This is a genomic window from Lentzea sp. DG1S-22 (assembly GCF_036321065.1).
GTDB lineage: Bacteria > Actinomycetota > Actinomycetes > Mycobacteriales > Pseudonocardiaceae > Lentzea > Lentzea jiangxiensis.
On record NZ_CP143276.1, the window covers coordinates 7168487 to 7396751 of the forward strand.

General features: G+C 70.3%; 228 protein-coding genes, 2 tRNA genes and 1 pseudogene (1 of these 231 only partly in view). 138 read left to right on the forward strand and 93 right to left on the reverse strand.

Features of this window, described 5'->3' with window-relative positions:
- On the forward strand, window positions 1-1775 hold the 3' portion of the coding sequence (rho, locus tag V1227_RS33970) for a transcription termination factor Rho (protein ID WP_329789310.1). It extends 220 nt beyond the left edge of the window; only the last 1775 of its 1995 coding nucleotides appear in the window; its start codon lies beyond the left edge, outside the window; the stop codon is at window positions 1773-1775.
- Window positions 1776-1894: 119 nt separating this feature from the next.
- On the opposite strand, the gene V1227_RS33975 is transcribed toward rho, so the two are convergent.
- Window positions 1895-2233: a hypothetical protein gene (locus V1227_RS33975; protein WP_329789311.1), complete on the reverse strand. Its 339-nt coding sequence runs from the start codon at window positions 2231-2233 to the stop codon at window positions 1895-1897.
- 302 nt (window positions 2234-2535) lie between these two features.
- On the opposite strand from V1227_RS33975, the gene rpmE reads away from it, so the two are divergent.
- The 5 genes from rpmE to prmC all read left to right on the forward strand — a co-directional run bounded on the left by rpmE (window position 2536) and on the right by prmC (window position 7410).
- Window positions 2536-2748 (forward strand): 50S ribosomal protein L31, encoded by a 213-nt coding sequence (rpmE, locus tag V1227_RS33980; protein ID WP_090095185.1) that lies wholly within the window; start codon window positions 2536-2538, stop codon window positions 2746-2748.
- Window positions 2749-2836: 88 nt separating this feature from the next.
- A complete protein-coding gene (gene prfA / locus V1227_RS33985; RefSeq protein ID WP_329789312.1) occupies window positions 2837-3901 on the forward strand; it encodes a peptide chain release factor 1 in 1065 nt (354 codons plus the stop codon).
- On the forward strand, window positions 3834-5132 hold the full coding sequence (locus V1227_RS33990) for an acyl-CoA thioesterase/bile acid-CoA:amino acid N-acyltransferase family protein (RefSeq protein WP_329789313.1): 1299 nt from the start codon (window positions 3834-3836) through the stop codon (window positions 5130-5132). The genes prfA and V1227_RS33990 overlap by 68 nt, the downstream gene beginning before the upstream one ends.
- Window positions 5133-5142: 10 nt before the next feature.
- On the forward strand, window positions 5143-6528 hold the full coding sequence (gene lpdA / locus V1227_RS33995; RefSeq protein WP_329789314.1) for a dihydrolipoyl dehydrogenase: 1386 nt from the start codon (window positions 5143-5145) through the stop codon (window positions 6526-6528).
- An 18-nt stretch (window positions 6529-6546) separates the two neighbouring features.
- A complete protein-coding gene (gene prmC / locus V1227_RS34000; RefSeq protein ID WP_329794175.1) occupies window positions 6547-7410 on the forward strand; it encodes a peptide chain release factor N(5)-glutamine methyltransferase in 864 nt (287 codons plus the stop codon).
- A gap of 7 nt (window positions 7411-7417) precedes the next feature.
- On the opposite strand, the gene V1227_RS34005 is transcribed toward prmC, so the two are convergent.
- The 11 genes from V1227_RS34005 to V1227_RS34055 all read right to left on the reverse strand — a co-directional run bounded on the left by V1227_RS34005 (window position 7418) and on the right by V1227_RS34055 (window position 15520).
- Window positions 7418-7741 carry a hypothetical protein gene (locus V1227_RS34005; protein ID WP_329789315.1) on the reverse strand — a complete coding sequence of 108 codons (324 nt, stop codon included), beginning with the start codon at window positions 7739-7741 and terminating at the stop codon, window positions 7418-7420.
- The gene (locus tag V1227_RS34010) at window positions 7738-8562 is read right to left on the reverse strand and encodes a hypothetical protein (protein ID WP_329789316.1); all 825 of its coding nucleotides are present in this window, start codon (window positions 8560-8562) and stop codon (window positions 7738-7740) included. Before V1227_RS34010 ends, V1227_RS34005 begins: the two co-directional genes overlap by 4 nt.
- A 261-nt stretch (window positions 8563-8823) precedes the next feature.
- Entirely contained in the window at window positions 8824-9189 is a 366-nt protein-coding gene (locus V1227_RS34015) for a hypothetical protein (RefSeq protein WP_329789317.1), read from the reverse strand.
- A gap of 643 nt (window positions 9190-9832) precedes the next feature.
- On the reverse strand, window positions 9833-10459 hold the full coding sequence (locus V1227_RS34020) for a hypothetical protein (RefSeq protein WP_329789318.1): 627 nt from the start codon (window positions 10457-10459) through the stop codon (window positions 9833-9835).
- 19 nt (window positions 10460-10478) lie between these two features.
- Complete coding sequence (locus tag V1227_RS34025) at window positions 10479-11726, reverse strand: hypothetical protein (protein WP_329789319.1); 1248 nt, start codon at window positions 11724-11726, stop codon at window positions 10479-10481.
- A 2-nt stretch (window positions 11727-11728) separates the two neighbouring features.
- Window positions 11729-12025: a type VII secretion target gene (locus V1227_RS34030; RefSeq protein ID WP_329789320.1), complete on the reverse strand. Its 297-nt coding sequence runs from the start codon at window positions 12023-12025 to the stop codon at window positions 11729-11731.
- Entirely contained in the window at window positions 12022-12504 is a 483-nt protein-coding gene (locus V1227_RS34035) for a YbaB/EbfC family nucleoid-associated protein (protein ID WP_329789321.1), read from the reverse strand. Before V1227_RS34035 ends, V1227_RS34030 begins: the two co-directional genes overlap by 4 nt.
- Complete coding sequence (locus V1227_RS34040) at window positions 12501-13253, reverse strand: ESX secretion-associated protein EspG (RefSeq protein WP_329789322.1); 753 nt, start codon at window positions 13251-13253, stop codon at window positions 12501-12503. Before V1227_RS34040 ends, V1227_RS34035 begins: the two co-directional genes overlap by 4 nt.
- Window positions 13250-14512: a hypothetical protein gene (locus V1227_RS34045; RefSeq protein WP_329789323.1), complete on the reverse strand. Its 1263-nt coding sequence runs from the start codon at window positions 14510-14512 to the stop codon at window positions 13250-13252. The genes V1227_RS34040 and V1227_RS34045 overlap by 4 nt, the downstream gene beginning before the upstream one ends.
- A gap of 22 nt (window positions 14513-14534) precedes the next feature.
- Window positions 14535-15077, reverse strand: coding sequence for a DUF3558 family protein (locus tag V1227_RS34050; protein WP_329789324.1), 543 nt, complete (start codon window positions 15075-15077; stop codon window positions 14535-14537).
- The gene (locus tag V1227_RS34055; protein ID WP_329789325.1) at window positions 15077-15520 is read right to left on the reverse strand and encodes a hypothetical protein; all 444 of its coding nucleotides are present in this window, start codon (window positions 15518-15520) and stop codon (window positions 15077-15079) included. Before V1227_RS34055 ends, V1227_RS34050 begins: the two co-directional genes overlap by 1 nt.
- A gap of 229 nt (window positions 15521-15749) precedes the next feature.
- Between V1227_RS34055 and V1227_RS34060 the strand changes: the two genes are divergently transcribed.
- From V1227_RS34060 to V1227_RS34120, 13 genes are all read left to right on the forward strand, one after another.
- A complete protein-coding gene (locus V1227_RS34060) occupies window positions 15750-16400 on the forward strand; it encodes an L-threonylcarbamoyladenylate synthase (RefSeq protein ID WP_236216535.1) in 651 nt (216 codons plus the stop codon).
- 80 nt (window positions 16401-16480) lie between these two features.
- Window positions 16481-17620, forward strand: coding sequence for a glycosyltransferase family 4 protein (locus V1227_RS34065; RefSeq protein WP_090095205.1), 1140 nt, complete (start codon window positions 16481-16483; stop codon window positions 17618-17620).
- 96 nt (window positions 17621-17716) lie between these two features.
- On the forward strand, window positions 17717-18163 hold the full coding sequence (locus tag V1227_RS34070) for a hypothetical protein (protein WP_329789326.1): 447 nt from the start codon (window positions 17717-17719) through the stop codon (window positions 18161-18163).
- A gap of 149 nt (window positions 18164-18312) precedes the next feature.
- On the forward strand, window positions 18313-19089 hold the full coding sequence (gene atpB / locus V1227_RS34075; protein WP_090095208.1) for a F0F1 ATP synthase subunit A: 777 nt from the start codon (window positions 18313-18315) through the stop codon (window positions 19087-19089).
- Window positions 19090-19153: 64 nt separating this feature from the next.
- Window positions 19154-19405, forward strand: a complete 252-nt coding sequence (locus V1227_RS34080) for an ATP F0F1 synthase subunit C (protein ID WP_090095210.1) — start codon at window positions 19154-19156, stop codon at window positions 19403-19405.
- 29 nt (window positions 19406-19434) lie between these two features.
- Window positions 19435-19983, forward strand: coding sequence for a F0F1 ATP synthase subunit B (locus V1227_RS34085; protein ID WP_425412407.1), 549 nt, complete (start codon window positions 19435-19437; stop codon window positions 19981-19983).
- 3 nt (window positions 19984-19986) lie between these two features.
- Window positions 19987-20820, forward strand: coding sequence for a F0F1 ATP synthase subunit delta (locus tag V1227_RS34090; RefSeq protein WP_329794176.1), 834 nt, complete (start codon window positions 19987-19989; stop codon window positions 20818-20820).
- 46 nt (window positions 20821-20866) lie between these two features.
- Window positions 20867-22513, forward strand: coding sequence for a F0F1 ATP synthase subunit alpha (gene atpA / locus V1227_RS34095; protein ID WP_329789327.1), 1647 nt, complete (start codon window positions 20867-20869; stop codon window positions 22511-22513).
- 8 nt (window positions 22514-22521) lie between these two features.
- Window positions 22522-23436 (forward strand): F0F1 ATP synthase subunit gamma, encoded by a 915-nt coding sequence (locus V1227_RS34100; RefSeq protein ID WP_329789329.1) that lies wholly within the window; start codon window positions 22522-22524, stop codon window positions 23434-23436.
- The gene (atpD, locus tag V1227_RS34105) at window positions 23429-24865 is read left to right on the forward strand and encodes a F0F1 ATP synthase subunit beta (protein ID WP_329789330.1); all 1437 of its coding nucleotides are present in this window, start codon (window positions 23429-23431) and stop codon (window positions 24863-24865) included. The genes V1227_RS34100 and atpD overlap by 8 nt, the downstream gene beginning before the upstream one ends.
- A gap of 164 nt (window positions 24866-25029) precedes the next feature.
- Window positions 25030-26196 carry an MFS transporter gene (locus V1227_RS34110; protein ID WP_329789331.1) on the forward strand — a complete coding sequence of 389 codons (1167 nt, stop codon included), beginning with the start codon at window positions 25030-25032 and terminating at the stop codon, window positions 26194-26196.
- Between the two features lie 15 nt (window positions 26197-26211).
- Window positions 26212-27717 (forward strand): ABC transporter ATP-binding protein, encoded by a 1506-nt coding sequence (locus tag V1227_RS34115; protein WP_329789332.1) that lies wholly within the window; start codon window positions 26212-26214, stop codon window positions 27715-27717.
- Window positions 27714-29441: an ABC transporter ATP-binding protein gene (locus V1227_RS34120; RefSeq protein ID WP_329789333.1), complete on the forward strand. Its 1728-nt coding sequence runs from the start codon at window positions 27714-27716 to the stop codon at window positions 29439-29441. The genes V1227_RS34115 and V1227_RS34120 overlap by 4 nt, the downstream gene beginning before the upstream one ends.
- Window positions 29442-29485: 44 nt before the next feature.
- Here the strand turns inward: V1227_RS34120 and V1227_RS34125 are convergent, their stop codons facing one another.
- Window positions 29486-29614, reverse strand: a complete 129-nt coding sequence (locus V1227_RS34125) for a hypothetical protein (protein WP_329789334.1) — start codon at window positions 29612-29614, stop codon at window positions 29486-29488.
- On the reverse strand, window positions 29611-29829 hold the full coding sequence (locus tag V1227_RS34130; protein ID WP_329789335.1) for a hypothetical protein: 219 nt from the start codon (window positions 29827-29829) through the stop codon (window positions 29611-29613). The genes V1227_RS34125 and V1227_RS34130 overlap by 4 nt, the downstream gene beginning before the upstream one ends.
- 140 nt (window positions 29830-29969) lie before the next feature.
- Here V1227_RS34130 and V1227_RS34135 point away from each other — a divergent pair, with 140 nt between their 5' ends.
- Window positions 29970-30164: a hypothetical protein gene (locus V1227_RS34135; RefSeq protein WP_329789336.1), complete on the forward strand. Its 195-nt coding sequence runs from the start codon at window positions 29970-29972 to the stop codon at window positions 30162-30164.
- A gap of 349 nt (window positions 30165-30513) precedes the next feature.
- Here the strand turns inward: V1227_RS34135 and V1227_RS34140 are convergent, their stop codons facing one another.
- Window positions 30514-30660 carry a hypothetical protein gene (locus V1227_RS34140; RefSeq protein WP_329789337.1) on the reverse strand — a complete coding sequence of 49 codons (147 nt, stop codon included), beginning with the start codon at window positions 30658-30660 and terminating at the stop codon, window positions 30514-30516.
- Window positions 30651-31004, reverse strand: a complete 354-nt coding sequence (locus V1227_RS34145) for a hypothetical protein (protein WP_329789338.1) — start codon at window positions 31002-31004, stop codon at window positions 30651-30653. Before V1227_RS34145 ends, V1227_RS34140 begins: the two co-directional genes overlap by 10 nt.
- A gap of 244 nt (window positions 31005-31248) precedes the next feature.
- Between V1227_RS34145 and V1227_RS34150 the strand changes: the two genes are divergently transcribed.
- Window positions 31249-31605 (forward strand): F0F1 ATP synthase subunit epsilon, encoded by a 357-nt coding sequence (locus V1227_RS34150; protein ID WP_176959606.1) that lies wholly within the window; start codon window positions 31249-31251, stop codon window positions 31603-31605.
- 22 nt (window positions 31606-31627) lie between these two features.
- Complete coding sequence (locus V1227_RS34155) at window positions 31628-32059, forward strand: DUF2550 domain-containing protein (RefSeq protein WP_329789339.1); 432 nt, start codon at window positions 31628-31630, stop codon at window positions 32057-32059.
- Between the two features lie 49 nt (window positions 32060-32108).
- On the opposite strand, the gene V1227_RS34160 is transcribed toward V1227_RS34155, so the two are convergent.
- On the reverse strand, window positions 32109-32681 hold the full coding sequence (locus tag V1227_RS34160; protein WP_329789340.1) for a cob(I)yrinic acid a,c-diamide adenosyltransferase: 573 nt from the start codon (window positions 32679-32681) through the stop codon (window positions 32109-32111).
- A gap of 35 nt (window positions 32682-32716) precedes the next feature.
- On the opposite strand from V1227_RS34160, the gene murA reads away from it, so the two are divergent.
- The gene (gene murA / locus V1227_RS34165) at window positions 32717-33982 is read left to right on the forward strand and encodes a UDP-N-acetylglucosamine 1-carboxyvinyltransferase (protein WP_090095227.1); all 1266 of its coding nucleotides are present in this window, start codon (window positions 32717-32719) and stop codon (window positions 33980-33982) included.
- Here murA and V1227_RS34170 read toward each other — a convergent pair.
- Window positions 33979-34266, reverse strand: a complete 288-nt coding sequence (locus V1227_RS34170; RefSeq protein WP_329789341.1) for a hypothetical protein — start codon at window positions 34264-34266, stop codon at window positions 33979-33981. The two genes, murA and V1227_RS34170, sit on opposite strands and share 4 nt — an antisense overlap.
- Before the next feature lie 103 nt (window positions 34267-34369).
- Here V1227_RS34170 and V1227_RS34175 point away from each other — a divergent pair, with 103 nt between their 5' ends.
- Window positions 34370-36364 (forward strand): protein meaA, encoded by a 1995-nt coding sequence (locus V1227_RS34175; protein ID WP_329789342.1) that lies wholly within the window; start codon window positions 34370-34372, stop codon window positions 36362-36364.
- 17 nt (window positions 36365-36381) lie between these two features.
- Complete coding sequence (locus V1227_RS34180) at window positions 36382-37140, forward strand: enoyl-CoA hydratase-related protein (protein WP_329789343.1); 759 nt, start codon at window positions 36382-36384, stop codon at window positions 37138-37140.
- Here the strand turns inward: V1227_RS34180 and V1227_RS34185 are convergent.
- Complete coding sequence (locus V1227_RS34185) at window positions 37055-37909, reverse strand: helix-turn-helix transcriptional regulator (RefSeq protein ID WP_329789344.1); 855 nt, start codon at window positions 37907-37909, stop codon at window positions 37055-37057. The genes V1227_RS34180 and V1227_RS34185 overlap by 86 nt on opposite strands.
- Window positions 37910-38011: 102 nt before the next feature.
- On the opposite strand from V1227_RS34185, the gene V1227_RS34190 reads away from it, so the two are divergent.
- Window positions 38012-38713, forward strand: a complete 702-nt coding sequence (locus tag V1227_RS34190; RefSeq protein WP_329789345.1) for an SDR family oxidoreductase — start codon at window positions 38012-38014, stop codon at window positions 38711-38713.
- Here V1227_RS34190 and V1227_RS34195 read toward each other — a convergent pair.
- Together V1227_RS34195 and V1227_RS34200 are read right to left on the reverse strand one after the other, a co-directional pair.
- Entirely contained in the window at window positions 38710-39117 is a 408-nt protein-coding gene (locus V1227_RS34195) for a hypothetical protein (RefSeq protein WP_236216490.1), read from the reverse strand. The genes V1227_RS34190 and V1227_RS34195 overlap by 4 nt on opposite strands.
- Entirely contained in the window at window positions 39114-39704 is a 591-nt protein-coding gene (locus tag V1227_RS34200) for a DJ-1/PfpI family protein (protein WP_236216488.1), read from the reverse strand. The genes V1227_RS34195 and V1227_RS34200 overlap by 4 nt, the downstream gene beginning before the upstream one ends.
- A 109-nt stretch (window positions 39705-39813) precedes the next feature.
- Here V1227_RS34200 and V1227_RS34205 point away from each other — a divergent pair, with 109 nt between their 5' ends.
- Window positions 39814-40740, forward strand: a complete 927-nt coding sequence (locus V1227_RS34205) for a GlxA family transcriptional regulator (RefSeq protein WP_329789346.1) — start codon at window positions 39814-39816, stop codon at window positions 40738-40740.
- On the opposite strand, the gene V1227_RS34210 is transcribed toward V1227_RS34205, so the two are convergent.
- Window positions 40737-41273 carry an NUDIX hydrolase gene (locus V1227_RS34210; protein WP_329789347.1) on the reverse strand — a complete coding sequence of 179 codons (537 nt, stop codon included), beginning with the start codon at window positions 41271-41273 and terminating at the stop codon, window positions 40737-40739. The genes V1227_RS34205 and V1227_RS34210 overlap by 4 nt on opposite strands.
- A 54-nt stretch (window positions 41274-41327) precedes the next feature.
- On the opposite strand from V1227_RS34210, the gene nucS reads away from it, so the two are divergent.
- The 5 genes from nucS to V1227_RS34235 all read left to right on the forward strand — a co-directional run bounded on the left by nucS (window position 41328) and on the right by V1227_RS34235 (window position 46972).
- Window positions 41328-41987 carry an endonuclease NucS gene (gene nucS, locus V1227_RS34215; RefSeq protein WP_329789348.1) on the forward strand — a complete coding sequence of 220 codons (660 nt, stop codon included), beginning with the start codon at window positions 41328-41330 and terminating at the stop codon, window positions 41985-41987.
- A 208-nt stretch (window positions 41988-42195) separates the two neighbouring features.
- On the forward strand, window positions 42196-43887 hold the full coding sequence (locus V1227_RS34220; RefSeq protein ID WP_329789349.1) for a sodium:solute symporter family protein: 1692 nt from the start codon (window positions 42196-42198) through the stop codon (window positions 43885-43887).
- Between the two features lie 11 nt (window positions 43888-43898).
- Complete coding sequence (locus V1227_RS34225) at window positions 43899-44135, forward strand: hypothetical protein (protein ID WP_329789350.1); 237 nt, start codon at window positions 43899-43901, stop codon at window positions 44133-44135.
- A gap of 227 nt (window positions 44136-44362) precedes the next feature.
- Window positions 44363-45367 (forward strand): hypothetical protein, encoded by a 1005-nt coding sequence (locus V1227_RS34230; RefSeq protein ID WP_329789351.1) that lies wholly within the window; start codon window positions 44363-44365, stop codon window positions 45365-45367.
- A gap of 99 nt (window positions 45368-45466) precedes the next feature.
- Complete coding sequence (locus tag V1227_RS34235) at window positions 45467-46972, forward strand: aldehyde dehydrogenase family protein (protein WP_329789352.1); 1506 nt, start codon at window positions 45467-45469, stop codon at window positions 46970-46972.
- Between the two features lie 23 nt (window positions 46973-46995).
- On the opposite strand, the gene V1227_RS34240 is transcribed toward V1227_RS34235, so the two are convergent.
- Window positions 46996-47988: an ABC transporter substrate-binding protein gene (locus V1227_RS34240; protein WP_329789353.1), complete on the reverse strand. Its 993-nt coding sequence runs from the start codon at window positions 47986-47988 to the stop codon at window positions 46996-46998.
- Window positions 47989-48132: 144 nt separating this feature from the next.
- Here V1227_RS34240 and dhaK point away from each other — a divergent pair, with 144 nt between their 5' ends.
- From dhaK to V1227_RS34265, 5 genes are all read left to right on the forward strand, one after another.
- Window positions 48133-49125: a dihydroxyacetone kinase subunit DhaK gene (gene dhaK, locus V1227_RS34245; protein WP_329789354.1), complete on the forward strand. Its 993-nt coding sequence runs from the start codon at window positions 48133-48135 to the stop codon at window positions 49123-49125.
- A 1-nt stretch (window position 49126) separates the two neighbouring features.
- Entirely contained in the window at window positions 49127-49753 is a 627-nt protein-coding gene (gene dhaL / locus V1227_RS34250; RefSeq protein WP_329789355.1) for a dihydroxyacetone kinase subunit DhaL, read from the forward strand.
- Window positions 49750-50451, forward strand: a complete 702-nt coding sequence (gene dhaM, locus V1227_RS34255; RefSeq protein ID WP_329789356.1) for a dihydroxyacetone kinase phosphoryl donor subunit DhaM — start codon at window positions 49750-49752, stop codon at window positions 50449-50451. The genes dhaL and dhaM overlap by 4 nt, the downstream gene beginning before the upstream one ends.
- Before the next feature lie 445 nt (window positions 50452-50896).
- A complete protein-coding gene (locus tag V1227_RS34260) occupies window positions 50897-52672 on the forward strand; it encodes a 3-hydroxyacyl-CoA dehydrogenase family protein (protein ID WP_329789357.1) in 1776 nt (591 codons plus the stop codon).
- 43 nt (window positions 52673-52715) lie between these two features.
- On the forward strand, window positions 52716-53306 hold the full coding sequence (locus V1227_RS34265) for a DUF3558 domain-containing protein (RefSeq protein ID WP_329789358.1): 591 nt from the start codon (window positions 52716-52718) through the stop codon (window positions 53304-53306).
- Here V1227_RS34265 and V1227_RS34270 read toward each other — a convergent pair.
- A complete protein-coding gene (locus V1227_RS34270; RefSeq protein WP_329789359.1) occupies window positions 53303-53506 on the reverse strand; it encodes an FmdB family zinc ribbon protein in 204 nt (67 codons plus the stop codon). The two genes, V1227_RS34265 and V1227_RS34270, sit on opposite strands and share 4 nt — an antisense overlap.
- A 32-nt stretch (window positions 53507-53538) precedes the next feature.
- On the opposite strand from V1227_RS34270, the gene V1227_RS34275 reads away from it, so the two are divergent.
- On the forward strand, window positions 53539-53835 hold the full coding sequence (locus tag V1227_RS34275; protein ID WP_329789360.1) for a hypothetical protein: 297 nt from the start codon (window positions 53539-53541) through the stop codon (window positions 53833-53835).
- A 1-nt stretch (window position 53836) separates the two neighbouring features.
- On the opposite strand, the gene V1227_RS34280 is transcribed toward V1227_RS34275, so the two are convergent.
- The 5 genes from V1227_RS34280 to mce form a co-directional block, all read right to left on the reverse strand.
- Window positions 53837-54529 carry an alpha/beta fold hydrolase gene (locus tag V1227_RS34280; protein WP_329789361.1) on the reverse strand — a complete coding sequence of 231 codons (693 nt, stop codon included), beginning with the start codon at window positions 54527-54529 and terminating at the stop codon, window positions 53837-53839.
- The gene (locus V1227_RS34285) at window positions 54529-55074 is read right to left on the reverse strand and encodes a GNAT family N-acetyltransferase (RefSeq protein ID WP_329789362.1); all 546 of its coding nucleotides are present in this window, start codon (window positions 55072-55074) and stop codon (window positions 54529-54531) included. Before V1227_RS34285 ends, V1227_RS34280 begins: the two co-directional genes overlap by 1 nt.
- Before the next feature lie 141 nt (window positions 55075-55215).
- Window positions 55216-56523: a chromosome segregation protein gene (locus tag V1227_RS34290; RefSeq protein WP_329789363.1), complete on the reverse strand. Its 1308-nt coding sequence runs from the start codon at window positions 56521-56523 to the stop codon at window positions 55216-55218.
- Between the two features lie 36 nt (window positions 56524-56559).
- Entirely contained in the window at window positions 56560-57873 is a 1314-nt protein-coding gene (gene ccrA / locus V1227_RS34295; RefSeq protein WP_329789364.1) for a crotonyl-CoA carboxylase/reductase, read from the reverse strand.
- Window positions 57874-58020: 147 nt separating this feature from the next.
- Complete coding sequence (gene mce, locus V1227_RS34300) at window positions 58021-58467, reverse strand: methylmalonyl-CoA epimerase (protein WP_236216449.1); 447 nt, start codon at window positions 58465-58467, stop codon at window positions 58021-58023.
- A gap of 125 nt (window positions 58468-58592) precedes the next feature.
- On the opposite strand from mce, the gene V1227_RS34305 reads away from it, so the two are divergent.
- The 5 genes from V1227_RS34305 (at window position 58593) to V1227_RS34325 (ending at window position 63780) form a co-directional block, all read left to right on the forward strand.
- Entirely contained in the window at window positions 58593-59783 is a 1191-nt protein-coding gene (locus V1227_RS34305; RefSeq protein WP_329794177.1) for an acetyl-CoA C-acetyltransferase, read from the forward strand.
- Window positions 59784-59792: 9 nt separating this feature from the next.
- A complete protein-coding gene (gene meaB / locus V1227_RS34310) occupies window positions 59793-60737 on the forward strand; it encodes a methylmalonyl Co-A mutase-associated GTPase MeaB (protein ID WP_329789365.1) in 945 nt (314 codons plus the stop codon).
- Window positions 60734-61342 carry a hypothetical protein gene (locus V1227_RS34315; RefSeq protein WP_329789366.1) on the forward strand — a complete coding sequence of 203 codons (609 nt, stop codon included), beginning with the start codon at window positions 60734-60736 and terminating at the stop codon, window positions 61340-61342. The genes meaB and V1227_RS34315 overlap by 4 nt, the downstream gene beginning before the upstream one ends.
- 288 nt (window positions 61343-61630) lie before the next feature.
- Complete coding sequence (locus V1227_RS34320) at window positions 61631-63136, forward strand: GAF domain-containing sensor histidine kinase (RefSeq protein ID WP_329789367.1); 1506 nt, start codon at window positions 61631-61633, stop codon at window positions 63134-63136.
- A complete protein-coding gene (locus V1227_RS34325; RefSeq protein WP_090095274.1) occupies window positions 63127-63780 on the forward strand; it encodes a response regulator in 654 nt (217 codons plus the stop codon). Before V1227_RS34320 ends, V1227_RS34325 begins: the two co-directional genes overlap by 10 nt.
- On the opposite strand, the gene V1227_RS34330 is transcribed toward V1227_RS34325, so the two are convergent.
- Complete coding sequence (locus tag V1227_RS34330; RefSeq protein WP_329789368.1) at window positions 63777-65102, reverse strand: glycosyltransferase family 2 protein; 1326 nt, start codon at window positions 65100-65102, stop codon at window positions 63777-63779. The two genes, V1227_RS34325 and V1227_RS34330, sit on opposite strands and share 4 nt — an antisense overlap.
- A 347-nt stretch (window positions 65103-65449) precedes the next feature.
- On the opposite strand from V1227_RS34330, the gene wecB reads away from it, so the two are divergent.
- The 3 genes from wecB to V1227_RS34345 are packed head-to-tail and all read left to right on the forward strand — an operon-like array spanning window position 65450 to window position 69089.
- A complete protein-coding gene (wecB, locus tag V1227_RS34335; RefSeq protein WP_329789369.1) occupies window positions 65450-66706 on the forward strand; it encodes a non-hydrolyzing UDP-N-acetylglucosamine 2-epimerase in 1257 nt (418 codons plus the stop codon).
- A complete protein-coding gene (locus V1227_RS34340) occupies window positions 66703-68463 on the forward strand; it encodes a polysaccharide deacetylase family protein (RefSeq protein WP_329789370.1) in 1761 nt (586 codons plus the stop codon). The genes wecB and V1227_RS34340 overlap by 4 nt, the downstream gene beginning before the upstream one ends.
- A gap of 11 nt (window positions 68464-68474) precedes the next feature.
- On the forward strand, window positions 68475-69089 hold the full coding sequence (locus V1227_RS34345) for a hypothetical protein (RefSeq protein ID WP_329789371.1): 615 nt from the start codon (window positions 68475-68477) through the stop codon (window positions 69087-69089).
- Here V1227_RS34345 and V1227_RS34350 read toward each other — a convergent pair.
- From V1227_RS34350 to V1227_RS34380, 7 genes are all read right to left on the reverse strand, one after another.
- A complete protein-coding gene (locus V1227_RS34350; protein ID WP_329789372.1) occupies window positions 69074-70588 on the reverse strand; it encodes an alpha/beta hydrolase in 1515 nt (504 codons plus the stop codon). The two genes, V1227_RS34345 and V1227_RS34350, sit on opposite strands and share 16 nt — an antisense overlap.
- Window positions 70589-70600: 12 nt before the next feature.
- Window positions 70601-72127: an alpha/beta hydrolase gene (locus V1227_RS34355; RefSeq protein WP_329789373.1), complete on the reverse strand. Its 1527-nt coding sequence runs from the start codon at window positions 72125-72127 to the stop codon at window positions 70601-70603.
- Window positions 72128-72328: 201 nt separating this feature from the next.
- Window positions 72329-73303, reverse strand: coding sequence for an ABC transporter substrate-binding protein (locus V1227_RS34360; protein WP_329789374.1), 975 nt, complete (start codon window positions 73301-73303; stop codon window positions 72329-72331).
- A 15-nt stretch (window positions 73304-73318) separates the two neighbouring features.
- Window positions 73319-74356 (reverse strand): ABC transporter permease, encoded by a 1038-nt coding sequence (locus tag V1227_RS34365; protein ID WP_329789375.1) that lies wholly within the window; start codon window positions 74354-74356, stop codon window positions 73319-73321.
- A complete protein-coding gene (locus V1227_RS34370) occupies window positions 74357-75121 on the reverse strand; it encodes an ATP-binding cassette domain-containing protein (RefSeq protein WP_329789376.1) in 765 nt (254 codons plus the stop codon).
- A gap of 2 nt (window positions 75122-75123) precedes the next feature.
- Window positions 75124-76149 carry a class I mannose-6-phosphate isomerase gene (locus tag V1227_RS34375; RefSeq protein WP_329789377.1) on the reverse strand — a complete coding sequence of 342 codons (1026 nt, stop codon included), beginning with the start codon at window positions 76147-76149 and terminating at the stop codon, window positions 75124-75126.
- Window positions 76146-77129, reverse strand: a complete 984-nt coding sequence (locus V1227_RS34380) for a LacI family DNA-binding transcriptional regulator (RefSeq protein WP_236216419.1) — start codon at window positions 77127-77129, stop codon at window positions 76146-76148. Before V1227_RS34380 ends, V1227_RS34375 begins: the two co-directional genes overlap by 4 nt.
- 908 nt (window positions 77130-78037) lie before the next feature.
- Between V1227_RS34380 and V1227_RS34385 the strand changes: the two genes are divergently transcribed.
- From V1227_RS34385 to V1227_RS34410, 6 genes are all read left to right on the forward strand, one after another.
- Window positions 78038-80254, forward strand: coding sequence for a GH92 family glycosyl hydrolase (locus V1227_RS34385; RefSeq protein WP_442916398.1), 2217 nt, complete (start codon window positions 78038-78040; stop codon window positions 80252-80254).
- A gap of 28 nt (window positions 80255-80282) precedes the next feature.
- On the forward strand, window positions 80283-82529 hold the full coding sequence (locus V1227_RS34390) for a helix-turn-helix transcriptional regulator (protein WP_329789379.1): 2247 nt from the start codon (window positions 80283-80285) through the stop codon (window positions 82527-82529).
- A gap of 96 nt (window positions 82530-82625) precedes the next feature.
- Window positions 82626-83420 (forward strand): hypothetical protein, encoded by a 795-nt coding sequence (locus V1227_RS34395; RefSeq protein ID WP_329789380.1) that lies wholly within the window; start codon window positions 82626-82628, stop codon window positions 83418-83420.
- A gap of 77 nt (window positions 83421-83497) precedes the next feature.
- A complete protein-coding gene (locus tag V1227_RS34400) occupies window positions 83498-84409 on the forward strand; it encodes an ABC transporter ATP-binding protein (RefSeq protein ID WP_329789381.1) in 912 nt (303 codons plus the stop codon).
- Window positions 84406-85449: an ABC transporter permease gene (locus V1227_RS34405; protein WP_329789382.1), complete on the forward strand. Its 1044-nt coding sequence runs from the start codon at window positions 84406-84408 to the stop codon at window positions 85447-85449. Before V1227_RS34400 ends, V1227_RS34405 begins: the two co-directional genes overlap by 4 nt.
- A gap of 50 nt (window positions 85450-85499) precedes the next feature.
- A complete protein-coding gene (locus tag V1227_RS34410; protein WP_236216407.1) occupies window positions 85500-85835 on the forward strand; it encodes a DUF3817 domain-containing protein in 336 nt (111 codons plus the stop codon).
- Here the strand turns inward: V1227_RS34410 and V1227_RS34415 are convergent.
- Genes V1227_RS34415 through V1227_RS34425 form a run of 3 tightly spaced genes read right to left on the reverse strand, consistent with a single transcriptional unit; the run spans window position 85807 to window position 88423 of the window.
- On the reverse strand, window positions 85807-86850 hold the full coding sequence (locus tag V1227_RS34415) for a phosphotransferase (RefSeq protein WP_329789383.1): 1044 nt from the start codon (window positions 86848-86850) through the stop codon (window positions 85807-85809). The genes V1227_RS34410 and V1227_RS34415 overlap by 29 nt on opposite strands.
- The gene (locus tag V1227_RS34420; protein WP_329789384.1) at window positions 86847-87893 is read right to left on the reverse strand and encodes a phosphotransferase; all 1047 of its coding nucleotides are present in this window, start codon (window positions 87891-87893) and stop codon (window positions 86847-86849) included. The genes V1227_RS34415 and V1227_RS34420 overlap by 4 nt, the downstream gene beginning before the upstream one ends.
- A gap of 32 nt (window positions 87894-87925) precedes the next feature.
- Complete coding sequence (locus V1227_RS34425) at window positions 87926-88423, reverse strand: MarR family winged helix-turn-helix transcriptional regulator (protein ID WP_090095294.1); 498 nt, start codon at window positions 88421-88423, stop codon at window positions 87926-87928.
- 174 nt (window positions 88424-88597) lie between these two features.
- Here V1227_RS34425 and V1227_RS34430 point away from each other — a divergent pair, with 174 nt between their 5' ends.
- From V1227_RS34430 to V1227_RS34440, 3 genes are all read left to right on the forward strand, one after another.
- Complete coding sequence (locus V1227_RS34430; protein ID WP_329794178.1) at window positions 88598-88903, forward strand: MTH1187 family thiamine-binding protein; 306 nt, start codon at window positions 88598-88600, stop codon at window positions 88901-88903.
- 99 nt (window positions 88904-89002) lie between these two features.
- Window positions 89003-89827 carry an SCO6745 family protein gene (locus V1227_RS34435; protein ID WP_329789385.1) on the forward strand — a complete coding sequence of 275 codons (825 nt, stop codon included), beginning with the start codon at window positions 89003-89005 and terminating at the stop codon, window positions 89825-89827.
- Window positions 89824-90795 carry a tetratricopeptide repeat protein gene (locus V1227_RS34440; protein WP_329789386.1) on the forward strand — a complete coding sequence of 324 codons (972 nt, stop codon included), beginning with the start codon at window positions 89824-89826 and terminating at the stop codon, window positions 90793-90795. Before V1227_RS34435 ends, V1227_RS34440 begins: the two co-directional genes overlap by 4 nt.
- A 57-nt stretch (window positions 90796-90852) precedes the next feature.
- On the opposite strand, the gene V1227_RS34445 is transcribed toward V1227_RS34440, so the two are convergent.
- Both V1227_RS34445 and V1227_RS34450 read right to left on the reverse strand, forming a co-directional pair.
- Entirely contained in the window at window positions 90853-91464 is a 612-nt protein-coding gene (locus tag V1227_RS34445) for a hypothetical protein (RefSeq protein WP_329789387.1), read from the reverse strand.
- A gap of 11 nt (window positions 91465-91475) precedes the next feature.
- Entirely contained in the window at window positions 91476-92018 is a 543-nt protein-coding gene (locus tag V1227_RS34450) for a hypothetical protein (protein ID WP_329789388.1), read from the reverse strand.
- A 120-nt stretch (window positions 92019-92138) separates the two neighbouring features.
- Here V1227_RS34450 and V1227_RS34455 point away from each other — a divergent pair, with 120 nt between their 5' ends.
- The 3 genes from V1227_RS34455 to V1227_RS34465 are packed head-to-tail and all read left to right on the forward strand — an operon-like array spanning window position 92139 to window position 93870.
- A complete protein-coding gene (locus V1227_RS34455; RefSeq protein ID WP_329789389.1) occupies window positions 92139-92459 on the forward strand; it encodes a hypothetical protein in 321 nt (106 codons plus the stop codon).
- Window positions 92456-93394, forward strand: coding sequence for a hypothetical protein (locus V1227_RS34460; protein WP_329789390.1), 939 nt, complete (start codon window positions 92456-92458; stop codon window positions 93392-93394). The genes V1227_RS34455 and V1227_RS34460 overlap by 4 nt, the downstream gene beginning before the upstream one ends.
- Complete coding sequence (locus V1227_RS34465; RefSeq protein ID WP_329789391.1) at window positions 93391-93870, forward strand: YbaB/EbfC family nucleoid-associated protein; 480 nt, start codon at window positions 93391-93393, stop codon at window positions 93868-93870. The genes V1227_RS34460 and V1227_RS34465 overlap by 4 nt, the downstream gene beginning before the upstream one ends.
- Before the next feature lie 8 nt (window positions 93871-93878).
- Here the strand turns inward: V1227_RS34465 and V1227_RS34470 are convergent, their stop codons facing one another.
- Together V1227_RS34470 and V1227_RS34475 are read right to left on the reverse strand one after the other, a co-directional pair.
- Window positions 93879-94676, reverse strand: a complete 798-nt coding sequence (locus V1227_RS34470) for a helix-turn-helix domain-containing GNAT family N-acetyltransferase (RefSeq protein WP_329789392.1) — start codon at window positions 94674-94676, stop codon at window positions 93879-93881.
- 31 nt (window positions 94677-94707) lie between these two features.
- Complete coding sequence (locus tag V1227_RS34475) at window positions 94708-96150, reverse strand: neutral zinc metallopeptidase (RefSeq protein ID WP_329789393.1); 1443 nt, start codon at window positions 96148-96150, stop codon at window positions 94708-94710.
- Window positions 96151-96183: 33 nt separating this feature from the next.
- Here V1227_RS34475 and V1227_RS34480 point away from each other — a divergent pair, with 33 nt between their 5' ends.
- A complete protein-coding gene (locus V1227_RS34480) occupies window positions 96184-96306 on the forward strand; it encodes a hypothetical protein (protein ID WP_329789394.1) in 123 nt (40 codons plus the stop codon).
- A 98-nt stretch (window positions 96307-96404) separates the two neighbouring features.
- Complete coding sequence (locus tag V1227_RS34485) at window positions 96405-97604, forward strand: cytochrome P450 (protein WP_329789395.1); 1200 nt, start codon at window positions 96405-96407, stop codon at window positions 97602-97604.
- 16 nt (window positions 97605-97620) lie between these two features.
- On the opposite strand, the gene V1227_RS34490 is transcribed toward V1227_RS34485, so the two are convergent.
- The 5 genes from V1227_RS34490 to V1227_RS34510 all read right to left on the reverse strand — a co-directional run bounded on the left by V1227_RS34490 (window position 97621) and on the right by V1227_RS34510 (window position 106603).
- Entirely contained in the window at window positions 97621-98991 is a 1371-nt protein-coding gene (locus tag V1227_RS34490) for a neutral zinc metallopeptidase (protein WP_329789396.1), read from the reverse strand.
- Window positions 98992-99274: 283 nt separating this feature from the next.
- The gene (glgB, locus tag V1227_RS34495) at window positions 99275-101449 is read right to left on the reverse strand and encodes a 1,4-alpha-glucan branching protein GlgB (protein ID WP_329789397.1); all 2175 of its coding nucleotides are present in this window, start codon (window positions 101447-101449) and stop codon (window positions 99275-99277) included.
- A 2-nt stretch (window positions 101450-101451) separates the two neighbouring features.
- Window positions 101452-102762, reverse strand: a complete 1311-nt coding sequence (locus tag V1227_RS34500) for a maltokinase N-terminal cap-like domain-containing protein (RefSeq protein ID WP_329789398.1) — start codon at window positions 102760-102762, stop codon at window positions 101452-101454.
- 7 nt (window positions 102763-102769) lie between these two features.
- Window positions 102770-104578 carry a maltose alpha-D-glucosyltransferase gene (gene treS / locus V1227_RS34505; RefSeq protein ID WP_329789399.1) on the reverse strand — a complete coding sequence of 603 codons (1809 nt, stop codon included), beginning with the start codon at window positions 104576-104578 and terminating at the stop codon, window positions 102770-102772.
- Window positions 104579-104626: 48 nt separating this feature from the next.
- On the reverse strand, window positions 104627-106603 hold the full coding sequence (locus V1227_RS34510; RefSeq protein WP_329789400.1) for an alpha-1,4-glucan--maltose-1-phosphate maltosyltransferase: 1977 nt from the start codon (window positions 106601-106603) through the stop codon (window positions 104627-104629).
- Window positions 106604-106844: 241 nt separating this feature from the next.
- On the opposite strand from V1227_RS34510, the gene V1227_RS34515 reads away from it, so the two are divergent.
- From V1227_RS34515 to V1227_RS34525, 3 genes are all read left to right on the forward strand, one after another.
- Window positions 106845-108428, forward strand: coding sequence for a serine/threonine-protein kinase (locus V1227_RS34515; protein ID WP_329789401.1), 1584 nt, complete (start codon window positions 106845-106847; stop codon window positions 108426-108428).
- A 231-nt stretch (window positions 108429-108659) separates the two neighbouring features.
- Window positions 108660-111248 (forward strand): alpha-glucan family phosphorylase, encoded by a 2589-nt coding sequence (glgP, locus tag V1227_RS34520; protein ID WP_329789402.1) that lies wholly within the window; start codon window positions 108660-108662, stop codon window positions 111246-111248.
- A 306-nt stretch (window positions 111249-111554) separates the two neighbouring features.
- Window positions 111555-112097, forward strand: a complete 543-nt coding sequence (locus V1227_RS34525) for a hypothetical protein (RefSeq protein ID WP_329789403.1) — start codon at window positions 111555-111557, stop codon at window positions 112095-112097.
- Window positions 112098-112270: 173 nt separating this feature from the next.
- Here V1227_RS34525 and V1227_RS34530 read toward each other — a convergent pair whose 3' ends face one another.
- From V1227_RS34530 to glgX, 4 genes are all read right to left on the reverse strand, one after another.
- The gene (locus tag V1227_RS34530) at window positions 112271-113392 is read right to left on the reverse strand and encodes a hypothetical protein (RefSeq protein WP_329789404.1); all 1122 of its coding nucleotides are present in this window, start codon (window positions 113390-113392) and stop codon (window positions 112271-112273) included.
- A 38-nt stretch (window positions 113393-113430) separates the two neighbouring features.
- On the reverse strand, window positions 113431-113820 hold the full coding sequence (locus V1227_RS34535; RefSeq protein WP_329789405.1) for a rhodanese-like domain-containing protein: 390 nt from the start codon (window positions 113818-113820) through the stop codon (window positions 113431-113433).
- Window positions 113817-114416 carry a cysteine dioxygenase gene (locus V1227_RS34540; protein ID WP_329789406.1) on the reverse strand — a complete coding sequence of 200 codons (600 nt, stop codon included), beginning with the start codon at window positions 114414-114416 and terminating at the stop codon, window positions 113817-113819. The genes V1227_RS34535 and V1227_RS34540 overlap by 4 nt, the downstream gene beginning before the upstream one ends.
- 245 nt (window positions 114417-114661) lie before the next feature.
- Window positions 114662-116776 carry a glycogen debranching protein GlgX gene (gene glgX / locus V1227_RS34545; protein WP_329789407.1) on the reverse strand — a complete coding sequence of 705 codons (2115 nt, stop codon included), beginning with the start codon at window positions 116774-116776 and terminating at the stop codon, window positions 114662-114664.
- 164 nt (window positions 116777-116940) lie between these two features.
- Between glgX and V1227_RS34550 the strand changes: the two genes are divergently transcribed.
- The 4 genes from V1227_RS34550 to V1227_RS34565 are packed head-to-tail and all read left to right on the forward strand — an operon-like array spanning window position 116941 to window position 120652.
- Entirely contained in the window at window positions 116941-117708 is a 768-nt protein-coding gene (locus V1227_RS34550; RefSeq protein WP_329794179.1) for an ABC transporter ATP-binding protein, read from the forward strand.
- 56 nt (window positions 117709-117764) lie between these two features.
- The gene (locus tag V1227_RS34555; RefSeq protein ID WP_329789408.1) at window positions 117765-118544 is read left to right on the forward strand and encodes an enoyl-CoA hydratase/isomerase family protein; all 780 of its coding nucleotides are present in this window, start codon (window positions 117765-117767) and stop codon (window positions 118542-118544) included.
- Window positions 118534-119490, forward strand: a complete 957-nt coding sequence (locus V1227_RS34560; protein ID WP_329789409.1) for a class I SAM-dependent methyltransferase — start codon at window positions 118534-118536, stop codon at window positions 119488-119490. Before V1227_RS34555 ends, V1227_RS34560 begins: the two co-directional genes overlap by 11 nt.
- Window position 119491: 1 nt before the next feature.
- Window positions 119492-120652, forward strand: coding sequence for a THUMP-like domain-containing protein (locus tag V1227_RS34565; RefSeq protein ID WP_329789410.1), 1161 nt, complete (start codon window positions 119492-119494; stop codon window positions 120650-120652).
- Here the strand turns inward: V1227_RS34565 and V1227_RS34570 are convergent.
- Complete coding sequence (locus tag V1227_RS34570; protein WP_329789411.1) at window positions 120611-121198, reverse strand: TetR/AcrR family transcriptional regulator; 588 nt, start codon at window positions 121196-121198, stop codon at window positions 120611-120613. The two genes, V1227_RS34565 and V1227_RS34570, sit on opposite strands and share 42 nt — an antisense overlap.
- 90 nt (window positions 121199-121288) lie before the next feature.
- Here V1227_RS34570 and V1227_RS34575 point away from each other — a divergent pair, with 90 nt between their 5' ends.
- Window positions 121289-121678 (forward strand): DUF4267 domain-containing protein, encoded by a 390-nt coding sequence (locus tag V1227_RS34575; protein ID WP_329789412.1) that lies wholly within the window; start codon window positions 121289-121291, stop codon window positions 121676-121678.
- Here V1227_RS34575 and V1227_RS34580 read toward each other — a convergent pair.
- From V1227_RS34580 to V1227_RS34590, 3 genes are all read right to left on the reverse strand, one after another.
- On the reverse strand, window positions 121614-122339 hold the full coding sequence (locus tag V1227_RS34580; RefSeq protein ID WP_329789413.1) for a nucleotidyltransferase domain-containing protein: 726 nt from the start codon (window positions 122337-122339) through the stop codon (window positions 121614-121616). The genes V1227_RS34575 and V1227_RS34580 overlap by 65 nt on opposite strands.
- A 69-nt stretch (window positions 122340-122408) precedes the next feature.
- Window positions 122409-125666 carry a GH92 family glycosyl hydrolase gene (locus tag V1227_RS34585; protein WP_329789414.1) on the reverse strand — a complete coding sequence of 1086 codons (3258 nt, stop codon included), beginning with the start codon at window positions 125664-125666 and terminating at the stop codon, window positions 122409-122411.
- A 58-nt stretch (window positions 125667-125724) separates the two neighbouring features.
- Entirely contained in the window at window positions 125725-126579 is an 855-nt protein-coding gene (locus tag V1227_RS34590) for a nucleoside hydrolase (RefSeq protein WP_329789415.1), read from the reverse strand.
- 117 nt (window positions 126580-126696) lie between these two features.
- Here V1227_RS34590 and V1227_RS34595 point away from each other — a divergent pair, with 117 nt between their 5' ends.
- Window positions 126697-127455 carry an acyltransferase gene (locus V1227_RS34595; protein ID WP_329789416.1) on the forward strand — a complete coding sequence of 253 codons (759 nt, stop codon included), beginning with the start codon at window positions 126697-126699 and terminating at the stop codon, window positions 127453-127455.
- On the opposite strand, the gene V1227_RS34600 is transcribed toward V1227_RS34595, so the two are convergent.
- Genes V1227_RS34600 through V1227_RS34620 form a run of 5 tightly spaced genes read right to left on the reverse strand, consistent with a single transcriptional unit; the run spans window position 127447 to window position 132076 of the window.
- The gene (locus tag V1227_RS34600) at window positions 127447-128226 is read right to left on the reverse strand and encodes an SGNH/GDSL hydrolase family protein (RefSeq protein ID WP_329789417.1); all 780 of its coding nucleotides are present in this window, start codon (window positions 128224-128226) and stop codon (window positions 127447-127449) included. The two genes, V1227_RS34595 and V1227_RS34600, sit on opposite strands and share 9 nt — an antisense overlap.
- A gap of 48 nt (window positions 128227-128274) precedes the next feature.
- Window positions 128275-129522 carry a glycosyltransferase family 4 protein gene (locus tag V1227_RS34605; protein ID WP_329789418.1) on the reverse strand — a complete coding sequence of 416 codons (1248 nt, stop codon included), beginning with the start codon at window positions 129520-129522 and terminating at the stop codon, window positions 128275-128277.
- A gap of 4 nt (window positions 129523-129526) precedes the next feature.
- Window positions 129527-130990 (reverse strand): glycoside hydrolase family 57 protein, encoded by a 1464-nt coding sequence (locus V1227_RS34610; protein WP_329789419.1) that lies wholly within the window; start codon window positions 130988-130990, stop codon window positions 129527-129529.
- Window positions 130987-131724 carry a class I SAM-dependent methyltransferase gene (locus V1227_RS34615; protein WP_329794180.1) on the reverse strand — a complete coding sequence of 246 codons (738 nt, stop codon included), beginning with the start codon at window positions 131722-131724 and terminating at the stop codon, window positions 130987-130989. Before V1227_RS34615 ends, V1227_RS34610 begins: the two co-directional genes overlap by 4 nt.
- A gap of 1 nt (window position 131725) precedes the next feature.
- Window positions 131726-132076 carry a hypothetical protein gene (locus V1227_RS34620; RefSeq protein ID WP_329789420.1) on the reverse strand — a complete coding sequence of 117 codons (351 nt, stop codon included), beginning with the start codon at window positions 132074-132076 and terminating at the stop codon, window positions 131726-131728.
- 120 nt (window positions 132077-132196) lie between these two features.
- Between V1227_RS34620 and V1227_RS34625 the strand changes: the two genes are divergently transcribed.
- Window positions 132197-132844, forward strand: coding sequence for a TetR/AcrR family transcriptional regulator (locus tag V1227_RS34625; RefSeq protein ID WP_329789421.1), 648 nt, complete (start codon window positions 132197-132199; stop codon window positions 132842-132844).
- On the opposite strand, the gene V1227_RS34630 is transcribed toward V1227_RS34625, so the two are convergent.
- Both V1227_RS34630 and V1227_RS34635 read right to left on the reverse strand, forming a co-directional pair.
- Complete coding sequence (locus V1227_RS34630) at window positions 132833-133372, reverse strand: DegV family protein (protein ID WP_329789422.1); 540 nt, start codon at window positions 133370-133372, stop codon at window positions 132833-132835. The two genes, V1227_RS34625 and V1227_RS34630, sit on opposite strands and share 12 nt — an antisense overlap.
- The gene (locus V1227_RS34635; protein ID WP_329789423.1) at window positions 133312-133674 is read right to left on the reverse strand and encodes a DegV family protein; all 363 of its coding nucleotides are present in this window, start codon (window positions 133672-133674) and stop codon (window positions 133312-133314) included. Before V1227_RS34635 ends, V1227_RS34630 begins: the two co-directional genes overlap by 61 nt.
- 315 nt (window positions 133675-133989) lie before the next feature.
- Between V1227_RS34635 and V1227_RS34640 the strand changes: the two genes are divergently transcribed.
- From V1227_RS34640 to V1227_RS34655, 4 genes are all read left to right on the forward strand, one after another.
- Entirely contained in the window at window positions 133990-134940 is a 951-nt protein-coding gene (locus V1227_RS34640) for a hypothetical protein (protein WP_329789424.1), read from the forward strand.
- Complete coding sequence (locus V1227_RS34645; protein ID WP_329789425.1) at window positions 134937-135488, forward strand: hypothetical protein; 552 nt, start codon at window positions 134937-134939, stop codon at window positions 135486-135488. Before V1227_RS34640 ends, V1227_RS34645 begins: the two co-directional genes overlap by 4 nt.
- Before the next feature lie 46 nt (window positions 135489-135534).
- Window positions 135535-136353 carry a hypothetical protein gene (locus tag V1227_RS34650; protein WP_329789426.1) on the forward strand — a complete coding sequence of 273 codons (819 nt, stop codon included), beginning with the start codon at window positions 135535-135537 and terminating at the stop codon, window positions 136351-136353.
- 502 nt (window positions 136354-136855) lie between these two features.
- Window positions 136856-137659, forward strand: a complete 804-nt coding sequence (locus V1227_RS34655) for an isocitrate lyase/PEP mutase family protein (protein ID WP_329789427.1) — start codon at window positions 136856-136858, stop codon at window positions 137657-137659.
- Here the strand turns inward: V1227_RS34655 and V1227_RS34660 are convergent.
- Together V1227_RS34660 and V1227_RS34665 are read right to left on the reverse strand one after the other, a co-directional pair.
- Complete coding sequence (locus tag V1227_RS34660; protein WP_236216316.1) at window positions 137656-137808, reverse strand: hypothetical protein; 153 nt, start codon at window positions 137806-137808, stop codon at window positions 137656-137658. The two genes, V1227_RS34655 and V1227_RS34660, sit on opposite strands and share 4 nt — an antisense overlap.
- 64 nt (window positions 137809-137872) lie before the next feature.
- Entirely contained in the window at window positions 137873-138715 is an 843-nt protein-coding gene (locus V1227_RS34665) for a DegV family protein (RefSeq protein WP_329789428.1), read from the reverse strand.
- Between the two features lie 214 nt (window positions 138716-138929).
- Between V1227_RS34665 and V1227_RS34670 the strand changes: the two genes are divergently transcribed.
- The 9 genes from V1227_RS34670 to mnmA all read left to right on the forward strand — a co-directional run bounded on the left by V1227_RS34670 (window position 138930) and on the right by mnmA (window position 146984).
- Window positions 138930-139712, forward strand: coding sequence for an electron transfer flavoprotein subunit beta/FixA family protein (locus tag V1227_RS34670; protein WP_236216312.1), 783 nt, complete (start codon window positions 138930-138932; stop codon window positions 139710-139712).
- 13 nt (window positions 139713-139725) lie between these two features.
- Window positions 139726-140679 (forward strand): electron transfer flavoprotein subunit alpha/FixB family protein, encoded by a 954-nt coding sequence (locus V1227_RS34675; RefSeq protein ID WP_329789429.1) that lies wholly within the window; start codon window positions 139726-139728, stop codon window positions 140677-140679.
- A gap of 146 nt (window positions 140680-140825) precedes the next feature.
- Window positions 140826-141242 carry an Imm10 family immunity protein gene (locus V1227_RS34680; RefSeq protein WP_329789430.1) on the forward strand — a complete coding sequence of 139 codons (417 nt, stop codon included), beginning with the start codon at window positions 140826-140828 and terminating at the stop codon, window positions 141240-141242.
- Between the two features lie 92 nt (window positions 141243-141334).
- Complete coding sequence (locus tag V1227_RS34685) at window positions 141335-141664, forward strand: hypothetical protein (RefSeq protein ID WP_329789431.1); 330 nt, start codon at window positions 141335-141337, stop codon at window positions 141662-141664.
- Between the two features lie 129 nt (window positions 141665-141793).
- A complete protein-coding gene (locus tag V1227_RS34690) occupies window positions 141794-142567 on the forward strand; it encodes a GNAT family N-acetyltransferase (RefSeq protein ID WP_329789432.1) in 774 nt (257 codons plus the stop codon).
- Window positions 142564-143436 carry a lysophospholipid acyltransferase family protein gene (locus V1227_RS34695; protein WP_329789433.1) on the forward strand — a complete coding sequence of 291 codons (873 nt, stop codon included), beginning with the start codon at window positions 142564-142566 and terminating at the stop codon, window positions 143434-143436. Before V1227_RS34690 ends, V1227_RS34695 begins: the two co-directional genes overlap by 4 nt.
- On the forward strand, window positions 143393-144736 hold the full coding sequence (locus V1227_RS34700) for an MFS transporter (protein ID WP_329789434.1): 1344 nt from the start codon (window positions 143393-143395) through the stop codon (window positions 144734-144736). The genes V1227_RS34695 and V1227_RS34700 overlap by 44 nt, the downstream gene beginning before the upstream one ends.
- Window positions 144736-145905, forward strand: a complete 1170-nt coding sequence (locus tag V1227_RS34705; RefSeq protein WP_329789435.1) for a cysteine desulfurase family protein — start codon at window positions 144736-144738, stop codon at window positions 145903-145905. The genes V1227_RS34700 and V1227_RS34705 overlap by 1 nt, the downstream gene beginning before the upstream one ends.
- Window positions 145902-146984: a tRNA 2-thiouridine(34) synthase MnmA gene (mnmA, locus tag V1227_RS34710; protein WP_236216296.1), complete on the forward strand. Its 1083-nt coding sequence runs from the start codon at window positions 145902-145904 to the stop codon at window positions 146982-146984. Before V1227_RS34705 ends, mnmA begins: the two co-directional genes overlap by 4 nt.
- A gap of 222 nt (window positions 146985-147206) precedes the next feature.
- Here mnmA and V1227_RS34715 read toward each other — a convergent pair whose 3' ends face one another.
- The gene (locus V1227_RS34715; protein ID WP_329789436.1) at window positions 147207-148058 is read right to left on the reverse strand and encodes a serine/threonine dehydratase; all 852 of its coding nucleotides are present in this window, start codon (window positions 148056-148058) and stop codon (window positions 147207-147209) included.
- Window positions 148055-148558: a DUF6584 family protein gene (locus V1227_RS34720; RefSeq protein WP_329789437.1), complete on the reverse strand. Its 504-nt coding sequence runs from the start codon at window positions 148556-148558 to the stop codon at window positions 148055-148057. Before V1227_RS34720 ends, V1227_RS34715 begins: the two co-directional genes overlap by 4 nt.
- A 36-nt stretch (window positions 148559-148594) precedes the next feature.
- On the opposite strand from V1227_RS34720, the gene V1227_RS34725 reads away from it, so the two are divergent.
- Together V1227_RS34725 and V1227_RS34730 are read left to right on the forward strand one after the other, a co-directional pair.
- A complete protein-coding gene (locus V1227_RS34725) occupies window positions 148595-149737 on the forward strand; it encodes a hypothetical protein (protein WP_329789438.1) in 1143 nt (380 codons plus the stop codon).
- A gap of 38 nt (window positions 149738-149775) precedes the next feature.
- A complete protein-coding gene (locus tag V1227_RS34730) occupies window positions 149776-150174 on the forward strand; it encodes a hypothetical protein (protein ID WP_329789439.1) in 399 nt (132 codons plus the stop codon).
- Here V1227_RS34730 and paaI read toward each other — a convergent pair.
- Together paaI and V1227_RS34740 are read right to left on the reverse strand one after the other, a co-directional pair.
- Window positions 150113-150499 carry a hydroxyphenylacetyl-CoA thioesterase PaaI gene (paaI, locus tag V1227_RS34735; RefSeq protein ID WP_329789440.1) on the reverse strand — a complete coding sequence of 129 codons (387 nt, stop codon included), beginning with the start codon at window positions 150497-150499 and terminating at the stop codon, window positions 150113-150115. The two genes, V1227_RS34730 and paaI, sit on opposite strands and share 62 nt — an antisense overlap.
- Window positions 150500-150736: 237 nt before the next feature.
- A complete protein-coding gene (locus V1227_RS34740; RefSeq protein ID WP_329789441.1) occupies window positions 150737-152056 on the reverse strand; it encodes a glycoside hydrolase family 18 protein in 1320 nt (439 codons plus the stop codon).
- A gap of 137 nt (window positions 152057-152193) precedes the next feature.
- On the opposite strand from V1227_RS34740, the gene V1227_RS34745 reads away from it, so the two are divergent.
- The 3 genes from V1227_RS34745 to V1227_RS34755 all read left to right on the forward strand — a co-directional run bounded on the left by V1227_RS34745 (window position 152194) and on the right by V1227_RS34755 (window position 156416).
- Complete coding sequence (locus V1227_RS34745; RefSeq protein WP_442916399.1) at window positions 152194-153243, forward strand: methionine synthase; 1050 nt, start codon at window positions 152194-152196, stop codon at window positions 153241-153243.
- 93 nt (window positions 153244-153336) lie between these two features.
- The gene (locus tag V1227_RS34750; RefSeq protein WP_329789443.1) at window positions 153337-155196 is read left to right on the forward strand and encodes a glycoside hydrolase family 9 protein; all 1860 of its coding nucleotides are present in this window, start codon (window positions 153337-153339) and stop codon (window positions 155194-155196) included.
- A gap of 38 nt (window positions 155197-155234) precedes the next feature.
- Window positions 155235-156416, forward strand: a complete 1182-nt coding sequence (locus V1227_RS34755) for a hypothetical protein (protein WP_329789444.1) — start codon at window positions 155235-155237, stop codon at window positions 156414-156416.
- Here V1227_RS34755 and V1227_RS34760 read toward each other — a convergent pair.
- Entirely contained in the window at window positions 156403-156882 is a 480-nt protein-coding gene (locus tag V1227_RS34760; RefSeq protein ID WP_329789445.1) for a GNAT family N-acetyltransferase, read from the reverse strand. The two genes, V1227_RS34755 and V1227_RS34760, sit on opposite strands and share 14 nt — an antisense overlap.
- Here V1227_RS34760 and V1227_RS34765 point away from each other — a divergent pair.
- From V1227_RS34765 to V1227_RS34790, 6 genes are read left to right on the forward strand one after another with little or no spacing between them, the layout of a single operon-like run.
- Window positions 156881-157465 carry an LppU/SCO3897 family protein gene (locus V1227_RS34765; RefSeq protein WP_329789446.1) on the forward strand — a complete coding sequence of 195 codons (585 nt, stop codon included), beginning with the start codon at window positions 156881-156883 and terminating at the stop codon, window positions 157463-157465. The two genes, V1227_RS34760 and V1227_RS34765, sit on opposite strands and share 2 nt — an antisense overlap.
- Entirely contained in the window at window positions 157462-158019 is a 558-nt protein-coding gene (locus tag V1227_RS34770) for a YdeI/OmpD-associated family protein (protein ID WP_236225102.1), read from the forward strand. The genes V1227_RS34765 and V1227_RS34770 overlap by 4 nt, the downstream gene beginning before the upstream one ends.
- Window positions 158020-158024: 5 nt before the next feature.
- Window positions 158025-158678 carry a hypothetical protein gene (locus V1227_RS34775; protein WP_329789447.1) on the forward strand — a complete coding sequence of 218 codons (654 nt, stop codon included), beginning with the start codon at window positions 158025-158027 and terminating at the stop codon, window positions 158676-158678.
- Window positions 158679-158711: 33 nt separating this feature from the next.
- Window positions 158712-160820, forward strand: a complete 2109-nt coding sequence (ligA, locus tag V1227_RS34780; protein ID WP_442916400.1) for an NAD-dependent DNA ligase LigA — start codon at window positions 158712-158714, stop codon at window positions 160818-160820.
- Window positions 160813-161316 (forward strand): GNAT family N-acetyltransferase, encoded by a 504-nt coding sequence (locus V1227_RS34785; protein WP_329789448.1) that lies wholly within the window; start codon window positions 160813-160815, stop codon window positions 161314-161316. Before ligA ends, V1227_RS34785 begins: the two co-directional genes overlap by 8 nt.
- Window positions 161317-161373: 57 nt before the next feature.
- On the forward strand, window positions 161374-161901 hold the full coding sequence (locus V1227_RS34790) for a hypothetical protein (RefSeq protein ID WP_329789449.1): 528 nt from the start codon (window positions 161374-161376) through the stop codon (window positions 161899-161901).
- Here V1227_RS34790 and V1227_RS34795 read toward each other — a convergent pair.
- A complete protein-coding gene (locus V1227_RS34795) occupies window positions 161890-162306 on the reverse strand; it encodes an SWIM zinc finger family protein (protein WP_329789450.1) in 417 nt (138 codons plus the stop codon). The two genes, V1227_RS34790 and V1227_RS34795, sit on opposite strands and share 12 nt — an antisense overlap.
- A 17-nt stretch (window positions 162307-162323) precedes the next feature.
- On the opposite strand from V1227_RS34795, the gene V1227_RS34800 reads away from it, so the two are divergent.
- Window positions 162324-162779 (forward strand): GNAT family N-acetyltransferase, encoded by a 456-nt coding sequence (locus V1227_RS34800; protein ID WP_329789451.1) that lies wholly within the window; start codon window positions 162324-162326, stop codon window positions 162777-162779.
- Here the strand turns inward: V1227_RS34800 and V1227_RS34805 are convergent.
- Both V1227_RS34805 and V1227_RS34810 read right to left on the reverse strand, forming a co-directional pair.
- The gene (locus tag V1227_RS34805) at window positions 162776-163000 is read right to left on the reverse strand and encodes a hypothetical protein (protein WP_090095986.1); all 225 of its coding nucleotides are present in this window, start codon (window positions 162998-163000) and stop codon (window positions 162776-162778) included. The genes V1227_RS34800 and V1227_RS34805 overlap by 4 nt on opposite strands.
- Before the next feature lie 81 nt (window positions 163001-163081).
- Window positions 163082-163204 carry a hypothetical protein gene (locus tag V1227_RS34810; RefSeq protein ID WP_275677346.1) on the reverse strand — a complete coding sequence of 41 codons (123 nt, stop codon included), beginning with the start codon at window positions 163202-163204 and terminating at the stop codon, window positions 163082-163084.
- Between the two features lie 59 nt (window positions 163205-163263).
- On the opposite strand from V1227_RS34810, the gene V1227_RS34815 reads away from it, so the two are divergent.
- Complete coding sequence (locus V1227_RS34815; RefSeq protein WP_329789452.1) at window positions 163264-163947, forward strand: 3-keto-5-aminohexanoate cleavage protein; 684 nt, start codon at window positions 163264-163266, stop codon at window positions 163945-163947.
- On the opposite strand, the gene V1227_RS34820 is transcribed toward V1227_RS34815, so the two are convergent.
- Window positions 163944-164597, reverse strand: coding sequence for an ACT domain-containing protein (locus tag V1227_RS34820; protein WP_176959609.1), 654 nt, complete (start codon window positions 164595-164597; stop codon window positions 163944-163946). The genes V1227_RS34815 and V1227_RS34820 overlap by 4 nt on opposite strands.
- Before the next feature lie 230 nt (window positions 164598-164827).
- On the opposite strand from V1227_RS34820, the gene gatC reads away from it, so the two are divergent.
- The 7 genes from gatC to V1227_RS34855 all read left to right on the forward strand — a co-directional run bounded on the left by gatC (window position 164828) and on the right by V1227_RS34855 (window position 174169).
- Window positions 164828-165127, forward strand: a complete 300-nt coding sequence (gene gatC, locus V1227_RS34825; protein WP_030467875.1) for an Asp-tRNA(Asn)/Glu-tRNA(Gln) amidotransferase subunit GatC — start codon at window positions 164828-164830, stop codon at window positions 165125-165127.
- Complete coding sequence (gene gatA, locus V1227_RS34830) at window positions 165124-166608, forward strand: Asp-tRNA(Asn)/Glu-tRNA(Gln) amidotransferase subunit GatA (RefSeq protein WP_236225110.1); 1485 nt, start codon at window positions 165124-165126, stop codon at window positions 166606-166608. Before gatC ends, gatA begins: the two co-directional genes overlap by 4 nt.
- Window positions 166605-166802, forward strand: coding sequence for a hypothetical protein (locus tag V1227_RS34835; RefSeq protein ID WP_236225111.1), 198 nt, complete (start codon window positions 166605-166607; stop codon window positions 166800-166802). The genes gatA and V1227_RS34835 overlap by 4 nt, the downstream gene beginning before the upstream one ends.
- The gene (gene gatB, locus V1227_RS34840) at window positions 166799-168301 is read left to right on the forward strand and encodes an Asp-tRNA(Asn)/Glu-tRNA(Gln) amidotransferase subunit GatB (protein WP_329789453.1); all 1503 of its coding nucleotides are present in this window, start codon (window positions 166799-166801) and stop codon (window positions 168299-168301) included. The genes V1227_RS34835 and gatB overlap by 4 nt, the downstream gene beginning before the upstream one ends.
- Before the next feature lie 184 nt (window positions 168302-168485).
- Complete coding sequence (locus V1227_RS34845) at window positions 168486-168800, forward strand: hypothetical protein (protein ID WP_329789454.1); 315 nt, start codon at window positions 168486-168488, stop codon at window positions 168798-168800.
- A gap of 84 nt (window positions 168801-168884) precedes the next feature.
- On the forward strand, window positions 168885-171467 hold the full coding sequence (locus V1227_RS34850) for a CHAT domain-containing protein (protein ID WP_329789455.1): 2583 nt from the start codon (window positions 168885-168887) through the stop codon (window positions 171465-171467).
- Between the two features lie 212 nt (window positions 171468-171679).
- A complete protein-coding gene (locus V1227_RS34855; protein ID WP_329789456.1) occupies window positions 171680-174169 on the forward strand; it encodes a M14 family zinc carboxypeptidase in 2490 nt (829 codons plus the stop codon).
- Between the two features lie 128 nt (window positions 174170-174297).
- Here the strand turns inward: V1227_RS34855 and V1227_RS34860 are convergent, their stop codons facing one another.
- Entirely contained in the window at window positions 174298-175464 is a 1167-nt protein-coding gene (locus V1227_RS34860; protein WP_329789457.1) for a PQQ-dependent sugar dehydrogenase, read from the reverse strand.
- A 35-nt stretch (window positions 175465-175499) separates the two neighbouring features.
- Window positions 175500-176378, reverse strand: coding sequence for an alpha/beta fold hydrolase (locus V1227_RS34865; RefSeq protein ID WP_329789458.1), 879 nt, complete (start codon window positions 176376-176378; stop codon window positions 175500-175502).
- Between the two features lie 28 nt (window positions 176379-176406).
- On the opposite strand from V1227_RS34865, the gene V1227_RS34870 reads away from it, so the two are divergent.
- The 3 genes from V1227_RS34870 (at window position 176407) to V1227_RS34880 (ending at window position 178375) form a co-directional block, all read left to right on the forward strand.
- Complete coding sequence (locus V1227_RS34870; protein ID WP_329789459.1) at window positions 176407-177321, forward strand: 2-hydroxyacid dehydrogenase; 915 nt, start codon at window positions 176407-176409, stop codon at window positions 177319-177321.
- A 69-nt stretch (window positions 177322-177390) separates the two neighbouring features.
- Window positions 177391-178122 carry a DoxX family protein gene (locus V1227_RS34875; RefSeq protein ID WP_329789460.1) on the forward strand — a complete coding sequence of 244 codons (732 nt, stop codon included), beginning with the start codon at window positions 177391-177393 and terminating at the stop codon, window positions 178120-178122.
- Window positions 178123-178132: 10 nt separating this feature from the next.
- On the forward strand, window positions 178133-178375 hold the full coding sequence (locus tag V1227_RS34880; protein WP_090095374.1) for a hypothetical protein: 243 nt from the start codon (window positions 178133-178135) through the stop codon (window positions 178373-178375).
- Here the strand turns inward: V1227_RS34880 and ilvD are convergent.
- The 3 genes from ilvD to V1227_RS34895 all read right to left on the reverse strand — a co-directional run bounded on the left by ilvD (window position 178372) and on the right by V1227_RS34895 (window position 181196).
- Window positions 178372-180216 (reverse strand): dihydroxy-acid dehydratase, encoded by a 1845-nt coding sequence (gene ilvD / locus V1227_RS34885; protein WP_329789461.1) that lies wholly within the window; start codon window positions 180214-180216, stop codon window positions 178372-178374. The genes V1227_RS34880 and ilvD overlap by 4 nt on opposite strands.
- Window positions 180217-180294: 78 nt before the next feature.
- Window positions 180295-180720 (reverse strand): vitamin K epoxide reductase family protein, encoded by a 426-nt coding sequence (locus V1227_RS34890; protein ID WP_329789462.1) that lies wholly within the window; start codon window positions 180718-180720, stop codon window positions 180295-180297.
- On the reverse strand, window positions 180717-181196 hold the full coding sequence (locus V1227_RS34895) for a PH domain-containing protein (RefSeq protein ID WP_329789463.1): 480 nt from the start codon (window positions 181194-181196) through the stop codon (window positions 180717-180719). Before V1227_RS34895 ends, V1227_RS34890 begins: the two co-directional genes overlap by 4 nt.
- A 230-nt stretch (window positions 181197-181426) precedes the next feature.
- Between V1227_RS34895 and V1227_RS34900 the strand changes: the two genes are divergently transcribed.
- The 7 genes from V1227_RS34900 to V1227_RS34930 all read left to right on the forward strand — a co-directional run bounded on the left by V1227_RS34900 (window position 181427) and on the right by V1227_RS34930 (window position 192231).
- Window positions 181427-183259: an acetolactate synthase large subunit gene (locus V1227_RS34900; protein WP_329789464.1), complete on the forward strand. Its 1833-nt coding sequence runs from the start codon at window positions 181427-181429 to the stop codon at window positions 183257-183259.
- A complete protein-coding gene (gene ilvN, locus V1227_RS34905) occupies window positions 183259-183765 on the forward strand; it encodes an acetolactate synthase small subunit (protein WP_030467896.1) in 507 nt (168 codons plus the stop codon). Before V1227_RS34900 ends, ilvN begins: the two co-directional genes overlap by 1 nt.
- 24 nt (window positions 183766-183789) lie before the next feature.
- Window positions 183790-184803, forward strand: coding sequence for a ketol-acid reductoisomerase (ilvC, locus tag V1227_RS34910; protein WP_329789465.1), 1014 nt, complete (start codon window positions 183790-183792; stop codon window positions 184801-184803).
- Window positions 184804-184904: 101 nt separating this feature from the next.
- Window positions 184905-185168, forward strand: a complete 264-nt coding sequence (locus V1227_RS34915) for a DUF397 domain-containing protein (protein ID WP_089925599.1) — start codon at window positions 184905-184907, stop codon at window positions 185166-185168.
- A gap of 620 nt (window positions 185169-185788) precedes the next feature.
- On the forward strand, window positions 185789-187384 hold the full coding sequence (gene serA / locus V1227_RS34920; RefSeq protein WP_425412410.1) for a phosphoglycerate dehydrogenase: 1596 nt from the start codon (window positions 185789-185791) through the stop codon (window positions 187382-187384).
- A 237-nt stretch (window positions 187385-187621) separates the two neighbouring features.
- A complete protein-coding gene (locus V1227_RS34925; RefSeq protein ID WP_442916401.1) occupies window positions 187622-190897 on the forward strand; it encodes a S8 family peptidase in 3276 nt (1091 codons plus the stop codon).
- A gap of 296 nt (window positions 190898-191193) precedes the next feature.
- Complete coding sequence (locus V1227_RS34930; RefSeq protein ID WP_329789466.1) at window positions 191194-192231, forward strand: 3-isopropylmalate dehydrogenase; 1038 nt, start codon at window positions 191194-191196, stop codon at window positions 192229-192231.
- 72 nt (window positions 192232-192303) lie between these two features.
- Here V1227_RS34930 and V1227_RS34935 read toward each other — a convergent pair whose 3' ends face one another.
- Complete coding sequence (locus V1227_RS34935) at window positions 192304-192723, reverse strand: YciI family protein (protein WP_329789467.1); 420 nt, start codon at window positions 192721-192723, stop codon at window positions 192304-192306.
- A gap of 261 nt (window positions 192724-192984) precedes the next feature.
- On the opposite strand from V1227_RS34935, the gene V1227_RS34940 reads away from it, so the two are divergent.
- The 6 genes from V1227_RS34940 to V1227_RS34965 all read left to right on the forward strand — a co-directional run bounded on the left by V1227_RS34940 (window position 192985) and on the right by V1227_RS34965 (window position 199089).
- Window positions 192985-194007 carry a FecCD family ABC transporter permease gene (locus tag V1227_RS34940; protein WP_236225128.1) on the forward strand — a complete coding sequence of 341 codons (1023 nt, stop codon included), beginning with the start codon at window positions 192985-192987 and terminating at the stop codon, window positions 194005-194007.
- Window positions 194007-194747, forward strand: coding sequence for an ABC transporter ATP-binding protein (locus V1227_RS34945; protein ID WP_329789468.1), 741 nt, complete (start codon window positions 194007-194009; stop codon window positions 194745-194747). The genes V1227_RS34940 and V1227_RS34945 overlap by 1 nt, the downstream gene beginning before the upstream one ends.
- Window positions 194744-195721 (forward strand): ABC transporter substrate-binding protein, encoded by a 978-nt coding sequence (locus tag V1227_RS34950; RefSeq protein WP_329789469.1) that lies wholly within the window; start codon window positions 194744-194746, stop codon window positions 195719-195721. Before V1227_RS34945 ends, V1227_RS34950 begins: the two co-directional genes overlap by 4 nt.
- Window positions 195722-196002: 281 nt before the next feature.
- Window positions 196003-197586, forward strand: coding sequence for a citramalate synthase (cimA, locus tag V1227_RS34955; protein ID WP_329789470.1), 1584 nt, complete (start codon window positions 196003-196005; stop codon window positions 197584-197586).
- Between the two features lie 17 nt (window positions 197587-197603).
- Window positions 197604-198362 (forward strand): fumarylacetoacetate hydrolase family protein, encoded by a 759-nt coding sequence (locus tag V1227_RS34960; RefSeq protein ID WP_236225132.1) that lies wholly within the window; start codon window positions 197604-197606, stop codon window positions 198360-198362.
- 67 nt (window positions 198363-198429) lie between these two features.
- A complete protein-coding gene (locus V1227_RS34965) occupies window positions 198430-199089 on the forward strand; it encodes a response regulator transcription factor (protein WP_329789471.1) in 660 nt (219 codons plus the stop codon).
- Window positions 199090-199092: 3 nt separating this feature from the next.
- Here V1227_RS34965 and V1227_RS34970 read toward each other — a convergent pair whose 3' ends face one another.
- A complete protein-coding gene (locus tag V1227_RS34970; RefSeq protein WP_329789472.1) occupies window positions 199093-200349 on the reverse strand; it encodes an FAD-dependent oxidoreductase in 1257 nt (418 codons plus the stop codon).
- A 433-nt stretch (window positions 200350-200782) separates the two neighbouring features.
- Here V1227_RS34970 and V1227_RS34975 point away from each other — a divergent pair, with 433 nt between their 5' ends.
- From V1227_RS34975 to V1227_RS34985, 3 genes are all read left to right on the forward strand, one after another.
- Window positions 200783-201466 (forward strand): HAD family hydrolase, encoded by a 684-nt coding sequence (locus V1227_RS34975; RefSeq protein ID WP_236225300.1) that lies wholly within the window; start codon window positions 200783-200785, stop codon window positions 201464-201466.
- A gap of 150 nt (window positions 201467-201616) precedes the next feature.
- Window positions 201617-201688 (forward strand) — tRNA-Gln (locus tag V1227_RS34980).
- Between the two features lie 120 nt (window positions 201689-201808).
- A tRNA-Glu gene (locus V1227_RS34985) sits at window positions 201809-201881 on the forward strand.
- Between the two features lie 646 nt (window positions 201882-202527).
- Here the strand turns inward: V1227_RS34985 and V1227_RS34990 are convergent.
- The gene (locus tag V1227_RS34990; protein WP_053736944.1) at window positions 202528-203229 is read right to left on the reverse strand and encodes an IclR family transcriptional regulator; all 702 of its coding nucleotides are present in this window, start codon (window positions 203227-203229) and stop codon (window positions 202528-202530) included.
- 73 nt (window positions 203230-203302) lie between these two features.
- Here V1227_RS34990 and leuC point away from each other — a divergent pair, with 73 nt between their 5' ends.
- The 3 genes from leuC (at window position 203303) to V1227_RS35005 (ending at window position 206199) form a co-directional block, all read left to right on the forward strand.
- Window positions 203303-204709 carry a 3-isopropylmalate dehydratase large subunit gene (leuC, locus tag V1227_RS34995; protein ID WP_329789473.1) on the forward strand — a complete coding sequence of 469 codons (1407 nt, stop codon included), beginning with the start codon at window positions 203303-203305 and terminating at the stop codon, window positions 204707-204709.
- A 2-nt stretch (window positions 204710-204711) separates the two neighbouring features.
- Window positions 204712-205314, forward strand: a complete 603-nt coding sequence (gene leuD, locus V1227_RS35000) for a 3-isopropylmalate dehydratase small subunit (RefSeq protein ID WP_329789474.1) — start codon at window positions 204712-204714, stop codon at window positions 205312-205314.
- Between the two features lie 186 nt (window positions 205315-205500).
- Entirely contained in the window at window positions 205501-206199 is a 699-nt protein-coding gene (locus V1227_RS35005) for an HU family DNA-binding protein (protein ID WP_329789475.1), read from the forward strand.
- Between the two features lie 548 nt (window positions 206200-206747).
- On the opposite strand, the gene V1227_RS35010 is transcribed toward V1227_RS35005, so the two are convergent.
- From V1227_RS35010 to cofC, 6 genes are all read right to left on the reverse strand, one after another.
- Window positions 206748-207665, reverse strand: a complete 918-nt coding sequence (locus tag V1227_RS35010; protein ID WP_329794183.1) for an NUDIX hydrolase — start codon at window positions 207663-207665, stop codon at window positions 206748-206750.
- Window positions 207665-209944, reverse strand: a complete 2280-nt coding sequence (locus V1227_RS35015; RefSeq protein ID WP_329789476.1) for an RNA degradosome polyphosphate kinase — start codon at window positions 209942-209944, stop codon at window positions 207665-207667. The genes V1227_RS35010 and V1227_RS35015 overlap by 1 nt, the downstream gene beginning before the upstream one ends.
- A gap of 59 nt (window positions 209945-210003) precedes the next feature.
- Window positions 210004-210195 (reverse strand): cold-shock protein, encoded by a 192-nt coding sequence (locus V1227_RS35020; protein ID WP_090095394.1) that lies wholly within the window; start codon window positions 210193-210195, stop codon window positions 210004-210006.
- A 158-nt stretch (window positions 210196-210353) separates the two neighbouring features.
- The gene (locus tag V1227_RS35025; protein ID WP_329789477.1) at window positions 210354-211508 is read right to left on the reverse strand and encodes an acyltransferase family protein; all 1155 of its coding nucleotides are present in this window, start codon (window positions 211506-211508) and stop codon (window positions 210354-210356) included.
- Between the two features lie 180 nt (window positions 211509-211688).
- The gene (locus V1227_RS35030) at window positions 211689-212663 is read right to left on the reverse strand and encodes a hypothetical protein (protein WP_329789478.1); all 975 of its coding nucleotides are present in this window, start codon (window positions 212661-212663) and stop codon (window positions 211689-211691) included.
- Window positions 212664-212716: 53 nt separating this feature from the next.
- Window positions 212717-213340 (reverse strand): 2-phospho-L-lactate guanylyltransferase, encoded by a 624-nt coding sequence (cofC, locus tag V1227_RS35035; RefSeq protein ID WP_329789479.1) that lies wholly within the window; start codon window positions 213338-213340, stop codon window positions 212717-212719.
- A gap of 79 nt (window positions 213341-213419) precedes the next feature.
- Between cofC and V1227_RS35040 the strand changes: the two genes are divergently transcribed.
- The 4 genes from V1227_RS35040 (at window position 213420) to V1227_RS35055 (ending at window position 216778) form a co-directional block, all read left to right on the forward strand.
- A complete protein-coding gene (locus V1227_RS35040) occupies window positions 213420-214124 on the forward strand; it encodes a lysophospholipid acyltransferase family protein (RefSeq protein ID WP_329789480.1) in 705 nt (234 codons plus the stop codon).
- A gap of 2 nt (window positions 214125-214126) precedes the next feature.
- Window positions 214127-215137 carry an NAD(P)H-dependent glycerol-3-phosphate dehydrogenase gene (locus V1227_RS35045; RefSeq protein ID WP_329789481.1) on the forward strand — a complete coding sequence of 337 codons (1011 nt, stop codon included), beginning with the start codon at window positions 214127-214129 and terminating at the stop codon, window positions 215135-215137.
- Window positions 215134-216201, forward strand: coding sequence for a cystathionine gamma-lyase (locus V1227_RS35050; RefSeq protein ID WP_329789482.1), 1068 nt, complete (start codon window positions 215134-215136; stop codon window positions 216199-216201). Before V1227_RS35045 ends, V1227_RS35050 begins: the two co-directional genes overlap by 4 nt.
- 118 nt (window positions 216202-216319) lie before the next feature.
- On the forward strand, window positions 216320-216778 hold the full coding sequence (locus tag V1227_RS35055) for a cysteine dioxygenase (RefSeq protein WP_236225144.1): 459 nt from the start codon (window positions 216320-216322) through the stop codon (window positions 216776-216778).
- Here V1227_RS35055 and V1227_RS35060 read toward each other — a convergent pair.
- On the reverse strand, window positions 216759-217403 hold the full coding sequence (locus tag V1227_RS35060) for a pyridoxamine 5'-phosphate oxidase family protein (protein ID WP_329789483.1): 645 nt from the start codon (window positions 217401-217403) through the stop codon (window positions 216759-216761). The two genes, V1227_RS35055 and V1227_RS35060, sit on opposite strands and share 20 nt — an antisense overlap.
- A 168-nt stretch (window positions 217404-217571) precedes the next feature.
- Here V1227_RS35060 and pdxR point away from each other — a divergent pair, with 168 nt between their 5' ends.
- Both pdxR and V1227_RS35070 read left to right on the forward strand, forming a co-directional pair.
- Window positions 217572-218942 carry a MocR-like pyridoxine biosynthesis transcription factor PdxR gene (pdxR, locus tag V1227_RS35065; protein ID WP_329789484.1) on the forward strand — a complete coding sequence of 457 codons (1371 nt, stop codon included), beginning with the start codon at window positions 217572-217574 and terminating at the stop codon, window positions 218940-218942.
- Window positions 218943-219190: 248 nt separating this feature from the next.
- Complete coding sequence (locus tag V1227_RS35070; RefSeq protein WP_329789485.1) at window positions 219191-220243, forward strand: D-alanine--D-alanine ligase family protein; 1053 nt, start codon at window positions 219191-219193, stop codon at window positions 220241-220243.
- Here V1227_RS35070 and V1227_RS35075 read toward each other — a convergent pair.
- Window positions 220240-220800, reverse strand: coding sequence for a DUF3515 domain-containing protein (locus tag V1227_RS35075; RefSeq protein ID WP_236225149.1), 561 nt, complete (start codon window positions 220798-220800; stop codon window positions 220240-220242). The genes V1227_RS35070 and V1227_RS35075 overlap by 4 nt on opposite strands.
- Before the next feature lie 19 nt (window positions 220801-220819).
- Window positions 220820-221053: an Lrp/AsnC ligand binding domain-containing protein gene (locus V1227_RS35080; RefSeq protein WP_053736927.1), complete on the reverse strand. Its 234-nt coding sequence runs from the start codon at window positions 221051-221053 to the stop codon at window positions 220820-220822.
- A 97-nt stretch (window positions 221054-221150) separates the two neighbouring features.
- Here V1227_RS35080 and V1227_RS35085 point away from each other — a divergent pair, with 97 nt between their 5' ends.
- Genes V1227_RS35085 through V1227_RS35105 form a run of 5 tightly spaced genes read left to right on the forward strand, consistent with a single transcriptional unit; the run spans window position 221151 to window position 225017 of the window.
- Window positions 221151-222119 (forward strand): thiamine-phosphate kinase, encoded by a 969-nt coding sequence (locus V1227_RS35085; RefSeq protein ID WP_329789486.1) that lies wholly within the window; start codon window positions 221151-221153, stop codon window positions 222117-222119.
- A gap of 10 nt (window positions 222120-222129) precedes the next feature.
- Window positions 222130-222585: a GNAT family N-acetyltransferase gene (locus V1227_RS35090; RefSeq protein WP_329789487.1), complete on the forward strand. Its 456-nt coding sequence runs from the start codon at window positions 222130-222132 to the stop codon at window positions 222583-222585.
- 10 nt (window positions 222586-222595) lie between these two features.
- On the forward strand, window positions 222596-223117 hold the full coding sequence (locus V1227_RS35095; protein ID WP_090095407.1) for a gamma carbonic anhydrase family protein: 522 nt from the start codon (window positions 222596-222598) through the stop codon (window positions 223115-223117).
- A gap of 20 nt (window positions 223118-223137) precedes the next feature.
- Complete coding sequence (locus V1227_RS35100; RefSeq protein WP_329789488.1) at window positions 223138-223812, forward strand: uracil-DNA glycosylase; 675 nt, start codon at window positions 223138-223140, stop codon at window positions 223810-223812.
- A 26-nt stretch (window positions 223813-223838) separates the two neighbouring features.
- A complete protein-coding gene (locus tag V1227_RS35105; protein ID WP_329794184.1) occupies window positions 223839-225017 on the forward strand; it encodes an MFS transporter in 1179 nt (392 codons plus the stop codon).
- A 13-nt stretch (window positions 225018-225030) separates the two neighbouring features.
- Here V1227_RS35105 and rpmB read toward each other — a convergent pair whose 3' ends face one another.
- On the reverse strand, window positions 225031-225222 hold the full coding sequence (gene rpmB, locus V1227_RS35110; protein WP_030467945.1) for a 50S ribosomal protein L28: 192 nt from the start codon (window positions 225220-225222) through the stop codon (window positions 225031-225033).
- 148 nt (window positions 225223-225370) lie between these two features.
- Between rpmB and V1227_RS35115 the strand changes: the two genes are divergently transcribed.
- Together V1227_RS35115 and V1227_RS35120 are read left to right on the forward strand one after the other, a co-directional pair.
- Window positions 225371-226981 (forward strand): DAK2 domain-containing protein, encoded by a 1611-nt coding sequence (locus tag V1227_RS35115; protein WP_329789489.1) that lies wholly within the window; start codon window positions 225371-225373, stop codon window positions 226979-226981.
- A gap of 14 nt (window positions 226982-226995) precedes the next feature.
- Window positions 226996-227493 (forward strand): annotated as a pseudogene (locus tag V1227_RS35120) (OB-fold nucleic acid binding domain-containing protein); the annotation flags it as partial.
- Between the last annotated feature and the right edge of the window lie 772 nt (window positions 227494-228265).

Genomic DNA, 228265 nt, shown 5'->3' on the forward strand with positions numbered 1-228265 from the left:
AGCAGGGCTCCGGCGCCCCCGCCAAGGCGGAGAAGCCCGCGAAGGCCGAGAAGGCCGCCGCGAAGGCCGAGGCCCCCGCCGAGAAGCCCGCGGTGCAGGCCGAAAAGGTCACCGAGAAGCCTGTTCAGCAGCAGCTCGAGGTAGCGGAGAAGCCCGCCGCCGAGCCCGGCGCTGGTGACGACGCCCGGTCGTCCGAGGACGGTGGGCGCCGCGGTAACCGTCGCCGCCGTTCCGGCCGCGGTGGTGGCGGCGCCGAGGGCGAGGGCCAGCAGCAGGCCGAGCAGCGTCCCGACCGCGGCGAGCGGTCCGAGCGTTCCGACCGAGGTGAGCGCCCGGAGCGTTCCGACCGTGGCGAGCGTCCGGACCGTGGCGAGCGCTCGGAGCGTTCCGACCGTGGTGAGCGTTCCGACCGCGGCGACCGCAACGAGCGTGGCGGCCGCGACCGCAACCGCGACCGCGGCGAGCGTTCGGACCGCGGCGACCGTGGCGACCGCAACGACCGCGGCGGCCAGCCGGACGGCGACGACGAGGGCGGCCGTCGCGGCCGCTTCCGCGACCGCCGCAGGCGCGGTGGCCGTGGCGAGGGCCAGGACGGTGGCGGTCGTGGCGACCGCGAGACCGAGGTGCGCGAGGACGACGTCCTGCTCCCGGTCGCGGGCATCCTGGACGTGCTGGAGAACTACGCGTTCGTCCGCACCTCCGGCTACCTGGCGGGCTCGAACGACGTCTACGTGTCGTTGTCGCTGGTCCGCAAGTACGGCCTGCGCCGTGGCGACGCCATCACCGGCGCCGTCCGCCAGCCGCGCGACGGCGAGCAGCAGCGCCAGAAGTTCAACCCGCTGGTCCGCGTCGACAAGATCAACGGCCTGGACCCGGAAGAGGCGCGCAACCGCCCGGACTTCACGAAGCTGACGCCGCTCTACCCGAACGAGCGGCTGCGCCTCGAGACCGAGCCGCACATCCTCACCACCCGTGTCATCGACCTGGTGATGCCGATCGGCAAGGGCCAGCGCGCCCTGATCGTGTCGCCGCCGAAGGCCGGCAAGACCTCGGTTCTGCAGTCGATCGCGAACGCGATCACGAAGAACAACCCCGAGTGCCACCTGATGGTCGTCCTCGTGGACGAGCGCCCGGAAGAGGTCACCGACATGCAGCGCTCGGTGAAGGGCGAGGTCATCGCCTCGACCTTCGACCGGCCGCCGTCGGACCACACGACCATCTCCGAGCTCGCGATCGAGCGGGCGAAGCGCCTGGTCGAGATGGGTCACGACGTGGTCGTGCTGCTCGACTCGATCACGCGTCTGGGTCGTGCGTACAACCTGGCGGCGCCGGCTTCCGGCCGCATCCTGTCCGGTGGTGTCGACTCGACGGCGCTGTACCCGCCGAAGCGGTTCCTCGGAGCCGCTCGGAACATCGAGAGTGGCGGGTCGCTGACCGTCATCGCGACGGCGCTGGTCGAGACCGGTTCCGCCGGTGACTCGGTGATCTTCGAGGAGTTCAAGGGCACCGGCAACGCCGAGCTCAAGCTGGACCGGAAGATCGCGGACAAGCGGACGTTCCCGGCCGTGGACGTCGACTCCTCCGGTACCCGCAAGGAAGAGCTGCTGCTGTCGCCGGATGAGATGGCGGTCACGCACAAGCTCCGCCGGGTGCTGCACGCGCTCGACGGGCAGCAGGCCATCGACCTGCTGCTGGACCGGCTGCGGAAGTCTCGCACCAACATCGAGTTCTTGATGCAGGTGGCGAAGACGACGCCCGGTGCCGAGCAGGACTGACGTCTGACGCCGGTTCCACGTGAAATAGCCCCCGCTGCTGGTCAGCGGGGGCTTTTTCGTTGGACGTCACTCGAATGCCGAGGTGTCCTCGGTGTCGCTGCGGCCGTGCGTGGCGGGGGTCAGCGGCAGCCGGCGGTCTGCCGGTTCTCGTCGTTCTGCACGAGGCACTGGAACACCAGGCCCAGCAGGACCGGTACACCCACCACCGTGGTGACCAGCGCGGGGACCTCCACCGCGCCCACCAGCACGCCGACCACCAGGAACGCCGCCAGGTAGGCCCAGCGGAACCAGGCCCGGTGCCAGGTGCGCTTCCAGCGCACGCCGCCTGAGACGGCCGCGGCCACGGCCACGCCGGCGCCCGTCACGACCGGTGACAGGGGGACTGTGGTCCAAGCGGCCGTCAGCAGCCCTGCCGACCCCATCAGGCCGAACACGGCGGCGGAGAACGCGAAAGGCACAGCAAGCCACAGGAGCGGGCTTATCGGCCGTTCAGCGACGCAGTACACCGGCACAGTCTGATGGACGCCGACCAACAACACGGAGTCGTATCCAGCCGAACGGTTTCACCTTGCGCCGAACGGCCTATCGCGGATGTTGAACGGTTGTGACTTCAACCACGTATAAGGCCTCGTGCATGCGTCGGGAACAACCGCGTTTTTGCACGTGTTGAACGGTCTGGCAAACTAATCGGTCGAGTCCGGCTCCGGTTCACCCGTTCACCAACTGGGACCCGGCGGCCATCCTTGAAAGGGACAAGATCTTGAAGAGTGGAATTCACCCCGAGTACACCGCCACCGAGGTGACGTGCAGCTGTGGCAACAGCTTCACCACCCGCAGCACCACCTCGGCGTCCGAGGTCCGCGTCGAGATGTGCTCGAACTGCCACCCGTTCTACACGGGCAAGCAGCGCATCCTGGACACCGGTGGTCGCGTGGCGCGCTTCGAGGCGCGTTACGGCAAGCGCAACAAGTAGCTGCTTTCACGGCGCCTGACCTCGGCCTTCACGGCCGGGGCGGGCGCCGTCGCCGTTTCCGGGGCAACTCAAGACGAAAGCAGGAGAAGTGTCGCAGTCGCTGGACAGCTTGCTCGCCGAGTACGACGAGCTCGAGAAGAAGCTCGCGGACCCCTCCGTGCACGCTGACCAGGCGGGTGCGCGCAAGCTGGGCAAGCGGTACGCGCAGCTCGGCCCCATCGTGCAGACGGCCAGGGAGATCGAGCAGGCCCGCAACGACCTCGAGGCGGCCAAGGAGCTCGCGGCCGAGGACAGGACGTTCCAGGACGAGGTCGAGCAGATCGAGCAGCAGCTCCCCAAGCTGGAGGAGCGGCTCACCGAACTGCTGCTGCCGCGTGACCCGCACGACGGCGACGACGTGCTGCTGGAGATCAAGTCCGGTGAGGGTGGCGAGGAGTCCGCGCTGTTCGCCGGGGACCTGCTGCGCATGTACACGCGGTACGCCGAGCGTCAGGGCTGGAAGGTCGAGATGCTGGACGGCACCGACTCCGACCTGGGCGGGTTCAAGGACGTCACGGTGGCCATCAAGGCCAAGGCGACCACCCCGGACGGCGTGTGGAGCCGGCTGAAGTGGGAGGGCGGCGTGCACCGCGTGCAGCGCGTGCCCGTCACCGAGTCGCAGGGGCGCATCCACACCTCCGCCGCGGGTGTCCTCGTCTTCCCCGAGACCGAGGAGACCACCGAGGTCGAGATCGACGAGAAGGACCTGCGGATCGACGTCTACCGCTCGTCCGGCAAGGGCGGTCAGTCGGTCAACACCACCGACTCCGCGGTGCGCATCACGCACCTGCCGACCGGCATCGTCGTCTCGTGCCAGAACGAGCGCAGCCAGCTGCAGAACAAGGCCCGCGCGATGCAGGTGCTGCAGTCGAGGCTCGCCGCGCTCGCCGAGGAGCAGAAGGCGCAGGAGCAGTCGGACGCGCGCCGCACGCAGATCCGCACCGTCGACCGCAGTGAACGGGTGAGGACCTACAACTTCCCCGAATCGCGCATCTCCGATCACCGCGTTGGGTACAAAGCGCATAACCTGGACCAGGTCCTCGACGGTGACCTGGACGCGGTGGTGGACGCTCTCGCCGCCGCTGACCGGGCAGAACGGCTCGCAGGCGGGTAATCCGACGTGGGAGGGGCGCGTTGTGGCCGAGATCCTGGTGAATCCGCAGGCAGCGCCCCTCGACCAGCCGGTCGAGGTGCAGGTCGTCGGCCTGAAACCGGGCCAGACGATCACAGTGCAGCTCTCCACCGGTGAGCGCGCTTCTCACGCCGTGTTCGACGCGGACGACCGTGGTGTCGTAGACCTCACCAGGCACGCGCCGGCCGAGGGCAGCTATCGCGGTGTTGACCCGATGGGGTTGTTCTGGTCGCTGGAACGCACGGGTGGCAAGCCCGGCCCGACCGTTCTCTCCGTCGAGGGCGTGGGGGACCGCGTTCTCGACCGCCTGACGGTGCCCGAGGGCGTCGAACGCCAGGAGGTCCGGGAGAACGGGCTCGTCGGCACGCTGTTCGCCCCTGAGGACGACGGAGGAGACCTTCCGGGCGTCATCGTGCTCAGCGGGTCGGAAGGCGGCCTGCACGAGACGGACGCGGCGCTGCTGGCCGCGCACGGGTTCGTCACGCTTGCCCTGGGCTACTTCGGCATGCCGGGGCTGCCCGAACACCTCGTGGACGTCCCGCTCGAGTACTTCGGCAAGGCCATCGACCACCTGAGCGAGCGCGCCGGAGAGATCGGTGTGGTCGGCGGCTCGCGCGGCGGTGAGCTGGCGTTGCTCGTCGGATCGACGTACTCCCAGGTCAAGGCCGTGGTCAGCGTCGTGGGCAGCGGTGTCGTGACCCAGGCGATCGGACCGGGCGCGAACCTGCTGCAGAAGCTCTCGTACGAGGCGGCGTCGTGGACGCTCAAGGGCGAGCCGCTGCCGTACCTGCCGTACGAGATCGGCGACGAGCTGCGCGCCAGGATCGTCAACGACGAACCGGTGCCGTTACGGCTCGCGTTCAGCACCGAGGACGGCATCCCGGAGGACACCGAGATCGAAGTCGAACGGATCGCCGGAGGTGTGTTGCTCATCTCGTCCGGACAGGACGACGGGTGGCCGTCGACCGAGCTGAGCGACGTCGCGCTGCGGCGGCTGAAGGACCACGACCACCCGTTCGCGCACGAGCACGTCGTGTATCCCGAGGCAGGACACCTGATCGCGGGTCCGCCGCACCGGCCGGCCACCGAGGTGACCTACCCGGGACCCGGCGTCACCTTCTCGGGTGGTGGGACTCCGCAGGCCACCGCGCACGCCCGCGCCGACGCGTGGAAACGGACGGTTGAGTTCTTGCGGGAGCAGCTCGGCACCTAGGCTGTGTGTTATGAGCGCACACTTTGATGTCGTCGTCGTGGGTGCGGGTCCCGGCGGGTACGTCGCCGCGATCCGTGCGGCTCAGCTCGGGCTGAAGACCGCCATCGTCGAGGAGAAGTACTGGGGCGGCGTCTGCCTGAACGTCGGCTGCATCCCGTCGAAGGCACTGCTGCGCAACGCCGAGCTGGCGCACCTCTTCACGCACGAGCAGAAGACGTTCGGCATCAAGGTCGACGGCACCGTCAGCTTCGACTACAGCGCGGCGTGGCAGCGCAGCCGCAAGGTCGCGGACGGGCGCGTCAAGGGCGTGCACTTCCTGATGAAGAAGAACGGCATCACCGAGTACAACGGGTGGGCCGACTTCACCGACGACCACACGCTGACCGTCGGGGACGAGACGATCACCTTCGGCCACGCGATCATCGCCGTGGGCGCCACGACCCGGATGCTGCCGAACACGCGGAAGTCCGACCGCGTCGTGACCTACGAAGAGCAGATCATGACCGAGGACCTGCCGGAGTCGATCATCATCGCCGGCGCGGGCGCCATCGGTGTCGAGTTCGCGTACGTCATGCACAACTACGGCGTGAAGGTCACCATCGTCGAGTTCCTCGACCGCATGGTGCCGCTCGAGGACGAAGAGGTGTCCGCCGAGCTGCTCAAGCGCTACAAGAAGCTCGGCGTCGACGTGCGCGTCGGCACGCGGGTCGAGTCGATCGACGAGTCGGGCGAGAAGGTCCGCGTCACCGTGTCGAAGAACGGTGCCGAGGAAGTCCTGGAAGCCGACAAGGTCATGCAGGCCATCGGGTTCGTGCCGCGCGTCGAGGGCTACGGCCTCGAGAACACCGGCGTGAAGCTCACCGAGCGCGGCGCGATCGACATCGACGGCCGCGGCCGCACCAACGTGCCGCACATCTTCGCCATCGGTGACGTGACCGCGAAGCTGATGCTCGCGCACACCGCCGAGTCCATGGGCATCATCGCCGCCGAGACCATCGCGGGCGCCGAGACCATGGAGCTCGACTACGTCATGATCCCGCGGGCGACGTTCTGCCAGCCGCAGATCGCCTCGTTCGGCTACACCGAGAAGCAGGCCCGCGAGAAGGGCTTCGACGTCCAGGTCGCGAAGTTCCCGTTCACCGCGAACGGCAAGGCGCACGGCCTGGCCGAGCCCGGCGGCTTCGTGAAGCTGATCAGCGACGGCAAGCACGGCGAGCTGCTCGGCGGCCACATCATCGGCCCCGAGGCGACCGAGCTGCTGCCCGAGCTCACGCTGGCGCAGCAGTGGGACCTCACGGTCCACGAGGTCGCGCGCAACGTCCACGCGCACCCGACGCTCTCGGAAGCCGTCAAGGAAGCGGTGCACGGCCTGGCCGGGCACATGATCAACTTCTGAGATAGCTTCCTCCCGATGATGAACCGGCAGCCGCTCCGCCTCGCGATCTCCGAGGCGGCCAAGATCCTCGCCGAGGCGGGGGTGGACAGTCCGCGCGTCGACGCGGAGTACCTGGCCGCGCACGTGCTCGGGGTCGAGCGCGGACGGCTGCCGCTCATCCCGCTGGTCGACCCGCCGGTGATCGACCAGCTGCACAAGCTCGTGCGCACGCGTGCCTCGCGCGTTCCGCTGCAGCACATCCTCGGCTGGGCGCCGATGGGCTCCATCTCGGTCGAGGTCGGGCCGGGGGTGTTCGTGCCGCGGCCCGAGACCGAACTGCTGATGGAGTGGGGCCTGAAGGCGCTTTCCGGCGCTTCCTCACCCGTCGTCGTGGATCTCTGCACCGGAACGGGCGCGCTGGCGCTGGCGATCGCCGCCGCTCGTCCCGACGCGGTGGTGCACGCGGTGGAGATCGACCCGCAAGCGCTTGCGTGGACGCGTCGCAACGCGGACGCGCGGGTCGCCGCCGGGGACACGCCGATCCGGTTGCACTCCGGTGACGCCACGGACCCGTCCCTGCTGTCCGATCTGGACGGCCAGGTGGACCTCGTGGTGTGCAACCCGCCCTATGTGCCGGAGGGAACGCCCGTGCAGCCCGAGGTGGGCGTGCACGACCCGCACCACGCGGTGTTCTCCGGGCAGGACGGGCTGGACGTGATCCGGCACGTCGTGCGGGCCGCCGCGCGGTGGCTCAAGCCCGGCGGGTCCGTCGGCATCGAGCACGACGACACGCAGGGGGAGTCCGTGCCGGCGCTGCTGTCCGCGCGCCGGGTGCTCACGGACGTCGCCGGCCACCTGGACCTCGCGGGGCGGCCCCGGTTCGCGACCGCCCGCAGGGTCTAGCACTTCCTCAGTAGAGGGCGTCGAAGGCCTTCGCCAGGTCCTTCATCTGCTCGCCGAGGCCCCGGTCCGCGAGCTTGTCCATGAGGTGCCCCGCGACGTCCCTGCTGGGCTTCGGCTTGCGCGCCTCGGCCCGCAGGTCGTCGACCGCCTCGATGGTCGTCGTGGCCGCCCTGGCGTCGTCGAGGTCCTGCCGCAACTCGTCGAGCAGTCGCAGGACGGCGCTCACGTCCTTGATGTGTCCGATGTGGACGTCCCCGGCCCTGGCGCGCCCGCTGGTGCCGACGTTGCTGCCGATCACGGGGCCGAGGATCTCGAACTTGCGGTCGTTCATGATCGTCCTTTGGTGGTGTTGCCCGCCCGTGCCTTGCCGGCCGTGGCGGTGTTGCTGCAGATGACCGGTCCGGTGAACGGGCGGTAGCCGTGGTAGACGATGACCTGCGCCACGTCCGGGTCGTCAGGCCCGCCGTCCTCGTCGGTGGGGTAGAGCGCGAGCGCTTCGGCGTAGTTCGCGTGCCCAAGCCGCCGGATCGTCCATTCGTTTCGCCACAGCTCCCGCTCGCCCTTGCCGGTGCGGAAACCGTTGCGGCGGAAGCTCTTCGTGACCAGCAGCCAGACGATCACCCGATCCGCCAGCAGCACCGCGAAGACCAGCGCGATCCCGATGATCACGAGCGCGAACTCGGCGTCGCTGTTCACCGGCCCGCACTCCTCCAACCTGCGCCTGCAGTAGTTGCTGGTGTCGTCGAGCTCTTCCATGAACCTGAACAGCGCGAAGAAGAGCGCGATCACGCTGGCGGTCAAGCCGAGCACGGCCGGCCCCCGAACGGCCGTCGAGGCCTGCCGCTGACGCAGCGAGGCCAGCCGTGACCCGGTCGCGGCCGAGACGACCGCGGCGATCAGCAGCCACGCCACCAGCACCGCCCCGGTCGCGGCGAACAGCACCACGACCGACAACACCAGCAACAGTCCGTCGCGCACCTTCCGCCGCGTGCGCCCCGCCACCGCCTCCCGCAACACCGCGCCGACGTTGACCCCGGGCGAGCGCGGAATCGACCGGGTGGACTCCACCAGGTACTCGCGAATGGCCGAGTCCGCGAACTCCTCGTCGCGGTGAGCGGCTCCGCAGAGGAAGCGGGTGGTGTCGTCGCGCACCCCCGAAGAATCGTTTCCCTTCGCCGCCGTCGGCGTTGACATTGTCCTGTCCACTTTCTGTCATTGAATCGAGCACTTCTTGTTTGTGCTGGTCAGAGACGTTGTGCGACATGGGCAACACGATTTTCCATTCCGATGGTGGCACAATAGTCGGTCCTGATCAGAATGGGGTGGAAGTGGCGGAAGCGCGAATTGTCAATGCGCCGGAAGAAGGCAGATGACGCCCTCGTCGGATGCTCCTGCGATCCGTTGCTTCCTGACCTACGCACGCCAGGACGACGTGGTGATGGACTTCGTGGGCCGTTCGCCGAAGCCCTGCGCCACTACGCCTATGCCGACCGCGGCCGAGCCCTGGAGATCTTCCTCGACCGCGAGGCCATCGGCTGGGGCGACCTCGTCCAGCCGACCCTGCGCGCCGCGGTCCGCAGCGCCACGGTCCTGCTGCCCGTGCTGACCCGCCGCTACTTCGCCCGCCCGTACTGCCGCGAGGAACTGTTCCTGTTCCACAACCAGGCCTCCGCGGACGACGTTCACGGCCTGCTGCTGCCCGTCGTCCTGCTGGGCGAGGACCACCTGACCGAGGACAACCCGGACCTGGCCGTGCAGATCGTCGTGGAACGCCGGCACCACAGCGTCCGCGAGGCGTGGATCGAGGGCCCGGACTCCCCGGTGTGGCGCCGCACCATGCTGACCCTGGCCTCCGCGATCGTGGACAACGTCGAAGCAGCCGAACGCGCGTTGACCTCTACCCCGACTCCCACCGCGGCCGACGTTCCCGCCGTGCTGTCCCAGCTGTCGCTGGACGTCGATTCCGCCACCCGCACCGCCGGCTCCGTCGTCGCGGAGTTCCACGCGCTGCTGGCCACCGGCTCCCCGGACTTCTCTCCCGGTGCCACCCGCCTCCGTGAGGCCGCCCTGACGTTCGAACGCCAAGCCTTCGAAGCCGACCGCTCCTCCGCGCGGCCCGCGCTTCCAGCGCCACCCTGGCCGTGGCCGACCTGGGCGACCTGCTCGCGGGCATCGAAGCGCTGCTCACCGCCTGGAGACCTCCGACGTGCCGATCCGCCTGGCGATGGCGGCGTTCCGCGAAGGCCTCACCGCGCTGCGCAGCGGTCTGAGAGTCGCGAAGTCGTGGTTGAAGTTGCCAATTCCTGGCCAATAACTCGACGTTTCGTCGCACTGCGGCCAAGCGGTCGTACGTTCTCGGCGGGGAGGGCACGCGGTCACGCGCTACGAGGATCCGCCGCCTCGCGCGTGACCGCGTGTGCGCCTACAGGAAGTCCCTGCCGAGCTCACGCCGTGCCGCCGGCTTGCCCGGCTTCCACCGACGTCGCTTCAGGACGGCCACGACGAAGGCCACGCCCGCGACTGCCGAGATGGGCACGAGGGCCGTGCGCCACCAGGTCACCTCGCTCGGTTCGAGCACCCTCATCACCCCGGTGCGGTCGATCACCAGGTCGACACGATCACCGGTCCCGCGTACCTCGTCCTGGCCACCGGCCGGGAAGTGAGCCGCGATCTTCCGTTCACCGCACAGGAGGTCGTTGCTGTACTTGGTCGCCGACTTGCTGCCGGTGTGCTCGTTCACCGAGGTGACCGCACAGCCGGGCACCTGCTCGCCGAACACCGCGAGCCAGGCGGCCTGACCGCCCACCACGCTCAGGCCCGTCACGACGAGCACGGCCAACGGCGCGGCCAGGAGACCGGACGAGTTCGGTCGAAGCTTCAGCATCGCGAAACCGGCCAGGAAGGCGCAGAGGACCACGACGGGGACGGCGACGAGCGGTGCCATGCCCGGCATGCCGGTCAGGAAGCCGCAGACGAACCCGGCGAGCAGGGCGAGGCTCAGCAGGACTGCGTACCGCTGTCGGCGACGAGGTTCTCGGGGCGTGCTCACAGCTTCCGCTCTCTTCACGTCACAGGTCCAGGTAGCCGTGTTGCCGTTCGAAGGCCTTCCGCTGTTCCTTCGGGACACCCTCCGACTGCAGCTCGTCCTGTTTCGACGTCTCCCGCAGGACATCCGCCCCGAGCTTGATCTGGAAACCGCCGTCCACCACGTTCGGCACCGAGTGCGGCGTGACGGAGCCATCGGCTTTCGTGACCGGCTTGAACGGCGTGTACGCGTCGACGGCGTCCTGCTGCCACGGTTTTGACGGCACCTTCTCCGCGTAAGGCTCCTCGTACCTGTTCTTCCAGGTGTTGCCGGCGTTCCCGTAACCTTCCGCGAACTCCTTGCCGCCCTGCTTGAGCTTGTCGAACGCCTCGCCTGCGGTCGGCCTCGCCCGTCCCCAGTCCTCGAGCCGTTTGCCGGCATCGCTCACCGCGTCCGCCCTCGGCGTGGAGGGCGTCCGGGGTGCGCTCGGCGTATCCACCGCTTGGCCGCCCTTGCCGAACCGTGCAAGCCGGGCCAGCACGTCGCCGAGCTTCGCGAAGAGGTCCTTCAGCCTGCCCGCGATCCTGGTGACGACCTTCATCAGCTTGGCGATCTGCTGCGTGATCTTGCCGAGGACGACCGCGCCGCGCCCGACTGCCCACGCGGAGAACGCCGCGATCGAGCTGCCCAGCGACACCCAGGACGAAGCGAGCGCGATGACCGCGTTGCGGATGACCTCGTAGACGAACATGGCGACGAGATCGCGGAGCATGCCGCGCACGGCTGCCGTGATCGTGCCGGCGGTCGCGATCTGTTCACCGACCACCGCGCACGACTTGCTCACCGCGGCGATCTCCTCGGCCAGCTGGCCCTGGCTCGACCGGAAGCGACTGGCCGCGGTCTCCTGCCACGAGCCGACCTGGTTCTGCACCGCGGTCCGCTGCTCCTGGGCGATCTGCGCGAGCGCCATCGACACCTGGTTCCACGTGCCGACCGCGGCCTTGATCTTGTCGCCGTTGCCCGCGAGCAGGTCCAGCGGCTCCCGCAGGAAGCTGAGGTGTTCGATGAGCCAGCCGATGCCGGCCGTGGCCAGCGCGCCGACCGGGTCCATGAACACGCCCAGCGCGTCGAGGCCCAGGGCGGCGGCGTTCAGCCCCAGCTCGGTGACATCTCCTTCACCGAGCCTGCCCATCGAGTCGACCGTCTGCGCGAGTGACTCGAACACCCCGGCACCGGCGAAGTTCTCCGGCCGGCTCCACTCCTCGCCGCCCTTCAGATCGGTGAAGGTCATGGTCAACCTCCGAACCGCGAGCGGTTGGCGTCCTCGTTCTGCTCGTAGAACAGCGCGGTCGCCTTCGTCGTCTCGGCAGCGTCTCCGACGCCCCTGGCCAGCTGCCGGATGAGCTCGACCGTCTTGTGCGCGGCTTTTTCCGCGTCGTTCGCGAAGAACTGCAGCAACAAGCCGAACGTGTCTCCTCCAAGGCTCACCTGGGAGGCTTTGGACGCAGCCGCTTCCACAGCCTGTTGCCGGGAGAACTGGTCCTTGGCGAACGAGTGCAGCTCGCCTGGGTCCACCTGGAAGCCGGTCACCGCAGCACGCTCCCGAAGCCGTCCTCGTCGTCGTCCGCAGGCCGCGGAGGCCGTGGCGGTGCGGGTTTCTGGGCCGGCGCGTTCCACGAGACCTCGCGCATGACCTGGCCGTCCTCGGGCGGAGGTGGCTGTTCCTCTTCCTCCGGCTGCGGGATGAAGCTGCGCAGGAAGTCCATCGCCTCGGTGCCGCCGAACTCGGGCTCCACAATGGACGCCACCTGCTCGGCGGCCTGGATCTGGGCCTTCTGCACGGTCTGCATCACGAGCTGGCCCAGTTGCACGTGCGTCAGGCGCAGCGCAGCCGGCGAGAACTCGATGTGCTGCAACGCGCCGTTCGGTGCCACCCGGACCGTCACGGCCTCGTTGGGCGCGGTGACGGTGCTGCTGGCCTGCTGGATCTGCTCCTGCATCTGCTGGGAGCGTTGCTGGAGCTGCTGCGCCCTCGACTCTAGGTCCGCGATCATCTTCTCGGGGTTCATCGGTCGCTCGTCATCGCCAGGACCTGCCCCAGGTGCCTTGCCAGTCCCATGTTGTCGGCGGGGCCGATCGTGAACCAGCCGGCGCGGGCGGGCACGTTCGAGTAGCGCCCGGCCTTCGTGTCGATCCAGGTGACGGGCGGGAAGTCGCGCTTGGTGCGCCCCTGTCCCATCTGCACCAGGAAGTGGCCGTTGCCGATGGCCGGGCCGGTCAGCATCTGCTTGGCGAGGCGCACGTCGTCGTTCTCCGCCGCCCTGACCGCCTGGCGGAAGCCTTCCTGCCGCTGCGGCTGCTCCTCGAAGGCCTGCGCGGGCACCGTCACCGGCTTGCCCGGCCCCGGACGCCCCGGCGGCATGGCGTTGGCGAGGCTGGTCGCGATCTCGTTGGCCTGCACCAGGTTCAGCGTGATGCCGGTGTCCTCTTGGACCACCAGCACCGCGTACCCGCCGCGCGCCACCACGCTCGCCCGGACCACCGTCCGCCGGCTCATGTCCGGCATGCACAGCGCGATGACGCGGAGCTCGGGACGCGCCAGCAGGTTCAGCGCGTCCTCGAGGTCGGGCTCTGGCCTGCCGCGCCGCGCGAGGTTCCGGCGTTCGAGATCGGCGTGCACCGCCGCCTTGATGCGCGCACGCTCGTCGAGCGTCTCACCGTGCTGGTCGACCTCGAAGGGGTACGGGATGCTCCCCGCCTGCAGGTCCTCCCAGAGGACCTCGAACGCGGGCAGGGAGAGCTGAGCGATCTGCCTCATCCGCCGATCACCGGCGGCGCGACCATGCGATCGTCGTCGAAGAACTCGTCGGTGGGCACCAGGTAGTTGGACTTGTGCTCCTTGTCCTCCCCGCCCTGGCCACCCTGACCGGCGCCACCGGCACCCATGCCACCGGCGCCCGCCGCCCCGGCACGACCGGAGCCGGCGCCCGCGCCACCCGCGGCGGCGGCACCACCGCCGGGCCCCATGACACCGGCGCTGCCACCGGGGGTCGCCGGCCCGAAGCTGCCCATGCCACGACCGGCGCCCATGCCGCCGGGGCCACCCATGCCACGGCCACCACCGGCGCCGCCACCAGCACCGCCGCCGGGACCACCCGGTCCGCCGGGGCGCATGCCGGGCCCGCCAGGTCCGCTACCGGGAGGCCGGCCCTGCAGGCCACCGCCGGGCGGTCGCATGCCGGGCGGCAACATCCCGGGCGGGGTGAACGGCGGCCGGTTCTGGCCACCGGGGTTGTTCTGGTTGTTGCCGCCGGGCTGCAGCGACGGGTCCTTGACCTGAGGCGCGGCCCACGCGACGTTCGTGGTGCCGTTGTTGATGCCCGACGGCGTGGACGGCATGCCCGCGTTGCTGGTGCTGCTGAAGCGCTGGCTCGCGTTGACGTTGCTCAGGCTGTGCGAGCTGTTGGTGCTGCTTACCTGCGTGACGCCCTGGTCCTGCGTGACCTGGGGCGTGGACTCCATGGTGGGCATGGACATCGCGGCGGACATCATCGTGTTGTCGCGCGTCTGCATGACCTGGACGGCTTCTTCTTTGGCGCCCTGCTGCTTGTTGTACGTCGCCATCATCTCGATGGGCGCGCCCACCATCATGACGGGGTTGACGATGCCGCCCTTGTTCGTCAGCCAGTCGCCGGCGATGGAGAGGGGGTCGAACTTCACGGGGTCGGGCATGGAGCTCTTGGCCTGAGCCGCCGCTTCACGCTGCTGTTCGATGGCGCTCGCGGTGCGGGTGAACCCGTCGCCGGTCGTTTCCGCGAACGTCCCCACTTTGGCGAGCGCTGCTCGAACGCCCTCGGCGGCCTTGCCCGTCCAAGCGGACTGGGAGCCGTTCACGAGGATGCTGAAATCGGTGGCCAGATCCTTGAACGTTTCGCCCAGCGCCTTCCAGGCGTCGCTGACCGCGGTTGCCGTGTCAGGGATGTAGTTCTGGGTGACCTGGGCCTTCATCTGCTCGTGTTGCAGGCCCGGGTAGTTCGCGTCCGGCATGGGGACAGCGGGTTTGACGACGGGTGCCATGAGGATCCCCCCTCGGAGTTCGTTACGGCAGTTTCGGCGCGATCAGTTCGGCGGCTTTGGACGCGCGGTCGCAAGCGGCCGCGGTGTCGGTCGAAGTGATCCCGATGTTCCCGATGATCGAAACCGAGGACGACTCGCTCACCGCGATGAAGTACGTGCAAGCGCCCTTGGCTCCGTCCGGAGCCTCCACTTTGGTCACGTCGTACTTGCCGATCTTGGTTTGCGACTTGGCGCCGTTGTCGGTGTTCAGGTCCTTGACGCCGGAATCAGTGCGGATGCCGACGCGCAGGCCACCCTTGCCACTCTCGTTCCAGTCGCAACCCTGAGAGGTTCCGACTTTCGCTGCTTCGCCTGCGGCCTTCAGGCCGACCGTCGTCAGCTCGGCTTCCGTGAGCAGTCCGCAGGGCTCTGCTGCCAGCGCCTCCAGGCCTGAGGCGGAGTTGGAGTCGCTGGTGGGAGCAGTGCTGCCGGCTGTCGGCGTCGGTGTGCCCGTCGTGCCGGCGCTGGTGCAGCCGGTAGCGAGCACGCTCAGGCCGATCGTCGTGGCGATGAGGATGCGCTTCATTACTTCCCGAGTTTCTTGAGCGAGTCAGCGCCCGCTTGGTCAACGTTCGTGTACGACGCTCGGCTCTTCTCGATCTGCGTCTTGAGCTCGTCGAGCGCTGTGCCGAGATCTCTGAGGGTCTGCTGGGCCGCGAGGCCGAACGTCCTGTTCCCCCGGCTGATCACCTCGGCGTACCCGCCACCGAGCTTGGTCTCCTGGGCCAGCTCCAGCGACCTCTGGCCGACCTGCTCGAGCTCGAGCTTCATCGCGTCGAGCTTCTTGATCATGGCGTCGACCAGATGAGGGTCGACGGACAGTTGCTGGGTCTCGACGGCCACGGCCACGGCTTTGCCGGCGGCCATCACGGCGCTGAGACCGCCGTCGAAGATGCTGTTCCAGGTACCCCCGGCGGCCTTGTCGGCGAAACTGCCGATCTTGCCGCTCGCCACCACTTCCTCGGACACAGGAACTCGACCCTCCCCCATTGCGCTCTGTGGTCGACTCATGACCATACAGTTGTGCGCCCGTTCGGTGGATGCGTTGAACTACTTAGCCCTGTTTGGGTTAAAACTTCGGCTGGTCAGCGTGTTGTGGTCACCAAAACTGAGAATGGAAGCGCAGGTCCGAGCCGATGTCCCGGACTGTGCGCACCTGCATGCGGTGAGAGCAGCGGGGCTGGCTAGGCTCAGCGAGGTGAGCACGGTCTACGACTGCAGCGAACCTGACAACCGCGCGGCCGGACTGGCCGCTGCCGCCGGTGCGGTGCGCAGCGGACGCCTCGTCGTCCTGCCCACCGACACCGTCTACGGGATCGGCTGCGACGCGTTCGACGCCGAAGCCGTCCGGAGTCTCCTCGACGCCAAGGGGCGCGGGCCCGACATGCCCGTGCCCGTGCTGGTCGGGTCCTGGACCACCATCGACGGGTTGGTCCTGAGCGTGCCCCGGCAGGCTCGGGCGCTCATCGAGGCCTTCTGGCCCGGTGGGTTGAGCATCGTGCTGCCGCACGCGCCGAGTCTCGCCTGGGATCTCGGGCAGACGCGCGGCACGGTGATGTTGCGCATGCCGTTGCACCCGGTGGCGCTCGAGTTGTTGCGCGATGTCGGGCCGATGGCCGTGTCCAGCGCGAACAAGACGGGGCACGCGCCGGCCGCCAGTGCCCAGGAGGCGCGGGACCAGCTCGGTGACGCCGTGCCCGTGTACCTCGACGGTGGTCTCAGCGGCGAGAACATCGCCTCGACCATCGTGGACCTCACGGGGCCGGATGCGTTGATCCTGCGTGAGGGTGCGGTCAGCAAGAAGGACGTCGACGAGGTGCTCGGCATCGAGGTTGAAGTCGCTCGCTGACGAGCGGCTGCCAGAATGATCATGCTGCCGCGAGTACCGTGGCGTGCACCCCGAACAGACCCCGATTGATTGGTAGGCCCGTGGGGCCCGCATCCTCGTTCGTCCTTCCCGTGCGCGAGTACCTGCTCGTCGCGCTGATTGCTGCCGTGGTGACGTTCCTGCTCGTCGGTCTGGTGCGCGCGCTCGCGTTCCGGGTCGGGGCGGTGGCCTATCCGCGGCAACGGGACGTGCACGTGCAGCCGATGCCGCGCATGGGTGGTGTCGCCATCTACGGCGGCGTGCTGTGCGGCATGTTCGTGGCGCACCAGTTGCCGGTGCTGCGGGCGGCGTTCGACTTCTCCAACGATCCGTGGGGTGTCATCGTCGCGGGTGGCGTCATCGTGCTCGTGGGTGCGATCGATGACAGGTTCGAGCTCGACTCGCTCACCAAGCTGGCGGGACAGGTCACCGCGGCCGGCATCCTCGTGCTGTTCGGTCTGCAGTGGATGATTGCGTGGGTGCCGTGGGACGGCGGCGCGACCATCTCGCTGGACCAGAACCAGGGCGCGCTCCTGACCGTGTTGCTCGCGGTCACCATGATCAACGCGATGAACTTCGTCGACGGTCTCGACGGGCTCGCGGCCGGCATCGGCCTGATCGCCGCGGCGGCCACGGCGGTGTTCTCGATCGGTCTGCTCGTCGAACGCCAGGGCGCCGTGGAGGCCTACCCGCCGGCGCTGATCGCCGCCGTGCTGGCCGGCGCGTGCCTCGGCTTCCTGCCGCACAACTTCAACCCCGCGCGCATCTTCATGGGCGACTCGGGCTCGATGCTCATCGGCCTCATGCTCGCCGCCGCGACCACCAGTGCGTCCGGCAAGATCAACCAGGCCACGGGCAGCGCGGCCGACCTGCTCGGCCTGCTGTCGCCGTTGATCGTCGTGGCGGCGGTGTTGTTCGTGCCGCTGCTCGACCTGCTGATGGCGATCATCCGCAGGACCCGCCGCGGCGAGAGCCCGTTCTCCCCGGACAAGATGCACCTGCACCACCGGCTGCTCGAAATCGGCCACTCGCAGCGGCGCGCGGTCCTGCTCATCTACCTGTGGGCGGGAGTGCTGGCGTTCGGCGCGGTGGCTCTGACGCTGTTCGACCCCATCATCGTGGCCACGTGCTTCGTCATCGGGCTGATCGTGACGTTCGTGGTGTCGGTGATCCCGCGGCTGCGAGAAGCGCGCAAGTCCTGACGGGAATTGGCGCGCCATCTTGTTTGGAGCCGCTTAACCCTCGTTAACGAGGGGCTGCGCGCAAGGCCTCACGAGCCGGTTCCTAGACTTCGGGACATGAGCGACGCGGACAAGGCCGTCACGCACGAGCTGACCGTCCAGCGACTCGCCGGGGAAATGTTCCGCGAGGCCGCCTGGGCCGCGCTCGGCACGTTTGTCCTCGGCGTCGTCGTGTCAACGGTGATCTGGGGGACCGCTGGTCTCTTCGGATCATTGATCGGTGGTGCGATCGCCATCGGTTCGAGCCTCGGCACGCTGTTCCTGATGCGCAGGACGGCGTCTCTCGATCCGATGTTCGTGATGGTCGCCGCACTCGGTGGATTCATGGGCAAGCTGATCGTGCTGCTGCTCGCGGTGATCCTGCTGCGCAACCAGCCGTGGCTCGAACCCAAGGCACTCGGAATCACCCTGGTGGCGACTGTTCTCGTGACGTCGTTCCTGGAGGCCAGGGCCTCCAAGCGCAGCCGTAGTCAGATGGTGGTCCCCGCCTCCGAAGGCGCCTAGACCTGCTGATATGGTCCGCGCAGACCAGGGACACCCGATAGCAGGGGTGCCTCTGGCAGTCGCTTGCGAACCGTAAGGTACGTTAAGTCCAGATCGTGACGATTCCCCCGGCGGAGTGAACGCCGGCCGGGAGAACCGGAAGGAACACAGTGACCAAGTTGCTGGCTTCGGGGAGTGAGTTCGTCGCTCCCGGTGTGAAGGACTTCTTCCTCCCGCCGATCTTCGGTGACGTCACGAAGCCGATGGTCCTGCTGGTGCTGTCGATCTTGATCATCGGCGCCTTCTTCATTGCGGCGACCCGCAACCTCAAGGTCGTTCCCGGCAAGTTCCAGTTCGCCGCCGAGTCGCTTTACGACTTCGGGCGCAACAACATCGCCCGGGAGCAGATCGGTGCGAAGGACTTCAAGCCCTTCGTCCCGCTGATCCTCACGATCTTCTGCTTCATCCTCGTGAACAACCTGTTCGGGCTCATCCCGATCATCCAGTTCCCGACGATGTCGCACATCGGCTTCCCGCTCGCCGTTTCGTTGCTCGTTGTTTACCCGGTGTACCACTTCGTCGGGTTCAAGCGGCACGGCTTCGTGGGCTACTTGAAGCACCAGACGGTTCCGCCGGGCGCGCCGTGGTTCGTGCTCCCGCTGCTGATCCCGATCGAGTTCTTCCAGAAGTTCATCCTGAACCCGCTCACGCTGGCGATCCGAGTTTTCGCGGCCATGTTCGCGGGTCACCTCCTGCTGCTGGTGTTCACCCTGGCCGGTGAGTTCCTGCTGCTGAACGGCGGGCTGACCGTCATCGTGGCGCCGGTGTCCTTCGCCTTCGCCATCGCGCTGACCTTCCTGGAGGCACTGATCATGTGCCTGCAGGCCTACATCTTCGCGCTGCTGTCTGCCAGCTACATCGGCATGGCGCTGGCAGAAGAGCACTGAGAAACAGCACAAAGCCTCCGATCCGCGAACTCTCGCGGACCGAGTTGGAAAGGGAACAGCAACAGTGAGCGCTCTCCAGATCGCCCAGGACGCCGCCGTCAACATCAACCCGGGTCTTGCGGCCATCGGTTACGGCCTCGCCGCGATCGGCCCCGGCATCGGTGTGGGTCTGATCTTCTCCTCGGTCATCAGCGGCACCGCCCGCCAGCCCGAGGCCCGCGGCGTGCTGCTCGGCCTCGCGTGGACCACCTTCGCCATCGTCGAGGTCCTCGCGCTGATCGGCTTCGTCGTGTACTTCATCGCGACCGCCGGCTGACCTAACCCTTCAACGCGCTAGGAGACGTCGTGTACGACACCCTGATCCTGGCTGCGGGGGACGAGGTCAACCCCGTTATCCCGCACCCGGCAGAGATCATCCTCGGTCTCGTCGCGTTCCTGCTCCTCCTCTTCGTCATCAAGAAGTTCGTGTCACCGCGCTTCGAGGCGCTGTACGCGGAGCGGACGGCCAAGATCGAGGGTGGCATCGAGAAGGCGGAGCAGGCTCAGGCCGAAGCTCAGCGCACGCTCGAGCAGTACAAGGAGCAGCTGGCCGAGGCTCGCGCCGAGGCCGCGCGCATCCGCGACGACGCACGGGCCGAGGGCCTGCAGATCGTCGAGGAGCTGCGTGAGCAGGCGCAGGCCGAGTCGGCCCGCATCGTCGCGCAGGGCCAGCACCAGCTGGACGCGCAGCGCGCCCAGATCGTCGCCGAGCTGCGTGCCGACCTCGGCCGCACCGCCGTCGAGCTGGCGAGCAAGGTCGTGGGCGAGTCCCTCGAGGACGAGTCCCGCCGCCGCGGCACCGTCGACCGCTTCCTCAACGAGCTGGACGCCGTCGCGGCGCCCGCGAGCAAGTAGAGGCTGCCGATGACGTTGCATGCCGCAAGTCGTGAAGCTCTGGCAGCCGCGGAACTGCGGCTGCTGGAGCTGGCCGACGCCACCACGTCGACGGACGACCTCGCCACGCTCGGCGAGGAGCTCTTCGCCGTGCTCGGCCTGCTGATCGAGCAGCGGACGCTGCGCGGCGCGCTCGCCGACGCCTCGTCCGAGGCCGCCGGTCGTGAGCAGCTGCTCCGCGGCGTGTTCACGGGCAAGGTGAGCGACGCGACCCTGCAGGTCCTGGCCGCGGTCGTGACCGCGCGCTGGTCCAGCCCGCGTGAGCTCGTCGACGGCGTCGAGTCGCTGGCCCGCACCGCGCTGCTGGTGCGTGCCGAGCGCGACGGCCAGCTCGACTCGACCGAGGACGAGCTCTTCCGCCTCGGTCGCATCGTCGCCGGTTCGAACGAGCTCGAGCTGCTGCTGGCGGACCCCGCCGGCGACGCCGCGGGCAAGGTCGCGCTGGTCGGCTCCCTGATCCAGGGGAAGGTCAGCCCGGTCACCAAGACGCTGGTGGACCAGCTGGTCCGCAACCCGCGCGGGGTTCGCGTCGCGGACGGGCTCTCCGAGCTCGCCGACCTGGCGGCCAAGCGCCGTCAGCGTTCCGTCGCGCACGTGAAGTCCGCCGTGGAGCTGACCGCCGAGCAGGTCGACCGCTTGACCGCGACGCTGACCACGATCTACTCGCGCCCGATCGCGCTGCACGTGGAGGTCGACCCCTCGCTGGGCGGCGGCCTCTCGATCAAGATCGGCGACGAGATCATCGACGGAAGCATCGCCGGCCGGTTGGCGGCACTGCGCCGCAATCTCGCCAGCTAGCCCCCGAGCCCTTTCCCAAGAACGAAGAAGTGAGAGCAGGAACGACATGGCGGAGCTGACGATCTCGTCGGACGAGATCCGCAGTGCGATCGAGAAGTACGTCTCGAGCTACTCCCCGGAGGTCAGCCGGGAAGAGGTCGGTACCGTCTCCGAGACCTACGACGGCATCGCCATCGTCGAGGGCCTTCCGGGCACGATGACCAACGAGCTGCTCGAGTTCCCCGGTGGCGTCCTCGGCGTCGCCCTGAACCTCGAGGTCCGCGAGATCGGTGCGGTCATCCTCGGTGACTTCGACAAGATCGAAGAGGGCCAGGAGGTCCGCCGGACGGGCAAGGTCCTCTCCGTGCCGGTCGGCGACGGCTTCCTCGGCCGCGTCGTCAACCCGCTGGGTCAGCCGATCGACGGTCTCGGCGACATCGTCGCCGACGACACCCGCGCCCTCGAGCTGCAGGCCGCGACCGTGCTGCAGCGCCAGCCGGTGTCCGAGCCGATGCAGACCGGCATCAAGGCCATCGACGCGATGACCCCGATCGGCCGCGGTCAGCGCCAGCTGATCATCGGTGACCGCAAGACCGGCAAGACCGCGGTCTGCATCGACACGATCATCAACCAGAAGAAGGCCTGGGAGTCGGGCGACCCCAAGCAGCAGGTCCGCTGCGTGTACGTCGCCATCGGCCAGAAGGGCTCCACCATCGCGGGCGTCAAGACCGCGCTGGAGGAGGCGGGCGCTCTCGAGTACACGACGATCGTCGCCGCCCCGGCCTCCGACTCGGCCGGCTTCAAGTGGCTGGCGCCGTACACCGGCTCCGCCATCGGCCAGCACTGGATGTTCGAGGGCAAGCACGTCCTCATCATCTTCGACGACCTGACCAAGCAGGCCGAGGCGTACCGCGCCATCTCGCTGCTGCTGCGCCGTCCGCCGGGCCGCGAGGCCTACCCGGGCGACGTCTTCTACTTGCACTCGCGTCTGCTCGAGCGTTGCGCGAAGCTCTCGGACGACCTCGGCGGCGGTTCGATGACGGGTCTCCCGATCATCGAGACGAAGGCGAACGACGTGTCGGCGTACATCCCGACCAACGTCATCTCCATCACCGACGGTCAGTGCTTCCTCGAGTCCGACCTGTTCAACGCCGGTGTCCGCCCGGCCGTCAACGTGGGTATCTCGGTCTCCCGCGTCGGTGGTGCCGCGCAGATCAAGGCGATGAAGTCGGTCGCGGGCTCGCTGCGCCTCGACCTGTCGCAGTTCCGCGAGCTGGAGGCCTTCTCCGCGTTCGCGTCCGACCTCGACGCCGCGTCGCGCGCCCAGCTGGACCGCGGTGCCCGTCTGGTCGAGCTGCTCAAGCAGGGCCAGTACTCGCCGGTCCCCGTCGAGGAGCAGGTCGTCGAGATCTTCGCCGCGACCAAGGGTCACCTCGACGACGTCCCCGTCGCCGACATCCGCCGCTTCGTGGCCGAGTTCAAGGACTCGCTGCGCCGCAACCACGCCGACGTGCTCAACGGCATCGTGGAGACGAAGCAGTTCGGTGAGGACTCCCAGAAGCGCGTCGTCGACGCCGTCAAGGAGTTCAAGAAGCAGTTCACCGCTTCGGACGGCACGACCATCGTCAACGAGGCCCCCGAGAAGGCGCTCGACGCCGACAAGGTCGGCCAGGAGTCGGTGAAGGTCCACAAGCCCGAGCCCACCAAGAAGTGATCTGAGCCATGGGCGCACAGATTCGGGAGCTCCGCCAACGGATCCGAACGGTCAACTCGACCAAGAAGATCACGAAGGCCTACGAGCTCATCGCGACGTCTCGCCTCGCGAAGGCGCAGACCAGGGTCGCGGCCTCCCGGCCGTACGCGGACGAGATCACGAACGTGCTCTCCGCGTTGGCCGAGGCCTCGGCGAACCTCGACCACCCGCTGCTGACGGAGCGCCCCAACCCGAAGCGCGCCGCGGTGCTGGTGATCACGAGCGACAAGGGCATGTGCGGCGGTTACAACGCCAACGTGCTCAAGGCGGCCGAGCAGCTGCTGCAGCTGCTCCGGTCCGAGGGCAAGGAGCCGGTGCTGTACGTGACCGGCCGCAAGGGCCAGGGCTACTACCAGTTCCGCCGCCGCGAGGTCACCGGGGCGTGGAGCGGGTTCTCGCAGACCCCGCACTACGTCAACGCCGTCGAGGCCGGTGACGCGCTGGTGGAGGCGTTCCTGGAGGGCACGGAGAACGGTGCGCAGGGCGTGGACGAGATCCACATCGTGTACACCGAGTTCAAGTCCATGCTGAGCCAGACGCCGACCGCCCGCCGTGTCGCGCCGATGGACGTCGAGTACACCGGCGAGACCTCCAAGGGTCCGCGCGCGGTGTACGACTTCGAGCCCAGCGCCGAGGCGCTGCTCGGCGCGATGCTGCCCAAGTACGTGAAGACTCGCCTGTTCTCCGCCATGCTGGAGGCGGCGGCTTCGGAGTCGGCTGCCCGTCGTACGGCCATGAAGGCCGCGACGGACAACGCGACGGAGCTGGTCCGGAACCTCAGCCGGGCGGCGAACTCGGCCCGTCAGGCCCAGATCACCCAGGAGATCAGCGAGATCGTCGGTGGCGCTGCCGCGCTTACCGGTGGCGCAGGAAGTGATGAGTGACATGAGTGCTACTGCCACCACCACCCGCACCGGCCGTGTGGTCCGGGTGATCGGTGCGGTCGTCGACGTGGAGTTCCCGCGCGACGCCGTGCCGGAGCTGTTCAACGCCCTGAACGTGGAGATCACGTTCGAGGCCGTCGCCAAGACGCTGACCCTCGAGGTCGCGCAGCACCTCGGCGACAACCTCGTCCGCACCATCTCGATGCAGCCGACCGACGGTCTCGTCCGCGGCGCTGTCGTCACCGACACCGGCACCGCGATCTCGGTGCCCGTCGGCGACGTCGTCAAGGGCCACGTCTTCAACGCCCTCGGCGACTGCCTCGACCAGCCGGGCCTCGGCCGCGACGGCGAGCAGTGGGGCATCCACCGCAAGGCTCCGTCGTTCGACCAGCTCGAGGGCAAGACCGAGATCCTGGAAACGGGCATCAAGGTCATCGACCTGCTCACCCCGTACGTCAAGGGCGGCAAGATCGGCCTGTTCGGCGGCGCGGGTGTCGGCAAGACCGTTCTGATCCAGGAGATGATCACGCGTATCGCGCGTGAGTTCTCCGGTACCTCCGTGTTCGCCGGCGTCGGCGAGCGCACCCGTGAGGGCACCGACCTCCTCCTGGAGATGGACGAGATGGGCGTCCTCCCGGACACCGCTCTCGTCTTCGGTCAGATGGACGAGCCGCCGGGCACGCGCATGCGCGTCGCCCTGTCCGCTCTGACGATGGCGGAGTACTTCCGCGACGTCCAGAACCAGGACGTGCTGCTCTTCATCGACAACATCTTCCGCTTCACCCAGGCGGGCTCCGAGGTGTCGACCCTGCTGGGCCGCATGCCTTCCGCCGTCGGTTACCAGCCGACGCTGGCGGACGAGATGGGTGAGCTCCAGGAGCGCATCACCTCGACCCGCGGTAAGTCGATCACGTCGCTGCAGGCCATCTACGTGCCCGCCGACGACTACACCGACCCCGCGCCGGCCACCACCTTCGCCCACCTGGACGCGACGACGGAGCTCTCCCGTCCGATCTCCCAGAAGGGCATCTACCCGGCCGTCGACCCGCTGTCGTCGTCGTCTCGAATCCTCGAGCCGTCGATCGTCGGCGAGGAGCACTACCGGGTCGCCCAGGAGGTGAAGCGAATCCTGCAGAAGTACAAGGAGCTGCAGGACATCATCGCCATCCTCGGTATGGACGAGCTCTCCGAGGAGGACAAGGTCCTCGTCGGTCGCGCTCGTCGCCTCGAGCGCTTCCTCGGCCAGAACTTCTTCGTCGCGGAGAAGTTCACCGGTCAGCCGGGTTCGTTCGTGCCGATCAAGGACACGGTCGAGGCGTTCGACCGCGTCTGCAAGGGCGAGTTCGACCACTTCCCGGAGCAGGCGTTCTTCTCCTGCGGCGGGTTGGACGACGTCGAGGCCAACGCCAAGAAGCTCGCCGGCAACTGAGCCAGCTGGCTTTGCCCAGGGCCGTCCCTCCTTTGTGGAGGGGCGGCCCTTCGCCTTTCCGCACGACATGACGTTTCCGTCCACTGGAAACAGCCCTCCCGGCCGCGGGTCCCAGGTCGCACGATGCACGGCATCACCAGGGCCCCTCAGCGAGGAGAGAGCGCGTGAACAAATGGGTGTTGCCGTTGTGCTGGACCGCGGTCCTGCTCGACGGCTTTGACCTCGTCGTGCTCGGCACGGTGATCCCGACGCTGTTGCAGGAGGGGGTCCTCACGACGGCGTCCGCCAGCGCGGTGTCCACGGCCGGGCTGGTCGGGATGATGCTCGGCGCGCTCGTCATCGGGACCGTCACCGACGTCATCGGGCGGCGCAAGGTGATGATCTGGGCCGTCGCCGGGTTCTCCGTGTTCACCCTCGCCTGTGCGGTGGCGCAGGACGCCACGACGTTCGGCGTCTTCCGGTTCCTCGCCGGGCTGGGGCTCGGCGGGTGCCTGCCCACGGCCATCGCGCTGGTCAACGAGGCCCGGCCGCGGCACGGCGGGCGGGCCACCACGCTCATCATGACCGGGTACCACGTCGGTGCCGTCATCACGGCGCTGCTGGGGATCGTGCTCATCCCGGACCTCGGCTGGCGGTCGCTGTTCGTGGTGGGGGCGTTGCCCGCGCTGGTGCTGATCCCGTTGATGGTCAAGCACCTGCCGGAGACGGTGGCGCGCAGGGCTCCGGCGCTGGAGGCGGTCGGGTCGTTGTTCAAGCCAGGGCTGCGGAAGGCGACGATCGCCTTCTGGGTGGCCTCGTTCATGGGGCTGTTGCTCGTGTACGGGCTCAACACGTGGCTGCCGCAGATCATGCGCAGCGCCGGGTACGAGCTCGGCACGGCGCTGGCGTTGTTGCTGACGCTCAACATCGGTGCCGTGGTGGGGCTGGTGGTCGCCGGTGCGGTGGCGGGCCGGATCGGGGTCCGGACGGCGGCCGTCGGGTGGTTCGGTGCGGCGGTGGTGTTCCTGGCGTTGCTGAGCATCAAGCTGCCCGGGTCCGGGGTGTACGTGGCCGTGTTCTCGGCCGGGTGCTTCGTGTTCAGCGCCCAGGTCCTCGTGTACGCGTACGCGGGGCGGGTCTACGAGGAGAACCGGGCCACGGGCATCGGGTGGGCCGCCGGGGTGGGGCGGTTGGGCGCCATCAGCGGGCCGTTGCTCGGCGGTGCGTTGCTCACGGCCGGGTTGGCGCATCCTTGGGGCTTCTACGCGTTTGCGCTCGTTGCGGCGTTGGGTGCAACGGCCGTTGGTGCGATTGGGCTGACGGCGAAATCGGTCGTGGGCCGGGCCGGGTGATGGCAAGGTCGGGGCATGGCCCGACATGCTCCGTACGACGATCCCGGGACGCCCGACGTTCGATCGCCAGGGCGGTACCTGTGGTGGCTCGTGTTCGCGCAACGGTGGCGGGTGCTGGCCGGCGCGTGGTGGGGGTCGCTGTGGATGTGCGGGCTGGTCGTGCCGCCCTACCTCATCTCACGGGCCATTGAGGACGGTCTGCGGGGCGGTGACCGAGTAGCGCTCGTGTGGTGGTGTGCAGCGCTCCTCGTGATGGCGGCGGTGCTGGCGCTTCTCGGGGTCGCGCGGCACCGCACGATGACGCTGGTGCGCACGGATGCCGCGTTGCGGACGGCGCAGGTCGTCGTCCGGCACGTCACGCGGCTCGGCGGGGTGGTGCGGCGCAAGCTGTCCACGGGCGAGCTGACGTACCTGCAGAACGGCGACACGCAACGGATCGCGCACGCGCTCACCAGCACCGGGCCCGGCGTCGGGGCGGTCATCGCGTACGGCGTCACGGCGGTGTTGCTGGTGCGGATCTCGCCGTTGATCGCGGTGGTGGTGCTGCTGGGGGTGCCGGTGCTCGCGGTGGTCACCGGGCCGGTGCTGCGGCGGCTGCACGTCGTGGAGGCCGGGTACCGCGGCAGCCAGGGGGAGCTGAGCTCGCGGGCCGGTGACATCGTCGGGGGTCTGCGGGTGCTGGCGGGCATCGGGGGGAAGCGGGCGTTCGAGGAGCGCTTCCGTGCGCAGTCGCGGGAGGTCCTGCGGGACGGCTACCGGGTCTCGGCGTCGCTCAGCTGGGTGCAGGCGCTGACGTGGGGGCTGCCCGCGCTGTTCTCCGCCGTGGTGACGTGGATCGTGGCGCGCAGGGTGGTCGCGGGGGAGATCTCCGTCGAGGACATGGTCGCGGTCTACCTGTACGTCACGACGCTGATCGTGCCCGTCAGCTTCTTCGTCGAGGGCGCGGACGCCATTCCGCGGGCGCTCGTCTCGGCACGGCGGGTCGTCGACGTCCTGCGGTTGCGACCGGAGGAGAAGGGCGGCGGGGAGGGAACGCTGGAGGTCGAGTCCGGTGCGCTGACGGTGGTCGTGCCGGCGAACGCCGCGCAGGCGCGGGAAGCCGTCGAACGGCTGCCGGGCGTGGTGGCGGACAACGACGACTACCTGTTCCCGGGGACGGTGCGCGAGGCGGTCTCGGTGGCCGAGCACGACGACCGCGAGCTCGAGGAGGCGTTGCACGCGGCGGCCGCCGTCGACGTCGTGGAGGCGATGCCGGACGGGCTCGACTCGCACCTGGAGTCGCAGGGGCGCAACGTCTCCGGCGGTCAGCGGCAACGGCTGCGGCTCGTGCGGGCGCTGCTGAGCGAACCGGAGCTGCTGGTGCTCGTGGAGCCGACGTCGGCGCTCGACGCGGTGACCGAAGCCGCTGTGGCGCAACGGGTTCGTGAGAAACGGCTGGGGCGGACCACGGTGGTCGTGTCGTCGTCGCCGTTGTGGGCGGGGCAGGCGGACCAGGTCGTGCACCTGGAGGGGAGCCGGTGAAGCGGCTTCCCGTCGCGGACCGGCGTGAGGTCCGGCGCGCGGCCGCGCGGCTGTTGCGCGGAGAACGGCGGGCGCTGGCCGTGGTGGTCGCGCTGACGGTGCTGACGGCGGCGTCCGGTCTCGTCGGGCCGTACCTGCTCGGCAAGGTCGTCGGCGGGGTGGAGGCCGGCACCCTCACGGTGTCCACTGTGGACTGGATCGCGCTGGGCGTGCTCGGTTCGGCCGTGGTGCACCTGGTGCTGGTGCGGTACAGCGCCTTGCTGGCCACTCGCCTCGGCGAACGGGTCCTGGCGTCGTTGCGCGAGGAGGCGGTGGCGCGCACGCTGGCGTTGCCCGCACGGGTGGTGGACCGGCTGAGCACGGGCGACCTGCTGAGCCGCGTGACGAGCGACGTCGGGGTCGTCGGCCAGGCCCTGCGGGACGCCGTGCCCGAGGTGCTCACCGGCGCCGTGCACCTGGTGGTGATCTACGCGGCGCTCTTCTGGCTGGACCCCGTGCTCGGTCTCGTCGCGCTGGCGGGTCTGCCGTTCGTGGCGTGGGCGCTGCGCTGGTACCTGGCCCGTGCGCGGCAGGCGTACCTCGCGGAGAGCGAGGCAGGCGGCGACGTCGCGGAGATCTCCGCCGCCGTCGGCGAGGGCAGCAGGACGATCGAGACCTACGGGCTGCGGGACCGGCTGGTGGCGGTCGCGGAGGCCGCGATCGCCCGGTCGTTCCGGACGCGGCTGCGGACCCTGCGGTTGCGGAACGTGCTGTTCCCGGTCGTCAGCTTCGCGAGCACCGTGCCGACCGCCCTGGTGCTGCTCTTCGGGGGCCTGTTCTACGCGGCGGACGCGGTGGGCGTCGAGCTCGTCGTCACGGGCGCGCTCTACGTGTGGCGGCTCGTGGAGCCGTTGGAGCGCATCATGTTCTGGGTCGAGTTCCTGCAACGCGGTGGTGCGTCGTTCGCCAGGGTCGAGGGGATCGGCGCCGACGTCGAGCCCGTGCCGGAGGTCGGTGAGCCGGACGGCGACCGCATCGAGGCGTCCGGCGTCCGCTACTCCTACGTGGACGGTCACGAGGTGCTCCACGGTGTCGACCTCGTCGTGCAGCCGGGGGAGAGGCTCGCGATCGTCGGGGTGTCGGGAGCCGGCAAGTCGACGCTGGGCAGGCTGGTCGCGGGCGTCGACCGGCCGGCGGCCGGATCGGTCCTGGTGGGCGGTGTGCCGGTCGCGGACCTCACGGCGGCGGGCGAACAGCGGATCGTGCTGGTGACGCAAGAACACCACGTGTTCATCGGCACGGTCAGGGACAACCTGGCGATGGCGGCTCCGGACGCTCCCGACGACAGGCTCGTCGAGGCTCTGCGGACGGTGGGCGCGAGCTGGTTCGACGACCTGCCGCGAGGCCTGGACACGTCGCTGGGCGCGGGCGGGCTGGAGCTCGACCCGGCGCAGGCGCAGCAGCTGGCGCTCGCGCGGGTGGAGGTCGCCGACCCGCACACGCTGGTGCTGGACGAGGCGACGTCCTCGCTCGACCCGGCCACGGCCAGGCACGCCGAGCGCGCGATCGCGGCTGTGCGCGAGAGACGCACGGTGATCGCGATCGCGCACCGGCTGCAGACGGCGCGCGACGCCGACCGGATCGCGGTCGTCGACGCCGGCCGGGTCGTGGAGCTGGGCTCCCACGACGACCTGGTCGCCAGGGACGGCACCTACGCGGCGCTCTGGCGTTCCTGGCACGGGTGATCAGGACAGCGGCACGACCGAGGAGAGGTCCCCGTGGCGCACCGTCACGTCCTTCGTGCCCGTGGGGCCAGCCAGGCGTGGATCCGTTCCCGCGGGCCGATGCGGCCGTCGAAGTCGGCGACGATCGTGCCCTGGCCGTCCGGCAACGGCACGACCACCGGCGTGCCCTTCACGGCCTTGCCGCCGAGCAGGGGGCGCTGAACGAGCCGGACGGTTCGTAGAGCGCGCCGTACAGCTCGCCGTACGCCTCGAACACCTCGGCATAGCGGCCGTCGGGCAGCCACGCGCAGACGCTCCACTCGCCTGTCGCGTCCCAGTCGACCACGTAGTCGAGCAAGCTCCGCTGTTGCAGGTCCCCCTGGGCGACGGCGCTTTCTCGGCAGGCCACCCCGGACCTCCGACGGGGCTGTCCGACGTGCACTGCCGACCGGACCAGCCGAGGCCGGGGTGCGGCACGAACGCCGCGTCCGGGCGCCACGCGAACCTGCCGCGCAGCGGCTCCGAGACGACGTCCTAGGGCAGCGGGGGGTGTTCGCGTGGACGAACACCGGCCGTTCGGACAGTTGTGCGCTGATCACGGCGACGCCCCCCGGTCCCGTCTCGGCCTCCCGCCACGTCCGGCTCAGCCGGTTGCCGGTGCCCCGCGCCGGGTTCACCGACCAGAACACCCCGCCGCCCAGGCCGAGGGCGAGGTACGTCGAGCCGTCCGGCCCGAACCGGTAGAGCCCGCTCTCCTGGCCGCGGTCGAGCTCGCGTTGCACGACGGCGCCGCCGGCGACCAGGCCCACCAGCACGCGGGACGAGGGATCGTCGCCCACCCGCACGGCTTGCGCGAGCAGGGCCGCCGGGCCGCTCGGGGTGGTCGCGGCCCAGAAGACGTTCGACGGACCCGTGAACTCCGTCACGTTCTCGTACGGTCGAAGGCCCGCGCTCTTCGAACGGCCCCACAGCGCTTGCACCTCGCTGATGAACGCCCTGTCGCCGGAGAGATCACCCGCGGTCGTCGCCGTCAGGCGCGCGCCGGCCGCGACCGCGGGTTCTGGGGAGGAGTCCGTCAGCACCACCCCGGTCGTCACCCCGCGAGCAAAGCCACCGCCGCGGTCAACGCCACCAGCCTGCGCGTGTGCCGCCGCCTGCCTCCCGCCATCACGCCCCCCACGAATCCCGGCCGCACGTCCAGGTCCGCCGTCGCGGCCTCCATCGCGCTCCTCAGCTCCACGTCAGCACCTGCTCACCCATCAGTTCCCGCAGGCGGGCGAGGCCCCGGGAGGTCTGGCTCTTCACCGTGCCGACCCCGCAGCCGAGCGCGCGGGCGGTGTCGGCCTCGTGAGGTCGTCGAAGTACCGCAGCACCAGGACGGCCCGCATCCTGCTCGGCAGCTGCGCCAGCGCGCACGACGCTGTCCGCGTCCACGACCTGTTGTTCGTGGCCTTTCGCCAGCGGCGTCTCCGCGTGCTCCATCGGTGCCTCCGGCTTGCGGGAGCGCCGTCGCCACCGGTTCGCGGCGGCGTTGGCCAGTGCCGCACGGACGTACGCCTCCGGTGAGTCCTGATACGACGCCACTTGCCGTACATGCCCATCAGGACGTCCTGCAGAATGTCCTCGGCGGCGCTTTTGTCCTAGCCGCACAGCAGGTAGGCGGTGCGCAACAACGCCTGTGAGCCCAACGCCACGAAGTCCTCGAAGTCCTGCATGTCCCCCTTCGGCGGTTGTCGTAGGTGCTGACACCGGGCGGGCGGCAGGGTTGTCAGGCGACCGTTTAGACTCAGTTCGACTCCAGACGACGAGGGAGATACGCGTGGCCGAGATGACCGTTGAACTGGTCGCCGTTGAACGCCGCCTGTGGTCCGGCACGGCCACCTCTGTTTCGGCACAGACGACCGAGGGCGAGATCGGCATCCTGCCCGGTCACGAGCCCGTTCTCGGTCAGCTGGTCGAGGGTGGCGTGGTGCGCATCCGCACGACGGACGGCGGCCTGGTGACCGCCGCCGTGCACGGTGGCTTCCTGTCCGTGACCGGCACCGGCGTGTCGATCCTCGCCGAGGACGCCGAGCTCGCGGGCGAGATCGACGTGAACGCGGCGCGGTCGGCGCTGCAGGACACGGACGACGCCGAGCGCGCACGTGCGGCAGCGCGCGTGCGGGCCGTGGAACAGTCGGCCTGAGACCGGGCGCGAGGGCCCAGCCGTGGGGATCACCGAAATCGCCGGACTGATCCTGCTCGGGGTGGCGATCGTCATCGCCTACTTCGCCTGGCGCCGCATCCGGCTGCTGCGCGAAGGTGGCGTGCACGTCGCGCTGCGCAGCAAGTTCGACGATCGCGGCCGTGGCTGGCACCTGGGGGTCGGGCACTACCGGGGCGACTCGTTCGCGTGGTTCCGGGTGCTGTCCCTCGGGTCGCGGCCCGACGAGCTGATCTCCCGGGACGGGCTCGAGATCGACGCCCGGCGTGAACCCACGGGGCCCGAGGCCTACGCCATGCCGGTGGGGGCGACGGTGCTGCGGTGCCGGTCCGCCTCCGGCGAGGTGGAGATCGCGATGGGACCGGACGCTCTGACCGGGTTCCTGTCCTGGTTGGAGTCGTCGCCTCCCGGGCGCTCGATCCCCTGGGCTTCCTGATGTGACGACGAAGGGCGCTTCCCGCTGAGGGAGGCGCCCTTCGTCGTGGTCAGGCGTTGCCGCCCGGCTTCCACAGCACGTCGCCGTCCGGGTTCGCCACCCGCGCCAGGATGAACAGCAGGTCCGACAGCCGGTTCAGGTACTTCGCCGTCAGCACGTTGGTGTGCTCGGCGTCGGCCTCGATCAGCGACCACGCGCGGCGCTCCGCCCTGCGGGCGATGGTGCGGGCCTGGTGCAGCAGGGCCGCGCCCGGCGTGCCGCCGTTGAGGATGAACGAGTCGAGCTTGCCCAGGCGTTCGTTGAACGTGTCGCAGTAGGTCTCCAGGCGGTCCACGTAGGCCTGGGTGACGCGCAGCGGCGGGTACTTCGGGTCCGGGACGATCGGGGTGCAGAGGTCCGCGCCCACGTCGAACAGGTCGTTCTGCACCTTGCGCACGACCTCGAAGACGTCCGGGGCCAGGTCGCCCAGTGCCAGCGCCACGCCGAGGGACGCGTTGGTCTCGTCGACGTCCGCGTACGCCTCGATGCGCGGATCGGTCTTCGGGACGCGGGAGAAGTCGCCCAGGCCGGTCGTGCCGTCGTCGCCGACTCGTGTGTAGATCTTGGTGAGATGCACCGCCATAACCGGCACTCTATGGGCGTACGTAGGATTGCCGCGTGAGCGAGCATTTCCGGGTACACGGTGGCGCACGTCTGGTCGGCGAAGTTGACGTCGTCGGCGCCAAGAACAGCGTCCTCAAGTTGATGGCGGCGGCCCTGCTCGCCGAGGGCACCACGACCATCACCAACTGCCCGGACATCCTCGACGTGCCGTTGATGGCCGACGCGCTGCGCAGCCTCGGGTGCGAGGTCGAGCTCGAAGGGGACGTGGCGAGGATCACGACCCCGGCCGAGCTCAGCTACCACGCCGACTCCGAGGCGATGGGCAAGCTGCGGGCGTCCATCTGCGTGCTCGGGCCGCTCGTCGGGCGGTGCAAGCGCGCGGTCGTGGCGCTGCCGGGTGGTGACGCGATCGGCTCGCGGCCGTTGGACATGCACCAGAGCGGTCTGGAGAAGCTCGGCGCCACGACCGGCATCGAGCACGGTTGCATCGTCGCCGAGGCCGAGGGGCTGCACGGCGCGCAGATCTGGCTCGACTTCCCCAGCATGGGGGCGACCGAGAACATCCTGATGGCGGCCGTCCTGGCCGACGGCACGACGGTCATCGACAACGCCGCGCGCGAGCCCGAGATCGTCGACCTCTGCCTGATGCTCACGCAGATGGGCGCGAAGGTCGAGGGCGCCGGCACGTCCACGTTGACCGTGCACGGCGTCAAGGAGCTCAAGCCGACCGAGCACCGCGTCATCGGCGACCGGATCGTGGGCGCCACCTGGGGCTTCGCCGCCGCCATGACGCGGGGCGACGTGCGGGTGCGCGGTGTGAACCCGCACCACCTCGACCTGGTGCTCGAGAAGCTGCGCATGGCCGGCGCCGAGGTCACCGTCTACGAGGGTGAGGACGAGGGCTTCCGCGTCGTCATGGACGGTCGTCCGAAGGCCGTCGACTTCGTGACGCTGCCCTACCCCGGCTTCGCCACGGACAACCAGCCGTTCGCGATCGCGCTGTCGGCCGTCGCCGAGGGCACGTCGATGATCACCGAGAACCTGTTCGAGGCGCGGTTCCGGTTCATCGACGAGATGATCCGCCTCGGGGCCGACGCGCGCACGGACGGGCATCACGCCGTCATCCGCGGCGTCGAGCAGCTGTCCAGCGCGCCCGTGTGGGCTTCGGACATCCGTGCGGGTGCGGGGCTCGTCCTCGCCGGTCTGTGCGCGGACGGGGCCACCGAGGTCTACGAGATCTTCCACATCGAGCGCGGCTACCCCGGGTTCGTGGAGAACCTCCGCAAGCTCGGTGCCAACGTGGAGCGCGTGAGCTCCTAGGTCTTGAGCACGAGCCGCGCGTTCGCGACGTCCGACGGGAACACCATCACCTGGTAGGGCGCGTTCCGCGAACGCGTGGCCCGCACGCCGTTCCTCTTCAGCTTCTGCACGATGACGTTCGCGGCCTCCTCGGTGGGCACGACGGCCACCTCGCTCAGCAACCCGAAGTCCGTGCCGTCCAGATCCGGCACGGGCCTCCTGTCGTTGCCCACGAAGTACCGCAGCACCAGTGCCAGCAGGCCTAGGACCGCGAACACGACCACGGTCTGGTAGATCCCCGTCACGTCTTCATCATGCTCCTTCTGGTCTCGATTCAGTGAGCAAGCGCACGCGCGGCAGCGGTTACCGGCCAGTACGCTCCGATGAACGACGATGTGGGAGGTTGCTGTGCCGTATCCAGCTGACCGCGAACGCGACCGCCCCTGGGTGATGCGGACGTACGCGGGTCACTCCTCGGCGGCGGCATCCAACGCCCTCTACCGCCGGAACCTCGCGAAGGGCCAGACGGGTCTGTCGGTGGCGTTCGACCTGCCGACGCAGACGGGCTACGACCCCGACGACGAGCTCGCCAAGGGCGAGGTCGGCAAGGTCGGTGTGCCCATCAGCCACATCGGCGACATGCGCCAGCTCTTCGACCAGATCCCGCTCGCCGGCGCCAACACGTCGATGACGATCAACGCGACGGCCATGTGGCTGCTCGCGCTCTACGTCACCGTGGCGGAGGAGCAGGGCGCGGACCCGTCGGCGCTCGCCGGCACGACGCAGAACGACATCATCAAGGAGTACCTGTCCCGCGGCACGTACGTGTTCCCGCCGGGGCCGTCGCTGCGGCTGATCACCGACATGGTCGCGTGGACCGTGTCGAACGTGCCGAAGTGGAACCCGATCAACATCTGCAGCTACCACCTCCAGGAGGTCGGCGCGACGCCGGCGCAGGAGGTCGCGTACGCGATGTGCACGGCGATCGCGGTCCTCGACTCGGTGCGCGACTCCGGTCAGGTGCCGCAGGAGAAGTTCGAGGACGTCGTCGCCCGCATCTCCTTCTTCGTGAACGCCGGTGTGCGGTTCATCGAGGAGATGTGCAAGATGCGCGCGTTCGCCCAGTTGTGGGACGAGATCACGCGTGAGCGCTACGGCGTCGAGAACCCGAAGCACCGCCGGTTCCGCTACGGCGTGCAGGTCAACTCGCTCGGCCTCACCGAGGCGCAGCCGGAGAACAACGTCCAGCGCATCGTGCTGGAGATGCTCGCGGTGTCGTTGTCCCGCAACGCCCGTGCGCGTGCGATCCAGCTGCCGGCGTGGAACGAGGCGTTGGGCCTGCCGCGTCCGTGGGACCAGCAGTGGGCGTTGCGCATGCAGCAGGTGCTCGCCTACGAGACGGACCTGCTGGAGTACGAGGACATCTTCGACGGCTCGCCGGTCATCGAGGCGAAGGTGGACGAGATCCTCGCCGGTGCGCGCGAGGAGATCGACCGCGTGCAGGCGATGGGCGGTGCCGTCGCGGCCGTCGAGTCCGGCTACATGAAGTCGCAGCTCGTGTCGTCGCTCGCTGATCGGCGTCGTCGCGTCGAGTCCGGCGAAGAGGTCGTCGTCGGCGTCAACAAGTTCGACACGACCGAGCCGTCGCCGTTGCAGGCCGAGGGCGCGAACGCCATCGAGACCATCGACCCGGTCGTCGAGCTGCACGCCGTCGAGGCGATCCGGCAGTGGCGCGCTTCCCGGGACAACGCCGCGGTCGAGGCGTCGCTGGACGCCTTGCGCGAGGCCGCGAAGACCGAGCAGAACCTCGTCGAGGTGACGCTGGCGTGCGCGCGTGCCGGTGTCACTACGGGCGAGTGGTCGCAGGCCCTGCGCGAGACCTTCGGCGAATACCGTGCGCCGACCGGCGTTTCCGGTGCCTCGGCGTCGGGCGAGGCGGGCTCGGAGATCGCCCGGGTGCGCGACCGGGTGCGCGCGACCGGTGAGGAGCTCGGCGAACGGCTGCGCATGCTCGTCGGCAAGCCGGGGCTCGACGGGCACTCCAACGGTGCCGAGCAGGTCGCCGTGCGGGCCCGCGACGTCGGCTTCGAGGTCGTCTACCAGGGCATCCGCCTGACGCCGTCGCAGATCGTGTCCGCGGCCGTGCAGGAGGACGTGCACGTCGTCGGCCTGTCGATCCTGTCCGGGTCGCACCTCGAGGTCGTGCCCGCGGTGGTCGACGGGCTGCGTGCGGCCGGTGCCGGGGACATCCCGGTGATCGTCGGCGGCATCATCCCGCCGGACGACGCCCGGAAGCTGCGCGAGCGGGGCGTGGCGCGGGTGTTCACGCCCAAGGACTACGAGCTGACCGAGATCATGGACGAGATCGTCACCGTGATCCGGGAGGTGCGCTCTCCCGCGTAGGGCTTTACTGTCGCGGAATGGTGGACGTTTCGCGGGACGGGTCGGTCGTCCGGATCACGATGAACCGCGTGGCCAAGCGCAACGCGCTGTCGGCGGAACACCTCGCGGAGTTGCTGGGGGCGTTCCGCGAGGTGCGCACGTCCGACGCGGCGGGCATCGTGCTCGGCGCCGAGGGGCCGGTGTTCTCCGCGGGACATGACTTCGCGGATCTGCACGCACGCGATGAGGAAGGTGTGCGGCTGCTGCTGGAGCTGTGCACCGTGCTGATGAAGACCGTCCAGTCCGCGCCGCAGGTCGTGATCGCGCGCGTGCAGGGACTGGCGACGGCGGCCGGGTGCCAGCTGGTGGCCTCGTGCGACCTCGCGGTGGCGGCGGACACCGCCGGGTTCTCGTTGCCCGGCGGCAAAGCGGGCTGGTTCTGCCACACGCCCGCGGTGCCGGTGGCCCGGTCGATCGGGCGCAAGCGGCTGATGGAGCTGGCGCTCACCGGTGACGTGATCGACGCGGCCACGGCGGTGGAGTGGGGCCTGGTCAACCGCGCGGTGCCCGCGGACGAGCTGGACGCCGCCACCGACGACCTGCTCGCGCGTGCGACGCGGGGGAGCCGGGTGTCGAAGGCCATCGGCAAGCGCACGATCTACGCGCAGCTGGACCGGCCCGAGATCGACGGCTACGAGATCGCGTTGTCCGTCATGGCCGAGACCTCGCAGTCCCCGTCAGCCAAAGAGGGGCGGGCGTCGTTCCTGGAGAAGCGTTCTCCCGTGTGGCCCGACTAGTCGCGAGGAGCTTCAGCGCGTCGGCGTCCGGACCCGGTTCCGCCTGGTAGACCACCAGGAACTGGCCGGGCGCCTCCCGCACGTCGAACGAGTGGTAGGTCAGCTTCACCCGGCCGACCGCCGGGTGCGCGAACTCCTTGGCGTCCTGCGTCTTCCCGCGCACCTCGTGGTTCTCCCAGAGCTCCTTGAACACCGGGTTGCCGCTGAGCTCCGCGACCATCCGCCCCAGTCGCGGGGAGGTCGGGTCGGCCGTCAGCCGCAGGTTGCCGACCGTGCTCTGCGCGACCCAGTTCCAGCGCGGGTAGAAGCTCGCGGCGGCGGGGTCGAGGAACGCCATCCTGGCCAGGTTGTCGGCGGGCGTGAACGGCTCGTACAGGGCGTCCGCGAGCGCGTTCGTCGCGAGCAGGTCGAGGTAGGAGCTCATCACGAACGCCGGCATGTCGTGCAGGCCGCTGATGAGGCGCCGCAGCTCGGGGCTGACCTTGTCGGACGAGTGGCCCTCGTCCGCGACGACCCCGGCGAGGCGGTGCAGGTGCGCGCGGGCGTCGGTATCGAGCTTCAGCGCGCGGCTGAGGGCGTCGAGGACCTGCGCCGACGGGTTGGTCTCGCGGCCCTGCTCCAAGCGGGCGTAGTAGTCGGCGCTCACCCCGGCGAGCACGGCGACCTCCTCGCGCCGCAGGCCCTTGACCTTGCGCTGGGTGTGACTCGGCAGACCCGCGTCCTGGGGGTTGACGCGGGCGCGGTGCGCTTTCAGGAACTCCCCGAGCATGGTTCCGAGCCTAAGCGCTGCGTTCGTGTGTTGCCCGGGTGTGCCACACCTAGGGAGAAGGTGTCCTGGTCGGCCGCGGGTTTCGCGTCGAGTGTCGTGGCCATGAGCAAAGTCGTTCTGATCAGTGGAGCTTCCAGCGGTATCGGCGAGGCCACGGCCCGCATTCTCGCGAAGGCGGGGCACGAGGTGTTCCTCGGCGCCCGGCGCGAAGACCGGCTGGCGGCGCTGGCGTCCGAGATCGGTGCCGCCTACGCGCCACTGGACGTGACCTCGCGCGAGTCGTTCCAGTCCTTCGTGGACGCCGCCGTCGACCGGTACGGCCGTGTCGACGTGCTGGTGAACAACGCCGGCGTGATGCCGTTGTCCCTAATGGACTCGTTGAAGGTCGACGAGTGGGACCGCATGGTGGACGTGAACATCAAGGGGGTGCTGAACGGCATCGCCGCCGTGCTGCCCCGGTTCACCGGCGGCCACGGCCACGTCGTCAACGTCGCCTCGATCGGCGCGCACCTGGTCACGCCCACGGCCGCGGTGTACTGCGCGACCAAGTACGCGGTGTGGGCGTTGTCCGAGGGACTGCGCCAGGAACGCGACGACCTGCGGGTCACGGTGATCTCCCCCGGTGTCACGGAGTCGGAGCTCGCGGGCACCATCACCGAGGACTACGCGGCGTCGTTCATGGAGGAGTACCGCAAGAACGCGCTGCCCGCGTCGGCGATCGGGGATGCCATCGCGTACGCGATCTCGCAGCCCTCGGAGGTCGACGTCAACGAGATCGTCGTGCGGCCGGTCACGACGCGTTAGGCGCCGGTCGTCGAGCCCGGCCGGAGGATCATCAGCACGGTCACGGTCGCCCAGAGCAGGTTGAACACGCCCGTGTACATCGCCAGGTGCTTGATGTCGTTGGTCTTCAACGCCTTCTCCTGGCCGGGCAGGACCTTCAGCGCGAGCACGAACGCGGCGGCGGTGGTGAGCGCGATCGACACGACCACCCAGGGGTGGCCGGTCACGCCCATCACGCCCGCCGTCGCGAACCCGAAGACCGGCACGGAGATGCCGATGACGGCGTAGACGCGGCAGATCCGGTGCAGCAGCTCGGGGTTGCCGCCGGTCCTCACGGCCTTCGGGAACATGCTGGCGGCGACCGTCACCGGACCGATGGCGATGATCGCGGCCAGGACGTGCAGCGAGAGGAAGAGCTTGCTCACGCGGCCCTCCACACCGTGCCGCGGCGTTCGTGCGCGAACAGCTGCTCGACCTCGAAGGCCTTCCTGGCGCCCACTTCGCGTTCGAGGAGGTACAGGCCGAGGTCCACACCCGAGGTCACGCCGGCGGCCGTGACCAGGTCGCCGTCCTCGACGACGCGGGCCGCAACCGCGTTCACACCGAAGCTCGCGAGGGCTTCCAGCCCGAGGTGGTTGGTCGTGGCGGTGCGCCCCTCCAGCAGCCCGGCCATCGCCAGCACCAGCGAGCCGCCGCACACCGTCGCCACCGTGACGCCGTCCCGGTCCAGCGCCTGCCGCACCGGGGCGGCGAGAGCCGGCGCCGCCGCGGCCAGCAGCGCGAGGACCTCCTCGTCCGTGCGCGCCGCGGCACCGGGAACCAGCACGATCCCGGGCTCATTCGCGTCGAGCTCCCCGGTGGCCCGGAGGGAGAAGCCCACGCCGCTCGGCACCTCGCGCGGGCCCTCGGCCGTGACCAGCTCGGCCTGGATCCCGCCGGCGGTCAGCGTCTCGTACGGGCCGATCGCGTCCAACGGGTCGAAGCCGTCGAACAACACCACTTGAGCTTTCACTTCGTCTTACTCCTCGCGTCGGTGATCACACCGTAGGAGCGCGGGTGCCGTGGCAGAACTGGCTGGAATGCCATGTTCCAACGGATTCTCGCCAGCTAGGGTGGTGGACGTGCACGAGGTGGCAGTGGTGGCGATGGACAGCGTGGTCCCGTTCGACTTCGCGACGCCGGTCGACGCGTTCAACTGGACCGGGCAGTACCGGGTGCGCGTCTGCGGTCCGAAGAGGACGGTCGACGCGGGCTGTTTCGAGATCAAGGTCCCGCACGGCCTGGAGATCCTGTCCGAAGTGGACACGATCATGCTGCCGGGTCACGACCCCGGCATGGCCGTGCCCGGGCCGGTGCTCGAGGCGTTGCGGAAGGCGGCGGCACGAGGTGCCCGGATCGCGTCGATCTGCACGGGCGCGTTCGTGTTCGCGGAAACCGGGCTGCTGGACGGCCTTCGCGTGACCACGCACTGGCTGGGCGCCGAGGAGCTGGCCGCGCGCTACCCGGCGCTGGAGGTCGACCCGGACGTGCTCTACGTCGACAACGGCCAGTTCCTGACGTCCGCCGGTGCCGCGGCGGGACTCGACCTGTGCCTGCACATGATCCGGCGCGACCACGGGTCGGCGGTGGCGGCCGACGCGGCGCGGTTCGCCGTCATGCCACTGGAGAGGGAAGGCGGGCAGGCGCAGTTCATCGCGACCCCGCCCGTGGCGCCCCAGGGAGCCGAGCTCGAGCCGCTGCTGAAGTGGATGGAGGCCAACGCAGCGCGCGAGCTGACGCTGGACGAGCTCGCGCGCCAGGCCGGGATGAGCACGCGGACGTTGAACCGGCGCTTCCGCGAGCAGACCGGGACGACGCCGTTGCAGTGGCTGCACCGGGCCCGCGTCCGGCAGGCGCAGCACCTGCTGGAGACGACGAAGGAGTCCGTGGAGCTGATCGCGAGCAGGGTCGGCTTCGGCTCGGCCACGGCGTTCCGCGACAGGTTCAAGCGGATCGCCGGCACCTCACCGCAGAGCTACCGGTCGGCGTTCCAGGGCTGCCGCGACTAGGGCTGCGCGTTCTCGTGCAGCAGCAGGAGGGTGTAGGCGGCGATCGACTGCGCGTCGGTGATCTCGCCCTGGGCGATCATCGCCTCGAACTCGGCGCGCGGGAACCACCGCGAGCGCATGTCCTGCTCCTCGTGCTCCCGCTCGTGGAACCCCTCGGTGAGCTCCGTGGCGAGGAAGACGCGGCCGCGCTGCGACGACATGCCGGGCGCGACGTCGAGCAGCCCCAGCTCGACCATCCGCCCGGCGCGCAACCCGGTCTCCTCCCGCAGCTCGCGGCGTGCGAGCTCCAGCGGGTCGGAGTCCTCCCGGTCGGGCGCGGTGCCCTGCGGGAACTCCCAGCGGCGCAGGCCGAGCGGGTAGCGGAACTGCTCGACGAGCCGCAGGCGTTCCCCGTCGAGCGGGATGACCAGTGCGAAGTCGGGCTTGTCGACCACGCCGTAGATGCCGTTCGAACCGTCCGCGCGTCGGATCTCGTCCTCGCGAACGGTCATCCACGGGTTTGCGTACACCTGACGGGTGCCGAGGCTTTCCACGGCACGGACCGTACCTAACGACCCGTTTCTGGACACACCCCGTAGCCTGTCGCGGTGCGTCTCGTCATCGCTCGCTGCAAGGTCGACTACGTAGGCCGACTCACCGCCCATCTGCCGATGGCCCAGCGCTTGCTGCTCATCAAAGCCGACGGTTCGGTGTCGATCCACTCCGACGACCGCGCGTACAAGCCGTTGAACTGGATGAGCCCGCCCTGCTGGCTGATCGAGGACCCGGACATCTGGACGGTGCAGAACAAGGCGGGGGAGAAGCTGATCATCACCCTCGAAGAGGTGCTGCACGACTCCAAGCACGAGCTCGGCCCGGAGCCCGGCCTGCAGAAGGACGGCGTCGAAGCCGACCTGCAGAAGCTCCTCGCCGAGCACGTCACCACCCTGGGCGACGGCTGGACGCTGGTGCGCCGCGAGTTCCCGACCCCGATCGGCCCGGTCGACCTGATGTGCCGCGACTCCGCCGGCGCGTCGGTCGCCGTGGAGATCAAGCGCCGCGGCGAGATCGACGGCGTCGAGCAGCTGACCCGGTACCTGGAGCTGCTGAACCGCGACCCGCTGCTCGCGCCGGTGTCCGGTGTGTTCGCGGCGCAGCAGATCAAGCCGCAGGCGCGGACGCTGGCCGAGGACCGCGGGATCCGGTGCGTGGTGCTGGACTACGACGCGTTGCGCGGGATCGAGCCGGACGAGTTCCGGCTGTTCTGACCGTTCCGGCTCGCGACGAACCCCGCACCACCGGTGCGGGGTTCGTCGCCTTTCGTGCGGATTCGTCCACCTCTCCGTTTTCCGGCGAGCGTTGTGGATCACCTCGTGGTTTGGTGTGTCCACACGCGGGGTAAGACGTCGCGCACCTGGAGTACTGTCCCCTCCTGGTTGTTGATGTTGGACTTTGTGGAACCCTGGGAGGTGGACGGTGACGATCTTGGCCGAGGCGGACCTGCGGCTGGATGCGGGACCGATCGACTACGCGTTGCTCGTCATCTACTTCGTCGTGGTGCTGGGCATCGGAGTCATGGCACGGCGATCCGTCTCCTCCAGCCTCGACTTCCTGCTGTCCGGGCGGTCGCTGCCGGCGTGGGTGACGGGTCTCGCGTTCATCTCCGCGAACCTCGGCGCGCTCGAGCTGATGGGCATGACGGCCAACGGCGCGCAGTACGGCATGGCGACCGTGCACTACTACTGGATCGGCGCCATCCCCGCGATGGTGTTCCTCGGTCTGGTGATGATGCCGTTCTACTACGGCTCGAAAGTGCGCAGTGTTCCCGAGTTCATGCGCCGCCGGTTCGGCAAGCCGGCCCACCTCGTCAACGCGATCAGCTTCGCCGTCGCGCAGATCCTGATCGCGGGCATCAACCTGTTCGCGCTCGCGGTGATCATCGACGCGCTGCTCGGGTGGCCGCTGCCGGTGTCGATCTGCGTCGCGGCGCTGGTGGTCCTCGCCTACACGACGCTCGGCGGTCTGTCCGCCGCGATCTACAACGAGGTGCTGCAGTTCTTCGTCATCGTGGCCGCGCTGGCGCCGTTGACGATCGTCGGCCTGATCAAGGTCGGCGGCTGGCAGGGCATCGTCGAGAAGGTCACCGACCAGGAGCAGCTCAGCGCGTTCCCCGCGACGGAGCTCACCGGCATCAACAGCCCGGTGTGGAGTGTGGTCGGGTTGGTGTTCGGTCTCGGCTTCGTGCTGTCGTTCGGGTACTGGACGACGAACTTCGCCGAGGTGCAGCGCGCGATGAGCGCCAAGTCCATGTCCGCGGCCAAGCGCACGCCGATCATCGGCGCGTACCCGAAGGCCCTGATCCCGGCGATCATCATCATCCCCGGCATCATCGCCGCGCTGATCGTGCCGGAGATGGCCCAGCTCAAAGCCGGCGACACGAGTGGCGGCGTGGCCTACAACGACGTGCTGCCCCTGCTGATGCGCGACCTTCTGCCGAACGGCATTCTCGGCATCGCGATCACGGGTCTGCTGGCGAGCTTCATGGCCGGTGTGGCGGCGAACGTCAGCTCGTTCAACACCGTCTTCACGTACGACCTGTGGCAGGACTACGTGAAGAAGGACCGGCCGGACGAGTACTACCTGCGCGTCGGGCGCCTGGCGACGGTCGGTGCGTGCGTCCTCGCGATCGGCACGGCGTTCATCGCGGCGGCGCTCGGCGGGTCCAACATCATGGACTACATCCAGGCGCTGTTCTCGTTCTTCAACGCGCCGCTGTTCGCGACGTTCATCCTCGGCATGTTCTGGAAGCGGATGACGCCGACCGCCGGCTGGGTCGGTCTGCTCGCGGGCACGTTCACCGCGATCTTCATCTACGCGATCTCGGAGCCGTCGTTCGGCATCGAGCTGCTGGAGCTGCCCGGCCAGGGCGCCAGCTTCCTCGGCGCGGGTCTGGCGTTCGTGGTCGACATCGTCGTGAGCGCCGCGGTCACGATGGTCACGCGGCCCAAGCCGGACAGCGAGCTCGTCGGGCTGGTCTACAGCCTCACGCCCAAGGAGGACAGGGCGCACTCCACCACGGGTGAGGACGCGGGCTGGTACCGCTCGCCCGCCCTGCTCGGTGGCGGTGTGCTGGCCCTGACCACCGTTCTCTACTTCATCTTCGGCTGAGGGAGGCCGCCATGAGGTTGTTCGACCTGCGACTCATCATCGCTTTCCTCTTCGGCCTGTACGGCGTTGTACTGGTCGTCGTCGGTCTCGGTTTCACGACGGACGAGGACCTGGAGAAGGCCGAAGGGGTCAACATCAACCTGTGGGCCGGCATCGCCATGGCGGTGCTGGCGGCGCTGTTCGCCGCGTGGGCGGTGCTGCGGCCTCAGTTCGCGGACACGGACAAGCAGCCGCTCAAGGAGCTATGACTGCGAACGACCGGGGTAAACAGGGTTGAAGGTCTCGATCGTCCACGCGTCGAGCCAGTTGATTGCGCGGCGAATTCGGTTGCGCACGTCTCTCCTCTTCTCGGGGTCTTCACCCTGTACAGCGCGCCGATCTTCTGAATCGTTCCCGTAGCGCTGCGTGACATGCGCCACGGAGCAACTCGGGGTACCGGCCACGAACCTCCGCGAAGGTCGCTACCGTGCACGTCGTGCCTCGTTTTCGTGCCGCCGCCGTGGTCGCCGCCGCCGCGCTGCTGATGGCCGGTTGTGCGACCGGTCCGGGTCTTGCCAAGACCAACTCGCCGCGCCGCACCGTGCAGGCAGGCGCCGACACGACGACGTCGGCCGAACCGTCGACCAGGTCGTCCGCGCCGGTGAACAAGCCGGTCGACCCCGCGTTCGCCGCGGAACGGCTGCGGCTGGTCAACCCGTGCGCGTTGATCGAGAAGGACCTGCTGCAGACCGTCGGCACGCCGTCGAGGTACACGAGCAGCAGCTACACGCGTTGCTCGAACTACATGAAGGACAAGGGCGGCAAGACGCTCAACGTCACGGTGGACATCGGTTACACCCTGACGTCCACCGAGCTGAAGAACGCCAAGAACACGATCGCGGGGCTCAAGAGCAGCGAGCAGAAGCTGACGTCGACGTGCGCGATCACGGCGGTCACGCAGGAGAACCCGCCGCAGGCCGTGCGCGTGCAGGTCGGCGTCGGCAGCGAGGGCGCGGAGCCGTGCGAGCCGGCGCGCAAGCTGCTCGAGGGCGTGGTGCGCAAGCTCAAGGGCAACCCGCAGAAGTACACCCCGCCCAAGGGGTCGCCGGTCGAGGTCGACCCGTGCGCGGTGGTGGACAAGGCGACGCTGGCACCCGTGGTCGGTGCGTCGCCGCGCATGCTCGCGTTCGGCCTGCACCAGTGCTCGTGGTCCGGCCAGAGCGCGCAGATGCAGATCGAGTTCAAGACGGCGCGCATCCCCAAGGACGGCAAGTTCGACTCCCAGTCCGCCGAGGTCGACCTGGGCGGGTCCAAGGGCTACCAGGTGCTGAAGGACGGCCCGTTCCCGACCTGCGAGCTCGTGGTGGTCCGCACCAAGGACTCGAGCGACGCGGGCGAGATCGTGGAGCTCAGCGTCGGTGCGACCAAGGAGAAGACGCTGGACCGCTGCCAGGCGGTGCAGGCCTTCGCCAAGGGCGTCATCCCCAGCCTGCCCTCGTGACCGCGACCCGGTCGGGGGACCGGCGAGGCGACGCGGGGGCTGAAAGTTGTCCCAGTACCCGTTAGGGTCGAGGTTACTGGCGAGTACCGGGAGGGCCCCATGACGCAGACCGCTTCGGACAGCGCGCTGTCGGCCGATGGCGAGCAGCGGCGGTTCGCATCACTGGACCCGCGCACGGGCGAGGTCGTCGCGCACCACCCGATCCACACGGCCGCCGAGGTCGAGGACGCGGTGACGTCGGCACGCGACGCCGCGGCGTGGTGGGCGGGCCTCGGCTTCGAGGGGCGCAAGACCAAGCTCGACGCGTGGCGCAAGATCCTGTCGCAGCGCGCGGACGAGTTCATCGCGCTGATCAGCTCGGAGACCGGCAAGCCGGCCGACGACTCCCGCGTCGAGGTCGCGCTGGTCATGGACCACCTGCACTGGGCCGCGCGGCACGCCGGTCGCGTGCTGGGCAAGCGCCGGGTCTCGTCGGGCATGCTGATGTTCAACCACAGCGCGACGCTGGAGTACCGGCCGTTGGGCGTCATCGGCGTCATCGGGCCGTGGAACTACCCGGCGCACACGCCGATGGGGTCGATCTCGTACGCGCTGGCCGCCGGCAACGCCGTGGTGTTCAAGCCCTCGGAGTTCACGCCGGGCGTCGGCACGTTCCTCGCCTCGACCTTCACCGAGGCGGTACCGGAGTACCCGGTGTTCCAGGTGGTCACCGGCTTCGGCGAGACCGGTGCGGCGCTGTGCGCGTCCGGTGTCGACAAGATCGCCTTCACGGGCTCCACGCGGACCGGCAAGAAGGTCATGGCCGCGGCCGCCCGAACGCTGACCCCGGTGCTGGTCGAGTGCGGCGGCAAGGACGCGCTGATCGTCGACTCCGACGCCGACCTGAACGCCGCCGCCGAGGCCGCGATCTGGGGAGCGGTGTCCAACGCGGGCCAGACGTGCGCGGGCGTGGAGCGGATCTACGTGGCAGAGAAGGTCGCGGACGAGTTCACCGAGATCCTGGTGAAGCGGGCGAAGAAGCTCAAGCCGGGCGGCGAGCCGAACGCGAACCTCGGGCCGATCACCATGCCGTCGCAGGTGGAGGTCATCCGCGAGCACGTGCGGGACGCGCTGGACCGCGGCGGCAAGGCCCTCGTGGGCGGGCCGGAGTCGATCAGGCCGCCGTACGTCGAGCCGGTGGTGCTCACGGACGTGCCGGAGGACTCGCTGGCGATCACGGAGGAGACCTTCGGGCCGACCGTGGTGGTCAACCGGGTGCCGAACGCGCTGGAGGGCGTGCGGCTCGCGAACAGGTCGAAGTACGGGCTGGGCGCGGCCGTCTTCTCGAAGTCGCGCGGCGAGGAGCTGGCGGCGGAGCTGCGGGTCGGCATGGTGTCGGTCAACTCGGTGCTGACCTACGCGGCGATCCCGGGGCTGCCGTTCGGTGGTGTCGGCGACTCCGGCTTCGGGCGCATCCACGGCGAGGACGGGCTGCGCGAGTTCGCCTACGCCAAGGCCGTGACGAAGCAGAGGTTCGCGTCGCTGATCGACATGGCGACGTTCGACAGGTCGTCCATGGCGGGCAAGCAGATGCTGCGCCTCGCGCGGATGCTCTTCGGTCGCTGAAAGAGCACCCGCGCGGGCGGGTGTCAGGCGCCGAGCTGCTTCTCGAGGTCGTCGAGGACCACGTTCGCGGCGAGCACGCCGAGGCCGAGGAAGTAGGTCTCGTCCTGCACCGGCTTGGCCTTGCCGCCCTTGACGGCGTTGAGCCCGCTCCACAGCGGGCCGCCGAGCACTGCGGCCTGCGCGGTCTTGGCCGGGTCGCCGTAGGTGGAGTAGACGACGAAGTCGGCGTCGGCCTTGCCGATCTCCTCGGCGCTCACCTCGGCGGCCAGGTCGTCCACCTGGGACGGTGACGGCTGCGGGATCTTGGCGTCGATCAGGATCGTGCCGATGAAGGACTTCTTGGCGTACAGGCGGATGCGGCCGGGCATGAAGCGCAGCGCCGTCACGGTCGGGCGCACGCCGAGCTTCTTCTCGATGGCGGTGCCGGTCTCGACGGCCTTGTTCGTGTAGTCCTCGAGCATCTTCGCGGCGTCGGCCTGGCGGTCGAGCGCGGCGGCGTTGAGCAGGAAGTTCTCCTTCCACACGTAGCCGGGACGCACCGAGAAGACGGTCGGGGCGATCGCCGAGAGCTTCGGGTAGAGGGCCTCCGCGCGCAGCTGCGAGCCCAGGATGAGGTCCGGGTTCAGCTTGGTGATCGCCTCGAGGTTGAGGTTGTTCGTGGTGCCGACGTTCTCGGGCGCGCCGCCCTTCTCGCCGATGTAGGACGGCATGGTGGGGGAGCCGTCGGTGTAGGCGATGCCGACCGGCTTGATGCCGAGCGCCACGACGTTGTCGAGCTCGCCGGTGTCGAGCACGATCACCCGTTCGGGTTTCTTCTCGAGCGTGGTCTCACCCATCGCGTGCTTGATCGTGCGGGGGAACTCGCCGGGCTTCTGCGTCGTGCCGAAACCGTTGCTCAGCTGGGTGGCCTTGCCGAAGTCGTCGCCGCCCTGGGCGACGGTGGGCTTCTCCGGCGTGCTGGTGCAGGCGGTCAGGGTCAGGGCGACTGCTGCGAGCAGCGCTGCTCTCTTCGGCACGACGTTGTTCCTCCACTACGGAACGTGAGGTTGACCCGCGGTTGTTAGGGCAGGCTAACGGTAGCCGGGTCCTTTGCCCGTTCCGAGTGTCAGACCCCCGGAGTAAGAAGGAACACGGTCACCGCCGATCGGGAGGTCTGTTCGATGAAGAAGATCATCAATGATCCGGAAACCGTGGTGCAGGACTCGCTGCGGGGGATGCAGGCCGCCCATTCCGATCTGCTGACCGTGCACCACGACCCGGCGGTCGTCGTGCGCGCGGATGCTCCGGTTCCGGGCAAGGTCGCGATCATCTCCGGGGGAGGGGCGGGCCACGAGCCGTTGCACGGCGGGTTCGTCGGGCGCGGCATGCTCGACGCCGCCTGTCCCGGTGCCGTGTTCACCTCGCCGACGCCGGACCAGGTGCTGGCCGCGGTCTCGAAGACCGACGGCGGCGCCGGGGCGTTGCTGGTCGTGAAGAACTACACCGGCGACGTGCTGAACTTCGAGACCGCCGGTGAGCTGGCGGAGTCCGAGGTCAGGTCGGTCGTGATCGACGACGACGTGGCGGTGAAGGACTCGCTGTACACGGCCGGGCGCCGCGGCGTCGGCGGCACGGTGCTGCTGGAGAAGATCGTGGGCGCGGCGGCGGAGCGCGGCGACGACCTGGCTGCCTGTGAGGCGTTGGCGTTGCGAGTCATCGCGTCGGTGCGTTCGATGGGTCTGGCGCTGACCTCGTGCACGGTGCCGCACGTGGGCTCGCCGTCGTTCGAGCTGGCGGACGACGAGATGGAGGTCGGCATCGGCATCCACGGCGAGCCGGGCCGTCGGAAGGTCGCGGCCGGGACGGCGTCGGAGATGGTGTCGGCGTTGCTGGAGCCGATCCTCTCCGACCTGCCGTTCTCCCCGGGCGACCGGGTGTTGCTGTTCACGAACTCGATGGGCGGGACTCCGTTGATGGAGCTGTACTTGGCACACGGCATCGCGGAGCAGTTGCTGGCGGATCGGGGGATCACGGTGGAACGCAGACTGGTCGGCCCGTACATCACGAGCCTGGAGATGCAGGGCATGAGCATCACGCTGTTGAAGCTGGACGACGAGATGGTCTCGCTGTGGGACGCGCCCGTCCACACGCCCGCGCTGCGGTGGGGGGTCTGAGGTGGGGTGCACGGCAGCGGACGTCGTGGCGGCACTGCGAGCCGCCGCGGCCGTCGTCCAGGAGCACCGCGACGAACTGGTGCGCCTCGACCAGGCGATCGGCGACGCCGACCACGGCGAGAACATGAAGCGCGGCTTCACCGCGCTGCTGTCCCGTTTGGACGCAGAGCCGCCCGGCACGCCCGGCAAGGTGCTGAAGCTCGTGGCCACCACGCTGATCTCGACGGTCGGCGGCGCGGCGGGCCCCCTGTACGGCACCGCCTTCCTGCGCGCCTCGGCCGCGGTCGGCGACGCCGCCGAACTGGAGCCCGCCGCCGTCGCGCGAGCCCTGCAGGCGGCCCTGGACGGCGTGGTGGCCCGCGGCAAGGCCGCGGTGGGCGACAAGACGATGGTCGACGCCCTGACACCGGCCGTGGCGGCGGCCGAGGGCGTGGACGGCTCAGTGGCCGCGGCGTTGTCCGCGGCCGCCGACGCCGCCGAGGAAGGCGCCGCCTCGACGGTGCCGATGGTGGCGCGCAAGGGCCGGGCCTCGTACCTCGGCGAGCGCAGCGCGGGTCACCTCGACCCGGGAGCCCGCTCGACGGCGCTGCTGCTGCGCGCCTTCGCCGACGCGGCGGCCAGGGCATGACCGCCGGCGCCGGCCGCGTGGGCCTGGTGGTCGTGTCGCACAGCGACATGCTGGCGAACGGCGTGGCCGAACTGGCCGCGCAGATGGCCCCCGACGTGGCCGTGCTGCCCGTGGGCGGCACGGAGGAGGGCGGCCTGGGCACCGACTACGGCGCGGTCGTCGAAGCGCTGGCCGACGCCGACTCCGGCGCCGGCGTCGTGGTCCTCTACGACCTCGGCAGCGCCAAGATGACCGCGGAGATGGCGGTCGAGTCGGCGGACGACCCGTCCCGCTACACCCTGGTGGACGCGCCCCTGGTCGAGGGCGCGGTGGCCGCCTCCGTGGCAGCGCAGGGAGGCGCGGCGCTGGCGGACGTCGCGGCCGCCGCCGAACGGGCGTCCGGCGACGTCCCGGCAGCCGCCCCGGCCCGTCCCGAACTGCAGCTGGTGCCGGACGCGGTGACGGCGGAAGTCCTGCTCACCAACGAGGTCGGCCTGCACGCGCGGCCGGCCGCACTGCTGGCGCGCACCGTCGCCGAGCTCGACGCCGACGTGGTCGTCCGCTACGGCGCCGAGGAGGCGAACGCCGCGAGCGTGCTGGCGCTGATGGGCCTGAGCGCGCCGGGCGGCAAGTCGATCACGGTGGTCGCCACGGGCAAGGACGCGGGCGAGGCGGTGCGGCGCATCCAGGAGCTGGCGGAGAGGGGGTTCGACGACTAGCGCCACCCAGCGGGATGGTTGGCGCGGCCCGGCTCGCGTGGTTGGTCGCCGTACGGCATGGAAGCTGTGCGGCGCGGAAGCTGCGCGGGCAAGGCTCCGAGGAACGCGGCGGCCGGAGCAAGGCTGGGCGCAGCATGGCTTCGTACCGTTGAGCTGTGTCGCGCGGCCCGGTGCTGAGGGCCGCGCCGCCGGCCCTCGTCCGCGCAATCCCGTCGCGCACGGGCCTCCGCCTCCGGACCGTCGGGCGGTCCCCTCACATGGCGCAGCCATGCGTTCCTCCACACGGGTTCAACAGGCAAAACGCTCTGCCAGGCCCTCACCCTGGACCGATCACTGTTTCGATCCCGATGGCGAAGCTCACGGCCTCGTCCCGCGCGAGGAGTGGCATAGTCGCCCGCAAGTTACTCCTTGGTAGCCCACGCTTTACCCCGCAGGGAGGTCTGCAGTGGCGCGCGAAATCAACACCGTCGGAGTCGTCGGCTTCGGAACCATGGGCGCGGGCATCGTGGAGGTACTCGCACGCACCGGGCTCGCGGTGAAGGTCGTCGACGTCGACGCGGCGGGTGTCGAGCGCGGGCTCGGGCACCTGGAGCATTCGACGGAGCGGGCCGTCCGGCGCGAGAAGCTCACCGGTGACGAGAAGGCCGCGTTGCACGGGCGGGTCACGACGAGCCTCGACCTGGCGAGCCTCGCGGACTGCGACCTGGTGGTCGAGGCGGTGCCGGAGAACATCGAGCTCAAGGCGCGGATCTTCCAGGAGCTCGACGGGATCCTGGCGCCCGAGGCGATCATCGCGTCGAACACGTCGTCGTTGTCGATCACCGAGATCGGCGTGCACACCAAGCGGCCCGGCAAGGTCGTCGGCCTGCACTTCTTCAACCCCACGCAGGTGTTGAAGCTGGTCGAGGTCGTGCGCACGGTCGTCACGGAACCCGATGTGATCACGGACGTCGTGGCGTTCACCGAGCGGCTGGGCAAGTCGCCGGTCGTGATCGGGGACAGGGCCGGGTTCATCGCGAACGCCCTGCTGTTCCCGTACCTCAACCACGCCGTCAAGATGCTCGAGTCGAAGTACGCGACGCGCGAGGACCTCGACGCGGCCATGCGGTACGGCTGCGGGTACCCGATGGGTCCGCTGGCGCTGTTGGACCTCATCGGTCTCGACACCGCGTACGAAATCCTCGACACGATGTACCACCAGTCGCGCAACCGCTTGCACTCGCCGGCGCCGCTGCTCAAGCAGATGATCACGGCCGGTCTGCTGGGCAGGAAGTCCGGGCGCGGCTTCTACACCTACGACGGTCCGGATTCGCCGGTCGTCGTCGACGACGTGCACACGCCGTCCCAGGTGGACAGCGCTGTGCGGACGCGTGAGGTGCAGCGGGTCGGTGTGATCGGCACGGGCACGATGGCGACGGGCATCGCGGAGGTGTTCGCCAAGCGCGGGTACGACGTCGTGCTGCGCGCCCGCAGCCTGGACAAGGCCGACAAGGCGATCGGCGCGGTGCGCAAGTCGCTGGAGCGCGCGGTCAGCAGGGGCAAGCTGTCCGAGGAGGACCGCGACGCGACGCTCGCGCGCCTCTCACCCGCGGTGGAGTTCGTGGAGCTGGCCGACTGCGACCTGGTCGTCGAGGCCGTGGCCGAGGAGATCGGGATCAAGAAGGAGGTCTTCGCGGCGCTCGACGAGGTGTGCAAGCCCGGCGCGGTGCTCGCGACGACGACGTCCTCGCTGCCCGTCATCGAGGTCGCGGCGGCCACGTCGAGGCCCGCGGACGTCGTGGGCCTGCACTTCTTCAACCCCGCGCAGGTCATGAAGCTCGTGGAGGTCGTCGAGACGATCTCCACGGCCGCCGACGTGGTGGCGACGGCTCGCAAGATCTGCCTCGACCTCGGCAAGCACCCGGTGCACTGCGGCGACGTGGCGGGGTTCATCGTGAACGCGCTCCTCTTCCCGTACCTCAACGACGCGGTGAAGATGCTGGAGGCGCACTACGCCGGGGCCGACGACATCGACAACGCGATGAAGGTCGGCTGCGGCCTGCCGATGGGACCGTTCGCGCTGCTGGACGTCGTGGGGCTGGACGTGTCGCTGGCGATCCAGCGCACGCTCTACAACGAGTTCCGCGAGCCCGGCTTCGCGCCGGCGCCGCTGCTGGAACACCTGGTGACGGCCGGTCGCCTCGGCCGCAAGACGGGCAAGGGGTTCCGGGACTACTCGTGATCCGCTAACAGGGGCACCATGTCGCGTCTGGCATGGTGGGTGCATGCGGCGACTGGTGCTCCTGTTGGCTGTCCTCGTGCTCGCGTCCGGCTGTGCCCGGACGTCGGTTGAGGGCAGTCCGGTCGCGCAGGCGCCGCTCGACGCCACGTCGCCGTTCGACCAGGAGGGCTCGGCCGACCCGAGCGCGTCCGCCGATCCCGAGGACCCGGAGACGGCGCCGGTCGACGGTGAGGTCTCGCCGATCTGCGCGAAGCTGAAGTGGACGGACCTGCCGTACCCCGGCACGAAGGCCGAGACGCCGCCGACGCAGATCAACTACGACTCGACGTTCGACCAGTCGTGCAGGTGGACGACGAAGATCGACGACGTCGAGGTGGGCGTCTCCCTGCGGTACCGCGAGGGCAAGCAGATCACGATCGAGCGCACCACCGGCGAGTGGGACGTGAAGGACCACAAGGTCACGTACCTCGACCGCTCCGGCGACGAGGAGGTCGAACCGTCGTGCGTGCTCGTGGTGCCCTATGAGGGCGGCGGGCTCGGCATCATCGTCATCGACTCGTCCGGCAAGTTCGGCAGCGTCTGCGACCAGGGCCGCAAGATCGCCGAAGTGATGATCGACCGCGAGACGGCCTAGCCGCAGCAGCCGCCACCGCAGCACCCGCCGCCACTGCCCGCGGGGGCCTGCCGGGTGCCGCCGATGCCCGCCATCGACAGCAGTTTCACGGTGTCGGCGTGCCCGTCGGGGCAGCTCGCCGGCGAGGACGACTCGCTCATCGGGCGCTGCAGCTCGAAGGTGTCGTCGCAGGTTCGGCAACGGAACTCGTAGGTCGGCACGCCCCGATTCTACGAGCGGTTACCGTGTGGCCGTGCCACGCCGCAACAGCCCCAAACCGGAAGACCACCGACCACTCGGCGGTGGCGTCGGCTGGGCGCGCGCCGAGTCGGGTCCGGACGGCGGCGACTGGCTGGTCCGCGCGATCTCGGGCTCGCAGGCGCAGAAGACCTACCGCTGCCCCGGCTGCGACCACGAGATCCGCCCCGGGGTGCCGCACGTCGTGGCGTGGCCCGCCGAGGACCTGGGCTCGGTGGAGGAGCGCCGGCACTGGCACCAGGGGTGCTGGGACGCCCGCGGCCGGCGTGGGCCGACCGCGCGCCGCTGGTGACCTAGAGACCGACCTGCTTGCGCCACCGCTCCAGCCGGGCGCGGAACTCCTCCGGCTGCTCGACGGGCGGCAGGTGGCCCGCGTTCTCGATGCGTTCGCTGGTGGAGTGCTTGAGGTTGATCGCGAGCTTCGCGGCCACGTCGGGCGGCGTGAGCTCGTCGTGCTCACCCACGAGCACGAGCGACGGGACGTCCAGCGACTCCAGCACGTCCGTCGAGTCGGGGCGCTTCGCCATGGCGCGCTGCCACCACGCCACGTCCTCGGCCCGCTGCTCCAGGATCATGGTGCGGGTCAGCGCCCGCGCGGTGTCCGAGGCGCCGGGGCCCAGCAGGTTCGGCAGCATCGCGTCGGCGAGCCACTCACCGACGCCCTCGCGTTCGACCCGGTCCGCCATCGCGTGCCGGTTCGCGACGGCCTCGGGTGCGTCCGCGGTGTGCTTGGTGTCGACGAAGACCAAGCCCTTGACGCGTTCCGGTGCACGCCTGACCAGCGCCATCGCCACGTAGCCGCCCATCGAGCACCCGCCGAGCACGACGCGGTCGAGGTTGCGCTCGTCGAGCACGCCCAGGACCTGGACGGCGACCGAGTCGAGGTCCGGCTCGCCCCGCCCCCGCAGGGACGGCGTCAGCGCGCCCGGCACGTCCCACATCCGCGCGTCGAGCGGAAAGGCGTGCAGCAGCACCAGATCGTCCATCAGCTCTCCCACTCCGGCGCCAGCACCGACCACACCTCGACGTCCTGCCGGACCCCGCGGTGCAGGGAGTACGAGCGCAGCACCCCGTCCCTGGTCATCCCGAGCCGCCGTGCGACAGCGATGCTGGGCGCGTTCGCCGACGACACGAGCCACTCAACCCGATGCACGCCGCGCTCGCGAATCGCCCAGTCGATCAGCACCTTCGACGCCTGCGTGACCAGCCCCCGGCCGGTCGCGGCCGGCTCCAGCCAGCACCCGACCTCCGCGCGTCCCTGCGGGATGTCCATGACCCGGAACAACACGCCACCGACGAGCTCGTCGTCGAGCCAGATCCCGAAGATCCGCCCGGTGTCGGTCGCCGCTTTGTCCGCGTAGCTCTGCAAGAGCCGGCGCGCGGACTCCAGGTCCCCGGCCGCGCCCGCGAACCCGATGTGCTGCCCGATGAAGTCGCGCCCGCGCTCCATGTGCGCGAAGAACTCCTCGGCCTGCCAGGGCTCCAGCGGCCTCAGCTCGGCACCGCCTGTGCCCAGCGCTTTCACGAACATCCTGTTCCCCCAAGATGGTGTGTGTGTCCACGCGAATCGTATTTATATGACGCGTGCACACCGGCGGCGAGCGCAAAACAGGGGTCCCTGAGCGGGACCCCTGCTCGAGTTCAGCTTTGCGCCGTCAGGACGCCGCGGCGGTCAGGACTTCTTGGCGGTCTGCGGGCGGGCGAGCTTGGCCGTGGGGCCGTCGACCTGGGGTGCCTGGGCCGGCTTGGCGGGCGCGGGCTGAGCGGACTGCGGAGCCGAGACGGGCTTGGCCGGGGCAGCGGCCTGCTGGGCAGGCGCCTGCGGAGCCGCGGGCTGTGCCGGAGCGGCCTTCTGCGCCTGGACCTGCGGTGCGGCCTTGGCCGGCGCAGCAGCCGGAGCCGGAGCAGCCGGAGCCGGGGCAGGTGCGCTGCTCTGAGCGGGAGCGCCGCCCTGAGCGGGAGCCGGAGGCGTGGGCGCCTTCTCCTCCTCCACGGGGTCGAGCAGCGGCACGACGTCCTGCAGCGCCGTCCGCACGTTGTGGAGCTGGTGCGAGAGGCGGTTGCGGAGGTTGCGGAGCTGTTCGACGCGCTGCGTGGCGGCCGTGGTGCGGCGGTTGGCTTCCTCGGTGGCCTCGCGGACGCGGCGGTTCGCCTCGTCGGTGGCCTCCTGGATGCGGGCGGTGGCCTCGGCGATGGCGTCGTGGCGGCGGCGGTTGGCCTCTTCGGTGGCCTCGCGGACGCGGCGCTCGGCCTCGGCCTTCGAGGCGGTCTGCTCGGCGGCGATGGCGGCGCGGACGCGGGCGGCCTCCTCGGCCGCCTCGCGCACGCGGCGGTCCGCCTCGGCCTTGGAGGTGGCCTCCTGGGTGGCCAGGGTGGCCATCGCCTCGGAGCGGCGGGCGGCCATCGCGATCTCGAAGTCCTCTTCGACGGTCACGCGGCGCTGCTCGGACTCGTCGGCGATCTTGCGGGCGGAGGCCTCCGCCTCGGAGACGATCTTCTCCGCCTCGTTGCGCGCGGTGTCGAGGACGCCCCTGTGCTCGGCCTCCATCGCGGCGCGGCGCTCGTCGAGCTCCGCGATCAGCTTCTCGTAGCGCTGGCGCAGCACACCCGCGTCGGCTTCCGCCTTGGCGCGGATGTGCCCGCCCTCCGCCTCGGCACGGGCCTTGATCTCGTTGGCCTCGTCCTGGGCCAGCCGCAGCATGCGCTGGAGGCGCTCGGAGAGCCCCTCCAGCGTCGTCGGCGGCAGTGACAGGCGCTCCACCTGGTTGCGCATCTCGGTGATCTCCGAGCGTGCGGCTTCCAGCTGGCGCGCCAGGTCGGACGTCTGGGACACGGCGGCATCGCGGTCCGCGGCCAGCAGCCGCAGGTCCGAGTCGAGGCGTTCGAGGTGATCCTCGACCTGGGCGCGGTCGTAACCGCGCTTGACGATGTCGAAGCCGGATCCCAGTGGGACGAGGTCACGGTCGTCGGCGAGGCCCATGCCCCTCACGCTACCCGTTCGGGTCACCCCCGAAGGTCACACACCCCGGAATCGATTGATAGCTGTGAGGTGCTTCGCGCGCAGTTCGTGATCAAGCACACCCAGACCCTCTTCCGGCGCAAGGCACAGCACGCCGACCTTGCCCTGGTGCACGTTGCGGTGGACGTCGTGCGCGGCTTGGCCCGTCTCGTCCATTGAGTACACCTTGGACACCGTCGGGTGGATCTTTCCCTTGGCGATCAAGCGGTTCGCCTCCCACGCCTCGCGGTAGTTCGCGAAGTGGGACGACAGGATGTGCTTGAGGTTCATCCACAGGTAGCGGTTGTCGTACTGGTGCATGTACCCGGAGGTCGACGCGCACGTCACGATCTTGCCGCCCTTGCGCGCCACGAACACCGACGCGCCGAACGTCTCCCGGCCGGGGTGCTCGAACACGATGTCCGGGTCCTCGCCGCCGGTCAGCTCGCGGATCTTCGCGCCGAAGCGCTTCCACTCGCGCGGGTCCTGCTCGTGCTCGTTCTTCCAGAACCGGTAGCCCTCGGCGGAGCGGTCGATGATCAGTTCGGCGCCCATCGAACGGACGATCTCCGCCTTCTCCGGCGAGGAGACGACGCAGATCGGCGTCGCGCCGCCGTTCAGCGCGAACTGCGTCGCGTACGAGCCGAGCCCGCCGGACGCGCCCCAGATCAGGACGGTGTCGCCCTGCTTCATGTTCGCGCCGTTGGTCGACACCAGCTGCCGGTACGCGGTGGAGTTCACCAGGCCCGGCGACGCCGCCTCCTCCCACGTGAGGTGCTTCGGCATCGGCATCAGCTGGTTCGACTTCACCAGCGCGAGGTCGGCGAGGCCGCCGAAGTTCGTCTCGAAGCCCCAGATCCGCTGCTGGGGGTCGAGCATCGTGTCGTTGTGGCCGTCCGGCGCCTCCAGCGGCACGTCGAGGCAGTGCGCCACGACGCGGTCGCCCGGCTTCCACGCCGTGACACCGGGCCCGACGCGCACGACGACGCCGGCCAGGTCCGATCCCACGACGTGGTACGGCAGGTCGTGCCGGCCGCCCAGCTTCTTCAGGAAGCCGAACGTGGACACCGGCTCGAAGATCGAGGTCCACACGGTGTTGTAGTTGATCGCGGAGGCCATGACGGCCACCAGCGCCTCGCCGGGACCGAGCTCCGGCGTGGCGACCTCGTCCACGTGCAGCGACTTGCGCGGGTCCTTGTCCCGCGTCTCGAGGCCCGCGAACATGTCGGCCTCGTCCGCGTGCACCGTCACGCCCCGATAGCTCTCCGGAACGTCCAAGGAACCGATCGCGTCCAGCTCGTCGGCCAGGATCGCGTCAAGGATCTTCTGCACGGCGGCATTCCTTCCCGAGTGAGGGATAGTCGCAGGTTGCCGGAGGTTACTCATGGGTAACCGATTCAGAATCGCGCTTGTGAGGGATTCCACTCCGAACAACCCGGACGGAGGACGGCGTGGGGAATCCGGCCGCGAGTCGCGGTGTCAGTGCCCTGCCGCGGCGGGTTCGACCAGCTCGATGAGCACGCCGCCCGCGTCCTTCGGGTGCACGAAGTTGACCCGGCTGTTCGACGTGCCGCGCTTGGCCGCGTCGTAGAGCAGGCGCAGCCCCTTGGCCCGCAGCGCGTCGGCCGCGACGTCCACATCGGACACCCGGTAGGCCAGCTGCTGCAGGCCGGGGCCCGAACGGCCGATGAACTTCGCGATCGTGGAGTCCTCGTTCAGCGGCGCCAGCAGCTGGATCGCGGTGCCGCCGTGGTCGCCGGGCGCGTGCAGCATCGCCTCGCGCACGCCCTGCTCCTCGTTGACCTCCTCGTGGGCCACCTCGAGGCCGAAGTTGTCGCGGTAGAACGCGATGGCCACGTCGAGATCGGGCACGGCGATGCCCACGTGGTCGATCGCGGTCACGAATCGAGCGAGTTCTGCGTTCATGGTTGGCGAGGGTATCCACGGGATCGGTGCAGGTGCTCCTGTGCGGGGTCTCACACGATTACCGCCGGGTAGCCGCCGGTATGGTGCTTGGTTAACGACCGTTCGCTCTTCCAATGGAGGCAGTTGTGTCCGGTTCCGTGATCGTCGCCGGGGCGCGCACCCCGATGGGCCGACTGCTGGGATCGCTCAAGGACTTCTCGGGCGCCCAGCTGGGTGGCGTCGCGATCAAGGCGGCACTGGAGCGCGCGGGCGTCGCCCCCGAGCAGGTGCAGTACGTGATCATGGGTCAGGTGCTCACCGCGGGAGCTGGCCAGATCCCCGCCCGCCAGGCCGCGGTGGCCGCCGGCATCCCCATGAGCGTTCCCGCGCTCACCATCAACAAGGTCTGCCTGTCCGGCATCGACGCGATCGCGCTGGCCGACCAGCTGATCCGCGCCGGTGAGTTCGACGTCGTCGTGGCCGGTGGCCAGGAGTCGATGACCCAGGCGCCGCACCTGCTGCCGAAGACCCGCGGCGGCTACAAGTACGGCGACGTGACGATGGTCGACCACATGGCGCACGACGGCCTGTTCTGCGCGTTCGACCAGGTCGCCATGGGCGTCTCGACCGAGAAGTACAACAGCCGCTACGGCATCACCCGCGAGGAGCAGGACGCGTTCTCCGCGCGTTCGCACCAGCTCGCCGCCAAGGCCGCCCAGAACGGCGTGTTCGACGCCGAGATCGCGCCGGTCGAGATCCCGCAGCGCAAGGGCGACCCTGTCCTGTTCTCGACCGACGAGGGCGTCCGCGGCGACACGACCGCCGACACCCTCGGCAAGCTGCGCCCGGCGTTCGCCGCGGACGGCACCATCACCGCGGGCTCGGCGTCGCAGATCTCCGACGGCGCGGCCGCGGTCGTCGTGATGAGCAAGGCCAAGGCCGAGGAACTGGGCCTGGAGTGGATCGCGGAGATCGGCGCCCACGGCGTCGTCGCGGGCCCGGACGCCTCGCTGCACGAGCAGCCGTCGAACGCCATCAAGGCCGCCTGCGCCAAGGAGGGCATCGACCCCGCCTCCCTCGACCTCGTCGAGATCAACGAGGCGTTCGCGGCCGTCGGCATCGTCTCCTCCCGCGAGCTCGGCATCCCGGAGGACAAGGTCAACGTCAACGGCGGCGCCATCGCGCTCGGCCACCCGATCGGCATGTCCGGCGCCCGCATCGCCCTGCACCTCGCCCTGGAGCTGCAGCGGCGTGGCGGCGGCGTGGGTGCCGCGGCGCTCTGCGGTGGTGGTGGCCAGGGCGACGCCCTGATCATCCGCGTGCCCGCCAAGGCCTAGTGTCGGCCTGTGGCCGTTGACGTACCAGGACTGGTCGACCGCGCGCGTGACGGCGAGCCGCGCGCGGTCGCCAGGCTGATCTCCCTGGTGGAGCAGGGCAGCGCCCGCCTCCCGGAGGTGGCCGCCGCCCTGGCTCCCCACACGGGCCACGCCCAGGTGATCGGCCTGACCGGCGCCCCCGGCGTCGGCAAGTCGACCTCCACCAACGCCCTCGTCCGCGCCTACCGCGACCAGGGCAAGCGCGTGGCGGTCATCGCCGTCGACCCGTCGAGCCCGTTCTCCGGCGGCGCGCTGCTCGGCGACCGCGTCCGGATGGGCGACCACGCGACCGACCAGGGCGTCTTCATCCGCTCGATGGCCACCCGTGGCCACCTCGGCGGCCTCTCCTGGGCCACGCCGCAGGCCCTGCGCGTGCTCGACGCGGCCGGCTTCGACGTGATCCTCGTGGAAACGGTCGGCGTGGGTCAGTCCGAGGTCGAGGTGGTCGCCCTGGCCGACACGACGGTCGTGCTCCTGGCGCCGGGGATGGGCGACGGCATCCAGGCCGCGAAGGCGGGCATCCTGGAGATCGCCGACGTCTTCGTCGTCAACAAGGCCGACCGCGACGGCGCCGACCAGACGGCCCGCGACCTCAAGTACATGATCTCCCTGGGCCGCCGCGACCGGGAAGGCCCGTCCTGGCGCGTCCCGGTCGTCAAAACGGTCGCCGCCCGCATGGAGGGCGTCGACCGCGTCGTCGAGGCGATCGCGGACCACCACACCTGGATGACCACCCACGGCGAGCTGCGGGAACGCCGCCTGCGCCGAGCGGGAGCCGAGATCGAGGCGTTGGCCGTGGAACGCGTCCGCACCCGCCTCGGCCCGGCCGACCAGCTGGCGAAGCGCGTGGTCGAGGGCGAACTGGACCCGTTCGCCGCCGCGGAGATGCTGATCAGCGGTAACCTGCGGCCATGACCGCTTGGGGAGCGCCTCAGCCCGTCGTCCTCGACCTCGGCAAGAGCGACACCCGCAAAGTCCTGATCGGCGGCTCCGTGGCCGGAGTCCTGGGTGTTCTCGCCCTGGTCGGCGCCGTCACCGCCTTCGTCGACGGCGAACCGGTCGGCGGCAGCATCGCGGCCGTCATCGGCATCGCGTTCACCGGCATCGGCGTCATGGCCGTGGTGAAGTGGAAGACCATCTCCCGCCCCCGCAAGCTCGTCATCGAGCACCAGGGCATCCGCCTCGACGACCCGCAGGGCGCCCCGTGGGCCGTGGCCTGGCAGGACCTGGGCGCGATCTCGATCTCCCGGACGCAGGAACGAGCGGTCCAGCTCGCCGACGCCCTGGTCCGCCGCACCCTGGTCCGCGTCGACCTGCACCCGCGCGACCCGCACCGGTTCCGCCCGGCACACCCGACCATGGAACCCCTGTGGGAGTTCCACCGCGTGCAGAACGGCTACCGCCTCCCCCTGGGCGACTCGGCGGGCTTCATCGCACCGCTGGACCACGGCCTGCGCACCTTCGCGCCGTCGATCTACCGCGGGGTGCTCGACGAGGGCTTCACCGTCGGTCTGCACTGACGGCCAGCCGGGGCAGGTAGCGCGGGGCGATGCCGAGGGGAGTCGGCAACCCGCCAGGCGCGAAGGTGACTCGGCCGCATCGGCGACCCCTCGACGCGGGCTGACCCGCCTCAGCCCCACCAAGCCGGCCCGCGCAGCCCTTCACCCTTCTGCGCACCCAAGACCCTCCTCCACTCTGAGTAGCCCCGAATTTCACTGCTTGCAGTGATGGTCTCCCGCTTGACTACGCAGTGGAGTTACCCTCAGTCGTTCGTGCGGTGTCCTTCGAGCCCCCAAGGGGGTGAAGCCGTGGGCGGCAACGTGAGCACTGAACAGCGCGTCCTCGACGTCGTCCTCTCGTTCGCCGAGGACGAAACGCTGCCCGGCCTGCTCCGCCACGTGGTCGAGTCCGCCTGCGAGCTGACCGGTGCCCCGTACGGCGCCCTGGCGGTGATCAACGGCCACCGGGAGCTGGCCGAGTTCACCGCCGACGGCCAGGTCGAGGTCACCGCCGGCGATCCCCGCTCCATCGGCGCGGCCGACTTCCTGGGCGCCCCCGTCCAGGTCCAGGACGACACCTTCGGCAACCTCTTCCTGAGCGGGAAACCGCAGTTCACCGCCCAGGACAGGGACGTCCTCGCCGCCATCGCCACCGCGGCGGGCTCGGCCGTGGGGCACCTCGACCGCTACGAGCAGACCCGCAAGCGCGAGGTCTGGCTGCGGGCGGCGGCCGAGGTCACCACGAACCTCCTCACCGGCACGAACGGCCGGGACGCGCTCTACCTCGTCGCGCAGACGGCGCGCCGGACCGCGAACGCGGACTTCGCGGCCGTCGTGCTCCCGGACCACAACGGCGACCTCGTCATCGAGGTCACCGACGGCGGCGCGTACGACGCCGAGGGCATGCGGGTGCCCAGGGAGGGCACGGTCAGCTACCGCGTCTACGAGTCGGGCCGGGCCGAGTGCCACGACGAGGGCACCATCCCGACGGTGCCGGGGCCGTGCGCGGTCGTGCCGCTGGCGGTGGGGGACAGGACGATCGGCGTGCTCATCGTCGCGCGGCCGAAGAACGAGCCGAGCTTCGACGACCCCGAGCTCATCGAGGCGTTCGCCGCTCAGGCCGCGCTCGTCCTCGAGTTCACGAAGGCGCAGGCCGACACCGAGCGGGTCGCGGTGCTGGAGGACCGCGACCGCATCGCGCGCGATCTGCACGACCTGGTCATCCAAAGGCTCTTCGGGCTCGGCCTCGGCCTGCAGGGGCTGACCGGCATGAGCACGAAGCCCCAGCTCACCGAGCGGATCAGCGGGTTCGTCGAGGAGGTCGACCACACGATCCGCGAGATCCGCCGCACCATCTTCTCGCTGCAGGAACCGCCGTCGGGCAGCACGAGCCTGCGCGGTCAGCTGCTCAACGCGGTGCACGAGTCCGCGCGGCTGCTCGGCTTCGACCCGGACGTCTCGCTGGAGGGACCGCTCGACACGGTCGTGCCCGACGAGGTCAGGCCCGACCTGCTGGCCACGCTCCGGGAGGCCCTCACCAACGTCGTGCGGCACGCGCGGGCGAAGCACGTCGCCGTCGCCGTCAGCGTCGACCGCACGGTCACGAGCCTGGAGCTGCTCGTCAAGGACGACGGCCGCGGCTTGCCGTTGGCCGACGATCCGGCGGGCGCGCCCCAGCACGCGGGCGGGCTCGCGAACATGGCCGCTCGGGCGCGGCGCCACCACGGCGACTGCGCGGTGGACTCGATCCCCGGGGCGGGGGTGAGCATCACCTGGTTCGTCCCGCTGGTGCTGCAGGAGGCGAGATGGCGATAGCGGTGCTCTTGGTGGACGACCACGAGATCGTGCGGCGCGGGCTGGTGCAGCTGCTCGCGCAGGCGGAGGACATCGACGTCGTGGGGCAGGCCGACAGCGCGACGGCCGCCGTCACGCAGGCGCCGCGGCTGCGGCCCGACGTGGCGATCATCGACGTGCGGTTGCCCGACGGCGACGGCGTCACGGTGTGCCGGGAGATCAGGAGCCTGGTGCAACCGCCGCCCGCGTGCCTGATGCTCACGTCCTACTCGGACGACGAAGCGCTGTTCGGCGCGATCATGGCGGGTGCGTCCGGGTACATGCTCAAGGAGGTGTCGGGCAACGACCTCGTCGCCGCGGTCCGCACCCTGGCCTCCGGCGGGTCGCTCCTGCACGCCGGCGTCACGGCGACCGTGCTGCAACGGCTGCGGGGCGGGCCGGAGGAGGACCCGCGCTACGCCGCGCTCAGCCCGCAGGAACGCCGGATCCTCGACCTCATCGCCGAGGGCATGACGAACCGGCAGATCGCGAACAGGCTGTTCCTCGCGGAGAAGACCGTCAAGAACTACGTGTCGAGCCTGCTGCACAAGCTCGGCTTCGACCGCCGCACGGAGGCGGGCGTCTACGCGGCCCGGCGCAGACGCGCCCACCCCGGCACCTTCTAGGCGATCTTCGGGACCGGCTGCGGAGCGGCCGCGGCCGGAACCTCCTTCTCCGCCAGGCGTTCCGTCTTCGCCCACGTGGTGCGCCGGGCGAAGTGCCGGTACAGCGCGCGCAACGTCGAGATCGAGCCTATGACCAGGAACACCGGGTACGCGAGACCCACGAGCAGGCACCGCGGCAGCGGCTCGTCGTGGTTCCTCAGGCGGTGCACGACACCCCAGATCAGGCCGGGCAGCACCAGGGCCACCAGCCACATCGCGAGTGCCGACAGGGCGTTCGGGCCGTTCGCGGTGAACCCGGCGAACTCGTGGCCGCTGAACCGCGCGTAGAAGTTCACGCCCACCAGCGCGGTGACGAGCAACGTCATCGGCGCCACCAGCCACGGCGTCAGCAGGTACTGCAGGAACTCGAGCAGCGCGACCGATCCCACGGTCTTGGCCCGGACGAGCTTCGGCACGTACCGCAGGCACTGCAGGTTGCCCTGACCCCAGCGGGTGCGCTGGCGCAGCAGCCGCTTCACGTCGACCAGGCCCTGCTGGGTGATCGTCGCGTGCGTGGCGTAGCGGATCCGCCGGCCCGCCAGGTGCACGCGCAGACCCAGCTCCAGGTCCTCGACCAGGCAGGCCGACCACGGCGCGTCGCCGAGGCCGGTCAACGCCGACAGCCGCACGAACTGCCCGTTGCCGCCGAGACCGACCGTGCCGACGACGTCGCGCAGCGACTGCGAGGCGTCCACCACGCAGCCGAACTCCAGGTCCTGCAGGAACGCCAGCAGGTTGGCGCGGTTGTGGATCCGGACACGGCACTGCACCGCGCCGACGGCCCGGTGCGCGAAGAGCGCGGAGATCTCGGTCAGCATGCCGGGCTCACCGCGGCCGTCGCCGTCGATGACGCCGACGATCGTGCGGTGGACCGTGCAGGCTTCCTCGGCGATGCCGCGGACGTAGCGGTACGCGTGGTTCAGCGCCTCGCCCTTGCCCCTGCGGGCGTCCGGGGGAGTGCGCCTCAGCACGTGCAGGCGGTGGTCGTCGATCTCGGCCAGGACGCGCGGTGTGCCGTCGTCGGAACCGTCGTCCACGACGACGACCTGAACCGGAGTGTGAGCGCTGTCCAACGCGAGCGCGGAACGCACCGTGTTGGCTACGACGCGTTCCTCGTTCAACGCGGGAATGATGATCCAGTACTGCAACGGGTACCGCGTCGGCACTTTCGGTCCGCCCGGTTTCGGGCGCAGCCAGACGAACACCGCGAGCACCAGGTTGTAACCGGGCCAGAACACGAGCATGACGAGCATGAACGTGGCCAATTGTGTCGTTCCTGTCATGACACAAACCTGTCCGCGAAATCGGTTGCGCTGACGACAACAGTGATCGGGATGTGGAGTTGATTCATTCCGGGCTCCTGGTAACGATGCGCCGGACCGGTGCGAGATACCGGGCAGCAGGGCCAGGAGCTGGTGTTGGTGGCGAGACCAGGGGTTGACGGAGCGGAGCGTCAACCGGCCATATCGAGGGCGAATGCGCCTTTGTTACACGAGGTGCGCATTGTCGATCATCGAGGTGGCGGTACCCGCGCGAGGCGGATACCGGTTGATTGTGAGCGACCACCGAGTCGCTGTGCGTATTGGCGCACGTTCGCCGCGCGTGCCCGAGTGGTGCAAAGAGGTAGAAGATGGGTCCAAGTGCCCTGGTGCCCGGCCCCCGGCGGTTCTGCGGGGGTGGGGTTCCCGAAGTCCTCCTGGTCGCGGGAACGCGTCCGGAAGCGGTGAAGATGGCGCCGGTCGCCGCCGCCATGTACGCCGGCGGCCGGATCCGGCCCGTGCTGGTGAACTCGGGGCAGCACCCCGGGATGGTCGACCAGGCGCTCGAGTCGTTCGGCTTCGCCGCGGACGTGACGCTCGAGCTGAACCGCGTCACGGGCGGCCAGGCCGAGCTGACCAGCCGGCTGATCGCGGAGTTCGACCGGCTCTTCACCGAGCGCGTGCCCGGCGCGGTGCTCGTGCAGGGCGACACGACGACGACGCTCGCGGGCGCTCTCGTCGCGTTCTGGAGTCAGATCCCCGTCGTGCACCTCGAGGCAGGCCTGCGCTCGCACGACCTGACCTCGCCGTTCCCCGAGGAGGGGAACCGCAGGATGGTCGGCCAGCTCGCGTCGCTGCACCTCACCCCGACCGCCGACTCCGCCGCGCACCTCGCCGCGGAGTCCCTGCGGGGCAACAACGTCCTCACCATCGGCAACACCGTGGTGGACGCCGTGCTGGACGTCGCCACCCGGCGCGCCCCCTACGGCGACGCCCGGCTGCAGGAACTCGAGAACCGTGTCCACAGCGGACAATCCCGGCTGGTTCTCGTCACCACGCATCGGCGCGAGTCGTGGGGTGAGCCGCTCGACCGCGTGCTGCACGCCGTGGAGGACATCGTGCGGGCACGCCCCGACGTCGAGGTCGTGCTGCCCGCGCACCCGAACCCCGCCGTGCGCGCGCAGGTCGTGGACGTGCTCGGCGGCGTCGGCCGCGTCACCATCACCGACCCGCTGCCGTACGCGCAGATGGCCCGGCTGCTCGCGCAGTGCACGCTGGTGCTGTCCGACTCGGGCGGCATCCAGGAGGAGGCGCCGTCGTTCGGCGTCCCGGCCCTGGTGCTGCGGGACGTGACCGAGCGCATGGAGGCCGTGGACGCGGGCTGCGCCGTGCTCGTCGGCACCGACCGCGAGCGGATCACGTCGCTCACCCTGCGCCTGCTCGACACCCCGTCCGCGCGCCAGGCGATGACAGCGGACGGCAACCCGTTCGGCGACGGCCTCGCCTCCGTGCGCACCGAACAGGCGCTCGCCTGGCTGCTGGGCATGCAACAGCAGCGCCCCGACGAGTTCGCTCCTTGTGCGGGCAGCGCGACCGTGCGCCTGCCCGGAGAGGTGAATGTGGCATGAAGGCCAGACTTCTCGAGGTGGCCGCCGGGGTTGCCCTGGCGGTCGCGATGGTTCCCGCTCCCGCCCAGGCCGCGCCCCTCCCGCTGACCCCGGGCGCCGCCGGTGAACTGGTCGGGAGCACGTTGCCCGCGCCTCCGCTGACGAACAGCAAGCCGTCCGCGACGAGCACGCGCATCGCCCAGCGCACCACGCAGCCCGGCGTGGTCTCGACGGCGCTCGGCGTCGCGTCCGCGCAGGGCACGAACGGTGGGGGCGCGCCGGGGGCGAAGGCGTCGCAGAAGACGCTGGTCCTCTACGACAGCACCGGTCCCTGGGCGTGGCTGGGTGAGGCGTACGCGGTGCAGGCGGGCAACCTCGCCTCGCACGGCAGCTCGTACGTCATGCACCCGGTCGGCTCGTACGTCGCCGGGGAGATGTCCGGCTACACCGGCGTGATCTACATCGGCTCGACCTACGACGAGCCGATCCCCGTGCCGTTCCTCGACGACGTGCTCGCGGGCAGCAGGCCGGTGCTGTGGATGGCGCACAACATCTGGCAGCTCACCGCCCGTGCGCCGAACTTCCGGGCGACCTACGGCTGGAACTGGGTGCGGTACGACACCGGCGCGGCGACCACCGTCCGGTACGAGAACACGGACCTGGGCCGCAGCCCGCTCGCGACGCCGTCCGGTCTGATGATCACCTCGATCACGGACCCGGCCATCGCGTCGGTGCCGGCGGTCGCGACCGGCTCGGCGGCCGGACCGATCAACTGGGCCACCAGGGCGAAGAACCTCACCTACATCGGAGAGGTCCCGTTCAGCTACGTCGACCACGGCGACCGCTACCTCGCCGCGGCGGACCTGATCAGCAAGGTCTCGAACCCGGCGATGGCCGACCGCAAGCGGGCGCTGGTGCGCATCGAGGACGTCGGTCCCGACGCCGACCCGAACGAGCTGCGCGCGATCGCCGACTACCTGAGGTCGCAGGACATCCCGTTCGGCATCGCGGTCTACCCGCGCTTCGAGAACCCGCTCGGCGCCGGCAACGGCGGCGTGCCGGAGGCGGCCGACCTGGCACAGCGCCCGCAGGTCGTGAACGCGCTGAAGTACATGGTCCAGCGCGGCGGCACGATCCTGATGCACGGCTACACGCACCAGTTCGGGAAGCTCGTCAACCCGTACGACGGGCGCAGCGGCAACGACTTCGAGTTCTACCTCGCGCACGTCGACGAGAACGACAGCGTCGTCTACGACGGCCCGGTGCCCGGTGACTCGGCGGCGTGGATGCAGGGCAGGATCAACTCGGCTACCTCGGCACTCGCCGCGGCCGGGTTCGGCAGGCCGGCCGTCTTCGAGCCGCCGCACTACGCCGCGTCGGCCGTGGACTACGAGGTCGTCCAGCAGAACTTCGGCAAGCGCTACGACCGCGGCCTGTACTTCGCCGGGTACTGCCCGAACGGCGCCTGCGGAACGGGTGCGCCGCAGTACGACAAGATCTACGGCCAGTACTTCCCGTACCTGGTCCGCGACGTCTACGGCTCCGTCGTGGCGCCGGAGGCGGTGGGCAACGTCGAGCCGGAGCCGTTCAACAACCACCCCGCGCGCCTGCCGGCCGACCTGGTCGAGACGGCGCGACAGCTCAAGGTGGTCGATGATGGTGTCGCGAGCTTCTTCTACCACCCGTACCTCGGTACCGGGTACCTGCAGCAGACCGTCTCGGGGCTGAAGAGCGCGGGCTACCGGTTCGTGTCCGTCGGCACCGTGATGGCGGGCTGATCGGAGGTCACGTGCGCTGGGTGTGGGTGGTCCTGCTGCTGGCCGGGTGTTCCGCCGGTCAGGTGGTGCCACCCGCGTCCGGCGGCACGGACGAGGGCTGGCGGGTCACCGTCTACTACACCGCGGTGGAGGCCTTCCACGGCGGACCGGCGGTGCCCGTGCGCGGATGCCCGGTCATCGACTGCGAGAACGGCGAGGACCTGCTCGGCACCTTCCCGCAGTCGTTCGCGAAGGCGGTGAGGGACGAAGGTACAGGCCGCACGGCGGACGGCCGGTACCTCAACTGGTCGCACGACACGGGCTACTGGCTCGACACCGAGCCGCGCGACTCGTTCGGCAGACCCCTCCGGCCCTTCGTCTCGGCCGCCGCCGACGGGGTGAGGACCGGTTCACGCGTCGACTTGATCTCCTGTGGACGGACGCCGGAGGGCGGCGACGTCGACGCCGCCGTCTGCCGCAAGCTCGTGTCCTCGGCCTGGGAGATCACCGACGAGTTCACGCCGGGTCTCGGCGGTGACCGGCACATCGACCTCTACATCGGTGAGGAGACGGGGCCGGGCTTCACCGAGAGCGCCTGGTGCACGACGTTCTCCCAGGCCGTGCTCGAGATTCACCAGCCGAGCTGAACCGCGAGCCTCCGCGCCTGCTCCAGCGGACCGGCCTGCCGCGCACCCGGTTCGGGCAGCGGCACACCGGGGCAGGACAGGTCGCCGGGCGGCGTCACGCCGTCGACGAGGTAGCGCTCGACGACGTCGTTGACGCAGGCGTTGTCGAACCCGTAGATGCCGTGGTCACCCTCGTCCCGCACGGTGAGCATCCGCGAGCCGGCGAACCCGGCGTGCGCCTTGCGCGCCCCCTCGACCGGTGTCGGTGCGTCGCGCACGGACTGCACCATCAAAGACGGTGCGACACCGACCCCGTCGGGGCGCTTCAGGTTCACGTCCGGCCGGTCCCAGAACGCGCACGGGCCCATGATCTGGTAGTAGCCCGTGAGCGGCCACTTCGCGCCATCCCGGGTGCCGTCGCGTTCCAGGTACTCGCGACCACCGCGGAACTTCGTGTCGTTGCACAGGATGGTGTGCAGGGTGGCGTTCTGCGCGTCCGGGTAGCTGGCCTGCGCCGTCATCTGCACGGGCACCGCACCGGCCAGTTCGGCCAGCTTGCGCGCGGCGCCGTCGAAGGCGTACTTGCTGTACTGGCCCTGGATGAGCACCATGTCCAGGGTGACCGCGTGGTACGTGCCATCCGGCAGCGTGACGGGCTGCCGGGCGAGCTTGGCGCGGGTGCGTTCGTAGGCCTGGCGCACCTCCTCCGCGGTCTTGCCGAGGTGGTAGACGTCGTCGTACTTCGCCACCCACGGCAGGAAGTCGACGCGGAACCGCCGTTCGAAGCCCATGCCGAAGTCGCCGAACACCGTCTGCCACGGCGCGGTGAACTCCGTGTTCGAGTCCAGCACGATCCTGCCGAGCGTCTTCGGGAAGTACGTGGCGTAGTAGGCGCCCATCCAGCTGCCGCCGGAGTAGCCGAGCCAGTCGACCTTCTTGCGCCCGATGACCTGGCGCAGCAGGTCGAGGTCCTTCACGGTCTGCTCGGTGGTGACGTACCGGCCGAACTCGCCGGACTTGGTCTGGCAGAACTTCGCCTGCAGCTCCATGCCGCTGTGGATCAGGTCGAGGTTCGCCCTGCTGCGGTCGCGCGGGTCCGTCGAGCCGAGGGTGTCGAACCCGCCGCACGTGACGTTGCTGCTGGCGCCCGTGCCGCGGACGTCGATGCCGTAGACCTCGGCGTTCTCGCTGAGCTTCGGCCGGTTCAGGTAGACCAGCGGCAGCGTCCGCCCGGCGCCGCCCGGTCCGCCGGGATTGGTGAAGACGGCGGTCTTCGCCTTGCCGTTCAACGGAACCGTGCGGCTGACAGCGATCGTGACGGTCTTGCCGTTGCGCGGGTTGTCCCAGTCCATCGGCGCGGTGAAGCTGCCGCACTCCAGCCGTTCGAAGCCCGGCTCGTCGGTGCACTTCTGCCACTTGATCTCCTGCGCGGCGAACCCGCTCGCCTGCGCCGGTGGCGCGATCAGCAGCGATGTCGCCGTCGCGGCGGCGAGTGCCGCCGCCATCTTCTTGCGGTGCATGAGTTCCCCCTCCTACCAGCCGAGCCGGGTGGCGAGCCGCTGTGCCGTCGTGAGCGAGTTCCGCGTGGCCTCACCGGGTGCGGGCAGCGGGACACCGGGGCACTTCAGGTCCCCGGCCGGCGTGACGCCGTCGACGAGGTAGCGCTCGACGACGTCGTCCACGCACTGGTTGCCGAAGCCGTAGATGCCGTGGTCGCCCTCGTCCTCCACGGTGAGCAGCACGGAGTTCTCGAAGTTGCGGTGCGCCCGCCGCGCCTGCTCGATCGGTGTGGCGGGGTCGCGGACGGACTGCACCATCAGCGTCGGCGCGACACCGGTTCCGGTGGGCTGCTTCAGCCGGATGTCCGGCCGGTCCCAGAACGCGCACGGCCCGGCGATCTGCGTGTAGCCGACGAGCGGCCACTTGGCGCCGTCCCGCGTGCCGTCGCGTTCCAGGTACTTGCGGTCACCGCGGAACGGCGTGTCGTTGCACAGGATCGAGTAGGCGGTGCCCAGCTGGGCGTCCGGATGACTTGCCAGCGCGTTCACCGGAGCCTGCACGGTTCCGGCCAGTTCCGCGAACGTCTGCGCGCCCTCGGCGAAGCTTGCCTTGTTGTAGAGCGTGCTGCGCAGCAGCGCGTCGAGCGTCACGCCGTTGTAGACGCCGTCCGGTCGCGTGACGGGCTCCTCGTTGAGCTTGGCGCGGGTGCGTTCGTAGGACTGGCGCACCTCCTCGCCGGTCTTGCCGAGGTGGTAGACGTTGTCGTACTTCGCCACCCAGGGCAGGAAGTCGACGCGGAACCGGCGTTCGAAGGCCATGCCCCAGTCGTCGAAGATCGGCTGCCACGGCAGGGTGAAGTCGACGTTGGAGTCGAGCACGATCCGGTCGAGGGTCTTCGGGAAGTACGTGGCGTAGTAGGCGCCCATCCAGCTGCCGCCGGAGTAGCCGAGCCAGCTGACCTTCTTCTTGCCGAGCACCTGGCGCAGCAGGTCGAGGTCCTTCACCGTCTGGTCGGTGGAGACGTACCTGCCGAACTCGCCGGACTTGGCCTGGCAGAACTCGGCGAGCAGCTCCATGCTGCCGTAGAGCAGGTCGAGGTTGGCCTTGCCGCGGTCGCGCGGGTCGACCTGCCCGTCGGTGTTGAAGCCGCCGCACGTGACGTTGCTGCTCGCGCCGGTGCCGCGCACGTCGATGCCGATGATCTCGGCGTTCTCGCTCAGCTTCGGCCGCTCGAGGTAGAGCAGCGGCATCGTGCGGCCGGGACCGCCGGGGCCGCCGGGGTTGGTGAAGACGGTGGAATTCGCCCGGCCGTTCTTCGGCGTGAGCCGGCTGACGGCGATCGTGATGGTCTTGCCGTTGCGCGGGTTGTTCCAGTCCATCGGCGCGGTGAAGCTGCCGCACTCCAGCCGTTCGGACCCCGCCGGGAAGCCCGGTCGCGGCGGGTCGAAGCACTTCTGCCACTGGATCTGCTGCGGTGGTCGGGCGAGTGCCTGCGGTGCCACCAGCAGGCTCGCCGAGGTGGCGACGGCCAGTGCCGTCGCCAATGTCGCGCGGTGCATCGGGTTGTTCCCCCTTCTACCGGCCCGTCACGGCCGGTGCCCCCAGCTCATCGCTTCCGGGGGTGCGGGAGCATCGGCCTTTGGGAGGCGAACGGGTACGACTCTCGTCTTACGCCGTTGCGGGCAAACCCCGATGACGTACGTCATCCGACGGAACAGGGCCGCCCCTCGCGAGGAGGAACGGCCCTGTCCCGTGGTGGATCAGCAGGACTGCTTGTAGAAGTACTTCGAGTTGGCCGAGGCGTCGTCCTTGGTGATGGCGACCAGGTCGGTCTCGATGTCGCGCTTGGTCTCCTTGCCGTCGATCGCTGCGATGGCCTGCTCGACGCCCTGCCTGCCGATCGTCGCCGGGTCCTGGGCGATCAACGCCTGCACGGTGCCCGCCTGCAGGTCCTGCACCTGCTTCGGCGAGGCGTCGAAGCCCACCAGGTTCACCGCGCCCGTCTTGCCGGCGTTCCTGAGCCCGGTGGCGGCGCCCTCACCGGTGTTGAGGTTGGTGGCGAACACGCCGATCAGGTCCGGGTTCGCGGCCAGGGTCGCGGTCACCTTCGACGCGGCGGTGGCGGGCTCGTTGTCGGTGTACTGCTGGCCGATGTACCTGAGGTTCGGGAACGCCTTGATCGCCTCCTCGAACCCCTTGGCGCGCGCGTCCGTCGTCGACGTGCCCGCCTTGGTGTTCAGCACCAGCACCGAACCGCTCCTGCCGCCCGCGAGCTTGTTCAGCGTCTCGGCGGCGAGCTTGCCGCCCTGCTCGTTGTCGGAGGAGATGGAGGACAGGGCGATCGAGGTGTCCTGGAGCTTCGTGTCCACCTCGACGACCTTGATGCCCGCGTCCTTGAGCTGCTTCATGGGGCCCGCCATGGCCTTGTCGTCGGTCGGCGCGATGAGGACCGCGGCCGGCTTCGAGGCCAGGACGCCCGTGACGATCGGGGTCTGCTGCGCCGCGTCGAACTTGGCGGGCGCCTGCGTGTCGACCTCGTAGCCCGCCGCCTTCGCCGCCTCCTCGAAACCGCACCGCATCGAGATGTAGAACGGTTCCGCCGTGATGCCGGGGATCAGCACCAGCTTCTTGTTCGCGGCGGTGCCGCCCGAGTTCGAGTCGCCGATCTGACCACCACCGCCGCACGCGGCGAGGAGCAACGCTGCCGAGACAACCACTGCGGAGCGGATCTTCATCGGTCCAGCACCTTCCTAACGTTGGTTGCGCGCCCGACGCCGTGTCTGGTCCAGCCACACGGCGGCCACCAGCACGACCGCCACGGCGATCGGCTGCCAGAACTCCTTGACCCCGATGATCACGAGGCCCTTCTCCAGCACCGCCGGGATGAACACGCCGAACACCGTGCCCGGGACGGAGCCCGTGCCGCCGAAGATGCTCGTGCCACCCAGGACGACGGCGGCGATCGCGTTCAGGTTGTCCGTCTCGTGGCCGGTGACGACGGCGACGCGGAAGAACGCGTTGCCCATGAAGCCCGCGAGCCCCGCCAGCGCGCCCGCGAGCAGGTACACCTTCGTCAGGTGGCCGCGCACCGAGATGCCGACGCGCCGTGCGGCCTCCTCGTTCGACCCGACCGCGTAGGTGTAGCGGCCGAAGCGCGTGGTGGACAGCAGGAGTGCGCCGAGAGCGGTGACGACCGCGGCCACGATCACGATGTTCGGGATCCCGAAGTACGTGCCGGAGCCGAACGTGCGGTTCAGCCTGTCCGGGATGCCCGAGACGTTGGAACCGTTGTTGAGCAGCAGGGCCGCGCCCTGCGCCGCGCCGAACGAGCCCAGGGTCACGATGAGCGGCGGGATCTTCGCCCGCGAGATCAGCAGGCCGTTGAGCAGGCCCCACGCCGCACCGCTGACGACCGCGACCAGCAGGCCGAACCCGATCACGCCCCAGCCCGCGTTCGTCGCGTCACCGCCGGACACCGCGTTCATGGCCATCGCGGAGCTGACGGACGCGAACACCAGCACCGAACCGACGGACAGGTCGATGCCGGACGTGATGATCACGAACGTCATGCCGACGGACAGCACCAGCAACACGGCCGTCTCCGCCAGCAGGAACTGCAGCGTGGTCACCTGGAACACCGCGTCCGGGCGGATCGCGCCGAACACGGCGACCAGCACCAGCAGCACCAGGCCGATCCACAACGTGTTCGCCCCGGTCAGGCGCTTGATCAACGGCGTGCGCGGGTCGTCGGGCAGAGTTGACAACGCTGTCTTCTCGTCCGTGGTCATTTACGCCGCGTCCTCCTGGGTGAGGGCGCCGGTCATCGCGCCCACGAGCTCTTCGACGCTGGTGTCCGCCGCCTTGAACCGGGCCACGCGCCGGCCGAGGCGCAGCACCTCGACGCGGTCGGAGACCGACAGCACCTCGGGCATGTTGTGCGAGATCAGCACCACGGCGACGCCCTCGTCGCGCACGCGCCTGATCACGTCCAGCACGCGTTCCCGTTGCACCACACCGAGTGCGGCCGTCGGCTCGTCCATGAACACGAGCTTCGACGCCCACGCGACCGACCGCGCGACCGCGACGGACTGGCGCTGGCCACCGGACAGCGCCGCGATCGGCACGTCCACGCTCTGCAGCGTCGCGCCGAACCGCGCGAAGTGCTCGGAGGCCTGCCGCCGCATCGCCTTCTTGTCGAGCACGCCGAGCCGGCCGAGGAGGCCCGGCTTGAGGATCTCCCGGCCCAGGAACATGTTCGCGGCCGGGTCGAGGTCCGGCGCGACCGCGAGGTCCTGGAACACCGTCTCGATGCCGCGGTCGCGGGCGTCGTTGGGGGAGCCCAGGGTGAGGGGCTTCCCCTCGAACAGCAGAGTGCCGCCGGTCGGCTGCTCCACCCCGGCCAGGCACTTCACCAGGGTGGACTTGCCGGCGCCGTTGTCGCCGATGAGCGACACGACCTCGCCGGGGTGGGCGGTGAACGAGGCACCGCGAAGAGCTTCCACGGTGCCGTAGTTCTTCGTGAGATCACGAGCCTCCAGCAGCGGCTGGCTCATCGCTATGCATCCTCCACGGCGGAGAGAACGGGCGGGCGGCAGCGGATCGCCACCAGGTCACCGGTCAGGCCGAGCTCGCCGGCCGCGTGCGGCACGACGACGGTGCTGCCCTTGTGCACCTCCAGCCCGCCGAGCTGGCCGGAGCCCTCCAGCACGACGAGCACGGCGAACGACGGCTCCAGCGCGAAGGAGCCCTCCACGTGCAGGCGGTCGGCCTGGAAGAACGGGTTGGCGTCCTCGCCGAGCAGGTCGACCGACGGGGCCCACTTCTCGGACGTCTGGCGGACGAGCTTCGCGAGCTTGCCGCCCCAGCCCTGCCGGTCCACGCAGTCGAGCGCGACGTCGTAGCCGAGGCCGAGGTGGCCGACGTCGGCGTTGGCGAGGAAGCCCTGCCACTCGAGCGTCACCGAGAAGTCGGTGGGCTGCTGCAGTTCGACGATGAACACGCCCTCGCCGATCGCGTGCGGCACCCCGGCGGGAACGAACACCGTGTCACCGGGCCGCACGCACACCGGGTTCAGCGCGTCGAGCATCGCCTTCGTGTCCTGCGTGGCGACCCAGTCGGCCACGGTGTCCGCGGGCACGTCGTCGCGGAATCCGATGTAGACGGTCGGGTTCGGACCGGTCGTGCCGACGACGATCCACGCCTCCGTCTTGCCGTGGCGGCAGTTCAGGTGCGAGGACGCGAAAGCGTTGGACGGGTGGCAGTGCACCGGCAGGCGCTGCCCCGCGTCGAGCAGCTTGACCAGCAACGCCGTGTCCGCGCCGAACTTCGCCGCGTGGTCCGCGCCGAGCCACCCCGTCGGGTCCGCCTCCACGGCGTCGCGCAGGAGGACGCCGTTGGGCAGCGTTGTCAACCCGGCGTCGCTGCGTCCGTAGAGCGTCGTCGTGGAGGCCACCCAGTCCTCGGGCCCGAAGTCACCGCTCGTCCCGCCGCGCAGCGCGGCGATCGCCTCCCCGCCGCGGTAGAACTGCTTCGGCTGGTTGGCAGGCAGGTTGACAGGCTGGTGGAGCACACCAGAACTCACGCGTGGACCTCCCCGGATCCTCGTGGCACCAAGCGCACCGGCAGCACGACGCGGCGCGGTGGTGAGTTGTCGCCGTCCAGTCGGGCGAACAACAAATCGGTGGCCGCCTTGCCGAGCGCGCTCGCGTCGTGCGCGATCACGGTCACCGGCGGCGACAGCAGGTCGGCGAGTTCGAAGTCGTCGAAGCCCACCAGCGCGGGCCGTTCCGCGACTCCCGCGAGCGCGCGCAGGATGTAGACGGTGATGCGGTTGTTGCCGGCCACGATCGCCGTGGCGGGCTCGCGCATGCTCTGCAACCGCTGCAACGTCGTCGCGACGCTGCTCTCGTCGTGCGGCCCCATCGCCACGAGCTCCTCGTGGTACCCGATCCCGGCCCGCACGCAGCCCTCGCGGTACCCGCGCAGGCGCTCGTTGGCGGTGAAGATGTCCGGCGCGTCCCCGAGGAACGCGATGCGCCGGTGCCCGTGCGAAGCGAGGTGCGTGACGGCCTCGACGGTGCCGCCGATGTTGTCCACCAGCACCGTGTCGGCGACGACGTCACCGGCGGGCCGGTCCAGGAACACCACGGGCGTCCCGGCGCGCATCTCCGGCACGAGGTAGCTGTGCTGCAACCCGGCGGGCACGATCAGCAGCCCGTCGACGCGGCGGGAGCAGAACTCCAGCGCCAGCTCGCGCTCACGCCCGGGATCCTCGTCCGACGACCCCGAGATCACCTGTCTGCCCCGCAGGCGGGCGATTTCCTCGACAGCGCGGGTCACGCCGGAGTAGAACGGGTTGCCGACGTCCTCCAGCACCAGCCCGATCGTGCCGGTGGACGACCCCCGGCGCAGGTTGCGGGCACTGAGGTTCCGCCGGAACCCGAGCTGGTCGATGGCCGCGAGCACGCGCTCGGCGGTGGACGGGTGCACACCCGGCTCGTCGTTGACCACGCGCGAGACGGTCTTGATGCTCACGCCCGCGAGCCGCGCGACGTCGTTCATCGTCGCGCGACGTACCTTGCGCTGACCGGCTACGGACCCGCTGGGGGACAACGTTGTCATAGTGGCCGTATCTCACCTCGGCTTTACGTCGATGTCAACAGTTTCCTGACCGGTCCAGGACCCCTCCGCCACCCCTGATGTCCGGAACAGGACAAGTGGGCGCGATGGTCTTGACCTCCACCGTGTGCGCTCCGCGATGATCAGGTGACGGACAGCGCCGGCGGCGCCGTCCGGTCTCGAGGCCCCCGGGCCGGGGTGTGCGTGCGGCGGCGGCGCACCCCGGTCCGGTCCCCGGATCGGCTCCCTGGTCCGGCTTCCCGGAGCGACTCCTCGGTGGGGCCGCTCGGGGTACGCGCTCGAGGGTCCGGCTCGGGGCATGCGGCTCGGGGTATGCGGCTCAGTGGGTGCCGCTCAGTGGGTGCCGCTCAGGGGTCCGGTTTGGGGCAGTTCGGCTTAGTGTCGGGTGCCGCACGGCTGGGTGTCGCGCGTGCTGCGCGGCATGCTCGCGCAGGGGTCCCCTTTGATTTGGCGTCCCCCGCGACCCAACGTACAGATGAGGTCTGACAGTCACGCGGCTCTGACGGTCACGCGACCCCGGCAGACGCGCGACTCCGGCAGTCACCCGGTCGGATCGTCAGCCGATGCCGAAGGCGAGTGCTGGCGCGATGGCGAAGCCGAGCCGTCCGGACGATACGGCTCTGATCAGCGGTGATGACGCAATCGTCGCGAAGCGGCGATGACTTAACCACGCGCGATACAGGACCCAAGGCGACCACCACGCAAAGGTGACAACGCCGCAAGGCGGCCACCCCGCTGGAACCGCGACCGACTCCACCCTCGAAGCCCACCCCGAACCACCCAACCGGACCACTTCCGCCGGCCACCACCCCGCCCCCACCCCCTCTAGGGTGAAACCCGTGGAAGCACTGGACCCCATCGAGTCGGTCAACACCTTCATCGGCACGAAGGACGAGGGCAACACCTTCCCGGGCGCCTCCATGCCCTTCGGCAAAACGCACAGCAGCCCCATCGGCTCGCACTACGCCGGCTACCGCTACGACGACCGGCACATCCACGGCTTCGGCCACTTCTTCCTGTCCGGCGCGGGCTGCTGGGAGCAGGGCGGTCTGGTCTCGATCCTCCCGGTCACGCAGCTCCCGCAGAGCTTCGACCACAAGCGCTACGCCAGCGGCTACACGCACGACGGTGAGATCGGCAAACCCGGCTACTACAAGGTGAAGCTGGACCGGGACATCACGGTCGAGTGCACCGCGACCACCAGGACGGGCGTGGAGCGGTACACGTTCCCCAACGGCGTCCAGGGCACGCTGCTCGTCAACGTCGGCCAGGCCAACGACAAGGAGCCGGTCAGCGCCAGTTCGGTCCGCGTCGTCGACGACCGCACGATCACGGGAACCGTGGAGACGCAGGCGTTCTGCGGTGGCCGGCCCTACCTGACGTATTTCACCACCAGGTTCGACCGGCCGTTCGCGAGCTTCGGCACCTGGGGTCCGACGGGGCCGAAGCCGGGTCAGACCGAGTCGAGGGGCGGCGCGGGGCTGAGGGGCGCCTGGGTCACGTTCACGCCGGGACCGGTCACCGCGAGCACCGCGCTGTCCCAAGTGGACGAGGCGGGTGCGACCGGCAACCTCGAGGCCGAGACGGGGGGCAGGTCCTTCGACGAGCTCCGCAACGAGGCCCAGCAGGCGTGGCGCGACGAGCTCGCGTGCATCGAGATCGACACGGACGACTGGGACGAGCGCGCAGTCTTCTACACCGCGCTCTACCACGTGCTGCTGCAGCCGCTCACCGGAAGTGACGCCGACGGCCGGTACCGCGGCTTCGACGGCCAGGTCCACCACGCGGACGGCTGGACGTACTACGAGTACTACTCGCTCTGGGACACCTACCGCGCCCACAACCAGCTGCTGGCGTTGCTCCGCACCAAGCGGTCGCAGGACATCGCGAGGAGCATCCTCGCCATCCACGAGCAGGGCGGCTGGTTGCCGCGGTGGGCGTTCGCGAACCAGGAGACGAACTGCATGACCGGTGATCCGGTCACGCCGTTCCTGGTCGACCTGTGGCGGTTCGGGCACCTCGAAGGCCTGGAGGAGCAGGCTTACCGCGCGCTGGTGCAGAACGCCGACGGGGTCCCGCCGGCCTCCAGCAGGTTCCAGGGCAGGTCGGGCAACCCGAGCTACCTCGCCAACGGGTTCGTCCAGTACGACAAGCGCTTCCCCAAGAAGGGGCAGGACACCGACCCGCACCACGGCGCGTCCGCGACGCTGGAGTACGCGCTGGCCGACGCCACGCTCGCCGTCATGGCCGAGGCGCTGGGGCACCGGGAGGACGCGGAACGGTTCAGGGTGCGCGGCCTCAACCACCGGACCCTGTGGGACCACAGCGTCACGGACCGGGGCTTCACCGGCTTCCCCCGGCCCAAGCTGCCCAACGGTGCCTGGCTGGACCCGTTCACGCCGCAGGGGCCGGAAGGGTTCCACGAGGGCACGGCGTGGCAGTACCAGTGGCTCGCGCAGCACGACGTCACCGGGCTGATCACGGCGCTCGGTGGCAAGGCGGCGGCCGAGGCGCGGCTGGACGACTTCTTCGCGTACCCGGACCTTCTGACGGACCCGAAGCGCACAGTCCGCGAGAAGTGGGTTGTCGGGCCGTACGACTACTACAACCAGTTCAGGTACAACCCGAACAACGAGCCCGATCTGCACGCGCCCTGGATGTACGCGCTCATCGGCAGGCCGGAGAAGACCTCGGTGGTGGTGCGGGCCGCGCAGACGTTGTTCGTCAACGGGCCGGCGGGCGTCACGGGCAACGACGACCTGGGCACGATGTCGGCCTGGTACGTGTTCAGCGCGCTCGGGATGTACCCGGTCGTGCCGGGTACCGGGGAGTTCGTGCCGCACGCGCCCAGGTTCCGCAAGGCGGTCGTCCACCTGGAGAACGGGCGGGACGTCGTCATCGAGGCCGAGGCCGCCGACGTCGCGAAGACGCAGGTGGTGCAGCGCGTTCGCAGCGGGTGGCTGTCGAAGTCGAAGGACCGGATCGAGCTCGCGGAGCTGCGGTCCGGCACCACCCTCGAGGTCGACCTCCACACACTTCCCAATTGAGACGCTCGTTCGGTCGTAGGCTCGTGCGATGGGCATCTGCGCGAGCTGCGGCACGGACTTCGCGCCCCTGCCGACGCGGGCTCGGTACTGCTCCAACGCGTGCCGCCAGCGCGCGTACCGCCGGCGGTCCTCCGGTACGTCCACTGTGGTCACCGAGCTGCCGGCGTACGACGACGTGTTCGTCGGCAGGGAACGCGAGCTGGCCGAGCTGCTTCCGTTGCTGCGCAAGCACAGGGTGCTCACGGTCGTCGGGTCGGCCGGGGTCGGGAAGACGCGGCTCGCGGTCGAGCTGGCCCGGCGGGCGCGGCGGACCGAGGTGCGCACGGTCGAGCTGGGCAGGCTGAGCCGGCCGGACCAGGTGGTGCAGGCGTTCGCGGAAGCCGTTGGGGTGTACCAGCACTCGGGCTTCTCGCTGCGGGCCACGCTGCTCGCCGAGCTGGGCCACCGCCGGGTCCTGCTCCTCGTCGACAACTGCGAGCACCTCGTCGAGGAGTGCTGCGAGGTCGTGGACGCGCTGCTGTCGCGCTGTCCGAACGTGCAGGTCCTCGCGACGAGCAGGGAGGCGCTCAGAGCCGTCGGTGAGGTCGTGTACCCGCTGCACGGCATGGACTCCGACGCCGTCCGCCTCTTCGCCGAACGCGCCGGTGCCGCGGCTGACCACGCCTGTGTCGCGGCGATCTGCGCGCGGCTCGACGGTGTGCCGCTCGCCGTCGAACTGGCCGCGAAGCTCTCGGCGACCGTGCCGCCGGCCGAGCTCGCGGACCGCCTCGACCACCGCCTCGACCTGCTGAGCGACGCGGGGGAGCAGGCTCGGCACCGGAGCCTGCGCGCGGCCGTCGCGTGGAGCCACGACCTGCTGACCACGCGGGAGCAGGAGCTGTTCCGCAGGCTTTCGCTGTTGCCCGGCGGGTTCGGGCTGGAGATCGCCGAGGTGGTGCACGGCGGCCCGGTGATCGCCCTGCTCGGCGCGTTGCGGGCCAAGTCGCTGGTGGTGCGGGGCAACGACGGCCGGTTCCGGATGCTGGAGTCGATCCGCCTCTACGCGGAGGAACGGCTCGCCGAGCACGGCGAGCGCGAGGTGATCGCCGAACGGATCATCGCCTGGCTGTGCGAGAAGGGCGAGCCGGGCGTCTCGTCGTCGATCCTCACGCCGGAACAGATGAAGGCGCACCACGAGGAGTACGACAACGCGACGTACGCGTTCCACCGTTTGGTGGCGCCGCAGGACGACCGCAGGCTGATGCTCGCCACGATGCTGCTGCGGGTGTGCTTCGACCGCGGCTACTTCACCGAGGCGGGCGCGGTGCTCATGCAGGTGCTGGACCAGACGCCCGCCGACACCCGCTACCGGATCCTGGCGCTGGAGTACGCGTCCCTGCTGGCACGGCACGAAGAACGCCACGACGAGGCGGTGGCGTACGCGCTCGAAGCGGTCGAGACGGCCGAGGCCGGCGGGCAGGACCTGATCCTGTGCCGGCTGTTCCGGACGCTGGCGGCCGCCTACGACGGCATGGACGACGTGCCGAACACCATGCGGGCGCTGCGCCGCTCGATCGAGCACGGCGTGCGCAACGGCAACGACGTCAGCGTGGCCGTGTCGAGCCAGAACCTCGGCTGGGGGCTGCTCGTCCAGGGCGAGGTCGACGCCGCCGCCGAGCTGGTCGAGGCCGCGCTGCCGGTGCTCAGGGCGCACGCGCGGCGGGACGTCGTGGCCATCACCGTGCACTCCGCGGGCTGCATAGCCCTGGAACGCGGTGACCTGGCGACGGCCGGCGCCCGGTTCGCCGAGAGCGCGCGGATGACGGCGGACACGCCCCGTGCCGTGCTGGAGCCGGTCGAGGGGTGCGGGCTCGTCGCGGTGCTGTCGGGACGGCACGAGCTCGGCGTGCGCCTGCTGGTCGCGTGCCACCAGATGCGCACGACGTGGGTCGTCCCGCCGGACCCGTGGTGGCGGCGGAAGATGACGGCCGCGATGGACCTCGCGCGGGAGTCGCTGACCCGCGCGGCCTTCCACCGGGCGCTCACCGCCGGGCGGGCCATGGACGTGCGGCACGCCCTGGAGACCGCGCTCGACACCGGATTCGCCGGGGACCCGGTGCTGAGCGACCGGCAGCGCATGGTCGTCGAGCTCGTGGCGCAGGGCTTGACGAACGCCCAGGTGGCGGCCAAGCTCGGGATCTCGCACCGGACCGTGGAATCCCACGTGCACAACGTGAAGACCGCGCTGAACCTCTCCTCCCGCGCACAGCTGGCGGCGTGGGCCCGGTCGCGCTGAATCGTCCAACTGAGACGTAACGCTGCGCGTCATCCGGATGACTTCCGAGCCCCGGCCGTTCATCGTGTGCGGAACGACCGACCTGGGGAGGGCGACGTGGAACCGATCCGCCTGCTGCACCCCGACCTCGTGCCGCAACGCCGCGAGGCGCTGCAGCACGCCGCGTCCACGCTGGTCCAGATGGGCCTGGACGACACGGTGCTGTCGGCGCCGCTCGTGCACCAGCGCCTCGCCCACGTGGTCCTGGCCACCAGCGGCATGATCGAGTGGGCTCCCGGTTCCGGAGCCTGCGACGACGGTCCCGACGAGCGCTTCGGCGTCGAACGGGTCGCCGGCGACCGCGGCGGCGTCTTCCTCTCCGGCGTCCTCATCGCCTACCTCGACGTGCTCGACAACGCGGCCAGGATGAGCACGTCGATCAGCGAGGACGCCTGGCGCACGCTGCTCTGGGCGCCGACCGCGCTCTTCGACCACGTGCTGCGCCGCCCCCAGGTGGGCATGACCGTCGTGCCGCCCGGCCGCGGCACCGAGGACCTGCCGCACGAACGCGCCCAGGCCGGGCAGCGCCTCTACTTCGCGCTCATGCAGGCGGCCCGGTTCGCCGTCAACGGGGTCGTGCGCGCCCAGGACGACCGCACGCTCGTCGAGGACTGCGTCACGCTCGCCACGGCGTGTCTGCGCGCCGCCGCCGTGGCGCTCGCGTTCGCCGCGGACGTCGTGGACGACCCGCCGGAGCTGGTCGTCGAGACCGCCGAGCACCGGTACCTGTGGCAGGTGGTCGGCGACGTGCGCGCCGCCGTTCCGAGGGCCAGGTTCGACCAGTTCTCGGCCGCGCTGCGGAGGTTGGACGACTTCCGCGCCGCATGCCCGTTGCTCGTCGCGGGCGGCTGACCCGTTCGTCTCGACTTCGCGCCGACTTTCGTCGTTCCGCTCCGTGCCCCGCCCGGCGCTGACCTACCGTCTCGCCCATGACGGAGGAACGGCCGGCGGTCGTGGTGCGGGACGTCCGCAAGAGCTACGGCGAGCTGAAGGCGGTGGACGGTGTCTCGTTCACCGTGGCCGAAGGGGAGTTCTTCGGCATCCTGGGCCCCAACGGCGCCGGGAAGACCACCACGCTGGAGATCGTCGAGGGACTGCGCGAGCCCGACAGCGGCGAGGTGCGGCTGCTCGGGGAGAGCCCGTGGCCGCGCAACGTGAAGTTGTTGCCGCGCATCGGGGTCCAGCTGCAGGCGTCGTCGTTCTTCGAGAAGCTGACCGCCAAGGAGCAGTTGCAGACGTTCGGCTCGCTCTACGGCGTGAGTCCCGGTACGGCCGCGGACATGCTGGAGCTGGTCGGCCTGGCGGACAAGGCGAACGAGCAGGAGAACAAGCTCTCCGGCGGTCAGCGCCAACGGCTCTCCATCGCCTGCGCGCTCGTGCACGACCCGGACGTCGTGTTCCTCGACGAACCGACCGCGGCGCTCGACCCGCAGGCGCGCCGCAACCTCTGGGACGTGCTGCGCGCCATCCGGGAGCGCGGCAAGACCATCGTCTACACCACGCACTACCTCGACGAGGCCGAGATCCTCTGCGACCGCGTGGCCATCATGGACACCGGCAGGATCCTCGCGCTCGACCGGCCGGCGGTGCTGGTGCGCGGGCTCGACGCGCCGACGCACGTGACCCTGCAGAAGGGCGTCGTGCCCGTCGCGGACGCCGTCGCGATCGAAGGGGTCGAGGAAGCGCACGAGGACGAGGTGTCGCTGACGATCTCGACCCGCCGCCCCGCTCCCGTGCTCTCCGCACTGGCCGAGCGCGGCGCGCTCGACGGCCTGCAGGTCCGCACGGCCACCCTCGAAGACGTTTTCCTCACCCTGACCGGTCGGGAGTACCGCGCATGACCGCGTTCAAGACGCTCTCGGTGGCGATGCTCAAGGGGTTCGTCCGGGACAAGGTGACGCTGTTCTTCACCTTCCTGTTCCCGTTGATGTTCCTCGTCATCTTCGGACTGGTCCTGCGCGACGCGGGCACCGACAGGACGAGGATCGCGCTCGTCGGCGACGGCCCGATCGTCAGCGCGCTGCGGGACAGCGGCACCCTCGAGTTCGAGCCGTACGACGACGAGAACGCGGCTGTCCGGAAGGTGAAGGACGGCGACCTCCCCGCGGCGCTGATCGTCCGCGGCCAGGAGGTCGACGTCCGGTACGCGCAGAGCGACCAGGTCGAGTCGGCGACCGTGCTCGGGATCGTGAACGGGTTCGTGGACAAGGCGAACCTCGCCGCGACCGGGCAGCCGCCGCGGTTCACGTTCGCCTCGGAGAGGGTCGAGGACGCCACCCTCAAGCCGATCCAGTACCTGACGCCGGGCATCCTGTCATGGGGTGTGGCGGTGTCGGCGGTGTTCGGGTCGGCGCTCACGCTGGTGTCGTGGCGGCGCAAGCAGGTGCTGCGGCGCATCCGGCTCGCCCCGGTCTCGACGACCTCGGTGCTGTCGTCGAGGGTGCTCGTCAGCGCGGGGGTCGCGCTGCTGCAGGGCGCGATCTTCATCGGCATCGCGTCGCTGCCGGTGTTCGGGCTGCGGCTGTCGGGCCACTGGTGGCTCGCGATCCCGTTGCTGCTGCTGGGAACCATCGCGTTCTTCGCGCTCGGCATGCTCGTCGGCGCGTTCGCGAAGACGGAGGAGGCGGCGTCCGCGGCGGCGAACATCGTGGTGCTGCCCATGGCGTTCCTGTCCGGCACGTTCTTCCCCGTCGACCGGGCACCCGCGTGGCTGCAGTTCGTGTCGAAGATCTTCCCGTTGCGGCACATGAACGACGGCATGCTCGACGTGCTGGTGCGCGGCAGGGGGATCGAGGCGCTCGCGGTGCCGGCGGCCGTTCTCGTCGGCTTCTCGCTCGTGGTCGGGTTCGTCGCCTCCCGCGTCTTCAAATGGGAGGAATAGGACACCCCCCGGTGCGTTGTGCTCCCAGTCACGGTTCATGATGAACAACCATGACGTTCTCCAGCGTGGTCGGACGGTTCCGCATCCTCGCCCTGGCCGAGGCGGTCTCCTGGGCGGGCCTGCTGCTCGGGATGTTCTTCAAGTACGTCGTCGTGCAGAACGAGATCGGCGTCAAGATCTTCGGTCCGATCCACGGCTTCGTGTTCGTCGCCTTCATCCTCGTCACGCTGATGACGAAGGAGCCGCTCAAGTGGGACGCGCGCACGCTCGTGCTCGGCCTGCTGTCGAGCATCCCGCCGTTCGGCACGGTGCTCTTCGAGCGCTGGGCCGCGAAGACCGGCCGCCTCGACGAGCCCGCTAGCGCACCATCTCCCGAACAGCTCTGAGCTCCACCTGCGGGTCGCCCTCGTGGTAGATCCGCTCGGAGGTCTCGATGTTGTCCAGGAAGCGCTGGTACTTCACCGCGTTGTGCAGGCGTGACGCGCGGCGGGCGACGTCGAGGGCCTCCAGCGGGCGGCTGTCCGGGCGGTGCCGGAGCCACGCTTCGCTCCACACGCGCCTGATGTGGTCGTGCAGCTCGGGCCCGGCGTACTCGAGCACCCGGCACGCGTCGAGCGCGGGGTGACCCCAGACGGCGTCGGAGAAGTCGATGACCGCGCCGCCGCGGCGCCAGTTGCCGGGGTGGAAGTCGCCGTGCGTCAGCGTGTCCGGCAGCCCGAACGACGGCATCGCGACGGCGGTCGGGGGGAGTCGCGGCGCGCCGGCCAGCGCGTTCTGCACGGCCACCCACCGCGGCACGACGAGGTCGACGTGCTCGGCGGTGACCGGCCAGCACTTGTCGCCGGGGGCGTCGGCGAGCAGCACCCGCCGGGGTGCCGAGGCGATCACGCGAGGGACCAGCGTCGGGTCGTGCCGGCCGACCAGGTCCACCACCGCGCCCTCGTCGGCGAAGAACGACGGGATGGCCTTGAGCCACACCGGGCCGTCCGCGGTCGGCAGCCGGAAGACGGTGGAGAGGTTCCAGGTGCGCACCTGCACCGCGGGCCCGGTGCGGTCGACCCGCGCGTCCGCCCACGCGACCAGTTCGGCCGGGCCGCCCGGCCGGGCGTACGGCAGCCGGTGCTCCGCGTCGGGCTCGGGCTCGGCGGCCGGGTGGAGCCGCGAGCGGTCGGGTTCGCCGAGCGCCTCGACGTGGTAGGTGACCTGGCCGCCCCACGGCGCTTCGCCGCCCTGCACGGAGACCAGCCGCAGCACGTGCGTCGGCACCCCGAGCAGCTCTTCCAGCACCTCGTTGACGGGCTCGACGTGGTTCCAGTCCCGCGTGGGGACCGGCAGCGCGTCCGTGCGGCCCGCGAACCCGCTCGGCGCGCTGACCAGGGCGACGACCGTCCGCTCCGTCATGCCGTCACCAACTCGAGCGCCGCCCTCAGGTGCCGTTCGGGATCACCCTCGTGGTAGATCCGCTCGGAGTCCTCCACGTTGTCGAGGAACTCCTGGTACTGGACCGCGCTGAGCAGGTGCGCGGCCCGGCGGGCGGCGTCGAGCGCTTCCCGCGGCCTGCTGTCCGGGCGCAGCTCCAGCCACGCCCTGCTCCACACCTCCGCGACGTGGTCGCGCAGGTCCGGCCGGCAGAACTCGACCAACCGGCCCGCGTCCAGCGCGGGGTGCCCCCACACGGCGTCGGAGAAGTCGATGACCACACCGCCGCTGAACCAGTTGCCGGGGTGGAAGTCGCCGTGCACGAGCGTGTCGGGCAGCCCGAACGACGGCATCGGCACCGGGCACCGCCGCACCCGCGGCTCACCCGCCAGGGCGTGCTGCACCGCGACCCAGCGCGGCACGACCTCCTCGACGTGCTCGGGCCGCGTGTCCCAGCAGGCCTCGCCCGGTGCCGCCGCGAGCAGGACCCGGCGCGGAGCGGAGGCGATCACCTCGGGCACGAGGCCGGGGTCGTGCTCCGCGACCATCGCGATCACCTCGGCCTCATCGGCGAAGAACGGCGGCACGGCCTTCAGCCACACCGGGCCGTTCGCCGTGGGCAGCCGGTGCACCGACGACAGGTTCCACGACTTCACCTGCACCGCGGGGCCGGTGCGGCCGACCTGCGCGTCGGCCCAGGCGAGGAGCTCGGCCGGACCGCCCCTGCGCGCCCACGGCAGCCTGCGCGGGGCGTCGTCCGCCGGTTCGCGGGCGGGGTGCAGCCGCGAGCGGTCGGGTTCGCCGTGCGCCTCGACGTGGTAGGTGACGACGCCGCCCGAGCCGGAGGAACCGCCCTCGGCGGACACGAGCCTGAGCACGCTCGTCGGCACGCCCAGCAGGCGTTCCAGCGCCGCGTTGACGGGTTCGGTGTCCGCCCACCGGGGGCTGTCCACCGCGATCGGCCCGATGCGGCCCGCGAACCCGCTCGGGGTGCTGACCAGGGCGATGATCGACCGTTCCGTCACGCGACCATCATCGCGACGGGCTCAACCGGATTTCAGTCCTCGAAGTCGCCGCTCGCCCGGCGGACCTTGGCGAGCAGGTCGGTGAGCTGCTCGGTCTGCCGGTCGGTGAGGCCCTTGAGCCCGAGGTTCACCTCGACGACGGCCGCGGTCGCGCTCTCCCGGCGCTGGAGACCGGCTTCGGTGATCTCCACCAGCGTGGTGCGGCGGTCGGTCGGGTGGGGCGTGCGGCGGACCAGCCCGTCGCTCTCCAGCCGGTCGACGATGTTCGTGACGCTCGTCGGGTGCAGCTGCAGGCGCTCGCCCATCACGCGCATCGGCAGCGCGCCCTTGCGGGAGAAGTAGAGGAGCACCAACGCCTCGTAGCGCGCGAACGTGAGCCCGTGCGGCTTGAGGGCCGCGTCCACGGCGGACTGGATGATCTGCTGGACACGCATGACGCTCGTGACGGCGGCCATCGACGTGGAGGAACCCACCCGGTCGTCCCACAGCTCGGCCGCGCGGGCGATCGGATCGAACGGCAGCGGTGTCATGTGCACGGAAGCTACCAGTCAGTACCACCCGTGGATCACCTAGTGCTGCTGTTCGAGGGGCAGGTCCCGGCCGGGATGACGGTGATCGCACAGACCTGGCCTTCCGCCGGGCGGTCGGGCAGCGTGGGCGGCGGGCCCAGCCACCGCTGGGAGGGAAAACACCAGGAGGTCCGCGTGCTGGTCGCGTTCAGTGTTGCTCCGTCCGGTTCGGACTCGTCGGGAGGCGTCGCGAAGGCCGTCGCCGAGGCGGTCCGGGTCGTGCGGGAGTCCGGGCTGCCCAACGAGACGAACGCGATGTTCACGCTGATCGAGGGGGAGTGGGACGAGGTGATGGCCGTCGTGAAGAAGGCCACCGAGGCCGTCCAGGCCAGTGCGCCGCGCGTGTCGCTCGTGCTCAAGGCCGACATCCGGCCCGGCTACACCGGTCAGCTCAAGGCCAAGGTCGACCGGGTCGAGGAGCACCTCTCCGACACCCCGTGACGGCCCGGTCGCGCAGATCCTGCCCGGATGGCCGAAAGCTCTACGCCGGCATGGTGAGAGAGCCCGTGCGGCGGCGGTCGCTGCGTTAGCGTGTCGGGCGTGGACGCGAGGCAGCTGTGGTTGAGGTTCGAGCCCTACCACGACGTCACGTACTTCACGCCCGAGTCGCGCGCGGCGACCGACGCGCTGGGCTGCAAGGGCGGCTGGATGGGCTACTTCGGCATGCGCGCCGCGCCGCTGGGCGCCGCGTCGCCGGAGCTGGTGACGGCGGTGTTCTACAACTTCGCGCCGCGCATGGTCTCCCGTGCGCTGCCGGACGCGTGGGCCGTCGCCCCGCCCGCCGAGTTCCTGCGCGTGCGGCTCGAGGGCGTGGACGGGGCGTTGCGGCGGTTGCTGGGCGAGGTCGGCACGGCGGAGATCGCCGAGGCGGCCGGACTGGCGCGCGCGGCGGCGGAGGCCGCTCCGCTGGGCGGACGCCCGCTGGCGGCGGCGAACCGCGCGCTGCCGTGGCCGTCCGAACCGCACCTGGCCCTGTGGCACGCCTGCACGATCCTGCGCGAGGCCAGGGGTGACGGCCACGTGGCCGCTCTGGTGGCGCACGGCATCGAGCCGTGCCACGCGCTCGCGCTCTACGCGCGCGAACATTCCCTCGATCCGGCATACATGAGAACCGCGCGTGGTTGGACTGTCGAAGAGTGGGACGAAGTGTCGGACCTGCCCGGCGACCTCGCCGCGGTGGAACGCGCGACCGACGAGGCCGCGCTCGCACCGTGGAAAGCGCTGGGTGCCGGTCCGACAGAGCGGTTCGTCGAACTGATGACACCGCTTGCTCTACGCATCGCTTCGGCCAACGAGGCGATGCGCGTCAACCCGATGGCCCTGGACCCGGTCCGGGAACTAGCCGTGCCAGGATGGAACACGTGACAAGGCCTGATCCTCGCAAGACCGCCGCACTGTCCGCCGCGCTCTCGGGCGCCGTCGACCTGGGCGCCCTGAAGGCCCGAGCCGACGCGGCCCGCACCGCCTCGGCCGCGCCCGCCGCCTCCGGTGGCTCGCCCTCGCCCGACAACGGCTCCGCGCCGTGGATCGTCGACGTCACCGAGGCCTCCTTCCAGGCTGTGGTCGAGCAGTCCCTGCAGGTGCCCGTCGTGGTCCTGCTCGGCGCCTCCTACAGCCCTGAGTCGCAAGCGCTCGCCGCCACCCTCACCCGCTTCGCCCAGTCGTCGGGCGGCGCCTGGATCCTCGCGCGGGTCGACCTCGAGACCGCGCCCCGGATCGGGCAGGCGTTCGGCGTGCAGTCGGTGCCGACGACCGTGGCCGTCGCCGCCGGTCAGCCGATCGACGCGTTCGCGGGGCCGATCGCCGACGCCGAGCTCTCCCAGTGGATCTCGCGGTTGCTGGACGCCCTGCGCGACCGGCTGCCCGGCATCCGCGCCGGCGAGGCCCGCGCCGGCGCCCCCGTCGAGCAGGAGGAGGTCCCCGAGGACCCGCGGATCGTCGCGGCCGAGGAGGCCTTCGAGCGCGGTGACTACGCCGCCGCCCAGGGCTTCTACTCGGAGATCCTCGCGTCGGAGCCCGCCAACGAGCTCGCGCGGGAAGGCCTCGCCCAGGCCAGGTTCGCCGAGCGCGCCGAGGCCGTGGACCCGGCCGTGATCGCCAAGGCCGACGGCGCTCCGGAGGACATCGACGCCCAGCTGGCCGCCGCGGACGCCCAGGTGGCCGTGCAGCAGGTCGAGGAGGCGTTCCGGCGCCTGGTCGACACCGTCCGCCGCGTCCACGGCGACGACCGGGACCGGGTCCGCCAGCACCTGGTGGGGCTGTTCGAGCTGTTCCCGGCGGACGACCCGCGGGTCGCCGCGGCCCGGCGGAACCTGGCTTCGGCCCTGTACTGACGCAGTGCGGCCGGGGCTCTTCGGCGCAAGAGCCCCGGCCGACCCCCAGAGCGCGGATCAGCCGGCGGGAACCGCCGCGGCGCTGTCCACGAAGATCCGGTCCACGGTCAGGCCGTCCGGCGACGGGGCCTGGTTCTTGAACGGCACGCGGCCTTCGGCGCGCAGGTCCTCGGCCAGGCCGGGCTCACGCGGAGTCGTCACCGAGCCGCCGTCGACGCCCACGGCGCACATGCCGACGGACGTGCAGCTGTAGACGGGACCGTCCGGGCCGTCGTACCAGTGCTGCAGGTAGAAGACGTACCGCCCCTTCGGCAGGGCCGAGGCCACGTCCGCGAGAGCCGTCTCGGGCTGCCGGGAGAACTCCACGACGGCCTGCGGCACTCCGGCGCGGTTCGCCTTCTCCACCTGGATCGCCACGTTCGACGTGCGGTGGGCGGGCTTCCCGGGGTCGGTGTAGTCCCTGCCCTCGGTGACACCGCCGATCGTGCCCAGGACGACGAGCTGCGACTGCGACGCCAGCTCCTCGACGGTCTCCGGCTCCTCCGGCATCGAGCCGTGGACGGCGTGGGCGTCCCAGAAGCCCGGCGCGGCGGCGGGTGCGGGCGCGGGTGTGGACGAGCAGGCGGTGAGCACCAGTGCCGCGGCACCCACCAGGAACGAGATGCGCATCGGGTTCCTCATCAGTAGGCGCCGTTGATGTGGTTCTTGTCGTGCGTGGAGTAGTAGTTGTGGTCCGGGTTCCCGCGCATGCACGAACGGTTCGGCGTGCTGTACGAGCTGTTCTTGCCCGACGCGTGGCCGAGGCCCACGGTGTGGCCGATCTCGTGGCAGCCCAAGGACTTGTAGTTGCCGTGCGGCAGCTTGTTGTTGATCACGATCTCGTGCTGGTCGCACTTGGACGCGTTGACGCGCTTGACGCAGCTCGCCCACGCGTAGGCGTTCCGCAGGTCCGCCGGCGGGTTCCAGGTCGAGTACACCCACACGTCGACCTTGGTGTTGTACGTCGTGTTCACGCTCGTCGTCATGTCCGTCGGCGCGAGCGAGTTCTTCCGCGCCCAGTCGACGCCGGACTTCTGCGCCGAGGTGAGGTCGTCGTCGAAGAAGAAGCTGTGCGCCTTGTTGTCCGCGTGCGGGCTGAAGCTGTTGGCGGCCGCCGTGAGCGGTGCCGCGACCATCAGACCGAGGGCGGAGACCAGCACGACGAGCGTTCGCTGTTTCCCCATCAGCCCAGCTTGACGGGGCGCGCTGACAGATCGCTGACACCCACACCCCGCGATCTTCACCCGAACGGCTGACATAACCTGTCGGCCGTTCACACCGGTCGGGACACGCCAGGGGGCGAGATGGGCACGGGCTTCCACGCCGAACCAGAGGGCTTGAAGCACACGGCGGAGCACGACATGGGCAAGCTCGTCGAGCACACGGAGAGCGCCAGGCTCAAGCTCGCCGGCACCGAGCTGCTCGACGGCAAGGCCTTCGCGGGGCACGAGGAGGTCTACGACGCGCACCGCGAGTGGTTCAACGCGCGTTCGATGCTCCTCGGCGTGTTCGCGCGGAACAAGGAGAACCTGGAACTGGCCCAGCAGGCGCTGACCGAGGTCGCCGAGCGCTACATCGCCGTGGACGAGGACAACGAGCGGACGTTCGGGGGGATCCTGTCGTGAGCTGGGCCGACGACATGCAGAAGCACGCCGACTACTTCTGCAAGAAGTTCGACGAGCAGGAGGACTGGTTCTTCCCCGACCACCTGGAGGAGAACGCGAGCTACCCGACCGCCAAGGAGGACGTCCAGCGCCTCTTCGCCGAGTTCGGCCGGTTCATCGACGTCGAGGTGGCGCTCGAGGGCGTGAGCGAGGAGATCTCGTTGCTGTCCAAGGCAGCCGACGACATCGACCAGGACTTCTGCGAGGGCGTGCTCAACGACATCGACCTCTACCTGGAGAACTGGGAGGGCGACGCCGCCGACGGCTTCCGCTCGTACCTGCGCGGCCAGCCGAGCATCGAGGGCGCGCTCGCGCGCAAGCGGGACGTCGTCCGCGCCGCGAAGTACGCGATGCAGGCCTACGAGAAGTCGATCACCAGCTTCCGCGACGACGTGCTGAACTTCGTCGAGAAGGCGCAGAAGGGCGTCGAGGCGGGGGAGATCAGGGACGCCAAGGTCATGATCTCGCTCGCGTCCGCCGCGGTGTCGATCGGTGTCGCGGCGGCGACCGCCGGCACCGGCGTGGCGTTCATCGCCACGCTCGCGGTCGGCGACGCGCTGCAGACCGGTGCGGCCGGGGTCAACGCCACCTACCTCGAGGCGAACAGCACGGAGCAGGTCATCGGCGAAATGGGCTGGAAGGGCCAGGACATCCTGGAAACCGGCCGCAGGCAGATGGAGAAGGTCCGGGCCGGCTTCCGCGCCGTCGCCGAGAGCATGGCGGGTGCCGGGATGCTGGAGCTGAGCCCGCCGCGGCCCCGCCTCGTCACCGACGACCGGTTCGACCCCGGCGACTTCCACCAGGAGGACCGCAAGCCGCCGAGCAGGATCAGCCGCGAGGACCTGGTGGAGGAGCCGAAGGAACCGGACAGCGCTCCCGCCCGGTCGGCGTCGTGACGGAGGACCCGCAGGCGCGCGCCGCCCGGCTGCGCGCCCAGTCCGAAGAAGGCGCCACGAACGCCGACCGCCGTCTGCGGGCGAAGGAGTGGGCGGAGGAGCAGGTCGCCGCGGTCCGCGGCACGGCGAGGAGCGAGCACGGCGACGTGGCCGCCACCGTCGACCACTCCGGCCTGCTCCTGCGGCTCGAGCTGTCGCCGCTCACCAAGCAGGCCAAGCAGGACGACCTGGCGCACGCGATCACCGCCGTCGTGCGCCAGGCGACGGCCGACGCGCGGAACCAGGTGCGCGAGGTGTACGAGCGGCTGCGCAACGAGGGCGTCATCCGTTCCCTGCCGCCGTTCCTGCTGCCCGCACCCGACGTCCGGGCGGTGGAGCTGGCGCTTCCCGTGCGCGGCAACGCACCCGTGAAGCGGACCGGTGACCACACCGAGGAGGGGCCGCCGGAGAGCTGGCTCAAGGACGAGCCCTGGTGACACCCCGGTCAGTCGGCGCGGCGTCGTTCCAAGAGGACGGTGTCGCGCCATTCGCCGTGGTGCTGCGCGATCTTCTCGCGCAACCCCACCGTGCGGAAGCCCGCCTTGTGGTGCAGTGCGACGCTGGCCCGGTTCTCCGGGAAGACCACGGCCTGCAACGTCCAGAAGCCGTCGGCGTCCGCCGCCACGACCTGGTGGTGCAGCAGGGTTTTGCCCACTCCCCGGCCCTGTGCCGCGTCGGCCACGTAGATCGACGTCTCGGCCACGCCGGAGTAGCACTCCCGCGCCGAGACGGCCGTCGCGGCGGCCCAGCCGGCGATCTCGCCGTCCAGCACCGCGATCCAGCGGTGGTCCGGTAGCCACTTGGACTCGAGCACCCGGCGCGAGGGCACCTCGGTCTCGAAGGTCGCGTTGCCCGAGGCGATGCCCTCGCCGTAGATGCGGCGGACCTCCGGCCAGTCCGCGGCGGTCATCGCGCGGACGGTGACGCCGTCGACCGGGCGGACGGTGCCCGACGACAGCGCGCCCATCACCGCGTCCGCCGCGTGGGGCAGACCGGTGCAGCAGGCCGGGTTGACCGTGACGAGGGTGGTCGTGCCCTCGCGCTGGACGTGGAGGAAGCCGACCTCCGCCAGCTTGCGGACGTGGTGCGAGCAGGTGGACTGGCTCACGCCCAGCAGCGTCGTCAGCTCGCCGACCGTCACCGGTGCCGAGGCGGACGCCACGTGGTGCAGCAGGCGGACCCTGGTCGGGTCGGACAGGGTCGAGAACCACGAGGCGTAGGTCGCGGCTTCATCGGTCAGCACCCGCCGAGTATCGACGCCGATCGATGGAGGGTCAAACCGAGTACTTCTTCACGCAGAACGACAGGCCGCGGAAGAAGCCGTCGCCGAACGCCTCCACGCGGGCGAAGCCGGAGGGGACCGCCTTGCCGTTCACGTCGGACGCGATGAGGCTGTCGTCGGCCAGCAGCTCCGCCACGGCCTCGTCCAGGTCGCCGGGGGACAGGCGCAGGCCCGCCGCGGCGTCGGGACGGTTGGTGAGGCCCGCCCACGCGCCGGTCAGGCACGCGGTGCGCTGGCCCGCGGCGTCGTCGTCGAGCTTGAAACCCGTGGCGTGCTGGATCGACAGCGAGAAGCGCGAGGCGATCACGGCGAACGCGGCGAAGTCGCCGATGCCGCCCTTCGACCCCTTCTTCGGCGGCGTGCCGATCTTCACCAGCTGCGGCAGGTCGAGCTGGAGCTGGTTCACGGCGGGGCAGTAGGAGGCGGGGGAGGTGGTCTGCGCGTCGGCGCAGGGCTTGATCCCGGCCCTGTCGAAGGCGGGGAAGACCGCGCCGCTCGACTTGTAGGCGTCGCGCAGCGACTCCTCCAGCGCGCGGAGGTACTTCTCCTCGTCGATCTTGGCGTTGCCGCGGCCCTGCCCCCGGTCGGAGTCCGAGAGGTCGAAGGGGCGTTCGGTGATGCGCTTCGAGATCTCGGCCTCGTTGATCTCGGCGCAGCGGGCGGCGCCGCGGACGAAGCCGAACTGGAACGCGGAGACGCGGTCGAACGCGCTGCCGTGGGCGCCCTGCTTCTCGAACGACGTGCCGGCGCTGTCGCGGATGAAGAACATCGTCTGCAGGACCTGGTTCAGGCCCTCGCCCGTCGAGAGCTCGAAGTGCTTGGACCTGTTCTCGGCGATCCAGCGCATGAAGACGCCGGTGTAGCAGTCGGCCTGCTGCTCCTTGACGATCGACGGCGTGTTCGGGCCGATGCCGGAGGCGGGGCCGAGCTTGTACTGCACGGCGTGGCCCATCTCGTGGGCGAGGACCGTCACGACCGCCATGGGGCCGAAGGAGTCGTTGAGCATCGGCAGCAGCTCGCCGCGGTCCCAGGTGATGCTGTCGTCGAGGGCGCAGTAGAACGCGTTCGCGATGCCGGTGGTGTTGAGCTTGCAGACCTCGACGCCCTTGCCGTTGGCGTCGTAGGAGATGAAGCGCTTGACGGGCTCGAAGGCCTTGCCCCCGAACGAGCGGGGGAGCTCGTCCTTCCAGAACTCCTGCACGTCGGCGAGGGTGTTGATGGCCAGGCGGTCCATCTCGCCGCCGTCGCCGTTCTGCACGCTGAGGTCCGCGTCGGGGACGCCCTTCTTCGGGCCGGACGGGCCGTTGGAGATCTCGAGCCCCGCGACCTTCGTGGGGTCGGGGCGCTCGCCCTTCGGTTCGCCCTCGACCACGGAAGCGCACGCGGTCAAAGCTGCGGTCGCGGCCAGCGCGACGGCGATTCGTCCGAATCCCATGAGGTCAGACCCTACTAAGCGCCGTTCGGCCACGTGCAGCAAGTGCCGGAGGCACCGCCGAACCTGCCCTTCGTGACGTTCACCGAGGTCACGGTGCGCAACACGGACCTGATCGGCGGCACGCGGAAGGTCCCGGCGCGCGGATCTCGGTCGTGACGGACCAGGCTCCCGCGCTCCGGCGCTGGAGCCCGCACCCGGTCACCGAGCCGGTGCGGGCTTCCGCTCGCCCGCGATCATGCTGTAGGTACACGTGCATGGGCGAGAGTCTCTCCGACCGCATCCGCGGCTTCGACCACCACGACCAGGCCGTCGTCCCGACGATCCACGCCCTGCTCGCCGACCTCCGCCAGGGCTGCCCGGTCGCGCGCAGCGAGGCCTACGGCGGGTTCTACGTCGTGGCGAAGCAGGACGACATCGTCACCGTCGCCAAGGACGGCGAGACCTTCAGCGCCGCGGTGCGGGGGCTCGGCGCGGTCGCGATGGTGCCCGACGCCGAGACCACCCGCGCACCGCTCTTCGAGTCCGACCCGCCGGTCCACACGGGCTGGCGCAACGTCCTGCAGGACTTCTTCACGCCACCGGCCGTGCGCAGGCACGAGGCGTTCATCCGGCAGGTGACCGGCCAGGTCGTCGGCGAGGTGGCGCCACGCGGGCGGTGCGAGGTCGTCGGTGAGCTCGCCGCCCGCATCCCGTCCCTGGTGATCGCCGAGGTCATGGGCGTGCCGCGGGAACGGCAGCACGAGCTCGCCGGACTGGCGAGGGACCTCGTCGCGCCGAGGTCGGTGCAGGACGCCCACCGCGCCGGAGCCGGCCTGGTCGAGTTCCTCCGCGCCGAGATCGCCGAGCGGCGCGACCGCGAGGACACCGGCGGTGACGTGCTGACCGCCGTCGTGCACGCCGAGGTGGACGGCCGGACCGCCACGGACGCCGAACTGCTCAAGTACGCGTTCCTGATGGTCAGCGCGGGCTTCCTCACCACCGTCGACACCATCTCCAGCCTCGTGCTGCAGCTGGCGCAGGACCCGCCGACGCGGCGCCGGGTCGCCGCCGACCGCACGCTCGTGCCGAAGCTCATCGAGGAGGTCGTGCGCCACGAGTCCGCGGTCGCCGCCACGGGGCGCACCGTGCTCGCCGAGACCACCCTCGGCGGCGTCGACCTGACGCCCGGCGACCGCCTGCTGCTCGCCTGGGGCTCCGGCACCCGCGACGAGCAGTACGTCGACGACCCCGCCGAGTTCCGGCTCGACCGGCGCCAGCGCGGCCGCGACCTCGGCTGGGGAGCGGGCGTGCACCGCTGCCTCGGCATGCACCTGGCGCGGCTGGAGCTCGGCATCGTGTTCGACGAGGTGCTGACCGCGATGCCCGAGTTCGAGGTCGAGCCCGGCACCGAGCCCGAACGCACCTACGGCGTGCTGCGCGGGGTGCGCCACCTGCACCTGACCTGGCCCGTCTGAGCCGGTGCGGCCGCGCTCAGAGGCCGCACTTCTTCGGGCCCTCGAACACGCCTTCGCGGAACCGCGCCACGCGGGCGAACCCCGGGTCGACCGGGTTCTCGCCCTTCGAGTCGCGCGCCGCGTAGTCGAACTGCAGCAGCACCGTCACGGCCTCGTCGAAGTCGCCCGGTGAGAGCCCGAACCCGCCTTCGCGCGCGAACACCGCGCCGGTGTACGCGCCGGCCAGGCACAGGGCGGCCGCGGAGGCCTCCTCGCCCTCGGTCGGCTTGCCCATCACGGCCAGCTCGGCCATCGCGTACCTGGTCGCGATCAGCGTGCCGGTCGCGTAGTCCCCGAGCTCCTTGTGCAGGGCCGGCAGGTCTTCCTTCGTGTCGATCTTGATCGTCTTGTCCGACGGGCAGTACGCCACCGGCCCCTGGTCGCCGGAGCACGTCGGCTCCGTCTGGGACGCCTCGGCGCGCGGCGAGGGCCACTGCTTGCCGGCGGCCGTCGCGAGGCCCTTGAAGTAGCCGTCGAGGTCGGGCGTCACGGACTCGAGCATCTCCGAGAACGGCAGGTTGCCGCCGTTCGCGCGGTCCTTGACCGTCGTGAACGCCCGCTGGGTGAAGGTGCGGTTCTGCACCGTCATCGCCGCGCAGAACTTGGTGCCCTGCTCGAAGCCGTCCTGGAACGCCGCCACGCGGTCGAACGCGCTGCCGTGCGCCTGCTCGTCCTCCGGCGAGGTGCCGACCGGGTCGCGGAACGTGATCAGCGCGCCCAGGGCCTTGTCCAGCGAGTCGGCGTTGATGTCGAGGCGCTGCGACCTGCCGTCCGTCACGTTGCGCACGAAAGCGCCCGCGAAGCAGTCGGCCTGCGCCTCGGTGAGGATCGTCGGGAACCTCTCCGGCTCGCGGCGCTCGGCTTCGGGCGTGATGCCCATGCGGTTCTGCACCGCGTGGCCGACCTCGTGGGCCAGCACCACGACCACGGCGGCCTCGCCGAAGCGGTCCTGCAGCACCGGCAGCAGCGACGCGCGGTCCCAGGCGATCGCGTCGGCGGCGGGGCAGTAGAAGGCGTTGCCCTCCACGTCCGCGGCCTTCTGCGTGCACGGCGGCGGCTTCGCGGTCGCGTCCGACGTGTCGACCGAGAAGTAGCCGCCGGTCAGCGGCTTCCACGGCTTGTTGAACGTCTTCTGGAACGAGTCCTTCCAGAACTCGTCGATGTCCGTGAGCGCGGTGGCGGCCAGCTTGTCGATCGGGCCGTTGTCCGACCCCCGCACCTGGATGGTCTCGGTGGAGGCTTCCTTCTTCACCACCTTGGCGGCGCGCGGGCGCCCCGGGATCTCGGCGGTGCAACCCACCGCGAGCAGGGCGGTGGCGACGATCAGCGCGATGCTCCGGTGCCGCATGCCCCCATTGTGCCTGCCGGGCGGCGCGAAGGGCGTCCTACTCGTCCAAGTCAGGCGCATACCTTGGGCAACGTGTGGTGGCCGGATCGGGTTCACCGAGCCGCGGTCGCCGCACCCCGGCGTGGGCATGATCACCGGACCTGCGCGTTCCTCCGGGCGTCCGACCACCGGGCCGTGCTCGAACCGCCGATCGACCTCGACGACGCGGTGGTGCGGCCCTGCGCCGGCACCACCGCGGCCGTCCCCGGCGCGCCCCGACTGGAACGGAGCGCTGCCGGACTCCTCAGTCGGCCTCGCCCAGAACCCCGGGCACCTCGGGAACCAGCCACAGCACACCGGACGGCGGCAGCTGCAGCACCGCCGAGTACGGCCGCCCGTGCCACGGCTTCGCCTCCGCCTCGACACCGCCGAAGTTGCCGACACCGGAACCGCCGTAGTGCGAGGCGTCGGTGTTGACGAGCTCCTTCCACCGCCCACCGGCAGGCAGGCCGACGCGGTAGTCGTGGTGCGGCATCCCGGAGAAGTTGGCCACGCACACGAGCTGCGAGTCGTCCTCACCGATCCGGACGAACGACAGCACGTTGCCGCCCGAGTCGTTCGCGTCGATCCACTGGAAGCCCTCGGGAGTGACGTCGTGCGAGAACAACGCCGCCGCCGTCTTGTAGACCGAGTTCAGGTCGCGCATCAGCTTCTGGATGCCCTGGTGCAGCGGCTCCTGCTCGACCAGGTGCCAGTCGAGCGACCGCGACTCCGACCACTCCTGCCGCTGCCCGAACTCGCCGCCCATGAACAGCAGCTGCTTGCCGGGGTGCGCCCACATGAACGCGAGCAGCGACCGCACACCCGCGGCCTTGTTCCAGTCGTCGCCCGGCATCCGCGTCCACAGCGAGCCCTTGCCGTGCACCACCTCGTCGTGCGAGAGCGGCAGCACGAAGTTCTCGCTCCACGCGTAGACCAGCGAGAACGTCATCTCGTTGTGGTGGAACGACCGGTGGACCGGCGACCGCGACAGGTAGTGCAGCGTGTCGTGCATCCAGCCCATGTTCCACTTGAAGCCGAACCCGAGACCGCCCAGGTGCGTCGGCCGCGTGACACCCGGCCACGCCGTCGACTCCTCGGCGATCATCACGATGCCGGGGTGCCGCTTGTAGACCGTCGCGTTCAGCTCCTGCAGGAACCGCACCGCCTCGAGGTTCTCCCGGCCACCGAACTCGTTGGGCAGCCACTGCCCCTCGGGCCGCGAGTAGTCGAGGTAGAGCATCGACGCGACGGCGTCCACGCGCAGACCGTCGAGGTGGAACTCCTCGATCCAGAACAGCGCGTTGGCGACGAGGAAGTTGCGCACCTCGTTGCGCCCGAAGTCGAAGACGTACGTGCCCCAGTCGAGCTGCTCACCGCGGCGCGGGTCGGCGTGCTCGTACAGGGGGGTGCCGTCGAACTTCGCGAGCGCCCACGCGTCCTTGGGGAAGTGCGCCGGCACCCAGTCGACCAGCACGCCGATGCCGCGCTGGTGCAGCGTGTCGACGAAGTACCGGAAGTCGTCCGGAGACCCGAACCGCGAGGTCGGGGCGTAGTACGACGTGACCTGGTAGCCCCACGAACCGCCGAACGGGTGCTCGGCCACGGGCAGCATCTCGACGTGGGTGAAGCCCATGTCCTCGCAGTAGTCCGCGAGCTCCGTCGCGAGCTCGCGGTAGCTCAGCCCCGGCTTCCACGAGCCGAGGTGCACCTCGTAGATCGACATCGGCGCGTTGGCCCACTGCGTGGCCGCGCGCTTGGCCTCCCACTCCGCGTCGCCCCACTCGTACTCGGAGCGCGTGACGACCGAGGCGGTCTGCGGCGGCTTCTCCGTGGCGAACGCCATCGGGTCGGCCTTCTCGTGCCACACGCCGTCCTGGCCGAGGATGCGGAACTTGTACCGCGAGCCCACCGGCACGTTGGGCAGGAAGACCTCCCACACACCGCTGGAACCCATGGAGCGCAACGGGTTCGCACGACCGTCCCAGCCGTCGAAGTCACCCGTCACGCGCACGCCGCGCGCGTTCGGCGCCCACACCGCGAACGAGACACCGGTGACGTCACCGGAAGCCGTCTCGTAGGAGCGCACGTGGGCACCGAGCACGTCCCACAGCCGTTCGTGCCGGCCCTCGCCGATCAGGTGCAGGTCGAGCTCCCCGACCGTCGGCAGCCACCGGTACGGGTCGTCGACCTCGACCGTGTGGGCGCCGTAGGTCACCAGCAACCGGTAGTCACCGGGTGCCTCGGGCAGCTCGCCCTCGAACAGCGCGTCGGCGATGCGTGGCAGCTCGACCTGCTTGTCACCCCACGACACGGCGACCGACGTGGCGCCTGGCCGCAGCGCACGTGCGATCACCTGGTCGCCGACGGTGTGCACACCCAGCACCGAGTGCGGGTCGTGGTGTGCACCTGACAGGAGCCGGTCCAGGTCGGCCTTCACGCTTAGTCTCCTCCGCTGGTCATCCGGGCGATCGACGACAGCGGAACCGTCAACCACTCCGGCCTGTTGGCGTGCTCGTAGGCGACCTCGTAGACCGCCTTGTCCAGCTCGAACGCGCGCAGCAGGTGCGCGTGGTCCCGCGGGTCGCCCGCCACCTCGGCGTAGCCGTCGCAGAACGCCGCCCGGTTGCGCTTCGTCCACTCCATCGCGCGGTAGGCGAGCTGGTCGTCGTCGGGCTGGCCGACGAGCAGCTGCCGGGCCGCGTAGTCGAACGACCTCAGCATCCCCGCCACGTCGCGCAACGGCGACCGCAGCGCGTTGCGCTCGGCGACGCCCGCCGCGGGCTCGCCCTCGAAGTCGATCAGCAGCCACCCGTGCACGGTCCGCAGCACCTGACCGAGGTGCAGGTCGCCGTGGATGTGCTGGATCGGGATGGCGCCGATGTGCTCGCGGGCCTGTTCGAACGCGGCCCGCAGCGGCTCCTCGTACCTGCCGAGCTCCGGCACGGACTCCAGCACGACGCCGAGACGCCGCTGCATGCCCGCGATGGCCTTGTCGATCGCGTCGTCGTCGGCGATCCTCGTGCCGAGCGCCTCGGCCAGGTCGGCGTGCACCTTCGCCACGGCGTGGCCCAGGCGCTGGGCCTCGCCGGCGAAGTCGCCGCCGACCTCGAACGCGTGCAGGTCGGCCTCGGCCATCAGGTCGCGCACCGAGGTCTTGGCCATGTCCCAGCCCTCGACCGCGTCCGGCAGGAACTCCTGCAGCATCGCGAGCGTGACCTGCTCGCCGTCCAGCTCGGTCGAGATCGAGCCGAGCGGCAGCGCGATGTGCTCGCAGCCGACGGACCGCAGGGCGCGGTGCATCGTCAGGTCCCGGTTCTCCCCGCTCGCGAGCTTGCGGAAGATCTTCAGGATGTACTGCTGGCCGTAGATCAGCGACGTGTTGGACTGCTCCACGCCGATCGGCCGCCCGCGCAGGCCGGAGCGCAGCTCCGTGCCGGGCTCGTGCGCGAAGACGATGTCCTGCGTGCTCTCACCGGACGCGATCCGGTCGAGCAGGACCCCGTTGTGCTCGGGGTCGAGCAAGACGTCCCATGCGCCGGTGCTCAGGCTGAGCGCACCCTGGTACCTCTCCGTGCGCCCCGGCTGCTCGACCTCGAGCACCACGTGCACCAGGTCGCCGTCCACCACCGTCGTCCTCAGTGGACGCACAGCCGTGATCGGCCTGTCCTTGCCGCCGAACCACCGTGCGGCCGGGAGCAGATCGGGCAGTGAGGCGACCAGCTTGTCGACCAGTTCGTGGGGATCGGTCACTCGCGATTCACCTCATCTCGCTGTCGTCGCCCGCCTCTACCAGCTGGAACCAGTAGAAACCGTGACCCGGGAGGGTCAGCAGGTAGGGGAGTTCCCCGATCGCGGGGAACTTGACACCTCCGGTGAGCTCCACCGGCGTGTGGTCGCGGTGCTCGGAGAGGTCCAGCTCGACGGGCTGCGGGAAGCGCGACAGGTTGTTCACGCAGAGGACGATGTCCTCGCGGCCGTCGGGGCGCTTCCACTGCCGCTTGAAGGCGAGCACGCTCGGGTTCGAGCCGCCGAGCTCGGTGAAGTCGCCCTCGGCGAACGCGTGGTGCTGCTTGCGGACCTCGATCATGTGCCTGGTCCAGTTCAGCAGCGACGTCGAGCTGTTGAGCTGCGCCTCGACGTTCAGGCCCTGGTAGCCGTAGACCGGGTCCATGATCACCGGCAGGTAGATCCGGCCGGGGTCGCACGAGGAGAAGCCCGCGTTGCGGTCCGGGGTCCACTGCATCGGCGTGCGGACGGCGTCGCGGTCCTGCAGCCAGATGTTGTCGCCCATGCCGATCTCGTCGCCGTAGTAGAGGACGGGCGACCCCGGCAGGGACAGCAGCATCGCGGTGAAGAGCTCGTGCTGGTTGCGGTCGTTCTCGAGCAGCGGGGCGAGCCGCCGGCGGATGCCGATGTTCGCCTTCATCCGCGGGTCCTTGGCGTACTCCGCGTACATGTAGTCGCGTTCCTCGTCGCTGACCATCTCGAGCGTGAGCTCGTCGTGGTTGCGCAGGAAGATGCCCCACTGGGCGTTCTCGGGGATCGCGGGCGTCTGCGCCAGGATCTCCGAGATCGGGAACCGCGACTCGCGCCGCACCGCCATGAAGATGCGCGGCATCAGCGGGAAGTGGAACGCCATGTGGCACTCGTCGCCGCCGACCGCCGGGTCACCGAAGTACTCGACCACGTCCGACGGCCACTGGTTCGCCTCGGCGAGCAGCACGCGGCCGGGGAACTCGTCGTCGACGACCTTGCGGCACTTCTTCAGGAACTCGTGCGTGCGCGGCAGGTTCTCGCAGTTCGTGCCCTCTTCCTCGAAGAGGTACGGCACGGCGTCGAGGCGGAACCCGTCGATGCCGAGGTCGAGCCAGAAGCGCAGGACGTCGAGCATCGCCTCCTGCACCTCCGGGTTCTCGTAGTTGAGGTCCGGCTGGTGGCTGAAGAAGCGGTGCCAGAAGAACTGCCCGCGCACCGGGTCGTAGGTCCAGTTCGACGTCTCGGTGTCGACGAAGATGATCCGCGCGTCGCTGTAGCGCGAGTCGTCGTCGCTCCACACGTAGTAGTCGCCGTACGGGCCGTCCGGGTTCTGCCGCGACTCCTGGAACCACGGGTGCGCGTCGGAGGTGTGGTTGAGCACCAGGTCGGTGATCACGCGGATCCCGCGCCGGTGCGCCTCCTCCAGCAGGTACACGAAGTCCTCGACGGTGCCGAACTCGGGCAGCACCGCGCGGAAGTCGCTGATGTCGTAGCCGCCGTCGCGCAGCGGCGACGCGTAGAACGGCGGCAGCCAGAGGCAGTCGACGCCGAGCCACTCCAGGTAGTCGAGGCGCGAGGCGAGACCCCTGAGGTCGCCCGTGCCGTCGCCGTTGGAGTCGCTGAAGGCGCGGACCAGCACCTCGTAGAAGACGGCGCCCTTGAACCAGCTCGGGTTCGCCGATGCCGGTTTTGCCGACTTGAAGTCCTCAGCCTGAGGTTCGACCAGGAAGCCGTCGTCGTCGATGGCTTCTCCGGTGTGCGGTGTTCCTTCCAGCCCGAGCGCAGCGTCGGGACGGGAGTCGTCGGCCATGGGGTTCCCACCTCGTCGGGGGTTGTGCGGGTTGAGCGGGCTGAAGCCCTATGAGAAACGTCGTTGCAGGCTGACGACGTGCGCCGTGGCTCGCCACGGCTCGAGGCGGACGTAGTTGGCCTGTCCCCAGTCCCACGTCTCGCCGGTGACCTCGTCGTGGGCGATCACCCGCTCGTGCCAGTCGAACCCGAGCTCGGGCAGGTCGAGGTACAGCGTCCCCTCCTGCGCGTTGTTCGGGTCGAGGCTGACGACGACCACCACCGTGTCGCCCGTCTCCGGGTCACGCTTGGAGTAGGCGACCAACGCGTCGTTCTCGATGTGCTGGAACTTCAGCGTGCGCATCTGCTGGAGCGCGGGGTGTGCCCTGCGGATGTGGTTGAGCTTGCGCAGCCACGGTTCGAGGCTCCGCCCGTCCGCCAGTGCACGGGCGTAATCGCGGGGCCGCAGCTGGTACTTCTCGGAGTTGAGGTACTCCTCGCTACCGGGTTTCACGGCCTCGTGCTCGAAGAGCTCGTAGCCGCTGTAGACGCCCCACGTGGGGGAGAGCGTGGCCGCCAGGGCCGCGCGGAGGCCGAACATCGCCGGGCCGCCGTGCTGCAGCGACTCGTGCAGGATGTCCGGGGTGTTCACGAAGAGGTTCGGCCGCGCCTCGTCCCAGTGGTCGCGGATGTCCTCGCCGAACTCGATGAGCTCCTGCTTGCCCGTCCGCCACGTGAAGTACGTGTAGGACTGGGTGAAGCCGAGCTTGGCCAGGCCGTACAGGCGGGCGGGCCGGGTGAAGGCCTCCGCCAGGAACAGCGTGTCCGGGTAGACCTCCTTGACCTTCCAGATGAGCCACATCCAGAAGTCCGGCGGCTTGGTGTGCGGGTTGTCGACCCGGAAGATCCGCACCCCGTGCTCGGCCCAGTAGAGGACCACGCGCAGCACCTCGTGGTAGAGGCCCTGCGGGTCGAGGTCGAAGTTGATCGGGTAGATGTCCTGGTACTTCTTGGGCGGGTTCTCCGCGTACGCGATCGTGCCGTCGGGCAGCTGCGTGAACCACTCCGGGTGCTTGAGCACCCACGGGTGGTCCGGCGCGCACTGCAGCGCGAAGTCGAGCGCGACCTCGAGGCCGAGCTCCTTCGCCCGGTGCACGAGCGCGTCGAAGTCCTCGATCGTGCCGAGCTGCGGGTGGATCGCGTCGTGCCCGCCCTCGTCCGCGCCGATCGCCCACGGTGAGCCCGTGTCGTCGGGGCCCGCGACGAGCGTGTTGTTGGGGCCCTTGCGGTTGACTCGCCCGATCGGGTGGATCGGCGGGAAGTAGACGACGTCGAAGCCCATCGCCGCGACCCGGTCGAGCTCCTTGGTCGCCGTCGCGAACGTGCCGTGCACCGCCTGCCCGGTCTCGTCGATCCCGCCGGTGCTGCGCGGGAAGAACTCGTACCAGGAGCCGTAGGCCGCCTTCTTGCGGTCGCACCAGATCTTGTGCGTCTTGCCCTTGGTGACCAGCTCGCGCACGGGGTGCTCGAACATCACCTGCTGCACGTCGGCGGCCAGCGCCGGCGCGACCCGCTCGCCGAGCGGCCGGTCCTGGTCGCGCAACGCCTCCGCCGCGGACATGAGCAAAGCTCGCTCTTGCCGCCTATCGGGTCGCCTTGCCACCCGATCGAGTAGCTGAGCGCCGATTTCAAGATCGTTTGCGAGTTCGCCGGGCCCCTGCCCGGCCGCGATCTTCACCTCAACGGCGTGGTTCCAGGTGGCCCAGGGGTCACTCCACGCATCGATCCGGAACGTCCAGGCGCCTTCCGCGTCGGGAACGACGGTCGCGGCCCACCTGTCGAGGCCGATCCCGACCTCGTGCATCCGCGTCTGGCGGGCAACCCGGTCGTTCGGTCCTCTCCACGTGACTGTCGCCGCGAGTTTGTCGTGTCCCTCGCGCCACACCGTGGCTGCAACCGGAACGTGTTCTCCCACAACGGCTTTGGCTGGGTAACGTCCAGCCGAGACCACAGGGGATACGTCGTCGATACCGAGTCGTCCGCTCATCCGGCAGCGCCCTTCCGCCGTGTCGCTCCGTGTCGCTGGGTAATCCTGCCTTGCTCCATCAAGCCGCTCACCAGCGGGTTGCCCCAAGTAGATCCGTACCCAGGCGCGGTCGATCGCACACCTGAACGGCTGATCGTGTCCAGGGTCTCCCGTCCACGTCCTGTCCGCTTGCCGTCCCCTCCAGTGGACTCTTCCCGTACAACTCACCGTGTTAAGAGCGCGCTACGGGTACCGTGCGCGCGTGAACAAGCTTGGCGATCGGTACGTCCTGCTGGACCAGCTCGGCGCCGGTGCGATGGGCGTCGTCTGGCGGGCGCGCGACGAGTTCCTGCACCGTGACGTGGCGGTCAAGCAGCTGCTTCTCAACGACGTTGAGTCGAACGAGTTCCACGAGGCGGTCCAGCGCGCGATGCGGGAGGGCCGGATCGCGGCGCGCCTGCAGCACCCGAACGCGATCGCCGTCTACGACGTCGTGGTCGAGGACGGCAAACCCTGCCTGGTCATGGAGTACTTGCCGTCCCGCAACCTGTCGGCGATCCTGTCGGAGCGCGGCACCATGCCGCCGCAGGAGGCCGCGCGCATCGGGTCGCTGGCCGCCTCGGCGCTCGCCGCCGCCCACGGCGCCGGCATCGTGCACCGCGACATCAAGCCCGGCAACGTCCTCATTGGACGCGACGGCACGGTGAAGATCACCGACTTCGGCATCTCGCGCGCCCTGGGCGACGTGGCCGTCACCAAGACCGGCATGCTCGCGGGCACCCCCGCGTACCTGGCGCCGGAGCTCGCGCGCGGTGCCGAGCCCGCGCCCGCCTCGGACGTCTTCTCGCTGGGCGCGACGATCTACGCGATGACCGAGGGCGAGCCGCCGTTCGGCAAGAGCACCAACGACCTCGGCCTGCTCTACAAGGTGGCCCGCGGCGAGACCCGGCCACCGCTGCGCTCGGGACCGCTCACCGGCCTGCTCACCCGCCTGCTCGCGAACGAGCCGTCGCAGCGCCCGACCGCGGCCCAGGCGGCGGAGGAGCTCAAGGCGATCGCGTCCGGCGCCCCCGTCCCGGTGACCCGCGTGATCCCGCCGCGCCCGATGACGCCGCCGTCCGGCACCGCCGTCATGGGGGCCGCGGGCCACGGCACGCAGACCCAGCGGCCGATGCCGCCCCGGCAGCCGCCGCGCACCAGGCCCCCGGCACCGCTCCCGGCGACCTACGACGAGCCGTACGACCGCGAGCCCGAACCGGAGCCGAGGAGGAACAACCGCGGCCTGGCGATCGCCGCCGCCGTCCTCGGCGTGCTCCTGATCGCCGGCGTCACCTACGCGATCATGTCGGGCGACAAGGGCGACAAGACCGCGAGCGACCCCACCACGTCGCAGCAGACCACGTCGCAGACCCCGGAGCCCACCACCGAGAAGCCGGCCGAGCAGAAGCCGACGACGACCCAGAAGCAGACGCCGTCGCAGACCTACCAGAGCCAGACGCCGTCCTCGAAGCCGCCGGCCGGCAAGTTCAGCCCGGCCCAGATCGCCCAGTTCGCGAAGGCGCACTACGCCAAGCTCCCCGGCAACGTGGAGGGCGCGCGGGCCGACTGGGACCCGGACCAGGCGCCGAGCGCGTCCTCCGAGAAGGACTTCTGGGGCAGGTACTCGAAGGTCGTGGTCAAGGCCGGTCCGGTCGCCTCGCCGCCGGACGAGGACGGCCTGTTCCAGGTGACGACGGCGCTGGAGCTGACCGAGGCGGAGACGGACAAGGCCAAGGTCGTGGAGCACGTGCTGGAGATCTCGGGCAAGGGCGAGAAGCCGCGGATCGTCGGCGAGCAGAAGGGCTGACGGCCGCGAGCGCCGGGAGGGGGAACGGACGTTCCCGGCCCGGCGGGACCGGCCGGAGAACGGGCGATCAGTGCGAAATGGACACCGCCCGCCCGTCGGCCGAACGGGGGAACGCGCTCCGCGTCCGACCTGCTCAGGGCCGGTCCGCGTCTTGACCGGTTCTGCAAGTCGTTGCAGGTCTGATCGGGAACGTTGTCAGCCCCCGGAGGGTGGCAGGTAAGTTGCCTCGTCATGCGAGCACTTCGCCGGTTCACCGTCCGAGCCAGCCTGCCGGAGCCCCTGTCTGCTTTGAGCACGCTCGCCACCAACCTGCGCTGGACGTGGCACCCGGCCACGCAGGACCTCTTCTCCTCGATCGACCCCCGCGTCTGGTCCGAGGTCGGTGGCGACCCGTTGCGCCTGCTCTCCGTCGTCGACGCCGGGCGTCTGGAGTCACTTGCGAGAGACGAGCAGTTCCTGCTCAAGCTGCGCGCGCTCGCGAGTGACCTGGAGCGCTACGTCGACGGTCCGCGCTGGTACCAGCGGCGCCAGGACGAGATCGCCCAGCGCCGCGAGCACGGGGCCCCCGACACGCCGTTGCCCACGAGCGTCGCCTACTTCTCGATGGAGTTCGGCGTGCACGAGGCGCTCCCGAACTACTCGGGCGGCCTCGGCATCCTCGCCGGCGACCACCTCAAGGCAGCCTCCGACCTCGGCGTTCCGCTGATCGCGGTCGGCCTCCTCTACCGCTCCGGGTACTTCCGCCAGTCGCTGTCGCTCGACGGGTGGCAGATCGAGCACTACCCGGTGCTCGACCCGCGCGGGCTGCCGCTCGAGCTGCTGACCGAGCCGTCCGGGCTGCCGCTGCTGGTGCACGTGGCCATGCCGGGCGACCGGATGCTGCGCGCGAAGATCTGGAAGGCCCAGGTCGGGCGCATCCCGCTGCTGCTGCTCGACTCGGACGTGGAGCAGAACGACGAGGACCTGCGCGGCGTCACGGACAGGCTCTACGGCGGCGACCAGAACCACCGGATCCGCCAGGAGATCCTCGCGGGCATCGGCGGCGTGCGGGCGGTCCGCACGTTCTGCGAGCTCACCGGCCACCCGCAGCCTGAGGTGTTCCACACCAACGAGGGCCACGCGGGCTTCCTCGGCCTGGAGCGGATCCGCGAGTGCATCACCAACGACGGCCTCGACTTCGACCAGGCGCTCACGGCCTCGCGCGCCGGCGCGGTCTTCACGACGCACACGCCGGTGCCCGCCGGCATCGACCGCTTCCCGGTCGACCTGGTCCAGCACTACTTCGGCGCGGAGACCCTGGTCCCCGGCGTGAACACGCAGCGGATCCTCGCACTCGGCGCCGAGGACAACCCCGGCATGTTCAACATGGCCCACATGGGCCTGCGGCTCGCCCAGCGCGCCAACGGTGTCTCCAAGCTGCACGGCGAGGTCAGCCGGGACATGTTCCGCGGTCTCTGGCCGGGCTTCGACGCCACCGAGGTGCCGATCGGCTCGGTCACCAACGGCGTGCACGGGCCGACCTGGGCCGCGACCGAGATGAGCAAGCTGCTCGGAGCGTCCGAGGCCGACAGCCACACGGGCAACGGCCTCGGCATCGGCGCGTTCGAGCCGGTCACCGACGCCGGGTTGTGGGAGCTGCGGTCGACGCTGCGCGGCCGCCTGGTCGACGAGGTGCGCCGCCGGGTGCGCGAGTCGTGGCTGCAGCGCGGCGCGTCGGCGCTCGAGCTGGGCTGGACCGACTCGGTCTTCGACCCGGACGTGCTGACCGTGGGCTTCGCACGGCGCGTGCCGACGTACAAGCGCCTCACGCTGATGCTGCGCGATCCGGAGCGTCTGCGCTCGTTGCTGCTGCACCCCGAACGGCCGGTGCAGCTCGTGGTCGCGGGCAAGTCGCACCCGGCCGACGACGGCGGCAAGGCGCTGATCCAGCAGATCGTGCGCTACGCCGACGACGCGGGCGTGCGGCACCGGATCGTGTTCCTGCCCGACTACGACATGTCCATGGCCCGGTACCTGTACTGGGGCTGCGACGTGTGGCTGAACAACCCGATGCGCCCCCTCGAAGCGTGCGGCACGTCCGGCATGAAGGCGGCCCTCAACGGCGGTCTCAACCTGTCCATCCGCGACGGCTGGTGGGACGAGCTGTACGACGGCTCGAACGGCTGGGCCATCCCGACCGCGGACGGCGTGAACGACCCGGTCCGCCGGGACGACCTGGAGGCCAACGCGCTGTACGACCTGCTCGGCTCGCAGGTCGCGCCGCTGTTCTACGACCGCGGCGAGGACGGCGTGCCCACGCGCTGGATGTCGATGGTCCGGCACACGCTGGCCTCGCTCGGCCCGGTCGTGCAGGCCTCCCGCATGGTCCGCGAGTACGTCGAGACGTACTACGCGCCGGCCGCGGCGTCCGCGCAGGCCGTCGTCGGCGAGGGCTACCGCGGTGCCAAGGAGCTGTCGTCGTACCGGCATCGGCTGCGCGCGTCGTGGACGCGGGTCCGGGTGCTCGACAGCGACCTCGTGCTCGGCGGGTCGTCGGTGCCGGTGCTCGGGTCGCCGGTCATCGTGCGGGCGCGGGTCGAGCTGGCGGGGCTGGAACCGTCCGAAGTGGACGTCCAGGTCGTGCTCGGCAAGGTGTCGCACGACTCCGACGAGCTCAAGGACATCGTGTCCTCGCCGATGAACTACGCGGGCAACGGCAACTACGAGGCCGAGGTGCCGCTCCCGCACGCGGGCGCACTCGGCTACACCGTGCGCGTGCTGCCGAGGCACGACCTGCTGGCGACTCCCGCCGAGCTCGGCAGGGTCGTGCTGGCCGGCTGACCCTCCGCCGCGCGAAGTACCAGCGACCCAGGGCATCCAGTTCGCCTCCACACGGCGGGCTGGATGCCCTGATACGTTCTCTTCCTCGTTTTCCGTTCACCGCTGGTGACAATGGCGAGATGTGTACCCCGCTCCGCCCTTCGCTCAAACGAATGAGCGCCTTTCGGGCGGGTGAACCCGCGATCTCCGCTGGTAGAGGCCCGAATCCCGGCTTACGCTCTGATGCATGGAATGAACCGCGCCAGAATTCGGCAAAGCATTGTCGGTGCGGCTCCGCTGAATTGCGCATCGAGGAAGAAGGTAGCCGTGAGGAAGACGATTACCGCGCTCTCGCTCGTCGCAGCCCTGGTCACCGCTTCGGCTGTCCCGGCTGCCAGCTCGTCGCCTGCCGCGCCGGAGGTCCCCGCCGCCTGCGCCGCTCTCGTCCACGACTTCGCCGACAAGCTCAAGAAGGCCGTCAGCAGTCTGGCGCCCACGCCCGACGTGGCCGCGGTGACACCGTTGATCGGCGACCTGCTCGGCCTCGTCACGGCGATGCAGAACGCCGGATGTCTGCCGACACCGCCGGTGAGCGCTCCGGGTGCACCGGCGCCCGCCAGGACGGCCGAGCAGACCGCCCCCGCCGACCAGTGCCTGCCGGCCGTGCTCGACCTGATCGCGGCGGTCGCGGCGCTCGGCGGCACGATCCTCGGCGCGGGAGCGACGCCGCCGGACGCCGCCAAGGTCACCGAGCTGATGAACGCGGTGCTCAAGGCCGCCAAGGAACTGCTGGGCAAGTGCGGCCTGCCGGTGCCTCCCGGTGGCCTGCCCGCGTCGCCCGGCGCGCCGGTGCCGGCGGAGAAGGGCTGACCTGTTCTCGGGGTGGAGAAGGGCCCGTCACGGTCTCGGTGACGGGCCCTTCTCCGCGTGCGCCGCGGTCGCGGGTCCCCGTGGCGCGTCGCAGAACGTCGGCGGTCTGATCCACGCTCGGCGATGCACCCGTCCGACCGCGGATTCCACCGGCAACGTTCTGCGCCACACCACTAGCTGATCTGCAGCCGGGCGCGGGTCGCCGCCACCCGCGGACTCCAGGCCGCGAGCTCGTGGGCCTCGGCCACGAGCTCACGAGCTCTCGCGTTGTCGCCGTCCGCCATCCACGCCCGCGCGATCGTGACCAGGTCGTCGGCGCGGTCCGTTCCGCTCTCGCTCGCCTCGGCGGCGTACCCCGCGAGCTGCCTCGCCGTCGCGGTGTCGCCCTCCAGCAACGCCATGATCGCCAGCGTGCCGTTCGAGCGGGACTTCGGGTACCCGGCCCGGTAGGCGTTGCCGAGCATGCTGCGGGCGGTCTCCAGGCCCACCTCGGCGGGGAACTGGCCTGCCTCGACCGCGTAGACCGCGACCCCGGCCGTGGTGGCGAGGACGAACGCCAGTTCGCGCTCGCCGAGGTCCTCCCGCCCGTTCAGCGCGATCACGGTCTGCAGCGCTTCGAGGTACTTCTCCCGCGCGCACCTGGTCGCGACCTCCAAGCCGACCACGGTCAGCAGGTCGGGGTGCTCGCGCGCCAGGTCCTCGTAGATCCGCTCGGCCTCGTCGAGGTCGCCGCGGTGGTAGGCGTCCATGCCGGCCATGACCCGCGGCCGCGCCTCCAGCTCGGCCACGCGCCTGCCGGTGAGCCTCGGCAGCGAGAACGCGAACCAGCCGATGCTCACGTACGCGGGCTTCTCGACCGGGACGAGCTGCACGAGGAAGCACGCCGTCGTGGCGAGCGCCAGGCCCTTGCCGAACGCGGTGCCGACGGTGAGCCAGGTGGCCGCCGCGACCGCTGCGCAGAGCACGGCGGCGAAGACCCCGGTCAGGACGGTCCGCCTGCGCACGCCCGGTTTCCGCCCGGAGAGCCCGATCGTGGCGAGCACCGGGATGCCGCGCAGCACCACCCGCCGGTTCGGGCTGGTCCACGCCTTGACCTCGGAGCCGACGCCGATGATCACGTTCGTGATGCGGAGCCCGAAGAGGACGGCGCCGAGCGCCAGGCCTCCCTGCGCCGCCGCGAGCCCCAGCAGCAGGCCGGCGAGAGCACCGGTCAGCCCGAGGAGGAAGTCGGAGAGGGTCCAGGCGATCGTCCCGGCCACCACCAGGGCCGTCGCGGCCCAGCGCACCACTGTCACGATCTCCAGACGCTACCGGCGCGACGGCGGTTCCCCGCTCAGACCACCGGCTGCGAGCCGCCCTCGCGGATCGGGAGACCGGCCGCGCGCCAGCCGCGGAACCCGCCGACGAGGTCCGTGGCGTTCGGGAGGCCGACCCGTTGCAGGTCCCGTGCCGCGAGCGACGAGGCCCAGCCCTCGTTGCACACCACCACGACGGTCGTGTCCGCGGTGAAGCCGCGCAGCCGCCAGTCGCCGGCGGGGTCGAGCCGCCACTCCAGCACGATCCGCTCGACCACGACGGAGTTCTCGATCTCGCCCTCGGCGAGCCTGTTGTGGTGCGGCCGGATGTCGACGACCAGGGCGTCCTCGAGGGCGAGCAGCTCGTGCGGTTCGAGGCGCCTCAGGTGCGACCGCGCTTCGTCGAGGATGGTGTCCAGGGTGCTCACGGGCCCTCCAGGTCGGCCAGCCGGCGCAGCTCGGCCAGCGGGAGGCGCCGCGCGGGCAGCGGCGGGATCGAGTCGGGGATGTCGAGCAGCGACGGGTACTCGCGGGTCGGCACCAGCGGCGGCGAGTAGGCGTGCACGGTGGCGGCCGGCGCGTCGAACGGGTTCAGCACCTGGTGCGCCCGCCCGGAGCCGAAGCCCAGTGCGTCACCGGTCTCGCGCACCGCGGACCGGATCGGCCCGGCGGGGTAGCGGTAGTCCTCCCGGAGCCTGCCCTCGAGCACGGTGAAGGAACCGGCCGAGCCGCCGTGGTCGTGCGGCTCGGTGCCCTGCCCCGGCAGCCACGACAGCAGCCACAGCTCGACCCCCTCGGTCAGCCCGAGGCGCGCCCACCAGCGGCGTTCGGCCGAGTACTCGAGGATCCCCAGCAGGCCGGTGGTCAGCTCGCTCGCCACGAACGACGTCAGGTCGCGCAGCTCGCGCGGCGTCCAGAGGTCCCGGGACGGGTGGACGACGTCCCGCAGCAGCCGGCTGTCCAGCGCCGGGTGCACGTCGAATCGATCTTGATCGGTGGTGGGTCCGGCGAACGTCGAAGTCACGCACTCGCTCCTGGAGGTCGCGTCGGTACGGGGGTAGCGATCAAGACGCGACGCGGGGCGCTGGTTTTCAGCGCGTGCGCCGCGTCGAGCTACACCCGCACGAGGCCACGAGGACGAGGTCGATCGTGCGGTCCGTCCAGCAGTAGACGACCACGACCGCGATCGTGCCAGACCGTTTCGGAGCGTGGCCAGAGCGTCCACCTGCCGGAAGAACCTCGGACCCAGAGCCAAGTGGCCTCAGGGCTTCAGCGCGGTATGCGCAGCAGCAACAGCGACCGCGCCGCCACCGTGACCTTCTCACGGGGTGCGAACGAACCGGGCGTGGCGGGCGAGCCGTCGGCCGTCGTCGTGTCGAGGTACGGCTCGTACGACGGCCCGTACCGCTCGTGCGGCAGGGTGACCGTGATGGCCTCCGCGCCGGCGTGCATCAGCATCAGCCACGAGTCGTCCGACACGAGCTCACCGTCACGCGTGCGCGAGAGGCAGTTCGACCCGTCGATGAACATGCCGAGCGTGCGGCGGCCCTCGTCGAACCAGTCCGTCTCGGCCATCTCCTGGCCGTCCGGCCGGAACCACACCAGGTCGGGGTTGCCGCTCGGCGTCGTGCGGCCCTCGAAGAACTCCGGCTGCCGCAGCGCGGGGGAGGACGCGCGCAGGTCGATCAGGCGCTGGGTGAAGCCCAGCATCGCCTCGCTCGCGTCCGTGGCCGTCCAGTCGACCCACGAGACGTCGTTGTCCAGGCAGTACGCGTTGTTGTTGCCGCCCTGGGTGCGCCACATCTCGTCGCCCGCCGTCATCATCGGCGTGCCGGTCGACAGCAGCAGCGTCGCCAGGAGGTTGCGCGCCTGCTTGGCCCGCAGCGCGAGGACCCCGGCGTCGGTCGTCTCCCCCTCGGCGCCGCAGTTCCACGAGCGGTTGTCGTTCGTGCCGTCGCGGTTCTGCTCGCCGTTCTCCTCGTTGTGCTTGTCGTTGTACGACACCAGGTCGCGCAAGGTGAAACCGTCGTGCGCGGTGATGAAGTTGATCGACTGCCACGGCCGGCGCAGGTCGTCCGCGTACAGGTCGCTCGACCCGGAGAGCCGGTACGCGAGGTCGCGCACGGACGTGTGGCCGCGCCAGAAGTCCCTCACCGTGTCGCGGTAGCGGCCGTTCCACTCCGCCCACTGCACGCCGAAGTCGCCGACCCGGTAGCCGTCGCCCGTCGCGTCCCACGGTTCGGCGATCAGCTTGGACCGGCACAGCACCGGGTCCGTCGTGATGGCCGTCAGCAGGGCGCTGTCGCGGTCGAAGAACCCGCCGCCGGGACGGCCCATCGTGGAGGCGAGGTCGAAGCGGAACCCGTCGACGCCCATCTCCTGCGACCAGTACCGCAGCGAGTCCGTCACCAGGCGCACGACCTGCGGCGACCCGGCGTCGAGCGTGTTGCCGCAGCCGGTGATGTCGACCGTGCTGCCGCCGCCCGCGTGCAGGTAGTAGCCCGGCGCGTCGTAGCCGCGGAAGCAGATCGTCGGCCCGTCCGGCCCGCCCTCGCAGGTGTGGTTGTAGACGACGTCGATCAGCACCTCGATGTTCGCCGCGTGCAGCGCCGCGACCATCGTGCGGAACTCCTGGATCTCGTTGCCGGGCTCGCTCGCGTACGCCGCGTGCGGCGCGCAGTAGCCCAGCGGCGAGTAGCCCCAGTAGTTGCGCGCACCCCTGCTGATCAGCGACGGCTCGTCCTGGAACGCCTGCACCGGCAGCAGTTCGACCGTCGTCACGCCGAGCCGGGCGAGGTGCTCGATCGCGGCGGGGTGCGCGAGGCCGAGGTAGGTGCCGCGCAGCTTCTCCGGGATCTCGGGGTGGTTCTTCGTGAAACCCCTGACGTGCATCTCGTAGATCACGGCCTCTTCGAACGGCACCTCGGGCTTCACGCCCGTGTCCGCGCCGCCCGGTGAGCTCACGACCGAGAGCGGCACGGAGCCGAGCGAGTCGACGGAGGACGGCGGCCCGTGCATCGGGTCGCCCACGTAGCCGAGCGCGGCCTCCAGGTTCGTGATCCCGCCCACGATCTGCCGGGCGTAGGGGTCGACGAGCAGCTTGGCCGGGTTGCAGCGCAGGCCGCGGCCCGCGTCGTACGGCCCGTGGACCCGGAACCCGTACCGCTGGCCCGGTGTGACGCCCGGCACGAGGCCGTGCCAGACGCCGAACGTCCGTTCGGTCAGCTCGACGCGCTTCTCGGTGCCGTCGTCGTCGACGAGGCAGACCTCGACCGCGTCGGCGACGTGCGACGTCACCGCGAACCGGACACCGCCGGCCTCGGCGTGCGCTCCCAGCGGGAACGGACGCCCTGCCAGCACCTCGGACTCGGGTCGAGTAGCCATGCCCCCGATCTTGGCATCCGGCACCGACAACCAACTCAAGAGTTCACACAGGCGGCGCAGCGCCCTCACCCGGCGTGAGGTGCACCCCGCCGAGTGGGCGGTCGGGTGCCGTTCGGAACAATGGGGGCGTGGCGGACGTCGACGTGACAGATCTGGTCGTGCACATGGCGGGCGTATCGGTCCGCCGCGGGAAGAACACGCTGGTCGGCAACATCGACTGGAGCGTGGAGCTGGACGAGCGCTGGGTGGTGCTGGGCCCGAACGGAGCCGGCAAGACGACCCTGCTACGGCTCGCCAGCGCCGACCTGCACCCGACCAAGGGCAAGGTCCACCTCCTGGGTGAACGCCTGGGCAAGACCGACGTCCAGGAGCTCAAGCCCCGGATCGGCCTGTGCTCCGCGGCGCTCGGTGGCCGCATCCCGCCCGACGAGGCGGTCGTCGACCTGGTCGTCTCCGCGGGCTACGCGGTGCTCGGCCGGTGGCGCGAGGAGTACGGCGAGCAGGACACCGGCCGCGCCCGCGAGCTGCTCGGCACCCTCGGCATGGGCCACCTGGCCGACCGCCTCTACGGCACCCTGAGCGAGGGCGAGCGCAAGCGCACGCTGATCGCCCGCGCGCTGATGACCGACCCCGAGATGCTGCTGCTCGACGAGCCGGCGGCGGGCCTCGACCTGGGCGGCCGCGAGGACCTGGTCGCGAAGCTGTCCGAGCTCGCGCTGGACCCGGACGCGCCGGCGATGGTGCTGGTCACCCACCACGTCGAGGAGATCCCGCCGGGCTTCACGCACGCCCTGCTGCTGCGCGAGGGCTCGATCGTGGCGCAGGGCCTGCTGGAGGACACCCTCACCGAGGAGAACCTCTCGAAGACCTTCGGCCAGGACCTGGAGCTGCAGAAGTCGGGAGACCGCTTCTTCGCCCGCAGGAAGATCTGAGAAGCTACCGCCGGGTAACGTGACACCGCTGTCACGACGAAACTGTGGAGGGCCGCGTGGCTGAGTTCGTTAGGCTCGAGGTCGAGGACGGGATCGGCACGATCCGCCTGGAACGGCCGCCGATGAACGCCCTGAACCGGCAGGTGCAGACCGAGCTCCAGGCCGCCGCGAAGGAGGCCTCCGAGCGTTCGGACGTCTACGCGGTCATCGTCTACGGCGGCGAGAAGGTCTTCGCGGCCGGCGCCGACGTCAAGGAGTTCGCGCAGATCTCCCACGCCGAGATGACGCTGCGCGCCAAGGGCCTGTCGGACGCGCTCGGCGCCCTGGCCTCGGTGCCCAAGCCGACGGTCGCCGCGATCACCGGCTACGCGCTCGGCGGCGGCTTCGAGGTGGCGCTCGGCTGCGACCGCCGCATCGCGGGCGACAACGCGAAGGTCGGCCAGCCCGAGATCCTGCTCGGCCTGATCCCCGGCGGTGGCGGCACGCAGCGCCTCGCCCGGCTGATCGGTCCGTCGAAGACCAAGGACCTGCTCTACACCGGCCGGTTCGTCGGCGCCCAGGAGGCGCTCGAGATCGGCATGGTCGACGAGGTCGTGGCCCCGGACGACGTGTACGCCGCGGCCGTGCGGTGGGCCAAGCAGTTCGTCGGCGGGCCGGTGCTCGCCCTGGCGGCCACCAAGGCGGCCGTCGACGGCGGCCTCGACACCGACCTCGAGTCGGGTCTCAAGCTCGAAAGCCACCTCTTCGCGGCCTTGTTCGCGACGGAGGACAAGAAGGCGGGCGTCGAGTCGTTCATCGAGAACGGTCCCGGAAAGGCGAAGTTCAGTGGCAACTGACCCGGCACCCAACCCCCACGCGACCGCGGAAGAGGTCGAGGCGGCCTACTCCGACACCAAGCTCGCGCAGGTGCTCTACCACGACTGGGAAGCGGGCACGTACGACGAGAAGTGGTCGATCTCGTACGACGAACGCTGCATCACCTACGCGACGGACCGCTTCCGCGCCGCCGCGGGCGACGTCGGCCCGTACGGGCACGCGCTGGAACTGGGCTGCGGCACCGGCTTCTTCCTGCTGAACCTCATGCAGGGCGGGGTGATCGAGAAGGGATCGGTCACCGACCTGTCGCCCGGCATGGTCGAGGTCGCGCTGCGCAACGCCGAGCACCTCGGTCTCGACGTGGACGGCCGGGTCGCCGACGCCGAGCGGATCCCGTACGACGACAACACGTTCGACCTCGTCGTCGGCCACGCGGTGCTGCACCACATCCCGGACGTCGAGGCGGCGATGCGCGAGGTGCTGCGCGTCCTCAAGCCCGGCGGGAAGTTCGTGTTCGCGGGCGACCCGACGAACATCGGCAACTTCTACGCCCGCAAGCTCGGCCAGGCGACGTGGTGGCTGACCACCAACATCACCAAGGCCCTGCCGGTGCTGAACGACTGGCGCCGGCCGCAGGAGGAGCTCGACGAGTCCTCCCGCGCCGCCGCGCTGGAGGCCGTGGTCGACCTGCACACGTTCGACCCGGACCAGCTGGAGGCGACGGCTCGCCGCGCCGGTGCCGTGGGTGTGCGCGCGGTGACCGACGAGCTGTCCGCGGCCCTGTTCGGCTGGCCGGTGCGGACGTTCGAGGCCGCCGTGCCGCGCGGGAAGCTGGGCTTCGGGTGGGCGATGTTCGCCTACCGCACCTGGCAGAACCTCTCGTGGGTCGACCAGAACGTGCTCTCGAAGGTGCTGCCGCGCGAGGTGTTCTACAACGTGTCGATCACCGGCGAGAAGTCTTCCTGAGTTGGGCTACGCGTTCACCACCGCCGACGTGGCGTTCCTGCGCTCCGCCGCCGGAACCGCCGCGGTGGCGGAGGTGGACGCGTTGCCGTTCTCCGACGCCTCCCGCCTGAGGGACGTCGAGACGGCCCGCAGGCGCCTCGGCCCGTCGTTCGCCCCGGTCGTGGAAACCGTGCTGCTGCGCCGTCGTGCGCTGTCCAAATTGGACTCCGCGGCGTCGTGGCTCTTCACCGACGACGCGTTGCAGCAGGCCACGGCGTCCGCTGTCGCCCGGCACCGCGCCACGCGGTTCGCCGGTCGCACGGTGCACGACGTCACGTGCTCGGTCGGGGCGGACCTCTTCGCGCTGAGCTCGGTCGCTTCCACGTGCGTCGGCTCGGACCTCGACCCGGTGCGGCTCGCCATGGCCCGCAACAACGTCCCGGGTTCGCTGGTCGTCCTGGCCGACGCCCTGCGCCCGGTGTCGCGGGCGTCCGCCGTGACCGCCGACCCGGCCCGTCGTGACTCCTCCGGCCGCCGCAAGTGGAACCCGTCGGACTTCGTGCCGCCGCTCGACGAGCTGTCCGAGGTGTACGCGGGCGTCGACCTCGCCGTGAAGTGCGCGCCCGGCATCGACTTCGCCGTCGCGCCCTGGGCGGACGAGATCGAGGTCGTGTCGCTGGACGGCGCCGTCCGCGAGGCCTGCCTGTGGACGCGGGGCCTCGCCACCCCCGGGGTTTCGCGCCGCGCCACGGTTCTGCGCGGGTCGTCGTCGTGGACCCTGACGGACGCCGAACCCGACGACTGCCCGGTCGCGCCGCCCGGTGCGTGGCTCGTCGACCCGGACGGCGCGGTGGTGCGCGCCGGTCTGGTGCGGCACTACGCGGCGCGGCACGGGTTGTGGCAGCTCGACGAGCGCATCGCGTACCTGAGCGGTGACGAGCCCCCGCCCGGCATCCGGGCGTTCCGCGTGCTCGAACACGGGCACTACGCGGAGAAGTCGCTCAAGTCGTTGCTGAAGACGCGGGGGATCGGCTCGCTGGAGATCCTGGTGCGCGGCCTCGACGTCGACCCGAACACGATGCGCAAGCGCCTCAAGCTCTCCGGTCCGGGGTCGGCCACGGTCGTGCTGACCAGGATCGGCTCAAAGCCCGTCTTCGTCCTGTGCGAGGCTCAGCGCACCTAGCAGCAGGTCGAGTCGGGTGTCGTCGTGCACCGGTCGCAACCTCCCGCCCCGCATGAGCGTCGCGATGCCGTGCAGCGAGCTCCAGAAGACCTCCGTCAACGCCTCCAGGTCGCGGTCACGCCGGACGGGCTCGACCGCGGCGACGAGCTCGCCGAACGCGTCGAGCAGCTCCTGCGGCACCTCGTCCGTGCCCCACGGGATGTCGGACTGCTGCACGAACATCGCGTCGTAGAGCGCGGGCCTCTCCTTCGCGAACCGCAGGTAGGCCTCCGCCGCGGCCCGCAGCCGTGACCCCCCTCGCGAGGGACGGGCTTCCCGCAGCACGCGCGCCAGATCGCCGCACCCCTGGATCGCGACCGCGCGCACGATCGCGTCCTTGCCCTTGAAGTGGCTGTAGAGCACCGGCTGGCTGTACTCGACCTTCTCGGCCAGCCGGCGCGTGGTGACCGCGTCCCAGCCCTCCTGCTCGGCCAGGTCCCGGGCGGCGTCGATGATCAGCTGGTGGCGTTCGGCCCGCTCGCGCTCACGCCGGTTCTGGATGGTCACGCCGAGAATCTAGCACTGCTAGACATCCGAGCACCGTTCCTGTTAGCGTCGCTCTTGTCGCTAGCAGTGCTAGATATCCAGGAGGACGAAATGCGCTTGGCCACGATCATGGGCTGGCTCGTCGTAGCGGCGGGCTTCTACTTCGGCCTGAGCTACCTGCTCGACGGTGACGGGGCCGCGTCGGGGTTCGGCATCGTCGACCCGACCGGCTACTACGTCGTGAAGGGCGTGCGAGATCTCGCCTACGCCCTGACGGCCTTGATCCTGCTGCTCCTGGGCCACCGCCGGGCACTCGGGTGGGTCGTCCTGGCGGACTCGATCATCCCGATCGGTGATTGCATAGCCGTGATGACGCACGGCGGCACCGTGGGCTACGCGCTCGCGGTGCACGGCTCCGCAGCGGTGCTCGTGCTGTTCACCGCGGCTCTGCTGCTCCGCGAGACAGCGCCAGGACGGTCTCCCGCAACACCGGCTCGCTGATCTCGTCGACCAGCAACCCGGTCACCACCTGGAACGCCCGCCGCAGCTCGGCGGGATCCACCGACGACACCAGCGTCCCCGCGAACGCCCCGGCGTCCCGCAGGTCGTCGAGCCCCCGCCCCTGCACCGCGGACACCCCTTCGCGCAGGCACCACAACGACATCACGTGGTCGCGCATCCCGTTGATCATGTGGACGGCCTGCCACACCCGCCCGCGCTCGATCGACGACCGCGCGTGCAACGCGTACAACCAGGCAAGACCGACGAGCTCGTCCCGATCGGGCTGCCCGGCGGGAGGAAGCTCATTGGCCTCCCCGAACAGCAACCGGAACGTGGGCCCGGTCGCCCCGAACTCGTCCGACGGCCAAAACGCGATGTCCACCTGCAACGTCGACCGCATCAGGAACACGCGGAACAGCACGTTGCCCCGCCGCACGTCAAGATGACCAACGGCGCCGCACGCCTGCATCAACGCCGTCCAGTCGGCGACCACGCCGTCCACGTCCCGCTCCACCGACAACGCGAAGTCGATGTCCGACCAGCGGTCCTCCCGGTCCACCGCGGCCGACCCGGTCACCGCCGCACCGACCACCCGGAAGTCGGTCTCGGCGGCGCGGACGAGATCGCCGCGCAACTGCTCGCGCTCTGAAACCCTGAACACCGCACAACCTTATGAGCTACGGCTGTCCGGTGCGGCTCCGCCGGGAGGGCGAAGCCGCACCGGGTGGGATCAAGCCAGTGCCACGGCGAAGACGTGCATGTTCCCGTCCTCCGGCAGCACGACGCTCGCCAGCGTCTTGCCCTCCGGAGCCACGTACGTCTTCGTGGCGAAGATGTGCGTGGCCACCTTCTCGTTGCCGCCGCCGAGCGTGTTGCGGTACGGCGTGGTCGCGAGGACGACGTTGCCGTAGCTCGGCGTCGCCCCGCCTCCGCCCAGCGTCCAGTCGCTGAACCCGATGTCCACCGAAGCGGTCGTGCCGTCGGTGAACGTGACAACGGCCGGCTTGGTGCGGGCACCGTTGGCCGCGGAACCCACGAAGGCGAGCCGCGTCCCGGACAGCGCAAGCGTTTGCTTCGCGGCGGTCGCGTTGTCGGGACGGCCCGCCGGGGAGGACGGCCACGTGAACGTCAGGCCGTCGACGGTGGCCGTGCCGCCCGGCGCCAGCCCGGCCGTGGCCAGTGCCTCCCGCGAGTAGCTGTAGCCGCCGCCGTCGAAGTCGCCCTCGCCGTCCGCGTCGGCGGAGGCGCCGACGTTGTTCACCGCGGCGAGCATGCTGCCCGCCGGCGCGACCTTCACCGTCTGCGGCAGCACGACCGGCTTCGAGGCGCCCTCGACGGTCACCGTCACGGTGATGTCGTAGAAGCCCTGCGCGGTACCGGGGCCGGCCGCGACCGTGAACGCCGCGGGCACGGTGCCGGTGGCCGGCGTGAACGACAGCGCGTCGGGACCGGTGATCGTGTAGGTCGCCTTCGGGTCGCCGTCGTAGAGCTTGACCGAGTTGACCTTCCCCTGGACCGAACCGCCGGGCTCGACGACGAGCTGACGCGGTTCGACCGTGAGGAAGTACGGCTGGTCGTGGCGGATCGGCTGCTCGCCGTCGCGGAACGACGGCGGGGCGTCCGCGGCGCCGGTGCCCCACGAGGACGCCGACCTGCCCAGCACGAAGTCGAGCCTGCCGCCGCGTTCCACGAACGACTCGGGCAGCCAGGTCTTCGACGACGCACGGCCGTTGACCTTCAACGACTGCACGTACTTCGTGGCCGTGCCGGCCTGGGGCGCGGTGATGGTGATGTCCCTGCCGCCGCCGCGGTTGATCTTCACCGACGTGAACAGCGGCGCGCTCAGCACCAGCTCGGCGCGGGACGGCACCTGCGGGTAGATGCCCATCGCGGTGAACACGAACCACGACGACATGGCGCCGAGGTCGTCGTTGCCGGGAATGCCGCCGGGGGCGTTCTTCCACAGCGTGTTCACCGTCTCGCGCAGCGTCTCCTGCGCCTTGGCGGGCTGACCGGTGTAGTTGTAGAGCCACGGCACGTTCACCGACGGCTCGTTGTCCAGTTCGGACTTCGCCCCGCCGCGGCCGGTCAGCGCCCAGCTGCCGTCGGCGTTGTGGAAGAAGTCGTCCAGCCGCTTGGTGGCGCGTTCCCGGCCACCGAGCGACTCCACGAGCCCGGCGACGTTGTGCGGGACCATCCACGTGTACTGGGCACTGCTGCCCTCGACGAACCCGTTGCCGGTGTCGGGCGTGAAGTCCTTGACCCACGTGCCGTCGGCGTTGCGGTTGCGGATGTACCCACCGGTGGCGTCCGCGACCGGGTCGAAGTTGTTCTGCCACCACTGGGCGCGTTCGGCGAACGTCCTCGCGGTCCTGCGGTCGCCCGTGCGCTCGGCGAGCTGGCTGATCGCGAAGTCCGCCGCGGAGATCTCCAGGGTCTCCGCGGCGCCGCCCCAGGCGTTCGAGACGGACGGCATGTACCTGTGCTTCAGGTACTTGTCGAGCGACGGCCGCTGCCCGACCGACATCACGGCCCAGCCCTCCTTGCTCAGGTCGAGCGCGGTCGGCACGGTCGCGGCCTTCACCAGCGACTTCAGCGACGCCCCGAGGTCGTAGCCGTTGCCGCCGAAGGCCGAGATGGCGGCCAGCGCGATCGGCGCCGGGTCGCCGTTCATGACGTGCGTGCCACCGTTGTTGTGTGTCCAGCGGTCCCACACGCCGTTGTTGTGCTCGGCCTGGTTGAGCAGCGACTGCGCGATGTCCGACCCGATCTGCGGTTCGAGCAGGGTGAGCAGCTGCAGCTGCGAGCGGTAGACGTCCCAGCCCGAGAACGTGCCGTACTGGGCCTTCTGCCTCCGCTTGTCGATCTTGTGGACCTCGCCGTCGAACCCGGCGTACTCGCCGTTGACGTCGCTGAAGAGGTTGGGGTGCAGCAACGAGTGGTACAGCGCCGTGTAGAACTTCGTCCGCTCGTCGTCGGAGCCGCCGCCGACCTCGATGCGCCGGAGCTGCTTCTGCCACGCGATGTACGCGTTGTCCCTCATGTCCTCGATGGACTGGCCCTTGTTCTCGGCCCTCAGGTTCGCCTTGGCGTTGTCCAGGCTGACGTAGGAGATGCCGATCTTCACGCCGACCTGCGAGCCCGGTGCGAACCCGAGGTACGCGCCGGAGCCCTTGCCCAGCACCGGCCAGCCGTTGGTGCCGTAGGTCGTGCCGCCCTTCGAGGTCGTGCTCCCGGGCGTGACAACGTTGTCCTGATACGTGCCGACCTCGGTGAACGCCTGGTCGAACTCCGCCACGAAGTGCAGCGTGTAGTAGCTGCGGCGGCCGGCCTGGTTGATGTAGCCGCAGAAGTTGCCGCTGGTCACGCTGCCGGTGATGGTGCGCTTGTCCCTGTCGACCACGGTCTGGGCGTCACTGCTGCCGACCTGCGACTTGGACGTGTTGACCAGCACCGTCGCCGGCTTGTCGGCGGGGAAGGTGAACCGCGCCGCGCCGGTGCGTTCGGTGGCGGACAGCTCGGCCTTCGCACCCGACTTGAGCGTCACGTCGTAACGGCCGGGCTTGGCCACCTCGTCCGCGTGCGCGAACTCGCTCGCGTAGACGGCGTCCGTCGCGTCGGTGGTCGGGCTGGTCGTGACGGTCCCGACGTGCGGGAAGATCGGGATGTCACCGCTGCCGCCCGCGCAGCCGGTCCCGGACATGTGGGTGAGGCTGAAGCCGCGGATCTTCGTGGCGTCGTACCGGTAACCGCCGGGAGCCGCGGCGCGCAGGGTGTTGCCGCGACTGGCCTCCGGGCTGAAGGAGAACATGCCGAACGGCACGACCGCGCCGGGGAAGGTGTTCCCGAGGTTGGTCGTGCCGATGAACGGGTTCACGTGTGCTGCCGGATCCGGCACCACCTGGACCTGGGGCTGAGCGGAGGCAGGGACCACTCCGAACGTCATGGCCGCCACCACCGCAGCTGTCGTGAGCACTCTTCGCCGCATGGTCGCGGACCCTACTTTCCGTGCCCGTCCAACCCCAGAGAGCGACGTGAAGTTGTCGTCAAACGGACAACCGCTGCTCCATGAAGGCCCTCAGCGCGGGCCAGTCGCAGTCCTCCGCGACCTCCACCCGGTAGTTCCCCTCGACGAGCGCGCCCTCGTCGTCGATGTCGAGCCCGTGGGTCTTCAGGACGAGGCTTCCGGGCACGACCGCCTCCGCCACGGCGACGGCGTCGTGGACGAGGATGCCCTCCTCGCGGTCGGAGCGGTTCTGGTCGGTGTTGGCGGCGAGGTAGGCCCGGTAGGTGCCGGTGAGGTTGCTCAGCACGGGGTCGACGTTCGCGAGGAACTCGGTGTCCGCGATGCACCGCTGCGTGAGGTTGAGCGGCACGACGACCGGGTTCCCCTTGCGGATCACCGTCCGCGCCGCCGCGGCGTCGGCCCAGAAGTTGAACTCGGCCCGGAGTGTCGTGTTGCCGATGCCGAGCCCGCCACCCATGACGATCAGCCGCGGGAACTCGACACCGGCGTCGAGCGCGGCGGCGATGTTCGTGAGCGGCCCGATCGCCGCCACGACGGTGTCCGGCGTGATCGTGTCCGCGAAGAACCGCACGACGTCCTCACCCTGCACGCCCCGCGGGTTCTCCGGCAACGTGAGCGCCTGCCCGCCGAGCCCGTCCGCGCCGTGCACGTCCGCGGCCCCGCCGGGCCCCTCGAACCCCTTGACCACGGGCACGTCGGTGCGCCCGAGGTGCGCGAGCAGCCGCAGCGCGTTGGCCGTCGTGAGGTCCAGCCCGACGTTGCCGAAGACCGTGGTCAGGCCTTTCAGCTCGACCTCGGGGCTGCGGGCCGCGAGCGCGATCGCGAACGCGTCGTCGACGCCGGGGTCGGTGTCGATGATGAGAGGAGTCGCCATGCCGCCAGCCTGCCTCACGGGCGGGCCGCGTCCCACGTGCCGCGCCTCTCACCGTCGCCCGGGCCACCCCACGACCGCGTCCGGCGCGCCGGCCGTCCGAAGTTAGAGTCTTCGTCCATGACTTCGATGTGGGGCGCACCGGTCTGGACCCGCTGGCGCAGGTCGCGCCGTGACCCGATGCAGGCGCGGTTCCTCACGGTGGACTCCCTGCGCTGGGTGCTGCGCCACCGCGCCTACACCCCCTGGTACCTCGTCCGGTACTGGCGCCTGCTGAAGTTCCGCCTGCTCAACCCGCACGTGGTGCTGCGCGGCATGGTCTTCTTCGGCAAGCGCGTCGAGGTCATGGCCCGGCCCGGCTTCGGCCGCCTCGAGATCGGCCGCTGGGTGCACATCGGCGACGGCAACGCGATCCGCTGCCACGAGGGGTCGCTGCGCATCGGCGACAAGGTCGTGTTCGGCAAGGACAACACGGTCAACTGCTACCTCGACATCGAGATCGGCGCGTCGTCGCTGGTCGCGGACTGGGTGTACATCTGCGACTTCGACCACAAGGTCGAGGACATCACGCTGCCGATCAAGGACCAGGGCATCGTGAAGTCCCCGGTCCGCATCGGGCCGGACTGCTGGCTCGGCGCCAAGGTCACCGTGCTGCGCGGCACCCGCGTCGGCCGCGGGTGCGTTCTGGGTGCCCACGCGGTGGTGCGCGGGGACGTGCCCGACTTCAAGATCGCGGTCGGGATGCCGGCCAGGGTCGTCCGGGACCGGCGGGCCGACTACGAGGCGGACGCGCAGCGGCGGGCGGACATCGCCGACATGGCCCGCAAGGCCAAGGAGGCCTTGGCCCAGCGGGAGCAGTCGTCCGACGCGTCAGCGTGAGTCGGCCAGCCGCGGCCACGCCAGCGGCGCGAGCTGCGGGCGCTTCGGGCTGAACCCGTCCCCGGGCTGCCGGCCGATCAGCCGGTTCCGGGTCCGCGTGTACGCCACCGGCAGCACCTGGTCCCGCAACCACCGCCAGTGGTCCAGGACCGAGGCCGGCGCCGCCGCGCCCTCCAGCGGCGTGAGCCACGACGGGTCGAACGGGATCTCCAGCGCCGACAACAGGTGCCCGGCCAGCCGCCGGTGCCCCAGCGACGACAGGTGCAGCCGGTCCGGCCCGAAGTACCGCGAGTCGTGCACGCACTCGTCGGCGGCGACGTCGACCAGAACCGCGCCGTAGCGCGAAGAAGCGTCACGAACGGCCGCGTTCAGGGCCTCGATCCGGGGCCGCATGCGCCACCCGAACGGCATGCGGTGCGAGATGTCGCTCAACGTGAAGACGGCGACGGTCGGCGCGAACGACGTCACGGCGCGCACCATCGCGTCGACCCGCTGCTCCAGTTGCGAGGCCGAAGCCCCGGACATCACGTCGTTGCCGCCGCCGAAGAGCACCACCAGGTCGGGGTCCAGCGCGGACGCGGACGGGACCTGCTCCACCAGCATCTGGTCGAGCCGGCGGCCGCGCACGGCGAGGTTGGCGTAGCGGAAGCCGGGTGCGTCGAGCGCGGACGCGACGCGGTCGGCCCAGCCGCGGTAGCGGCCGTCGGGCAGCAGGTCGTCCAGGCCCTCGGTGCAGCTGTCCCCGAGCGCCACGAAGCGTTGGTAGGTCATTCAGTCCTCGGTCACCTTCTGTTCACGGGACCGGCGACTGTAGCGGACCTAGGTGAACAGATTTCCCGTCGCGATCTTGGGACGCCCGAGGACGCGCGGCTCGCGCACCGAGGCCTTCGAGTAGACGGCCGCCGTGCCGGAAGCGATGGTGGCCCAGTTGAAGTCGGTGGCCAGACGTGCTTTCGCGGCACGGGCGCGCGCCGCCGCCGCAGTGGGGTCGGAGAGCACGGCACGCACGCCGCGCGCGAGTCCGTCCACGTCACCGGGTGCGAACGACAGACCGGTGACGCCGTCCACCACGACCTCGCCGAGGCCGCCGGCGGTCGAGGCGACCAGGGGGGTCCCGGCCGCGGCGGCCTCCAGGGCGACGATGCCGAAGGGTTCGTAGCGCGAGGGCAGCACGACGGCGTCGGCCGCGGTGAGCAACGCCGCCAGCGACCTGTCGGAGAGGTGGCCGACGAACTCGACGGCCCGCAGCACGCGGTGCTTGCGCGCCTGGTCCCGCAGCCACTCGGTCTGCGAGCCGCCACCGGCGACGACGACGCGCGTGCCGCGGTGGAAGCGGCGGATCCGGGGCAGGGCGGCGATCAGGTCCTGCACGCCCTTCTCCCACTCGATGCGGCCGAAGAACAGCAGCAGCGGGTCGCCGTGCGGCGAGTGGGCGCGGCGGGCGGCGCCGACGTCCTTCGCGCGCACCTTCCAGCCGCCGGGCTCGATGCCGTTGTGCAGCACGGAGACGTCGGCGGTGTCCACTTCGAACAGGTGCGCGACCTCGCCGCGCATCGCCGACGAGCAGGTGATCAGCGAGTCGGCGCGGTTCGCGAGCCACCACTCCACCGAGTGCACCTGCTGGTTCAGCGGGTGCGACAGCCAGCCGGAGTGCCGGCCCGCCTCGGTCGCGTGGATCGTCGCCACCAGCGGCACGCCGAACGCCTCGGCCAGCGCCACGGCCGGGTGTGCGACGAGCCAGTCGTGCGCGTGCACGACGTCCGGGCGCCACGAGCCCAACGCCAGGCCGGCGCGCGTCATCGCGTGGCCCATCGCGAGGGTCCACGCCAGGAGGTCCTTCTCGAACACGAAGTGCGCCGGGTCCTCGGCGACGCGGACCAGCCGCACGCCCTCGCTCACCACGTCGACGGTGGGGTGCGTGACGGCGTCGGTGCCGGAAGGTTGTCGGCAGAGCACGACGACGTCGTGCCCCTGCGCGGCCAGCTGTGTCGCGAGCGCGTGGACGTGCCTGCCCAGTCCGCCGACGACCACCGGCGGGTACTCCCACGACACCATCAGCACGCGCATCCCGTTACCTCATTCCTCGCGCGTCCAGATGCCCGAACGGGCCGTCCGCCGCGCGGAGTTCCGCCGCCCTCGCACGTCCACGACCGCCGCGCGCCAGCGCCGCGAGCTCGCTGAAGCGGTCGCTGTGAATCTTCGCGCGGTACCGGGCGTAGTCGGCGGCCGAGTCCTTGGTGACCATGAAGGCCCAGTCGCTCGACAACGCCAGCAGCGCCTCGCGCACCGCCTGGTCCAGCACCGGATCCCGCACGTCGGAGGAGAAGTCCAGCCCCAGCAGCTCCTGCTGCACCGACGCGTTCAGCGACACGATGTCGGACACCTGCGCACCGTCCCACACGCGCCAGTCCTTGCCGCTGCCCCACGACGACGCCGGCAGCTCGACCGGCGCGCCCACGTGACCCGCCTCGGCGGCGCCGCGCAACGTCGTGACCCGGACACCCGCCTCGGGCAACGCGCGCAGCACGGCCTCCAGCCACAGAGGACCCTCGTGCCACCAGTGCCCGTACAGCTCGGTGTCGTAGGCCGCGACGACCAGGCCACCGTCGATGGCCCGCAGCCGCTTCACGACGGTCTCGACGAAGTCGGCCACGTGCCGGTCGAGAGCCTCGCGCGCCAGCAGCGGGTCGTACGGCCGCTTGTCCTCCGGCGACACGTTCTTGCCCGTCACGCGCGACGGCTTGAGGCCCGTCGGGTGGTCGTAGGTGTGAAAATCCCGGTACGCGGCATCGCCCGGATAGCCGACCTTCGGCGACCAGACGCGGTACGAGACCTCGAGGTCGCGGCCGAACGCCAGCACGTCCGACGATCCGACGGGATGCGCGGACGAGGTGTCGCCGTGCAGCGCGGGCCCGTCGACCAGGAACCGCCGCACGCCGGCCGCCGCGTACCCCGCCTCCATGCCGGGCGAGTAACCGCACTCCGGCGCCCAGATCCCCTCCGGCGCGCGGCCGACGCGCAGCGCCGTGTCGTCCAGGCCGGTCCGCAGCGCGAAAGCCCGCACCTTCGGGTCCAGCAACGGCTGGAACGGGTGCGTCGCCGGACCGCCGAGCAGCTCGATGGCCGAGGAGTCCACAAGGGAGCGCAGCAGGGGCGAGAACCCGTGCCGCCACTGGCTCTCGAACTTCTCCAGCGCCCACGACGACGCGCGGTGCTCGTACGCGGACAGCTCGGGCAGCCGCTCCCCGGCGAAGTGCGAGCGCAGGTGCCAGTTGCCGAGCCAGTCGTGCATGCCCCGCAGGCAGTACGGGTCGTCGAGCTGCGCGGCCAGGACCGGTGTGACGCCGAGCGTGAGGACGTCGGTGCGGCCCTCGTCGGCGAACCGGCGCAGCATGTCCACGACGGGCAGGTACGAGTGCGCCCACGCCTGGTAGAGCCACTCCTCGCCGACCGGCCACGCGCCGTGGTGGGCGAGCCAGGGCAGGTGGCTGTGCAGGACCAGGCAGAACGTTCCCTCGGACTTCGTGGAGGTCACGTGCGCACCGCCACGGCGACGAGGTCGAGGGACGCGTCCATGTCGTCGGGCGTGATGTCGAAGTCCCGCACCGTCACCGACTCCACCGCCTCCTTCAGCTCGGCGGGCCACGGCGCACCGGACAGGGCGACTTCGACCTGTGCGTCGATGATCTGTCCGTTCAGGAGCATGTCAAGCCTCTCGCCGTGACGCAGCCCCGTCAGTTCGTCAACGCGGAAACCAGCCCCGCGCAGCATCTCGTCCAGTTCGGACGGTGCCAGTTCCCTGGTGTGGAACGGGTTCAGCGGGGTGTCCTGGCCGGGCGAGAACGTCAGCCTGTTCGGCGTGGTGACGATGAGCTTCCCGCCGGGGCGCAGCACCCGCCGGCACTCGGCGAGGAAGCCCTCCTGGTCCCAGAGGTGCTCGATGACCTGCAGGTTCGCGACGACGTCCACGCTGCCGTCGCGCAACGGCAGCGTCGCGAGGTTCCCGCGCAGCACGTCGAGCTGCGGGTACGCGCGCGACACGTGCTGCGACGTCAGCTCGTCGTAGTCGAGCGCTACGACCCTGCGCGCGACCGTGCGGATCAGCTGGGCGCCGTAGCCCTCGCCGCAGCCCGCCTCCAGCACGACGGCGTCCGCGCAGTGGCCGATGAGGTGCAGATATGCGGCCTCGTGGCGCCGGAACCAGTAGTTCTCTTCCGCGATACCGGGCACTGTGCGTTCGCCGGTCAGGGGGAGGGTCACGCCCGTCAGGTTACTTGTCAGTAGAGCGCCTGCGAACTACCTGGTGCGCGATGGCGACGGCGGCGCCGGTCCCGGCGAGCACCGCGGTCGTCGGGGCGTCCATGTACTTGGACAGGCTGGGTGCCTCGCTCGGTCCGGCGAGCCACGTCGTCAACGGGGTGGCGTAGGCGAGTGCGAGAGCGCCGGCCCACCAGCGCAGCGCCTGCGAACGGCGGTCGCGCAGGCTCGCGACGAGCAGGACGGCGATCGGGATGCCGGAGAGCAGCACGAACCCGCCGATCACCATGACCGGGACCGCCCACGCCGCGACCAGCGCGGACGTCGACGGGTGGGCGGCGGTGCGAGTGGCGATCCCGGACATGACGAGCTCCTTCGTTCGTTAGCATCACTTGCGTCAGTTATATCCTCTAACTAAGGTGATGCCATGAAGCTAGGGTGTCACCGCTGCGGGTGTCAATAACGAATGTGAGAGGGTCTAACGATGACGGAGACGGTGCGGAACCCGCGCGAGCGCTACCGGGCCCAGGTGCGCGACGAGATCAAGCGGCACGCGTGGCAGCAGATCGCCTCGACCGGCGTGACGGCGTTGTCGATCAACGCCATCGCCAAGGAGATGGGCATGAGCGGGCCGGCCCTCTACCGCTACTACGCCGGCCGCGACGAGCTGATCACCGCGCTCATCCGGGACGCCTACCGCAGCCTCGCCGACGCCGTCCGCGCCGCCCACGGGGCCGGGACCACCGTCGTGGCGCTCGCGGGCGTCATCAGGCGGTGGGCGCTGAGCGATCCGCACCGGTACCTGCTCATCTACGGCACGCCGGTGCCCGGCTACCACGCGCCCGAGGACATCACCGCGATCTCGGACGAGATCCTGGCGGTGCTGCTCCAGGTGTGCGGGGGACCGGCGGACGAGGCGCCGCGGACGCCGTTCGACCTGGTCCTGGGCATGAACCGCCAGTGGGCGGCCGCCCTGCCCGCGCCGACCCCAGCCGTCCACCGCGCGCTGTCGTTCTGGACGCGGGTGCAGGGCGTGCTCTCGCTCGAGCTCGCCGGGCACTTCACGCCGATGGGGATCGACGCCGGTCTGCTGCTGGCGGAGGAAGTGGCGGAGTTGGGCTCAGAACGGTGAGATCGTGACGGCCAGCGCGCCCGGTCCCACGTTCGCGCCGATGGCCGCGCTGACCTGGGTCAGGACGATGTCGCGCGCGTGCGGGATCCGCTGGCGCAGCATCTGGAGCAGCTCGTGGCCGTCCTCCTCGGCCGCGAAGTGCTCGACGGCGAGGTCGACGTTGCGCCCGTAGGCCTGCGCCACCGCCTTGTCGACGAGCTTGCCCAGCGCCCGGTCGCGGCCGACGACCTTGTCGAACGGCTCCACCTCGCCGTTGGCGACCGTGAGCAGCGGCTTGACCGACAGCGCGTCGCCGAAGAGCTTCGCCGCCGCGCTCACCCGGCCCGCCTGGCGCAGGTACTGCAGGGTGTCGACGTAGATGAGCACGCTCGCGTCGCGGCCGCGCTGCTCGGCGACGCTGCGCGCGTTCTGGACGTTGCCGCCGGCCTGCACGACCCGCGCCGCCGCGAGCGCCGCGAACCCGAGCGTCATGCCCGAGGAGTGCGAGTCGACGATGAACACCGGGACGCGCGACTTCGCCGCGGCCACCTTCGCCGCGTCCGTCGCGGGGAGAGCTTCGGCGTCACGTGCACCGAGACGATCGTCTCCGCGCCCTTCGCCCACGCGTCCTGGTAGGCCCAGAAGAACGCATCGGGCGCCGGAGGCTGCGTCGAGATGGGGATCTGCGCCTCCATCGCCTGCAGCAGCCGCTCGGTCGGCACGTACGCCTCGTCGATCAGCTCCGACCCGATCTTCAGCTGCATGGGGACCGTGATGATGTTGAACCGGTCCGCCAGACGGGCGGGCAGCGACGCGGTCGAGTCGGTGACGACGGCTACTCGTGAGGACACGAACGAGAAGGTTAACCAAGGGTGATCGAAGTGGCCACGACCGATGGTTGGCAATTCGTGTGATCTCGACCTTCGCGGTTGCATTCCGTGTACGCCGAACGCACGGGCCGACCGCTCCGGAAAGGCGCCTCGCCAGACACAATCGGGTGACTGCGGCTTGTCTGGTGTTGATCTACATTTACGGCGTTTGTGCTGGAAAGTGGTGCTATGGGGCGATTTCCTCGGAGTCGTTCCGTCCACTTTCGACGCTGGTTGGGGCCATGAGCCGTGGGTAAGCTCGCTCAATCTTCAGCACGGTTGAGCGAGTAGGTGACCATGGGTGCAAAAGAGCAGGAACTGGTTCCGCTGCACGCCGGTTTCGACGTTGTCTACCGAGGTTTTCACCGACGTCAGGTCATCGAGCACATCGAGGGTCTCGAGGAGCAGTTGCGCTTCACGAGCCTCGACCGGGCCGAGGCGCTGGCACAGGCGGCCGATCTGCGCAAGCTGCTGGAGATGACGCGCCAGGACCTGGAAGAGGCGCGCGCCAGGATCGAGCGCCTCGAGTCGACCTCGGGCACGCACGCGAGCGCGACCGAACGGATGCACCGCATGCTCCGCCTCGCCGAGGACGAGACCGCGGAGATGCACCTGCGGACCGAACGCGAGTGCGCCGACCTCCGCGCGCGCACCGACGTGGAGCTGGCCGCGCTGCGCGCCGCCGCGGAGCAGGAGGCCGCGGCCATGCGCGCCGAGGCCGAGGCCGAGCTCCACGCGTCGCGCCAGGACTGCGCCACCCGTGCCGCCGCGATGGAACGCCGTGAGCTCGAGGCGGAGCGCCGCTGCGCCGACCTCGAGGCCCAGCACCGCCAGCGCGCCGACGAGGTGGAGCGCGAGTGCACCGAGGCAGTCGCCCAGGCCCAGGCCGACGCGGACAGGCTGCTGCGCGAGACGGCGTTGCAGTGCAACTCGCTGGAGGCCGACTCCGAGCGCAAGCGCCAGAAGGCGGAGCAGTTCCTCGAGCTGACCATCACCCGCCGCCGCAACGAGGCCGCGCGCCACCTGCAGGAGCAGGAGGCGCTGGCGCGCGCCCGCTCGGAGTTCGTGGTGAAGATGGCGTGCCGCGAAGCCCAGCGCCGCCTCGCGGAAGTCGCCGAGCGCACCGCCGAGCTGCACGAGCTGCGCCGCGCCGTCCACTCGCAGCTGTCCGCGGTCCGCGCCGCCCTCTCCGTGGCCGCCGACCGGATCACGCCCGTGCACGTCCCGGAGCAGGTGGCCGCCTCGTGAAGCGCTGGATGCCGCTCGTCGCGGGCGCGCTGATGGTGCCCGCGTCGGTGACGGCGTTCGGCTTCTCCGTCTACGGCGAGGAACTCCAGACGGCCCTGTCGTCCTCGCCCGCAGCCCCGGTGGTGGCGGGCCCGGTGCCGGTCTCCGACTTCGCCGCCCCCGTCCGGATGGAACCCGCCGCTCCTCTGCTCCTGCCGCCGGCGGTGGCCCAGCAGGCGGTGCGCGACCTGTTCACCACCCACTCGGTCAAGGGCGTCACCTTCGCGCCGGGCACCGCGTCCCTCGTGGGCCGCGGCGAGGACGTGCGCCGAAGCCTGGCGAGCGTGCTGCGCAACGTCTCGGGCTCCGTGACGCTGGTGGCGCACGCGTGGAACGGCGAGACCGCATCGCACAGGTGCGACGTGCTCGCGCTGGAGAGGGCCGGCCTGCTGCGGCAGTACCTGGCCGAGCAGGGCGTGGCGAGCACGATCACCACGCGGGTCGTCGTGGACCCGGTGTGGGGCCCGCCCGCGGACTTCGGACCTCAGATCGACGTCCTCGTGAGCTAGGAGCCTTCGCATGGCAGGGGCAGTCGGGATCGTCTTCGGGCTGTGCGTGCTGTCCTTCACGTTGGGGGCGGCCCTGATGTACACGCTGGTGCGGCGCCGCGAGGAAACCGCCCTGGCCGAGTCCGCTCGACCGGAACAGCCGGCCGAGCGCACGTGGGTTCCCAAGCCCACCACCGTCGAACCGGTCGCCGACGACTACGACACGCGGCCGATCCACCGCAACCCGGTGGTGGGGCTGTCACAGCTGGAACCGGCGCTGGCTTCGCTCTCTGAGCCGGTGTCGGGACCGGTGCTGAGGTCGGTGCCACGGCTGGACCTGCGGGCGGTGGGCGAGGTCCCGCCCGAGCCGGTCCCGGTGGAGCCGCAGCCGGCGGTGGAGCCGCGGCCGGCGGTTGCCGCGAAGCCCGCGGTGGCTGCGGAGGCCGAGGAACTCGAGTTGCTCGTGGAGTTCGGGGACGCGGGGGAGCCGGTGACCGCCAAGGCTCCGATCGCTGCGGCTCCGATCGCTGCGGCTCCGATCGCTGCGGCTCCGATCGCTGCGGCGATACCGGAACCGGCCGTCGCGCCCGAGCCGACCGCCGGTCCCGAACGCGATCCCGCTCCCGTGGCCGAGGACGCCGAGCCGAGCGACGAGCCCGAAACTGTCGGTGCCGCTCGATACGATCAGGATGGGGACTTCGAGCCCCCCGTGGGGGAACCTGAAGCCCCCGAACCAACGGTAGCGGCCGGCACCGACACTCCCGTGCTGCCGCCGCCCGCCGCACCGCAGCCCGTCGAGCGCGCGACGTGGGTGGAGCGGGAGGACTTCCGGCAGCGCTACCTGAGGACGTTCGAAGAGGTGCGCCGCAAGGCGGACAGCAACTGACCGCGGGGGTTTCGTGTTCGTCGGCTTGGAGGTTCGACGACGCGGCGGTGTCGGACGGGGGCGGTGCCAGGCACTCGGGGACAGTGGCGTGAGACCGGCTGTGCGCGGATTCGGCTGCGCACAGGACTGCCGCGCAGGAGACCGGCCGCGCATGAGGCTGGTCTGGCACAAAGCTGGTCGCGCAGGAGACCGGCCGTGCATGGCACCAGCCAGGCACGAGGCCGGTCGCGCAGGAGATCCGGTTGAGTGTCAGACCTGCTGAGTACGTTGGTGCGCGGGGGTTCCTGATTCCGAGGGGACCCTTGCGCAAGCCTGCCGTGCCTGCCGTCCGCTCCACCACAGCGGCCCCACGCCGCCGCTGCCACCCGGAACCCCCAACCCGGCAGCCACACCCACGACCACGCCCCACAACCACAGCCACACCCACAGCCGTGTCGGAAACTCATCGGTCCATGTCCGAAACCGGCAGGACACCGCCCCCGCGCGCTGATATCAATCGATCATGACTTCCGCCACGGACCGCACCGCCCTCTTCCACGCCCTCCACGCGCAGGGCCCGCTCGTCCTGCCCAACGCCTGGGACGTCGCCTCCGCCCTCATCGTCGAGGCGGCCGGCGCCCAGGCCGTCGCCACCACCAGTGCCGGGGTGGCGTGGAGCCTCGGCGCGCCGGACGGGGACGCGCTCGACCGCGACCTCGCCATCGATCTCGTCGCGAGAATTGTCAAGGCGGTCGAGGTCCCGGTGACCGCGGACATCGAGTCCGGTTTCGGCGAGGACGCCGCCGGGGTCGCGGAGACGGCGAAGGCCGTCGAGGAGGCGGGCGCGTCCGGCGTCAACATCGAGGACGGGCGGGGCGCGGCGCTGAGGGACGTGCGGGAGCAGAAGGAACGTCTGCAGGCGGCGCGGGAAGGTGCGCCGACGCTCTACATCAACGCGCGCGTGGACGTGTTCCTGCGGGGGATCGGTGAGCCGCAGGAGAGGCTGCAGCACACGCTCGACCGCGCGCGGGTCTACCTGGAGGCGGGAGCCAGCGGCATCTTCGTGCCGGGCGTCACCGATCTCGAGACCGTGGAGCTGTTGGCGCGGAACATCAACGCGCCGTTGAACGTGCTGGCCGGTCCGGGCGCGCCCGCGGTCCGAGAGCTCGGGACCGCGGGCGCCGCCAGGATCAGCGTCGGTACGGCGCTGGCGTCAGCCGCCTACGCGACCGCCAAGAAGGCGGCCGAGGAGTTGCTGGCGAAGGGTACGTACGACAGCACCGGTGAGGGCTTGGGCTACGCCGAGCTCAACGCCCTCTTCCGCTAGTGCCTCTTGCCGCCGCGGAACTTGCGCAGCAGCTGCTCGGCCTGCGCGCGCTTGCGCGGGTCCTGCGCCATCTGCCGTGCCTTGGCTTGGAGCTTGTGGCCCTGCGGGCTGCGCAGGAACCTGGTGATCTTGTCCATGAAGCCGGCCATCGGTCCTCCAGGTGTCCGTTACGTCCATTTCAACGGACGAAACCGTTCCCGGAGTTCCCGGCAGTCAGACCGGCGAAACGGTGATGCCCAGCGCACCTGGTCCGACGTGGGCGCCGATGGCCGAGCTGACCTGCGTCACCATGAACTGGCGGACGTTCGGCACGTTGCGGCGGAGGTTGCGCAGCAGGCGCGAGGCCTTCTCCTCCGCGTCGAAGTGCTCCACGGCCACGTCCACGGTGTCCGTGCCCGCGCGCTTGACCGCGATGTCGAGCATCCGGTTGAGCGCGCGGTCGGCGCCGATCACCTTGTCCAGCGGCGTGATCTGGCCGTCGGCCATGGTCAGCAGCGGCTTCATCGACAGCACCCCGCCGACCAGGGCGGCCGCGGCGCCGATGCGGCCGCCGCGGCGCAGGTACTCGAGCGTGTCCACGTAGATCAGCTCGGTCGACCTGTCGAAGCGTCGCTGGGCCGTCGCGAGCACCTTCTCGACGCTGCCACCCGCCTCGGCGACCTTCGCGGCGGCCTGGACGGCGTAGCCGATGCTCATCCCGCAGGTGTGGGTGTCGATGACGTGCACGGGCACGCGGACCTTGGCGGCGGCTTCCCTGGCCGCCTCGACGGTGGCGGACTGGCGGCTCGACACGTGCACGGACACGATCGAGCGAACGCCCTGCGCCGCCAGTTCGTCGTACGTCCAGAAGAACGCGTCCGGATCGGGTGGGATCGTCGTCACGGGCACGTTCGAACGCATGGCCGAGACCAGGTCCGGGACCGGGATGCGGGACTCGTCGTCGGTGTGGTCGCCGATCCGCACCTGGATCTGCACCACTTCGATGCCGAGCGTCTTGGTCAGCTGCGCCGGGAGGCAGGCCGTGGAGTCGGTCACGATAGCTACTCGCCGGTACATGTCAGCGCAGCCTAGACCCCGAATGGGTTAAGTCTCAGTTGGTGGCGTGAACGGGTGACAACTGTCACGCTAGCGGGGTGCTTGCTGCTGTTTGCGCGACTGCTACTGGCGGGTAACATCCGGGTGATGGCAGGGTCGTGAACACCCGGCGGCGCAGTTCTAGAGTCCTCTGCGCAAGCGTCGCCGCCCGTCCGCAGGAGGTCGAAGAGGACCTATGAACATTGTTGTCCTGGTCAAGCAGGTGCCTGACACCTGGTCCGAGCGCAAGCTCACCGACGCCGACCACACCCTTGACCGCGAGTCCGCGGATGCCGTGCTCGACGAGATCAACGAGCGCGCCGTCGAAGAGGCCCTGCTGCTGCAGGAAGCCCACGGCGGTGAGGTCACCGTGATCGCGATGGGTCCCGACCGCGCCACCGACGCGATCCGCAAGGCGCTGTCGATGGGTGCCGACAAGGCGATCCACGTGAGCGACGAGGCGCTGCACGGGTCGGACTCGCTGGCCACGGCCAAGGTCCTCGCGAAGGCGATCGGCACGGTCGAGAACGTCGACCTGGTCATCGCGGGCAACGAGGCCACCGACGGCCGCGCGGGCGCTGTCCCGGCCATCCTCGCCGAACTGCTCGGCCTGCCGCAGGTCACCCAGCTGCGCAAGGTCACCGTCGACGGTTCCACGATCAAGGGCGAGCGCGAGACCGACGAGGGCGTCGCCTTCGTCGAGGCGTCGCTGCCGGCCGTGGTCTCCGTGACCGAGAAGATCAACGAGCCGCGCTACCCGTCCTTCAAGGGCATCATGGCCGCGAAGAAGAAGCCCGTCTCCACGCTGACCGTGGCGGACCTCGGCGTCGACGCGTCCGAGGTCGGCCTGTCCGGCGCGTACACCCAGGTGCTCGAGGCGTCCCCGAAGCCGCCGCGCAGCGCGGGCCAGCGCATCGAGGACGGTGGCGACGGCGGTCAGAAGATCGCCGAGTTCCTCGTCGGCCAGAAGCTCATCTGAGGGAGGGGAAGTCATGTCTGAAGTTCTCGTTCTGGTCGACCACGTCGACGGCGAGGTCAAGAAGGTCAGCTACGAGCTGCTGACGGCCGCGCGTCGCCTGGGCACCCCGGCCGCCGTGGTCGTGGGCGCCTCCGGCACCGCGTCCAAGATCCGCGAGTCGCTCGGCAGGTTCGGCGCCGCGAAGGTCTACGCCGTCGAGTCCGACGACGCCGCCAACTTCCTGGTGACCCCGAAGGTCGACGCGCTGGCCGCCCTCGTCCCGAACGCGTCCGCGGTGCTCGTCTCCGCGACGGTCGAGGGCAAGGAGGTCGCGGGCCGGCTCGCCGCGCGCATCGGCTCCGGCTGGCTGGTCGACGTCGTGGACGTCGAGGCCGACGGCACCGGCGTGCAGTCCATCTTCGGTGGCGCGTTCGTCGTCAAGGCGAAGGTCAGCAAGGGCACCCCGGTCATCACGGTCCGCCCCGGCGGCGTCGAGGCCGAGGAGTCCGCGGCGGACGCCGTGCTGGACGAGTCGGTCTCCATCTCCGTGGACGCCGCCAAGTCCGCCCGCGTGACCTCGCGCGAGGCCGTCGTCGGTGGCGACCGCCCGGAGCTGACCGAGGCCTCGGTCGTCGTCTCCGGTGGCCGCGGTGTCGGTTCCGCCGACAAGTTCTCCGTCGTCGAGGAGCTCGCGGACTCGCTCGGTGCCGCCGTCGGTGCCTCGCGCGCCGCGGTCGACTCGGGCTACTACCCGCACCAGTTCCAGGTCGGCCAGACCGGCAAGACGGTCTCGCCGCAGCTGTACGTGGCGCTGGGCATCTCCGGTGCCATCCAGCACCGCGCCGGCATGCAGACCTCGAAGACGATCGTCGCGGTCAACAAGGACCCCGAGGCCCCGATCTTCGAGATCGCCGACTTCGGCGTGGTGGGCGACCTGTTCAACGTCGCCCCGCAGCTGAAGGAAGAAGTCGCCAAGCGCAAGGGCTGAGCACCCTCCGCGCTGCCAACGGCCGCCCCGCCTCGGTGGGGCGGCCGTTGGCGTTTAAGGTCGTCTTTCATGATCGGGAAGGAGCTCCACCTGGACCGCGTGCTGGGGCGTGGTCGGCGGTGACGAGTCTTTCGGGGAGAAGAGCGTTGAGCGACAACAGCTTCGTCGTGCGAGGCCACGGCATGGGCTTCGAGGACGAAGACCGGACCATGTTCACGGTCGGCGTCGCCGAGCAGCCCGACGGCGGCGGCAGGCAGCTGATGGTCACGGCGAGCGAGGACGACCTCGACGACGCCGACTACGACATGGACTCGTACTGCGTCGTCGACGACGAGCACCGCTGCACGTACGGCGGCGTGACCCGGGCGGAACTCACCGGCGGCGTGCTGGTGCTGGAGTTCTCCGAGAAGGCGGTCGCGGAGCTCGAACTGGCCGGGCCCGTCCTCTCGGTGGAACTCGACCTCGCCCCGGACGTCGTCGCGGAGCTGGCGAACGGCTACCGGCGCGTCTTCACGTTCGGGCGCGAGAGCTTCCGCCCGGTGCTGAGCGGTGACCTCGCCTGAAGCGGGTGTCCGTTTCGGGATGCTAAGTGTAGTCAGGGATGTGCCAGGGCTTTGGCGAAGTCTGTCCGCATCGACCGAGTGAAAGGGTCCTGATGCGACAGATCAAGCGAGTGGCGTCCGTGGTGCTCGGCCTCACGATGGCCGCCGGTTTCATGACGCTCGCCGCCGCGCCGGCCAGTGCCGACCGCCCGTGCACCGGACGTCAGCAGAAGCTCTACTTCATGGGCGAGAAGGACGCGAACTTCGGCGGCAGCGGCATCGACACGTTGCTCAACTGCCACGCCACCAAGCGCAAGGCGAGCATCGACGTCTCGCGCGGCTTCGACCCGGACTGCAAGAACATCCCGTTCGGCGAGACGCGGTCCTTCGAGTACAACCGGCTCAAGGGCATCGCGGAGTACAACAAGCCCAAGTGGTGCTGAGTCCCGCGACCCGCGAAGCCCCTCCGCGAGGAGGGGCTTTTCGCATCTCCGGGGGTTAACCCGACTGCCACTGACCGGTCATCGTTCTGACCTGCTGTCATTCGCCGACCCGGCCCCACCCTGGTTCGCATGACGCAGCCGGAACTGCTTGTCAGCACCCCTGTCCGACAGGACGGGGACGCTCCTCGCTACTCCCTCCTCGTCGCCCGTGACAGCGAAGAGGTCGTCGCCGCGCAGAAACTGCGCTACGAGGTGTTCGCCGGTGAGATGGGGGCGACGCTGCACACCGGCGTGCCCGGCCACGACGTCGACGAGTTCGACCGGCACTGCGACCACCTCGTGGTGCGGGACGACCGGACCGGCGAGATCGTCGGCGGCTACCGCATGCTGCCGCCCGAGCGGGCCAGGGAGGCCGGGCGGCTCTACAGCGACGGCGAGTTCGACCTCGCCAACCTCGACGACATCCGGCACAGCACCGTCGAGACCGGGCGCTCGTGCGTGCACCCCGACCACCGCAACGGCGCCGTCGTCAGCCTCGTGTGGGCGGGCATCGCGCGGTACATGTTGCTGAGCGGCCACAAGTGGCTCGTCGGCTGCGCGTCGATCCCCCTGCAGGACGGCGGGAGCTTCGCGGCCGGGGTGTGGGACGTGGTGCACGCCAAGCACTTCGCGCCCGAGCGGTACCGCGTCACGCCGCACAACCCGTGGGACGTCGACAGCGTCGCGCGGCCGGAGAAGACGGTGCTGCCGCCGCTGCTGAAGGGCTACCTGCGGCTCGGCGCCAAGATCTGCGGACGGCCCGCGCTCGACGCGGACTTCGGCGTCGCCGACCTGTTCATCCTGCTCGGCATGGACCACGTGGACCAGCGCTACCTCAAGTTCTTCCTGGGGGAGACGTCATGAGCCACGCCTGGATGCCCGCGTCGCCGTGCGGTGACGGGTGCGTCGGTGCGACGCCCGCGGAGGTCGGCAGGGTCCGCCAGGTCTGGCGAGCGGTCACGGCGGTCACCGCGCTGCTGTGCGGCGTCGCGATCGGCCTCGCCCTCCTGCTGCCGGGCAAGCAGCGCGAGAGCGCCATCAGGCTGTGGTTCCGCGCCGTGCTCCGTGCGTTCGGCGTCCGGCTGGAGGTGCACGGCGCGCGGAGGTTCCAGGAGATCCCCGAGCGCGGCGTGCTCGTCGCGAGCAACCACGTGTCGTGGCTCGACGAGCTCGCGATCGACTCGGTGCAGCCGATCAAGCTCGTCGCCAAGGAGGACATCCGGAGCTGGCCGGTGCTCGGCCGGATCATCACCGCGGCGGGCACCGTCTACCTCGACCGCGAACGGCTCCGCGAGCTGCCCCGGACCGTCGAGGAGCTGGCGGCGACCCTGCGCGGCGGCAGCGCCGTCGGCATCCACGCCGAGGGCACGACGTGGTGCGGGCTCGCGTCCGGGCGCTACAAGCCGGCGCTGTTCCAGGCCGCGCTCGACGCCGGTGTGCCGGTGCGGCCGATCGTGCTGCGCTACCGGATCGGCGACCACCTGACGACGCAGCCGGCGTTCATCGGCAGCGACACGCTCGTCGACTCGATCCGGCGCGTGCTGAAGGTGAAAGGCCTGGTCGTCGAGGTGCACGTGCTCGACGAGATCGCTCCCGGCAGGGCCGCGACGCGCAGGGAGCTCGCGAAACTCGCCGAAGAGCAATCACGCCGCTTGACCTCGACCGAACTGGAGATAGCACCATCAAGGGGTGACAGTCACCGCTCCCGCCCCGTCTCGCCTCTGGTCGCCTGACCGCCGCTGGCCCACGATGGGCATCCTCCTGCTGGTCACCCTGCTCGCCTTCGAGGTGATGGGGGTCAGCACGGCGATGCCCACGATGGTCCGCGAGCTGAGGGGTGAGGCGCTCTACGCGTGGCCGTTCCTCGCGAACCTGGCGGCGAGCGTCATCGCGACGGTCTTCTCCGGACGGTTGTCGGACCGGCGCGGACCCAAGCCCGCGGTGCTGATCGGCGTGGTGCTGTTCCTCGCCGGCCTCGTGGTCGCCGGTGCGGCGCAGACCATGACGACGCTGCTCGTCGGCCGGGTGCTGCAGGGCTTCGGCGCCGGCTTCCTGATCGTCGCGGTCTACGTGCTGATCGCGCTCGCCTACTCCGAGGAGGACCGGCCGGCCGTGTTCGGCGCGCTCTCCTCGGCGTGGGTGATCCCGTCGCTGGTCGGACCGGCGGTCGCGGGCTGGGCCACCGAGCACCTGAGCTGGCGCTGGGTGTTCCTCGCGGTCGTGCCGCTGATCCTGCTCGGCAGCGTTCTGCTCGTGCCGGTGCTCAAGAAGCTGCCCCCGCACGGTGCCACGCCGCCGCAGCGCAGGCACCTGCCGGCCGCCGCCGTGGCCGTCGGTGCCGGCGTGGTGGGCCTGAGCTGGGCGTTGCAGCACCGCACGTGGTGGCTGCTCGCGGTGGCGGTGCTGCTGCTGGCGCCGGCCCTGCGCGTCCTGCTGCCGAAGGGCACGCTCCTCGCCCGGCGCGGCCTGCCCGTCACGATCCTCGCCCGCGGCCTGCTGGCGGGCTCGTTCTTCGCGGTCGAGGGCTTCATCCCGCTCACGCTGACCGTCGTGCACGGCTACTCGCCCCTGGAGGCGGGCATCCCGCTCACCCTGAGCGCGCTCGGCTGGGCCGGTGCGTCGATGTGGGCCTCACGGCACCCCGAGATCGAGCGCCACACCCTCGTGCGCGTCGGGTTCCTGTTCTCCGCGACCGGCATCGCGGCCGTGACGCTCATCGCACCCTCGTGGGGTCCCGCCTGGCTCACCCCGGTCCTGTGGGGCGTCGCGGGCGCCGGCATGGGCATGGCGACGTCGAGCGTCGGTGTGCTGATGATGGCGGCGTCGCCCGAGGCCGACCGCGGTTTCAACTCGGCCGCGCTGCAGATCAGCGACATGCTGTTCTCGGCGACCATGATCGGCATCGGCGGTGTGCTGGTCGTGGCGACGGCACCGACCGCGGGCGTGGTGGTGCTGAACCTGTCGATGGCGGCGTTGGCCGTGGTGGGAGCGATTCTGACCGGGCCCCGCATGCGGGCTACCCTTGAGGCCTGATGGCTTATCTCGACCACGCGGCCACGACCCCCATGCACCCCGAGGCGGTCGCGGCCATGACCGAGGCGTTGTCCACCACGGGCAACGCCTCGTCGCTGCACACCTCCGGCAGGCGGGCGCGGCGAGCGGTCGAGGAGGCCCGCGAGACGATCGCCGACGCCCTGGGCGCCCGGCCGTCCGAGGTGCTGTTCACCGGCGGCGGCACGGAGAGCGACAACCTCGCGGTCAAGGGCATCTACTGGGCGAGCGGGAAGCGCCGCGTGCTGGCCTCCGCCGTCGAGCACCACGCCGTGCTGGACGCCGTCGAGTGGCTGGAGCACCGGGGCGCCGAGGTCACCTGGCTGCCGACCGACCGCTTCGGCCGCGTGTCCGCCGAGTCCGTGGCCGAGGCGCTGGACGACGACGTCGCGCTCGTCACCACGATGTGGGCGAACAACGAGGTCGGCACCATCAACCCCGTGCACGACATCGCCGCCGTGTGCGCCGAGCGCGGTGTGCCGTTCCACACGGACGCGGTGCAGGCCGTGGGCGCCGTCCCCGTCGACTTCGCCGCTTCCGGTGCCTCCGCGCTGACCATGACCGGCCACAAGGTCGGCGGTCCCTACGGCGTCGGTGTGCTCCTCCTCGCGCGTGACGTGAAGTGTGCGCCGTTGCTGCACGGTGGCGGCCAGGAGCGCGATGTGCGGTCCGGCACGCTGGACGTGCCGTCGATCGTCGGCCTGGCGCGCGCGGTGCGGATCGCCGTCGACGAGCAGGAACAGCGCGCCGCCGAGCTGACGGCGCTGCGCGACGAGCTGATCGCGTCGGTGCGCGCGGTGGTGCCGGACGTGATCCTCAACGGCGACCCGTCCGACCGGCTGCCCGGCAACGCGCACCTGACGTTCCCCGGTTGCGAGGGCGACAGCCTGCTGATGCTGCTCGACGCCCGCGGTGTCGAGTGCTCGACGGGCTCCGCGTGCACGGCCGGTGTCGCGCAGCCGAGCCACGTGCTCGTCGCCATGGACGTCGAACCGGCGCTGGCCAGGGGGTCGCTGAGGTTCTCGCTCGGGCATACGTCGACCCGCGCCGATGTTGAGGAACTCGTGTCGGTGATCGGTCCGGTGGTGGAGAGGGCCCGCACGGCGGGTCTGGCAGGCATGAGGCGTTCCCGGAAGGTGGTCGAGCAGTGAAGGTCCTCGCGGCGATGAGCGGTGGTGTCGACTCCGCGGTGGCGGCGGCACGCGCCGTCGAAGCGGGGCACGACGTGACCGGCGTGCACCTGGCCTTGTCGGCGAAGCCCGGCACCCTGCGCACCGGGGCGCGCGGCTGCTGCACCGTCGAGGACGCCCACGACGCCCGGCGCGCGGCCGACCTCATGGGCATCCCGTTCTACGTCTGGGACTTCGCCGAGCGCTTCACCGAAGAGGTCGTCGAGGACTTCGTCGCGGAGTACGCGGCGGGCCGCACGCCGAACCCGTGCCTGCGCTGCAACGAGCGCATCAAGTTCGAGGCGTTGCTGGACAAGGCGATCGCCCTGGGCTTCGACGCCGTCTGCACCGGCCACTACGCGCGCCTCGAGGTGGTCGACGGCCGTCCCGAGCTGCGCCGCTCGGCCGACCTGGGCAAGGACCAGTCCTACGTGCTGGCGTCGCTGACGGCGGACCAGCTCGCGCACGCCATGTTCCCGTTGGGGGACACGACGAAGGACGACGTCCGGGCCGAGGCGGCGTCGCGCGGTCTGTCGGTCGCGAAGAAGCCGGACAGCCACGACATCTGCTTCATCCCGGACGGCGACACGCAGAAGTTCCTGGCCGGTCGCATGGAGACCAAGCCGGGCCTGCTGATCGACGACGCGACCGGCGCGGTGCTCGGCCGGCACGCGGGCGTGCACGAGTTCACCGTGGGCCAGCGCAAGGGCCTCGGCATCGACGGTCCCGCCCCCGACGGGCGGCCGCGGTACGTGCTCGCGCTGGAGCCGGTGTCGGGCAACGTCCGGGTCGGCTCGGCCGAGAAGCTCGCCGTGACCGGCATTTCCGCTTCCTCACCCGTCGCCCACGTCCCGTTCGACGGGCCGGTCGAGTGCGTCGCGCAGGTGCGGGCCCACGGCGGCACCGCTCCGGCGGTGGCCGAGCTGGTCGACGGCGTGCTGCGGGTGCGGCTGCGGGAACCGCTCAAGGGCGTGGCACCCGGTCAGGCCGTCGCGATCTACCGCGAGGACGCGGCGGGCGACGTCGTGCTGGCGAGCGCGACCATCGACGCCACCAGCTAAATCGCTTGTAGGGCCGGGAAAGCGGATCTAGCGTTCGCTGTGTGACGTTCATGGACACGCTGTTCCCGGAGTCGGACCTGGCCGCTCGCGCCCGCAGCGCGTTCCGGTGCTTCGTCAGCCCCGCGGACCGGCGGAAGCTGAGCGGTCAGGCCCGTCACGACGACCTGCCCGTGTGGGTCGTGACGCCGTTGCGCCGCTTGGGCGCTCGCCGGTTCCGCCGGGCTAGCTGGGACGCCACTCCGAGTTCGCTCCGCACAGGAGCACGCAGGGCAGCTCACTCGACACGTCGCCCCTGAGGAACGCCGCGAACGCCGCCGCGGCGGCGGGTTCGACCGCGAGCCGGAACTCCTCCCACAGGCGGTCGCGCGCCGCGAGGATCTCCGCGTCGGAGACCAGCAGCGAGGAAACGTTGTGCTGCTGCAGGATCTCCAACGACAGGGAGCCCGCACGGGTGGCACCCAGGGCGTCCGCGGCGACGGAGTCCACCACCGAGTCGACGGGTTCGCCGGCCTCCAGAGCGTTGTGCATGGCGCGGCAGTTCTCGGGTTCCACGGCGACGATGTGCCGTCCCCCGGAGGCCAGCGCGGCACCCGCGACGAGACCGCCGCCGCCCACCGCCACGAAGATCGCGTCCACGTCCGGGGCGTCCTCGACGATCTCCTGCGTGACCGTGGCCTGCCCCTCGATCACGGTCCGGCTGTTGTAGGCCTCGACGTAGGGCAGGTCGAGCTCACGGGCGGCAGCGGCGGCCTCGGCGTAGGTCCTGCCGTGGCGGATCAGCTTGGCGCCCAACGCCTCGATGCGCCGCGTCTTGGTCTCGGGCGCGGTCACCGGAACGAAGACCGTGGCGTGCGCGCCGAGCAGCTGGGCGGCCTGCGCCACGGCGATGCCGTGGTTGCCGCCCGACGCGGTGACGACCTCGGAGACGTTCAGCGCCAGCAGGGTGTTCACCGCACCGCGGAGCTTGAACGACCCGGTGAGCTGCAGGTGCTCCAGCTTGAACACGAGCGGCCTGCCGTCGGCGGACACGCGCATGACCGGGGTGCGGCGGACGTACTGCGACAACGTTCTCATGAGACCAGCTTCCACAAGAACTGCGCGAGAGTCACGAGACCCAGCAGGAAACACACCAGCACGAAGGTCCCACCGGCCATGACGACCAGGCACGCACCCCAGGACGTCTCCTCGTGCGGGGTCGAGGCCAGCTCGCGCCGCAGCTCCAGGCGTGCTTCCTCGTGCAGGGTCCCCAGACGGGTGCGCGCGGTCTCGGTGGGGGCCTCGTCGACGCGGCCCTGCCAGGAAAGCGCTACCAGACGCGCCTCCGCGCGGCGGTAGGCGCGTTCGAAGGCCTGCGTCTCCTCGGGATCGCGTTCGTCGGAGAGGTAGGCCCAGCGCCCCGCCTGGGCCGGCTGGCCGAGCACGCGGTACACCTCGGCGAGCCGTTCGCGGAGGTCGAGCCGGTGGGGGAACGTGCCGACGAGTCCGGCGATGCGCTGACGTGCGCGAAGCACGTTCGCGAGGTCCCCCCGGCGCAACTCCTCGGCCGCTTTGTGGAGCGTCAGCTCTACCGGCATGGCGAACAGTTTTGCAGGTGGGACTAGCTTTGACCCGTGTTCGGCCTATCGCTGCTGGTCTCCGGCCTCGCCTGGTGGCTGGGTCTCTACCTGCTCGCCCGCGACCCCCGCAAACCGCTGCTGTGGTGGGCGGGCGTCGGGATGATCGGCTACTCGGCGGCGGTCGTCGTGCCGCACCCCGTGCTGATCGGCGTGCCCTCGCTGGCCTGGACGGGTGCGATCCTGGTGCTCGCCCGCCCCGAGTTGATCAGGTGGTGGGCCGGCGGGGTGGTGGTGTTCCTCGTCGCGTCGTTCTGGTTGCCGTGGATCGTGCTGCTGCCTTTGGCGGTGTCGACGGTTCTGGCCATGAGGAAACGGGCCTACTTTTCACTCGTCGGGGTGATGTTCGGGCTCTCTGCCGGCGCTTTCCTGCTGCAACTCCTGCCCGACGCCCTGACGCTGCCGATGATCGGCTTCGACCTCGTCGTGTTCGGGGTGCTGGTCGCCGTGACCGACGCGGTCGAGGAGGGCGAGGCGATCCGCGCGGACATGCTGCGGTCGCTCGTCATCGCGGGCTTCACCGCCGTGCTGTTCGGCTCGCAGGTCGTCCTCTTCGGCGGCCCCGACCTCCTCGCGTTCACGACGGTGGCCGCGGCGATCGCCGTCCAGGTGCTCGCGAACCCCCTCGCCTCCGTGGTCGACCGTCTCGCCGTGCCGGCCGTGGCCGCCGAACGAGCCGAGCTGCGCGAGGCCGCCGAGTCGCTGCCCAAGCGCCGCCCGTTGATCACCGAGGACGAGGCGGAGTTCGCCCGGCTGACGCGCAAGGCGCTGAGCCACTACGGCGATCTGGGAAAGCTCGTGGCGAGCCCGTTGATCGCGTTGACCGACGAGGGCCCGCCTCTCGAGCGCGCCGCCCAGTTGAAGAGCATGCTGCTTTCGAGCATTCAACGGCTGAAACCCGCCGACGGGGATTTCGGCACGAGCGACGAATGGCGTTACTACAACGCCGTCTACTTCTACTACGTCAAGGGAATCCGCCCGTACTCGGTCCGCACGAAGCGCGAGGACCTCGACGCCGAGGACCGGCGCGCGTTGCAGTGGTTCGTGACCCAGGTGCCCGAGCGCACGCTCCACAACTGGCAGAACGCCGCCGCGCGCCTGGTCGCGGCGGACCTGGTGGCAGGAGTTGGCAGCGCTTGACGTGGCTTTGGCAGCGTTGACCGGGCGATCGTCGGGCCATGTTGAAATTCGCCTTGAAACTCGACGGTGTCGCTTCGTTCGCTCTCGGTCTCCTGACCGTCCTGATCCGCCCGGAAGTCGGAATGCCGGCGGGCCTGCAGCTGGGACTCGGCCTTTTCTGCGTGTTCTACGGCGTGGGCGTGTTCTTCCTCGGAACGCGCGCCGTCCCGGACCGCCGGATCGTGCTGCTCGTCATCATCGGAAACGTCGTCTGGGCGTTGGACAGCGTTCTCACCGCGACCATGGACTGGTTCCCGCTGACCGGTGTCGGCGTCGCGCTGGTGCTGGCCCAGGGGCTCGCCGTGCTGGGGTTCGCGGTGCTGCAGCTCATCGGCCTCAGGAGCGCAACGTCCGCGACCGACCGCGGAACTCGGCCACGACTTCAGTCCCACGCCTGACCGTGATGTCGTAGATCCCGCTGCGGCCGAACCGGGTCCGTTCCACCGCCTCCGCCACCAGCTCGTCACCGGCGTGCACGGGCTTGATGAAGTCGATCTCGGCCGTGGCGGCGACGGTGACGGACCCGGCCCTGTTGCACGCGCAGGCGAACGCGGTGTCCGCCAGCAGGAAGACGTAGCCCCCGTGCGCGATGCCGTGGCCGTTGAGCATGTTCTCGGTGACAGCCATCCGCAGCACCGCGTAACCGTCGCGCAGCTCGATCGGCGTTATGCCCAGGCCGGTCGAGGCCTTGTCGGCGGCCAGCATCTCAGCAGGACCATTCATTCGTGGCAGCGTAATCACCCTGGCGGTGGTGTCACGCGGCGTTCGAGTCGCCTTACTGTCCGATCGCGTGATCGTTCAACATCGGAGGTGGTCACCATGGCTGGTTGTTCTTGCTGCGGCGGGTGTACGGGGCCCGGCTGCGGGTGTTGCAGCTCCTGCTGAGCGCCTTGATGGGATGAGGAAGGCCGTTGCGGGGGCGGAAGCTCCCGCAACGGCCTTCACCCGGTAGAGGTGCGATCAGCCCGTGTAGGCCTTGAACAGGTTGGTGAACTCCCAGTTCGCCTGGGAGATCCCGCTGCACGTGGGTGAGACTCCGCCGCCGGGGCAGCCCTTGTCGCGACCGGCCGACCAGAACGCGACGCGTCCGACGTGGTTGGCCTTCGCGTACTCGAGGACCTTCCGGGCGTCGTCCTGCGTGGTCGTCGGGCCCGTGTCGTTGCGTCCGATCATCGGCGTGAGGCCCAGCAGCGCCTTCAACTGCGCGTCGGACTTCGACGGCCAGATGGCGCGCATTTGCCCGAGGGTGGCGTTCGCGGCGTTGACCATCGCGTCGCCCCAGTTGCCCGTGTAGCCGAAGTTCATCAGCATCGGGTTCACGAGGACGGTGACGCCCTTGGCGGCCGCGTCCTCGAGCACGTCCACCGAGTACGGGTCCATGCCGTAGTCCTGGCCCTGGATGCGCATCGTGTAGCTGACCGTGGTGCCGCGGGTGTCCTGCAGCCGCTTCAGCGCCGTGTTCACGACCGCCTGCGGGATCGTGGCTTCCACGTCCACGTCGATGCTGTTGGAACCCACGGCGTCGAGCACCTTCACGTAGGCGTTGTAGAGAGCGTCCGCGGTGGAGCAGACGTGCTCCAGGTACGGGCCCATGGCGCCGCCGGTCGCGACGATGACGCTGCCGCCCGCGGCCTTCAGCGCCCTGGCGTCGTTCACGATGCGGCTGTCGTTCAACGGGACCGTGCCGCCCCACGCCGGGTCGCAGCCGGCGGACGAGCCCAGGGCGAAGGCCAGCGTGAAGTGCTTCTGGCCCGTCGCGTTGGCCACGTCCATCAGCGACGGCGTCGGCATCGTGATGTCGATGTACGGGGCGACGCGCGCGCTACCGGGCGCCGGCACATCGGACGTCGTGGTGGTGGTCGAGCCAGTCGTTGTCGTGGTGGTCGTCGTGCCACCGCCGCCGCACGGAACGCCGTTGAGCTTGCAGTTCGTCGGCAACGCGGAGCCGCTCACCAGGAAGCCGAAGCTGGTCGACGTGCCCGCGCCGACGTTGCCGTTGTACTCGCGGTGGGTGAACGTGTGGTGGTTGCCGCTGCTGGTCAGCGTGGCGTCCCAGTACGAGCCGACGGACGCCCCGGCGAGGTCGAACTCGAGCTTCCAGCCGGCGAGCGCGGTGCCGCCCGCGGTGATCGTGAACCTGCCCTGGTAGCCGGAGCCCCAGGACGAGTCCTGGCTGAACGCCGCGGACTCGCCGGCGGCCGAGGCGGTGGGGGCGATCGCGACGAGTCCGGCCACCAGTGCGGTGGCGGCCCCGGCGGCGAGTACGGCGAAGCGGGCCATCGGTGGTCCTTCCGGCAGGGGAGGAAGGGAGCGGTGCAGGACCGCGGGGCGCGTCGCGGTCCTGCACCACGTGCAGGGAGGTGCTCCTACGTTCAGCACCTGCTCGATCACGGTAAGTGGCCTAGACCACAGCGTCAATGGGTCTAGACCTCTTCTGTCTGCCGGACAGTGGAACAATTCGGCGGGTGCGTGGAGCAACTGGAATCGGATCGCTGCCCGGAATCGACATCGACGAGGCGGCGCGCGTCGTCGTCGGAGAACTGCCCGAGCTGCCGCACGTCCCGGAACTGCCCGCCAGGGGAGTCGGCGCGGACATGGTCGGCCGCACCGCCGGCCTGCTCGTCGACCTCGCGATCGAGGTCATCACCTCCGGGTACCGGGTCACCCCGCGTCCCGGCCGCGACCACCGCCGTGCCGTCGACCTGCTGCGCGGCGACCTGGACGCGTTCGACGAGGCGCTGGAACGCGCGGGGGCCCGGCCCTCGGTGGTCAAGGTGCAGGCCGCGGGGCCGTGGACGCTGATGTCGAACATCGAGCTGATGCGCGGCCACCGGGTCCTCACGGACCGCGGGGCGGTCAAGGAGTTCTCCGAGTCGCTCGCCGAGGGGCTGCGGCAGCACGCCGCCGAGGTCGCCAGGCGGACCGGGGCGGAGGTCGTCGTGCAGCTCGACGAACCGGGCCTGCCCGCCGTGCTGCGGGGCCTGCTGCCGACGCCGTCCAAGCTCGGCACCGTGCCCGCCGTGCCGGAGCCCGACGCCCGCGCGGTGCTGGCCACCGTGATCGAGGCGCTGGGGGACCACGAGGTGGTCGTGCACTGCTGCGCGCCCCATCCGCCGCTGACGCTGCTGCGCGAGGCGGGGGCGGCGGCGATCGCGTTCGACGCGACGTTGATCAAGGGCGCGGAGGCCCTCGACGAGATCGGCGAGACCTGGGAGGCGGGCACGACGCTGGCGCTGGGTCTGGTGCCCAGCACCGACCCCGGCGTCCCGGTGACTTTGAAAGAGGTCGGGCAGCGGGCGTTCACCCTGGCCGACCGCTTGGGCTTCCCGCGGTCGATCCTCGCCGAGAAGGCGCTGCCCACTCCGACGTGCGGTCTCGCCGGTGCCACGTCCGCCTGGGTCGAACGCGCCCTCTCGCTGACGCGTGACCTCTCCTCGTCGTTCTCGGAGCCGCCCGAGGGCTGGTGATGTGCGGTCCGCGGGACTAGTCTGCTGCGAACTATTAGGAAACTTTCTTAACCGAAGGCCGAGCGTCGGGGCCTGGACCGGGAGTTCCTCATCATGCGCATCAGACGTGCGGCCCTCGTCGCCGCAGTCCTCACCAGCGTGGTCGTGGCGCCTGCACAGGCCCAGCCGTCCCCCGCCGGCCACATCAGGCTGGACCAGGTCGGTTTCGGCACCTCCGAGCAGAAGCACGCGTACGTGCTCGGAGGTGCCGCGAACACGAAGTTCTCCGTCGTCGACAGCCGCGGCCGGACCGTGCTGACCGGCAGGACGGGTGCCTCTACGGGCTCGTGGAGCGACAGGTACCCGGCGGTGCACCCGATCGACTTCTCGCAGCTCAAGAAGTCGGGCACGTACCGCATCAAGGTCGGCGGCGCGACCTCGACGGCGTTCAGGGTCGACTCGCTGAAGAAGCTGTTCTCGCCGGTCGCGCACAACACCGTCGAGTTCTTCCAGGCGCAGCGCGACGGCGCCGACGTGATCCCCGGCAGGCTGAACCGCAAGCCCGCGCACCTCACCGACCGCGAGGCGCTCGTCCACGAGGCGCCGGTGTTCGCGGGCGAGGGCGGCGACCGGATCGCGGCGCCGCTGAAGCCGACCGGTGCGAAGGTCGACCTCGAGGGCGGCTGGTTCGACGCGGGTGACTTCGTGAAGTTCACGCACGCCTCGTCGTACTCCACGGCGTCGATGCTGCTGGCGTTGCGCAACAAGCACAACGACGCCCTCTACGAAGAGGCCAAGTTCGGTCTCAAGTGGCTCGACAAGGCGTGGGACGAGAAGACCGGCACGCTCTACGCGCAGGTCGGCATCGGCACCGGCTCCGAGGAGTTCGGCTTCGTCGGCGACCACGACGTCTGGCGCCTGCCCGAGGCCGACGACGAGCTCGACGTGAAGCCGGGCGACAGCGAGTACTACATCAAGCACCGCCCCGTGTTCCGCGCGAACGCCGCCGGCGAGAAGATCAGCCCGAACCTGGTCGGCCGCGTCGCCGGGTCGTTCGCGCTGGCGGCGCAGGTCGAAGCGCACCGGAACCCGCGCGTCGCGCGTTCGTACCTGGACAAGGCCGCGCAGCTGTTCGCGCTGGCCAAGACCTCGGACGTCGGCGAGCTCGTGACGGCGTTCCCGCACGCGTACTACCCCGAGGCGTCGTGGACCGACGACCTGGAGTTCGGCGCCACCCAGCTCGCGCTGGCCGCGAAGGCGTTGCACGACAAGCGCTACGGCCAGTTCGCCCGCGCCGCCACCCACTGGGCGAAGGAGTTCCTGGCCACGGGTGACCCGGACACGTTGAACGTCTACAACATCTCCGCCCTGGGCCACGCCGACCTCGCCCCGTTGCTGCGCAAGGGCATCCCCGGCGCCGAGGTGACCGAGCAGCAGGTCGTGGGCGACATCGAGCGGCAGCTCCGCAAGGGCGCCGACGCGGCCAGGACCTCGCCGTTCCGCACCGCGGCCGACGTCGAGACCTGGGACGTCGGCTCGCGCACGTTCGGCTACATCACCACCGCCGCGCTGCACCAGAGGCTGACCGGCTCGAAGGAGTACGCGACCTTCGGCACCCAGCAGCGCGGCTTCGCCCTCGGCACCAACGCCTGGGGCACCTCGCTGGTCGTCGGCGTGGGCACGAAGTTCCCCGAGTGCCCGCACCACCAGGCCGCGAACCTCTCCGGCTCCCCGGACGGCGGCTCGAAGGTCCTGGTCGGCGCCGTGATCAACGGCCCGAACGACGCCACCCTGTTCGAGGGCCTCGGCGACATGCCGCCGGGCTCCGTGCCGTGCACCAAGCCGTACACGCTGGAGTTCGACTCCGCGAAGTCCGTGTTCGCCGACGACCTGCGCTCGTGGCCGAGCTCCGAACCGGCCATCGACTTCACGGCGACGGGCGTCCTGGGCTTCTCCCTGATCGCGAACTCCTGAGTGGCGCCGGCGCGGGCCCGGGTGTCCAATTCGGACTTGTGCTCAGGCTCGCGCTGGTTCTCTCGCTGCTCTTCTCCGGTACGGCACATGCGCTGCCCACGGACGTGAGGTGCCAGGTTCCCGCCGAGCACGACCCGGACGTGATCCGGACCGTGCACGCCGTCGGTCTTTCCCTGGGCGTGGGCGACAAGGTGATGCTCGCCGGGTTCGAGGCCGGGTGGGTCGAGTCGCACATGAACAACCTCGCCTGCGGCGACCGCGACTCGCTCGGCGTGTTCCAGCAGCGGCCGTCGATGGGCTGGGGGACGCCGGAGCAGATCATGGACGTCTCCTACGCCTCGCGGCGCTTCTTCGAGCGCGCGGTCGAGGTCGACCGCCCCGACCTGTCGGCGGGGCTGCTGGCCGACGCGGTGCAGCGGTCCTGCTGCCCGGAGCGGTACGACCAGTCGGAGCCGCGCGCGTCGTCGCTGATCCGGCAGGCGTGGCAGGGCGGGCCCGAGGTCGTCGGCGGTGTCGTGCACCTGGTGACCGACGGCGACGTGTGGGCCGGTTCGACGCGGTTGAGCACGTTCGGGGACTTCGTGGGGCGGCCCTCGGTGGCCGGGTTCGTCGTGTACGCGCGGACGGCTCGCGGCGAGGTCCGGGCGCTGGCCGACGGGGTGTGGCGGGTGGTGGCCTCGGGGGTGGCGGGGGATCCGGAGGCGGTCCTGCGTCCTGATGGGACGGTCGAGCTGTACGCGGTGCTGGTGGACGGCAGCGTCGCGACACTGTCGGACCCCGGTGCGATGATGGGGATGGGGGGTGGATCCCCCCAGGGGGCCCGCCAGTCGGTATCGATTCCGCGCCGCTCGGCCGCGCCTGGCTCCGTTCCGGCCTGGCAGCCCCTGAGCCCACCAGGGTTCGCCCAGGGCAAGCCGTCAGCCGTCCTCCAGTGGGACGGCACCGCCGCCCTCCACGTCCGCTCCGGCGACAAGCTCGTGGCGGGCAACGCCGGCACCTGGCGCGTAGTGGCGTACGGCCTGGAAGCATCACCCGAAGCGGTGATCCGCCAGGACGGGACGATAGGCCTCTACACGCTCATGGCCGGACGCCCGCACCGCCTCGGAGCCGCGGCCTGGGAACCGTTGAGCGACACCGCCTTCATCGACACCGTGTCCGCCCAGCCCGACGGCACGGTCCACGCCCGCAAGTCCAGCGGGGAGGTCGTCACAGTCGGTTGAACGGCTCCGCGTACCGGAACGCCCCCGCGGGCACGTCCGAGAACAGCCGCGCCTGGAAGTACGGCTCCCAGGCGGGGTCGGGCGGCGTGATCCCGAACTCCGAGGCCCTCCGGAACCCGAACCGCGAGTAGTAGTCCGGCGACCCCAGCAGGATCACCGCGCGCTCGCCACGAGCCTCCGCGGCCCCCAGCACCGCGTGCATCAACGCGGATCCGATGCCGGAGCGCTGGTGCGAAGGGTGCACCGCGATCGGCCCGAGTCCCAGCGCCGGCACGGAGTCGACGTACCCGCGCGTGCACACGACGTGCCCGAGAACGCTGTCCTCCACCAGCGACAGCTCCGGGATCCAGCCCGGGTCGTCCCGCAGCCAGTCGATCAGCAGGGCTTCGGGCCCTTCCTTGAACGCCAGGTTGGTGACGTCGCGGATGGCGGAGATGTCTGCGGGTGTCTCCCGCCGGATCAGCATGACGCGCACTGTGGCCAAATCCGTCGCCGCGCGCCACTCCGTTTTCGCCGCCATACTCCGCGACGTGGTCGTGAGAAAGACCGTGATGGTGTGCGTCCTTGCCGTGGTGGCCTATCTCGCCGTGTGGTGGGCCTTCAGCGGCACGGAACCGGCACCGGCGGCACCGGCGTCGCTGTTCCTCACCGACTACTCGCGGGCGGTGAAGGGCAGCTGCGTGAAGTTCGACGGGCCCGGCGAGGACGACCTGGGCCTCACCGTCGTCGACTGCGGCGGTGCCAAGGCCGCGTTGAAGGTCGGGACCGTCCTCGGTGACACGAACGGCCGGTGCCCGCGCGGTGAGTACAAGGTGTTGCGCGACACCAGGCACAACGCGGCGTTGTGCCTGCTTCCCAACGCGGCCCGGGGCGACTGCTTCGAGCTCGACGCCGAAGACCTCCAGAGTTCCGCGGTGCCCAAGTTCGACTGTGCGGCGCCGCGGGCGAACGTACAGGTCGTGGACTTCATACGGGGAAGTTGCCCCGAAGCGGCCGAACTCGGTGTTCCCTATGAGGAGATGACGCTCTGCCTGAGGAGGGTGCGTTGATCGTCTTCGAGGGTCCGGCCGAGTTCGACGCCTGGCTGCACCGCAACGGCGCGACCGAGACCGAGCTGTGGATCAAGTACGCCAAGAAGGGGTCGGGGCTCAGAACGATCACCTACGACGAGGCGCTGGACGTCGCCCTGTGCCACGGGTGGATCGACGGGCTCGTGCGGTCCGTGGACGAGACCTACTACTCGCAGCGGTGGACGCCGCGGAAGCCGCGCAGCAAGTGGTCCAAGCGCAACTGCGGCAAGGTCGAGGCGCTCATCGCGGCCGGGAAGATGCTGCCGGCGGGCCTGAGGGAGGTCGAGAAGGCCAAGGCCGACGGGCGGTGGGACGCGGCGTACGCGGGGCCCGCCACGATCGAGGTGCCGGACGACCTCGTCGCGGCGCTCGACGCCAATCCCCGGGCCGCCGAGTTCTTCAAGACGTTGAACAGCCAGAACCGCTATGCGGTGTTGTTGCGCATCCACGACGCGAAGAGGCCGGAGACGCGCCGGAAACGCATCGCCCAGTTCGTTGAAATGCTGGCGGAGGGCCGCAAGCTCTACTCTTGAGAATCATGAAGTGGTTCCGCCGCCGCAAAGCCGAAGACGTCGTCCCCGACCACCTGCCGAACGCGCAGGAGGCGGCGCGGCGGTTCTGGGAACGGTGGTTCCAGCTGGTGCCGGTGGTCAGCGCGGCGCTCGGCGACGGTGAGCCGCACCGGGTCGAGGACGAGCTGCGGGACCTCGTCAGCGGGCTGCACCCGGACCTCGTCTTCTCGCTCGAACAGGGCCACATGGCGATGTACGCGCTGGTGGTCACCGGCCAGGAGGACCCGCGGCTGCGGCCGTACACCGACGCCTGGATCAACGCCGCGCCGCCGTCGGACATGGTGTGGGAGTTCCACGACTCGGTGCCACCGGTGCCGGACCCGACCGAGGTGGTCGTGAACCTCGGCGACGTGAGGATGCGGCTGGGCGACTACCGCGTGGTGGCCCAGGTGGACGGCGACGTGGTCGACGTCGCCGTCTACCACCCTGCGCTGGCCGGGTTGAGCGACCAGCAGCGGCAGACGATGACGTTCCTGCCGCTGGACGTCACTCTCGGCGAACGCCTCGCGGGGGAGAGGCTGCGGCGGGTGGAGACCGCGCAGCTCGAACCGGAGGGCACGATCAGCCTGCTGGAGCTGCGTTCACTCGTCCGTGAGCTCGCCGGGGATTCGCGGCGCTGAGAACTGTCGGACCTGCTCACTAAGCTGTGGGACGTGACCAGCGAGAGCCTTGAAGACGTCCCCGCAGAGGTGCGCGAGCGGCATGCCGTGCTCGCGGAAGAGGTGCGCTCGCACCAGTTCCGCTACTACGTGCTCGACGACCCGACCGTCACCGATGGTGAGTTCGACGCGTTGCTGGGGTCGCTGGAGGCACTGGAGGCCGAGCACCCCGGCCTCGCGACGCCGGATTCGCCGACGCAGCTCGTCGGCGGCACCTTCTCGACGGAGTTCCAGGCGGTCGACCACCTGGAGCGCATGCTCAGCCTCGACAACGTGTTCAGCCAGGACGAGCTGGCGGCGTGGTTCGAGCGCGTCCGCAAGGACATCGGCGAGGGCACGCACTTCCTGTGCGAGCTGAAGATCGACGGTCTCGCGATCAACCTGCTCTACGAGAAGGGCAAGCTGACGCGCGCGTTGACCAGGGGCGACGGCCGCACGGGCGAGGACGTGACGCTGAACGTCCGCACGATCGCGGACATCCCGGTGGTGCTCAAGGGGTCCGACGAGTACCCGGTGCCGGACCTCGTGGAGGTGCGCGGCGAGGTCTTCTTCGCGGTCGAGGACTTCCTGACGCTCAACGCCTCGCTGGTCGAGCAGGGCAAGCCGCCGTTCGCGAACCCGCGCAACACCGCGGCGGGGTCGTTGCGGCAGAAGGACCCGAAGGTCACGGCGTCGCGCAAGCTGCGGATGATCTGCCACGGCATCGGCAAGACCGAGGGCTTCGAGGTCGCCCGCCAGTCGCTCGCGTACGAGGCGCTGAAGTCGTGGGGCCTGCCGGTGTCCTCGCACACCGAGGTCCTCACCGACCCGGCCGACGTGCGCAAGAAGGTCGAGTACTGGGGCGAGCACCGGCACGACGCGGTCCACGAGATCGACGGCCTGGTCGTCAAGGTCGACGAGGTGGCGCTGCAACGGCGCCTGGGCACCACGTCGCGGGCCCCGAGGTGGGCCATCGCGTACAAGTACCCGCCGGAGGAGGCCACCACGACGTTGCTGGACATCCAGGTCCAGGTGGGGCGCACCGGCCGGGTCACGCCGTTCGCGGTGATGGAGCCGGTGAAGGTGGCCGGGTCGACGGTCGCGCGGGCCACGCTGCACAACGGCTCCGAGGTCAAGCGCAAGGGCGTGCTGATCGGCGACCGCATCGTCATCCGCAAGGCGGGCGACGTGATCCCCGAGGTGCTCGGCCCGGTGCTGGCCGCGAGGCCCGCCGACGCGCGCGAGTTCGAGATGCCGACCCGGTGCCCCGAGTGCAACTCGGTGCTGCGGCCCATGAAGGAGGGCGACGTCGACATCCGCTGCCCCAACGCGGAGACGTGCCCCGGTCAGCTGCGCGAACGCCTGGCGTACCTCGCCTCCCGCGCCGCGCTGGACATCGAGGTGCTCGGCTACGAGGCCGCCGCCGCGATCACCGAGTCCACGGCGTACACGAACGAGGCCGACCTGTTCGACCTCGACGCCGAGGCGTTGCTGGGGGTCGAGCGCTTCAAGACGAAGAACGGCGAGCTGTCCGCGAACGCGCTCAAGCTGCTGGACAACCTGGAGGCCGCGAAGTCCCGTCCTCTGTGGAGGGTGCTCGTCGCGCTGTCGATCCGCCACGTCGGTCCCACCGCCGCCCGCGCGCTGGCGCAGCAGTTCGGCTCGATGGACGCCATCCTCGAAGCCGAGGAGGAGGCGCTCGCGGGTGCCGAGGGAGTGGGCCCGACGATCGCGACCGCCGTCGTCGAGTGGCGCGAGACCGAGTGGCGGCAGGGCGTCGTGCAGCGCTGGCGGGCCGCCGGCGTGCGGATGGAGGACGAGCGGGACGCGTCCATCGCCCGCAACCTCGAAGGCCTGTCCATCGTGGTCACGGGTTCGCTGGCGGAGTTCTCGCGCGACTCCGCGAAGGAGGCGATCCTCGCGCGCGGCGGCAAGGCGGCGGGCTCGGTCTCCAAGAAGACTTCTTTCGTCGTGGCCGGCGACTCGCCAGGATCCAAGTACGACAAGGCCGTCTCGCTGAAGGTCCCCGTCCTCGACGAGGCGGGGTTCCGAGTCCTGCTGGAACAGGGCCCGGACGCCGCGAGGGAGGTCGCCCTGACAGGAGAAGAAGGTTCCGATGGCTGACCTGATCATCCGCCCGGCCGAGGAGGCCGACCTGCCCGCGGTCGGCGCGATCACGGTGGAGGCGTACCGCGTCGACGGTTTCGTGGGCGACCACGACGAGTACACGACCACCCTCGCCGACGCCGCCGCCCGCTTCCGCGACGCCGAGCTGGTGGTGGCCGTCGACACCGCCTCGGGCGAGGTGCTCGGCTCGGTGACGATCGTGCGGCCGGGCACGCCGTACGCGGAGATCTCGCGGCCGGGCGAACTGGAGTTCCGCATGCTCTCGGTCGCGTCCGCGGCGCGCGGCCGGGGCGTCGGCGAGGCCCTGGTGCGGGTGGTGGTCGACAGGGCGCGCGCCACGGGTGCGGGCTCGGTCGTGCTGTCGTCGTCGGAGAAGATGCTGGCGGCGCACCGGTTGTACGAGCGGCTGGGCTTCACGCGGCTGCCGGAACGGGACTGGACGCCGGTGCCCGGCCTGAACCTGGTGGCCTACGCCTACGGCTTACCGGTTTGAGCAACCCATCCCGCGGCCGCGCGTCCACCGGACGTCGCCGCGAGTGGGGGTTCGCGAATGAGATCGGTCGCCGTCCTGCTGACCGCGTTGTTCCTGCTGGGTGCCTCGGCCGCGCCGGGGCACCTGGCGGCGCACGACCGGCGCCAGCTCGAGCAGTTGGCGCAGCACTACCTGCAGCGCCGCGCGGACAAGGTCACCGCCGTCCCGCGGACGCCGGGCTTCGGCGTGCCCGTCACCAGGGCGCTCGCGGCCGAGCTGCGCGTCGACGAAGCGAAGCTGGACCGACGCCGCGAGCGGCACGAGAAGCTGCCGCACGGCGGTTACTCGCGGGCGAAGGTCACCACCGAGCTGAGGCGCACCACCGTCGATCCGGACGGGAGCGTGGTGGTCCACCTCCACGAGGTCACGGACCTGTACTTCGCGAAGTCCACGACGTTCGACCGCACCAGCTACGGCATGCCCCACGTGCTGGTCTTCGAGCGCGGCCCCGCCGGCTGGGTGCTGGCGGCGGCGACCCGCCCACCGGGCTCGAAGTGCGGGCTACCGCCGGAAACCCAGTTCTGCGGGCACCTGTCAGAAGGATGAGATGATCCGCGCCCGCAGCTTGAGGTCCCCCGCGGCCTGCTCGTACAGCAGGTCCCGCAGCGCGTCGGGCGGCAGCGATCTCAGCGCGTCCTTGAGCTCCACGTCCTCGGCGTCCGGCGGCGGCACCGTCTGCCCCCGGTCCAGCAGCACCAGCCCGACCGCCACGCAGTGCTTGCAGAAGAACCCCTCGGATCCGTGCGGACAACTGCACGACCCGACCAGTTGCGTCCCCGACCACGACAGCTCCACCACGTAGGCGTCGTCGTCACCGCCCCGCACCCGCGCCGCGACGTGCCGGCTGTGCACCCGCAGGGACAGCACAGCCTCGCGGTAGGTGAGCCCGCGCCAGTACGACTTGGTGCCCGCGCGGTGCAGCAGCAGTTCGGTGGTCAGGGTCGTCGACACGGGGGTCATCCAACCGGGTGACCACAGAAAGGATCAACATGATCGCGATCAGCCGCCTCGAACCAGCGGACCGCCCCGGGTGGCAGCAGCTCTTCGAGGGCTACAACACCTTCTACGAACGCACTCTGCCAGCGGAAACGTACGACGAGAAGTGGCAGGCGTTCCAAGCGGGCACATCGATCCACGCCCTGTGCGCCCGCGACGGAGACCGCGTCGTCGGCATCGCGCACTTCTTCCGGCACCCCAGCACGTCCGGCCCGGACGTCTGCTACCTGCAGGACCTCTTCACAGCCCCCGAGGCGCGCGGCCGCGGCATCGGCCGCGCGCTCGTCGAGGCGGTCGCGGACTGGGCACGGAGGCAGCGCTGCGCGCGCGTCTACTGGCACACCGCCGAAGACAACGAGGCGGCCCGCCGGCTCTACGACCAGGTCGCGGAGAAGACCCGGTTCGTCCACTACCGCATGGTCCTCTAGCGGGCCGTCGTCTCCAGGTCGAGCAGCGTCACGGCGGCGCGGAAGTACTTGTTGGTGCCCAGGTCGCGAACGGTCTTGATGTTGAACGCGGCCTTCAGCTTCTCCGCGTCACCGGCGCTCACGCCCTGCAGCGCGTCGACGGGGGCGTCCAGGATCTCGGTGAGCGGGAGGTTCTCGTAAGCCTTGTCGAGGAGCATGTCGAGGTTCACGGTCACGGCCATGATCTTCATACCTCCGGGAAGTAGGGCGATCACGGCGAATTCTGCGGCCGGTTCGAAGATCCCGCAGAACGTGAAGAGTCGTCACCGCTTGCGCTTGAGCGCCACCACGACCACCGCCGCCACCGCGATCAACCCGGCCACCCCGAGGGCCAGGTCACCGATCGCGAGCGCGTCGGCCTGGGCGAGCACCACGTCCGGTCGCATGTCCCCAACTTAACCCTTGGACCACCGCGGCGCCGAGCGTTGTGTGGGACCGTGTGAGTGTGCTGCAAGCCTGTCTGAACGGCTCCCGCACAGCCGAGGAGCACCCGGCCCTGCCGTTGTCCCCCGAGCGGCTCGCGGAGGACGCGGCCGACGCCGCCGCGCTCGGCGCCACGTCGGTGCACGTCCACCCGCGTGACGTGATCGGTGGGCTCACGCTCGTCGGGTCCGAGGTGGCCACGACCGTCGCCACGGTGCGGGCGGCCGCGCCGCAGGTCGAGATCAGCGTGTCGACGAACGTGCCCGGCGACCGGGCCTCGCTGGTCGGCAGCTGGGCTCCGCTGGCGGCGGGGCGGCCGGACGTCGCGCGCGTGCACGTCGACGAGCCCGGCTGGCGGGAGCTGGCCGGCGCGCTGCACCGGGTCGGCGTCGGCGTCGAACTCGTCGTCGCGCAGCCCGCCGAGCTGGGCGAACTGCCGCCGGGCACCAGGAGGATCGCCGTCGTGGCGACCCGCGAGTCGGCGGAGGGCCTGCTGCGCGTGGTCGAACCGCTGGGGCTGCCGATCGTGCTGCACGGCAAAGAAGCGGACGCCTGGCCCGTCCTCGTCCACGCGGCGCGGCTCGAACACCACGTGCGCATGGGCCTGGAGGACACGCTCACCATGCCCGACGGGCGCCAGGCGAGGAACAACGCCGAGCTGGTCGCGATGGCGCGCCGCAACCAGCGGTCGAAGGCCCCTCGCTAGTCCGGGAGCACGACGGCGACGATGCCGGCGAGGTGCGCCAGCCTCGCCACCTCGGCCGCGCGGAACATCGGGCCGCCGGGACGGCCGACGACGAGCACGCGGTCCGGCTTGCCGAGCGGCGTGGCGGCGAGTTCGGTGCCCAGCTCGCGCCAGGTCTCCGGCACCCACTCCTCCTCGCCGTCGAGCACGGTCGCGCGCTCCAGCGGGAACCACGGCACGTCCGCCATCCGGGTCTCCGGCGCGGCCGACGACGCGGTCAGGCGGTTGATGCCGGTGCCCTCGGGACCGACGACGACGGCCCAGCCTGCGCGGATGATCTTCGGGACGCCCTCGGTGAAGACCTCGAGGCCCTTCTTCGGCTCCTCGGCGATCTCCTCGACCAGCTCCAGCTCGCGGTGGGTGTCGAGGATGCCCGCGTAGGGGCGGACGGCGTCGACCTCGACGCCCTCGACCGACTCGGCGGCGGTGATCAGGGTGTCGGGCAGGCGGCCGGAGGGGAGCTCGACGACGAGGTCGTCGATGGCGAGGCCGGAACCGCGCTCCACCACGTCCACGCTGAGTATGTCCGCCCCGATCTCGCCCAAAGCCGAAGCGACCGCGCCTAGGGTGCCGGGACGGTCCGGGAGCTGGACCCGGATCAGGAACGACAAGGTGAACGCCTCCATAGCTCGTGCGAGAGACCCCGCGTCTCGCGCCGTTGCCGGTCGGTGATTCTCGCAGACGCATCGTCAACGCATGACCTGCTGTCCGCGTTGCGGAACGGTTAAGTTGACGTGCCAGTCAGCTTCAGAGGCGGTAACCGGTTCGAAGGCACTCCTGACCAGCCCATAGACTCACGGGGTTCCCGATTCGAATCCCGACCCTACGGGGGTTGACAGGAGTGCCCAGCATCTCCCGCGACGAGGTCGCGCACCTGGCGAAGCTCGCCAGGCTGGCCGTCACCGAGGACGAGCTCGACTTGTTCGCCGGCCAGCTCGACGTGATCCTCCAGTCGGTGGCGTCCGTCGGCGACATCGCCACGGCCGACATCCCGCCGACGTCGCACGCCGTTCCGCTGACCAACGTCTTCCGCGAGGACGTGGTCCGTCCGAGCCTCGGTCAGCAGCAGGCGCTCTCCGGCGCTCCTGAGGCCGAGGACGGCCGGTTCCGCGTGCCCCGCATCCTGGGTGAGGAAGCATGACCAACGACCTGGTCCACGCCACCGCGGCCGAGCTGGCCGCGAAGATCCACAGCGGTGAGGTCTCGTCCGTCGAGGTCACGCAGGCCCACCTGGACCGCATCGCCGAGACCGACGGGAAGGTCCACGCCTTCCTGCACGTCGACACCGAGGGTGCTCTCGCGCAGGCCCGCAGGGTCGACGAGGACGTCAAGGCCGGCAAGGCGGTCTCGCCGCTCGCCGGTGTGCCGCTGGCGCTCAAGGACGTCATGACCACCGAGGGCGTGCCGACCACCGTCGGCTCCAAGATCCTCGAAGGCTGGCTGCCGCCCTACGACGCCACGGTGACGCGCAAGCTCAAGGAAGCCGGCGTCGTCATCCTCGGCAAGACGAACATGGACGAGTTCGCCATGGGCTCGTCGACCGAGAACTCGGCGTACGGCCCCACGCACAACCCGTGGGACCTCGACCGCATCCCCGGCGGCTCCGGCGGTGGCTCGTCCGCCGCGCTGGCCGCGCTGCAGGCCCCGCTCGCGATCGGCACCGACACCGGTGGCTCGATCCGCCAGCCCGGCGCCGTCACCGGCACCGTCGGCGTGAAGCCCACCTACGGCGGCGTTTCCCGCTACGGCCTCGTCGCGTTCTCCAGCTCTTTGGACCAGGCCGGTCCGTGTGCGCGCACGGTGCTCGACGCCGCGCTGCTGCACGAGGTCATCGCGGGCTACGACGAGATGGACTCCACGTCCATCAACGCGCCCGTGCCGCCGGTCGTCGCCGCCGCCCGCGAGGGCCTGAGCGGCGACCTGTCCGGCCTGCGCGTCGGCGTCGTCACGCAGTTCAGCGGCGAGGGCTACCAGCAGGGCGTGCTGCGCAGCTTCGAGGCCGCCGTGTCGCAGCTCAAGGAGCTGGGCGCGGAGATCGCGGACGTGTCGTGCCCGAGCTTCGACTACGCGCTGCCCGCCTACTACCTCATCGCGCCGAGCGAGTGCTCGTCGAACCTCGCCCGGTTCGACGCCATGCGCTACGGCCTGCGCGTCGGCGACGACGGCACGCGCAGCACCGAGGAGGTCATGTCGCTGACCCGCGAGGCCGGCTTCGGGCCGGAGGTCAAGCGCCGCATCATGATCGGCACGTACGCGCTGTCGTCCGGTTACTACGACGCGTACTACGGCTCGGCGCAGAAGGTCCGCACGCTCATCACGCAGGACTTCGCGAAGGCGTTCGAGAAGTTCGACGTGCTCATCTCGCCGACGACGCCGACCACGGCGTTCAAGATCGGTGAGCGCGCGGACGACCCGATGGCCATGTACAAGGCCGACCTCTGCACCATCCCCGCGAACCTCGCGGGCACCCCGGCCATGAGCGTGCCGAGTGGCCTGTCCGACGAGGACGGTCTGCCGGTCGGCCTGCAGATCATGGCGCCGGCGCTGCAGGACCACCGCATGTACCGAGTCGCTGCCGCCTACGAGGCCGCGCGTGGCGCGTTTGGAGGCCCGTCGCTGTGAACATCAAGAAGGCAAGGGGCCTGCTGGGCCTGGCCGGCGCCGTCGCGGGTGCGGTGGGAGCGTTCTCCGGCTTCCGCAACGCCCGTGCGAAGAACGACAAGCTGATGCTGGCGAACTCGATCGCCAGCATCGTCGTGGCGGTCACCGGTGCGGCGCTCGCGGCGCGCGCTCTGCGGAAGGACGAGTTGGCATGACCGCTCTGGTCGAACTGATGGACTACGACGAGGTCATCGAGAAGTACGACCCCGTCCTGGGCCTCGAGGTGCACGTCGAGCTGCACACGAACACGAAGATGTTCTGCGGCTGTGCCAACGCCTTCGGCGGCGAGCCCAACACGAACACCTGCCCGACGTGCCTGGGTCTCCCCGGCTCGCTGCCGGTGGTCAACGGCAAGGCCGTCGAGTCCGCGATCCGCATCGGCCTCGCGCTGAACTGCGAGATCGCCGAGTGGTGCCGGTTCGCGCGGAAGAACTACTTCTACCCGGACATGCCGAAGAACTTCCAGACGTCGCAGTACGACGAGCCCATCGCCTTCAACGGCTGGCTCGACGTGACGCTGGACGACGGCGAGGTCATCCGCGTCGAGATCGAGCGCGCGCACATGGAGGAGGACACGGGCAAGTCGCTGCACGTCGGCGGCGCGACCGGTCGCATCCACGGCGCCGAGCACTCGCTGCTCGACTACAACCGCGCCGGCGTGCCGCTGATCGAGATCGTCACGAAGATGATCCCGGGCACCGGCCGTCGCGCCCCCGAGGTCGCGCGTGCGTACGTCACGGCGTTGCGCGACCTGCTCAAGGCGCTCGACGTGTCCGACGTCCGCATGGACCAGGGCTCGCTGCGCTGCGACGCGAACGTGTCCCTGTCGCCGAAGACCACCGGCGCCCTGGGCACCCGCACCGAGACCAAGAACGTCAACTCGCTGCGCAGCGTCGAACGCGCCGTCCGCTTCGAGATGACGCGCCAGGCCGCGGTGCTCGCCTCCGGCGGCGAGGTGACCCAGGAGACCCGTCACTTCGACGAGTCCTCGGGCAGCACCTCCCCGGGCCGCAAGAAGGAGACCGCGGAGGACTACCGCTACTTCCCGGAGCCCGACCTGGTCCCGATCGCGCCGTCGCGCGAGTGGGTCGAGGAGCTGCGCGGCACGCTGCCCGAGCTCCCCTGGGAGCGGCGCGCGCGCATCAAGGAGGAGTGGAAGCTCACCGACGAGGTGTTGCGCGACCTGGTCAACGCGGGCGCCCTGGACCTCATCATCGCCACCGTCGAGGCGGGCGCGAAGCCGGACGAGGCCCGCCCCTGGTGGGTGTCCTACCTCGCGCAGCAGGCGAACAGCCGCGGCGTCGAGCTGTCCGACCTGCCCATCACCCCGGCCCAGGTGGCACGGGTGATCGAGCTGGTCAACACGGGCGCGCTGACCAACAAGCTCGCCCGCGAGGCCGTCAACGGCGTCCTGGAGGGCGAAGGCTCCCCGGACGAGGTCGTCGAGAAGCGCGGCCTCAAGGTCGTCTCGGACGACTCGGCGCTCGAGAAGGCCGTCGACGAGGCCCTCGCCGCCCAGCCGGACGTGGCCCAGAAGATCCGCGACGGCAAGGTGCAGGCGGCCGGCGCCATCGTCGGAGCGGTCATGAAGGCGACCAAGGGACAGGCCGACGCGGCCCGAGTTCGCGAGATCGTGCTCGCTCGCTGCTCCTAGATACACATTCGCCAGAAAAATCACAAAGGGTCACCTGTTCGTGCAGGTGGCCCTTTGTGATCTTAGGCCGTTTGAGTGGCTGTTAGCTAAATGAGACGTATGCCCGTAGCGGTGTGTGCCACTCTTTCCCTGCATCCCATCTGGGGGGATGGAATGTAATAGTCCAAACGAGGGGGGAATCCTCATGACTGTTCAGCGCGAGAACTTCGACGTGGCGGCGACCGAGGTCGTACAGGAAGCCGAGTCGGTGCTCGAGGGAACGCCGGTCGTCGAACCCGTCCCGGTGGAGCCGGTCCCGGTCGAGCCGGCGCCGCCTGCGGAGGTGCCGCGGCCGGACAAGAAGGAAGACCCGGAAGTCACGCCGATGTGCTGCGGCGGCACGCCGGGCTTCCTCGTCGGACCGCACAAGCTCCTCTCGGAGGGTGGCGTCGCGGACTCGGGCGGCGATGTCGAGCACGCGCACGACTGCCCCAACCACCCGAACAACATCGCTGTGTAGTCACGCAGCGTGTGCTGCCCGTCACCTGGCCGAATGCCTGGTTGGCGGGCAGCGCTGTGTGGCCACGTGTGGTGTGATGATCACATGCCCGCTCGTGCCCTGGAGAGAGCGCGCGAGTTGTACGAGAGAGGATGGGCGGAGCAAGCGAAGTTCCGCTTCCCGTCAGCCATCCGGTTCCTCAAGCGTGCGCTCGTGCACGTCGAGCGCGCGGCGCCGAGCCAGGAACGCGCGGCGACTCGTGCGCGCATCCTCTACACCCTCGGCCTGTGCCAGGGCGAGACCAGCGGAATGGACATCGCCGTCGAGGCCTTCGACGCCGCCCGCCGCGAGATCGAGACCATTGAGGACACCGCGACCCGCACGCTGCTGAACGCAGGTGTGGACCACAACCACGGCCTGATGGTCATGCGGATGGGCCAGCCGGAGCGGGCGGTCGAGTGGTTCAACAGGTTCATCGAGGCGGTCGAGCACGACGTCGAGCGGACGAGTCCCGGTGCGAACCGCGCCCTGGTCCAGGGCTTCGTCTCGACACTGCTCAACCGGGGGTTCGCGCTGGCCGCGGTGCGCCGGAGCGAACGAGCGGCAGCAGACCTGGAGCGGGGTATCCAGCTCGCCCGCGAACACGAACTGCACCACCTCTACCCGTTCGGCGTGCACGCTCTCGGGAACGTCCACAAACAAAGTGGTGACCTCGCCGCGGCTCTGCGCCGCTACGAGGAAGCCGAGCGCATCTTCCGCGAGGACGAGCAGCCCGGGCTCCTCGCGCGGCTGCAGCTCGACCAGGCCGAGGCCATGCTCATGATCGGACTGTCCGATGAGGCCGGTAAGCACCTCGACGAGGCGCTTCCGGTCATGCGCAAGGAGAAGTTCGGCCAGGAGATCGCCGAGGTCGAGATGTTCCGCGCGTCGGCCGCACTGCTGGACGACCAGCTCGACCTGGCTCGCCGCATGGCGAAACGGTCCGAACGCAAGCTGGTCCGCCGCGGCAGCACGTGGTGGATGATGGCCGGCCTGATCGAGCTGTGGGCCCACGGCCGGCACGCGATGCACACCGGACGGATCTCGAACGCCCTGGTGCAGAAGGCGCTGGCGCTGTCGGACGAGCTCGCCGCCAACCACCTCGTCGACGAGTCGAGGCTGGCGCTCCTGCTCGCCACCCGGCTCGAGATCCGGCGGGGGAGGCTCGTCGAAGCGGAGGAACTGCTGAAGCGGGTGCCCGGTCCGAGGACCGTCACGCCGCTCGACCACCGCATGCAGCGCAGGCTCGTGCTGGCCGAACTCGCGCTGGCCAAGGGAAGTCGCCGCGCCGCGTTGACGCACGCCCGGCAGGCGTTGGACGAGTTGGGGCGCGTGCGCGACCAGCTCGGCGGCTTGGAGCTCGTGTCCGCCACGGCGGTGCACGGCAGGGAGCTGAGCGAGCTCGCGATCAAGCTCGCACTGGAGGACGCGGACGCGCGCAGGCTCTTCGCCTGGCTGGAACGCACCCGCGCGCAGACCTACCGGTACGAACCGCTGGAAGCCACCGACAACAACGAGGTCGCCGAGCGGATCACCGAGGTGCGCAACCTCAGCTGGGCGATCCTGCGGCACGGTCTGTCCGGACAGCCGACCGCGGAGCTGCGCGGCAAGCTCGTGAAGGCGCAGCGCGAGGCGAACCGGCTCGGCTGGCACTCGCAGCGGTGGGGCAAGCCGCGACCCGTCGCCGGCATCCGCGAGGTGATCGCTGAGCTGGGCGAACGGGCCATGGTCAGCTACGTCGTGTCCGGGGGAGAGATCGCTGCCGTCGTCGTGGCCGGCGGCCGTGTCCGCCTCGAACGGCTCGGCCATGCGGCGGAGGCGCTGGAGAGCGCCCAGAAGCTCCACTTCGACCTCAACGCTCTCGCTCCTGATCATCTGCCGCCACCTCTGGTGCAGGTCATCGGGGCGTCCGCGCACAAGCAGGCCGACCGGCTCGACACCCTGCTGATCAAGCCGCTCCGGCACCTCATCGGTGATCGCGAACTGGTGGTGGTGCCGACCGGGACGTTGTACGCGGTGCCGTGGGGCGTCATCCCCGGCCTGCACGGGCGGCCGGTCGTCACGGCGCCCTCGGCCACGGCGTGGCTGGCGGCGGCGCAGGGCGGAGAGGTGAGGACCGATCGCGTGCTGGTGGTGCAGGGACCGGGGCTCCTCTTCGGGCACGACGAGGTCGACAAGCTGGCGACCTACCACGCCAACGTCACGATGCTGTCCGGGAACACCGCGACCGCTGCCGAGGTCCTCGCCCACCTCGACGGCGCCGACCTGGTCCACGTCGCCGCCCACGGTGAGCACGAGACCGAGAACGCCCTCTTCTCCCGCCTGGAACTGGTCGACGGCCCGCTGTTCGCCCACGAGCTGGGCAGGCTGCGGAAGCCGCCCGCACACGTGGTGCTGGCCGCGTGCGAGCTCGCCCTCAACCGCATCCGGCCCGGCGACGAGGCCCTCGGCTTCGCCGGAGCCATGCTCGCCGGCGGCACCCGGACCGTGGTCGCCGCGGCCAGCAAGGTCGGTGACGAGGCCAGTGCGGCGGCGATGGCCGACTACCACCGGGCGCTGGTCGCCGGGGCCGCGCCCGCGGTGGCGCTGGCCGAGGCGATGGCGAAGGACCCGTTCCGCCGGCCGTTCCTCTGCCTCGGGTCGGGATAGGCCGTTCGAGTGGTTGTGCGGTCTCCCAGCCGACGAACGTGCTGGTCAGCGGTTAGTTGTGGTCCAAGTGTCAACGGCGGTTGGTGAACTTTTCTCGCCCGCACCCGGCTTCCTGTGCCACCCTCGACGGCACGAGGTCTTGACCGAGGGGACACAACGGCCCGCCTATCGGCTCTAGTCGATGAGCGGGCCGTTGTGCGAGAAACGACCGCATGCGCAGAACTCTGCTCGCCGTCGTCCTGGCGGCCGCCGCGGTGGTGGCGGCGCCCGTCAACGCGACGGCGCAACCGTCGAGTCCGGATCGTGAGCCCGGCAACGGGCCTGAGCGCAATGACGTCGCCGTCCTGGACAACGCTTTCCAGGCGCAGGGGTCGGTGTCGGCCCGGGGGGAGAACCAGGCCGACAGACACCAGGGGTACCCGCGCAGGACGAAGCTGCGCACGTACCCGGAGAACCCGGCCGACAAGGCCATCAAGCTGAACCTGGCGCCCTACCACTCGCTCGCGCCGCGGCTGAACGCGTTGCAGCAGAAGAGCAACAGGGTCTCGGTCGAGGTCGTCGGCCAGTCGGGGCTCGGCCGCGACCTGTACCTCGTCACGCTGACGGCACCGGAGACCGCGGCCCAGACCCGGTTGCAGGAACGGTTCCGCGCCACCGTCGAGGAAGGGCGCAGCGTTCCGGAAAACCTCTACAAGGCGCCGATCTGGATCAACAACAACATCCACGGCGACGAGTGGGAGGGCACCGACGGCGCGTTGCGGGTCATCGAGCACCTCGCCACGAGTGATGACGCCGAGACGCGGAAGCTGTTGCAGCGCAGCAGGATCTACTTCAACCTCACGGCGAACCCGGACGGCCGCGTCGCCGGCACGCGGTCGAACGCGGCGGGCTTCGACCTCAACCGCGACTTCGTCACGAGCTCCCAGCCGGAGAACCGGGTGATGCAGGACATCGTCGAGCGCACGCAGCCGGTGATGATGCTGGACCAGCACGGGTACGTGGCGAACACGCTGATCGAGCCGACCACGCCGCCGCACGGGCAGAACTACGACTTCGACCTCTACATCAAGCACGGCTACGCGGGTGGCCTGCAGATGGAGAAGGCCGTGCAGGCGCTCGGGCACCCCGAGGCCGCGAAGCCGGAGATCCCGTTCCGCGACTACCCGGTCGGCGAGTGGGACGGCTGGGCGCCGATCTACACCGCCCAGTACTCGATGTACCACGGGGCCGTGTCGTACACGATCGAGATCCCGATGCGGGTCAACCGGGCCGACTACGACACCTTGCCCGCGGCGGAGCTGCAGCGGCGTTCGCGGATCAACACCGACGTCGTCGAGGCCACCATCAGGTCGACGCTCGACTACGTGGACGACAACCGGCGCAGCCTGATCGCGAACCAGACGGAGATGTTCCGCCGCGGCGCGGCGGGGGAGCGGCAGCGGTACGTCCCGGACGGGTTCGTGCCCGGTTTCGGACCGGAGGACCGCTTCAGCACGGAGTTCCCGCGCGCCTACGTGATCACGAACGACCGGTCCGCGCCCGCCGCGGCCAGGCTCGTCGACCAGCTCGTCCGGCACGACGTCCGGGTGCAGCGGGCGGAGAGGCCGTTCACGCTGGGCGGCAGGCGCTACCCCGCCGGGTCGTACGTCGTGGACATGCACCAGCCCAAGCGCGGGCTCGCGAACGTGATGCTGGAGCAGGGCAGCGACATCTCCGGCAAGGCGCCGGTCATGTACGACATCTCCGGCTGGAGCCACCGCCTGCTCTGGGGCGCCTCGGTCGACGTCCACAGGAGCGGCCAGCTCCGGTTCGACGGCAGGCCCGTCACCGCTGCCTCGCCCACCGGGGACGTCAGCGCCGCGCCGGGTGCCGACCTCGCGCTGGTCCTGACCGACCAGAAGGACGTCAGCGCGGTCAACGACCTGCTCAACCGCGGCCTGGAACTGAAGCGCCAGGACGACGGCACGGTCGTCGTCCCCGCGAAGGACAGGGCCGCCGCGAAGGAGGTCGCCGACCGGTACGGCGTGCGCTTCAGCGCCGCCGCGCCCGGTGGCGTCGCGCTGCAGCGCAAGGTGATCGCGGCCGCGGTCTCCGCCGACGAGCTCCAGGTGCTGCGGCAGTCCGGGTTCGACGTCCGCACGATCTCCACAGCGGTGCTGAACGCGGGCTTCGACTGGTCGCGGGTCGACGCGCTGTACGTGGGAGCGGGCCTCGACCACAGCCGGCTGAACGCCACCGCCAAGGCCGCGCTGGACGAGTTCCTCGAGCGCGGCGGCGTCGTCACCCGCGGTGCCACGGGAAGCAGGTTCAACGCGGACGCCCAGCTCCTGCAGGCCACCGCAGTCGCCGGCCGGGAGGACGCGAACGGCGTGGTGAACGTCGTCAACGGCACCGGTCCGGTCGGCACCGGCGCGCTTCCGCACTCGTTCGTCTACGCACCGCAGTGGTTCACGAACCTCGGCGCGGGCGTGACGGTCGAGCAGCGCTACGGCAGCACGGTCATCGCCGCGGGCCACTGGCGCGCACGCGACAACGGCACGGGCGGTCAGGACGCGGCGGCGGGTCAGGCGGCGGTCGTGTCCGGCACGGCGGCCAACGGGGCCCGCGTGGTCCTGTTCGCCACGGAACCGATGTTCCGCGACCACCCGAAGGGCCTGTACGCGCAGGTGGCGCGCGCTCTGTTCTGGACGAGCACCAGGTAGGGAAAAGGCGGGGGTGGGAAGGCCCCGACAGCCTCTCCACCCCCGCCTGCACTACCCCGCACAGGGGTTTCCCCCGTTCGGCGGAACGAAAACCCCTGGTCACGTGGTGCCGGCCTGGAGCGGGGCGGTCAGTCCTTGCCGGGCGAGCCGCCGCCGTCGCGCACGACGATCGCGACCCTGTCGTCCGACGACACGGGCTGGCCGCCGGCCTTGTTGACCGTGCCGATCAGCGCCGCCGAGTCGTTGATCTGCTCCATCGGCCCTCGCCGGCCGAACTCGCTGCCGTCCTCGTCGCTCACGGTCGGCTTGCCCGTGAACGCGCCCTCGGGGTTCATCGGCAGGTTCTGCGCGCCGGGGATCTTCGACGTGTTGACCCACAGCACGTCGGACAACGACGCGCAGCCCATCACGCCCGGCCGCTCCGGCCAGGTCCACGCCGCCTCGCCGAGCTTGCCCGGCGTGACGCGGTAGACGACGTCGGCGTTCGCGGCCCAGTCCGTCACCCAGATCTTCGTGGTGTCCGCCGAGACGCACAGGCCGCCGGGCAGCTTCAGCCCGGACGAGACGACCGCGGTGCCCGCCGTCGGGTTGCCCTGCGCGGGCCGGCCGAAGCCGTCGATGCGCAGCACCTTGCCCGCGAGCGAGGCCGGGTCGGCGGCGAGAGCCGGGTTGCCCGCGTCACCGGTGGCCACGAGCAGCGCGCCCTTGCGGTCGCTCGCCAGCACGCCGCGGTTGCCGGACGGACCCTTCGGGATGCCGGTCAGGATGGGCTTGGGGGAGTCGCCGGGGGCGATGCGCAGCACCCGGTTGTCCGTCGCCGTCGTCACGTAGACGTACGCCAGCTGGTCCTCGGCGAACGTCGCCGACAGCGCGAGGCCGGTCAGCCCGCCGTCGGTCGACGCGTCGACCTCCAGCTGCGCGATCACCACGGGGTCGACGTCCTTCGACACCTTGACCAGGCGCCCGCCGCGTTCGGTCGCGTACGCCGCGACGCCGCCCTGGGCGTCGCCGCCGATCGGGGCGACGCCGGTGACGGTGTTCAGGCAGGTCGCGATGACGGCGGGGTTGAAGTCCTTGCAGCCCTGCGGCGGCGGCACGCTCTGCGGCGGCTGCTGCCCGCGGCCCTGCTCACCGGGCGCCGGGCGGTACTCGCCCGGCAGCTCGGGACGCGGGCCCGCCTGCGGCGTCAGCTGGGGTTGCGCGCTCCACTGCGTCGGCGCCGGCTCGTCGGGAAAGCTCGCGCAGCCCCCTGCCAGCAGGCAGGCGGCGGTCAGCAACGCAACGGAACGAACCACGGCTCCAGGGTAGGTGGGCGACCGTGAACCCGAAGTCAACTTCTCCCGGACGTGGCGAAGTCGACCGAGCGGACCCGGTCGAGCAGCAGGTCGAGCTCCTCGGACACCACCTCGGGCGCCTCGAGCGGCAGGTAGTGGCTGCACGGCAGCACCCGCAGCCGGGCCTGGGGCAGCCCCGCGACGGGCCCGGACATGCTCTCCGTCGTCGCCAGCACGTCGTCGCGGCCCGCCAGCAGCGTGACCGGGCACACGATCGGGCCGAGGTCCTGGCGCGGGGTCCCGCCGAGCGCGAGCGCCAGCGTGAAGTACCAGCGCCAGTCGTGCTGCAGGAACCGGCTCACCGCGCTCGTGACGGCCTTCGGGTCGCTCGTCGGCTTGATCACGCCGCTGTGCCGCAGCAGGAACGTCGTCGCATCCGCCGCCGGGACGCGGTGCAGCACCCGGTCGAGCACCGGACCGGCCTGCTGGAGCAGCTTCGTGCCCGTCAGCCCGATGAACCGGCGCACGGCCTTCGGCGCCAACGGCAGCATGGCGTCGAACGAGTCACCGGGAGCGCCCGCGACGAGCAGCAGGCCCGCCACCCGTTCCGGGTGGCGCAACGCCAGCTCGGCGGCGATCGTCACCCCCATCGACCAGCCCATGACGACGCACCGGTCGATGCCCGCGTCGTCCAGCACGGCGATCGCGTCCGACACGTGGTCGTCCAGCGAGATGTTGCGCTCGTCGACCGGCCTGCCGGAGCCCATCGTGCCGCGCATGTACCAGCTGAGCACGCCACCCCGGCCGGTCAGCGACGGCCACGACTCGGGCCCGGAGCCCACGCCGGGGCACAGCAGCACCGGTGTGCCCTCGTCGGCCACCTGCCACGTCCGGATCCTCGTGCCGTCCCACGCGATGACGTCGTGCTCCCGCATGGCGGACATTCTGACGTACGTTGGCCCGGTGACGCTCACCGTGCTCGTGCCAGATGACTTCGGAGTTCAAGCGCTGTCCCGGGTGGACGGTGTCCGGGCGGTTCGCTACGAGCCGGGGCGGCCGTTGCCGTCCGAGGGACGTGACGCCGAGGTCCTGATCCCGCGGTTCCTCTCCGGCACCGACCCGCGCGAGGTGTTCGAGCAGCTGCCGAAGCTCGAGCTGGTGCAGCTGCTCAGCGCCGGTGCCGAGAACTTCATCGGCAAGGTGCCCGACGGCGTGATGCTCTCCACGGCCCGGGGCGCGCACGGCGGCAGCACCGCGGAGTGGGCCATCGGCGCGTTGATCGCCATCTACCGCGACTTCTTCGTCTTCGAACGGGCGCGCGCCGAAGGCCGCTGGGACTACCACGGCACGGACACCCTGCAGGACAAGAAGGTCTTGATCGTCGGCGCGGGCGACCTCGGCGAGCAGCTGAAGCGCCGCCTGGAGCCGTTCAACGCCACCGCCACGCTGGTCGGCCGCACCGCCCGCGAGGGGGTGCACGGCCAGGACGAGCTGCCGCGGCTGCTGCCCGAGTTCGACGCCGTGGTCATCTTCACGCCGATGACCGAGGAGACCCGCCACCTCGTCGACGCCGAGTTCCTGGCCGCGATGAAGGACGGCGCGATCCTGGTCAACGGCGCGCGCGGCCCGGTCGTCGACACCGGGGCACTGCTCGCGGAGCTGACCTCGGGGCGGCTGCGCGCGGCCCTCGACGTGACCGATCCCGAGCCCCTGCCCGCCGATCATCCACTGTGGACTGCGCCGGGGCTGTTCCTGACGCCGCACGTGGCCGGGTCGTGCACGGGCAGCGGACAGCGCGCGTACGCCGTCGCCATCGCGGAGATCTCGCGGTTCGCTGCGGGGGAGGAACCGCGCAACCTCGTCCACGGGGACTATTAGCCCGTCCGGGTGAAACTGGGCTGCCGTTCGGCTCTCGCGCGCCCGCACGCGGCCCCCTAGCGTGCGGGCGTGGCCACTCACGACAAAGGCTCGACCACCTCGAGCGCTTTCTCCGACGACTCGTTCTACTCGAGCAGCGGCGGGGGAGTTCACCACTTCGACGACAGCGTGGCGCGAGCCGGTACGGACGCCATCTCGCCGTTCGACTCGGCGACGAAGTCGTTCGACACGACGGCTTACACGCCGCTCGACAAGTCCACTGTGGACGTGCGGCACGACGACGTGTTCGCCGGCGACGACCGCGGGAAGTTCGGCTGGACCGCGGGCCCGGACGTCGGCCTGCTCGGCCTGCGCGCGGTGCTCGGCGGCATCTTCCTGCTGCACGGCCTGCAGAAGGTCTTCGGCCTCTTCGGCGGCCCCGGCATCAACGGCTTCGCGCAGTCGCTGGAGAAGATGGGCTACCGCGAGCCGGTCGTCCTCGCCTGGGTCACCGGCATCACCGAACTCGCGGGCGGCGGCCTGCTCGTGCTCGGCCTCTTCACCCCGCTCGCCGCCGCCGGCCTGCTCGCCGTGATGGCCAACGTCATCGCGCTGCAGTACAAGGGCGGCTTCTTCGGCCCCAACGGCGTGGAGCTCGAGCTCGCCCTCGCCGGCATGGCGTTCGCCGCGCTCTTCGCCGGACCGGGCCGCGCCGCCCTGGACTACAACCGCAGCTGGTTCCGCCACCCGCTGGCGGCCGGGTTCATCGCGCTGCTGATCGGTGCCGGTGGCGCCGCGGTGACGTACTTCGTCTTCCGGTAGGAAGTGGTCCGTGCGGAAGAACGTGACGGGAGCGGTGCTCCAGCTCGCCCTGCTGGTGGTCGGCATCCCGGTCGTGTACCTGGTGGCGTTCCCGTTCGGGCTCTCCGCGAAGTCGCTCCTGCCACCGCTGGGCCTGCTCGCGGGCCTCGTCGTCGCGGGAATCGTGGTCAAGAAGACGGAGCAGCCCGTCAGCGGACCGCTGACGGGCTGGCTCGTGTTCGGCGCCTGCCTGGCGCTCGCCTTCGCTCTTTAGCGGCTGGGGTCGCGCACCGCGCCCGTGGACGCGTCCGTCGCCATCCGCGCGTACGCCCGCAGCGCACCCGTGACCGGGCGGACCCGGTCCACCGGCTGCCACGGCCGTTCGGAGGCCTCCATCTTGGCGCGGCGCTCGGCCAGCACGTCGTCGTCCACCAGCAGTTCGAGACGACGCTCGTGCACGTCGATCAGGATCCGGTCGCCGTTCTGCACCAGGCCGATCGTGCCGCCGCCCGCCGCCTCCGGCGAGATGTGACCGATCGACAGGCCCGACGAACCGCCGGAGAACCGGCCGTCCGTGATCAGCGCGCACTTCTTGCCGAGGCCCGATCCCTTGAGGAACGCCGTGGGGTGCAGCATCTCCTGCATGCCGGGGCCGCCGGACGGGCCCTCGTAGCGCACGACCAGGACCTCGCCGGCCTGGATCTCCTTCTTCAGGATCACCGAGACGGCTTCCTCCTGGGACTCGACGACGCGCGCCGGGCCCTCGAAGTGCCACAGCTCCTCGTCGATGCCCGCGGCCTTGATGATCGCGCCGCGCTCGGCCAGGTTGCCGCGCAGCACGGCCAGGCCGCCGTCGCGCGTGTAGGCGTGCTCGAAGTCGCGGATGCAGCCGTTCGCGGCGTCGGTGTCCAAAGAGGACCAGCGGTTCGACGTCGAGAACGCCTGCGTCGTGCGCACGCCACCGGGGGCCGCGTGGAAGAGCTCGACCGCCTCGGGTGACGGGTTCTCGGCGCGGATGTCCCACTTGCCGAGCCACTCCGCGAGCGTCGGCGTGTGCACCGACGTCACGTCGTCGTTGAGCAGTCCGGCGCGGTACAGCTCGCCCAGCAGCGCGGGGATTCCACCCGCCCGGTGCACGTCCTCCATGTGGTAGTCGCTGTTCGGCGACACCTTGGACAGGCACGGCACGCGGCGGGACAGGTCGTCGATGTCCTGCAGCGTGAAGTCGATCTCGCCCTCCTGCGCGGCGGCGAGGATGTGCAGCACGGTGTTCGTCGAGCCGCCCATGGCCATGTCGAGCGCCATCGCGTTCTCGAACGCCTGGCGGTTCGCGATCGACCGCGGCAGCGCGGACTCGTCGTCCTCGCCGTACCAGCGCTTGCACAGCTCCACGACCACGCGGCCGGCCTCGGAGAACAGCTCGCGGCGCGCGGCGTGCGTGGCGAGCGTCGAGCCGTTGCCCGGCAGCGAGAGGCCCAGGGCCTCGGTGAGGCAGTTCATCGAGTTCGCGGTGAACATGCCGGAGCAGGAGCCGCACGTCGGGCACGCGGAGCGCTCGACCTCGGAGAGCCCGTCCTCGCTCACGGCGGGGGAGGCGGACGCGGAGATCGCGGTGATCAGGTCGGTCGGTGCGACGGCGACGCCCTCGACGACGACGGCCTTGCCGGCCTCCATCGGGCCGCCGGACACGAACACGACGGGGATGTTGAGCCGCATCGCCGCGTTGAGCATGCCGGGGGTGATCTTGTCGCAGTTCGAGATGCAGACGATCGCGTCGGCCTGGTGCGCGTTCACCATGTACTCGACGGAGTCGGCGATGATCTCGCGGCTGGGCAGCGAGTAGAGCATCCCGCTGTGGCCCATGGCGATGCCGTCGTCGACCGCGATGGTGTGGAACTCGCGCGGCACGCCACCCGCTTCTCGCACGGCCTCGGCCACGATGTCGCCGAGATCGCGCAGGTGCACGTGGCCGGGCACGAACTGCGTGTAGGAGTTGGCGATCGCGATGATGGGCTTGCCGAAGTCGCTGTCCGTCATGCCGGTGGCGCGCCAGAGGGCGCGGGCTCCGGCGGCGTTGCGACCGTGCGTGGTGGTGCGAGAGCGGAGCTGAGGCACTGCTCCTCCAGGTTCAGTTCAAGAAAAAGTGCGCGCGGGACGGCCGGGTGAGGCGTCACCAAGTCTGGGAGCGGTGCCTCAAAGGCTACTCGTGCGCAGACTCGCCGAGACCAGCAGACAGGCCAGTGCGAGCGTGATCACGTGCACGGCGGTGCACCACAGGCAGATCTTGCCGATGATGAGGAACTCGGCCGCGACCAGGTAGACGACCATCAGCACGCCGGCGCCGACCGCCGCGAGACGCACCCACCTCAGGGGTTCGACCCGCCACGCGAACGGGAGGCAGATCACCGTCAGGAAGGCGAAGAAGGCCAGTCCGAGGAACGCGACGGGGACGCCGAACAGCGCGGACTGCTCGCTCGTGGTCACGGTCCCGCAGTCGACGACGGCGTCCGCCGAGCACAGCAGCGCGCTCGTGTCGAAGTGCGCGTATGTCAGATAAGCCGAGGTCAGCAGGCCTGCGATGGACAGCAGCAGGCTCAGCTGCGGAACCCGTTCGATCACTTCTCGGACTGTACGGACTTCCCGGGGGCTTCCTCGACAGCGTCCCCGCCGCTGTCGCCGTTCACGTCCCCGGTGACCTCGTCAGTCACCTCTTCGGGTTCTTCTTCCGCGACCGTCGGGTCGGGAACGCGGCCACCGCTCACGACCGACAGCGCCGGCAGGTGCATGAACCGGACCGCGGGCAGCACGACCTCGGAGGCGTCCTGTCTGACCGCCCGCAGCCAGCCCTTCTGGACCAGGCGGATGGACCGCACCTCGGACCACTCGAGCGTCGTCGTGCCGAACACGCCGCGCGCGACGATCCGCTCCTCCGTGACCGTCGTGCGGTTGCGCAGCACCCAGTAGGCGTAGGCGAGCGGGAGGACGTAGAGCACTTGCAGCCCGGGAGCGACCCACGCCACAGGGGTGACGCAGATGGCGATCAGACCCGCCGCGAGCAGGGCCGTTGCCGGGATGCGAAAGACCAGCTTCTTCACCCGGACGATTGTTCCACGTCCACGATCCGGGAATTCCGTCTCGCAGAGTTGACGCCCTCTTGCCAAAGGCGATAACGTCCCGGCCATGCAGCGCACGCTCGTTCTCGTACTTCTCAGGCGCGTCGACGCCTGAGCCGAACAGCCTGCGTCGACGCGCGACCCTCGCACGACCCGTCTCCGGGTTGTCGAGGGTTTTTTCGTGTCCGGACCCCGATACCCACGAGGCAATGATGACCAGCGCACCATCGCGACAGGCTTCCGAGCCCACGTCGCCACGTCCAGGTCCGCGGCCCAAACCGGCCCCGCCGACGGGCGCACCGATTCGTGTAACCGGTGCTCAGTCGCTCGTCCGCTCGCTCGAAGCGGTCGGCTGCGAAGTGGTCTTCGGCATTCCCGGCGGGACGATCCTCCCCGCGTACGACCCGCTGCTCGACTCCACGAAGGTCCGGCACATCCTCGTCCGCCACGAGCAGGGCGCCGGCCACGCGGCGACCGGGTACGCGCAGGCCACCGGCAGGGTCGGGGTCTGCATGGCGACCTCGGGTCCGGGTGCGACGAACCTCGTCACCCCGCTCGCGGACGCGAACATGGACTCCGTGCCCGTCGTCGCGATCACCGGCCAGCAGTCGCGGCCGCTGATCGGCACGGACGCCTTCCAGGAGGCGGACATCTGCGGCATCACCATGCCGATCACCAAGCACAACGTCCTCGTGACCGACGCGGCGGAGATCCCGCGGGCGATCGCGGAGGCGTTCCACATCGCGGCGACCGGCCGACCCGGCCCCGTCCTCGTCGACATCCCGAAGGACGTGCTGCAGGAGCAGACCAGCTTCACGTGGCCGCCCGACATGCGCCTGCCCGGGTACCGGCCGACGACCCGGCCGCACGGCAAGCAGGTCCGCGAGGCCGCCAAGCTGATCGTGGCCGCCCGCAAGCCCGTCCTGTACGTCGGCGGCGGCGTGATCAAGGCCGACGCCCACGCCGAGCTGCTGCGCCTGGCCGAGGACACCGGCATCCCGGTCGTCACGACGCTGATGGCGCGCGGCGCGTTCCCCGACTCGCACGACCAGCACCTGGGCATGCCCGGCATGCACGGCACCGTCGCGGCCGTCGCGGCGATGCAGAAGGCGGACCTGCTGATCGCGCTGGGCGCCCGCTTCGACGACCGCGTCACCGGCCAGCTGGCGACGTTCGCGCCGGACGCGCAGGTCGTCCACGCCGACATCGACCCGGCCGAGATCTCCAAGAACCGCCGCGCGGACGTCCCGATCGTGGGCGACTGCAAGGAGATCATCACCGAGCTGATCGACGCGGTCCGCACCGAGCGCGAGACGGCCAAGGCCGTCGACCTCACGCCGTGGTGGGACACGCTGAAGTCGCTGCGCGAGACGTTCCCGCTGGGCTACGACTGGCCCGAGGACGGCACGCTCTCGCCGCAGTACGTCATCGAGCGGATCGGCGCGCTGTCGCCGTCCGACACGATCTACACGGCGGGCGTCGGCCAGCACCAGATGTGGGCCGCGCAGTTCGTGAAGTACGAGCACCCCCGCACGTGGATCAACTCCGGCGGCCTCGGCACGATGGGCTTCGCCGTTCCCGCCGCCATGGGCATCAAGGCCGGTGAGCCGGACCGCACGGTCTGGGCCGTCGACGGCGACGGCTGCTTCCAGATGACCAACCAGGAGCTCGCCACCTGCGCCATCGAGGGCCTGCCGGTGAAGATCGCCGTGATCAACAACGGCAACCTGGGCATGGTCCGCCAGTGGCAGACGCTGTTCTACGGCGAGCGGTACTCCAACACGGATCTGGGCACGCACAAGCACCGCATCCCAGACTTCAAGCTCCTGGCGGAAGCCCTCGGCTGCGTGGGCCTGCGCGCCGAGTCGCGCGAGGAGGTGGACGAGGTGATCGCGAAGGCGCTGGAGATCAACGACCGCCCTGTCGTGGTCGACTTCGTCGTCGGCAAGGACGCGCAGGTGTGGCCCATGGTCGCGGCCGGCACCGGCAACTCCGAGATCATGGCCGCCCGCGGCATCCGCCCCCTGTTCGACGAGGACATCTGATGACCAGGCACACGCTCAGCGTTTTGGTCGAGGACAAGCCCGGTGTGCTCGCACGCGTCGCCGGCCTGTTCTCCCGCCGCGGCTTCAACATCGAGTCGCTCGCGGTCGGCCGCACGGAGTACCCCGACATCTCGCGCATGACGATCGTGGTGTCGGTCGACGAGCTGCCCCTGGAACAGGTCACCAAGCAGCTCAACAAGCTCATCAACGTCATCAAGATCGTCGAGCTGGAGCCCACCGCTTCCGTTCAGCGGCAACTGGTGTTGATTAAGGTTCGTGCGGACGCGACGGTGCGGTCGCAGGTCCTCGAAACCGTTCAGCTCTTCCGCGCGAAGGTCGTCGACGTCTCGCCCGAGGCCGTCACGATCGAGGCAACGGGCACCTCCGAGAAGCTTGACGCGCTGCTGCGCATGCTGGAGCCCTACGGGCTTCGGGAGATCGTCCAGTCCGGCATGGTCGCCATCGGCCGTGGCGCTCGTTCCATCACCGCCACCGCGGTCCGCTAGAAAACCCAGAGAGAAGGAAACACTGTGAGCGTCGAGATCTTCTACGACGACGATGCCGACCTGAGCATCATCCAGGACCGCAAGGTGGCCGTGATCGGCTACGGCAGCCAGGGCCACGCCCACGCGCTGTCCCTGCGCGACTCGGGCGTCGAGGTCCGCATCGGTCTGCAGGAGGGCTCCAAGTCCCGCGCCAAGGCCGAGGAAGAGGGCCTGGAGGTCGGCACGCCGTCCGAGGTCTCCGCCTGGGCCGACGTGATCATGATCCTGGCGCCCGACACCGCGCAGCGCCACATCTACGCGAACGAGATCGCCGCGAACCTCAAGGAGGGCGACGCCCTCTTCTTCGGCCACGGCTTCAACATCCGCTACGGCCTCATCACCGCGCCGTCCGGCGTCGACGTCGCCATGGTCGCCCCGAAGGGCCCGGGCCACCTGGTCCGCCGCCAGTTCGTCGACGGCAAGGGCGTCCCCGCGCTCATCGCCGTCGAGCAGGACGCCTCCGGCACCGCGCAGGCCCTCGCCCTGTCCTACGCGAAGGGCATCGGCGGCACCCGCGCCGGCGTCATCAAGACGACGTTCAAGGAAGAGACCGAGACGGACCTCTTCGGCGAGCAGGCCGTCCTCTGCGGTGGCGCCTCCGCGCTCGTCCAGGCGGGCTTCGAGGTCCTCACCGAGGCGGGCTACGCCCCCGAGGTCGCGTACTTCGAGTGCCTGCACGAGCTCAAGCTGATCGTCGACCTCATGTACGAGGGCGGCATCGCCCGCATGCGCTACTCGATCTCCGACACCGCGGAGTTCGGCGACCTGACCCGCGGCCCGCGCGTCATCACTCCTGCCGTGAAGGAGGAGATGAAGAAGATCCTGGGCGAGATCCAGGACGGCACCTTCGCGAACGAGTGGGTGGCCGAGGACGACAACGGCCGCGCGAACTACAAGAAGCTGCAGCAGGAGGGTGAGAACCACCCGATCGAGGCAACGGGCAAGAAGCTCCGCGACATGATGTCGTGGGTCGACCGCCCGATCACCGAGACCGCCTGAGTTCTCGACCAGGTCTTTCCCCAGGGAGGCCCGTGGAGCGCGTGTGACGCTCCGCGGGCCTTTCCGCTTTTCGGCTGGTCCCATCCGCTAGCTTCTTCGGCATGACCGACAGCGCGCCGATCTACGACGACAAGGCCCACGTGCGCGGCAAGCTGGACCTGCGCAACGCGCAGTGGAAGCGCCCGCCGGAGCCCGAACCGGAAGACGGCCACGTCGAGATCGCCTTCATCGAGCACACCGACGGCGCCACGTACGTCGCCATGCGCAACTCCAAGCAGCTCGAACCCGTGCTCACCTTCACGATGGCCGAGTGGGACGCCTTCGTGCTGGGCGCGAAGGACGGCGAGTTCGACGAGCCCTGGTAGCCCACCGCGCCAGGTGCCAGCCGCACTCGCCAACGCAAGGCGACCACGCACCCAGGCCCGGCGCGCGCACTCGACCGCAGTCGCCAACGCAAGGCGACCACGCGATCAGGTCAGGCGCGCGCACTCAACCGGACGCCCGCAATCGCAACCCGGCCGAGCACGCGGCTTGGCGTGGCGATGCGCAGCGAGCCGGATGAACCTGACGCCGCCGGGCAGCGGTCGCCACCCCAACGCCTCGTCCCGGCCCGCAGGACCACCCTCGCAACGCAACCCGGCCCGACAAACGCAACCAACCGCGCTGGAACCGGCACCCACCAACCCGAGCCGCACCCGGCCGACGCAACCCAGCCGACCCGACCCGACCCGCTGAACCGCCCTCCACCCAAACCCGACCAGATCCCAACCCCTGGGCGTCACCCTCACAGGTGAACCCCACGTAGAACCCCACCCACTCCCATACTCCAAGACGCCGACAGTGACCTGAGCCACCCGCCGGAAGGCGCGAGCGAGCCCGGTGTCTATGCTCGTTAACAGTCCGGACACATTGCGGTGCCCGGTCGGCGCGGGCCAGCCGCCCCCGACCACGCCCGCGCCCCACGATCCGACCCTTCCTGGGAGCGATGTCCGTGAGCAACACGAGCCGACCCGTTGTCCTCATCGCCGAGAAGCTCGCGCCGTCCGTGCTCGACGCTCTCGGCGACGGCGTCGAAGTGCGCCACGTAGACGGCACCGACCGCCCGGCCCTCCTCGAGGCCGTCGCGGACGCCGACGCCCTGCTGGTCCGCTCCGCCACCCAGGTCAACGCCGAGGTCTTCGCGGCCACCCGCAAGCTCAAGGTCGTTGCCCGCGCCGGTGTCGGTCTCGACAACGTCGAGGTCCCGGCGGCCACGCAGAACGGCGTGATGGTCGTCAACGCGCCGACGTCGAACATCGTGAGCGCCGCCGAGCACGCCGTCGCGCTCCTGCTCAGCGTCGCGCGCCAGATCCCGGCCGCGCACGAGACGCTGCAGAACCACGAGTGGAAGCGCTCCAAGTTCAACGGCGTCGAGATCAACGGCAAGACGGTCGGCGTGGTCGGCCTCGGCAAGATCGGCCAGCTGTTCGCGCAGCGCATCGCCGCGTTCGGCGTCGAGCTCATCGCCTACGACCCGTACGTCTCGGCCGCGCGCGCCGCCCAGCTCGGCATCGAGCTCGTGAGCCTCGAGGAGCTGCTGGAGCGCGCCGACGCGATCAGCATCCACCTGCCGAAGACGCCGGAGACCAAGGGTCTCATCGGCGCCGAGCAGCTGGCCAAGGCCAAGCGCGGCGTCATCATCGTCAACGCCGCCCGCGGTGGCCTCATCGACGAGGAGGCCCTCGCCGAGGCGGTCAAGGAGGGCCAGGTCGGCGGCGCCGGCATCGACGTGTTCTCCACCGAGCCCACGACCGAGAGCCCGCTGTTCAACGTGCCGGGCATCGTCGTCACGCCGCACCTCGGCGCGTCCACGGCCGAGGCGCAGGACCGCGCGGGCACCGACGTCGCGAAGAGCGTCATCCTCGCGCTCGCCGGCGAGTTCGTGCCGGACGCCGTGAACGTCCAGGGCGGCGCTGTCGGCGAGGAGGTCCGCCCGTACCTGCCGCTGGTGCAGAAGCTCGGCACCGTCCTCAGTGCACTCTCGCCCAAGGCCCCGACCAGCGTCACCGTCGAGGTCCGCGGCGAACTGTCCAATGAGGACGTCGAGATCCTGCCGCTCGCCGCTCTGCGCGGTGTGTTCTCCAAGGTCGTCGAGTCCCAGGTCACGTTCGTGAACGCGCCGAGCCTCGCCGCGGACCTCGGCGTGACGGTCGAGCTCACCAAGGAGACCGAGAGCCCGAACCACCGCAGCCTCGTCACGGTCAGGGCCGTGCAGGCGGACGGCACGACGAACAGCGTGTCCGGCACCGTCAGCGGCATCGCGCAGGTCGAGAAGCTGGTGAACATCAACGGCCGCAACTTCGACCTCAGGGCCGAAGGCACCGTGCTGCTGCTGGAGTACCCGGACCGCCCGGGCGTCATGGGCACGGTCGGCACGCTGCTCGGCGAGGCCGGCGTGAACATCGAGGCCGCGCAGATCAGCCAGACCGGCAGCGACGCCGTCATGGTGCTGCGCGTCGACCGCCCGGTCGACACGCAGGTCCTCGACCCGATCGGTGCCGCCGTCGGTGCGCGCACGGTCCGCTCTGTCGACTTCGGATAGTCACGACATACGGGAAGGGGACGGTCAAAGTCCCCTTCCCGTGTCTATCGCTGTTCACAACGAACGCGTAACAGGCAACTATCCGTAGACCATATTCATACTTTCGGGGCAGTCGCAGAGACACGGTCAGCGATTAGCGTCCCCACGAGGTTGACCCGGTGCCGTAGAGGGCGCGGCGCCGTTCGGGTCGAAGGCACACACCTCGGTTGGGGCAACGTTGTGAAAAGACGATCGAGTTTGGTGGTGTTCTCTGCCATCACCACGCTGCTGATCGCACCCGCCACGGCACAGGCTCAGGGCGAACCGCTCGCGCAGCCGGTCAAGGGTGCACAGGGGCTGGACGCGAAAGCGTTGCACCTCAAGGTCTCTCCCAGGCTGAACTCGTCCGGCGCGGTGACCGCGTTCGTCGCGCTCGACCGCAAGCCGGCCGTCGACGCGTTCGACGAGAAGAAGAGCCAGGGCAAGGAGGTCGCCAAGCAGGCGGCCAAGCAGGCGAAGAACGACGTGTCCGCCACCGCGGACCAGGTCGTCGGCCAGCTCAGGAGCGCGGACGCCGGGACCAGGGAGCTGTACCGCACCTCCAACGGCGTCCCCGGCGTCGTCGTGAAGGCGGACGCGGCGAAGGTCCGCGAGCTCGCGCAGCGCCCGGACGTCCTCGCGGTCTACCCGGTCGTGCCGAAGAAGCGCCAGAACTCGAACGCCGTCCAGCTCACCAGGACGCTCAACGTCTGGCAGCAGTACGGCAAGCTCGGTGACGACGTCCGGGTCGGCATCATCGACACCGGTGTCGACTACACCCACGCGAACTTCGGCGGCCCCGGCACGGTCGACGCGTTCCGCGCCGTCGACCCGCGCGCGAAGGACCCGAACTTCCCGACCTCCAAGGTCGTCGGCGGCTACGACTTCGTGGGCGAGGAGTACGACGGCGCCAGCGAGGACCCGGCGATCAACACGCCGAAGCCCGACGCCAACCCGATCGACTGCAACGGTCACGGCTCGCACGTCGCGGGCACCGCGGCCGGCTTCGGCGAGAACGCCGACGGCAGCACGTTCAAGGGCGACTACACCAAGCTCGACGCCGAGAAGCTCAACGCGATGAAGATCGGCCCCGGCACCGCGCCGAAGGCCCTGATCTACGCGCTCAAGGTCTTCGGCTGCGACGGCTCGACCAACGTCACCTCGCAGGCGCTGGACTGGTCGCTCGACCCCGACGGCGACGGCGACTTCTCCGACCACCTCGACGTGGTCAACCTGTCGCTCGGCTCCGACTACGGCGCCCCGGACGACCCCGACAGCCTCTTCGTGAAGAAGCTGTACAAGGTCGGCGTCATGCCGGTCTTCTCCGCGGGCAACGGCGGCGACCTCTACGACATCGGCGGCTCGCCGGGCAACACGCCCGAGGCGCTGACGGTGGCGTCCGTGCGCGACTCGTACGTGCTGCGCGACGGCGCCGAGGTGCAAGGCCAGGGCCTCAAGCCCGGTCAGTACAGCCAGAACTTCACCGGCTACCTCGGCTACGACAAGACCCTGCCGGTCGTGAAGCTGACGCAGGCGGGCAACCTCGACGGCTGCCAGCCGATCACCGACGCCGTCTCCGGCAGGTTCGTCTGGCTGGAGTGGGACGACAACGACGCCACGCGCCGCTGCGGTTCCGGCGCCCGTGCCAACAACGTGCAGGCCGCCGGTGGCCAGGGCGTGCTGCTGTCCTCCACCCTGGAGAACTTCGCCGCGGGCATCGCGGGCAACGCGGCCATCCCGATGTTCCAGTTCACCGGTTCGGCCACCGCGGCGGTCCGCCCGGCGCTGGACGCGGGCACGCTGACCGTCCGCCTCGCGGGCGAGCTGCGCACGTCGACCCCGACGTACGACCAGTCCATTTCGGACACTCCCAGCGCGTTCACCAGCCGCGGCACCCGCAGCGGTTCGATCAAGCCGGACGTCGCGGCGCCCGGTGACACGATCTCGTCGGCCGCCGTCGGTTCCGGTGACGACCGCTCGGTGATCTCCGGTACGTCGATGGCGTCCCCGCACGTCGCCGGCATCGCCGCCCTGGTCCGCCAGGCGCACCCGGACTGGACGCTCGAGGAGGTCAAGGCCTCGATCATGAACACCGCCGGTGCGGACGTGAAGGAGGACGGCAAGACCTTCGCGCCCAACCGGGTCGGCACGGGCCGCGTGGACGGCAAGTCCGCGATCGACAACCAGGTCCTCGCGTACGTGGAGGAGGACAACGGCTACGTCAGCGCGAACTTCGGCGTCGTCGAGGTCGCCAAGCCGGTGCGGAAGACCAAGACCATCAAGATCGTCAACAAGTCCACGAGGTCCGTGGAGTACGAGGTCGGCTACACCGCGGCCACGACGATCCCCGGCGTGAGCTACGTGCTCTCGCAGGACAGGGTGAAGCTGAGCCCGCGCGGCGTCGCCCGCGTCAAGGTGACGCTGAAGATCGACGACCCGAAGGCGCTGCGCAAGACCGTCGACCCGACGGTCGCCCCGACGCAGCTCGACGTGCCGCGCCAGTTCCTCGCGGACGCCTCCGGTCGCGTGACCCTCACGCCGACCGCCGGTGCCGCGGTGCCGCTGCGCCTTTCCGTCTACTCGGCGCCCAAGCCCGTCGCGGACATCTCCACGGCCGACAGCCTCCGCTTCCGGGGCAAGGACGGGCAGGCGGTGCTCAACCTGACCGGCCGCGGCGTCGACCAGGGCACGGGCTCGCAGGCGTACCGCTCGCTCGTCAGCGTTCTCGAGCTGCAGGCCCAGTCGCCGAAGCTGCGCGACTGCCGCCGCAACGTCACCGAGAACTGCGCGCTCAACGAGACCGCCAAGGGCGGCGACCTCCGCTACGTCGGCGCGGCCTCCACGGCCCCGCTCGCCAAGGCGCAGGGCAAGCCCGAGGAGTCGCTGCTCGCGTTCGGTGTCGCGACGTGGGGCAACTGGTACAACCTCGGCATCAACACGGTCCCGTTCGTCGACATCGACACCAACGGTGACGGCACGGCGGACTTCGAGGTCTACGCGAGCCGCCTGACCGACACCGACCTCCTGGTCGCGACCACCGTCGACCTCGGGACGGGCGAGACGGTCGACATCCAGGGCGTCAACGGCCTGTTCGGCGACGTGGACGCGAACGTGTCCGACACCAACGTCGTGGTCCTGCCGGTGCTGCTGTCGGCACTGGGCATCGACGCGACGAAGGACACCTCGCGCCTCACGTACACCGTCGGCACCGCGGGCTACTACCCGGCGCCTGGCAACGCGAACAAGCTGATCGACGTCATCGACCGCCCGCTGTCCTTCGACCCGCTCAAGCCGGGTCTGTGGGCTCAGGGCGGTGGCGACGCGGCGCTGGCGCACCTCGCGAAGCCGGGCACCGCTCTCGTGGTCAACAAGGACGACGCGGCGCTGAAGGCCGACAGGTCCGAGGGCCTGCTGGTCCTGCACCACCACAACGCCAACGGTGACCGCGCGTCGGTCGTCACGGTGAGGTCGAGCGGCCGGGGCGGCGCCTACTAGGCACCGCGGGCCACGGCCAGATCGGATGTTTCACGAGAGGCCCGGTTCTCCTCGGAGAGCCGGGCCTCTCGTTCTGTCACAGGGTGGAACTGCCGGTCGTCACCCCTTGACGCGACCCCCTTCCTACGGTCGAGTGACACTCGAAAGCGGGGAATGGGCCGTGTGGGTGTCCCGCAGTACGGGAGATAACACCCCGAAGGGGTGTCCGGCATGCGGCGAGCGGCCGCGGTGGCGGTAGCCTTTCGCAGAGGAAAGTAGTCCCACCAATTGGGGACTGACACCTGGGAGGTGTGTGGATGCGGCTCGCAGTGATCCCAGGAGACGGGATCGGGCCCGAGGTCATCGCTGAGGCCCTGAAGGTCCTCAACGAGGTCGTTCCGGCGGCCGAGATCACTCGCTACGACCTCGGCGCGGCGCGCTGGCACGCCACGGGAGAGTTGTTGCCCGAGTCGGTGCTGGGAGAGCTTCGCCAGCACGACGCGATCCTGCTCGGCGCGGTGGGCGACCCGTCGGTGCCGAGCGGAATCCTGGAGCGCGGACTGCTGCTGCGGTTGCGCTTCGAACTCGACCACCACGTGAACCTCCGCCCGGCTCGTCTCTACCCCGGTGTCCGCAGCCCGCTCGCGGACCCGCCGGAGATCGACATGGTGGTGGTGCGCGAGGGCACCGAGGGCCCGTACGCGGGCAACGGCGGCCTGCTCCGCAAGGACACGCCGCACGAGATCGCCACCGAGGTCTCGCTGAACACCTCGTTCGGCGTCGAGCGCGTGGTCAGGGACGCCTTCGCGCGTGCCTCGAACCGCCAGCGCCGGCACCTGACGCTGGTGCACAAGACGAACGTCCTCACGCACGCCGGCTCGCTGTGGTCGCGCGTCGTCGAGGAGGTCTCGCTGCAGCACCCGGACGTCACCGTGGCCTACCAGCACGTGGACGCGGCGACCATCCACATGGTCACCGACCCGGGCCGCTACGACGTGATCGTGACGGACAACCTGTTCGGCGACATCCTGACCGACCTCGCCGCCGCCGTCACGGGCGGAATCGGCCTGGCCGCGTCGGGCAACATGGACGTGACCCGTCGCAACCCCTCGATGTTCGAGCCGGTGCACGGTTCCGCGCCGGACATCGCGGGCCAGGGCATCGCCGACCCGACCGCCGCCGTGCTGTCGGTCGCGCTGCTGCTCGACCACCTCGGCGAGCACGAGTCGGCGCGCCGGATCGAGGCCTCCGTGGCGTTCGACCTGGCGACCCGCGACCACCAGTCGCCGGGCGCGACCTACGCGATCGGTGACAGGCTCGCGGCTCTCGTGTCGTCGAACGTGCGCACGGGCTGAGTTCCACCGCCAGACGTCGCGAAGCCCCGGCCGGGATCTCCCGGCCGGGGCTTCGGCGTTTCTCCGCACCCGTCAGAGCCGGCCGTTGGCCTCCCGCCACGCGCGCTCCTTCCGGATCCACTCGTTGTCCTGGGGGAACTCGTCGATCGTCGGCACCCTGCGGATCTCGGTCTTGAACCCGGGCCCGGTCATCGGGGCGCGCTTGGCCCACTCGACCGCCTCCTGCTGTGACGAGACGTTGAGGAGGTAGAAGCCGTTGAACAGCTCCTTGGTCTCGCCGTACGGCCCGTCGGTGACGATCGGGGGCTCGGAGGAGAAGTCGACGACGACGCCCTCGGACGCGTCGGCGAGCCCTTCGGCGGCGATCAGGACACCGGCGCGGATCAGCTCCTCGTTGTACTCGCCGACCTCCCGCAGCACCTCGTCGAAGTCGAGCTCGCCCAGGTTCGCGTAGCCCTCGTCGGTGGCCCGCATGATCAGCATGTACTTCACGGTGGATCTCCCCGCTCGTGTCCCTGTTCGCCTGCACCCGGAGGTCGAACGGGACCCCCGCCGGATCGACATCACACCGCGAGATTTTCGCGGTTCCTGTTTGCGCAGGTAGGGTCACCGGAGTCGTGCGTGGGGGAAGACCGGTCGAAGTCCGGCGCTGACCCGCAACGGTAGGTCCCCGGATGGCCGGGGACGAGCCCGAACACCCGTGCACGGTCGACCGGGAACCAACTCCTGCCGTGGACTGCGGGAAGGGCATCAGTGATCTCCAAGATCAGCGCGCTCGTCGGCGTGCTCGTCGTCAGCGTCGTCGCGGGCGTGGCGCTCGGACCCGTGTCCGTGCCGTTCGGCGTGACGCTCGACCTGCTGCGGGCGGCGCTGACCGGCGGCACGGTCCCCGCGGACCTCGCCGGGCAGTACCACATCGTCTGGGACATCAGGCTGCCGCGCGTCCTGCTCGCCGCCGTCGTCGGGGCGGGGCTCAGCGCGGTCGGTGTCGCGATCCAGGCGATGGTCCGCAACGCCCTGGCCGACCCGTACGTCCTCGGCATCTCCTCGGGCGCCAGCGTGGGCGCGACGGCTGTGGCGACGCTCGGCGTGCTGTCCGGTCTCGGCATCTACGCGCTGTCGGTCGGGGCGTTCCTGACCGGGCTCGGCGCCACCGCCCTCGTCTACATCACCGCGCGCACCAGCCGGGGGCTCACCCCGCTGCGGCTCGTGCTGACCGGGACCGCGCTCGCGTACGGCTTCTCCGCCGTGGCGATGCTGCTGGTGTTCCAGGCGCCGCACGGCGAGGCGGCGCGCGCGGCCATGTTCTGGTTGCTCGGCAGCCTCGGCGGCGCCAACTGGCAGTCGCTGCCGGTCGCCACGGCCGTGACGCTGGCCGGCATCGTCTACCTGGCGGCGAAGGCGCGTCCGCTCAACGCGATGGCGATGGGCGACGAGACCGCGACCACGCTCGGGTTGCGGGTGACGCGGTTCCGCACGCACCTGTTCGTCGTCACCGCGGCGATGACGGGGGTGCTGGTGGCGGTCAGCGGCGCCGTCGGGTTCGTCGGCCTGATGCTGCCGCACCTCACGCGCATGGTCGTCGGCGCGGACCACCGCAAGGTGCTGGCGCTGGCACCGCTCGCCGGGGCCTCGTTCCTCGTGTGGGTCGACGTGGCCGCGCGCATGCTCGCGGCGCCGGAAGAACTGCCCCTCGGCGTCATCACGGCCGCGCTCGGCGTGCCGTGCTTCATCTTCCTGATGCGGCGCCGGTCCTACGTCTTCGGAGGCCGCTGATGCGCGTCGAGCTGCGCGACGTCACCGTCCGGAACATCATCTCCGGCATCACCCTGGACGCCCGCGACGAGGTCGTCGGCATCGTCGGCCCGAACGGCAGCGGCAAGTCGACGACGTTGCGCTGCGTCTACCGCGCCCTGGAACCGGACGCCGGCGTGGTGCTGCTCGACGGCGCGGACGTCCACAAGCGACACGACGTGGCCCGCTCGTTGTCCGCCCTGACGCAGGAGTCGCAGGTCGAGTTCGACTTCACGGTCGCCGAGGTCGTGGAGATGGGCAGGCTGCCGCACGACCGCGACCCCGCCCGGGACGCGCGCGTGGTGGCGCGGGCACTGGACGCGGCGGACGTCGCGCACCTGGCGGCGCGCAGCTTCCTCAGCCTGTCCGGCGGCGAACGCCAGCGCGTGCTCATCGCCCGCGCCATCGCCCAGGAACCGCGCGTGCTCGTGCTGGACGAGCCGACCAACCACCTCGACATCCGGCACCAGCTCGACGTGCTGGCGCTGACCCGCGGCCTGGGCGTGACGGTGCTGACCGTGCTGCACGACCTGAACCTCGCCGCGTCCTACTGCGACCGCCTGTACGTCCTCGACGAGGGCCGCGTCGTCGCCTCCGGCACACCCCGCGAGGTGCTGGTGCCCGAACTCGTCGCCAAGGTCTTCCACGTCATCGCACACGTGGTCACCCATCCCACAACGGGAGTTCCACAGCTCCTGTTCGACCAGGAGGTCACCCCATGAGGACCGTTCTCTGCGCCGCCTTGCTCCTGCTCTCCGGCTGCGGCGCCACGGTGGCCCAGGAGCCCTCGGACTCCGCGCCGGTGACCGTCACGAACTGCGGTCAGCAGGTCACCTTCGACCGCGTTCCGTCCAAAGTGGTCACGAACGACACCGGCATCACCGAGATGATGTTCGCGCTGGGCCTCGGGGACCGCATGGCGGGCTACGTCGTCAACGGCATCGACACCGTCGACATCCGCACCTCGCCCTGGAAGGCGGACTTCGAGAGCGGGAAGCACCTGTCCGACAAGATCTCCAAGGAGGTCGTCCAGGGCGCGAACGCCGACTTCGTCTTCGCCGGCTGGAACTACGGCTTCAGCGAGAGCACCGGCTTCACCCCGGACTCGTTGAAGGAGCTGGGCATCGCGACCTACCAGCTCACCGAGGCGTGCCGCAACGGCGTGGGCAAGCAGCGCGGCATCATGCCCGCCCTCGACGCGCTGTACACGGACCTGCGCAACCTCGGGAAGATCTTCCGCGTCGAGGCCGAGGCCGAGGAGCTGGTCAAGGGCTACCAGGAGCAGATCGCCCGCGCCGGTCGGCTGATGGAGGGCAAGCCCCGGCCGAAGGTGTTCCTGTACGACAGCGGGCAGGACCAGCCGTTCACGTCCGGGAGGAACGCGGCGCCGCAGGACGTGATCTCGAAGGCCGGCGGGGAGAACGTCTTCGGCGATCTCAACGACAGCTGGACCACCGTGAACTGGGAGGCCGTGGTGCAGCGCAACCCCGACGTGGTGCTGATCGTGGACTACGCCGACGGGGAGGCCAACACGCCCGAGCAGAAGCAGGCGTTCCTGGAGGGGTTCGCCCCGCTGGCCAACTCGCCCGCGGTGAAGGGGAAGCGGTTCTTCTCGCTGCCTTACGCGGCGTTGGTGGAGTCGCCGCGGAACCCGGCCTCTGTCGAGGCGTTCGCGGAGTTCCTCGCCGGGGTCTGATCCCGCCCCGCTCCGGTTGTCCAGCACGCCGCGCGATCCATCCGTCCCCGGCGCACCCGGGCTGCTGTCACACGCGTGAACCCGTGACCAGATAGTGGGAGATTTCCTCCCGTCGCTTGGTACCCCGTGCCGGGCTGTGGCAGCATCCCGGACATGGCTCAGCACCTCGCCATCATTATCGACGAGCGCGTCGGGTAGTGCCGCCCCTGGCACCCGACGCGCAGACCTCTCGCATCCCGCGGGGGGTCTTTTTGTTTGCCCGGATGAGGAGATGACCCCCGATGGCCGGCCCGAACGACGACTTCCACGTCTACGACACGACGTTGCGCGATGGCGCACAACGTGAGGGCATCTCGTACTCCGTCACGGACAAGCTCGCTGTGGCGAGGTTGCTGGACGGGCTCGGCGTCGGGTTCATCGAGGGCGGCTGGCCCGGCGCGCTGCCGAAGGACACGGAGTTCTTCGCTCGCGCGGCGAGTGGGGACCTGGAGCTCAAGCACGCCAAGCTGGTGGCGTTCGGGGCCACGCGCAAGGCCGGGCTCAAGGTCGAGGAAGACCCGCAGGTGAAGGCCCTCCTCGACTCCCGGGCGCCGGTGGTCACGCTGGTGGCCAAGTCGGACCTGCGGCACATCGAGCGGGCGCTGCGGACGGACACCGGTGAGAACCTGAAGATGGTGCGCGACACCGTCCGGTTCCTGAAGGACCACGGCAGGCGCGTCTTCCTCGACGCCGAGCACTTCTTCGACGGGTACGCGTTCTCGCCGGACACCAGCCTGCGCGTGCTGGAGTCCGCTGTGGAGGGTGGCGCGGACGTCGTCGTGCTGTGCGACACGAACGGCGGGCAGCTGCCGCTCGGGCTCGCCGAGACCGTCGCGGAGGTCGTCGCGAAGACCGGCTTCCGCGTCGGCATCCACTGCCAGGACGACACGTCCTGCGCCGTGGCGAACACCATCGCGGCCGTTCAGGCGGGCGCGACGCACGTGCAGTGCACTGCCAACGGCTACGGCGAGCGAGCGGGCAACGCGGACCTGTTCGCCGTCGTGGGAAACCTCGTGACCAAGCTCGGCCTGGAGGTGCTCCCGACCGGGGCGCTGGCCGAGCTCACCCGTGTCTCCCATGCGTTGGCCGAGATCGCGAACATCGCACCCGACACCCACCAGGCCTATGTCGGGTCGTCAGCATTCGCCCACAAGGCGGGTCTGCACGCGAGCGCGATCAAGGTGGATCCGGAGCTGTACAACCACATCGATCCGGACACCGTCGGCAACGACATGCGGGTGCTGGTCACCGAGATGGCCGGCCGGGCGAGCATCGAGCTCAAGGGACGTGAGTTCGGGCTCGACCTGGCCGGCCGGTCAGCCGAGGTCGGCAGCGCGCTCAAGCGCGTGAAGGAGCTGGAGGCGAAGGGCTGGTCGTTCGAGGCCGCCGACGCCTCCATGGAGCTGCTGCTGCGGTCCGAGCTGTCCCAGCTGGACACTCCGCCGTTCGCGCTCGAGTCGTACCGGGTGGTGCTCGACCACCGCTCCGACGGGGAGATCGTGTCCGAGGCCACGGTCAAGGTGCACGTGGCGGGGGAGCGCGTCATCGCCACCGCCGAGGGCATCGGCCCCGTGCACGCGCTGGACGCGGCGCTGCGCAAGGCGTTGCTGCCGCACCTGTCCTGGTTGGACGCCGTGGAACTGGCCGACTACAAGGTGCGCATCCTCACCGAGCACCCCGGCACCGACGCCGTGACGCGGGTCCTGGTGGAGTCCACCGACGGCGAGCGCGAGTGGACGACGGTCGGCGTGCACGGCAACATCGTCGAGGCGAGCTGGCTCGCCCTGTGCGACGCCCTCGTCCACAAGGCGATGCGGTCCGGCTGACCTCGTAAACTGGCGCCGTGCGTATCGCCAGGATTGCCCATCCGCAAGGCGTGGCCTTCGTCGAGGTTCAAGGCGACGAGGCCGCGGAAATCGCCGAACACCCCTTCGGCACACCCACGTTCACCGGCCGCAAGTGGCCGTTGGCGGACGTGCGGCTGCTCGCCCCCATCCTGCCGACGAAGATCATCGGCGTGGGCCGGAACTACGCGGACCACGCCAAGGAGCTCGGCAACGAGGTCCCCGAGGAGCCGCTGCTGTTCTTCAAGCCCAACACGTCGGTCATCGGCCCGAACGTCGAGATCAAGCTCCCGGCGGCGTCCGAGCGCGTCGACTTCGAGGGCGAGGTCGCGGTCATCATCGGCCAGCCGTGCCGGGACGTGCCGCGGTCCAAGGCGGCGGGTGTGGTCATGGGCTACACGATCGCCAACGACGTCACCGCGCGCGACCTGCAGAAGAAGGACGTGCAGTTCACGCGTGCCAAGGGGTTCGACACGTTCTGCCCGCTGGGGCCCTTCATCGAGACCGAGTTCGACCCGTCGGACGTCCGCCTCGTCACCGAGCTCGACGGCGAAGTCAAACAAGACGGACGTACTTCCTCGATGGTGCACGACATCCCGTCGCTCGTGGAGTACGTGTCGGGCATCATGACGTTGCTGCCGGGCGACCTGATCCTGACCGGTACGCCGGCCGGTGTCGGCCCGATGACCGCCGGACAGACGGTCTCGGTGACGGTGGACGGCCTCGGCACGCTCACCAATCCGGTCGCAAATAGGTAGCCGTACGGAGCAATCCGGCGCCCGGCGGCTTACGCACCCGGGTACCCGCGAGTAACTTCCCGGTGTCATGACGGACCCGGCGTCCACCCGTGTGTTGCTGGTCGACGGTTCGCAGCTCATCACCGAAGGGCTGCGGATCTCGCTGCACCGCACGCACTGCTTCCGCGTTGTGGGAATCGCCCACACCGTGGCCGATGCTGCGCGCAGCCTGCGCGGCACACCGGTGGACCTCGTCGTCACGGACTTCGACGTGCCGGGCGCCGGACCGCTGCGCACCGTGCGGGACACGGCGCAGTACCGGCCGAGCGCCCGCGTCGTCGTCCTGTCCAATGCGGACAGTCCGAGCTGGGCCCGCGCGGCACTCGATGCCGGCGCGGTGGCCTACCTGCTGAAAACCTCGCCCGTGGCCGAGCTGCTGCCGCTGATCGCGGCCGCGGTGCGGGGTGCTCCCGCCACCATCGACGCCAGGGTGGGCTCGCTCGCACGCCTGCCGGCGCGGATGCCCCCGCCCGCGTCGCTCGGCCGCCTGTCCGCGCGCGAGTTCGACGTCCTCGCCGAGATGGCGAAGGGGCTGGACAACGCCCGCATCGCCCAGCGGCTCTTCATCAGCAACGACACCGTGAAGACCCACGTGAAGGCGATCCTGCGCAAGCTGGGCGCCCGCGATCGCGCCCACGCCGTGGCGATGGTGCTCAGCGAGTCCTCGGACGCGTTCGTCACGACCTGATCGTCACGACCTGGTGATGACCTGCGGAGCACGGCGCGCGAACTCCGGCGCGTGCTCCGGGCGCGGGCCGATCGCGATCACGTAGGCGGGCACGGCTTGCAGGAACGGCAGCTTCTGGGCGATCTTGAGCGGCAGCGGCACGCCGGTGCGCGACACCGTCTCGGTGCTGCCCAGCTTGCGTCCGAGGAACAGCCGGTGGATCACCCGCTGCACGCTCTGGACCACCAGGGTCGGGAACAGCCTGCGCCCGCGCACCTTCGCGAGCGTCGCGCTCGTGACCCGGCCCTCCCGCAACGGCTTCGCGAGCAGGGTGGCCGCCGCCACTGCGTCCTGCACGGCGAGGTTGATGCCCACGCCGCCGACGGGCGACATCGCGTGCGCCGCGTCACCGATGCACAACAGCCCGTCGACGTGCCAGCGCCGCAACCGGTCCAGCTTCACGTCGAGCAGCTTGCAGTCGTCGATGCTGCTGATGTGGTCGACGCGGTCGGCGAGCCACGGGACGAGCGTGACGACGCGTTGCCGGAACTTCTCGACACCTTCGGCGCGCAGCGCCTCGTCGGTGCCCTTGCGGATCAGGAAAGCGCACTGGAAGTAGTCACCACGGGGAATCAGGACCATCGCGCTGCCGGCGCTGAACCGGCCGGCGCCGCCCTTGAGGTCGTCGGTCTCCTTGCGCGGCAGGCGGAACCACCACACGTCCATCGGGGCGCCGAAGCTGTGGACGGGGAGTTCCACGGCGGCGCGCAGGGTCGAGCTCCTGCCGTCCGCCGCGACGACGAGGTCCGCCGCGATCTCACCCTCGTGCCCGTCGACGCGGTCCCGGTACTTCACGCCCGTGACCCTGTTGCCGCTCTTGGTGATCGCGGTGACCTCGGTGTTCATCCGCAGCGAGAATCCCGGTTCGAGCCTGGCGGCGTCCGCGAGCAGGTCCAGGAAGTCCCACTGCGGCACCATCGCGATGCGCTTGTTCGGGCCGGGAAGCCGTGACAGGTCGGCGATCGTGGCCTTGGCGCCGCCGTCGAGCAGCGCCTCGAGCTTGTCGACGTCCTGGTGCGGCACCTGCTCGAACGCCGGACCGAGCCCCAGTTCGTCCATCAGCGTGAGCGTCGACGCGTGCACCGTGTCGCCGCGGAAGTCGCGCAGGAAGTCGCCGTGCTTCTCCAGCACCGTCACCTCGACACCCCCGCGCGCCAGCAGCAGCCCCAGCACCATCCCCGCGGGCCCGCCGCCGACGACGAGACAGGTCGTCCTCTCCATGTCGATCCCCTCTTTTCAACTGGTGTTGAATAAACTCAGCATGCTCCTGATCGCCAGGCGCGTCAAGCGGAGTTCGGAGTGGCGTGGACCTCGTTCGGGACCATCCATTGTGGACGGTCTGGGAAACCAGGCCTCGAAAAGGTTGCGGCTGGTGCGGAACGCCGCCTCGCGGGCTATGGTGTCGCGCCCGCGGAACAGAGGGGTCCGGCGGTGGCGGTTGCGTTGCCGAACAACACTCGACCGGGCGATTGCTTTCAGCGCTCGGAGGAGTCTGACTAGTTCGTTCGGGGCCTCAAGGTCCGCTTGATCGTGCAAGGACCTGGAGGAATCACCTCGTTAGCCGAATCGGACGAGGCCCCCACGCACCTAACCTTCGTGGGTGACAACTGCGTCCCCGACTTTCACGCGTAAGAGAACCGGCGAGATCCGCGCTGTGTGCCTGGACGTCGACGACACACTTGTCGACTACAGCACTTCTTCGCGAGCCGCGTTGGCATCGATGGTCGGTAACGCCGACGCCTGGTCGTTGTGGCAGCGCATCACCGACGACCACGTGTCCCGCCAGCTCTCCGGCGAGCTCCGCTACGAGGAGATGCGCAACATCCGGACGCAGGCCTTCTTCGCCGCGCTCGGCGAGGACCTGCCGCTCGAGGAAGCGACCCGCCGCGAGGTCGGCCGCCAGGAGGTCCTCTCCGCCGGCTGGTGCCTCTTCCCGGACGTGATCCCGATGCTCGACTGGCTGCGCGCCACGGGCCTGCCCATCGCCGCGATCAGCAACGCCTCCGGCCTCCACCAGCGCGTGAAGATCGCCCAGCTGGGCCTCGCCGAGTACTTCGACGCAGTGCTCATCGCGGGTGAGGTCGGCTGCGCGAAGCCGGACCGGGTGATCTTCCACACCGCGTGCCTCGCACTCGGCGTCCCGCCCGGCGACACCGTCCACGTGGGGGACCGCCTGCACGCCGACGCCATCGGCGCCCGCGACGCCGGGATGCACGGCGTCTGGATCAACCGCACGGGTCCGACCGGCGGAACGCTGCCCGCGGGACTGTCGTCGATCACGAGCCTCGCGGAACTCCCCGAGCTCCTCGTGTGCGAACTCTCCGCCGCGACCGCCTGAGTTCACCTCCGAGACCGGCCCCCACCTGCGCGTATGCGGTTAGGAGGGGGCCGATTTCACTTCTGGTGGGGGCGTGGTCTAGTATTTCTCCCGGCAGCAACGAGGGCCTCGGAACTCCCCAGGGACAACGAAGTCGATCGTGAAAGCCAATGGGGTATGGTGTAATTGGCAGCACGACTGATTCTGGTTCAGTTAGTCTAGGTTCGAGTCCTGGTACCCCAGCTGCAACGGAAGAACTGCCCTCGGGTAAGGTTCCGGAGCACAGCAAGAAAACGAACTGAATAGCCGGATTTGGACCGGACAGAGCGATCTGATAAGGTTCACACCGGCAAGAAGTTCTAGGGCCCCGTCGTCTAGCGGCCTAGGACGCCGCCCTCTCAAGGCGGTAGCGAGGGTTCGAATCCCTTCGGGGCTACAGAGGTGGGAGAGGCCCGTCTGCGGAGAACGCAGACGGGCCTCTTTCGCATTTGTCCTCTGGGGGCCGAGCCCCCAGACCCCCAGCCGGCGGGCTGCCGCCCCCGGACCCCCGCCTCGGGGTTGCCCGATTGTTCTGGTTCGGGCTTCGCTTCGCTCGCCACTGGGTGGGGGCTTCGCTTCGCTTGCCGAGTTCGTTTCCTTGGGTCGAATTGGTGTGACTTGTATTGCGTCGCTTTGTGTTGCCGCACACAATTTGGGCGCAGATGTCTCGACTTCCTGATGGCTTGATGCCGGCTGGCTGCCTTTTGTGTCGCACCTCTCTGACTTCGTGTCGCGTTCTCGGCGCCGCGTCAGGCTCGATGTCCCCGGCTGCGTCCTTCGCGGTCTGGCCCGCCTGTGTGCCTCGCCTCAGCCCTGCGCGGTCGCGTCCGTCCCGCTGTGGCGGTCCTCGGGTCGCGTCGCCCTGCTGAGGCCCTTCTGGCGGCGCGTTCTCTGCTCTGGGGCTGTCCCTCGGGCGGTGGCGGGTGGCTGGTCGCCAGTTGAGACGGGTGTCTGCGTGTCGTGTGGAACGGGCGGCGTGTCGGGGCCTCGGAAAGCAGAAGGCCGCCCTTCCCGTGGGAGGGCGGCCTTGGCGGCGTGGTGCTTCAGAGGCGGCTTTGCAGGGCCTCGGCCGCGGCCAGCAGGTCTGCGGCCCAGCGGGCCCCTGGGCGACGGCCCATGCGGTCGATGGGGCCCGAGACCGAGACGGCGGCGACGACGGCTCCCGAGGAGTCGCGCACAGGGGCCGAGACCGAAGCCACGCCCGGTTCTCGTTCCGCCACGCTCTGCGCCCAGCCCCGGCGGCGGACTTCGAGCAGGGTGCGTTCGCCGTAGACGGCGTCGGCCAGGACGGCGCGCTGCGTGCCGGGGTCCGACCACGCGGCCAGGACCTTGGCGCCGGAGCCCGCCGTCATCGGGAGCCTGGCGCCGATCGGGACCGTGTCGCGCAGGCCCGAAGGAGGCTCGGCCGAGGAGACGCAGACCCGCTGCATGCCGTCGCGGCGGTACAGCTGCACGCTTTCGCCTGTGATGTCGCGCAGGCGCGGCAGCACCGAGGAAGCCGCGTCCAGCAACGGGTCCGTCGCACCGCCGGCCAGTTCGGCGAGTGCCGCGCCGGGGCGCCAGCGGCCGTCGGAGCCGCGGCGCAGCAACCTGTGCACCTCGAGGCCCACGGCCAGGCGGTGCGCGGTCGCCCGCGGCAGGCCGGTGCGGTTGCACAACTCGGCCAGGCCACACGGATCTTTTGCTACGGCGTTCAACACGGCCACTGCCTTGTCCAGCACGCCGATCCCGCTATGCTGTCCCACAAGCCGATACTAACTTCCCAGACAGTGAGAAGTCCAGATCTGTCGGCACGTCCATACTGTGGGAGATGTCGCGATGAGCCGCACGCTCGCGGAGAAGGTGTGGGAGGCACACGTTGTGCGCCACGGAAGTGGTGCGGAGCCGGACCTGCTCTACATCGACCTCCACCTGCTCCACGAAGTCACCAGCCCCCAGGCGTTCGACGGGCTGCGCCTTGCCAACCGGAAGCTGCGCAGGCCCGACCTGACGATCGCCACCGAGGACCACAACGTCCCGACCGTCGACATCGACAAGCCGATCGCGGACCTCGTCTCGCGCACGCAGGTGGAGACGCTCCGCCGCAACTGCGCCGAGTTCGGGGTGCGGCTGCACCCCATGGGGGACTTCGAGCAGGGCATCGTCCACGTCGTGGGCCCGCAGCTCGGCCTCACGCAGCCGGGGATGACCGTGGTGTGCGGCGACAGCCACACGAGCACGCACGGTGCGTTCGGCGCGCTGGCGTTCGGCATCGGCACGTCCGAGGTCGAGCACGTGATGGCGACGCAGACGTTGCCGTTGCGCCCGTTCAAGACGATGGCCATCACCGTCGAGGGCGACCTCGGTCCCGGCGTCACGGCGAAGGACATCATCCTCGCGGTCATCGCGAAGATCGGAACCGGTGGCGGACAGGGCTACGTGCTCGAGTACCGCGGCTCGGCCATCGAGAAGCTGTCGATGGAAGCGCGCATGACGGTCTGCAACATGTCGATCGAAGCGGGCGCACGCGCCGGCATGATCGCACCGGACGACACGACTTTCGACTACATCCAGGGCCGCCCGCACGCACCGTCCGGCGCGGACTGGGACAAGGCCGTCGAGTACTGGAAGACGCTGCGCACCGACGACGACGCGACGTTCGACGCCGAGGTGCACATCAACGCCGGCGAGCTCACCCCGTTCGTCACTTGGGGAACCAACCCCGGTCAGGGACTGCCCCTGGGCGCGAGCGTCCCCGACCCCGGGCAGATCGCGGACGAGAACGAGCGCGTGGCCGCCGAGAAGGCGCTGACGTACATGGGGCTCGAGCCCGGCACGCCGCTGCGCGACATCCGCGTGGACACCGTGTTCCTCGGCTCGTGCACGAACGGGCGCATCGAGGACCTGCGCGCCGCCGCGGACGTGCTGAAGGGCAAGCACGTCGCCTCGGGGGTGCGGATGCTCGTCGTCCCCGGGTCGATGCGGGTGCGCAAGCAGGCGGAGGACGAGGGGCTGGACAAGGTCTTCCTCGACGCGGGTGCCGAGTGGCGCCAGGCCGGCTGCTCGATGTGCCTTGGCATGAACCCGGATCAGCTCGCCCCCGGCGAGCGCAGCGCGTCGACCTCCAACCGCAACTTCGAGGGCAGGCAGGGCAAGGGCGGCCGCACGCACCTCGTGTCCCCGCTCGTCGCGGCCGCCACGGCCGTGCGCGGCACCCTGTCGGCCCCCGCAGACCTGGAGAACTGACCATGGAAGCCTTCACCACCCACACGGGCGTCGGTGTGCCGCTGCGCAGGTCCAACGTGGACACCGACCAGATCATCCCGGCCGTCTACCTCAAGCGCGTGACCCGCAGCGGGTTCGAGGACGGGCTCTTCGCCGCCTGGCGCGGCGACGAGCACTTCATCCTCAACCAGGAGCCGTTCAGGGCGGGCAGCGTCCTCGTCGCGGGCCCCGACTTCGGCACCGGGTCCTCTCGGGAACACGCCGTCTGGGCGTTGATGGACTACGGCTTCCGCGTCGTCGTCTCGTCCCGGTTCGCGGACATCTTCCGGGGCAACGCGGGCAAGCAGGGCCTCGTGGCGGCGCAGTGCAGCCAGTCCGATGTCGAGCTGCTGTGGAAGCTGCTGGAGTCCGAGCCCGGCACGCCGGTCACCGTCGACCTCACCGACAAGACCGTTCGCGCCAAGGACTTGGTCGCCCCCTTCGAGATCGACGACTACACCCGCTGGCGCCTTCTGGAAGGCCTCGACGACATCGCTTTGACGCTGCGCCACGAGCCCGAGATCAGCGCATTTGAAGGCAATCGCCAGACTTGGTTGCCCACAACGGATCCGCTTCCGGCGGTCTGAGAGAGGGCCGGATTCTCCTCTTGAGAGGGGCGAATCCGGCCCCCTGAGTCCCTCGAAGGGGCGCAATTAGCCACGCCACAACGAAAATTTTGGCGTGGCGATTGGTATTTCTCGCGATTTGGGCCTACCGTTGCGTTCTAGTCGGCCCGACGCTAGGGGCCGTGAGCGTCCTGGGAGGGACTGAAGGTGAACAAGGCCCAGCTCATCGAGGCGCTCGCCGAGCGCCTGGGAGACAAGAAGACCGCGGGTGCTGCTGTTGACGGCATCGTCGATGTGATCGTGCGCAGCGTCAACAAGGGCGAGAAGGTCAACATCACGGGCTTCGGCGTCTTCGAGAAGCGTGCCCGTGCGGCTCGCACCGCGCGCAACCCGCGCACGGGCGAGACCGTGAAGGTCAAGAAGACCAACGTGCCCGCGTTCCGCCCCGGCTCGACGTTCAAGGACGTCATCAGCGGTGCGAAGAAGCTGCCGAAGGCCGTTGCCGCCAAGGCCGCCGCCAAGCCCGCCGCCGCTGCCGCCGCGAAGCCCGCGGCCACCAAGGCTCCGGCGACGAAGGCCGCGACGACCCGCGCGACGACCACCACCACGCGCACCCGCACGGCCGCGGCCGCCACCAAGGCGCCCGCGACCCGTCGCACCAGCACGGCCGCCGCGACGAAGACCGCTGCTGCCGCCAAGGCGCCCGCGAAGGCGACCGCCACCAAGGCCGCCACCACGAAGACGGCGGCTGCCAAGGCTCCGGCGAAGCGCACCACGGCTGCTGCGAAGCCGGCTGCCAAGACGACGGCCGCCGCCGCCAAGACGACGACCGCCGCTGCCAAGCCCGCCGCGAAGACGGCGGCTGCGAAGCCGGCTGCTCGCAAGACGGCTGCCAAGAAGAAGTGAGACGGGCCTCCACGAGGAGGCTGCGTCACTTCAGCAACAACGCGGAAGGCCCCGGTGTGCGCACACCGGGGCCTTCCGCGTGCCTGGGGCAGGACGTCACCGGGCCGGGGAGGTCGTTGGGGCACAGGAGTCCCCGGAGAAGCCCTTGCCGTGCCTGGGAAGCCGTCCCGCGAGGCCTCTGACCTGCGGCGGAGCTGCACGGTGTGGTTCAGGGAACGGGGTCGGTCGATCGAAATCCCGTGTGCCGCAGCGGGACCGCGGCGCCCGTGGAGAACGGTTCCGCTCCGATTCCGCTGTCCCCCGGGCGGACTCGTCCACTCCCGCCGGAAGGCCGAATTCACCGCCGGCTCCGAACGCTCGGCGGCCTCAATGCGCACACTCCGCGGAGGCGGAAGAATCGCTCTGCGCACCAATAGAAATAACGCCATCACGCCGGTGAACACCCGAGGCGCAAGCGAAACCGCCGCCTTCCCACCCGACTTGGTTGCCAGAGGCGAACTTTCGTCGGAACGGGAAGACGGCGGCAGTGGAACGCCCGCGCGGGCTCGTCAGGGACGGGGCAGCGCGGAGGGCAGGTAGTGCGCCGACACCAGCGTTGGCCAGCGCGAAGGCGAGTCCGAAGTGGACCAGGCGCCGAACGGCCTGGTGAAGGCCAGCACCCACGTGCTGCCCTTCTTGCAGGGGATCTTGTCGAGCCGGAGCCCGCCCATCTCGGCCAGCGACTGCACGACGGCCGGGATCACACCGCCCTGCGAGGACACCACGGCGCGGCCTTCGAGGGCCGCCACCTCCAGCAGGCGCACGAGGCCCGCGTCGGGGTCGGGCCAGTAGCCCTCCTCGGACAGCCGGGCCTCCTCGACCACCTCGACGGACAGATCGGCCGCCACGCCCCGCACGGTGTCGATGCAGCGCACCCTGGGGGCCGTGTGGACGCGCACCGGTGCCCACAGCGGCAACAGCGTGCGCAGGGCCGCCGCCTGGCGCCAGCCGGCGTCCGAGAGGGGACGCAGGTCGTCGTCGCCGTCCCACTCGGACCGCTTCCCGGCCTTGGCGTGCCGCACCAGCAGCACCAGCAGCAGGTCCGCGGGCAGGCGGGCGAACTCCTCCAGCACCTCGCGGTCGGGCTCGTAGGTCAGCAGGGAGGACGCGTCGGCGACCGGCAGCCACTTCAGCGAGTCGACCTCGTCGTTCTCCTCGAACGAACCGGAAACCGCCTCGGCCGCGTAGTAGTCGACGGTCTTCGGCACCCCTCGGACCTGGTAGGCGACCTGCCGCAGGTGCCGGCCGAGGACGCAGGAATAGCCGGTCTCCTCGCGGATCTCGCGCACCGCGCAGGCGGGAATGGTCTCCCCGTCGTCGAGCTTTCCCTTCGGCAACGACCAGTCGTCATAACGCTGGCGGTGCACGACCGCGACTTCGACGTCACCGCCGGCATCGCGCCAGAGCACCGCCCCAGCAGCTTTGATCACCCCAGAGCTCCGTGCTTGTGCAGCAGTTCCATTTGGTGGTCGCGCACCGACGAACCGTCGGACGGTGACGCTTCCCATTCTCCGTCCGCGCGCAGCACCCAGCAGCGCGTGTGCGGGTCGAGCGCGGATTCGAACATGTCGCCGAGCTGCTTGGTGAGCCGCGGGTCGGCCACGCGCACGGCCACCTCGACCCGGCGGTCGAGGTTGCGGTGCATCATGTCCGCGCTGCCGATCCAGTACTCGTCGCAGGCGACGAAGTGGAAGACGCGCGAGTGCTCGAGGAACCGGCCGAGGATCGAGCGCACCCGGATGTTCTCCGACAGCCCCTTGATGCCCGGCTTCAGGCCGCAGATGCCGCGCACGACCACGTCCACGGGCACGCCCGCCTGCGACGCCCGGTACAGCGCGTCGATGACCTGCTCGTCCACGAGCGAGTTCACCTTGATGCGCACGCCCGACGGCTCACCGGCCTGCGCGCGCTCGATCTCGGAGTTGATCCGCTCCACGATGCCCTTGCGCACGCCGTAGGGCGCGACGAGCAGCGAGCGGTACTCGTCCTGGCGCGCGTAGCCGGTCAGCACGTTGAACAGGTCCGTGAGGTCCGCGCCGATCGTCGGCTCGGCGGTCAGGATGCCGACGTCCTCGTAGAGCCGCGCGGTCTTCGGGTTGTAGTTGCCGGTGCCGATGTGGCAGTAGCGCCGGATCGTCGACCCCTCCTGGCGCACCACGAGCGAGGTCTTGCAGTGCGTCTTCAGGCCCACCAGGCCGTAGACGACGTGCACGCCCGCCTTCTCCAGCGTGCGCGCCCACTTGATGTTCGCCTGCTCGTCGAAGCGCGCCTTGATCTCCACCAGAGCCACGACCTGCTTGCCCGCCTCGGCGGCGTCGATCAGCGCGTCGACGATCGGCGAGTCACCGGAGGTGCGGTACAGCGTCTGCTTGATGGCGAGCACGTGCGGGTCGGCCGCCGCCTGCTCGATGAAGCGCTGCACCGACGTGGAGAACGAGTCGTACGGGTGGTGCACGAGCACGTCGCCCTCGCGCAGGGTCGCGAACACGCTCTTCGGCGTCTCGCGCTCACCGAACGCCGGGTGCGTCGCCGGCACGAACGCCGGGTCCTTCAACGTCTTGCGGTCGATGCCGTAGAGCTGCCACAGGCACGACAGGTCGAGCAGGCCGGGCACCGTCACGACGTCGTGCGGGTCGACGTCCATCTCCCGCAGCAGCAGTTCGAGCATGTGCTCGGTCATGTCGTCGGCCACTTCCAGGCGCACCGGCGGACCGAAGCGGCGCCGCGCGAGCTCGCGTTCGAGCGCCTGCAGCAGGTCCTCGTCGCGGTCTTCCTCGACCTCGAGGTCCGCGTTGCGCGTCACGCGGAACGCGTGGCACTCGATGACCTCCATGCCCGCGAACAGCTCGCCGAGGTGCGCGGCGATGAGCTCCTCCAGCGGCAGGAAGGTCGCCGACGAGGACGACCGGTCCGCCTCGACCCGCACGAGGCGCGGCACGTTGTCCGGCACCTTCACGCGGGCGAACCGCTCGCCGCCGCCCTCGGGGTCGCGCACGGTCACCGCGAGGTTCAGCGACAGCCCCGAGATGTACGGGAACGGGTGCGCCGGGTCGACCGCGAGCGGCGTCAGGACCGGGAACACCTGCTCGCTGAAGTAGTGGGAGAGCCTCAGCCGGTCGTAGTCCGTGAGGTCGCCCCACGTCACGATGCTGATCTGGTGCTGTTCCAGGCCGGGCCGGATGTGGTCGAGGAACGTGCGGGCGTGCTGCTCCACCAGTTCCTGCGAGCGCTTGAAGATCCCCACGAGCTGCTCGAGCGGCGTGAGCCCGTCCGCGCTGCGCACCGTGAGGCCGGTCTCCGCGCGCCGCTTCAGGCCCGCGACCCGGACCATGTAGAACTCGTCCAGGTTCGAGGCGAAGATCGCGAGGAACTTGGCGCGCTCCAGCAGGGGCTGCGAGGAGTCCTCCGCGAGCGCGAGCACGCGGGCGTTGAAGTCCAACCAGGACAGTTCGCGGTTGAAGTACCGGTCGTCCGGGAGGTCGCCCGGCAGGGCGCTCGACGTCACCGCGGGCGGTGCCGAGGGCACGCCGCGCAACGGAGCGGCGGCCGCGGGGCCTCGCTCGACCTTCGCCCGCGTGGTCGAAACCCGCCGGGTAGCCGCACGAGGCTGCTTGCGCGGGGTCGCCGCTTCGCCCTTCGCGCGCGGCGTGCGGCGTCGGGGTGGGGTCGCCTTGCCGTCAGAGTTCTCCGTGCTCACGTCACGCATTGTCGCGCACTATCGCCGTTGGCGCCCTCAACCAGGACGACCGTCTGGTGAACTCCTCGTCACAGAACAGGCAGGCGCAGAGCTGTAACGACTCCGTCGGGGCTACGTTCGAGGGTCACCCGCTGGCCGGGACGCAGCATCCGCCAGCCACCCGCGGTGACTGCTTCGGCACTGACGTCGACGAGAACGCCGTCATCTCGCAGGACGACGGCAGAGCCGTCACTGTTGAACGTGGACACGGTCGCCTGCACGGAGCAGAACCCTAGACGTTCGGGCGGTCCTGGCTGCCTCCGCCACGGCAGGACTCGCTTCGGCAGAGGCCGCCGAACCCGCGACCGCGGCGTTCGTGAGCGCGGAGACCGGCCGGGGAGAGCGACCGGGAACCCGTGCCGCTCGCCCCGAACCCGTTCTACGGCTGGGCCCGCCCGGTGGTCGCCAACCGCGACGGGTCGGCGGACCGCGGCGCACCCTGCCGGGCCACGCCGCCGGTGACGGCGGCCTTCGCGCGCCGGCGGGTGATCACGCGCCGGCCGAGGTCGATCATCGGGATCTCCACGGTCGCGTAGAGGACGCTCGCCAGCGCCAGACCCAGCGCGGTGACGACGACGGCCTGCCCGAGGCCGGACAGGTCGGGCCAGACGAGCGCGAGGACCGTCGCGGCGATCGTCTGCACGAGGTAGAGCGAGTAGGAACGCTCGCCGACGAACTGCATCGGCTTCGTGGACAGCACCGCCGTGACCGGACCCGGTGTGACCACCGAGGTGAGCAGCACGGCTGTCGCGAGCGCGTACACCGGGACGACCAGCACGTGGCCGGGGATGCCACCCGTGCCGTCGAGGAAGCCCGCCATCGGCTTCACGCCCACGTGGACCATCACGAAGCCGAGGGAGACGAAGACCTGCGCGACCGGGTTCGCGAGCGGGCGCAGCAGGGCGAAGCCGCGCGGGCTGTGCAGCGCGGTCGCGAGCAGCACGCCGGTCAGGATCGAGAAGTAGTGCAGCGGCCAGCCGGGGTTGCTGTGCGACACGGTGAAGTTCACGGCCACGAGGGCGAGCAGCATGCCGAGCGCGGCGGCACCGGCGCGGCGCCTGAGCACGACGGTGCCCAGCGCGATCGCCACCAGCGGCCAGACGAGGTAGAACTTCTGCTCGATGCCCAGCGACCAGGACTGCCCGTACGGGCTGGGGTCGGCGAACTCGTTGGTGAAGGTGAAGAAGTACTGCAGCGCCGGGCCGGTCCCGTTGCTGACGAACGTGCCCATGACGAGCGAACCGGCGATTGTGGCGAAGAGGACCACGAAGTACACGGGCAGGATCCGGAACGCCCGCCGCAGGTAGAACTCCTCGAGCGAGATCCGCCCGGTCCTGCGCTCCTCGCGGAGCATCAGCGTGGTGATGAGAAATCCGCTGAGGACGAAGAACATCTGGACCCCGGCCCAGCCCTGGAGCCAGTCGGGACCGCCGTAGTGGAAGAAGACGACCAGGACCGCCGCGATGGCGCGAAGGCCGTCGAGAGCGGGAAAGCGGCGCAACGCCAGGTAGTCGGCGTGCGTCAACGACTTCATGCAGGTACACCTCTGAGCAATGCGTCGGGGGAACGGCGTGGGGGGTTGCGCCGTCTGCATCGGGGGATACGGATGTAAAGGTGCCGGGGTTCCCCACCGAGTTGCTCAAACCAACATTTTCGTGTCGTTCGTCACGGAATCAACGTGGCGCGAAAGGGGAAAGCGCAGGGCGGCCGCCCGTCAGCAGGCTTTCAGCGGTGACAGCTCCGAAAGCGGTGCCGCCGACGCGACGCGCCACCCCTGCCGCGTCAACGCTCCGCCGTGGACCTCGAGCCAGTACGCGCCCTCGGTCGTGTGCACGGTCGCCCCGCTGCGGATGTCCGTCACGTACGAGGACTCCGACTGCCACGACACGAAGTCGCCGCTGACGCGGGGGAACACGATGCCCTCCGTCCTCGGCACCGGCCTGATCGCGGCCAGCTCGCGCGGTTCGGCCCAGCCGTCGCGCCAGCCGCGCAGCTCGTCGTCCTGCGCCCACACCACCGTGCGCCCGTCCGAAGCCACGCTGTCCGAGGGCCTCGCGTTCTCCAGCTGGACCGGCAGCGCCCCCTCCGACCGGAACTTCCCGTCCTGCAGCCAGATGACCGCGTCGCCCAGGAACACCGGCCTGCCGCCCCGGCCGACGACCCTGTCCTTCTTCCTCGCCAGGTCGTAGACGTGCACGCCCGCCTGGTCCGCCCAGGCGGCCTTGCCGTTGTGCAGCACCGCGCCGCTGGCGCCGATCGGCACCGGCGCGCCGTCGTTGCGCGAGTCCCACGCGTAGGTCGTGGTGGTGGCGTCGCCGGGGCTCGGGGAGGTCGAGAACGTGACCCAGCGGCCGTCGAACTCGACGCCGAACAGCTGACCGTCGTTCTGGACGGCCATCACCTGCTGGCGCTTGCCGTGGTCGTGCAGCACCAGTTCGGTGGTCCTGTTGCGCGTGGTCTTCACCAGCGTCGTGCCGGCGTCGGCGTCCGCACCGACGACGGTGACCTTCTCGTGCGAACCGACCTCCGTCGTGTTGCGGGACAGCCGGTCCTTCCAGTCCTGGGGCAGGTCCACCCGGCACGTGCCGAGCTTGCTCTCCGCCGTGTAGTCGGAGGGACGGTCGATCGGAAAGGCGGCTACACAGCCCGCGATGGCCGTGACTGCCGCCAGCGCGGTCAGCGCTCGCATCGGTCTCCCAAGTCGTGATCACCCCAGCGACCCGGAAGACGCGCGACGGCTGCTCAGGTTGTCCAGGCGGGCAGGGCGTTCGCGGTGCGGGCCCCCAGACCGAGGGCGAGGGCGAGGCGCAGGTCCTCTTCCGTGTCCACGTCGCAGCGCAGCGACGGCCACGGCCCGATCAGCTCGGCCGCCCCGGAGAGCCGGTGGTGCCCGGCCGACCCGACGCCGAACCGGGGGTCGAGCTCCCCGCCGGGCGCGGCCAGCAGCAGCGTCGTGCCGGTGCCCTGGCGGTCCGGGACGAACGCGCGGCGGCCCGCGGCGGCGTCGAGCGCCGCCCGGAGCTCGTCGGGCCTGAGCGCCGGGAGGTCGGCCTGGAGCGCGCCGACGCGGGCCGACCCGAGCGTGCGCGCACCGTGCCGCAAGGCGGCGTTGAGCCCGGGCTCGCCGGGTTCCGGCAGCGACTCGACGCCCAAGGCGGCCATTTCGGACGCGACGGCGGGATCGGATGTGATCGTGACCACGCGCCGGACACCCGGCGTGCGCGCAGCCGCGCTCACGGTGTCGAGGGCGAGCGCGAGCGCCAGCGCCGCGTGCGACACCGGATCTCCGCCTGTCGCGCTGGTCAGCCTGGTCTTCGCCCTGTCCAGGGTCTTGACCGGGACCACGAGGTCGACTTCATCCCGCACCTCGCCATAGTCCACGATCCGGCGACTAGTGTGCTCTCGGGTTCAGGTCCACGCAGGTCTGGAGTGAGGAGAGGTCCACGTGGCCAAGGAGAAGGGCGGCTTCTGGGTGGGGGTCGCCGCGGCGATCGTCTACCCCATGTCGTTCGTGCTGGGCAGGCACCGGATCCTGAACGGGGAGCGCATCCCGCGCCAGGGCGCCGCGCTGCTCGTCATGAACCACATCTCGCACCTCGACCCGTGCTACGACGCCGTGTTCGTGCACCGCAACGACCGGGTGCCGCACTTCCTCGCGAAGCACAGCCTGTGGAACGTGCCGATCATGGGCTCGATCCTCAAGGGCGCGAAGCAGATCCCCGTCTACCGGGGCACCACCGACGCCCAGCAGAGCCTGCGCGCGGCGCACAAGGCGCTGGAGGACGGCCTGCTCGTGGTGATCTACCCCGAGGGCACGATCACCAAGGACCCCGACGGCTGGCCCGCGAACTCCCGCACCGGCGTCGCCCGGCTCGCCCTGCAGCACGACGGCCCGGTCATCCCGGTCGCCCGCTGGGGCACCCTCGACCTCTACAACCACTACCGCAAGAAGTTCCGGCCGCTCCCGCGCAAGACGATCACCCACCTCGTCGGCGAGCCGGTCGACCTGTCCGCGTACCGCGGCCGGGAGGAGACCCTGCCGCTGCTGCGCGAGGTGACGGACCTGCTGATGGGCGCGGTCAAGGACAACCTGGCCGAGATCCGGCAGCAGCAGGCCCCCGAGGGCTTCTACGGACCGAGGAAGGCCTGACCATGGCGATCGAACGCGTTGCGGTGCTGGGCTCCGGGTCGTGGGGCACGGCCTTCGCGAAGGTCATCGCGGACTCCGGTCCCGACGTGGTGATGTGGGCGCGCCGCCAGGAGGTCGCCGCGGAGATCACCGAGACCCGCGTGAACTCCGGCTACCTGCCCGGCATCTCGCTGCCCGCCAACCTCGCGGCCACCTCCGACCCGGCGAAGGCGCTCGACGGGGCGGACGCCGTGGTGCTCGCCGTGCCGTCGCAGACGCTGCGGGCGAACCTCTCGGCCTGGAAGGACCTGCTGCCGCCGGACGCGACCCTGGTGTCGCTGTCCAAGGGCGTCGAGCTCGGCACGCTCAAGCGGATGAGCGAGGTGATCCGCGAGGTCGCCGGCGTCGACGAGTCGCAGGTGGCCGTGGTGTCCGGGCCGAACCTGGCCAAGGAGATCGCCGTCGGGCAGCCGACCGCGACGGTCATCGCGTGCACGGACCACGACCGCGCGGTCGACCTGCAGCACGCGTGCTCCAACTCGTACTTCCGCCCGTACACCAACACCGACGTCGTGGGCTGCGAGCTCGGCGGGGCGTGCAAGAACGTCATCGCGCTGGCGTGCGGCATGGCGGCGGGCATGGGCTACGGCGACAACACGATGGCGTCGATCATCACGCGCGGCCTGGCCGAGACCGCGCGGCTGGGCGCCGCCCTCGGGGCCGACCCGCTGACGTTCGCGGGCCTCGCCGGCCTGGGCGACCTCGTCGCGACGTGCGCGTCGCCGTTGTCGCGCAACCGGTCCTTCGGCGAGCGGCTCGGCAAGGGCGAGACGCTCGCGCAGGCGCAGGAGGCCGCGCACGGGCAGGTCGCCGAGGGCGTGAAGTCCTGCTCGTCGATCCGCGAGCTCGCCGCGGCGCACGGCGTCGACATGCCGATCACCGAAGGCGTCCACCAGGTCTGCCACGACGGGCTGAGCGTGCGCGAGCTCGGTGCCGCGCTGCTGGGCCGCGACCGCAAGCACGAGCGCCAGTGAACGCCGAGTTCGGCGACGGCACGCGGGTCGTGCACGCCGTCCAGGGCGGGCCGGGCGAGCCGTTCGGCGCGCAGCCGGTGTTCGCGTCGGCGTTCCACCTCGGCGGTGAGGACACCTACGCCAGGTCGGGCAACCCGACGTGGCGGTCGCTGGAGAGCGCTCTCGGCTCGCTGGAGGGCGGCGAGTGCGTCGTGTTCCCGTCCGGGATGGCGGCGATCTCGACGTTGCTGCGCACGGTCCTGTCCAGCGGCGACACCCTGGTCCTGCCGTCGGACGGGTACTTCCTGAGCCGCAGGTTCGTGTCCGGAATGGACGTGCGGGTCGTCGAGGCGCCCACGGCGGGCCCGTACCCGTCCTTCGAGGGCGTGCGGCTGGTCCTGCTGGAGACGCCGTCGAACCCCGGTCTGGACGTGTGCGACATCGCCGCCCTGGCCGACGCGGCGCACGAGGCGGGCGCGTTGCTGGCCGTGGACAACACGACGGCGACCCCGCTCGGGCAGCGGCCGCTGGAGCTGGGTGCGGACGTGGTGGTGGCCTCGGACACCAAGGCCGTCGCCGGGCACAGCGACGTCCTGTTCGGACACGTCACGGTCGCGTCGCCCGAGCTCGCGACGCGGCTGCGCGACGCCCGCACGCTGAACGGCGCGATCCCCGGCCCGTTCGAGACGTGGCTCGTGCTGCGCGGCCTCGGCACCCTGGACCTGCGGCTGGAGCGGCAGGCGAAGAACGCGGCGGCGCTGTACGAGGCGTTGTCCGGCAAGGTCGGGGGCCTGCGCTGGCCCGGCGCCGAGCAGGACCCGGCCTACCTGCTGGCCGCCCAGCAGATGCGGCGGTTCAACGGCGTGCTGACGTTCGAGCTGCCCGACGCCGCGGCGGTGGAGGAGTTCGTGGAGCGCTCGGAGCTGGTGTCGGCGGCGACGTCGTTCGGCGGCCTGCACTCGACGGCGGACCGGCGCGCGCAGTGGGGAGACCCGGTGCCCGAAGGTCTGGTGCGCTTCTCCTGCGGTTGTGAGGACACCGCCGACCTGGTCGCGGACGTGTCCCAAGCTCTGGGACTGGATTGACGGAGGGTCCCGGTTCCGGGACCCTCTGCGGCATGTCCTTCAACACGTGTTGCTGTTGTACCCGGCGATAGTCCCGCGTCCTCTTTTCGCGCATTCGCCTGGTTAGGACCTTTTCCCGATGTTCGCCGTTCCCGAGAACAGCGTCGTACTGCCCGAGAACACCCAGCTGCTGCACCCCGTCCGGGTGGCTTTGGCGTGGGCCGCCGACCGCGACCGCTGGAAGCACCTGCTCCGCTACGACCCGGAAGAGCGCTTCTCGGCGTTGGTCGACAAGACCGGCGACCAGGAGATCTGGCTGATGAGCTGGCTGCCCGGCCAGACCGCGTCGCTGCACGACCACTCCACGACCTCCGGCGCGTTTACCGTGGTCAGCGGCCTGCTGACCGAGGTGGTGACGACCCGCATCCAGGTCGTGCACTCGCTGCGCGCCGGCCAGTCGCGCGTGTGGGGCCCCGGCTACGTGCACCAGGTGCGCAACGACGGCGTGGACCCGGCCGTGTCGATCCACGTGTACCGCCACGGCACACGCGCCATGACCCCGTACCGCTACGACCCGGTCAACGGCCCCGTCCGCTGACGTGCGGCGGCACGGGCTTGTCCGTCTCGTGCGGCACCGGCGCACCCCACGACTGGATGAGCGGCATGTGCCCGCCCCACACCAGGTTCGCCGCGAGGTCCTCTGGCTCCTCGCCGGGCCCGCCCTCGCGCACCTTGACGCTCGCCTCGGTGAGGTCGATCTCGAGCGCGACCGTCGCCGCGAGCTCCTTCTTGGACGGACCGCGCGCGTAGTCCCAGCTGCCCGGCGTGACGTGCTCGACGATGACCTTGAGCGCGTGCTCGGGGTCCTCCGCGACCTTCGCCGTGCCGTGGACGATCGCCGACCGGTAGTTCATGGAGTGGTGGAACACCGACCGCGAGTAGACGACGCCGTCCACCAGTGTGACGGCGACGCACACCGGCTTGCCCTCGAGCATGCTCCTGATGGACCGTGAGCCCGTCGACCCGTGCAGGAAGATGCGGTTGCCGTCCCGCCCGTACGCGGTGGGAACGAGGAACGGCGCCCCGTCGACCTCCACGGCGAGGTGGCAGACCAGGCCGGCGTCGAGGATGTCGTAGAGCACCTGGCGGTCTTGGACGGCTCGGTTCTTGCCGCGGACGACGGTGCTGCGTTCGGTGGGGGAGAGCTGCAGCTCGGAGGTCATACTCCTACTGTGCGGGGATAAGTGGCATCATTGAAGCGCCATTTTCCGCTCATTTCAGAAGTCCACTTCGTGGCTTGCGTCCACCAGGGGTGTCAGTGCTGTCCGGGAGAATGAAAACAAGGGGTCCCCTTGGCCGGGGGACGCCTGCGCGAGCGTGCGAGGTCGCCCGTGGCTGAGACCGCGCTCCCCGTCGCCCTCGACCGCGAGTCCGCCGAACCACTCGCCGTCCAGCTGGCCGACGCCCTCCGCTCCGCCGCCTCCGAAGGCCGCCTCCGGGCGGGCGACCGCCTCCCGTCCACGCGCGCACTGGCCGACAGCCTCGGCGTCTCCCGCACCGTCACCGCCGCCGCCTACGAGCAGCTGCACGCCGAAGGCTGGATCGCGGGCCGGCACGGCTCCGGCACCTACGTCACCACGACCCCGCCCGGTCCGCTGCGCAAACGTTCGCGCAAGCCGGTCGTGCCCGCCATCACCGACTTCGTCGACCTCGGCACCGGCGCACCGTGGGCGGGCGGGCTCGACCGGGCGGCCTGGCGCAGGGCGTGGCGGGCGGCGGCCGACGCGCCTCCGCTGTCCCGGCCCGAACGGGCGGGGCTGCCCGAGTACCGCGAGGTCATCGCCGAGCACCTGCTGCGCCACCGCGGTCTCGCCGTCAACGCGGACCCCGTGCTGGCCACCGGGGGCACGACGGCCGTCCTCACCGAGATCGCGGTGGCCGTCCTCGAACGCGGAGACGCCGTCGCCGTCGAGGAACCCGGCTACCAGCGGGCGGTGGGCGTCTTCAAGGCGAACGGGCTCAAGGTCGTGCAGGCGGTCGTCGACGCGGAAGGCCTCCTGCCCGACGCCGTCCCCGCGGGCGTGAAGGCCGTCTACTGCTCGCCCGCCCACCAGTACCCGCTCGGCGGGCGCATGTCGGCGGGACGCCGGGTGGCGCTCGTCGAACGGGCGCGGCGGGACGGCTGGCTCGTCATCGAGGACGACTACGACGGCGAGCTCCGGTACGACGTGGCCCCGTTGCCGTCGCTGGCCGCGCTCGCCCCGGACGTCGTGGTCCACCTCGGCACCACGAGCAAGATCCTCACGCCCACCCTCGGCGCGGGCTGGATGGTGGCGCCCGAGCACATCGCCACGGCCGTCCTCGAGCACCGCGACCTCACCGGCACGAGTCCGGCCGCGGCGGGGCAACGCGTCGTCGTCGAGCTCGCGCGGACCGGTGACCTCGGCCGGCACCTGCGCAAGCTGCGCCGCGAGCTGTCGGAGCGCCGCGCGCTGATCGTCGGCACGTTCGCCGAAGCGGGGATCGAGGTGCTGGGCGACGACGCCGGAGCGCACGTCGTGGTGCCGCTGCCCGGTGCCGAGCAGGAGCGCGAGGTCATGCGGGCGGCGCTGGAACGCGGGCTGCGCGTCGACGGGCTCGGGAGGCACTTCGTCAACCGCGCGAGGTGGCACGGGCTCGCCATCGGCTACAGCGCGTGCTCACGGGAACAGCTGGTCAGCGCGCTGCCGGTGCTGACCGAGCTGATCACAGCGAGCGGCTGACCACGACCACCTCGCGGGCCGTGACGAAGCCCAGCCGCTCGTTCACCCGGACCATCGCGGAGTTGGCCGAACCGGTCCGGTGTCGATGTGCTCGAGCTCCGGCCGGCAGTGCTCGCCCGCGCTGCCGTTGGTGACACCCAGCTCTCCAACGCGTGCCGCCCACGAACCGGAGCACTTCGCCGAGGTCCGGGTTCGGCTCCCGCAGCGATGCGATGGGCACAATCGCCCAAACGGGTAGGGTCCCCGGCATGACGCAGCGCAAGACGAGGGTGGCCGTGGTGTTCGGCGGCCGCAGCTCCGAGCACGAGGTCTCCTGCCAGTCCGCCAAGAGCGTCCTGCCCTACCTGGACCCGGACCGCTTCGAGGTGGTCCCCGTCGGCATCACGCCGCAGGGGCAGTGGGCGCTCGGCACGGACCCGAACGCGCTGGAGGCCGGTGCGGGCAACCTCCCGACGCTGCGCGGCAGGTCCGACATCACCCCGGTCGAGCCCGGCCAGGCGCTGAAGGACGTCGACGTCGTGTTCCCGCTGCTGCACGGCGCGTGGGGTGAGGACGGCACGATCCAGGGCCTGCTCGAGCTGGGCGGCGTCCCGTACGTCGGGCCCGGCGTGTTCGCGAGCGCCGCCGCCATGGACAAGGTCTTCGCCAAGAAGATCCTCCAGGCGGCGGGCCTCGACGTCGGCAGGTTCGTCGCGCTGGACCGGTCCGCCACCACGCTGACGCTCGACGAGCGCGAGCACCTCGGGCTGCCGGTGTTCGTGAAGCCGTCGCGCGCGGGCTCGTCCGTCGGCATCTCCAAGGTGAACGACTGGGCCGACCTCGACGCCGCGATCTTCGAGGCCCGACAGCACGACCCCAAGGTCATCGTCGAGGCCGCCGTCGCGAACCCGCGCGAGATCGAGCTCGCCGTGCTGGAGTTCCCGGACGGCCGCGTCGAGGCCTCGCTGCCCGCCGAGCTGCGCCCGGTCGGTGAGGGCGCCGACTGGTACGACTTCGAGGCCAAGTACGTCAACGACTCCTACGAGGCCGACATCCCGGCGAAGCTCGACGACGAGACCACGGCGCGGGTGCGCGAGCTCGCCGTGACCGCGTTCAAGGCGCTCGACTGCCAGGGCCTGTCCAGGGTGGACTTCTTCCTGACCGAGCAGAACGAGCTCATCGTCAACGAGCTCAACACCATGCCCGGCTTCACGCCGATCTCCATGTACCCCAAGGCGTGGGACGCGACCGGCATCGACTTCCCGACGCTGCTCACCACGCTGGTGGAGACGGCGATCGCGCGCGGCAGCGGCCTGCGCTAGGAGGTCTTGACCGGCTGCTTCGGCAGGAGGTCGCGCACCGTCGTGGAGATGTCCTGCAACGGTCCGGTGCCCGCGTCGTCGGGCACCGTCAGCGCCACGTACACGCCGCGGTCCACGACCACCCACGTCGAGCTGCCCGAACCGGGCAGCTGCAACCACTGGACGTCGGAGATCAGCCGCAGCTGCGACGTCGGCGTCAGCTCGGACGGCCGCGGCAACCCGCAGCGCAGGACCACCGGGTCGTGTTTGGCGTCACCCCACGCGACCGTGGCGGGCGGCGCGGGCGAGGCGATCTCCCTGCGCGACAGCATGTCCGTCCCGGACGGCAGCCCGAGCGGCAGCTTCTCCACGAGGGAAGCGCATTCCGGTGAGCCGGCCGACGGCGCGTCGATCGAGACCAGTGCGAGCGGACCCGTGCGACCGGGGACGTCCTCGGACTGGTTTCCCGTGCCCAGCCACAGACCGAGCCCGGCGACACCGATGGCGAGCAGCACGGCGAGCCCGACCGCCGCGAGCAGCGGCCGGGACAGCGCCGACGTGGTTTCCTGCTGAGTCACCCGGCTATGACAGCACGAGCTAGAGATGGACCACCGGGCAGGTCAGGGTGCGGGTGATGCCCTCGACGTTCTGGATGCGCGCGACCACGAGCTGGCCGAGCTGGTCGACGGTGTCCGCCTCGGCGCGCACGATGACGTCGTACGGACCGGTGACGTCCTCTGCGGTGGCTACCCCGGTGATCCCGGAAATCTCGGAGGCGACTGCGGCGGCCTTGCCGACCTCGGTCTGGATGAGGATGTATGCATGCACCACGGCGTGCCCCTTCGTCGCGACAGGTTGGGTCGGGGTAGGAACGTGTCACGCAACGTACCCCAGTTGGGGTTCCGAATGCTCAGATTGGGAGGCAACTTTGCGTCCGGAGCCGCCGCGCGACGCGGAGACGGTCGCCGACGTGGGTGAGTTCCACCTCATCCACAGGGTGACGACCGGTCGCGCGCAGCCGGAGACGACCATCCTCGGGCCGGGTGACGACGCGGCCGTCGTCGCCGTCCCGGACGGACGGGTCGTCGCCTCCAAGGACCTGCTCGTCGAGGGTGTCCACTTCAGACTCGACTGGTCCACACCCGAGCAGGTGGGCCGAAAAGCGGCCGCGGTGAACCTCGCCGACGTCGTCGCGATGGGCGCCCTGCCCTCGGCCCTGCTGGTCGGTTTCGCGTGTCCCGCGGACACCCCGGCGTCGGTCGTCGAGGGGATCATGGCGGGTCTGTGGGAGGAAGCGGCGAAGGCCGGCGCGGGCATCGTGGGCGGCGACATGGTCAGCTCCGCCACGCTGGTGATCTCCATCACCGCCATGGGCGACATGAACGGGCTCGAGCCGGTAACGAGGTCCGGAGCGCTCGTCGGGGACGTCGTCGCGGTCACCGGGAGGCTCGGCTGGGCGGCCGCCGGACTCGCCGTGCTCGGTCGCGGGTTCCGTTCGCCGGTCGGCATCGTCAACGCCCAGCGCAGCCCGGAGCCGCCGTACGAGGAGGGCCCCAGAGCCGCGGAGGCGGGAGCCACGTCGATGATCGACATCTCCGACGGGCTGCTGCAGGACCTCAGCCACATCGCGGACTCCTCCGGCGTGGCGATCGACGTCCGCACCGACCTGCTGCCGCTGCACCCGCGCCTGCTCGACGTCGCCTCGGCGCTCGGCGGTGACGCACGGCACTGGGCGCTGACCGGAGGCGAAGATCACGCCCTCGCGGCGACGTTCCCCGGTCCCAAGTCGGTTCCGCCCGGTTGGACGACGATCGGCACCGTCCGCGCGGGCGAAGGGGTCACGGTCGACGGCAGGGTTTACGAAAAACCTCCCGGCTGGGAGCACTGGCGGGCGTAAACTGGTCGATGTGGAACTATGCACGCGCGCGTATGATCATCCAGACTCGGTCAAGCTGATCGCCGACCTCCAGCAGGTCTTCGTCGAGCGCTACGGCGACGAGGACGCCACCCCCGTGGACCCGGCGCAGTTCGCCGCGCCGCTCGGCTACTTCGTGGTCGGCTACCTCGACGGCACGCCCGTCGCGTGCGGTGGCTGGCGCGTGCACCAGGAGCTCGAGGGCGCCGCCGAGATCAAGCGCATGTACGTCGCCGACGCGCTGCGCGGCCGCGGGCTCTCCCGGCTCGTCCTCACCGACCTGGAGGACACCGCGCGCGAGGCCGGCCACCGGCGGATGGTGCTGGAGACCGGTCTGCGCCAGCCCGAGGCGATCGGCCTGTACCTCGCCACCGGCTACGAGCGCATCGAGAACTTCGGCGTCTACCGCGACCACCCGGAGAGCCGCTGCTACGGGAAGTCGTTGTAGGTTCAAGCTCATGGCCATCTACGCGTTGGGGGACTACACGCCGCAGATCCACCCGGACGCGTACGTCCACCCGGACGCGACGGTGATCGGCGACGTGCGCATCGGTGCTTTCTCGTCGGTGTGGCCGCAGGCCGTGCTGCGCGGTGACTACGGGCGCATCGTCGTGGACGAGCGCACGTCGATCCAGGACGGCACGGTCATCCACTGCACCGAGGTCCACCCGGTGCACATCGGGTCGTCGTGCGTCATCGGCCACAACGTCCACATCGAGGGCGCGACCGTCTCGGACGACTGCCTGATCGCGTCGGGTTCGGTGGTGCTCAACGGTTCCATCGTCGAAAAGGGCGCGATCGTCGGCGCCGGCGCGGTGGTGTCGTTCGACGGCCACGTCCGCGAACGCACGATGGTGCTGGGGGTTCCGGCCCGCGAACGCGCCGGACACGTCGTGCCGGAACGGGCCTGGGAGTTCATCGTGGAGAAGTACGTCCAGAACATCGCCCTGTACCGGGAGAAGCTCCGTCGGCTCGATTGAGTGAGATAGGGTTCACAGCCGTGGCTCGTCCCCTCAACGAAGTTGTCGAAGCCGGCTGGGCTGAAGCTCTCGCCCCCGTCGCTGACCAGATCGCCGCCATGGGTGAGTTCCTGCGCGCGGAGGTCGCCGCCGGCCGCACCTACCTGCCGGCGGGCGAGAACGTGCTGCGCGCGTTCCAGCAGCCGTTCCACCAGGTGAAGGTGCTGATCGTCGGTCAGGACCCGTACCCGACGCCCGGTCACGCGGTCGGCCTGTCGTTCTCGGTCGCGCCGGACGTCCGTCCCATCCCGAAGTCGCTCATCAACATCTACAAGGAGTACGCCGAGGACCTGGGGTACCCGATCCCGTCCAACGGCGACCTCACGCCCTGGTCCGAGCGCGGTGTGCTGCTGCTCAACAGGGCGCTGACCGTGCAGCCCGGCAAGGCGAACTCCCACCAGGGCAAGGGCTGGGAGGCCGTGACCGAGCAGGCCATCAAGGCGCTCGCGGCCCGCGGGGCACCTCTGGTCTCGATCCTGTGGGGCCGCAACGCGCGGAACCTGCGCCCGTTGCTGGAGCCGTTGCCCGCCATCGAATCCGCGCACCCGTCGCCGCTGTCCGCGCACTCCGGGTTCTTCGGTTCGAAGCCGTTCAGCCGTGCCAACGAGCTGCTGGAGAAGCAGGGCGCCGAGCCGATCGACTGGAAGCTCCCGTAGTTGCCCCGGCAAGACGTGATCTGACGCTGACGGCCGCCGGTGCGGCCGTCAGCGAGTTCGGCAACGCGTTGTCGTTGCTCGTCCTGCTCTTCTGGGCGACGCCGATCAGCTCGTTGCTCGTCGCCGCGGTCCTGATCGCCGAGCTGCTGCCGCTCGTGCTCGGCGCCCCCCTCGCCGGTGCCCTCGTCGACCGGCTCCCCAACCGCCGCCTGCTGATCGTCGCCCTGCTGTGGCAGGGCGTCGCGATCGCGGCCATCGCGCCGCTGATGGGGCGCCCCGTCCTCGTCGTGGCGCTGGTGCTCCTCTCCGGCTGCGGCCGCGCGGTCGCACAGCCCTGCGTCTCCGCTCTCGTGCCGCACATCGCCGGCGAGGAAGAAGCGACGCGCGGCTACGCGTGGCTCAGCACCGGACGCAGCCTCGGCAGCATGGCGGGGGTCACCGGCGGTGCGTTGCTCGCCGGGTTCTTCGGCCACCCCGCCGCGTTGCTCATCGACGGCGGCACGTTCGTCGGCTACGCGGCGCTGCTGGTGTTCGTGCGCACGGAACGCCGGCCCTCCGGCACGCACGAAGCGCGCCCCGGCGCACTCACGGGCATCCGGCACGTGCGGCGGGACCAGGTGCTGTTCGTGTCGGTCGTCGGACTGGCCTTCTGCGTCGGCGCGGTCGTGGTCGTCAACGTGGCCGATCCCGCGTTCGTCCGGTACGTGCTGCACGGCGACGAGTTCGTGCTCGGCGCGATGCAGGCGTGCTGGATGACCGGGATCCTGGTCGGCAACAGGCTCGCCGCACGGCTGGAGACGATCTCCGGGGTGGCGCACGCGATCGCCGTCGCCGCCGTCACCACGGGCATCGGCGTGCTGATCCCCGCGTCCTTCCCGTTCGTCGTCGCGGCGGGAACGGGCTGGGTGGTCGGTGGCGTGTCGAACGGTGTCCACAACGTGGCCCTGAACGCCGTCGTGCGGATGCGCACGCCCGAGGAGGTGCGCGGGCGGGCGTTCGCCGCTGTCGGGTCGGTGGTGATCGGGGCGAACCTGCTCGGCACGGCGGCCGCGGGCGGACTGCTGCTGGTCGTGGAGCCCCGGACGGTGTTCGCGCTCGGCGGCACCGGGGCGTTGCTCAGCGGCGTCGCCTGCCTGGTGTTCGTGCGCCGGGCCCTGGAACGCGAAAAGAGCCCGGCCGAAGCCGGGCTCTCTCCGAACTGGTGATCTGTGGCGGTGATCAGCCGCGCACGACCTTGCCGGCCTTCAGGCAGGACGTGCACACGTTGATCCGCTGGCGCTGCGAGGCCGAGACCTTCGCGCGCACAGACTGGATGTTCGGGTTCCAGCGGCGGTTCGTCTTCCGCTGGGAGTGCGAAACCGAATGGCCGAAGCCCGGCCCCTTGCCACAGACGTCGCACACGGCAGCCACGTCAGCCACTCCTTCAGGTTCCTCAAGCGGTAAGTCATGCGTCCCGGTGGGCGCGCAAGCGTGCACAAGCCTCAACCGGGCACGGCAACTCGATGAGGGTAGCCGGTGGCCTCACCTGCGACCAAACCGGGTGGATACTCTCGCCGCCATGCAGGTCATGGATGCGGTCGCGGTGCGCAGATGGGCAGACGCCTGCGTGCGGTCGTTGGACGCCAACCGGGAGTCGATCGACCAGATCAACGTCTTCCCCGTCCCGGACGGTGACACGGGGACGAACCTGCTGCACACGATGCAGTCGGCGCTCGACGCGCTGCTGCGCTCGCCCATGTCGACGGTGGGGGACGCGCTGTCCGCCCTCGCCCGCGGCGCGCTGGCCGGGGCGCGCGGGAACTCGGGCGTGATCCTGTCGCAGGTGCTCAGGGGCCTCGCGGAGACCGTGCAGGAGGTCTCCCTGGTCACGGGGTCCGCGCTGCGCAAGGGCCTGCACAGGGCCGACGAGCTGGCCACCGCCGCCGTCTCGAAGCCCGTCCCCGGCACGGTGCTGTCCGTGCTGCACGCCGCGTCCGAGGCCGCCCGCGACTGCTCCTCCGACGAGCTCGACGACGTGGTGATGGCGGCGTCGCGCGCGAGTGCCGTCGCGCTGGCCGATACGCCCCGTCAGCTCGCCGTGCTGGCCAAGGCGGGGGTGGTCGACGCGGGCGGACGGGGCCTCGTTGTGTTGTTGGACACACTGGCCGCGGTGGTCACCGGCCGGAGCGTGGAAACACCGGTGGACGCACCCCTGCTGCCCCGCACGCCCGAGTCGCTGACGACCGCGCGCGAGGCCGGGTCGGCGGAGTTCGAGTACGAGGTCATGTACCTGGTCGACGAGACCTCGGAAGAGCGCGTGGCCGAGCTGCGCGCCACCTTGAACGAGCTGGGCGACTGCGTGTCGGTCGTGGGGGACGGCGCTTCGCTGTGGACCGTCCACGTGCACTGCAACGACATCGGCGCCGCCATCGAGGCGGGTGTGCGCGCCGGGCGCCCGCACCGCATCACGGTGGCGCGGTTCGCGGACCAGATCGCGGCGCAGGCCTCCCGGTTCGTCCGCGACCGGGCGATCGTGGTCGTCGTGAGCGGTGCGGTGGACCTGTTCCGCGCCGAGGGCGCCACGGTGTTCGACCTCTCCACGACTTCGGCGACACCCACGGACCTGTTGTCGGCAATAGTGTCGACGCGCGCGCGTCACGTCGCGGTGCTGCCCGGTGACCCGGACATCCGTGAGGAGCTGGACGAAGCCGTGGCGTACGCACAAGCCGCGGGGCAGGACGTGGTGGTGGTGCCGACGCTCTCGCCCGTGCAGGCCCTCGCGGCGTTGGCGGTCCACGACTCTTCTCGCCGCGCCGGTGACGACGTCGTCGCGATGGCCGAGGCCGCCGCGGCCACCCGCCGCGGTGAGCTCTCGGTCGCCGCCGACGAGGCCCTGACGTGGGTCGGCCGCTGCCAGCCCGGCGACCTGCTGGGCATGCTGGACGGCGAGGTCGTGCTGATCGAGCCCGGTCCCGCGGCACCGGACTCGGTGGCGGACCTGGCCTGCCGCCTGGTCGACCGCATGCTGGCGGGCGGCGGTGAGCTGGTGACGCTGCTCCTGGGCGCCGAGGCCCCCGACGGCCTCGTCGACGTGCTGGAGGACCACCTGCGGGTCACCCATCCGGAGGTCGAGGTGACGGCGTATCCGGGCGGCCAGCCCGACGCGCTCATTTTTGTCGGTGTCGAGTAGTTGAATGGGACGCGATGATCTCCTTCGACGACAAGCTGCAGCCGTTGCTCGGCAAGAAGACCGCCGACGCACTGGAGACCGGCCTCGGCCTCACGACGGTCGGTGACCTGCTGCGCCACTACCCGCGCCGCTACGACGAGCGCGGGAAGCTGACGGACATCCGCTCGCTGGAGATCGACGAGCACGTGACGGTGCAGGCCGAGGTGCGCAAGTGCCAGAAGCGCCAGATGAAGGCGCGCCGCGGCCAGATGACCGAGGCCGTGATCACCGACGGCACCTCCGAGCTGCACCTGGTGTTCTTCGGCAAGCCGGCGTTCGTGGCCGAGCAGCAGCTGCTGCCGGGCACGCGCGCGCTGTTCGCGGGCAAGGTGGGCCGCTACCGCCAGAACCTGCAGCTCGTGCACCCGGCGTTCGAGGTCCTCACCGCGGAGCAGGACGGGTCGTCGTTCCTGCAGGCGTTCCTGCCGGTCTACCCGGCGTCGCAGCACATCAACACGTGGAACATCGCGAACTGCGTCAAGCAGCTGCTGGAGATCTGGGACGGACCGGGCGAGGACCCGCTGCCCGCCGACTTCCGCTCCGAGCACGGCCTGATCGGCCTGGAGGACGCGCTGCGGGCGATCCACCGCCCCGACAGCTGGGCGCAGATCGCCGTGGCGCAGCAACGCCTGAAGTGGGACGAGGCGCTGGCCGTGCAGCTGGCCCTGGCCCAGCGCCGCAAGGCCTCCACCGCCCGCCCCGCCCCGTCGTGCGCGCGCCGGTCCGGCGGCATCCTGGACGCGTTCGACGCGCGGCTGCCGTTCACGCTCACGGCCGGCCAGGTGGAGGTGGGGGAGCAGATCTCCGCCGACCTCGAGTCCGTGGTGCCGATGAACCGCCTGCTGCAGGGCGAGGTGGGTTCGGGCAAGGCACAACCGCTCGACTCGCTGGTGCTGACGCCGACCGGCTTCAAGCGGATGGGGGACGTTCGGGTCGGCGACGAGGTGATCGCGCCGACCGGCGAGGTCACCGTGGTGACAGGGGTCTTTCCCCAAGGGGAACGGGATGTCTACCGGGTCGTGCTGTCCGACGGGCGCAGCGTGGAGTCCGATCTGGAGCACTTGTGGGCGGTGAACACGACCGTGCGCAGGGATCGGGGAAACCCCCTGGAGGTGCTGTCGTTGCGGGAGATCCGCGACGACCTCGTGACCGCGAACGGCTCGTCCAAGTGGTACCTGCCCGTGGTGGAGGCACCTGAGCTGGAGTGCCTGGAGGAGCGTCCGCTGGATCCGTACCTGCTGGGGT

Coding starts and splice junctions, on each gene's coding strand:
- lpdA (WP_329789314.1), top strand. CDS start 5,143: ATGAGCGCACACTTTGATGTCGTCGTCGTGGGTGCGGGTCCCGGCGGG.
- prmC (WP_329794175.1), top strand. CDS start 6,547: ATGAACCGGCAGCCGCTCCGCCTCGCGATCTCCGAGGCGGCCAAGATC.
- V1227_RS34005 (WP_329789315.1), bottom strand. CDS start 7,741: ATGAACGACCGCAAGTTCGAGATCCTCGGCCCCGTGATCGGCAGCAAC.
- V1227_RS34025 (WP_329789319.1), bottom strand. CDS start 11,726: ATGACCTTCACCGATCTGAAGGGCGGCGAGGAGTGGAGCCGGCCGGAG.
- V1227_RS34035 (WP_329789321.1), bottom strand. CDS start 12,504: ATGAACCCCGAGAAGATGATCGCGGACCTAGAGTCGAGGGCGCAGCAG.
- V1227_RS34040 (WP_329789322.1), bottom strand. CDS start 13,253: ATGAGGCAGATCGCTCAGCTCTCCCTGCCCGCGTTCGAGGTCCTCTGG.
- V1227_RS34045 (WP_329789323.1), bottom strand. CDS start 14,512: ATGGCACCCGTCGTCAAACCCGCTGTCCCCATGCCGGACGCGAACTAC.
- V1227_RS34050 (WP_329789324.1), bottom strand. CDS start 15,077: ATGAAGCGCATCCTCATCGCCACGACGATCGGCCTGAGCGTGCTCGCT.
- V1227_RS34070 (WP_329789326.1), top strand. CDS start 17,717: ATGAGCGACGCGGACAAGGCCGTCACGCACGAGCTGACCGTCCAGCGA.
- atpA (WP_329789327.1), top strand. CDS start 20,867: ATGGCGGAGCTGACGATCTCGTCGGACGAGATCCGCAGTGCGATCGAG.
- V1227_RS34100 (WP_329789329.1), top strand. CDS start 22,522: ATGGGCGCACAGATTCGGGAGCTCCGCCAACGGATCCGAACGGTCAAC.
- atpD (WP_329789330.1), top strand. CDS start 23,429: ATGAGTGACATGAGTGCTACTGCCACCACCACCCGCACCGGCCGTGTG.
- V1227_RS34115 (WP_329789332.1), top strand. CDS start 26,212: ATGGCCCGACATGCTCCGTACGACGATCCCGGGACGCCCGACGTTCGA.
- V1227_RS34150 (WP_176959606.1), top strand. CDS start 31,249: ATGACCGTTGAACTGGTCGCCGTTGAACGCCGCCTGTGGTCCGGCACG.
- V1227_RS34160 (WP_329789340.1), bottom strand. CDS start 32,681: ATGGCGGTGCATCTCACCAAGATCTACACACGAGTCGGCGACGACGGC.
- V1227_RS34180 (WP_329789343.1), top strand. CDS start 36,382: ATGGTGGACGTTTCGCGGGACGGGTCGGTCGTCCGGATCACGATGAAC.
- V1227_RS34185 (WP_329789344.1), bottom strand. CDS start 37,909: ATGCTCGGGGAGTTCCTGAAAGCGCACCGCGCCCGCGTCAACCCCCAG.
- V1227_RS34190 (WP_329789345.1), top strand. CDS start 38,012: ATGAGCAAAGTCGTTCTGATCAGTGGAGCTTCCAGCGGTATCGGCGAG.
- V1227_RS34225 (WP_329789350.1), top strand. CDS start 43,899: ATGAGGTTGTTCGACCTGCGACTCATCATCGCTTTCCTCTTCGGCCTG.
- V1227_RS34235 (WP_329789352.1), top strand. CDS start 45,467: ATGACGCAGACCGCTTCGGACAGCGCGCTGTCGGCCGATGGCGAGCAG.
- dhaK (WP_329789354.1), top strand. CDS start 48,133: ATGAAGAAGATCATCAATGATCCGGAAACCGTGGTGCAGGACTCGCTG.
- dhaM (WP_329789356.1), top strand. CDS start 49,750: ATGACCGCCGGCGCCGGCCGCGTGGGCCTGGTGGTCGTGTCGCACAGC.
- V1227_RS34265 (WP_329789358.1), top strand. CDS start 52,716: ATGCGGCGACTGGTGCTCCTGTTGGCTGTCCTCGTGCTCGCGTCCGGC.
- V1227_RS34280 (WP_329789361.1), bottom strand. CDS start 54,529: ATGGACGATCTGGTGCTGCTGCACGCCTTTCCGCTCGACGCGCGGATG.
- V1227_RS34285 (WP_329789362.1), bottom strand. CDS start 55,074: ATGTTCGTGAAAGCGCTGGGCACAGGCGGTGCCGAGCTGAGGCCGCTG.
- V1227_RS34290 (WP_329789363.1), bottom strand. CDS start 56,523: ATGGGCCTCGCCGACGACCGTGACCTCGTCCCACTGGGATCCGGCTTC.
- mce (WP_236216449.1), bottom strand. CDS start 58,467: ATGAACGCAGAACTCGCTCGATTCGTGACCGCGATCGACCACGTGGGC.
- V1227_RS34315 (WP_329789366.1), top strand. CDS start 60,734: ATGACCGCTTGGGGAGCGCCTCAGCCCGTCGTCCTCGACCTCGGCAAG.
- V1227_RS34325 (WP_090095274.1), top strand. CDS start 63,127: ATGGCGATAGCGGTGCTCTTGGTGGACGACCACGAGATCGTGCGGCGC.
- V1227_RS34330 (WP_329789368.1), bottom strand. CDS start 65,102: ATGACAGGAACGACACAATTGGCCACGTTCATGCTCGTCATGCTCGTG.
- wecB (WP_329789369.1), top strand. CDS start 65,450: ATGGGTCCAAGTGCCCTGGTGCCCGGCCCCCGGCGGTTCTGCGGGGGT.
- V1227_RS34340 (WP_329789370.1), top strand. CDS start 66,703: ATGAAGGCCAGACTTCTCGAGGTGGCCGCCGGGGTTGCCCTGGCGGTC.
- V1227_RS34350 (WP_329789372.1), bottom strand. CDS start 70,588: ATGCACCGCAAGAAGATGGCGGCGGCACTCGCCGCCGCGACGGCGACA.
- V1227_RS34355 (WP_329789373.1), bottom strand. CDS start 72,127: ATGCACCGCGCGACATTGGCGACGGCACTGGCCGTCGCCACCTCGGCG.
- V1227_RS34360 (WP_329789374.1), bottom strand. CDS start 73,303: ATGAAGATCCGCTCCGCAGTGGTTGTCTCGGCAGCGTTGCTCCTCGCC.
- V1227_RS34365 (WP_329789375.1), bottom strand. CDS start 74,356: ATGACCACGGACGAGAAGACAGCGTTGTCAACTCTGCCCGACGACCCG.
- V1227_RS34370 (WP_329789376.1), bottom strand. CDS start 75,121: ATGAGCCAGCCGCTGCTGGAGGCTCGTGATCTCACGAAGAACTACGGC.
- V1227_RS34380 (WP_236216419.1), bottom strand. CDS start 77,129: ATGAACGACGTCGCGCGGCTCGCGGGCGTGAGCATCAAGACCGTCTCG.
- V1227_RS34390 (WP_329789379.1), top strand. CDS start 80,283: ATGGGCATCTGCGCGAGCTGCGGCACGGACTTCGCGCCCCTGCCGACG.
- V1227_RS34400 (WP_329789381.1), top strand. CDS start 83,498: ATGACGGAGGAACGGCCGGCGGTCGTGGTGCGGGACGTCCGCAAGAGC.
- V1227_RS34405 (WP_329789382.1), top strand. CDS start 84,406: ATGACCGCGTTCAAGACGCTCTCGGTGGCGATGCTCAAGGGGTTCGTC.
- V1227_RS34410 (WP_236216407.1), top strand. CDS start 85,500: ATGACGTTCTCCAGCGTGGTCGGACGGTTCCGCATCCTCGCCCTGGCC.
- V1227_RS34415 (WP_329789383.1), bottom strand. CDS start 86,850: ATGACGGAGCGGACGGTCGTCGCCCTGGTCAGCGCGCCGAGCGGGTTC.
- V1227_RS34425 (WP_090095294.1), bottom strand. CDS start 88,423: ATGACACCGCTGCCGTTCGATCCGATCGCCCGCGCGGCCGAGCTGTGG.
- V1227_RS34445 (WP_329789387.1), bottom strand. CDS start 91,464: ATGCGCATCTCGTTCCTGGTGGGTGCCGCGGCACTGGTGCTCACCGCC.
- V1227_RS34450 (WP_329789388.1), bottom strand. CDS start 92,018: ATGGGGAAACAGCGAACGCTCGTCGTGCTGGTCTCCGCCCTCGGTCTG.
- V1227_RS34455 (WP_329789389.1), top strand. CDS start 92,139: ATGGGCACGGGCTTCCACGCCGAACCAGAGGGCTTGAAGCACACGGCG.
- V1227_RS34475 (WP_329789393.1), bottom strand. CDS start 96,150: ATGGGATTCGGACGAATCGCCGTCGCGCTGGCCGCGACCGCAGCTTTG.
- V1227_RS34485 (WP_329789395.1), top strand. CDS start 96,405: ATGGGCGAGAGTCTCTCCGACCGCATCCGCGGCTTCGACCACCACGAC.
- V1227_RS34490 (WP_329789396.1), bottom strand. CDS start 98,991: ATGCGGCACCGGAGCATCGCGCTGATCGTCGCCACCGCCCTGCTCGCG.
- treS (WP_329789399.1), bottom strand. CDS start 104,578: ATGGCCGACGACTCCCGTCCCGACGCTGCGCTCGGGCTGGAAGGAACA.
- V1227_RS34510 (WP_329789400.1), bottom strand. CDS start 106,603: ATGAGCGGACGACTCGGTATCGACGACGTATCCCCTGTGGTCTCGGCT.
- glgP (WP_329789402.1), top strand. CDS start 108,660: ATGCGAGCACTTCGCCGGTTCACCGTCCGAGCCAGCCTGCCGGAGCCC.
- glgX (WP_329789407.1), bottom strand. CDS start 116,776: ATGGCTACTCGACCCGAGTCCGAGGTGCTGGCAGGGCGTCCGTTCCCG.
- V1227_RS34550 (WP_329794179.1), top strand. CDS start 116,941: ATGGCGGGCGTATCGGTCCGCCGCGGGAAGAACACGCTGGTCGGCAAC.
- V1227_RS34575 (WP_329789412.1), top strand. CDS start 121,289: ATGCGCTTGGCCACGATCATGGGCTGGCTCGTCGTAGCGGCGGGCTTC.
- V1227_RS34585 (WP_329789414.1), bottom strand. CDS start 125,666: ATGCGGCGAAGAGTGCTCACGACAGCTGCGGTGGTGGCGGCCATGACG.
- V1227_RS34590 (WP_329789415.1), bottom strand. CDS start 126,579: ATGGCGACTCCTCTCATCATCGACACCGACCCCGGCGTCGACGACGCG.
- V1227_RS34595 (WP_329789416.1), top strand. CDS start 126,697: ATGACTTCGATGTGGGGCGCACCGGTCTGGACCCGCTGGCGCAGGTCG.
- V1227_RS34600 (WP_329789417.1), bottom strand. CDS start 128,226: ATGACCTACCAACGCTTCGTGGCGCTCGGGGACAGCTGCACCGAGGGC.
- V1227_RS34605 (WP_329789418.1), bottom strand. CDS start 129,522: ATGCGCGTGCTGATGGTGTCGTGGGAGTACCCGCCGGTGGTCGTCGGC.
- V1227_RS34620 (WP_329789420.1), bottom strand. CDS start 132,076: ATGTCCGGGATCGCCACTCGCACCGCCGCCCACCCGTCGACGTCCGCG.
- V1227_RS34625 (WP_329789421.1), top strand. CDS start 132,197: ATGACGGAGACGGTGCGGAACCCGCGCGAGCGCTACCGGGCCCAGGTG.
- V1227_RS34640 (WP_329789424.1), top strand. CDS start 133,990: ATGGGTGCAAAAGAGCAGGAACTGGTTCCGCTGCACGCCGGTTTCGAC.
- V1227_RS34655 (WP_329789427.1), top strand. CDS start 136,856: ATGACTTCCGCCACGGACCGCACCGCCCTCTTCCACGCCCTCCACGCG.
- V1227_RS34660 (WP_236216316.1), bottom strand. CDS start 137,808: ATGGCCGGCTTCATGGACAAGATCACCAGGTTCCTGCGCAGCCCGCAG.
- V1227_RS34665 (WP_329789428.1), bottom strand. CDS start 138,715: ATGTACCGGCGAGTAGCTATCGTGACCGACTCCACGGCCTGCCTCCCG.
- V1227_RS34670 (WP_236216312.1), top strand. CDS start 138,930: ATGAACATTGTTGTCCTGGTCAAGCAGGTGCCTGACACCTGGTCCGAG.
- V1227_RS34675 (WP_329789429.1), top strand. CDS start 139,726: ATGTCTGAAGTTCTCGTTCTGGTCGACCACGTCGACGGCGAGGTCAAG.
- V1227_RS34685 (WP_329789431.1), top strand. CDS start 141,335: ATGCGACAGATCAAGCGAGTGGCGTCCGTGGTGCTCGGCCTCACGATG.
- V1227_RS34690 (WP_329789432.1), top strand. CDS start 141,794: ATGACGCAGCCGGAACTGCTTGTCAGCACCCCTGTCCGACAGGACGGG.
- V1227_RS34695 (WP_329789433.1), top strand. CDS start 142,564: ATGAGCCACGCCTGGATGCCCGCGTCGCCGTGCGGTGACGGGTGCGTC.
- V1227_RS34705 (WP_329789435.1), top strand. CDS start 144,736: ATGGCTTATCTCGACCACGCGGCCACGACCCCCATGCACCCCGAGGCG.
- V1227_RS34715 (WP_329789436.1), bottom strand. CDS start 148,058: ATGAGAACGTTGTCGCAGTACGTCCGCCGCACCCCGGTCATGCGCGTG.
- V1227_RS34720 (WP_329789437.1), bottom strand. CDS start 148,558: ATGCCGGTAGAGCTGACGCTCCACAAAGCGGCCGAGGAGTTGCGCCGG.
- V1227_RS34730 (WP_329789439.1), top strand. CDS start 149,776: ATGTTGAAATTCGCCTTGAAACTCGACGGTGTCGCTTCGTTCGCTCTC.
- paaI (WP_329789440.1), bottom strand. CDS start 150,499: ATGAATGGTCCTGCTGAGATGCTGGCCGCCGACAAGGCCTCGACCGGC.
- V1227_RS34740 (WP_329789441.1), bottom strand. CDS start 152,056: ATGGCCCGCTTCGCCGTACTCGCCGCCGGGGCCGCCACCGCACTGGTG.
- V1227_RS34745 (WP_442916399.1), top strand. CDS start 152,194: ATGGGTCTAGACCTCTTCTGTCTGCCGGACAGTGGAACAATTCGGCGG.
- V1227_RS34750 (WP_329789443.1), top strand. CDS start 153,337: ATGCGCATCAGACGTGCGGCCCTCGTCGCCGCAGTCCTCACCAGCGTG.
- V1227_RS34765 (WP_329789446.1), top strand. CDS start 156,881: ATGACGCGCACTGTGGCCAAATCCGTCGCCGCGCGCCACTCCGTTTTC.
- V1227_RS34760 (WP_329789445.1), bottom strand. CDS start 156,882: ATGCTGATCCGGCGGGAGACACCCGCAGACATCTCCGCCATCCGCGAC.
- V1227_RS34775 (WP_329789447.1), top strand. CDS start 158,025: ATGAAGTGGTTCCGCCGCCGCAAAGCCGAAGACGTCGTCCCCGACCAC.
- V1227_RS34785 (WP_329789448.1), top strand. CDS start 160,813: ATGGCTGACCTGATCATCCGCCCGGCCGAGGAGGCCGACCTGCCCGCG.
- V1227_RS34790 (WP_329789449.1), top strand. CDS start 161,374: ATGAGATCGGTCGCCGTCCTGCTGACCGCGTTGTTCCTGCTGGGTGCC.
- V1227_RS34805 (WP_090095986.1), bottom strand. CDS start 163,000: ATGGCCGTGACCGTGAACCTCGACATGCTCCTCGACAAGGCTTACGAG.
- V1227_RS34810 (WP_275677346.1), bottom strand. CDS start 163,204: ATGCGACCGGACGTGGTGCTCGCCCAGGCCGACGCGCTCGCGATCGGT.
- gatA (WP_236225110.1), top strand. CDS start 165,124: ATGACCAACGACCTGGTCCACGCCACCGCGGCCGAGCTGGCCGCGAAG.
- gatB (WP_329789453.1), top strand. CDS start 166,799: ATGACCGCTCTGGTCGAACTGATGGACTACGACGAGGTCATCGAGAAG.
- V1227_RS34845 (WP_329789454.1), top strand. CDS start 168,486: ATGACTGTTCAGCGCGAGAACTTCGACGTGGCGGCGACCGAGGTCGTA.
- V1227_RS34850 (WP_329789455.1), top strand. CDS start 168,885: ATGCCCGCTCGTGCCCTGGAGAGAGCGCGCGAGTTGTACGAGAGAGGA.
- V1227_RS34855 (WP_329789456.1), top strand. CDS start 171,680: ATGCGCAGAACTCTGCTCGCCGTCGTCCTGGCGGCCGCCGCGGTGGTG.
- V1227_RS34865 (WP_329789458.1), bottom strand. CDS start 176,378: ATGCGGGAGCACGACGTCATCGCGTGGGACGGCACGAGGATCCGGACG.
- V1227_RS34900 (WP_329789464.1), top strand. CDS start 181,427: ATGACCAGCGCACCATCGCGACAGGCTTCCGAGCCCACGTCGCCACGT.
- ilvN (WP_030467896.1), top strand. CDS start 183,259: ATGACCAGGCACACGCTCAGCGTTTTGGTCGAGGACAAGCCCGGTGTG.
- V1227_RS34915 (WP_089925599.1), top strand. CDS start 184,905: ATGACCGACAGCGCGCCGATCTACGACGACAAGGCCCACGTGCGCGGC.
- serA (WP_425412410.1), top strand. CDS start 185,789: ATGTCCGTGAGCAACACGAGCCGACCCGTTGTCCTCATCGCCGAGAAG.
- V1227_RS34930 (WP_329789466.1), top strand. CDS start 191,194: ATGCGGCTCGCAGTGATCCCAGGAGACGGGATCGGGCCCGAGGTCATC.
- V1227_RS34945 (WP_329789468.1), top strand. CDS start 194,007: ATGCGCGTCGAGCTGCGCGACGTCACCGTCCGGAACATCATCTCCGGC.
- V1227_RS34950 (WP_329789469.1), top strand. CDS start 194,744: ATGAGGACCGTTCTCTGCGCCGCCTTGCTCCTGCTCTCCGGCTGCGGC.
- cimA (WP_329789470.1), top strand. CDS start 196,003: ATGGCCGGCCCGAACGACGACTTCCACGTCTACGACACGACGTTGCGC.
- V1227_RS34965 (WP_329789471.1), top strand. CDS start 198,430: ATGACGGACCCGGCGTCCACCCGTGTGTTGCTGGTCGACGGTTCGCAG.
- V1227_RS34970 (WP_329789472.1), bottom strand. CDS start 200,349: ATGGAGAGGACGACCTGTCTCGTCGTCGGCGGCGGGCCCGCGGGGATG.
- leuC (WP_329789473.1), top strand. CDS start 203,303: ATGAGCCGCACGCTCGCGGAGAAGGTGTGGGAGGCACACGTTGTGCGC.
- leuD (WP_329789474.1), top strand. CDS start 204,712: ATGGAAGCCTTCACCACCCACACGGGCGTCGGTGTGCCGCTGCGCAGG.
- V1227_RS35015 (WP_329789476.1), bottom strand. CDS start 209,944: ATGCGTGACGTGAGCACGGAGAACTCTGACGGCAAGGCGACCCCACCC.
- V1227_RS35025 (WP_329789477.1), bottom strand. CDS start 211,508: ATGAAGTCGTTGACGCACGCCGACTACCTGGCGTTGCGCCGCTTTCCC.
- V1227_RS35030 (WP_329789478.1), bottom strand. CDS start 212,663: ATGCGAGCGCTGACCGCGCTGGCGGCAGTCACGGCCATCGCGGGCTGT.
- V1227_RS35045 (WP_329789481.1), top strand. CDS start 214,127: ATGGCGATCGAACGCGTTGCGGTGCTGGGCTCCGGGTCGTGGGGCACG.
- V1227_RS35055 (WP_236225144.1), top strand. CDS start 216,320: ATGTTCGCCGTTCCCGAGAACAGCGTCGTACTGCCCGAGAACACCCAG.
- V1227_RS35060 (WP_329789483.1), bottom strand. CDS start 217,403: ATGACCTCCGAGCTGCAGCTCTCCCCCACCGAACGCAGCACCGTCGTC.
- V1227_RS35070 (WP_329789485.1), top strand. CDS start 219,191: ATGACGCAGCGCAAGACGAGGGTGGCCGTGGTGTTCGGCGGCCGCAGC.
- V1227_RS35095 (WP_090095407.1), top strand. CDS start 222,596: ATGGCCATCTACGCGTTGGGGGACTACACGCCGCAGATCCACCCGGAC.
- V1227_RS35115 (WP_329789489.1), top strand. CDS start 225,371: ATGCAGGTCATGGATGCGGTCGCGGTGCGCAGATGGGCAGACGCCTGC.